Origin of the sequence: Nonomuraea sp. NPDC049725, assembly GCF_040674795.1 — a bacterium.
In the GTDB taxonomy this organism is placed as follows: domain Bacteria; phylum Actinomycetota; class Actinomycetes; order Streptosporangiales; family Streptosporangiaceae; genus Nonomuraea; species Nonomuraea ceibae.
Map to the genome: position 1 here is coordinate 440,206 of NZ_JBFANJ010000001.1, position 219,965 is coordinate 660,170.

At 71.6% G+C, this 219,965-nt stretch carries 220 protein-coding genes, 2 tRNA genes and 2 riboswitches (2 of these 224 only partly in view); of the genes, 112 read left to right on the top strand and 110 right to left on the bottom strand.

Annotation, left to right across the window (positions count from 1 at the left end; translation table 11 throughout):
* The 4 genes in view from AB0J53_RS02320 to AB0J53_RS02335 are tightly spaced (at most 48 nt apart) and all read right to left on the bottom strand, a layout consistent with a single transcriptional unit that may run on beyond the window.
* Positions 1 to 480 carry the 5' portion of an MBL fold metallo-hydrolase gene (locus AB0J53_RS02320; RefSeq protein WP_357584761.1) on the bottom strand. The gene continues 312 nt to the left of window position 1, outside the view, so only the first 480 of its 792 coding nucleotides appear in the window; its start codon is at positions 478 to 480; the stop codon falls past the left edge of the window.
* Entirely contained in the window at positions 477 to 1,292 is an 816-nt protein-coding gene (locus AB0J53_RS02325; RefSeq protein WP_364167980.1) for an NUDIX hydrolase, read from the bottom strand. Before AB0J53_RS02325 ends, AB0J53_RS02320 begins: the two co-directional genes overlap by 4 nt.
* A gap of 48 nt (positions 1,293 to 1,340) precedes the next feature.
* Positions 1,341 to 1,799 carry a RidA family protein gene (locus tag AB0J53_RS02330; protein ID WP_364167981.1) on the bottom strand — a complete coding sequence of 153 codons (459 nt, stop codon included), beginning with the start codon at positions 1,797 to 1,799 and terminating at the stop codon, positions 1,341 to 1,343.
* Positions 1,796 to 1,951: a DUF4177 domain-containing protein gene (locus tag AB0J53_RS02335; protein ID WP_156325316.1), complete on the bottom strand. Its 156-nt coding sequence runs from the start codon at positions 1,949 to 1,951 to the stop codon at positions 1,796 to 1,798. The genes AB0J53_RS02330 and AB0J53_RS02335 overlap by 4 nt, the downstream gene beginning before the upstream one ends.
* A 78-nt stretch (positions 1,952 to 2,029) precedes the next feature.
* Between AB0J53_RS02335 and AB0J53_RS02340 the strand changes: the two genes are divergently transcribed.
* The gene (locus tag AB0J53_RS02340; RefSeq protein ID WP_364167983.1) at positions 2,030 to 3,031 is read left to right on the top strand and encodes an ArsA-related P-loop ATPase; all 1,002 of its coding nucleotides are present in this window, start codon (positions 2,030 to 2,032) and stop codon (positions 3,029 to 3,031) included.
* Entirely contained in the window at positions 3,028 to 4,155 is a 1,128-nt protein-coding gene (locus AB0J53_RS02345; protein ID WP_357584767.1) for an ArsA family ATPase, read from the top strand. The genes AB0J53_RS02340 and AB0J53_RS02345 overlap by 4 nt, the downstream gene beginning before the upstream one ends.
* Positions 4,156 to 4,191: 36 nt before the next feature.
* On the opposite strand, the gene AB0J53_RS02350 is transcribed toward AB0J53_RS02345, so the two are convergent.
* Positions 4,192 to 4,488 carry a WhiB family transcriptional regulator gene (locus AB0J53_RS02350; RefSeq protein WP_020542548.1) on the bottom strand — a complete coding sequence of 99 codons (297 nt, stop codon included), beginning with the start codon at positions 4,486 to 4,488 and terminating at the stop codon, positions 4,192 to 4,194.
* A 241-nt stretch (positions 4,489 to 4,729) separates the two neighbouring features.
* Here AB0J53_RS02350 and AB0J53_RS02355 point away from each other — a divergent pair, with 241 nt between their 5' ends.
* Positions 4,730 to 6,997 carry a transglycosylase domain-containing protein gene (locus tag AB0J53_RS02355; protein ID WP_364167986.1) on the top strand — a complete coding sequence of 756 codons (2,268 nt, stop codon included), beginning with the start codon at positions 4,730 to 4,732 and terminating at the stop codon, positions 6,995 to 6,997.
* A 40-nt stretch (positions 6,998 to 7,037) separates the two neighbouring features.
* On the opposite strand, the gene AB0J53_RS02360 is transcribed toward AB0J53_RS02355, so the two are convergent.
* Positions 7,038 to 7,493, bottom strand: coding sequence for a GatB/YqeY domain-containing protein (locus AB0J53_RS02360; RefSeq protein WP_219499362.1), 456 nt, complete (start codon positions 7,491 to 7,493; stop codon positions 7,038 to 7,040).
* A 59-nt stretch (positions 7,494 to 7,552) separates the two neighbouring features.
* Between AB0J53_RS02360 and AB0J53_RS02365 the strand changes: the two genes are divergently transcribed.
* Both AB0J53_RS02365 and AB0J53_RS02370 read left to right on the top strand, forming a co-directional pair.
* Complete coding sequence (locus AB0J53_RS02365; protein WP_219499360.1) at positions 7,553 to 8,446, top strand: metallophosphoesterase; 894 nt, start codon at positions 7,553 to 7,555, stop codon at positions 8,444 to 8,446.
* A 61-nt stretch (positions 8,447 to 8,507) separates the two neighbouring features.
* A tRNA-Pro gene (locus AB0J53_RS02370) sits at positions 8,508 to 8,581 on the top strand.
* A 276-nt stretch (positions 8,582 to 8,857) separates the two neighbouring features.
* Here AB0J53_RS02370 and AB0J53_RS02375 read toward each other — a convergent pair.
* Both AB0J53_RS02375 and AB0J53_RS02380 read right to left on the bottom strand, forming a co-directional pair.
* On the bottom strand, positions 8,858 to 9,397 hold the full coding sequence (locus AB0J53_RS02375; protein WP_364167987.1) for a DUF6461 domain-containing protein: 540 nt from the start codon (positions 9,395 to 9,397) through the stop codon (positions 8,858 to 8,860).
* Between the two features lie 326 nt (positions 9,398 to 9,723).
* Complete coding sequence (locus tag AB0J53_RS02380) at positions 9,724 to 10,524, bottom strand: SDR family NAD(P)-dependent oxidoreductase (protein WP_364167988.1); 801 nt, start codon at positions 10,522 to 10,524, stop codon at positions 9,724 to 9,726.
* A gap of 566 nt (positions 10,525 to 11,090) precedes the next feature.
* On the opposite strand from AB0J53_RS02380, the gene AB0J53_RS02385 reads away from it, so the two are divergent.
* The 3 genes from AB0J53_RS02385 to AB0J53_RS02395 all read left to right on the top strand — a co-directional run bounded on the left by AB0J53_RS02385 (position 11,091) and on the right by AB0J53_RS02395 (position 12,354).
* Positions 11,091 to 11,333, top strand: coding sequence for a hypothetical protein (locus AB0J53_RS02385; RefSeq protein ID WP_364167990.1), 243 nt, complete (start codon positions 11,091 to 11,093; stop codon positions 11,331 to 11,333).
* Between the two features lie 123 nt (positions 11,334 to 11,456).
* The gene (locus AB0J53_RS02390; protein WP_364167992.1) at positions 11,457 to 12,179 is read left to right on the top strand and encodes an STAS domain-containing protein; all 723 of its coding nucleotides are present in this window, start codon (positions 11,457 to 11,459) and stop codon (positions 12,177 to 12,179) included.
* Between the two features lie 58 nt (positions 12,180 to 12,237).
* Positions 12,238 to 12,354 carry a WhiB family transcriptional regulator gene (locus AB0J53_RS02395; protein ID WP_364168541.1) on the top strand — a complete coding sequence of 39 codons (117 nt, stop codon included), beginning with the start codon at positions 12,238 to 12,240 and terminating at the stop codon, positions 12,352 to 12,354.
* Between the two features lie 226 nt (positions 12,355 to 12,580).
* On the opposite strand, the gene AB0J53_RS02400 is transcribed toward AB0J53_RS02395, so the two are convergent.
* The 7 genes from AB0J53_RS02400 to AB0J53_RS02430 form a co-directional block, all read right to left on the bottom strand.
* Entirely contained in the window at positions 12,581 to 12,907 is a 327-nt protein-coding gene (locus AB0J53_RS02400) for a LuxR family transcriptional regulator (protein ID WP_219499350.1), read from the bottom strand.
* Positions 12,904 to 13,338: a cupin domain-containing protein gene (locus AB0J53_RS02405; RefSeq protein ID WP_364167994.1), complete on the bottom strand. Its 435-nt coding sequence runs from the start codon at positions 13,336 to 13,338 to the stop codon at positions 12,904 to 12,906. Before AB0J53_RS02405 ends, AB0J53_RS02400 begins: the two co-directional genes overlap by 4 nt.
* 181 nt (positions 13,339 to 13,519) lie before the next feature.
* Positions 13,520 to 13,966: a hypothetical protein gene (locus tag AB0J53_RS02410; RefSeq protein WP_364167996.1), complete on the bottom strand. Its 447-nt coding sequence runs from the start codon at positions 13,964 to 13,966 to the stop codon at positions 13,520 to 13,522.
* Between the two features lie 159 nt (positions 13,967 to 14,125).
* A complete protein-coding gene (locus tag AB0J53_RS02415; RefSeq protein ID WP_364167998.1) occupies positions 14,126 to 16,384 on the bottom strand; it encodes an NB-ARC domain-containing protein in 2,259 nt (752 codons plus the stop codon).
* A gap of 252 nt (positions 16,385 to 16,636) precedes the next feature.
* Positions 16,637 to 17,404: an SDR family NAD(P)-dependent oxidoreductase gene (locus AB0J53_RS02420; protein WP_364168000.1), complete on the bottom strand. Its 768-nt coding sequence runs from the start codon at positions 17,402 to 17,404 to the stop codon at positions 16,637 to 16,639.
* A 221-nt stretch (positions 17,405 to 17,625) separates the two neighbouring features.
* Positions 17,626 to 20,427, bottom strand: a complete 2,802-nt coding sequence (locus tag AB0J53_RS02425) for an AAA family ATPase (protein WP_364168002.1) — start codon at positions 20,425 to 20,427, stop codon at positions 17,626 to 17,628.
* Between the two features lie 77 nt (positions 20,428 to 20,504).
* Positions 20,505 to 21,734: a cytochrome P450 gene (locus tag AB0J53_RS02430; protein ID WP_364168004.1), complete on the bottom strand. Its 1,230-nt coding sequence runs from the start codon at positions 21,732 to 21,734 to the stop codon at positions 20,505 to 20,507.
* Positions 21,735 to 22,164: 430 nt separating this feature from the next.
* Between AB0J53_RS02430 and AB0J53_RS02435 the strand changes: the two genes are divergently transcribed.
* Positions 22,165 to 24,939 (top strand): AAA family ATPase, encoded by a 2,775-nt coding sequence (locus AB0J53_RS02435; RefSeq protein ID WP_364168006.1) that lies wholly within the window; start codon positions 22,165 to 22,167, stop codon positions 24,937 to 24,939.
* 121 nt (positions 24,940 to 25,060) lie between these two features.
* Here AB0J53_RS02435 and AB0J53_RS02440 read toward each other — a convergent pair whose 3' ends face one another.
* The 6 genes from AB0J53_RS02440 to AB0J53_RS02465 all read right to left on the bottom strand — a co-directional run bounded on the left by AB0J53_RS02440 (position 25,061) and on the right by AB0J53_RS02465 (position 30,372).
* A complete protein-coding gene (locus tag AB0J53_RS02440) occupies positions 25,061 to 25,783 on the bottom strand; it encodes an alpha/beta hydrolase (RefSeq protein ID WP_364168008.1) in 723 nt (240 codons plus the stop codon).
* Positions 25,780 to 26,742 (bottom strand): alpha/beta hydrolase, encoded by a 963-nt coding sequence (locus tag AB0J53_RS02445; protein WP_364168010.1) that lies wholly within the window; start codon positions 26,740 to 26,742, stop codon positions 25,780 to 25,782. The genes AB0J53_RS02440 and AB0J53_RS02445 overlap by 4 nt, the downstream gene beginning before the upstream one ends.
* On the bottom strand, positions 26,739 to 28,499 hold the full coding sequence (locus AB0J53_RS02450) for a ferritin-like domain-containing protein (RefSeq protein WP_364168012.1): 1,761 nt from the start codon (positions 28,497 to 28,499) through the stop codon (positions 26,739 to 26,741). The genes AB0J53_RS02445 and AB0J53_RS02450 overlap by 4 nt, the downstream gene beginning before the upstream one ends.
* Positions 28,444 to 28,665 (bottom strand): hypothetical protein, encoded by a 222-nt coding sequence (locus AB0J53_RS02455; RefSeq protein WP_219499300.1) that lies wholly within the window; start codon positions 28,663 to 28,665, stop codon positions 28,444 to 28,446. The genes AB0J53_RS02450 and AB0J53_RS02455 overlap by 56 nt, the downstream gene beginning before the upstream one ends.
* A 72-nt stretch (positions 28,666 to 28,737) precedes the next feature.
* Positions 28,738 to 29,487, bottom strand: a complete 750-nt coding sequence (locus AB0J53_RS02460) for an SDR family oxidoreductase (protein WP_364168014.1) — start codon at positions 29,485 to 29,487, stop codon at positions 28,738 to 28,740.
* A 150-nt stretch (positions 29,488 to 29,637) separates the two neighbouring features.
* Complete coding sequence (locus AB0J53_RS02465; RefSeq protein ID WP_364168016.1) at positions 29,638 to 30,372, bottom strand: SDR family NAD(P)-dependent oxidoreductase; 735 nt, start codon at positions 30,370 to 30,372, stop codon at positions 29,638 to 29,640.
* A gap of 90 nt (positions 30,373 to 30,462) precedes the next feature.
* Here AB0J53_RS02465 and AB0J53_RS02470 point away from each other — a divergent pair, with 90 nt between their 5' ends.
* Positions 30,463 to 31,089: a helix-turn-helix domain-containing protein gene (locus tag AB0J53_RS02470; RefSeq protein ID WP_364168018.1), complete on the top strand. Its 627-nt coding sequence runs from the start codon at positions 30,463 to 30,465 to the stop codon at positions 31,087 to 31,089.
* 90 nt (positions 31,090 to 31,179) lie between these two features.
* Here AB0J53_RS02470 and AB0J53_RS02475 read toward each other — a convergent pair whose 3' ends face one another.
* The 3 genes from AB0J53_RS02475 to AB0J53_RS02485 are packed head-to-tail and all read right to left on the bottom strand — an operon-like array spanning position 31,180 to position 34,235.
* The gene (locus AB0J53_RS02475) at positions 31,180 to 31,440 is read right to left on the bottom strand and encodes a hypothetical protein (protein WP_364168019.1); all 261 of its coding nucleotides are present in this window, start codon (positions 31,438 to 31,440) and stop codon (positions 31,180 to 31,182) included.
* A gap of 22 nt (positions 31,441 to 31,462) precedes the next feature.
* Complete coding sequence (locus tag AB0J53_RS02480) at positions 31,463 to 33,136, bottom strand: sodium:solute symporter family protein (protein ID WP_364168021.1); 1,674 nt, start codon at positions 33,134 to 33,136, stop codon at positions 31,463 to 31,465.
* A gap of 52 nt (positions 33,137 to 33,188) precedes the next feature.
* Positions 33,189 to 34,235: a ferritin-like protein gene (locus tag AB0J53_RS02485; RefSeq protein ID WP_364168023.1), complete on the bottom strand. Its 1,047-nt coding sequence runs from the start codon at positions 34,233 to 34,235 to the stop codon at positions 33,189 to 33,191.
* Between the two features lie 241 nt (positions 34,236 to 34,476).
* Between AB0J53_RS02485 and AB0J53_RS02490 the strand changes: the two genes are divergently transcribed.
* A complete protein-coding gene (locus tag AB0J53_RS02490) occupies positions 34,477 to 34,788 on the top strand; it encodes a UBP-type zinc finger domain-containing protein (protein ID WP_219499282.1) in 312 nt (103 codons plus the stop codon).
* Here the strand turns inward: AB0J53_RS02490 and AB0J53_RS02495 are convergent.
* Both AB0J53_RS02495 and AB0J53_RS02500 read right to left on the bottom strand, forming a co-directional pair.
* Positions 34,778 to 37,579 (bottom strand): AAA family ATPase, encoded by a 2,802-nt coding sequence (locus AB0J53_RS02495; RefSeq protein ID WP_364168025.1) that lies wholly within the window; start codon positions 37,577 to 37,579, stop codon positions 34,778 to 34,780. The genes AB0J53_RS02490 and AB0J53_RS02495 overlap by 11 nt on opposite strands.
* 268 nt (positions 37,580 to 37,847) lie before the next feature.
* Complete coding sequence (locus AB0J53_RS02500; RefSeq protein ID WP_364168027.1) at positions 37,848 to 40,169, bottom strand: helix-turn-helix domain-containing protein; 2,322 nt, start codon at positions 40,167 to 40,169, stop codon at positions 37,848 to 37,850.
* Between the two features lie 91 nt (positions 40,170 to 40,260).
* On the opposite strand from AB0J53_RS02500, the gene AB0J53_RS02505 reads away from it, so the two are divergent.
* Together AB0J53_RS02505 and AB0J53_RS02510 are read left to right on the top strand one after the other, a co-directional pair.
* On the top strand, positions 40,261 to 43,089 hold the full coding sequence (locus tag AB0J53_RS02505) for an AAA family ATPase (protein ID WP_364168029.1): 2,829 nt from the start codon (positions 40,261 to 40,263) through the stop codon (positions 43,087 to 43,089).
* Positions 43,090 to 43,123: 34 nt separating this feature from the next.
* Entirely contained in the window at positions 43,124 to 43,948 is an 825-nt protein-coding gene (locus tag AB0J53_RS02510) for an alpha/beta hydrolase (RefSeq protein WP_364168031.1), read from the top strand.
* A gap of 84 nt (positions 43,949 to 44,032) precedes the next feature.
* Here AB0J53_RS02510 and AB0J53_RS02515 read toward each other — a convergent pair whose 3' ends face one another.
* Positions 44,033 to 44,668, bottom strand: a complete 636-nt coding sequence (locus AB0J53_RS02515; protein ID WP_219499268.1) for a sigma-70 family RNA polymerase sigma factor — start codon at positions 44,666 to 44,668, stop codon at positions 44,033 to 44,035.
* A gap of 269 nt (positions 44,669 to 44,937) precedes the next feature.
* Between AB0J53_RS02515 and AB0J53_RS02520 the strand changes: the two genes are divergently transcribed.
* Together AB0J53_RS02520 and AB0J53_RS02525 are read left to right on the top strand one after the other, a co-directional pair.
* Positions 44,938 to 45,756 carry an alpha/beta hydrolase gene (locus AB0J53_RS02520; protein WP_219499266.1) on the top strand — a complete coding sequence of 273 codons (819 nt, stop codon included), beginning with the start codon at positions 44,938 to 44,940 and terminating at the stop codon, positions 45,754 to 45,756.
* A gap of 74 nt (positions 45,757 to 45,830) precedes the next feature.
* The gene (locus AB0J53_RS02525) at positions 45,831 to 46,097 is read left to right on the top strand and encodes a WhiB family transcriptional regulator (protein ID WP_219499263.1); all 267 of its coding nucleotides are present in this window, start codon (positions 45,831 to 45,833) and stop codon (positions 46,095 to 46,097) included.
* Positions 46,098 to 46,117: 20 nt separating this feature from the next.
* Here AB0J53_RS02525 and AB0J53_RS02530 read toward each other — a convergent pair whose 3' ends face one another.
* The 3 genes from AB0J53_RS02530 to AB0J53_RS02540 form a co-directional block, all read right to left on the bottom strand.
* On the bottom strand, positions 46,118 to 46,912 hold the full coding sequence (locus tag AB0J53_RS02530; protein WP_357584831.1) for a universal stress protein: 795 nt from the start codon (positions 46,910 to 46,912) through the stop codon (positions 46,118 to 46,120).
* A gap of 105 nt (positions 46,913 to 47,017) precedes the next feature.
* A complete protein-coding gene (locus AB0J53_RS02535) occupies positions 47,018 to 48,211 on the bottom strand; it encodes a low temperature requirement protein A (protein ID WP_364168034.1) in 1,194 nt (397 codons plus the stop codon).
* Between the two features lie 172 nt (positions 48,212 to 48,383).
* On the bottom strand, positions 48,384 to 49,151 hold the full coding sequence (locus AB0J53_RS02540) for an alpha/beta hydrolase (protein WP_364168036.1): 768 nt from the start codon (positions 49,149 to 49,151) through the stop codon (positions 48,384 to 48,386).
* Between the two features lie 449 nt (positions 49,152 to 49,600).
* On the opposite strand from AB0J53_RS02540, the gene AB0J53_RS02545 reads away from it, so the two are divergent.
* Genes AB0J53_RS02545 through AB0J53_RS02560 form a run of 4 tightly spaced genes read left to right on the top strand, consistent with a single transcriptional unit; the run spans position 49,601 to position 54,204 of the window.
* Complete coding sequence (locus tag AB0J53_RS02545) at positions 49,601 to 51,007, top strand: amino acid permease (RefSeq protein WP_364168038.1); 1,407 nt, start codon at positions 49,601 to 49,603, stop codon at positions 51,005 to 51,007.
* Positions 51,004 to 52,263 (top strand): arginine deiminase, encoded by a 1,260-nt coding sequence (locus AB0J53_RS02550; protein ID WP_364168039.1) that lies wholly within the window; start codon positions 51,004 to 51,006, stop codon positions 52,261 to 52,263. The genes AB0J53_RS02545 and AB0J53_RS02550 overlap by 4 nt, the downstream gene beginning before the upstream one ends.
* Positions 52,264 to 52,286: 23 nt before the next feature.
* On the top strand, positions 52,287 to 53,261 hold the full coding sequence (argF, locus tag AB0J53_RS02555) for an ornithine carbamoyltransferase (RefSeq protein ID WP_364168543.1): 975 nt from the start codon (positions 52,287 to 52,289) through the stop codon (positions 53,259 to 53,261).
* Between the two features lies 1 nt (position 53,262).
* Entirely contained in the window at positions 53,263 to 54,204 is a 942-nt protein-coding gene (locus AB0J53_RS02560; protein WP_364168041.1) for a carbamate kinase, read from the top strand.
* A 202-nt stretch (positions 54,205 to 54,406) separates the two neighbouring features.
* Here the strand turns inward: AB0J53_RS02560 and AB0J53_RS02565 are convergent, their stop codons facing one another.
* Positions 54,407 to 55,768, bottom strand: coding sequence for an NAD(P)/FAD-dependent oxidoreductase (locus tag AB0J53_RS02565; RefSeq protein WP_364168043.1), 1,362 nt, complete (start codon positions 55,766 to 55,768; stop codon positions 54,407 to 54,409).
* A gap of 631 nt (positions 55,769 to 56,399) precedes the next feature.
* Between AB0J53_RS02565 and AB0J53_RS02570 the strand changes: the two genes are divergently transcribed.
* Entirely contained in the window at positions 56,400 to 56,651 is a 252-nt protein-coding gene (locus tag AB0J53_RS02570) for a hexameric tyrosine-coordinated heme protein (protein WP_219499238.1), read from the top strand.
* A 260-nt stretch (positions 56,652 to 56,911) separates the two neighbouring features.
* Here the strand turns inward: AB0J53_RS02570 and AB0J53_RS02575 are convergent, their stop codons facing one another.
* The 3 genes from AB0J53_RS02575 to AB0J53_RS02585 are packed head-to-tail and all read right to left on the bottom strand — an operon-like array spanning position 56,912 to position 59,316.
* Positions 56,912 to 57,928: a carboxymuconolactone decarboxylase family protein gene (locus tag AB0J53_RS02575; RefSeq protein ID WP_364168045.1), complete on the bottom strand. Its 1,017-nt coding sequence runs from the start codon at positions 57,926 to 57,928 to the stop codon at positions 56,912 to 56,914.
* Between the two features lie 39 nt (positions 57,929 to 57,967).
* Positions 57,968 to 59,089, bottom strand: a complete 1,122-nt coding sequence (locus AB0J53_RS02580; protein WP_364168046.1) for an NAD(P)/FAD-dependent oxidoreductase — start codon at positions 59,087 to 59,089, stop codon at positions 57,968 to 57,970.
* Positions 59,086 to 59,316, bottom strand: a complete 231-nt coding sequence (locus AB0J53_RS02585) for a hypothetical protein (RefSeq protein WP_364168048.1) — start codon at positions 59,314 to 59,316, stop codon at positions 59,086 to 59,088. Before AB0J53_RS02585 ends, AB0J53_RS02580 begins: the two co-directional genes overlap by 4 nt.
* Positions 59,317 to 59,398: 82 nt before the next feature.
* Here AB0J53_RS02585 and AB0J53_RS02590 point away from each other — a divergent pair, with 82 nt between their 5' ends.
* Positions 59,399 to 60,031 (top strand): helix-turn-helix domain-containing protein, encoded by a 633-nt coding sequence (locus AB0J53_RS02590; protein ID WP_364168050.1) that lies wholly within the window; start codon positions 59,399 to 59,401, stop codon positions 60,029 to 60,031.
* Between the two features lie 36 nt (positions 60,032 to 60,067).
* Here AB0J53_RS02590 and AB0J53_RS02595 read toward each other — a convergent pair whose 3' ends face one another.
* Positions 60,068 to 60,640 (bottom strand): TetR/AcrR family transcriptional regulator, encoded by a 573-nt coding sequence (locus AB0J53_RS02595; RefSeq protein WP_357584847.1) that lies wholly within the window; start codon positions 60,638 to 60,640, stop codon positions 60,068 to 60,070.
* 96 nt (positions 60,641 to 60,736) lie between these two features.
* Between AB0J53_RS02595 and AB0J53_RS02600 the strand changes: the two genes are divergently transcribed.
* On the top strand, positions 60,737 to 61,645 hold the full coding sequence (locus AB0J53_RS02600; RefSeq protein WP_364168052.1) for an NmrA family NAD(P)-binding protein: 909 nt from the start codon (positions 60,737 to 60,739) through the stop codon (positions 61,643 to 61,645).
* Positions 61,646 to 61,671: 26 nt separating this feature from the next.
* Here the strand turns inward: AB0J53_RS02600 and AB0J53_RS02605 are convergent, their stop codons facing one another.
* Positions 61,672 to 62,448, bottom strand: coding sequence for an ion transporter (locus AB0J53_RS02605; RefSeq protein WP_364168054.1), 777 nt, complete (start codon positions 62,446 to 62,448; stop codon positions 61,672 to 61,674).
* On the opposite strand from AB0J53_RS02605, the gene AB0J53_RS02610 reads away from it, so the two are divergent.
* From AB0J53_RS02610 to AB0J53_RS02620, 3 genes are read left to right on the top strand one after another with little or no spacing between them, the layout of a single operon-like run.
* Positions 62,443 to 62,751, top strand: a complete 309-nt coding sequence (locus AB0J53_RS02610) for a hypothetical protein (RefSeq protein ID WP_364168056.1) — start codon at positions 62,443 to 62,445, stop codon at positions 62,749 to 62,751. The two genes, AB0J53_RS02605 and AB0J53_RS02610, sit on opposite strands and share 6 nt — an antisense overlap.
* On the top strand, positions 62,748 to 64,100 hold the full coding sequence (locus AB0J53_RS02615; RefSeq protein WP_364168058.1) for a hemolysin family protein: 1,353 nt from the start codon (positions 62,748 to 62,750) through the stop codon (positions 64,098 to 64,100). The genes AB0J53_RS02610 and AB0J53_RS02615 overlap by 4 nt, the downstream gene beginning before the upstream one ends.
* On the top strand, positions 64,097 to 65,137 hold the full coding sequence (locus AB0J53_RS02620) for a hemolysin family protein (protein ID WP_364168060.1): 1,041 nt from the start codon (positions 64,097 to 64,099) through the stop codon (positions 65,135 to 65,137). Before AB0J53_RS02615 ends, AB0J53_RS02620 begins: the two co-directional genes overlap by 4 nt.
* 67 nt (positions 65,138 to 65,204) lie before the next feature.
* Here the strand turns inward: AB0J53_RS02620 and AB0J53_RS02625 are convergent, their stop codons facing one another.
* Complete coding sequence (locus AB0J53_RS02625) at positions 65,205 to 65,462, bottom strand: BTAD domain-containing putative transcriptional regulator (RefSeq protein ID WP_364168545.1); 258 nt, start codon at positions 65,460 to 65,462, stop codon at positions 65,205 to 65,207.
* 119 nt (positions 65,463 to 65,581) lie between these two features.
* Between AB0J53_RS02625 and AB0J53_RS02630 the strand changes: the two genes are divergently transcribed.
* Positions 65,582 to 66,163 (top strand): winged helix-turn-helix domain-containing protein, encoded by a 582-nt coding sequence (locus AB0J53_RS02630; protein ID WP_364168062.1) that lies wholly within the window; start codon positions 65,582 to 65,584, stop codon positions 66,161 to 66,163.
* A 24-nt stretch (positions 66,164 to 66,187) separates the two neighbouring features.
* On the top strand, positions 66,188 to 66,736 hold the full coding sequence (locus AB0J53_RS02635) for a hypothetical protein (protein WP_364168064.1): 549 nt from the start codon (positions 66,188 to 66,190) through the stop codon (positions 66,734 to 66,736).
* Positions 66,737 to 66,767: 31 nt separating this feature from the next.
* Here the strand turns inward: AB0J53_RS02635 and phnE are convergent, their stop codons facing one another.
* The 4 genes from phnE to AB0J53_RS02655 are packed head-to-tail and all read right to left on the bottom strand — an operon-like array spanning position 66,768 to position 70,490.
* Positions 66,768 to 67,577, bottom strand: coding sequence for a phosphonate ABC transporter, permease protein PhnE (gene phnE / locus AB0J53_RS02640; RefSeq protein WP_364168066.1), 810 nt, complete (start codon positions 67,575 to 67,577; stop codon positions 66,768 to 66,770).
* The gene (locus tag AB0J53_RS02645; RefSeq protein ID WP_364168068.1) at positions 67,574 to 68,419 is read right to left on the bottom strand and encodes a phosphonate ABC transporter ATP-binding protein; all 846 of its coding nucleotides are present in this window, start codon (positions 68,417 to 68,419) and stop codon (positions 67,574 to 67,576) included. The genes phnE and AB0J53_RS02645 overlap by 4 nt, the downstream gene beginning before the upstream one ends.
* A 2-nt stretch (positions 68,420 to 68,421) precedes the next feature.
* Positions 68,422 to 69,330, bottom strand: coding sequence for a phosphate/phosphite/phosphonate ABC transporter substrate-binding protein (locus AB0J53_RS02650; protein WP_219499176.1), 909 nt, complete (start codon positions 69,328 to 69,330; stop codon positions 68,422 to 68,424).
* A gap of 44 nt (positions 69,331 to 69,374) precedes the next feature.
* Positions 69,375 to 70,490 (bottom strand): TIGR03364 family FAD-dependent oxidoreductase, encoded by a 1,116-nt coding sequence (locus tag AB0J53_RS02655; protein WP_364168070.1) that lies wholly within the window; start codon positions 70,488 to 70,490, stop codon positions 69,375 to 69,377.
* Positions 70,491 to 70,635: 145 nt separating this feature from the next.
* On the opposite strand from AB0J53_RS02655, the gene AB0J53_RS02660 reads away from it, so the two are divergent.
* On the top strand, positions 70,636 to 71,388 hold the full coding sequence (locus AB0J53_RS02660; RefSeq protein ID WP_219499170.1) for a GntR family transcriptional regulator: 753 nt from the start codon (positions 70,636 to 70,638) through the stop codon (positions 71,386 to 71,388).
* Positions 71,385 to 72,050, top strand: a complete 666-nt coding sequence (locus tag AB0J53_RS02665) for a phosphonatase-like hydrolase (RefSeq protein WP_364168073.1) — start codon at positions 71,385 to 71,387, stop codon at positions 72,048 to 72,050. The genes AB0J53_RS02660 and AB0J53_RS02665 overlap by 4 nt, the downstream gene beginning before the upstream one ends.
* Before the next feature lie 9 nt (positions 72,051 to 72,059).
* On the opposite strand, the gene AB0J53_RS02670 is transcribed toward AB0J53_RS02665, so the two are convergent.
* Both AB0J53_RS02670 and AB0J53_RS02675 read right to left on the bottom strand, forming a co-directional pair.
* Complete coding sequence (locus AB0J53_RS02670; RefSeq protein WP_364168074.1) at positions 72,060 to 73,619, bottom strand: carboxylesterase family protein; 1,560 nt, start codon at positions 73,617 to 73,619, stop codon at positions 72,060 to 72,062.
* Positions 73,616 to 73,810: a hypothetical protein gene (locus tag AB0J53_RS02675; RefSeq protein WP_364168076.1), complete on the bottom strand. Its 195-nt coding sequence runs from the start codon at positions 73,808 to 73,810 to the stop codon at positions 73,616 to 73,618. The genes AB0J53_RS02670 and AB0J53_RS02675 overlap by 4 nt, the downstream gene beginning before the upstream one ends.
* A gap of 101 nt (positions 73,811 to 73,911) precedes the next feature.
* Here AB0J53_RS02675 and AB0J53_RS02680 point away from each other — a divergent pair, with 101 nt between their 5' ends.
* Positions 73,912 to 74,532, top strand: coding sequence for a TetR family transcriptional regulator C-terminal domain-containing protein (locus AB0J53_RS02680; RefSeq protein WP_364168079.1), 621 nt, complete (start codon positions 73,912 to 73,914; stop codon positions 74,530 to 74,532).
* 64 nt (positions 74,533 to 74,596) lie between these two features.
* On the opposite strand, the gene AB0J53_RS02685 is transcribed toward AB0J53_RS02680, so the two are convergent.
* Together AB0J53_RS02685 and AB0J53_RS02690 are read right to left on the bottom strand one after the other, a co-directional pair.
* The gene (locus AB0J53_RS02685; RefSeq protein WP_364168081.1) at positions 74,597 to 75,277 is read right to left on the bottom strand and encodes a response regulator transcription factor; all 681 of its coding nucleotides are present in this window, start codon (positions 75,275 to 75,277) and stop codon (positions 74,597 to 74,599) included.
* Positions 75,274 to 76,410 carry a histidine kinase gene (locus AB0J53_RS02690; RefSeq protein ID WP_364168082.1) on the bottom strand — a complete coding sequence of 379 codons (1,137 nt, stop codon included), beginning with the start codon at positions 76,408 to 76,410 and terminating at the stop codon, positions 75,274 to 75,276. Before AB0J53_RS02690 ends, AB0J53_RS02685 begins: the two co-directional genes overlap by 4 nt.
* 118 nt (positions 76,411 to 76,528) lie before the next feature.
* Between AB0J53_RS02690 and AB0J53_RS02695 the strand changes: the two genes are divergently transcribed.
* From AB0J53_RS02695 to AB0J53_RS02710, 4 genes are all read left to right on the top strand, one after another.
* On the top strand, positions 76,529 to 77,068 hold the full coding sequence (locus tag AB0J53_RS02695; RefSeq protein WP_364168084.1) for a hypothetical protein: 540 nt from the start codon (positions 76,529 to 76,531) through the stop codon (positions 77,066 to 77,068).
* A 95-nt stretch (positions 77,069 to 77,163) separates the two neighbouring features.
* Positions 77,164 to 78,885, top strand: a complete 1,722-nt coding sequence (locus AB0J53_RS02700; protein WP_364168086.1) for an ABC transporter ATP-binding protein — start codon at positions 77,164 to 77,166, stop codon at positions 78,883 to 78,885.
* Entirely contained in the window at positions 78,882 to 80,648 is a 1,767-nt protein-coding gene (locus AB0J53_RS02705; RefSeq protein WP_364168088.1) for an ABC transporter ATP-binding protein, read from the top strand. Before AB0J53_RS02700 ends, AB0J53_RS02705 begins: the two co-directional genes overlap by 4 nt.
* 19 nt (positions 80,649 to 80,667) lie before the next feature.
* Positions 80,668 to 80,871, top strand: coding sequence for a hypothetical protein (locus tag AB0J53_RS02710; protein ID WP_357584892.1), 204 nt, complete (start codon positions 80,668 to 80,670; stop codon positions 80,869 to 80,871).
* Between the two features lie 31 nt (positions 80,872 to 80,902).
* Here AB0J53_RS02710 and AB0J53_RS02715 read toward each other — a convergent pair whose 3' ends face one another.
* Positions 80,903 to 81,601, bottom strand: a complete 699-nt coding sequence (locus tag AB0J53_RS02715; RefSeq protein ID WP_364168090.1) for a hypothetical protein — start codon at positions 81,599 to 81,601, stop codon at positions 80,903 to 80,905.
* A 74-nt stretch (positions 81,602 to 81,675) separates the two neighbouring features.
* Here AB0J53_RS02715 and AB0J53_RS02720 point away from each other — a divergent pair, with 74 nt between their 5' ends.
* Positions 81,676 to 82,329: a TetR/AcrR family transcriptional regulator gene (locus AB0J53_RS02720; RefSeq protein WP_364168092.1), complete on the top strand. Its 654-nt coding sequence runs from the start codon at positions 81,676 to 81,678 to the stop codon at positions 82,327 to 82,329.
* Here the strand turns inward: AB0J53_RS02720 and AB0J53_RS02725 are convergent.
* Positions 82,326 to 82,844 carry a hypothetical protein gene (locus AB0J53_RS02725; RefSeq protein ID WP_364168094.1) on the bottom strand — a complete coding sequence of 173 codons (519 nt, stop codon included), beginning with the start codon at positions 82,842 to 82,844 and terminating at the stop codon, positions 82,326 to 82,328. The two genes, AB0J53_RS02720 and AB0J53_RS02725, sit on opposite strands and share 4 nt — an antisense overlap.
* A 150-nt stretch (positions 82,845 to 82,994) precedes the next feature.
* Here AB0J53_RS02725 and AB0J53_RS02730 point away from each other — a divergent pair, with 150 nt between their 5' ends.
* On the top strand, positions 82,995 to 83,585 hold the full coding sequence (locus AB0J53_RS02730; protein WP_364168096.1) for a TetR/AcrR family transcriptional regulator: 591 nt from the start codon (positions 82,995 to 82,997) through the stop codon (positions 83,583 to 83,585).
* Between the two features lie 7 nt (positions 83,586 to 83,592).
* Here AB0J53_RS02730 and AB0J53_RS02735 read toward each other — a convergent pair whose 3' ends face one another.
* Entirely contained in the window at positions 83,593 to 84,561 is a 969-nt protein-coding gene (locus tag AB0J53_RS02735; protein ID WP_308125568.1) for a cation diffusion facilitator family transporter, read from the bottom strand.
* Between the two features lie 127 nt (positions 84,562 to 84,688).
* Between AB0J53_RS02735 and AB0J53_RS02740 the strand changes: the two genes are divergently transcribed.
* A complete protein-coding gene (locus tag AB0J53_RS02740; RefSeq protein WP_219499127.1) occupies positions 84,689 to 85,045 on the top strand; it encodes a metalloregulator ArsR/SmtB family transcription factor in 357 nt (118 codons plus the stop codon).
* A gap of 71 nt (positions 85,046 to 85,116) precedes the next feature.
* Here AB0J53_RS02740 and AB0J53_RS02745 read toward each other — a convergent pair whose 3' ends face one another.
* Positions 85,117 to 86,307, bottom strand: a complete 1,191-nt coding sequence (locus AB0J53_RS02745; protein WP_364168099.1) for an FAD-dependent oxidoreductase — start codon at positions 86,305 to 86,307, stop codon at positions 85,117 to 85,119.
* Positions 86,308 to 86,479: 172 nt separating this feature from the next.
* Here AB0J53_RS02745 and AB0J53_RS02750 point away from each other — a divergent pair, with 172 nt between their 5' ends.
* Positions 86,480 to 87,385 (top strand): RNA polymerase sigma-70 factor, encoded by a 906-nt coding sequence (locus tag AB0J53_RS02750; protein WP_364168101.1) that lies wholly within the window; start codon positions 86,480 to 86,482, stop codon positions 87,383 to 87,385.
* A gap of 23 nt (positions 87,386 to 87,408) precedes the next feature.
* A complete protein-coding gene (locus AB0J53_RS02755) occupies positions 87,409 to 88,632 on the top strand; it encodes a cytochrome P450 (protein ID WP_364168103.1) in 1,224 nt (407 codons plus the stop codon).
* Between the two features lie 57 nt (positions 88,633 to 88,689).
* On the opposite strand, the gene AB0J53_RS02760 is transcribed toward AB0J53_RS02755, so the two are convergent.
* Complete coding sequence (locus tag AB0J53_RS02760) at positions 88,690 to 89,547, bottom strand: NAD(P)H-binding protein (RefSeq protein WP_364168105.1); 858 nt, start codon at positions 89,545 to 89,547, stop codon at positions 88,690 to 88,692.
* A gap of 73 nt (positions 89,548 to 89,620) precedes the next feature.
* Between AB0J53_RS02760 and AB0J53_RS02765 the strand changes: the two genes are divergently transcribed.
* The 4 genes from AB0J53_RS02765 (at position 89,621) to AB0J53_RS02780 (ending at position 93,907) form a co-directional block, all read left to right on the top strand.
* Entirely contained in the window at positions 89,621 to 90,373 is a 753-nt protein-coding gene (locus AB0J53_RS02765; protein ID WP_364168106.1) for a TetR/AcrR family transcriptional regulator C-terminal domain-containing protein, read from the top strand.
* A gap of 72 nt (positions 90,374 to 90,445) precedes the next feature.
* On the top strand, positions 90,446 to 91,432 hold the full coding sequence (locus AB0J53_RS02770; protein WP_364168108.1) for a DJ-1/PfpI family protein: 987 nt from the start codon (positions 90,446 to 90,448) through the stop codon (positions 91,430 to 91,432).
* Positions 91,433 to 91,498: 66 nt separating this feature from the next.
* Positions 91,499 to 92,101 carry an isochorismatase family protein gene (locus AB0J53_RS02775; RefSeq protein WP_364168110.1) on the top strand — a complete coding sequence of 201 codons (603 nt, stop codon included), beginning with the start codon at positions 91,499 to 91,501 and terminating at the stop codon, positions 92,099 to 92,101.
* 24 nt (positions 92,102 to 92,125) lie between these two features.
* Positions 92,126 to 93,907, top strand: coding sequence for a hypothetical protein (locus tag AB0J53_RS02780; protein ID WP_364168112.1), 1,782 nt, complete (start codon positions 92,126 to 92,128; stop codon positions 93,905 to 93,907).
* 9 nt (positions 93,908 to 93,916) lie between these two features.
* Here AB0J53_RS02780 and AB0J53_RS02785 read toward each other — a convergent pair whose 3' ends face one another.
* The 3 genes from AB0J53_RS02785 to AB0J53_RS02795 all read right to left on the bottom strand — a co-directional run bounded on the left by AB0J53_RS02785 (position 93,917) and on the right by AB0J53_RS02795 (position 96,731).
* Positions 93,917 to 94,843 (bottom strand): zinc-binding alcohol dehydrogenase family protein, encoded by a 927-nt coding sequence (locus AB0J53_RS02785; RefSeq protein ID WP_364168114.1) that lies wholly within the window; start codon positions 94,841 to 94,843, stop codon positions 93,917 to 93,919.
* 80 nt (positions 94,844 to 94,923) lie between these two features.
* Positions 94,924 to 95,583, bottom strand: a complete 660-nt coding sequence (locus AB0J53_RS02790; RefSeq protein WP_364168116.1) for a response regulator transcription factor — start codon at positions 95,581 to 95,583, stop codon at positions 94,924 to 94,926.
* On the bottom strand, positions 95,580 to 96,731 hold the full coding sequence (locus AB0J53_RS02795; protein WP_364168118.1) for a histidine kinase: 1,152 nt from the start codon (positions 96,729 to 96,731) through the stop codon (positions 95,580 to 95,582). The genes AB0J53_RS02790 and AB0J53_RS02795 overlap by 4 nt, the downstream gene beginning before the upstream one ends.
* Before the next feature lie 177 nt (positions 96,732 to 96,908).
* Here AB0J53_RS02795 and AB0J53_RS02800 point away from each other — a divergent pair, with 177 nt between their 5' ends.
* Complete coding sequence (locus tag AB0J53_RS02800; protein WP_364168120.1) at positions 96,909 to 97,793, top strand: alpha/beta fold hydrolase; 885 nt, start codon at positions 96,909 to 96,911, stop codon at positions 97,791 to 97,793.
* On the opposite strand, the gene AB0J53_RS02805 is transcribed toward AB0J53_RS02800, so the two are convergent.
* Genes AB0J53_RS02805 through AB0J53_RS02825 form a run of 5 tightly spaced genes read right to left on the bottom strand, consistent with a single transcriptional unit; the run spans position 97,784 to position 100,780 of the window.
* Entirely contained in the window at positions 97,784 to 98,431 is a 648-nt protein-coding gene (locus AB0J53_RS02805; RefSeq protein ID WP_364168121.1) for a methyltransferase domain-containing protein, read from the bottom strand. The two genes, AB0J53_RS02800 and AB0J53_RS02805, sit on opposite strands and share 10 nt — an antisense overlap.
* A 30-nt stretch (positions 98,432 to 98,461) precedes the next feature.
* Positions 98,462 to 99,175: a GAP family protein gene (locus tag AB0J53_RS02810; RefSeq protein WP_364168123.1), complete on the bottom strand. Its 714-nt coding sequence runs from the start codon at positions 99,173 to 99,175 to the stop codon at positions 98,462 to 98,464.
* Entirely contained in the window at positions 99,172 to 99,777 is a 606-nt protein-coding gene (locus AB0J53_RS02815) for a TetR family transcriptional regulator C-terminal domain-containing protein (RefSeq protein ID WP_364168125.1), read from the bottom strand. The genes AB0J53_RS02810 and AB0J53_RS02815 overlap by 4 nt, the downstream gene beginning before the upstream one ends.
* A gap of 31 nt (positions 99,778 to 99,808) precedes the next feature.
* Positions 99,809 to 100,129 carry a multidrug efflux SMR transporter gene (locus AB0J53_RS02820; protein ID WP_364168127.1) on the bottom strand — a complete coding sequence of 107 codons (321 nt, stop codon included), beginning with the start codon at positions 100,127 to 100,129 and terminating at the stop codon, positions 99,809 to 99,811.
* Positions 100,130 to 100,132: 3 nt separating this feature from the next.
* Positions 100,133 to 100,780, bottom strand: a complete 648-nt coding sequence (locus AB0J53_RS02825) for an NAD(P)H-dependent oxidoreductase (RefSeq protein WP_364168129.1) — start codon at positions 100,778 to 100,780, stop codon at positions 100,133 to 100,135.
* Between the two features lie 88 nt (positions 100,781 to 100,868).
* Between AB0J53_RS02825 and AB0J53_RS02830 the strand changes: the two genes are divergently transcribed.
* Complete coding sequence (locus tag AB0J53_RS02830) at positions 100,869 to 101,474, top strand: helix-turn-helix domain-containing protein (RefSeq protein WP_364168131.1); 606 nt, start codon at positions 100,869 to 100,871, stop codon at positions 101,472 to 101,474.
* Positions 101,475 to 101,502: 28 nt separating this feature from the next.
* On the opposite strand, the gene AB0J53_RS02835 is transcribed toward AB0J53_RS02830, so the two are convergent.
* Together AB0J53_RS02835 and AB0J53_RS02840 are read right to left on the bottom strand one after the other, a co-directional pair.
* A complete protein-coding gene (locus AB0J53_RS02835) occupies positions 101,503 to 102,657 on the bottom strand; it encodes an agmatinase family protein (protein WP_219499054.1) in 1,155 nt (384 codons plus the stop codon).
* A gap of 64 nt (positions 102,658 to 102,721) precedes the next feature.
* Entirely contained in the window at positions 102,722 to 103,279 is a 558-nt protein-coding gene (locus AB0J53_RS02840) for a helix-turn-helix domain-containing protein (protein WP_364168133.1), read from the bottom strand.
* Between the two features lie 83 nt (positions 103,280 to 103,362).
* Between AB0J53_RS02840 and AB0J53_RS02845 the strand changes: the two genes are divergently transcribed.
* Positions 103,363 to 104,577, top strand: coding sequence for an MFS transporter (locus AB0J53_RS02845; RefSeq protein ID WP_364168135.1), 1,215 nt, complete (start codon positions 103,363 to 103,365; stop codon positions 104,575 to 104,577).
* A gap of 4 nt (positions 104,578 to 104,581) precedes the next feature.
* Here the strand turns inward: AB0J53_RS02845 and AB0J53_RS02850 are convergent, their stop codons facing one another.
* Positions 104,582 to 105,478, bottom strand: a complete 897-nt coding sequence (locus tag AB0J53_RS02850) for an SGNH/GDSL hydrolase family protein (RefSeq protein WP_364168136.1) — start codon at positions 105,476 to 105,478, stop codon at positions 104,582 to 104,584.
* 150 nt (positions 105,479 to 105,628) lie between these two features.
* Between AB0J53_RS02850 and AB0J53_RS02855 the strand changes: the two genes are divergently transcribed.
* The 7 genes from AB0J53_RS02855 to AB0J53_RS02885 all read left to right on the top strand — a co-directional run bounded on the left by AB0J53_RS02855 (position 105,629) and on the right by AB0J53_RS02885 (position 113,746).
* Entirely contained in the window at positions 105,629 to 106,702 is a 1,074-nt protein-coding gene (locus AB0J53_RS02855; protein WP_364168138.1) for a LacI family DNA-binding transcriptional regulator, read from the top strand.
* Positions 106,703 to 106,808: 106 nt separating this feature from the next.
* On the top strand, positions 106,809 to 108,074 hold the full coding sequence (locus AB0J53_RS02860; protein WP_364168140.1) for an extracellular solute-binding protein: 1,266 nt from the start codon (positions 106,809 to 106,811) through the stop codon (positions 108,072 to 108,074).
* Positions 108,075 to 108,113: 39 nt separating this feature from the next.
* Positions 108,114 to 109,040: a sugar ABC transporter permease gene (locus tag AB0J53_RS02865; RefSeq protein WP_357584930.1), complete on the top strand. Its 927-nt coding sequence runs from the start codon at positions 108,114 to 108,116 to the stop codon at positions 109,038 to 109,040.
* Complete coding sequence (locus AB0J53_RS02870) at positions 109,037 to 109,861, top strand: carbohydrate ABC transporter permease (protein WP_219499031.1); 825 nt, start codon at positions 109,037 to 109,039, stop codon at positions 109,859 to 109,861. Before AB0J53_RS02865 ends, AB0J53_RS02870 begins: the two co-directional genes overlap by 4 nt.
* Before the next feature lie 23 nt (positions 109,862 to 109,884).
* Positions 109,885 to 111,090 (top strand): family 1 glycosylhydrolase, encoded by a 1,206-nt coding sequence (locus AB0J53_RS02875; protein ID WP_364168142.1) that lies wholly within the window; start codon positions 109,885 to 109,887, stop codon positions 111,088 to 111,090.
* A complete protein-coding gene (locus tag AB0J53_RS02880) occupies positions 111,087 to 112,223 on the top strand; it encodes an SGNH/GDSL hydrolase family protein (protein WP_364168144.1) in 1,137 nt (378 codons plus the stop codon). The genes AB0J53_RS02875 and AB0J53_RS02880 overlap by 4 nt, the downstream gene beginning before the upstream one ends.
* Positions 112,220 to 113,746: a family 20 glycosylhydrolase gene (locus AB0J53_RS02885; protein ID WP_364168146.1), complete on the top strand. Its 1,527-nt coding sequence runs from the start codon at positions 112,220 to 112,222 to the stop codon at positions 113,744 to 113,746. The genes AB0J53_RS02880 and AB0J53_RS02885 overlap by 4 nt, the downstream gene beginning before the upstream one ends.
* Before the next feature lie 8 nt (positions 113,747 to 113,754).
* Here AB0J53_RS02885 and AB0J53_RS02890 read toward each other — a convergent pair whose 3' ends face one another.
* On the bottom strand, positions 113,755 to 114,630 hold the full coding sequence (locus tag AB0J53_RS02890) for an SDR family NAD(P)-dependent oxidoreductase (RefSeq protein WP_364168148.1): 876 nt from the start codon (positions 114,628 to 114,630) through the stop codon (positions 113,755 to 113,757).
* A gap of 51 nt (positions 114,631 to 114,681) precedes the next feature.
* Here AB0J53_RS02890 and AB0J53_RS02895 point away from each other — a divergent pair, with 51 nt between their 5' ends.
* From AB0J53_RS02895 to AB0J53_RS02935, 9 genes are all read left to right on the top strand, one after another.
* Positions 114,682 to 115,131: a MarR family transcriptional regulator gene (locus AB0J53_RS02895; protein ID WP_364168150.1), complete on the top strand. Its 450-nt coding sequence runs from the start codon at positions 114,682 to 114,684 to the stop codon at positions 115,129 to 115,131.
* A 74-nt stretch (positions 115,132 to 115,205) separates the two neighbouring features.
* Positions 115,206 to 115,442, top strand: coding sequence for a LapA family protein (locus tag AB0J53_RS02900; protein WP_357584938.1), 237 nt, complete (start codon positions 115,206 to 115,208; stop codon positions 115,440 to 115,442).
* 113 nt (positions 115,443 to 115,555) lie between these two features.
* Positions 115,556 to 116,032 (top strand): DUF1801 domain-containing protein, encoded by a 477-nt coding sequence (locus tag AB0J53_RS02905; protein WP_364168151.1) that lies wholly within the window; start codon positions 115,556 to 115,558, stop codon positions 116,030 to 116,032.
* A 133-nt stretch (positions 116,033 to 116,165) separates the two neighbouring features.
* Positions 116,166 to 118,259, top strand: coding sequence for a protein kinase (locus AB0J53_RS02910; RefSeq protein ID WP_364168546.1), 2,094 nt, complete (start codon positions 116,166 to 116,168; stop codon positions 118,257 to 118,259).
* An 11-nt stretch (positions 118,260 to 118,270) separates the two neighbouring features.
* Positions 118,271 to 118,777 carry a DinB family protein gene (locus AB0J53_RS02915; protein ID WP_219499007.1) on the top strand — a complete coding sequence of 169 codons (507 nt, stop codon included), beginning with the start codon at positions 118,271 to 118,273 and terminating at the stop codon, positions 118,775 to 118,777.
* Between the two features lie 70 nt (positions 118,778 to 118,847).
* Positions 118,848 to 119,474 carry a VOC family protein gene (locus AB0J53_RS02920; RefSeq protein ID WP_364168153.1) on the top strand — a complete coding sequence of 209 codons (627 nt, stop codon included), beginning with the start codon at positions 118,848 to 118,850 and terminating at the stop codon, positions 119,472 to 119,474.
* A 50-nt stretch (positions 119,475 to 119,524) separates the two neighbouring features.
* Positions 119,525 to 121,135, top strand: coding sequence for a lysine--tRNA ligase (gene lysS / locus AB0J53_RS02925; protein ID WP_364168155.1), 1,611 nt, complete (start codon positions 119,525 to 119,527; stop codon positions 121,133 to 121,135).
* Complete coding sequence (locus AB0J53_RS02930) at positions 121,132 to 121,653, top strand: AAA family ATPase (protein ID WP_364168157.1); 522 nt, start codon at positions 121,132 to 121,134, stop codon at positions 121,651 to 121,653. The genes lysS and AB0J53_RS02930 overlap by 4 nt, the downstream gene beginning before the upstream one ends.
* Before the next feature lie 77 nt (positions 121,654 to 121,730).
* Entirely contained in the window at positions 121,731 to 122,702 is a 972-nt protein-coding gene (locus tag AB0J53_RS02935; RefSeq protein ID WP_364168159.1) for a 2-dehydropantoate 2-reductase N-terminal domain-containing protein, read from the top strand.
* Here AB0J53_RS02935 and AB0J53_RS02940 read toward each other — a convergent pair.
* Complete coding sequence (locus tag AB0J53_RS02940) at positions 122,668 to 123,015, bottom strand: DUF6886 family protein (RefSeq protein ID WP_364168160.1); 348 nt, start codon at positions 123,013 to 123,015, stop codon at positions 122,668 to 122,670. The genes AB0J53_RS02935 and AB0J53_RS02940 overlap by 35 nt on opposite strands.
* A 96-nt stretch (positions 123,016 to 123,111) precedes the next feature.
* Between AB0J53_RS02940 and AB0J53_RS02945 the strand changes: the two genes are divergently transcribed.
* Together AB0J53_RS02945 and AB0J53_RS02950 are read left to right on the top strand one after the other, a co-directional pair.
* Positions 123,112 to 123,540, top strand: a complete 429-nt coding sequence (locus AB0J53_RS02945) for a hypothetical protein (protein ID WP_364168162.1) — start codon at positions 123,112 to 123,114, stop codon at positions 123,538 to 123,540.
* A 108-nt stretch (positions 123,541 to 123,648) separates the two neighbouring features.
* Positions 123,649 to 125,550: a nitrate- and nitrite sensing domain-containing protein gene (locus AB0J53_RS02950; protein ID WP_364168164.1), complete on the top strand. Its 1,902-nt coding sequence runs from the start codon at positions 123,649 to 123,651 to the stop codon at positions 125,548 to 125,550.
* Between the two features lie 34 nt (positions 125,551 to 125,584).
* Here the strand turns inward: AB0J53_RS02950 and AB0J53_RS02955 are convergent, their stop codons facing one another.
* Both AB0J53_RS02955 and AB0J53_RS02960 read right to left on the bottom strand, forming a co-directional pair.
* Positions 125,585 to 126,328, bottom strand: a complete 744-nt coding sequence (locus AB0J53_RS02955) for an MBL fold metallo-hydrolase (RefSeq protein ID WP_364168165.1) — start codon at positions 126,326 to 126,328, stop codon at positions 125,585 to 125,587.
* A 9-nt stretch (positions 126,329 to 126,337) separates the two neighbouring features.
* A complete protein-coding gene (locus tag AB0J53_RS02960) occupies positions 126,338 to 126,478 on the bottom strand; it encodes a hypothetical protein (protein WP_219498993.1) in 141 nt (46 codons plus the stop codon).
* A gap of 315 nt (positions 126,479 to 126,793) precedes the next feature.
* On the opposite strand from AB0J53_RS02960, the gene rho reads away from it, so the two are divergent.
* The 3 genes from rho (at position 126,794) to AB0J53_RS02975 (ending at position 130,734) form a co-directional block, all read left to right on the top strand.
* Positions 126,794 to 127,858 carry a transcription termination factor Rho gene (rho, locus tag AB0J53_RS02965; RefSeq protein WP_357591708.1) on the top strand — a complete coding sequence of 355 codons (1,065 nt, stop codon included), beginning with the start codon at positions 126,794 to 126,796 and terminating at the stop codon, positions 127,856 to 127,858.
* Complete coding sequence (locus AB0J53_RS02970; protein ID WP_219498989.1) at positions 127,858 to 128,823, top strand: putative RNA methyltransferase; 966 nt, start codon at positions 127,858 to 127,860, stop codon at positions 128,821 to 128,823. The genes rho and AB0J53_RS02970 overlap by 1 nt, the downstream gene beginning before the upstream one ends.
* Positions 128,824 to 128,967: 144 nt before the next feature.
* On the top strand, positions 128,968 to 130,734 hold the full coding sequence (locus tag AB0J53_RS02975) for a prolyl oligopeptidase family serine peptidase (protein WP_364168168.1): 1,767 nt from the start codon (positions 128,968 to 128,970) through the stop codon (positions 130,732 to 130,734).
* A 206-nt stretch (positions 130,735 to 130,940) separates the two neighbouring features.
* Here AB0J53_RS02975 and AB0J53_RS02980 read toward each other — a convergent pair whose 3' ends face one another.
* The gene (locus AB0J53_RS02980; protein WP_246643607.1) at positions 130,941 to 132,485 is read right to left on the bottom strand and encodes a GAF domain-containing SpoIIE family protein phosphatase; all 1,545 of its coding nucleotides are present in this window, start codon (positions 132,483 to 132,485) and stop codon (positions 130,941 to 130,943) included.
* A 120-nt stretch (positions 132,486 to 132,605) separates the two neighbouring features.
* Here AB0J53_RS02980 and AB0J53_RS02985 point away from each other — a divergent pair, with 120 nt between their 5' ends.
* Together AB0J53_RS02985 and AB0J53_RS02990 are read left to right on the top strand one after the other, a co-directional pair.
* Positions 132,606 to 136,781, top strand: a complete 4,176-nt coding sequence (locus tag AB0J53_RS02985) for a HAMP domain-containing protein (RefSeq protein WP_219498985.1) — start codon at positions 132,606 to 132,608, stop codon at positions 136,779 to 136,781.
* A gap of 3 nt (positions 136,782 to 136,784) precedes the next feature.
* Entirely contained in the window at positions 136,785 to 137,411 is a 627-nt protein-coding gene (locus AB0J53_RS02990; protein WP_364168171.1) for a response regulator, read from the top strand.
* Positions 137,412 to 137,531: 120 nt separating this feature from the next.
* On the opposite strand, the gene AB0J53_RS02995 is transcribed toward AB0J53_RS02990, so the two are convergent.
* Both AB0J53_RS02995 and AB0J53_RS03000 read right to left on the bottom strand, forming a co-directional pair.
* On the bottom strand, positions 137,532 to 137,822 hold the full coding sequence (locus AB0J53_RS02995) for a hypothetical protein (RefSeq protein WP_364168173.1): 291 nt from the start codon (positions 137,820 to 137,822) through the stop codon (positions 137,532 to 137,534).
* Positions 137,819 to 138,181, bottom strand: coding sequence for a hypothetical protein (locus AB0J53_RS03000; RefSeq protein WP_364168175.1), 363 nt, complete (start codon positions 138,179 to 138,181; stop codon positions 137,819 to 137,821). Before AB0J53_RS03000 ends, AB0J53_RS02995 begins: the two co-directional genes overlap by 4 nt.
* 168 nt (positions 138,182 to 138,349) lie before the next feature.
* On the opposite strand from AB0J53_RS03000, the gene AB0J53_RS03005 reads away from it, so the two are divergent.
* Positions 138,350 to 139,465, top strand: a complete 1,116-nt coding sequence (locus tag AB0J53_RS03005; RefSeq protein ID WP_364168177.1) for a helix-turn-helix domain-containing protein — start codon at positions 138,350 to 138,352, stop codon at positions 139,463 to 139,465.
* A 12-nt stretch (positions 139,466 to 139,477) separates the two neighbouring features.
* On the top strand, positions 139,478 to 140,065 hold the full coding sequence (locus tag AB0J53_RS03010; protein ID WP_357591718.1) for an HD domain-containing protein: 588 nt from the start codon (positions 139,478 to 139,480) through the stop codon (positions 140,063 to 140,065).
* 84 nt (positions 140,066 to 140,149) lie between these two features.
* On the opposite strand, the gene AB0J53_RS03015 is transcribed toward AB0J53_RS03010, so the two are convergent.
* Both AB0J53_RS03015 and AB0J53_RS03020 read right to left on the bottom strand, forming a co-directional pair.
* Positions 140,150 to 141,406, bottom strand: a complete 1,257-nt coding sequence (locus tag AB0J53_RS03015; RefSeq protein ID WP_364168548.1) for an NYN domain-containing protein — start codon at positions 141,404 to 141,406, stop codon at positions 140,150 to 140,152.
* Positions 141,407 to 141,590: 184 nt separating this feature from the next.
* Positions 141,591 to 143,918 carry a sigma-70 family RNA polymerase sigma factor gene (locus tag AB0J53_RS03020; protein WP_364168179.1) on the bottom strand — a complete coding sequence of 776 codons (2,328 nt, stop codon included), beginning with the start codon at positions 143,916 to 143,918 and terminating at the stop codon, positions 141,591 to 141,593.
* Between the two features lie 121 nt (positions 143,919 to 144,039).
* Here AB0J53_RS03020 and pyrE point away from each other — a divergent pair, with 121 nt between their 5' ends.
* Entirely contained in the window at positions 144,040 to 144,573 is a 534-nt protein-coding gene (gene pyrE, locus AB0J53_RS03025) for an orotate phosphoribosyltransferase (protein ID WP_219498976.1), read from the top strand.
* Between the two features lies 1 nt (position 144,574).
* On the opposite strand, the gene AB0J53_RS03030 is transcribed toward pyrE, so the two are convergent.
* Positions 144,575 to 144,997, bottom strand: a complete 423-nt coding sequence (locus AB0J53_RS03030) for a hypothetical protein (RefSeq protein ID WP_219498974.1) — start codon at positions 144,995 to 144,997, stop codon at positions 144,575 to 144,577.
* 135 nt (positions 144,998 to 145,132) lie between these two features.
* Between AB0J53_RS03030 and fbaA the strand changes: the two genes are divergently transcribed.
* The 3 genes from fbaA (at position 145,133) to AB0J53_RS03045 (ending at position 147,982) form a co-directional block, all read left to right on the top strand.
* Positions 145,133 to 146,155, top strand: a complete 1,023-nt coding sequence (fbaA, locus tag AB0J53_RS03035; RefSeq protein WP_219498972.1) for a class II fructose-bisphosphate aldolase — start codon at positions 145,133 to 145,135, stop codon at positions 146,153 to 146,155.
* Positions 146,156 to 146,189: 34 nt separating this feature from the next.
* Positions 146,190 to 146,600, top strand: coding sequence for a DUF3151 domain-containing protein (locus AB0J53_RS03040; RefSeq protein WP_219498970.1), 411 nt, complete (start codon positions 146,190 to 146,192; stop codon positions 146,598 to 146,600).
* Between the two features lie 98 nt (positions 146,601 to 146,698).
* Positions 146,699 to 147,982: an adenylosuccinate synthase gene (locus AB0J53_RS03045; RefSeq protein WP_219498968.1), complete on the top strand. Its 1,284-nt coding sequence runs from the start codon at positions 146,699 to 146,701 to the stop codon at positions 147,980 to 147,982.
* Here the strand turns inward: AB0J53_RS03045 and AB0J53_RS03050 are convergent.
* Positions 147,963 to 148,619 carry a GNAT family N-acetyltransferase gene (locus AB0J53_RS03050; protein ID WP_364168182.1) on the bottom strand — a complete coding sequence of 219 codons (657 nt, stop codon included), beginning with the start codon at positions 148,617 to 148,619 and terminating at the stop codon, positions 147,963 to 147,965. The two genes, AB0J53_RS03045 and AB0J53_RS03050, sit on opposite strands and share 20 nt — an antisense overlap.
* Positions 148,620 to 148,705: 86 nt before the next feature.
* Between AB0J53_RS03050 and AB0J53_RS03055 the strand changes: the two genes are divergently transcribed.
* Together AB0J53_RS03055 and AB0J53_RS03060 are read left to right on the top strand one after the other, a co-directional pair.
* A complete protein-coding gene (locus tag AB0J53_RS03055; protein WP_364168184.1) occupies positions 148,706 to 149,125 on the top strand; it encodes a GNAT family N-acetyltransferase in 420 nt (139 codons plus the stop codon).
* Positions 149,126 to 149,189: 64 nt separating this feature from the next.
* Positions 149,190 to 150,095, top strand: a complete 906-nt coding sequence (locus tag AB0J53_RS03060) for a glycerophosphodiester phosphodiesterase family protein (RefSeq protein ID WP_364168186.1) — start codon at positions 149,190 to 149,192, stop codon at positions 150,093 to 150,095.
* Here the strand turns inward: AB0J53_RS03060 and corA are convergent, their stop codons facing one another.
* Positions 150,096 to 151,115 carry a magnesium/cobalt transporter CorA gene (gene corA / locus AB0J53_RS03065; RefSeq protein ID WP_364168188.1) on the bottom strand — a complete coding sequence of 340 codons (1,020 nt, stop codon included), beginning with the start codon at positions 151,113 to 151,115 and terminating at the stop codon, positions 150,096 to 150,098.
* Positions 151,116 to 151,532: 417 nt separating this feature from the next.
* Here corA and purD point away from each other — a divergent pair, with 417 nt between their 5' ends.
* From purD to AB0J53_RS03085, 4 genes are all read left to right on the top strand, one after another.
* Entirely contained in the window at positions 151,533 to 152,750 is a 1,218-nt protein-coding gene (gene purD / locus AB0J53_RS03070) for a phosphoribosylamine--glycine ligase (protein WP_364168190.1), read from the top strand.
* Complete coding sequence (locus AB0J53_RS03075; RefSeq protein WP_219498959.1) at positions 152,747 to 153,583, top strand: phosphoribosylaminoimidazolesuccinocarboxamide synthase; 837 nt, start codon at positions 152,747 to 152,749, stop codon at positions 153,581 to 153,583. Before purD ends, AB0J53_RS03075 begins: the two co-directional genes overlap by 4 nt.
* Positions 153,584 to 153,661: 78 nt before the next feature.
* Positions 153,662 to 154,927 carry a UDP-N-acetylglucosamine 1-carboxyvinyltransferase gene (gene murA / locus AB0J53_RS03080; protein WP_219498957.1) on the top strand — a complete coding sequence of 422 codons (1,266 nt, stop codon included), beginning with the start codon at positions 153,662 to 153,664 and terminating at the stop codon, positions 154,925 to 154,927.
* Between the two features lie 201 nt (positions 154,928 to 155,128).
* Positions 155,129 to 156,418 (top strand): GTP cyclohydrolase IIa, encoded by a 1,290-nt coding sequence (locus AB0J53_RS03085; RefSeq protein WP_219498955.1) that lies wholly within the window; start codon positions 155,129 to 155,131, stop codon positions 156,416 to 156,418.
* 258 nt (positions 156,419 to 156,676) lie between these two features.
* On the opposite strand, the gene AB0J53_RS03090 is transcribed toward AB0J53_RS03085, so the two are convergent.
* A complete protein-coding gene (locus AB0J53_RS03090; protein ID WP_364168193.1) occupies positions 156,677 to 157,123 on the bottom strand; it encodes a rhodanese-like domain-containing protein in 447 nt (148 codons plus the stop codon).
* Positions 157,124 to 157,286: 163 nt separating this feature from the next.
* Between AB0J53_RS03090 and AB0J53_RS03095 the strand changes: the two genes are divergently transcribed.
* Positions 157,287 to 158,225, top strand: a complete 939-nt coding sequence (locus AB0J53_RS03095; RefSeq protein ID WP_219498949.1) for an EamA family transporter — start codon at positions 157,287 to 157,289, stop codon at positions 158,223 to 158,225.
* A 16-nt stretch (positions 158,226 to 158,241) separates the two neighbouring features.
* On the opposite strand, the gene hisC is transcribed toward AB0J53_RS03095, so the two are convergent.
* The 6 genes from hisC to AB0J53_RS03125 all read right to left on the bottom strand — a co-directional run bounded on the left by hisC (position 158,242) and on the right by AB0J53_RS03125 (position 165,926).
* On the bottom strand, positions 158,242 to 159,303 hold the full coding sequence (gene hisC / locus AB0J53_RS03100; RefSeq protein WP_364168195.1) for a histidinol-phosphate transaminase: 1,062 nt from the start codon (positions 159,301 to 159,303) through the stop codon (positions 158,242 to 158,244).
* 38 nt (positions 159,304 to 159,341) lie between these two features.
* Positions 159,342 to 160,007, bottom strand: a complete 666-nt coding sequence (locus AB0J53_RS03105; RefSeq protein ID WP_219498941.1) for an NUDIX domain-containing protein — start codon at positions 160,005 to 160,007, stop codon at positions 159,342 to 159,344.
* A gap of 30 nt (positions 160,008 to 160,037) precedes the next feature.
* On the bottom strand, positions 160,038 to 161,828 hold the full coding sequence (locus tag AB0J53_RS03110; protein WP_364168197.1) for a DUF4434 domain-containing protein: 1,791 nt from the start codon (positions 161,826 to 161,828) through the stop codon (positions 160,038 to 160,040).
* Between the two features lie 43 nt (positions 161,829 to 161,871).
* The gene (locus AB0J53_RS03115; RefSeq protein WP_364168199.1) at positions 161,872 to 162,960 is read right to left on the bottom strand and encodes a glycosyltransferase; all 1,089 of its coding nucleotides are present in this window, start codon (positions 162,958 to 162,960) and stop codon (positions 161,872 to 161,874) included.
* Between the two features lie 19 nt (positions 162,961 to 162,979).
* On the bottom strand, positions 162,980 to 164,227 hold the full coding sequence (locus tag AB0J53_RS03120) for a nucleotide sugar dehydrogenase (protein WP_281426673.1): 1,248 nt from the start codon (positions 164,225 to 164,227) through the stop codon (positions 162,980 to 162,982).
* Positions 164,228 to 164,360: 133 nt separating this feature from the next.
* The gene (locus AB0J53_RS03125) at positions 164,361 to 165,926 is read right to left on the bottom strand and encodes a glycosyltransferase (protein WP_364168201.1); all 1,566 of its coding nucleotides are present in this window, start codon (positions 165,924 to 165,926) and stop codon (positions 164,361 to 164,363) included.
* Positions 165,927 to 166,099: 173 nt separating this feature from the next.
* Between AB0J53_RS03125 and wecB the strand changes: the two genes are divergently transcribed.
* The 3 genes from wecB (at position 166,100) to AB0J53_RS03140 (ending at position 169,946) form a co-directional block, all read left to right on the top strand.
* Entirely contained in the window at positions 166,100 to 167,230 is a 1,131-nt protein-coding gene (wecB, locus tag AB0J53_RS03130; RefSeq protein WP_364168203.1) for a UDP-N-acetylglucosamine 2-epimerase (non-hydrolyzing), read from the top strand.
* Positions 167,231 to 167,296: 66 nt separating this feature from the next.
* Positions 167,297 to 169,333, top strand: a complete 2,037-nt coding sequence (locus AB0J53_RS03135) for a glycosyltransferase (protein WP_219498922.1) — start codon at positions 167,297 to 167,299, stop codon at positions 169,331 to 169,333.
* Between the two features lie 43 nt (positions 169,334 to 169,376).
* Positions 169,377 to 169,946: a TOPRIM nucleotidyl transferase/hydrolase domain-containing protein gene (locus tag AB0J53_RS03140; protein ID WP_219498919.1), complete on the top strand. Its 570-nt coding sequence runs from the start codon at positions 169,377 to 169,379 to the stop codon at positions 169,944 to 169,946.
* A gap of 26 nt (positions 169,947 to 169,972) precedes the next feature.
* Here the strand turns inward: AB0J53_RS03140 and AB0J53_RS03145 are convergent, their stop codons facing one another.
* Positions 169,973 to 170,380: a RidA family protein gene (locus tag AB0J53_RS03145; protein ID WP_219498917.1), complete on the bottom strand. Its 408-nt coding sequence runs from the start codon at positions 170,378 to 170,380 to the stop codon at positions 169,973 to 169,975.
* A gap of 62 nt (positions 170,381 to 170,442) precedes the next feature.
* On the opposite strand from AB0J53_RS03145, the gene AB0J53_RS03150 reads away from it, so the two are divergent.
* Positions 170,443 to 171,048, top strand: coding sequence for a TetR/AcrR family transcriptional regulator (locus AB0J53_RS03150; protein WP_364168206.1), 606 nt, complete (start codon positions 170,443 to 170,445; stop codon positions 171,046 to 171,048).
* Positions 171,049 to 171,079: 31 nt separating this feature from the next.
* Here the strand turns inward: AB0J53_RS03150 and AB0J53_RS03155 are convergent, their stop codons facing one another.
* Positions 171,080 to 171,736 carry a hypothetical protein gene (locus tag AB0J53_RS03155; RefSeq protein WP_219498911.1) on the bottom strand — a complete coding sequence of 219 codons (657 nt, stop codon included), beginning with the start codon at positions 171,734 to 171,736 and terminating at the stop codon, positions 171,080 to 171,082.
* A gap of 255 nt (positions 171,737 to 171,991) precedes the next feature.
* Here AB0J53_RS03155 and AB0J53_RS03160 point away from each other — a divergent pair, with 255 nt between their 5' ends.
* From AB0J53_RS03160 to AB0J53_RS03180, 5 genes are all read left to right on the top strand, one after another.
* Positions 171,992 to 173,677: an FAD-dependent oxidoreductase gene (locus AB0J53_RS03160; RefSeq protein WP_364168208.1), complete on the top strand. Its 1,686-nt coding sequence runs from the start codon at positions 171,992 to 171,994 to the stop codon at positions 173,675 to 173,677.
* A 189-nt stretch (positions 173,678 to 173,866) separates the two neighbouring features.
* Positions 173,867 to 175,936: an ATP-binding protein gene (locus tag AB0J53_RS03165; RefSeq protein WP_364168210.1), complete on the top strand. Its 2,070-nt coding sequence runs from the start codon at positions 173,867 to 173,869 to the stop codon at positions 175,934 to 175,936.
* On the top strand, positions 175,933 to 176,337 hold the full coding sequence (locus tag AB0J53_RS03170; RefSeq protein WP_049557807.1) for a roadblock/LC7 domain-containing protein: 405 nt from the start codon (positions 175,933 to 175,935) through the stop codon (positions 176,335 to 176,337). The genes AB0J53_RS03165 and AB0J53_RS03170 overlap by 4 nt, the downstream gene beginning before the upstream one ends.
* Positions 176,334 to 176,696 (top strand): DUF742 domain-containing protein, encoded by a 363-nt coding sequence (locus AB0J53_RS03175; protein ID WP_219498903.1) that lies wholly within the window; start codon positions 176,334 to 176,336, stop codon positions 176,694 to 176,696. Before AB0J53_RS03170 ends, AB0J53_RS03175 begins: the two co-directional genes overlap by 4 nt.
* Positions 176,677 to 177,249, top strand: a complete 573-nt coding sequence (locus AB0J53_RS03180) for an ATP/GTP-binding protein (RefSeq protein WP_219498900.1) — start codon at positions 176,677 to 176,679, stop codon at positions 177,247 to 177,249. The genes AB0J53_RS03175 and AB0J53_RS03180 overlap by 20 nt, the downstream gene beginning before the upstream one ends.
* On the opposite strand, the gene AB0J53_RS03185 is transcribed toward AB0J53_RS03180, so the two are convergent.
* The 4 genes from AB0J53_RS03185 to AB0J53_RS03200 all read right to left on the bottom strand — a co-directional run bounded on the left by AB0J53_RS03185 (position 177,246) and on the right by AB0J53_RS03200 (position 181,303).
* Entirely contained in the window at positions 177,246 to 177,617 is a 372-nt protein-coding gene (locus AB0J53_RS03185; RefSeq protein WP_219498896.1) for a DUF742 domain-containing protein, read from the bottom strand. The two genes, AB0J53_RS03180 and AB0J53_RS03185, sit on opposite strands and share 4 nt — an antisense overlap.
* Positions 177,618 to 177,619: 2 nt before the next feature.
* Positions 177,620 to 179,809, bottom strand: a complete 2,190-nt coding sequence (locus AB0J53_RS03190; RefSeq protein ID WP_364168213.1) for a nitrate- and nitrite sensing domain-containing protein — start codon at positions 179,807 to 179,809, stop codon at positions 177,620 to 177,622.
* Between the two features lie 56 nt (positions 179,810 to 179,865).
* Positions 179,866 to 180,531, bottom strand: coding sequence for a DUF998 domain-containing protein (locus AB0J53_RS03195; protein WP_364168215.1), 666 nt, complete (start codon positions 180,529 to 180,531; stop codon positions 179,866 to 179,868).
* 70 nt (positions 180,532 to 180,601) lie between these two features.
* Complete coding sequence (locus tag AB0J53_RS03200) at positions 180,602 to 181,303, bottom strand: TetR/AcrR family transcriptional regulator (protein ID WP_219498887.1); 702 nt, start codon at positions 181,301 to 181,303, stop codon at positions 180,602 to 180,604.
* Between the two features lie 81 nt (positions 181,304 to 181,384).
* Here AB0J53_RS03200 and AB0J53_RS03205 point away from each other — a divergent pair, with 81 nt between their 5' ends.
* Positions 181,385 to 182,614 (top strand): saccharopine dehydrogenase C-terminal domain-containing protein, encoded by a 1,230-nt coding sequence (locus AB0J53_RS03205; RefSeq protein ID WP_219498883.1) that lies wholly within the window; start codon positions 181,385 to 181,387, stop codon positions 182,612 to 182,614.
* Here AB0J53_RS03205 and AB0J53_RS03210 read toward each other — a convergent pair.
* Positions 182,603 to 182,791, bottom strand: coding sequence for a hypothetical protein (locus tag AB0J53_RS03210; RefSeq protein ID WP_364168216.1), 189 nt, complete (start codon positions 182,789 to 182,791; stop codon positions 182,603 to 182,605). The genes AB0J53_RS03205 and AB0J53_RS03210 overlap by 12 nt on opposite strands.
* 126 nt (positions 182,792 to 182,917) lie before the next feature.
* Between AB0J53_RS03210 and AB0J53_RS03215 the strand changes: the two genes are divergently transcribed.
* Entirely contained in the window at positions 182,918 to 183,427 is a 510-nt protein-coding gene (locus AB0J53_RS03215; RefSeq protein WP_364168218.1) for a VOC family protein, read from the top strand.
* Between the two features lie 44 nt (positions 183,428 to 183,471).
* Positions 183,472 to 183,711: a hypothetical protein gene (locus AB0J53_RS03220; RefSeq protein WP_219498861.1), complete on the top strand. Its 240-nt coding sequence runs from the start codon at positions 183,472 to 183,474 to the stop codon at positions 183,709 to 183,711.
* Here the strand turns inward: AB0J53_RS03220 and pip are convergent.
* Positions 183,708 to 184,655, bottom strand: a complete 948-nt coding sequence (gene pip, locus AB0J53_RS03225; protein ID WP_219498859.1) for a prolyl aminopeptidase — start codon at positions 184,653 to 184,655, stop codon at positions 183,708 to 183,710. The genes AB0J53_RS03220 and pip overlap by 4 nt on opposite strands.
* Before the next feature lie 54 nt (positions 184,656 to 184,709).
* Here pip and AB0J53_RS03230 point away from each other — a divergent pair, with 54 nt between their 5' ends.
* Both AB0J53_RS03230 and AB0J53_RS03235 read left to right on the top strand, forming a co-directional pair.
* Positions 184,710 to 185,174, top strand: coding sequence for a MarR family winged helix-turn-helix transcriptional regulator (locus AB0J53_RS03230; RefSeq protein ID WP_364168220.1), 465 nt, complete (start codon positions 184,710 to 184,712; stop codon positions 185,172 to 185,174).
* Between the two features lie 31 nt (positions 185,175 to 185,205).
* Positions 185,206 to 185,388, top strand: a complete 183-nt coding sequence (locus AB0J53_RS03235; protein WP_219498838.1) for a hypothetical protein — start codon at positions 185,206 to 185,208, stop codon at positions 185,386 to 185,388.
* A gap of 4 nt (positions 185,389 to 185,392) precedes the next feature.
* Here AB0J53_RS03235 and AB0J53_RS03240 read toward each other — a convergent pair whose 3' ends face one another.
* From AB0J53_RS03240 to AB0J53_RS03255, 4 genes are all read right to left on the bottom strand, one after another.
* Complete coding sequence (locus AB0J53_RS03240) at positions 185,393 to 185,884, bottom strand: flavin reductase family protein (RefSeq protein WP_357591750.1); 492 nt, start codon at positions 185,882 to 185,884, stop codon at positions 185,393 to 185,395.
* Complete coding sequence (locus AB0J53_RS03245) at positions 185,881 to 187,101, bottom strand: styrene monooxygenase/indole monooxygenase family protein (protein WP_364168222.1); 1,221 nt, start codon at positions 187,099 to 187,101, stop codon at positions 185,881 to 185,883. The genes AB0J53_RS03240 and AB0J53_RS03245 overlap by 4 nt, the downstream gene beginning before the upstream one ends.
* A gap of 73 nt (positions 187,102 to 187,174) precedes the next feature.
* A complete protein-coding gene (locus tag AB0J53_RS03250) occupies positions 187,175 to 188,143 on the bottom strand; it encodes an AraC family transcriptional regulator (protein ID WP_219498829.1) in 969 nt (322 codons plus the stop codon).
* Between the two features lie 51 nt (positions 188,144 to 188,194).
* A complete protein-coding gene (locus AB0J53_RS03255) occupies positions 188,195 to 188,368 on the bottom strand; it encodes a hypothetical protein (protein ID WP_364168224.1) in 174 nt (57 codons plus the stop codon).
* A 57-nt stretch (positions 188,369 to 188,425) separates the two neighbouring features.
* Between AB0J53_RS03255 and AB0J53_RS03260 the strand changes: the two genes are divergently transcribed.
* The 3 genes from AB0J53_RS03260 (at position 188,426) to thiC (ending at position 191,699) form a co-directional block, all read left to right on the top strand.
* Positions 188,426 to 188,596 (top strand): hypothetical protein, encoded by a 171-nt coding sequence (locus tag AB0J53_RS03260; RefSeq protein WP_364168226.1) that lies wholly within the window; start codon positions 188,426 to 188,428, stop codon positions 188,594 to 188,596.
* A 481-nt stretch (positions 188,597 to 189,077) separates the two neighbouring features.
* Positions 189,078 to 190,040 (top strand): hypothetical protein, encoded by a 963-nt coding sequence (locus AB0J53_RS03265; RefSeq protein ID WP_364168228.1) that lies wholly within the window; start codon positions 189,078 to 189,080, stop codon positions 190,038 to 190,040.
* Positions 190,041 to 190,104: 64 nt separating this feature from the next.
* Positions 190,105 to 190,217: riboswitch (TPP riboswitch) on the top strand.
* The gene (gene thiC / locus AB0J53_RS03270) at positions 190,209 to 191,699 is read left to right on the top strand and encodes a phosphomethylpyrimidine synthase ThiC (RefSeq protein WP_219498825.1); all 1,491 of its coding nucleotides are present in this window, start codon (positions 190,209 to 190,211) and stop codon (positions 191,697 to 191,699) included. (Overlaps the previous riboswitch by 9 nt.)
* Here the strand turns inward: thiC and AB0J53_RS03275 are convergent.
* From AB0J53_RS03275 to AB0J53_RS03285, 3 genes are all read right to left on the bottom strand, one after another.
* Positions 191,686 to 192,717 (bottom strand): NAD(P)-dependent alcohol dehydrogenase, encoded by a 1,032-nt coding sequence (locus tag AB0J53_RS03275; RefSeq protein WP_219498822.1) that lies wholly within the window; start codon positions 192,715 to 192,717, stop codon positions 191,686 to 191,688. The two genes, thiC and AB0J53_RS03275, sit on opposite strands and share 14 nt — an antisense overlap.
* A gap of 66 nt (positions 192,718 to 192,783) precedes the next feature.
* Entirely contained in the window at positions 192,784 to 193,635 is an 852-nt protein-coding gene (locus AB0J53_RS03280; protein WP_364168229.1) for a DUF72 domain-containing protein, read from the bottom strand.
* Between the two features lie 10 nt (positions 193,636 to 193,645).
* Positions 193,646 to 195,052, bottom strand: a complete 1,407-nt coding sequence (locus AB0J53_RS03285; RefSeq protein ID WP_364168231.1) for an MFS transporter — start codon at positions 195,050 to 195,052, stop codon at positions 193,646 to 193,648.
* Positions 195,053 to 195,196: 144 nt separating this feature from the next.
* Here AB0J53_RS03285 and AB0J53_RS03290 point away from each other — a divergent pair, with 144 nt between their 5' ends.
* Positions 195,197 to 196,453: a hypothetical protein gene (locus tag AB0J53_RS03290; protein WP_364168233.1), complete on the top strand. Its 1,257-nt coding sequence runs from the start codon at positions 195,197 to 195,199 to the stop codon at positions 196,451 to 196,453.
* Between the two features lie 58 nt (positions 196,454 to 196,511).
* Here the strand turns inward: AB0J53_RS03290 and katG are convergent, their stop codons facing one another.
* Genes katG through AB0J53_RS03305 form a run of 3 tightly spaced genes read right to left on the bottom strand, consistent with a single transcriptional unit; the run spans position 196,512 to position 200,588 of the window.
* Positions 196,512 to 198,743 (bottom strand): catalase/peroxidase HPI, encoded by a 2,232-nt coding sequence (gene katG / locus AB0J53_RS03295; protein ID WP_219498811.1) that lies wholly within the window; start codon positions 198,741 to 198,743, stop codon positions 196,512 to 196,514.
* Between the two features lie 24 nt (positions 198,744 to 198,767).
* On the bottom strand, positions 198,768 to 199,187 hold the full coding sequence (locus tag AB0J53_RS03300; protein ID WP_357591772.1) for a Fur family transcriptional regulator: 420 nt from the start codon (positions 199,185 to 199,187) through the stop codon (positions 198,768 to 198,770).
* 51 nt (positions 199,188 to 199,238) lie between these two features.
* Positions 199,239 to 200,588 carry an FAD-dependent monooxygenase gene (locus AB0J53_RS03305; protein WP_364168235.1) on the bottom strand — a complete coding sequence of 450 codons (1,350 nt, stop codon included), beginning with the start codon at positions 200,586 to 200,588 and terminating at the stop codon, positions 199,239 to 199,241.
* Between the two features lie 202 nt (positions 200,589 to 200,790).
* On the opposite strand from AB0J53_RS03305, the gene AB0J53_RS03310 reads away from it, so the two are divergent.
* From AB0J53_RS03310 to AB0J53_RS03320, 3 genes are read left to right on the top strand one after another with little or no spacing between them, the layout of a single operon-like run.
* A complete protein-coding gene (locus AB0J53_RS03310; RefSeq protein WP_364168237.1) occupies positions 200,791 to 201,621 on the top strand; it encodes a hypothetical protein in 831 nt (276 codons plus the stop codon).
* A gap of 22 nt (positions 201,622 to 201,643) precedes the next feature.
* Positions 201,644 to 202,528, top strand: a complete 885-nt coding sequence (locus AB0J53_RS03315) for a hypothetical protein (protein WP_364168239.1) — start codon at positions 201,644 to 201,646, stop codon at positions 202,526 to 202,528.
* Between the two features lie 55 nt (positions 202,529 to 202,583).
* A complete protein-coding gene (locus AB0J53_RS03320; RefSeq protein WP_357591780.1) occupies positions 202,584 to 203,258 on the top strand; it encodes a DNA alkylation repair protein in 675 nt (224 codons plus the stop codon).
* 81 nt (positions 203,259 to 203,339) lie between these two features.
* Here the strand turns inward: AB0J53_RS03320 and AB0J53_RS03325 are convergent, their stop codons facing one another.
* The gene (locus tag AB0J53_RS03325) at positions 203,340 to 203,750 is read right to left on the bottom strand and encodes a hypothetical protein (RefSeq protein WP_364168241.1); all 411 of its coding nucleotides are present in this window, start codon (positions 203,748 to 203,750) and stop codon (positions 203,340 to 203,342) included.
* 160 nt (positions 203,751 to 203,910) lie between these two features.
* Here AB0J53_RS03325 and AB0J53_RS03330 point away from each other — a divergent pair, with 160 nt between their 5' ends.
* Positions 203,911 to 204,606 carry a poly-gamma-glutamate hydrolase family protein gene (locus AB0J53_RS03330; RefSeq protein WP_364168243.1) on the top strand — a complete coding sequence of 232 codons (696 nt, stop codon included), beginning with the start codon at positions 203,911 to 203,913 and terminating at the stop codon, positions 204,604 to 204,606.
* 302 nt (positions 204,607 to 204,908) lie between these two features.
* Here AB0J53_RS03330 and AB0J53_RS03335 read toward each other — a convergent pair whose 3' ends face one another.
* The 3 genes from AB0J53_RS03335 to AB0J53_RS03345 all read right to left on the bottom strand — a co-directional run bounded on the left by AB0J53_RS03335 (position 204,909) and on the right by AB0J53_RS03345 (position 206,191).
* Complete coding sequence (locus AB0J53_RS03335; protein ID WP_364168245.1) at positions 204,909 to 205,220, bottom strand: hypothetical protein; 312 nt, start codon at positions 205,218 to 205,220, stop codon at positions 204,909 to 204,911.
* Between the two features lie 295 nt (positions 205,221 to 205,515).
* Positions 205,516 to 205,588: transfer RNA gene (locus tag AB0J53_RS03340), tRNA-Arg, on the bottom strand.
* Between the two features lie 48 nt (positions 205,589 to 205,636).
* Entirely contained in the window at positions 205,637 to 206,191 is a 555-nt protein-coding gene (locus AB0J53_RS03345) for a hypothetical protein (RefSeq protein ID WP_364168247.1), read from the bottom strand.
* 134 nt (positions 206,192 to 206,325) lie between these two features.
* On the opposite strand from AB0J53_RS03345, the gene AB0J53_RS03350 reads away from it, so the two are divergent.
* From AB0J53_RS03350 to AB0J53_RS03375, 6 genes are all read left to right on the top strand, one after another.
* Positions 206,326 to 207,483: a histidine kinase gene (locus tag AB0J53_RS03350; protein WP_246643591.1), complete on the top strand. Its 1,158-nt coding sequence runs from the start codon at positions 206,326 to 206,328 to the stop codon at positions 207,481 to 207,483.
* Positions 207,480 to 208,112, top strand: coding sequence for a response regulator transcription factor (locus tag AB0J53_RS03355; RefSeq protein WP_364168250.1), 633 nt, complete (start codon positions 207,480 to 207,482; stop codon positions 208,110 to 208,112). The genes AB0J53_RS03350 and AB0J53_RS03355 overlap by 4 nt, the downstream gene beginning before the upstream one ends.
* Before the next feature lie 360 nt (positions 208,113 to 208,472).
* Positions 208,473 to 208,769: a hypothetical protein gene (locus tag AB0J53_RS03360; RefSeq protein WP_219498786.1), complete on the top strand. Its 297-nt coding sequence runs from the start codon at positions 208,473 to 208,475 to the stop codon at positions 208,767 to 208,769.
* A gap of 1 nt (position 208,770) precedes the next feature.
* Positions 208,771 to 209,502 (top strand): prolipoprotein diacylglyceryl transferase family protein, encoded by a 732-nt coding sequence (locus AB0J53_RS03365; protein WP_364168252.1) that lies wholly within the window; start codon positions 208,771 to 208,773, stop codon positions 209,500 to 209,502.
* On the top strand, positions 209,499 to 211,052 hold the full coding sequence (locus AB0J53_RS03370) for a radical SAM protein (RefSeq protein WP_364168253.1): 1,554 nt from the start codon (positions 209,499 to 209,501) through the stop codon (positions 211,050 to 211,052). Before AB0J53_RS03365 ends, AB0J53_RS03370 begins: the two co-directional genes overlap by 4 nt.
* On the top strand, positions 211,049 to 211,288 hold the full coding sequence (locus AB0J53_RS03375) for a hypothetical protein (RefSeq protein ID WP_219498780.1): 240 nt from the start codon (positions 211,049 to 211,051) through the stop codon (positions 211,286 to 211,288). Before AB0J53_RS03370 ends, AB0J53_RS03375 begins: the two co-directional genes overlap by 4 nt.
* Here AB0J53_RS03375 and AB0J53_RS03380 read toward each other — a convergent pair.
* The 6 genes from AB0J53_RS03380 to AB0J53_RS03405 form a co-directional block, all read right to left on the bottom strand.
* The gene (locus AB0J53_RS03380) at positions 211,275 to 212,531 is read right to left on the bottom strand and encodes a hypothetical protein (protein ID WP_364168255.1); all 1,257 of its coding nucleotides are present in this window, start codon (positions 212,529 to 212,531) and stop codon (positions 211,275 to 211,277) included. The two genes, AB0J53_RS03375 and AB0J53_RS03380, sit on opposite strands and share 14 nt — an antisense overlap.
* A complete protein-coding gene (locus tag AB0J53_RS03385; protein ID WP_219498776.1) occupies positions 212,528 to 213,004 on the bottom strand; it encodes a SigE family RNA polymerase sigma factor in 477 nt (158 codons plus the stop codon). Before AB0J53_RS03385 ends, AB0J53_RS03380 begins: the two co-directional genes overlap by 4 nt.
* Positions 213,005 to 213,097: 93 nt before the next feature.
* Positions 213,098 to 213,769 carry a CHAP domain-containing protein gene (locus tag AB0J53_RS03390; protein WP_364168257.1) on the bottom strand — a complete coding sequence of 224 codons (672 nt, stop codon included), beginning with the start codon at positions 213,767 to 213,769 and terminating at the stop codon, positions 213,098 to 213,100.
* Between the two features lie 10 nt (positions 213,770 to 213,779).
* A riboswitch (cyclic di-AMP (ydaO/yuaA leader) is annotated at positions 213,780 to 213,921 on the bottom strand.
* A 149-nt stretch (positions 213,922 to 214,070) separates the two neighbouring features.
* On the bottom strand, positions 214,071 to 214,529 hold the full coding sequence (locus tag AB0J53_RS03395) for a MaoC family dehydratase (protein WP_364168259.1): 459 nt from the start codon (positions 214,527 to 214,529) through the stop codon (positions 214,071 to 214,073).
* Between the two features lie 11 nt (positions 214,530 to 214,540).
* Complete coding sequence (locus tag AB0J53_RS03400) at positions 214,541 to 215,755, bottom strand: hypothetical protein (protein ID WP_364168261.1); 1,215 nt, start codon at positions 215,753 to 215,755, stop codon at positions 214,541 to 214,543.
* Complete coding sequence (locus tag AB0J53_RS03405) at positions 215,752 to 216,222, bottom strand: SigE family RNA polymerase sigma factor (RefSeq protein ID WP_364168263.1); 471 nt, start codon at positions 216,220 to 216,222, stop codon at positions 215,752 to 215,754. The genes AB0J53_RS03400 and AB0J53_RS03405 overlap by 4 nt, the downstream gene beginning before the upstream one ends.
* A 235-nt stretch (positions 216,223 to 216,457) precedes the next feature.
* Between AB0J53_RS03405 and AB0J53_RS03410 the strand changes: the two genes are divergently transcribed.
* Entirely contained in the window at positions 216,458 to 217,639 is a 1,182-nt protein-coding gene (locus AB0J53_RS03410) for an ATP-binding protein (protein ID WP_219498763.1), read from the top strand.
* Positions 217,640 to 217,730: 91 nt separating this feature from the next.
* Here AB0J53_RS03410 and AB0J53_RS03415 read toward each other — a convergent pair whose 3' ends face one another.
* The gene (locus tag AB0J53_RS03415; RefSeq protein WP_364168265.1) at positions 217,731 to 218,516 is read right to left on the bottom strand and encodes a MauE/DoxX family redox-associated membrane protein; all 786 of its coding nucleotides are present in this window, start codon (positions 218,514 to 218,516) and stop codon (positions 217,731 to 217,733) included.
* 5 nt (positions 218,517 to 218,521) lie between these two features.
* Entirely contained in the window at positions 218,522 to 219,469 is a 948-nt protein-coding gene (locus AB0J53_RS03420; RefSeq protein ID WP_364168267.1) for a hypothetical protein, read from the bottom strand.
* 218 nt (positions 219,470 to 219,687) lie between these two features.
* Between AB0J53_RS03420 and AB0J53_RS03425 the strand changes: the two genes are divergently transcribed.
* On the top strand, positions 219,688 to 219,965 hold the 5' portion of the coding sequence (locus AB0J53_RS03425; RefSeq protein ID WP_364168269.1) for a SigE family RNA polymerase sigma factor. Its footprint extends 211 nt past the window's final position; 278 of the gene's 489 nt are visible here — the first part of the coding sequence; its start codon is at positions 219,688 to 219,690; its stop codon lies off the right edge, out of view.

The window sequence follows — 219,965 nt, forward strand, 5'->3', positions numbered from 1 at the left end:
CGTGGTGCCCCGGCCCAGCACGGTGTCGCCGGTCAGCATCGCCCGGTCGGCCGGCAGCCAGAAGCACAGCGAGTCGAACGAGTGCCCCGGCGTCCCGTACACGTGGATCTCCAGCCCGGCCACGGTCACCACGTCGCCGTCGGCCAGGCCCTCCTCGCCCAGTCTGTGGCGGGGGTCGAGGGCGCGTACGGGAGCCCTGACGAGCTCGGCGAAGCGCCGGGCGCCGCCGCTGTGGTCGAAATGGCCGTGGGTGAGCAGGATCTCCCGTACCCGGCGTCCGCCCAGGTGGTCGCGGACGCGCAGCAGGTGGCCCTCGTCGCCGGGGCCCGGGTCGACGACCACGACCTCGTCCTGGCCGCCGATGACCCACGTGTTGGTGCCGTCGAGCGTCATCGCCGACGGGTTGGGCGCGAGCAGGTTCTCGGCGTGGTCCGTACGGGATCCGTCGGGGCCGCCGATCGGGATGTGCAGGCCGCTCATCCGGTCACCAGCCGCCACTCGCCGTCGACCTCCACGACCTTCGGCATGATCGTGACGATCTCCCGCTTCTCGGCCAGCACCGACTCCACGCCGTCGTGCCCGGCCAGCTCGGCGAGCGTCTGGCGGGTGGGCGGCATCAGGAAGATCTCTCCCCGGTCGGCCAGCGCGACCGCGTCGGCGGGGCGCTGCCAGACCACCTGGTCCGCCTCGCCGCCTACGTCGCGGGTGCGCTGGCCCTCCGGGAGCACGGCGACGAAGAAGCGGGTGTCGAAGCGCCGGGCCTCGACCTCCGGCGTGATCCAGTGCGCCCACGGCTTGAGCAGGTCGGAGCGGAGCACCAGGCCGCGCCGGTCGAGGAAGTCGGCGAAGGACAGGCTGCGGTCGATGAGCGCCAGCCGGTCGGCCTCCCACCCGTCGCCGGTCGTGTCGGCGACCACCGCATCGGGCCCGGCGCCCGCGAGCAGCACGCCCGACTCCTCGAACGTCTCCCGCACGGCGGCGCACACCAGCCCTCTGGCCACCGCCTCGCCGGCTCCGAAGATCCGCCCCCACTCGGCGGGCGACGGCCCGGCCCAGGCCACGGCCTGGTCGGTGTCGCGCGGATCGACGGAGCCGCCGGGGAAGACGTACGCCCCGGCGGCGAAGGCCATCGTGGCCTTGCGGCGCAGCAGGTAGGCCTGGACGCCGTCGGGCCGGCCCGGGCGCAGGATCGCCACCGTGGCGGCGTCCCGCGCCGGGGCCGGGTCGACCTGCCCGGCGATGATGCCCCGTGCCCGCTCGGCGAGCTCGTCGGGGAGCCGAAGTCCAGCCACATGACCTCCTTCTAGAACATCACTCGGTCATGGTGACATATCGGACCTTCAGGACACCTCCGCGATCAGCTCCACTTCCACCGGAGCGTCGAGGGGCAGCGCGGCCACGCCGACGGCGCTGCGCGCGTGCTTGCCGGCCTCGCCGAAGATCTCGGCCAGCAGCTCGCTCGCGCCGTTGGCCACCTGCGGCTGCTGGGTGAAGTCGGGCGCGCTGGCCACGAAGACCACGGCCTTGACGATCCGCTTCACCCGCGACAGCTCGCCGACCTCGGCCTTGAGCGCGGCGACGGCGTTGAGCGCGCAGATGCGGGCCTGCTCGCGGCCCTCGTCGACGCCCAGGTCGACGCCCAGCTTGCCGGTCTGGGGCAGCTTGCCCTCGACCATCGGGACCTGGCCCGAGGTGTAGACGAGCTGACCGGTGCGCACGGTCGGCACGTAGGCCGCCAGCGGGGCCACGACCTCGGGGAGCGTCAGGCCCAGCTCCTCGATCTTCTGCTCGGGACTCATGCCTTCTCCCTCTTGAAGTACGCGACCAGCTGCTCGGGCGTCGCGCCCTGCACGATCTGGACCAGCTCCCAGCCGTCGGCGCCGAAGTTGTCGAGGATCATCTTGGTGTTGTGTATCAGCACCGGGGCGGTGAGGTACTCCCATTTCTTCATGGGGCTCAGCGTAGTGTGAGCAATCTCAAACGGTGGTCGCGGGCTTTCGACAAGTGACCGTTCGGTAGCCTCGAAGTCGTGGACTCTCCGGACACGGACTGGGACGGCGTGCGACTGCACGTCGTCACCGGCAAGGGCGGCACGGGCAAGACGACGGTCGCCGCGGCCCTCGCCCTCGCCCTCGCCGCAGGCGGCCGCAAGGTGCTGCTCGTGGAGGTGGAGGGCCGCCAGGGCATCGCGCAGATCTTCGACCTGCCGCCGCTGCCGTACGAGGAGCGCCGGATCGCCGTGGCGCCCTCGGGCGGTGACGTGTTCGCGCTGGCCATCGACCCCGAAGACGCCATGCTCGAATACATGGAGATGTTCTACGGGATGCGCCGGGCGGGTCGCGCGCTGACCAAGATGGGTCTCGTCGACTTCGCCACCACCGTGGCCCCCGGCTTCCGGGACGTGCTGGTCACCGGCAAGACCACCGAGGCCGTGCGCCGGCGCGGGCGCGACGGCAAGCGGGTCTACGACGCCGTGGTGCTCGACGCGCCGCCCACGGGCCGCATCACGCGGTTCCTGAACGTCACCCAGGAGGTCGCCGGGCTGGCCAAGGTGGGCCCGATCAAGAGCCACTCCGACCTCGTCCACGGCGTCGTGAAAAGTCCGGAAACGGCAGTGCATTTCGTGACGCTGCTGGAAGAGATGCCCGTCCAGGAAACACTCGACGGAATCGCCGAACTCGCCGGCGCGGGACTGCCCACCGGTGGCATCTTCATCAACATGGTGCGCGAATCCCTCCTCCCGCAGGCCGCCCTTGACAGGGCTGTCAAGGGCGGATTCGACGCCGGAGAGCTCACGCTCGGCCTCAAGGCCGCCGGGCTCGCCGACGGGGCCGACGCCGGCGCCCTGGCCGAGGCGCTCGCCGAAGAGGTCGTCGAGCACGCCCGCCGCACCGACCTCGAACGCGCCGAACGCGAATCGCTGGCCGCCTCCACGCTGCCGCGCTACGAGCTGCCGCTGCTCACCGACGGGGTGGACCTGGCAGGGCTGTACGAGCTGGCCGAGAGCATCCGCAAGCAGGGAGCAGCGTGAAGAAGCCCGCCACCCTCGACATCGACGCCATCCTCGACGACCGGGGCACCCGGATCATCGTCTGCTGCGGCTCGGGCGGCGTCGGCAAGACCACCACGGCCGCCGCGCTGGGCCTGCGCGCCGCCGAACGCGGCAGGTGCGCCGTCGTGCTCACCGTCGACCCGGCCCGCCGCCTGGCCCAGTCGATGGGCCTCACCGAGCTCGACAACACCCCGCGCCTGGTCACCGAGAGCGAGGACGGCGGCCAGCTCTACGCGATGATGCTCGACATGAAGCGCACGTTCGACGAGATCATCGAGGCGCACGCCGATCCCGAGCGGGCCCGCCAGATCCTGTCGAACCCCTTCTACCAATCGCTGTCGTCCAGCTTCTCCGGCACCCAGGAGTACATGGCGATGGAGAAGCTGGGCCAGCTCCGCCGCTCCGACGAGTGGGACCTGATCATCGTCGACACGCCGCCGTCACGCTCGGCGCTCGACTTCCTCGACGCGCCGGAACGGCTCGGCCGCTTCCTCGACGGCAGGTTCATCAAGCTGCTCACCGCACCCGCCAAGGCCGGCGGGCGCAGCGCGTTCAAGCTGCTCAACGCCGGGTTCGGGATCGTCGCCGGAGCCATGACCAAGCTGTTGGGCGCGCAGGTGATCAAGGACCTGCAGACGTTCGTGTCGGCTTTGGACGCGGTGTTCGGCGGCTTCAGGCAGCGTGCCGACCAGACGTACAAGCTGCTCCAGGCTCCCGGCACCGCCTTCATCGTGGTCGCCGCGCCGGAGCGCGACGCGATGCGCGAGGCTTCCTACTTCGTCGAGCGGCTGGCCGAGGAGCGGATGCCGCTCGCCGGCCTGGTCGTCAACCGGGTCCACGAGTCGCCGGCGGCGACGCTCTCGGGGGTGAGAAGCGCCGCCGCGGCCGAAGACCTGGAATCGCGGGGCGAGCACGAGCTGACCGCGGCCGTGTTGCGGCTACACACGGGCCGGATGCAGCTCGCCGCTCGCGAGCACCGGGAGCAGGACCACTTCGTCAGCGCCCATCCCACGGTGCCCATCGCCAAGGTGGCGGCCATGACCGAGGACGTGCACGACCTGGATGGCCTGCGACGCGTCGGAGAGCTCCTGGCGAACGGCTGAGAGCACGGCCGGGGTCGGCCGCGCTCTCGGGCCGGCTCAGCCGGCGATCAGCTCGTTGGTCCGCTCGTACTCTTCTTTGGCCGACTCGAGCAGCTCTCGCCACGAGTCGACGTCCGGTCGCCGCCGAAGCAGCGCTCGCCGCTCCCGCTCGGTCATACCGCCCCACACCCCGAACTCGATGCGGTTGTCGAGCGCATCGGCGAGGCATTCGGTACGGACAGGGCATCCTCGGCAGATGAGCTTCGCCCTGTTCTGGGCGGCTCCCTGGACGAACAGAGCGTCAGGATCCGCACCTTTACAGGCGGCACGGGAGGTCCAATCCGTGATCCACATTTTCGACCCCACTCCCCTTAGGTGGTCAGTCGTCAGTTGGGGCCGACGGGCGCGGGCGCCGAGCCTCCGTATTCAGTTGCCGCAGGGAGAACGTACGCAAGAAGACCTTCGGGCCGACAGACCCCAGAGGACCAAATTCTCGCTGGAGTCTTGACCGGGAATGACTAGTCACCCCCGTCAGTCAAGGCGAAATGCAGGCGTGTTACCGATAAGGTCACCCTTTCGACGTACCCTTGGTACTGTGCAAGCTCAGGGCAAAGATCGTTCCTCGCCGATCCTGAACGTCATCAAGCTGATCGCAGCTGGGTCGGCCGCAGGCGTGCTGGCGGCAGCCGTGGCGCTGCCCGCGGTCGGCGGCGCGGGCGTCTCCGCCAAGAGCGGCATGGAGATGCTCGACCTCAAGCCCGAGGACCTGGCCGAACCGCCGCTGTCCGAGCGCACGGTGCTGCTCGACGCCAACGGCGACCAGATCGCGCAGTTCTACTTCGAGAACCGCCAGTCGGTGACCCTCGACAAGGTCGCGCCCATCATGCAGAAGGCCCTGATCGCGATCGAGGACTTCCGCTTCTACCAGCACGGACCGATCGACATCGAGGGCACCACCCGGGCGCTGATCAAGAACCTTACCACCGGCGGCGTGACGCAGGGCGGTTCTTCGATCACACAGCAGTACGTGAAGCAGGTGCTGGTCAACTCGGCCGAGACGCCCGAGGAGCAGGCGGCGGCCATCGCCCCGACGATCTCCCGTAAACTGGCCGAACTGCGCTACGCGATGGCGATCGAGAAGAAGTACACCAAGGACCAGATCCTCGAGCGCTACCTGAACATCGCCTACTTCGGCGCCGGAGCCCACGGCATCCAGGCAGCCGCCAAGCGCTTCTTCGACAAGCCCGCCTCCAAGCTCACCCTGGCCCAGGCCGCCACCCTCGCCGGCGCCGTCCAGAACCCCGCCAGGACCGACCCCAACGTCGGCCCCAAGTCGCGGGCGCTGCTGCTGGAGCGGCGCAACGTGGTGCTCGACCGGATGGCCGAGATCGGCACCATCACCAAGGCCGAGGCCGCCGACGCCAAGGCCAAGAAGCTCGGCTGGAAGGACGTCCCGTTCCCCGGCGGGTGCGAGGAGAGCGAATACCCGTACTTCTGCCTCTACGTGCAGAACGAGATCCTGCTCAACGCCGACTTCGGCAAGACCGCCAAGGACCGGCTCAAGCTCCTCCAGCGCGGCGGCCTGACCATCAAGACCACGATCGACCCGAAGATGCAGAAGGCGTCCGAAAAGGCGATCAAGAAGTACGTGAGCCCCAAGGACAAGCCCGTCGCCGCCCAGGCGATGATCGTCCCGGGCACCGGCGAGATCAAGGCCATGGCCGCCTCCCGCAAGTACGGCAACAACAAGAAGAAGAACGAGATCAGTTACAACCTCGTCGCCGACATGGCACACGGCGGCGGCCCCGGCTTCCAGCAGGGCTCCACCGCCAAGGCCTACACGCTGGCCACGGCGCTCGAAGAGGGGCTGAAGTTCAACGACGGCTTCCCCTCCCCCGCCGGCTACACCGCCTCCGGCTACAGCGCGTTCAAGAACTGCAAGGGCAAGAACGTCGGCGACCCCAGCCACGAGGTGCGCAACTCCAGCGAGGGCGGCGGCGGCTTCAAGACCCTGCAGACCGGCACCTGGGGCTCGGTCAACACGTTCTTCATGCGGCTGGAGCAGGAGGTCAGCCTCTGCAAGGTGGTCAAGCTGTCCAAGCGCCTCGGGCTCAAGCGGGCCGACGGCGACGACCTGCGCGAGTTCGAGACCTTCACGCTCGGCATCAACGAGGTCGACCCGGTCACCGTGGCCAACTCCTACGCCGTCTTCGGCGCGCGCGGCAAGTACTGCCAGCCGCTCGCCGTGACCGAGGTCAAGGACCGCTACGGCGAGGTCATGCGGTTCAAGCCCAAGTGCTCGCAGGTCATGGACGAGGAGGTGGCCGACGCCGTCAGCGCCGTGCTGGAAGGCGTCTTCACCAAGGGCACCATGACCGGCGTCGGCGGCATCGGCCGTGACGCCGCCGGCAAGACCGGCACCACCGACGGCTACACCGCCGCCTGGTTCGCCGGCTACACCCCGAACCTCGCCTCCGCCGTCAGCCTCGGCGACCCGCGCGGCGCCTTCGCCCACGACCTCGTCGGCGTCACCATCGGCGGGCAGTACTACGGGTACGTCTACGGCGCGTCGATCTCCGGGCCGATCTGGAAGGACTCGATGATGGCCGCGCTCAAGGGCGTCGAGGCGGCCAAGTTCCATCCCGTCGACCAGTCACGCTTCGGCGGCTGCACCGACGAGTGCGCGCCCAAGCCCAAGAAGAAGAAGGACAAGGGCGACGACGGCGATGAAGGCGGTCCCGACGTCGGCGACCCGTCCGACCTGTCCGACTGGTTCGACGACCGGCGCGGCGACGGCAACGGCGACGACCGGGGCCAGAACGGCGACTGGGGCGACAACCCGCTCCTGCCCGCCCGCGACTAGCCCGCGGGCCTCCGGCCCCGCCAGAGGCCCGCCACAGCCCTCAGGACGCCAGCCGCGCCCGCACGGCCGCGGCCACCCGGCCGCCCTCGGCCCGCCCGGCCACCTTCGGGTTGACGACCTTCATGACCTGGCCCATGGCCTGCGGCCCCGACGCGCCGGTCTCGGCCACCGCCTCGTCGACCAGCCTGGCCAGCTCCTCGTCGGAGAGCTGCGCCGGCAGATACTCCTCCAGCACCGCCTGCTCGTCCAGCTCCGCCTGCGCCTGCTCGGCGCGCCCGGCGTTGCCGAAAGCCTCGGCCGCCTCCCGCCGCTTCTTCGCCTCACGGGTCAGCACCTTGACGATCTCCGCGTCGGAGAGCTCCCTGGCCTCCTTGCCGGCGACCTCCTCCACGTTCACCGCGGCCAGTGCCATCCGAATGGTCCGGAGCCGAACCTCGTCCCGGGCCTTGAGTGAGGCCGTCAGATCGGCCTTCAGCTTGTCCTTCAATGCGCTCATGCGGTCCATCTTGCCGCGTGCGCGAACGCCCCGTGCCGGATGTCGGGCATCATGAAGAGGTGAGGAAAGCAGTAGCGGTGCCCCTGTCAGTGCTCGGCCTCGGCCTGGCCGGGCTCGGATACGCCTCGGTCGTGGAGCGCAACTCGTTCCGGCTGCGGCGCTTCGACGTGCCGGTGCTCGCCCCCGGTCAGCGGCCGGTGCGCATCCTGCACCTGTCCGACCTCCACCTGACGCCCCGCCGCACCATGCTGATCAACTGGGTGCGCTCCCTCGGCTCGCTGGAGCCCGACCTCGTCGTCAACACCGGCGACTCCATCGCCCACCCCGACGCCGTCCCGTCGCTCCTGCACGCCCTGGAGCCGCTGCTCGCCCGGCCCGGCCTGTTCGTGTACGGCTCCAACGACCTCTACGCCCCCCAGCCGAAGAACCCGGCCCGCTACCTGTGGCGCACCTCCCGCAACGAACGCCGCCAGCACATCCCCAACCTGCCCTGGGAAGAGCTCGGCGCCGGCATGGCCGCCGAAGGCTGGCTCGACATGAACAACACCACCGCCCGCCTCAAGGTCGGCGACCTCGACGTCGCCGTGGCCGGCATCCACGACTCCCACATCTCCCGCGACCGCTACGACCTCGTCGCCGGCCCCGCCCCCGCGGACGCCGACCTGCGCCTCGGCGTCATGCACTCCCCCGAGCCGCGCAACATGACCGCCTTCGCCGCCGACGGCTACCAGCTCCTGCTCGCCGGCCACACCCACGGCGGCCAGCTCTGCGTCCCCTTCTACGGCGCCCTCGTCACCAACTGCGGCATCGACCGCGCCCGCGTCAAGGGCCTCAGCCGCCACGACTCCGCCTGGCTCCACGTCTCCGCCGGCCTCGGGACCAGCCCGTACGCCCCCGTCCGGTTCGCGTGTTTCCCGGAGGCGTCGCTGCTCACGCTGGTTCCCCGACGGTGACGGTCACAAGCACGCCCGAAGTCGGCTAGACTTTCCCAGGCACGAGCAAGACGGCGTGCACCGGGGTGTAGCGCAGCTTGGCAGCGCGCTTCGTTCGGGACGAAGAGGTCGTGGGTTCAAATCCCGCCACCCCGACAGTAGTAGCCGCAGGTAGAAGGCCGCTTCCGAAGATCGGAAGCGGCCTCTCTTGTCTTCTGAGTGACTACGCCCTCCTCCACCGCTGAGAGGCCCTAAGGAGTTCCGCATCCCGCCCTCTGGCTCGCGAGCCGTGACCTTCACGGGCGTGCCCAACTCCTCACGGATGTTGGTACGCCTGCACATACAGGTCCTCCGCTCGGCCAGTATCAGTGAGAGCGGGCTCCCTGGCAGCATGTCCTTTATAGGCGGCCTCGGAGAAGGACCACGTTCCGCTCACCTCGGGCTGGGAATGCCTCCGCACAGGTAGGTGGACTCCTCCAGCAGTTGCGGTGTCAGCGTGATCCCGGTGAGACTTTCGGCCAAGAGGAACGCCGGCCCTTCGTGGGGGTAGGCGTGTGGTGGAAAGACGGAGTCGATCCGCTGCATGGTCTCCGCGAGTTCGTCCGGCATCTTTTCTGAGTAGCGTTCCGGGTATGGGAACTCAAGCTGAATCTTTCCGTCTTCGATCCAGTAGAAGTAGTCCATGCACTTGATGTCGAGGTAGTACTGGGAGACGAGGCGGGTCCTCGCCGACAGCGGCAGGATGATCTCCTCGGTGACGCCGAGCGAGCCGAGGGGCTCGACGAGGAGTACCCAGTCTTCGATGGCGACGGCACCGAAGAACATGTTCTTCCCGTCGTAACGGGAGTAGGCGACCCCGGCCAGTTCCTCGAGCGTCATGGGCGTGGACTCCCCTAACCGGCCACCGAGCCGGGTCGCCACTTCCTCGAGCGCCAAGCCGCGGACATAGGTGAAGCAGTAGCCGTCCCCCATGGCAGAGCTCACATCGGAGAACTGTCACACAGGCGCGGGAATTGGCAGCTGGACAAAGACTATGGGGGTCCCTCGCATCGCTTCTAGTAGCGTGCTTGGCACCTTGCTCGTTGCAGACATGAAGCGTGATGCTCCGCCTTCGGTTTCCTGCGATGGGTGACATCGACTTTAACTAGAACGCCCAGAGAAACGACTCCACCGAACGTGACGACGTACAGGGTGCTGATCTGGCGCCGATCTTCCCGCGTAGGGCCGACGTCCAGAGGATGGCACCGTCGGCAGGCGCCGTCTGGCTGGTCAGGACCCCGCTTGGTGCCGCACCGACATCACTCGCCTTCCGGCGGCCGGTGACCGTTCTGCCGGGGTAGGTCGTGGTCGGATGCGGTGCTGAGCGAGACCGGGCGCCACAGGTCGAGCTCCTGAGCCACGTGCTCGAGTTTGGCTTCGACGTGAGCAACGGCGTCGGCACCGAGCTGCAGCCGCAACGGAGGATCGTCGACGGTCAGGAGGTCGAGGATCGCGACAGCCGCCTTGCGCGGATCTCCAGGCGCGAGTGAGCCGCGATCAAAGGCCGGCGGGAGGGTGGCGAAACGGCCGAGTTCGACGACGGTCACGCAGACGCCGAACTCCTCCAGTTCAGCGCGGAATGTCTCGCACAGCGCCTCGACGGCCGCCATGGAGGCGCCATACAGACCCGAACCGGCCGGGGCCGAGAAGCCGGCGGCCGAGCCTACGACGATGATCCGCCCGGCCTGCTGCGCGCTCAGTACCGGCAGCACGGCGCGGGCCACGGCGAGCATACCGACGACGTTGATGTCGAACAGGGCCCGAGCCTGCGCGTCGGTCGTATCCCGCAGGGGGGCGCGGACGGTCCTGGCCACATCGTGGACGAGCACGTCGATCCGGCCGAAGCGGCGCATCGTCTGCTCGACCGCCGCCGTCGGCGCCTGCGGCCGCATCAGATCCAGCTCCAGGGGGAGCACTTCACCACCCATCCCGGCGAAGGCTTCCGTAACCGCCGCCAGGTCACGGTCAGTGGCAACCACCCGGTGTCCTCGCCGCAGCGCTTCGCGGGCTACGCGGTGCCCGATGCCTCGTACCGCGCCCGTGATGAACCAGACAGCCATGCATATCCACCCGATGTCGGCCTCCCCCAGCAGGAGGCGGTGAAGACACCGTGCCGGTGAGGGCAACAGGGCACATCGCACGAATGTACGAGGACCGTCAGGTGCGCCGCGTCCAGCCAGTGGCCTGTCACCGATCGCTGGACGGGTCATTGATCTCGGGCGGTGAACCCACGGCCCACGCCAAGCCCGGGGGAGAGCCCTCTTGACCTGGACGATGGCGGTCCTGTCTCGATCCCGCTGTCACGGATCCGGGGGCCGCCCGGTCTACGTGGGCGAGGCAACCCGAAAAGCCCGCCTTCCCGAAGGCCCGCGCGGACAACGCACACGGAGCCTGCAAGGTCCGAACGAAAATCACGACGAAGCGGTGACTTCCCCATGAACGACAACATCCTTGAGCCTACGGCGCAGGAACTTGCCGAAGCGACCTCCCAGCCTCACCCGGCGCCCCCGGGGCCGGCTGACGCGCCGACGGCGACCATCCGGCACCCTCGCGCCTGCCACCCCACGCGCTTCCCCCCTCATTCGTCGGTGAGGCGAACCTGTCTACGCAAGCCTTTGGTGGAGGGATGAGCTGCCCCACCGATGAAAGTGATTTCCTGCACGAGCTCAAGGTCGTGGTCGCGATCGAACTGCACACGGCCGACCTGTGTCACTCGCAGCACCCCCGCGATCTGCCGGTCACCGAGTGGCTGGTCGATCCCACCGAGACCGAGCGCGAGCAGGTGGGGCTGCGCGGCATTCTGGCCGCGATCACGGAGCTGGAGAACGGCTCCCTGTTGCGGCCCGCCACCGAAGACGGGCGCATGTGACCGCCACGAACCTGTCGATCCGCCACAGAAAGCTGCAACTGTGACCGACCACGAACACCCCTTGAACGTGAAGCGCGAAGCCGACGGACTGGACGTCGACCGGACCAGGACCCGGGGGCGGCGATGACCGACGACGACGCTGCGGCGTTCATGGCGGCCAGGACCGCGCCTCATCAGCCCTCGATCCAGCCGCGCTCCGTGGACGGGGCGGTCGACGACGTGCCCACCGACGCAACCGCGTACGTTCACCGGCATCAGAACACACTGTTCATCGCCTCGGGATTCCTTCCGCGGCTCGACGCGTCCGGCAAGCGCCGGCCGGTCGGTTCGGCGGAGCCTGCGTCTGGAACAGGATCTTCCATGCCCCCTGAGGCCGGCGTTTCCGGATCTACACCGCTCCCGACACACCAGCGACAGGCGCCGGCACGACGGGTTCATGGTGAGCGTACGGTCTCCTCTCTGCGACCCGACCTTTCGGCCGTAACCGAGAGAGCTGCCACCACGTCGCTGACGCTGAGGCATCGGCACCTTCCCGGGACGAGCGTGATCGCGGTTGGCGGTGAGATCGATCTCGCCAGCAGCGGCCAACTGGCCTGCTACGTCAAGAGGGTCCGCCGGCCCGGCGACCACGTGGTCTTCGACCTGACCGAGGTGTCCTTCCTGGACTGCTCGGGCCTGCGGGTGCTGATATCCAGCCACCGCCAGGCCACCGCCGACAACGCGGGCGTACGGCTGGCCGGGGTTCGTGGCGTCCCCGCCCGGCTGCTCCAACTCGTCCGGCTACAAGCGCTTCTGCCGGTTTACAGCACGGTCGAGCAGGCCCTCGCCACCATCCTGACCAACTGAAACACCCCGGCCATGCCGACCCGTCGTTCGAGGTAGATCATGGCTGTTCATCAGTTCCATCAGCGCCGAGAGGCCCGATCCTCTCTGCCAGACCTGTCCCGTACGAGCGTCCTGCCTCGACTGGACCCTGCGCACCCCCCGGCCAACGGGGCTGACAGCCCCGGATGCATGGTGAATGGCGGCAGCCGGTGGCGGGAACCGCGTTTCCAGTCATCCGGCCGCGTGAGGTGATGACCAACCCGCGGACGCGCTACCTCAGGAGCGGACCGGGTGAGCGGATGCTGGTGCCCGATGACGACGCCACCCTGGGCAAGATCCGCCGCCGCGACCGGATCGGGCAGACCATACCGGGCGTACATGCTGAAGGCGGGAACCGACCCCGGTTCCCGCCTCCTCCTTGTTCAACGTGCGGTGGTGAACAGAAACGCGCAGTCCTCTACAGCCTCCATGCGGTGGCGGCGTTCAGGCATGACCAGCAGATCGCCGGGCAGCCCGTCCCATGAGTCAGGCCCGGCGACAAGCCGCACCCGCCCGCGCAGCACGTGCACCGTGACCTCGCCGGGATGCTCGCTCTCGTGAATGTGCTCGCCCTGCCGCAACGCCATGACGGTCTGCCGCAGCGAACGATCGTGTCCACCGTGGACAGTGGTGGCACTGCGACCCCTGTTCGCCTCGCGAGCGTGCGTGAGCAGCTGGTGGACGAGTGCGGTCAGCGACACCTTGGTCATGACTGCGGTGCGCGACGGTCTCGCCGAGCTTCCAACTCCTCGGAGCTGACCGGCGTCAGCATCGGCTGCCCAGGCGCGCAGAACATCGTCACCACGAACGCCGACTCCTCATCAGCCAGGTGGTTGCCGTCCTGGTAATGAATGACGTCCCCACCTGGCTCCCAGAACGCCTCACCGGCCCGGACAACCCGCACAGGTTCGCCTTCGAGCTCGAAGTTGATGGCTCCCTTGATCACGTACCCATAGGCGGGCCCGGAGTGCCGGTGAGGCGGCGCGCCGGGGCTGTTCGGCGGCAGTGTGACCAGGATCGTCATCGCCTCGGCGCCCTCCGGCGCGGGCGGCGCTCCCGCTACGGTGGCGACCACGTCGATCTTCGGTGGCGGCCCGCTCTTGTCGGGGTTCTCAAGGTGGTGAGCGTGATCGATGCTCATCAGGCGTCCCTTCGCGAAACCGTGGCCGGCTCGTTCCGGCCGATCAGTAGCTCAGACCAGACAGCGGCCCCGATATGTGACACCGTCGTGAACAACGCTCCTGCTGGGGCGCCTCAGCGCCCAGCTCGCTTGACGTCGATGCCCGGCCCCAGGTCGGCGGATGGCGCGGACTGTCGTCGCGTCACAGCGCCAGCGCCGCCATGAAGGTCATGTCGGCCGCCATTCCGGCCGAGCACACGTCCTGGTCGAGCCTCTTCCGCTCCGCTCCCCGCACCGGCAGGACGCGGATGAGCCGAGCGCAGGTCCAGGTCAGGCCGATGATCAGGGCCACCGTGGCCGTCGACCCTGCTCCATGCGCGTGCCCGGACGAAGCGCCGGTGAGAGCAGGCCCGCCGGACGCCGTCAGCACCATGAGGATCGGCATGAACACGAAGTCCTGGATGTGATGACCGGTCTCCGCGCGGCGTATGGGGGAGCCGCAGAGCCAGCCGGCGGTCAGCAGCGCGAGCACCGCGGCGCAGAGGAACCAGCCACCAAGATGCCCGGCCGCCATGCCGAGCGCCATCACGATGTACGGCCACCTTCTCGCGGAACGTACGGAGGGCAGCAGGATCGGGGCGAGTGCCACGGCGCATCCGGCCAGAACGCCCACCGTGTGGAGGAGGGTATGCATTACACCGTCTCCGCTTCCGCCCGCCGGAGACGCGTGGAAGACGCGCTCCACGCCGTTGTTGCGATCACGCCCTTTGACCGGACAACCCGGCGAGTTGTGACAGAAAGGCGGAGGTCAGTTTTCGCCTATCTCCTCAAGTTTCTTGACCACATCAGCCGCCTGCGCGTCGTCGCCGTCCTCCTCGAACAGCCGTGCCGCCTCCGCCAATGCCTGGCGGGCCTCCTCGACCCGGCCCAACTCCCGCAGCGCGATGCCCAGGCCGCGATGGGTGTAGGCCAGGGCAGGGGGGACGGAGTGGCTGGTAAGCACGGGCACCGCCTGATGGAAGGCGTCGACCGCCTCCGTCCAGCGTTCGAGCGCGACGTAGGTGAGGCCGAGATGGCTCAAGGCGGCTCCGAGACTGTAGGCGACGATGGCCGGGGAACCGCCGTACGAGGGGTCACGCAACGCGGCCACCAGCGCCAGGCTGCACCGCAGGGCCTCCTGCGTCTGGCCCGCTCGCCGCAGGTTGAGAATGTGGGTCATCCTGGCCTGGGGGTAGCCCTCCAGGTCCGCCGCCTGCAGGAGGAGGTCGGCCGCTCGCCGGCTGTAGTCCACCTCGCGCTCGAGTTTCGCCGGATCGCCGTAGTCAGGCCAGCCGGCGTAGAACAGCGCCCACCCCTGCTGGCGCAGGTCACCGACCTCGCCGGCCAGCTCGAACGCCCGCAACGCCGTCGTCTCCGACTCCTCCATCCGGCCTTCGCACACGGACAGAGCCCAGGACAGATAGTTGAGATGCACCGCCTCCTGCAGCCGGTCCCCCATCGCCCGTGCCGCACCGGAGGACAGCTCGAACACCTCGCGCCAGTGCCCCCATCTCCTCACCCGGTCCGAGAACCAGTGCATGGACTCGGCCACCTCGACCACCGTCCCGTGCTCGTTACGCCGGGCCGCCGAGCGCAGTGCCTCCAGCCAGGCCACGCCCTCCGCCTGCAGCCACTCGCCCGCCGCCTCCCGGCTGTCGAGCGTGACCGCGGAACGCCATTCGGGCGGCGGCGCACCGTACCCGGGCTCGAACCAGCGCCCGGCGACCACCGCGACCTCCAGCAGCCAGGTTTCCATCCTCCGCCGCGCCGCTTCCCGCGCCTCGACCGGCTCCTCCTGCTCCAATTGGGCACGGGCGTACAAGCGGACCAGGTCGTGGTAGACGTAGCGGCCGGCGTACGGCGAGGCCAGCAGCCCCAGCTCAACGAGCTCTTCCAACGCGTCCTCGGCCTCGAACGGGTCCGCCTGCAGCACGATCGCGGCCAACGGTATGCCGAAGTCCGATCCGGCCGCCAGCGCGAGACGCCGGAACGCGATCCTCGCCAGCCCGGACACTTGCTGATATGACAACGTGAACGCAGCGGTGACCGCCAGATCACCCACCGCCAGGGCCTCCAGCCGGCGTCCCTCGTCCTCCAGACGTCCGGCAAGCTGGCCGATCGTCCACCCCGGCCGGCTCTGCAACCGGTTCCCGGCGATCCGCACCGCCAGCGGCAGATTCCCGCACAGCCGGGCCAACTCGGCTGCGCTGTCCGGGTCCGCCTCGATCCGCTGCTTCCCCACGATGGATTCCAGCAGCCCGGCCGCCTCCTCGTTGGAAAGCTCGGTCAACGGGACCTGCCGCACTCCCGCCAGCCCGGTCAGCGAGCGCCGGCTCGTGATGATCGTCATCCCCGGTCCGGACGCCGGCAGCAACGGCTGCACCTGCACCTCATCGGCGGCGTTGTCCAGCACGATCAGACATCGGCGATCGATCAGCAGCTCCCTGTACAGCCTGGCCCGCTCCTCGTCATCACCCGGAATCCGCTGCTCGGCCACACCCAACGCCTTCAACAGCCGCGACAGCACTGCGCCGGGGGCCTGCGGAGCGCTGTCCATGCCCCGCAGGTCCACGTAGAAGCGGCCGTCCGAGAACAGCTCGGCCAGGTGCCGGGCGGCGTGCACGGCCAAGGCCGTCTTCCCGATTCCTGCGGTGCCGGAGATGGTGGCCACCACCGTGGCTTCCCCGGTCCCGGCCTGCTCGGCCAGGTGCCGCAGCAGCTCCAGCTCCCGCGCCCGGCCGGTGAAATCCCCCGCTTCACGCGGCAGCTCGCACGCGCCGGCCACCGGGCCGCTCGGTCGCGGCCGGCCCGCCCGCGCGGCCTCGATCAGCTCCACCCGGCGGGCGTCATCCAGTTGCAACGCTTCGGCCAGCGCTCCCACCGTGCGCTTCTGCGGACCGCGGCTGACACCGCGCTCCATGTCGCCGATGGCCCGCACGCTCACACCGGACGCGTGCGACAGTTCCTCGATCGTCAACTGCGCGGCTTGCCGCAGGCTCCGCAGAAGCAGGCCGAACGAGCTGCTCATCCATCCTCCTTGAAACGGCCCGCGCACCGGGCCATCGAACGGCATGATCCAAACAACTCAGCGCCGAGTGAGCCGCCGGCTGCGCCCGTGTCCTGCCGAGGGAGCCACGGACACCTTTGTCGCCCGTCCGCCATCGGGTGGATTCCGTCAGCACATGCGCATCCGGCCACGGACGAAGGATCGGACTCCACTTCGCCGTGCCGGCCGGACAGGCCGTGGCGGCACGGGCTCGGCGGACCCGCATCGGCGCGGCTACCAGGTCTGATCGCCGGCTCGGACCAGCATCCCGTTGACGGCGACCCGCCGCGCCCGCGTGACGATGTAGCTGATCGCGTCCGCGACGTCATCCGGGCGCAACCCTTCAACGCCGTCTACCGGGCGCCGAGCCGCATCCCGGACGGAGTCCCCGAGACGGTTCTCCTGTCCGTCGTCCACCGCGCCCGGCTCCACCACGCTGACCCTGACCCGTTCGCCGAGCAGCTCCTGGCGAAGCGATTCGGTGAACGCGTTCAGGCCCGACTTGGTCAGGCCATAGACGCTGCTTCCCGGACGGGCGACCCGCTCGGCCGCCGAGCCGACGTTCACCAGATCCGCCACCTGCCGGGGGGACGTCGTCGCCGCGTAGATCAGGTGCGGAAGAGCGGCGTGCGTGACGTGGGCCAGACCCGCCACGTTGAGCGAGATCATCTGATCCCACTCCTCGATGGTGGCGTGCAGCGCTGAGCCGAGCAGCCTGATCTCGGCGTTGTTGACCAGAATGTCCAGGCGCCCGAACCGATCCAGCGCGTCCTGCACCATGTCGTCGGCACGGTCGGCTTCGGTGATATCGGCCTCCAGCGCGACCGCCTCTCCTCCCTGCCGTGCGATGTCGCTCGCGACCCGCACCACACGGTCGCGCCGGTGGGCGACCAGGGTGACGGCCGCGCCGTCACCTGCGAGGCGGCGCGCGGTCGCGGCGCCGATTCCGCTGCCGGCGCCCGTGACGAGCGCGACGGCTCCGGCCAACGGCCGATCGTGCATGACTGCCTCATCCCCTCGTCGAGGGCGACACGGCAGCCGCCGTTCCGCCCCGCTCCTCCCGTGCTCGGACGACACGCCGATGCTCGCGTGGCCGGGTTGCGTGTCGCACCACGGAAAGTCACTGGTCTGACGAGACCAGGGTGTCGCGGACGCGTAGCATGCGCGTGCGCACCCGGGCGGCGGGGCGGGCTACGGCGCCGGGAGGATCCTGCTCAGCGGCTTCACCGTGTGCCGGGTTCGTACGCGCCGCTGGACAGCGCGTCGCCGACCTGCCTTCGGGAGGTGATCTCGAGTTTGGCGAAGACCTTGCGGAGGTGCCATTCGACCGTACGCGGGCTCAGGAAGAGACGGGCCGCGACCTCCGGGTTGGACAGGCCGTCCCGGACCAGCAGGGCGATCTGCCTCTCCTGCGCGGTCAGCTCCGCGCTCCCCGGATCCTCGGTCCCCCGCTTGCGGCGGATGTTCTCCCCTGTGGCTTGAAGCTCGCGACGGGCACGCTCGGCGAAGGCCTGCATGCCGATCGACACGAACATCTCGTACGCGGTCCGCAGGTGAACGCGCGCCTCGGCCCCCTGACGGTTCCGGCGCAACCACTCGCCGTACAGGAGGTGGGCGCGTGCGAGTTCAGGACGCAGAGTCGTGCGGCCCAGCCGCTCGATCGCCTCCCGATAAAGATCGTCCGCGGTGTCGTCGTCGGTCAGCAGCGCCCGGCAGCGAGCCAGAATTCCCTGAGCCCAGTCGGTGTCGCACGGTTCCGCCGCGTCCGCCAGCCCTTCGAGCGCCCCGCGGGCGGCCGTGGAATCCCCGACGCGCGCCGCCGCCTCGACGAGCTCGGGCAGCGCCCACTGGGAGACGATCACGTTGGCGCTCTGGGTGGTGGCCTGGGCCGCCGGCAGCGCGAGCCCGTGGCGGGCGAGGCCGTTGTAGAGGACCGCGGCCGCCCACTGGGCCGACGCGACACCGTTCAGCTGGCCGCCGGCGCCGGCCTCCTCGATCGTGGCCTCGATCAGCGGCGCGGCCTCGGTCTCCTTTCCCCGCATCGCCACCAGCAGGAGCTGGGTGTGCTGCGTCATCGGCACGCCCGTCGCCTCTGCGACGGCTTCGGATTCGGCGACGAGCACCGCCGCGGCGGAGAAGTCGCCTCTCAGCGAGCGCGGTACCCCCAACGAGTGGAGATAGAGGGGAAGCTCGGACAGGGCCCCGGCCGCGCGCACCGCCTCGAGCGCCCTGGTGGGGACGTCGGGCATGATCCGGTCCTCCCACAGGAGAGCACTCACGCCGCAGGCCGCCCAGCCCCATTTCAGCAGGTCCTGCACAGGGTGGTCGGCGATCGCCTTCTTCGCTCGTTGCAACGTGGGCAGCGCGGCCCTCCGGCCGTCGGTGATGAGCAGTGCGTAACCCTCGAGGACGAGGTCGAGGGCGCGCGGGCGACCTCCGGGAGAGGGCAGTTCCCTCATCGCCTGCGAGATGGCCAGGAGGCTGTCCCGGTTGGCGGCGCCGAACGACGCCGAAGCCCAGGCGATGAAGTACGTCTCCCGCGCCAGGTCCATGGCGAGGGGCTCCAGCCGCCGCGCGGCCTCCAGCAACATCACCGGCGCCTCGTTGTCGAAGCCGGCCGCGAACGTGATGTGACCGCGTGTCAGCAGGGCTCGTACGCGCTGGAACTCGCTCTGCGCATCCTGGTCGGCGACGTCGGCGAACTCGCGCGCGGTAGCGATGTCCCCGGCCGAAAGGCTGGCTGCCGCGGCCATCAGGGCCCGTTCGGCGCGCCGCGAGGTGTCGACGGTCAGTGCCATGGACCGCTGCAGGAAGGCGGCCGCGGCGGCCGGCCCACCGCGTGCCTGTGCCCGGTCGGCGGAGCGTTCGAGCTCGCCGGCGACGTTCTCGTCGGGCTCGGTCGTCGCGGCGGCGAGGTGCCAGGCGCGGCGGTCGGGGTCTGCGTGGGCGTCCGTGACCTCTGCCAGCGCGAGGTGCGCCGCCTGACGGTCCACCGGCTTCGCCGACCTGTACACGGCCGATCGCACGAGAGGATGACGGAAGGTCACCCGTACGTCGAACGACAGCAGCCCGTCCGTCCCGCTCGCCAGGGCCGTCGCCGGTTCGACGCCGAGCCGTTCGGCGGCACGCCACACCAGCGACGGATCGCCGACAGGCTCGGCGGCGGCGACCACGAGAAGCAGCCGGGTCTGTTCGGGCAGACCTGCGATCCGGTCGAGGAAGCTCTGCTCGATCCGGCTGGGCAGCGTGTCGACGTCCACGAGGCCGAATCCGCCCGCCACCTGGGTCATGGTCAGCTCGCGCGGCAGCTCCAGGAGGGCGAGTGGATTGCCCCCGGTCTCGGCCACGAACCGATCACGGATGTGCCGATCGAGCCGGCCGGGCGCCACCGAGTTCAGCAGAGCGTGTGCGTCGGCGGTCTTCAGCCCGGTGACCTCCATCTCCGGAAGTCCGAGCAGATCCTGAGGCCGCCGGCGCGAGCCGAAGACGAGGGCGACCGACTCCGCCAGCAGCCGCCTGCTGACGAAGCCGAGGACCTGCGCCGAGGCCCGGTCCATCCATTGGGCGTCGTCCACCACGCAGAGCAGCGGAGCGCTCTGGGAGATCTCCGACAGCAGACTCAGTACGGCCAGGCCGACCAGGAAGCGTTCGGGCGGACTCCCCCGGCGCATGCCGAACACCGTTTCCAGCGCATGGCGCTGTGGTGTGGGAAGGCTGTCCAGCCGGTCCAGCAGCGGGGCGCACAGCTGGTGGAGAGTGGCGAAGGCCAGCTCCATCTCGGACTCGACACCGGCCGCGTGCAGCACCCGCATACCGATCGCCGCGTGCTCCACGTACGCCAGCAGCGCCGACTTTCCCACCCCTGGCACGCCGTGCACCATGAGCACGCGGCTCTCACCTGCACGGACGGCCGTGATCAGCTCATCGAGGACGGCACATTCCGTCCCCCGCCCGAGCAGCCCCGCGCTCCACCTGCGTTGATCCACGATGCCCCTGCCTTTTGCCCTGATCGCACGGATCTGCATACACCCGGGACCCGTGCCGGGCCAAGTTCTCGATGTCGGGCGCTGATCTTGGCGTGGGCCGGCCAGGCAGGAGGTGATCAGGCGAGGGGACGCAGGCGGACGGGGAGCTCCTGGTGGCCGTTGCTGATGAGGGTGGGCATCGGCCGTAACGTGGCAGCCGGTGCCGCGAGTGACATGGCGGGGAAACGCTCGAAGAGCTGGCGCAGGGCTTCGGCTACTTCGAGGCGGGCCAGGGGCGCGCCGAGGCAGAAGTGCACGCCGTGGCCGAACGCCAGATGGTCCTTCACCTTACGGGTGACGTCGAAGGTGTCGGCGTCCGGCCCGTGCCAGTCCGGGTCGCGGTTGGCGGCTCCGTAGGCGGCGAGGATGGGGTCGCCGGCGGCGATGATCTGCCCGTCGGGCAGTTCGAGGTCGGTGACGGCGAAGCGCAGCGGCAGGTATTTGATGGCGGGTTCGGCGCGAAGGGTCTCCTCCACCACGTCCTCCCAGGCGGCCCGGCCGGTGCGGACGAGGTCGAGCTGCTCCGGGGACGTCAACATCGCGAAGACGGCCTGGTCGATGACGTTGACGGTCGTTTCGTACCCGGCGTTGATCATCAGAATCATCGTGTCGCGGAGTTCGACGTCGGTGAATCCGTCGCCACCCGACTCCTCATCACGTGCCGCGATGAGCAGGGAGGTCATGTCGTCGCCGGGGTCGCCGCGCTTGATGGCGATCAGCTGGTCGGTGACCTCGAAGAGGCGTGCGGCGTTGGCCTGGGCCTGCTCGGGGGTGAGGGTGCTGTCGAAGACGTTGTCGACGATCTGGCGGAAGTCGTCCCGCTGCTCCTCCGGTACGCCCATCAGATGGCCGATCACGGCGATGGGCAGCGGGTAGGCCAGTCGCTCGCGCAGGTCCACCACGTGGCCTGGGGGCACCGTGGCCAGGTCGTCGATCAGCTCGGTCACCAGGGATCGGATGGTCGGCTTCAGTTCGGCGACGCGGCGTGCGCTGAGGGCGGGGGCGACCATCCGCCGTAGCCTGCGGTGGTCGGCTCCGTACGCGGTGAGCATGCTCTGCACCTCGATCCACAGGGCGAGCGGCCACGTCCTGATCGTCCGCGCGAAGGCCGGGTAGTGAGCACGGCCGTTCTTGGAGACATCGGGGCTCATCAGCAGGCTCTTGAGAAGGGCGGGATCGCTGACCGCCCAGGCTCGCAGGCCGAGGACGTCCACAGGAGTGGCTGGGCCCAGGGCGCGCAGGGCCCGATATTCGGCGTGCCGGTCAGCACCGGCGGGGTCGATGACGAACGGGAGCGGCTGGGACATTCTTCTTCTCCTTCAAGCGATAGGCGACGTCTTACGGTGTTGCCGACACAGGGTTGACCGGATAACCCGGGCGATACGTGACAAGCCAGCGAGCACCCGGCCGAGTCGAAGGGATGCGATCTGACACAACTCGCGCGGCTGCCCCTTTCGCAGGCGCTGACCACGAACGAGTCCTGCCATCCAGGGACATTGCTGTCATCCGTAGCAGGCGGATAGGCTGCTCGCCTACGCGTGATGTCTCGCTGGCTGCCTCGACCCTCGTCCCGACAACGGTGAGCAGAGATCCCGGTCACGGCCGCGTGTCCGGCAGATCGGGGGTACGGGCGATGCCGAGTCGTCACGCCGAGATCACCCAGGGCGGGAGCCTGGCACCGGTCTACCGGGTCGAGCCTGGAGGCGTCGATGCCGAGCCGCCGGCGGGGCGACGCTGATGGTCGGCAGGCGTCCCAGGACACAGCTGCGCGGCCGGCAGATCGAGTGCGACGCGCTGAGCCAGGTCATGATCACCGTACGGGGCGGCCGTAGCTCGGTGCTGGTCCTGCGCGGTGAGGCAGGCATCGGCAAGACGGCGCTGCTGGAGTACGCGCGTGACAGCGCGTCCGGCTGCCGGGTGGTCAGAGCGGCGGGTGTCGAGTCCGAGATGGAGCTGGCCTTCGGCGGGCTGCACCAGGTGTGTGTCCCGCTTCTGGATCAGCTCGGCCGCCTGCCGGAGCCGCAGCGTGACGCGCTCGAGACGGCGTTCGGCCTGAGCACGGGCTCTCCACCGGACCGCTTCCTCGTCGGGCTCGCCGTGCTCGGCCTGCTCGCCGCCGCGGCCGAGAAGGAACCGCTGGTGTGCCTCGTCGACGACGTTCAATGGCTGGATCAGATCTCCGCGCAGACCCTCGCCTTCGTCGCGCGGCGGCTGCTCGCCGAGCCGATCGGGCTGGTGCTCGCGGTGCGCCCGCCTGGCCTCGACGCCGAGTTGGCGAGGCTCCCCCGGCTCGACGTGGCGCGGTTGAGCGACAGCGACGCCCGCGCCCTGCTGGACTCCGTGATCCCCGGCCGGCTGGATGATCGAGTGCGGGATCGAATCCTCGCTGAGACGCAGGGCAACCCGTTGGCGCTGGTGGAGCTGCCGCGGGGGCTGACGCCGGCGGAGCTGGCCGGCGGGTTCGCCCGTCCGGACGCGCGGCCGCTGACCAGCCAGATCGAGGAGAGCTTCCTGCGGCGAGTACGGTCGCTGCCGCCCCATACACAGCGGCTGCTGGTCATCGCCGCAGCCGAGCCGGTGGGCGACCTGGGCTTGCTGAGCCGGGCGGCCGAGCTGCTGGGCATCGACGCGACCGCCGCGTCACCGGCAGAAGCGGCGGGACTGATCACCATCGGGACCCGGGTGCGGTTCCGTCATCCACTCGTGCGTTCGGCGGCCTATCGGGTGGCGATCCCGGGCGAACGACAGCGGGCGCATCGGGCACTGGCCGACGCGACCGATCCGCGGGCTGATCCCGATCGGCGGGCCTGGCATCTGGCCAACGCGTCGGCCGGCCCCGATGAGACGGTGGCCGCCGAGCTGGAGCGTTCCGCCGAGCGAGCGCGGGTACGCGGCGGGGTCGCGGCGTCGGCCGCGTTCCTGGAGCGGGCGGCCGAGCTGACCCCCGACGCCGCGCGCCGCGGCGCCAGGGCTCTGGCGGCGGCCCAGGCGAAGTATCAGGCCGGCGGATACGACGCGGCGCTCGAACTGCTCGACGCGGCCGAGCTCAGCCCTCTCGACGAACGCCTGCTCGCCCGATCCAGCCTGCTTCGCGGTCAGATCGTCTTCACCTCCAGGAGCGCCAGCGCCGCCCTGCCCCTGCTGCTCGACGCGGCCAGGCGCCTGGAGCCACTGGACGCCGGGGCGGCCCGCGAAACCTACCGTGACGCGCTGTACGCGGCTCTCACCGCCGGCCGGCTGGCGGACGGCGCGCAGATGGCGGACGTGGCCAGGGCCACCCTCGCCGCCCCGCCCGGGCCGCCGCCTGAGCGCAACGACCTGCTGCTGAACGGCCTGGCGGTGGCGACCATCGACGGGTACCCGGCAGGCATGCCGATGCTGCGTCAGGCCATGGCCGCCTTCCGCACCGCGGAACTCTCCACGCAAGAGGGCCTGGGCTGGCTCCCGCTCGCCGCCCGCATGGCGCACAACATCTGGGACTTCGACAGCTACCTGACGCTCTCGGCGAAGCTGGTCGAGATCGTCAGGGAGTCGGGGGCCCTGTCGGCGCTGCCGTCGGCTCTCCTGCTCCACCTGTCGGCCCGCGTGCTGGCCGGCGAACTCACCGCCGCCGACGCGCTGGTCGCCGAGGCGACCACGATCGGCGAGGTGTTGGGCAGCAGCTTCTTCGCCCAGTACGGAGCCCTGGTGGTCGCGCCGTGGCGGGGCGGAGAGGCCGAGACTCGTGAGGCGATCCAGGCGATCACGCGGGACGTGGCACTGGCGGGCGAAGGAAAGGTGGCCACCGCCACCCAGTGGGCCACTTCGGTGCTCTGCAACGGCCTCGGCCGCTACGAGGAGGCCTTCGTCGCCGCCTCGCGCGGCGCCGAGCATCCCAAGGAACTCGGCCTGTCCACCTGGTCCATGATCGAATTGGTCGAAGCCGCCGCCCGGAGCGGGCAGCAGGCCCGCGCGGCCGAAGTCGCCGGCCGGCTCGATGAGATGGCGCGGGCCAGCGGCACCGACTGGGCCCTGGGCACCTCGGCGAGCATGCGCGCCCTGGCGGGCGTCGGATCGGAAACCGACGATCTCTACGGTGAGGCGATCGTGCGGCTCGACCGCGCCGGCGTCCGGATCGCGCTCGCCCGCACCCGGCTGCTCTACGGCGAGTGGCTGCGCCGGGAGAATCGCCGCGTCGACGCCCGCGAGCAGTTGAGCCTCGCCCACAAGATGCTCGGCCAGATGGGTGCCACGGCGTTCGCCGAACGCGCCCGCCGTGAGCTGCAGGCCACCGGCGAGACGATCCGCAGGCGCCCGGACAGGGCGACGTCCGAGGTCGCGCTCACCGCCCAGGAAACGCAGATCGCGCGGCTGGCCGGTCAGGGGCTGACGAACGCCGAGATCAGTGCCCAGTTGTTCATCAGCCCGCACACCGTCGAGTGGCACCTGCGCAAGGTCTTCGCCAAGCTCGGCATCGCCTCCCGCAAGCAACTGCGGGGGACTCCGCCTGAAGGGACGACGGCGACGGCCTGACCGGCCTTCTGGCGCGGGGCGGCTGCTTCGGCCACTTCCCCTGGTCGCCCTGGGCCACTTTGACCGGTTCGTGAGAGCATGATCCGGCCGGCGACGGAGGTCGCCGGCCGGATCGGCGCCGTCAGCCGTTCACGTGGCCGACGGCGTCGAGGATGACAGCGCAGACGGCGTCGGGCTGGGACACCGCAAGCGCGTGCGAGGCGCCGGGCACCGGCCTGGTCCCCCGCGAGCCGGCCCGGTCCGCCATGAACCGGACCGTCTCGGCCGGGATGTTGAGATCGCGCTCGCCGTACACGAACCAGGACGGCAGGGAGCGCCATGCGGGCCGGCCGGTCAGCCCGTCGGTCAGAGCCCGCTCGGTCACCGGCCGCTGGGTCGCCCCCATGAGCGCGGCTTCGTCGGCATCGAGGTCGGCGCAGAACTGCCCGTGGAACTTCTCCTCCGCGATGCGCAACTCGTTGCCTCCGGAGGAGACCGGATATGCCTCCAGCGCGCTGCCCAGGGTGCTGCCCTCGAACTTGGCCGAAAGCAGCAACGCGCTCTCGCCGGAGTCGGGGGCGAAGGCGGCGACGTAGACCAGCGCGCGCACGGCGGGGTTGTCCGCCGCTGCCTGGCTGATCACCATGCCGCCGTAGGAGTGGCCGACCAGGACGACCGGGCTGCCGAGGCCGGCGATCACGTCACGCAGGTACGCGGCGTCGCCCTCGACGCTGCGCAGCGGGTTCGCCACGGCCACGGCCCGCCGGCCACGGCCGTTCAGGAGCTTGATCACGCCGTTCCAGCTGGCGGACTCGGCGAACGCGCCGTGGACCAGGACGACGACCGGTTCTTCCTTGCTGGTCACGACTCCGCCTTTCCGTGGTTCAGGACGGTCTTGAGGACGTCGGCGGCCTGGGCGACGGCAGCGCCGGCCGCGGCGGTCGGCCGCACGGGGTTGAGCATCATGAAGTCGTGCAGGGTGCCGTTGTAGCGGACGCTGGTGGTGGACACTCCCGCCTCGGTCAGCTTGCGTGCGTAGGCCTCGCCTTCGTCGCGCAGCACGTCGTTCTCGTCCACGATGAGGAACGCGGGCGGCAGCCCCTTGAGCTCCTCGGCGGTGGCACGCAGCGGTGAGGCGGTGATCTCGGCGCGCTGGGCGGGGTCGGTGGTGTAGGCGTCCCAGAACCAGGCCATGGCCTTGGCCGTCAGGTACGGCCCGTCGGCGAACTCCCGGTAGCTGCCGGTGTCCTGGCCCGCGTCGGTCACCGGGTAGTACAGCGACTGGTGCACGAACCGCACGTCACCGCGCCGCTTGGCCAGGATGGTCAGCGCCGCCGCCATGTTCCCGCCGACCGAATCGCCGGCCACCGCGAGCCGGGAGGCGTCCAGGCCCTCCGCCTCGCCGTCCCTGATGATCCACTGCGCGGTCGCGTACGCCTGCTCGATCGCCACCGGGTATCGCGCCTCCGGTGAACGGTCGTACTCCACGAAGACCACCGCCGCGCCCGCCCCCACGGCCAGTTCTCGCACGAGCCGGTCATGGGTGCCCGCGTTGCCCAGCACCCATCCGCCGCCGTGCACGTACAGCACGACGGGCAGCACTCCGGACGACCCGGCGGGCTTGACGATCTTGACCCGCACGTCCCCCGCCTCGGCCGGCACGACGATCCACTTCTCGTCCACGTCCGGCTTGTCGATCGGGGCCGCCTGCAGGTCGTCCAGCACCTTGCGGGCACCCTCGACCCCCAGTTCGTACAGGAACGGCGGCTTCGAGGTCGCCTCCGCCAGATCCCGTGCGGCCGGTTCCAGGATGTGTTCACTCATGATGTCTCTCCTTGTTCGCGGTCGGTCTCCCGGAAGCCGATCTCCCGGTGAGTGCTGTCACACAGCGGTTTGTTGGCGGAGTGGCCGCAGCGACACAGCGTCACCCGGTTGCGGACCTCCAGCGGCCGGCCGTCCGAGCGCACGACCGGCAGTCCTCCGGTGACCCACAGCGCGCTGGCCAGGCCGTCCTCCTCTTCCAGGACCGCGATGGCCCGCGGGAGGTCGGCCTCGACCGTCTCGCCGCCGCGTTCGAGGGCATAGCTGTAGGAGCCGGAGGCGCAGTGGTCGATGCGGCCCATGACGGTGGCGCGCACGTCACTGTCGCCGGTGTCGGCGAGCATCGAGGCGATCGGCCGGGTACGGCCGAGACAGAAGCCGGTGTGGATGCACAGTTCCCCCACCCGCTGCGCCGAGATCCCCACCCCGTCGTGGACGTGCTGCAGCTCCCGGTACGGCCGCATGGGGGCGTTCTCGGTGCCGTCGAACCCGATCACGGCGTGGGTCCCGTCGCAGAACGGCTTGGCACCCGAATGACCGCAGCGGCACAGCGCGTAGGTCTCCTCGGTTTCCAGAGGCTCGCCGGTCTGCCAGGTCACCGCGTCGTTCTCCGAGGAGACGATTTTGCGTTTGCGCCGGAGCGGTACGCCGCCGTATACGACATACGGGCCGTCGCGCAGGACGACGATCCGCTGCCGACCACCGGGAACGGGCGCCGTGTACTCGAAGGTGGGGCCGTCCGCGCCCGGCATCCTCATCAGGTCCTGGGCTTGGGCCTTGAGGCTGTACATGGTGCCGGTGGCGACCTTGAGCAACTTCGGGCTGCCGTTGAAGGCCTGCTCCAGCTGGTGCAGCATGGCGCAGTAGGTGGTGTTGAACTCGTCCTGGGCGGCGCGGGCCTCGGTGCCGGGGGCGGCGGGCCGCGGGTTGGGCCTCATCGGCAGGATGCCTGCCGGGTCCACCTGGATCGGCTCGCCGGTGGGGCCCGTCCTCGGCGTGTCACCCCGCTGGTAGCGCCGGCCGAGTTTGAGCTCCTGGAAGCGGTAGTAGTGCGCCACCTCGTCCCGGTCGGGGTGGAAGACGTCCGGGTCGCCGTCCCACACCTCACCCGCCGAGGCGCCCTCGCCCTGCTCGACGATCTCCGCCAGCGCGGCCAGCGCCGACTCCAGGCCGTCGACCACGGCCAGACGCCCGGCCGTGTGCCTGAAGTGGGCGGCGCCGACCTGGCGGGCCGGGTCGCCGCAGAAGACGTCGCGCTCCCCGAGCCGGTCGCACAGGTCCCGCAGCCCCTGTTCGATCGCGCCGTAGAACTGCCCGATCGTCTCATAGCCGTCGGCCTCCACCGGCGCGCCTGGCGGCGCGGGCCGTTCGACGCGCATGAACATGTCGAGCGCCTCGTCGCCGAACGGGAGGAGCGCCAGCCTCAGCGAGGGGTCGCCGTGAGGGAGGGGCCGGGGATGCGGCGGGAGCATCCGCGGCGTGTCGAGGCGGGGGCTTCCGCCGACGGCGTTGAGCAGGTTCGCCGCCAGCGCCAGGTGCAGCATCTCTTCGGCGAAGACGCTGCCCACGACCCGAACCGCTTCGGGGTTCTTCTCGGGATCCAGGGAGTACAGCGCGCACAGGTAGGGCGGCAGCGTCGCGTGCTCCAGCTCGATCGCCCACTGGAGATGCTCACGGAGGCTTTCGAGCGTGCGGATCCGCGCCTCAGTCGGCATGGTCGCCCGGCCGGACGTCGTGTTCCAGCGCTTCGACGGCGTCATGGAGACCCCGCAGGCCGATCTGCTCGCGCTGGGCCTCCAGCGGGTCGAACAGCCAGTCGGTGACCGGCGTGGCGGCGGCTTCCTCCGGACGGCTCTCCTCGATCATGACCACTTCGGCCTCGATCACGACCTTGAGCTCGTGCAGAAAGTTCGGCTCACTGCTCATGATGGCTCCCGCGTTCGTTGAGTGGATGGACCTCGCCGGACGGCGTCGGCCGACGCCGTCCGGCGAGGGAGGCTACTTCGTGCTTCCGTCAAGCCAGGCGCGGTAGCTGATCTGGCCGAACGTGGCGCCGCCGGCGGGCACCAGGGTGCGCTCGCCGGGCACGCTGCCGAAGTAGCGGGCCTGGGGGTCGGAGACGACCGGGCGGGCGTCGCCCCAGGCGGAGAGGGCTTTGCGGAAGAACTCGTCCATCCAGTACTGCTCAGGCCCGGCGATCTCGGTCCTGCCGTTCAGCGGGCTGCCGACCGCCGTACGGCCGACGGCCTGGGCGACCTCCTCGCCGGCGACGGGCTGGAAGCGCACGGGCGCGATGTGCACCTCGCCGTCGACGGTGGAGGTGTCGGCGATGCTGCGGATGAACTCGTAGAACTGCGTGGCGTGGACGAGGGAATAGGGGATGCCCGACTTCTCGATCAACTGCTCTTGAGCGATCTTCGCGGCGAAATAGGCGTTCTCCGGCAGCCGTTCGGTTCCGACCACCGAGAGCGCGACATGGTGCCCCACGCCCGCCGCGGCTTCGGCGGCCAGCAGGTTGCGGGTCGAGGTCTCGAAGAAGTCGAGTACGGCGGCGCGTTCGAAGGAGGGGGAGTTGGACACGTCCACCACCACGTCCGCGCCCGCCAGCGCCTGGGGCAGCCCTTCGCCGGTCAGCGTGTTGACGCCGGTGTTCGGGGCCGCAGCCACCGCTTCGTGGCCGTGCTCGCCCAGCTTGGTGACGACCTTCGACCCGATCAGGCCGGTTCCGCCGATGACGACCACCTTCATGGTGTTGCCCTCTCTGTCCGCCGGGCGCTGTCCGTCCCGGTCGCAGCTAAGACCGGCCAGCCCCCCGCAGTCGTGACGAACACCGCGAAAAATTCTGATCGCGACGGAACGTCGGCCCGGAGCGCAGGGGGCGGGCGTCCACCACGGCGCTCAACGGATCTGGTCGGTGGGCCGGATGAGGATCTCGTTGACCGCGACGTGCGCGGGCTGGGTGATCGCGTACACGACGGCCTCGGCGATGTCGCCCGGCCGCAGCGTGCGCATGGAGGAGGCCATCTCCTGGGCGGCCGCCCGCATCGCGGGGTCGGAGATGTGCCCGGACAACTCGGTGGCCACGAATCCGGGTTCGACGACCACGACGCGCACGCCCTGGGCGGTGACCTCCTGCCGCAGCGACTCGGCGAAGGCGGTGATGCCGAACTTCGTCGCGGAGTAGACGCCGTTGCCCGCGGACGCGATCCGGCCCGAGGTCGAGGAGACCTGGACGACCGTCCCCTTTTTCTCCAGCAGGTACGGCAGCGCCGCGTGGACCGTGTACATCGACCCCAGCAGGTTGGTGTCGACCATGCGCGTCCATTCCGAGACGTCGGCGCCCAGGAGAGGGCCGGCGAGCATCAGCCCGGCGTTGTTCACCAGGATGTCCAGGGCGCCGAAGCGCCCGACGGTCGCCGCCACCGCGGCTCGTACCGAGCTCTGGTCGGTCACGTCCAGGTCGAGGGTCAGCATCTCGCCGGGCGCCTTGCGGGCCAGGGACTCCAGCCGGTCGACGCGCCGGGCTCCGGCCGCGACGAGTGCCCCCTCTGTGGAGAGGGCGAGCGCGGTGGCTTCCCCGATGCCCGACGACGCTCCGGTGATGAGGGCGACCTTCCCGTCCAGCAGGTTCATGTTCTTCCTTTCGGCAGCAAACGGACCGTGCGGTCACCTTTACTCTAACGCCGAAACGGACCATGCGGTCACTTTGGCTAGACTGGCCGCATGACCGGGACGACGCCACGCAGCGACGCGGTGCGCAACCGCCGGCTGCTGCTGGAGGCCGGAGCCAGGACGTTCGCCGAGCGTGGGGTCGGGGTGTCCATCGCGGAGATCGCGCAGTGCGCCGGGCTGGGAAAGGGCACCGTCTTCCGGCACTTCTCCTCCAAGGAGGAACTGCTCGCGGCGATCATGCTCGGCATGCTGGACGAGTTGGTGGACACCGCCACCACGTTGCTCACAGCTGACGATGCCGGCGGCGCGCTGCGCGAATTCATGACCGAGAGCGTGCAGATCTTCGTCAGGGACCGCGCCTTCTGTGAGGTCGTCGGGCGGCCGTCCATACAGCTCCCGCAGGTACGTGAGGCGATCGACCGCCTCTGCGAAGCCGCGGAAACGCTCACCGCCCGCGCCCGGGAGCAGGGCGCCGTGCGCCCGGACCTCACCGGCGTCGACGTCATACTCCTGCTCAGCGGCATCAAGCACACCGCGGAGCCGCTGCTCGCCGCCGAGCCGCAGGCCTGGCGCCGATATCTCGAACTGGCCTTCGACGGCATCAGCAGCCGGGCGGGGCAGGCGCTGCCGTACCCTCCGCCCGGCCACCTGCCTCTGGACGGCCCCCGCCCCGGGTGATCGTCACACCTTCGGAGTAACCCGGTCCGGTCCTTCAAGGTCGGCGTCGTAGGCGTCCTTGCCCGGTGGAACGTCCGGAGTCACACCAGGTCACTCGATGACCACAGGTCGCAGGCGTACAGACACCGCGAAGGCCACGGCGATGACCACCATGCCGATGCCGGCCCACAGATTGGCGTTCACGTCACCGGTCTTGGCTCGATCCGACGCCGAGTCCACGACGAGACCCATGATGATCAGCACGATGCCGTAGAACCCGATCAAACCCGCGATGAACACGCGCACGTCGAAGGCCCCGACCCTGCGCGGTCCAGCATGTTCGCCGCCGGTGGCGGCCCGTTCGTCTGTCATGTGCCGGTTCCTTTCAGGACGGTCATCTGAAGATCACGTTGAGCGCGGTGACGAGCACGAGGGAGATGCCCGCGAGCTTCACCGGCGCGCGGTACCAGGGCAACCGGCTCGCCGCCGGATCGGTGCGCTGTTGCCTGGGCGTCTCCGACAGGACGAGCCCTCCGAGCTCGCTCGCCGGCTTGGGCGAGGTCATCAGGCTGACCAGGACGCTGACGGTGATGTCGACGACGAAGGCCGCGCCCGCGGCCACGAACGCCGCCCCCTGACCGGGCAGGGAGAAGACGCCCACCTCGTTGAGCAACCAAACGGTCACCGCGCCCAGCGTCCCGGACACCAGCCCCACCCAGCCGGCGGTCGCGGTCATCCGCTTCCAGAAGATGCCCAGGATGAAGGTGGCGAACAGCGGAGCGTTGAAGAAGCCGAACAGCGTCTGGAGATAGGTCATCAGGTTGCCGTAGCCGGCGGCGATGAAGGCGGTGCCGATGGCCAGGCCCGTCGCACCGACCGTGGCCCACCGGCCGACTTTCAGGTAGTAACCGTCGGAGCGGCCCTTCTTCACGTACTGCTGCCACAGGTCGTAGCTGAAGACGGTGTTGAAGGCGGAGATGTTGGCCGCCATGCCGGCCATGAACGCGGCGAGCAGACCCGTCAGGGCGATGCCGAGCAGCCCTGTGGGGAGCACGTCGCGGATGAGCAGCAGGATCGAGTCGTTGTAGGTGATCCCGGCGGCCTGGTCGCCCGCCTTGAGCCGCATCACCTCGGGCACCAGGACTCCGGCGATCATCCCGGGGATCACGACGATGAAGGGGATGAACATCTTCGGGAACGACGCGATGATCGGCGTACTGCGTGCCGCGGACATCGATTTGGTGGCCATCGCGCGCTGGACCTCGACGAAGTTGGTCGTCCAGTAGCCGAAGGAGAGCACGAAGCCGAGGCCGAAGACGATGCCGACGACGGACAGGACCGAGTTGCCGAACCCGGCCAGTTCGTTGCCCGGCCACGAGTTGAGCTGTTCCGCACCGCCGCCGACGGATGTCCGCACCTTGTCGATCAGCCCGTCCACGCCTCCGACGCGGTGCAGCCCGATGAGGGTGAGCGGCAGCAGCGCGGCAACGATGACGAAGAACTGCAGGACCTCGTTGTAGATGGCCGCGGACAGGCCGCCGAGGGTGATGTAGCTGAGGACGATCGCGGCGGCCAGGAGCAGGGCTACCCACAGCGGCCAGCCGAGCAGGCCGTTCACGACGGTGGCCAGGAGGAACAGGTTGATCCCCGCGATGAGGATCTGGGCCAGGGCGAAGCTGATCGCGTTCACCAGGTGCGCGCCGGGCCCGAAGCGGCGGCGCATGAACTCGGGGACGCTGCGCACCTTGGACCCGTAGTAGAAGGGCATCATGACGACGCCCAGGAAGAGCATGGCCGGGATGGCGCCGATCCAGTAGTAGTGCATGGTCGGCATGCCGTATTCAGCCCCGTTGGCCGACATGCCGATGATTTCGACAGCGCCGAGGTTGGCTGAGATGAACGCCAGCCCGGTGATCCAGGCGGGCAGCGACCGCCCGGACAGGAGGAAGTCGAGACTGCTGGAGACCCTCCGGCGGGCCGCCACTCCGATCAGCAGGACCACGGCGAAGTAGACGAAGATCAGCAGGTAGTCGACGATCCCGGCGCCGATCCTCAGCGGGTCGTCCACCGGGACTCCTCCGGCAGATGCGCGACGCACACGGCGTCGAGGAGGTGCCTGCTCATCGTGTGCCCCTGTCGTCTGTGTACTCGAAAGTGGGTCCGGCCCCGCCGGGCATCTCCATCAGTGCCTGCGCCTGCCTCTTGAGCGTGAACATGGTGCTGGTGGCGTCCGCGAGCTGCTTCGGGCTCCCGTTGAATGCCTGCTCCAGCAGTTGCAGGAGATCGCGATAGGTGCGGTTGAACTCCTCCTGCGCGGTTCGGGTCGCACTTCCCGGCGCGGCGGGTCGCGGATTGCGGCTCATCGGGCGCACCCCCGCCAGGTCCACGGAGATCTTCTCTCCGGTGGGCCCTGACTCCGAGGTGTCGCCTCGCCGGTAGCGGCGACCGAGTTTCAGCTCCTGGAAGCGGTAGTAGTGGGCGACCTCATCGCGCTCCGGGTGGAAGACGTCGTGCTCGCCGTCCCAGATCGAGCCGCCGGCCGCACCTTCGCCCTGCTCGACGATCTCCTTCAGCGCGCCCAGGGCGGACTCGAGATCCTCGACCGCGAACAGTGATCCGCCGGTGTGCCGGAAGTGGGCGCCGCTGATCTGGCGGGCCGGATCGCCGCTGAAGACGGCCTCCTCGCCGAGTTGGTCGCACAGGTACCTGAGTCCCTGCTCGATCGCCGCGTAGAACTGCCCGATCGTCGCGTAGCGGTCGCCCTCCGGCGGCGCGCCCGGCGGAGCGGGCCGTTCGAGACGCAGAAACATCTCCAGCGCTTCGGCCCCGAACGCGACCAGCGACACCTCGAAGGAAGGGTCACCGTGCGGCAGCCTTCGCGGGTACGGCGTGAGCATCTCCGGCGTGTCCAGCAGCGGTCGTCCGCCGACGGCGTTGAGCAGGTTCGCGGCCAGCGCCAGGTGCAGCATCTCCTCGACGAAGACGCTGCCCACCACCTGGGCCGCCTCAGGGTTGCGCTCGGGATCCAGCGAGTAGAGCGCGGTCAGGTACGGCGGCAGCGTCGCGTGCTCCAGCTCGATCGCCCACTGAAGGTGCTCGCGCAGGCTGTCGAGCGTGCCGATCCGCGGCGTCGCTTCCTGCGGATTCTCGTGCGTCATCGGCGTCATGCCCCGGTGCTCCTGCGGCGGGCGCGGCGGCTCGCGCGCGGCCTCGGTTCGTTGCCCGTCACCACGAACCCCTTTCTGACTGCCGGGCGACCCGTTTGCCACCCGATCGCCAGCTAGGACAAAACAGCCTTCAGGGGTTGTGACAACCCCGGAGAAGTTCCCTCGCACCGTCCGCTGGCGGTCAGACACTCACGCCTTCGTGCGATGTGTACGGCGCTGCGGCGAGAGGACATTCGACGACATGAACATCACGTACCTCGATGCCCCTTGCCTCCATGTGCGCGGAACACAGCCGCCCGTCCCCGCCGGTCACGTCGACGGCTGCGAGGACTGCCAGAAGTCAGGCGGCCGCTGGGTGGAACTGCGCGAGTGCCTGACCTGCGGCTACGTCGGCTGCTGTGACACCTCTCCCGGTCGGCACGCCGCCGCGCACTGGGCCGAGACCACTCACCCGGCGACCGCCTCGCTGGAGCCGGGCGACCGGTGGGGCTGGTGCTACGCCGACCGGCGCTATCTCAGGTCGGTACGGCGGAGCCGCCGGATCATCGCGTGACGGAGTCGTGTTCGAGGACCAGCCGGGTGAGTTCGACCCGTGAGCTGATCCCGAGTTTGGCGAAGGCGTGCCACAGGTGGGTGCTGACGGTGTGCGGCGACAGGTAGAGCTGGTCGGCGACCTGCTTGTTGGTGGCGCCGCCCGCGACCAGCCTGACGATCTGCAGTTCGGAGGCGGTGAGGCTGTCCCAGCCCGCGGTGGGCCTGCTGGGGGCGTCGCGTGACCGTCGCTGCCCCAGGCCCCTGAGGCGGTCACGCACGCGGGAGGCGTCGTGTTCCGCCTCGGCCTGCTCGTAGAGGCGCAGGGCCGCGTCCAGCTCGACGACCGTGCCCGTGTCCTCCAGAGCTCCCGCCAGCACGAGCGGCCGGGGGATGTCGTGGTACAGCTCTATGGCGCGGGCCAGCAGACCGGCGTCGCCGTCCACAAGGGCGCGGGCGTGCACGGCCGTGGCCTCGTAGATCGGAACGCCGGGGTTCTCGCGGTGGCGGGTCTCGGCGAACTCGGTGACCAGGGACGCGCGGGCATGGTCACCGGCCCTCAGCGCCATCCTGACGAGGACGGGCTCGTCGGCCGGGTCGGGCGGGGAAGCCAGCGACGAGGTCGGGCGATGGTAGGAAGCCACGGCCTCGCCGGTCAGGTCCATGGCCAGGGCGAGGTCGCCCTCGTCTGCGGCGATCTGCGCGGCGAGCCACGCTCCCGACCGCCGTACATGTCCGGCCTCGGTCTCCATGATGGACGCGGCGAACTCCCGGGCGCGTGCCAGGTCCTGCGGGTCGCCGGTGTGCAGGGCTACGCGGCCCAGCACGTAGCGGGTCGAGACGTCGTCGAAATTGCCCCGGCCGAATTCGTCGGACATGGTCAGGACGGCCTCGGCTTCGGCGCGCGCGTCGCTGAGCCGGCCCGCGTCCAGGTAGATCCGGCAGCGGGCCATACCGAGCATCCTCAGCATGCCGGCCTGTCCGTGATGCTGTGCCCGGCGTACGCCGTCATCCGCCTGGGCAAGCGCTTCCTCCACCCGCCCCAGCGTGGTGAGCAGCAGAGCTCTCCAGACGCCGGGCAGCCACAGCCCTCCGGAGCTGACGTCGCCCGCCGCGGCGACCGCCTGGTCGATGAGGTCGACCGCACGGCGGGCGGCGAGCCGGCGGTTGGCGATGATCGAGCCCACGCCCAGCAGCGTGGCCCGCGACGCCTGGTCGGCCGCCTGATCCGCGGTGGCCAGCGCGGCCGGGATCAGGTCTTCCGCCTCGGCGGTCTCATCTGCGTCGATGAAGGCGAGGTTGAAGGCCAGCATGGCCATCAACTGGGCACGGATGCGGGGCGGCAGCCCCGGCAGGGCCACTCCGGCGCGGCTGTGTCGTACGGCCTCGCTGAAGGAACGCCGGTTGGCCTCGATCGCCAGGCCCAGCCTGATGCCCGCCTCGACCTCGACGGGCAGCGGCCGGAGCAGCGCGCTCTCGGCCAGTGCGACGGCTTCGCCCGCGTGGCCCGTCTGGGAGAACAGCGGCAGAGCCTCGGCGATGAGGCCCGCCTCCCCCAAGGGGTCCAGGGCGGACAGCTCGATCGCGCGGCGGCTCATCTGCACGGCGGCCGACGGTGCGACGTCCGCCAGGTCGCGGGCGGCCTGGCGGAGCAGCGTGATGGCGGCGCGGTCGCCGGGCTCGGCGGTCTCGGCCAGGTCGGCGGCGATCCGCGCGACCGGGACGCCCTGAGCGAGCCGCAGGTCGACGGCCTGGCGGCGGAGCGCCTTGCGCAGGGTCGCGGGCAGGGCCGCCTGGATCGACTCACGGATCAGATCGTGGCTGAAGACCAGCGCGCTGTCGCGTTCGACCAGAAGATCCGCCGACAGCAGTTCCTCCAGCGATTCCAGCAGCGTGACGGCGGATTCTCCGATGAGTTCGGCGAGCTGGTCGATGGAGACGGTCCTGCCCAGGACCGAGGCGATCTGCGCGGCCTTCCTGGCCAGCGGGGAGACCTGCTCCAGGCGGTGCTGAACCGAGGCGTGGAACCGCAGCGGCACGCGCTGCCGGGTCAGCCGGGCGACACCGTCGGCGACAGTGACCCCTCCCTCGTCGAGCATGCCGTTGATCAGCTCGGTGAGCAGCAGCGGGCGTCCCTCGGCCCGCTGCGCGAGCTGCAGAATGGCGCCGTCGGGAGTGGCCGCGAGCAGGTCGCCGGTCATCGCGGCGACCGCCTTGCCACCCAAGGGGGCGAGCGTGAGCTGCTGCCCTCCGGGTTGGGCCAGTGCGAAGATCGTGGCGCGGACGTCGGGGCTGAGCGGCCCGGTCCGCGCGGCGAGGATCCAGGCGATGGGATGCAGGGACAGCCGACGCGGCAGGGTGCGCAGGGCCAGCAGGGTGCCCTCGTCGCACCACTGCAGGTCGTCGATGACGATCACCAGCGGCGCGGCCAGAGCGGCGCGCTCCAGGTGCTCGAGAAGCTCCTGCAGGAACCAGTACGTCCCCGGAGCCGCCTGGGCCGTGCCGGCCGGGATGATCTGGTCGGAGCCGGAGTGCAGTGCGCCGAGCAGGGCGCCGAAGGGGATGGTCTGCCCGTCCGGGTCGCCGCCGCCGTGGATGACGCGCAGCCCCGCCTCCTCGGCCATCTGCCGCGCCTCGGTGAGCATGCGGGTCTTGCCGATGCCAGGACTGCCCTGGATGAGGGTCGTCGTGCCCCGGCCGCGGGTCAGCGCGGCCAGATGGGTACGCAGGGCGGCGACCTCGGACTGCCGCCCGCGCAGCCGGTACCGTCCGTACTCGGCCGAGGCGCCGATCTTCGATTCACGTGCGTTCACGTTGCCCTCTGTTCGGTGACGTCAATGGCGGATGCCGCGGCGGGTCGTCGACGGTGAGGCTCGCTGCCAGGTCAGAGCCGACGACGGCCACCCGGTGCCCTCTCCGGAGCGCTTCACGGCGACGTGCCGCCCCGTGCCGCGTGCGGCTCCCGTGACGAACCAGACGGCCATACGTGTCCACCCGAGGTCGGCCTCCTCCGGCGGGAGGCGGTGTGGACCACGGTGTCAGTTCTGTGTGGTGCGATACATCGCACGAACATGCGATGTCTCATTCGGCTGCTTCGAGCTCCTTGAGCACCTCGGCGGCCTTGTCGCCGTCGCCCTCCTCCTCGTAGAGCCGCGCCGCCTCGGCCAGCGCATGGCGGGCCTCCACGATCCGGCCCGCGCACCGCAGCGCGGTGCCCAGCCTGTGCTGGGTGAGCGCCACCGAGAAGGGCAGCGGGTGGACGCTCAGCTGTGGCATGGCCTGCTGGTAGGCCTCGACCGCCTCTTCCCAGCGCTGGAGCGTCAGGTAGGTGGTGCCGAGATGGCCCAGGGCGGCCCCGAGCATGTAGGTGGTGACGATCGGGAACCCGCCGAAAGCGGGATCACGGAGTTCGGCCACCAGCGCGAGGTTGCGCTCCAAGGCGTCCTCCGGGCGGCCGGCCCGGCGCAGGGCGTGGACCTCGGCGAGCACGGCCTGGGGGTAGTTCTTCAGATCGCCGCCCCGCAGGGCTAGGCGGGCGCCCTGGCGGGCGTGCTCCAGCTCCTGCTCCAGTCTCGCCGGATCGCTGCGCAGAGCCCAGGCGAGGTGGACCAGAGCCACTCCCTGCTGAGGGAGGTCGCCGACCTCGCGGGCCAGTTCCAGCGCTCGCGAGGCGAAGGTCTCCGCGTCCTTCGTCCGGCCTTCGCACACGTACATCGTCCAGGCCAGCTGGTTGAGCTGCGCCGCTTCCTCCCGCCGGTCGCCGGTGGCCCGGGCCGCTTCGGTGGACAGCGTGAACACCTCGGCCCAGTGCCCCCACTTGGGCCACTGGTCCGGGAACCCCTTCATGGATCCGGCCACCTCGACCACTGTCGTGTGCTCTCCGCGTCGTGCCGCCGAGCGCAGCGCCTCCAACCAGGCCGCGCCTTCCGCCTGCAGCCAGGCGCGTGCCTCGGCCCGGCTGTCGAGCGCGACGAGGGAACGCCGCTCTGGCGGCAGCGTGCCGTGCTCGGGCTCGAACCAGCGCCCGGCGGCCACCGCCACCTCCAGGAGCCAGCTCTCCATCCGTGAGCGCGACGCCTCCCGCTCCTGGGCCGGCTCCTCCTGCTCCAGCCGGGCACGGGCATAAAGCCGGACGAGGTCGTGGAAGCGGTAGCGGCCCGCGTACGGGGAGCTGAGCAGCCCCAGGTCGACCAGTTCCTCCAGTGCGTCCTCGGCGTCGTCCACGTCGAGCTGGGTCAGGACGGCGGTCATCGGGATGCCGAAATCGGACCCCACGGCCAGCGCGAGCCGCCGGAAGGTCTGCCGGGCGGCGGGGGTGAGCTGCTCGTAGGACAGCGCGAAGGCGGCGGCGACGTGCAGGCCCCCGGCTGCCAGCGCGTCCAGGCGGTGATCCTCGTCGGCGAGCCGGCCGGTGAGCTGCCTGATCGTCCAGCCCGGACGGCTCTGCAGCCGGTTGCCCGCGATGCGTATGGCCAGCGGCAGATGGCCGCACAACCGGGCGAGTTCGTCGACGGCCTTGAGGTCGGCCATCGAGCGGGCCTCGCCGACGATGGCACGCAGCAGCTCGGCCGCCTCCGGCCCGGCGAGCTGGGTCAGCGGGATCTGGCGCGCCCCCTCCAGCCCGGCCAGCGGACGGCGGCTGGTGATGAGGACCATGCTCGGCCCGTCCCCCGGCAGCAGCGGGCGTACGTGGCTCTCGCTCTCCGCGTTGTCCAGCACGATGAGGCAGCGCCGCTCGCGCAGCAGCGCCCGGTAGTGCCCGGCGCCTTCCTGCTCGTCGGCCGGGATGTTGCGCTCGGCCACGCCCAGCGCCCTGAGCAGCTGCGACAGGCCGTTCGAGCTGGTCAGCGGGATGGCGTCCATGCCGCGCAGGTCGAGGAAGAAGCGGCCGTCGGGGAACAGGTCCGCCAACTGCCCGGCGGCGTGCACGGCCAGCGCGCTCTTGCCCATGCCCGCCGTGCCCGAGATGGTGACGATCGCGGCAGTCTCGTCCGCGCGGGAGCGCCGGGTGGCCAAGTCGCGCAGCACGCCCAGCTCGCGCTCACGACCGGTGAAGTCACCGACACCGCGGGGCAGTTCGCAGATCCCGGCGGTGGAGGGAGCGGCGCGCGGCCGGCCGGCGCGGGCTGCGGCGAGGAGCGCGTCGCGGTCCGCCTGCGACAGCCGCAGCGCCTCGGCGAGCGCGGCGACGGTACGGCCCTGCGGCCCTCGGCTGACGCCGCGTTCCATGTCGCCGATGGCACGCACGCTCACCCCCGAAGCATGCGAGAGCCCCTCGATCGTCAGGTCCGCGGCCAGTCTGTGGGCTCTCAGCAGTGCTCCGAAAGAGTCGCTCACCCCTGCTCGCTTTCCCGGCAGAAGGCAGAATCGGCCACTTCTGCCTGTCGTTCTGCCTCGTCCCACTAAGCCCCGTTTGATTCCATTGTCCTACACGATCTCCGCCTGAAAACGGCACCTCCGGCCGGGCACCACACCACGGAAACGGAACGAGCACATGAGCCTCAACAACGCGGTAGCGGGCTTCTCGGTCCCTTCTGAGCGTCGCTCCGCCGCAGACGCCTTCCCCACGATGCCGCTGCGCGGCCGCGAGCCCGAGCTGTCGTTGCTGCGTGACCGGCTGCACGACCTGCGGCGAGGGCACGGCGGAGCCGTTCTGATCGAGGGGGCGCCGGGGACGGGCAAGTCACGTCTGCTCGCGGAGGTCGCCGATCTGGCCGCGGCCGGCAGTCTGCGCGTCAGGGCAGGCGCCGGCACGCAGGACGGCCATGCCGTACCTTTCGCCCCCCTGCTGGACGCGCTGCTGTCCGGCCCGGCACCCCTCGTGGCGCGCGAGAGGTTGCTGGCGCTCAGCGAGGCGGAGGAACAGCGGTTCTGGCTGCTGCGGGAGCTGCAGCACGAGCTGGAGAGAGCCGCGTCGGCTGCTCCGCTGGTGATACTCATGGACGATCTGCAGTGGTGTGACGCGGCCACCCGCAGCGCCCTTCGCACGCTGCCCACCCGCCTGTCCGGCCGGCCCATCCTGTGGGTGCTGGCCATCCGCGAACAGCATCAGGCCGGTACGGCACGCGCCTGGCCTGCGGAGCGGATCGTGCTGCGACCGCTGTCGACGAAGGCCGTGGCGCTCCTGGCCCAGGACATCCTGCAGGCCGTCGCCGAACCCGTGCTGCTCGAACTCGCCAGGAAGGCCGACGGCCGGCCGCTGCTCCTTGTCGAGTTGCTGAACGGCATGCGCGAGGAAGGCGCCATCCTCGTCCAGGACGGGATGGCGCATCTCACGGCTGCCGAGGGCATCCCCATGCGCTTCCGCTCTTCGATCCGGCAGCGCCTCGACCGGCTCTCGCCGCTGGCCCGCGACAGCATCCGCTTCGCGGCCATGCTGGGCCGCGACGCCGACGTCGACGTCCTGGCCGAACTTCTGCGGTGCTCCCCCGTCGACCTGATGGGCCCGCTGCAGGAGGCTCTGGGCGCCGACCTGCTGACCGACCTCGACGGCCGGCTCGCCCTGCGCAACGATCTGGTCCGCGAGGCCGTACGGAACAGCGTGCCCGCCGCGTTCAAGGACCTCATCCGCCGTCAGGCCGTCGATGTGCGGCTGCGGCGCGGCGCGGCGGCCATGGAAGTGGCCGCCGACCTGGCGGAGGTCGCCCAGCCGGGCGACCACGAAGCCGTCTCGCTGCTGCGCCGGGCCGCCACCGACCTCGCGCCCACCTCCCCCGCCGCCGCGGCCGCCCTGAGCGGCCGAGCTCTGGAACTCGCCCCCTCCGACCACCCCGACCGCCCGGCACTGATCGCCGAGACCGCCGTCCTGCTGTGGCTGACCGGCCACGACGACGAAGCCCGTGCGACGGCTGCCGGCGCCCTGGCCGGGCTGCTGGAACCGGAAGGCGAGGCGCAGGTACGGCTCAGCCTGGCCAGGCTGTCGAGCCAGAGCTCGTTCGCCGAGGCGGTCAGGCAGTGCCGGGTTGCGCTGGCCCTGCCAGGGCTGTCGGAGACGACCCTGGCACACCTGCTCACCCTGCAGGCCCTCTCTCTCGTCGTGGCCGGGGACGTCGAGGAGACCGGTCGCGCCGCCGAGGCGGCGTTGCTCGCCGGCGGCTACTGCGGCAATCGCGCCATCGAGGCCACCGCGATGGCGGTGGAGGCCACGCTCTCGTTCCACCGCACGGACTGGCGGCATGCCTTCGACCGGCAGGACGAGGCGGTACGGCTGGCGACCGACGCGGGCATCCTGCACTCGCCCTGGATCCCCGGGCCGTCCTGGCAGAGCTTCCTGTGGAGCTCGGCGGGCGAACCCCTGCGCGGGCTCGAGGAGATCGACCTCGCCCTGGGAAGAGCGCGGACACACGGACAGGTGGCCGCGGCGCGCATGTGGTCGCTGTACCGCGTCCGTATGCTGCTCGACGCCGGGCGGCTGGCCGGCGCCCGTGCCGAGGCGGAAGCCGCCCTGGCCGAGGGCGCGACGGGAAACACCGCCGACGTGACCGCCCGCTACGCGCTGGGCCGCTCGGCCCTGTACGCGGGTGACCGTCTCGGCATCGCCCAGCTGGCCGCCGACGGCCTGCGCATGACAGGTGACGAGGCTCCCTTCGTCACCAGGGCAGGCTCCTGGATGCTCGCTCTGGTAGCCGACTGCGACGACGACCCGGCACGCGCCCTGGCCCACGCCACGGCGGCGGTCGCGCTGGGCCCGGACGGCGCGACGGGGGCGACCCCCCTGGACGCGGCCGACGACGTGGTGTTCGTCCGCATGGCCCTGCGCGCCGGTGACCGCGAGGCGGCCGTGCGCATGGTCTGCGAGACCGAGGCCCGGGCCGGGCGCAACCCCGGATTTCCGTTCCTGACCGCTGTCGCGGAACACGCCCGCGGACTGCTCGACGACGACGCGGCCCTGCTCTCACGTGCCGCGGAACGGTTCGCCGGCTTCCCCCGGCCGATCGTGCGCGCATCGGCGCTGGAAGACGCCGGCCGTGCGCTGGCGGCCACGGATCGGCGGGCCGCCGTCGCCCGCCTGAAAACGGCATCGGAGCTGTACGAGCAGGCCGGAGCGTTGCGGGACGCGGCCCGGGTGCGGCGGCGGCTGCGCGAGGCCGGGATACGCCGGCGCGGCCGCAAGTCCGGCGCCGCCCACGGCTGGGACGGGCTGACCGCCGCCGAACTGCAGGTGGTCAGGCACGTGGCCCAGGGCGCCACGAACCGGCAGGTCGCGGAGCGGCTGTTCCTGTCGCCGCACACCGTCAACACCCACCTCCGTCATGCCTACACCAAGCTGGACGTCAATTCGCGCGTGGAACTGACCCGGCTGGTCGTGGAGCACGACGGCTGACCCGGTACCCCAACGGAAAGGAAGCGGCGACTTCATGGCCTACCTGCCTGTAGGCGTCGACCACGGCCATACCCCGGTCGAGCTCTGCTACGAGGACTACGGTGACGGTCGTCCCGTGGTCCTGCTCCATGACTGGCCGCTGTCCAGACATATGTGGGCGGCACAACTGCCCGCGCTGGTGGAGGCCGGGTATCGCGTGATCACCTACGATCGCCGGGGATTCGGCGACTCCACCCGTCCCTGGGGCGGCTACGGCTACGACAACCTGGCCGGCGATCTCCGCGCGATGCTTGAGAAGTTGGAGCTGACCGACGCGACGCTGGTGGGAGCGGGGATGGGCGCGGCGGAAATCGCACGCTATCTCACCCGGTACGGCCCGGCAGGGATCGCGGGGGTCGTCCTGGTGGGGGCCGCGCTGCCGTACCTGTATCGCTCCTACGGCAACCCGCAGGGCCCCTGGACCCCCGAGCACTTCGACCATCTCAGGGCGCGGCTCGGCACCGACAGGTTCACCATGATCGACTCCTACGTGACCCGGATGTTCCGGGCCGGCGACCGCGTACTGCTGAGCGACCTCCACCGCGGCCACTACCGCGACCAGGGAGCCGCCGCGTCGCCGCAGGCGCTCGACGCCGGGCTGGCGACGCTGGCGCGCAGCGATCTGCGCGCCGAACTCGCCCTGCCGGTGCCGGCCCTGATCATTCACGGTGATGACGACGAGATCGCCCCGTTCGCGGCCACGGGCGCACGCATCGGCTGCGCCGACGTGGAGGTGATCCAGGGCGCGCCGCACGGCTGCCAGGCCACGCACCCCCTGCGTTTCAACCGCACGCTGCTCCGGTTCCTTGCCGGCAGCTGACGCGGCGGGCACTTACCGAGCCTGATCGCGACCTGTTCCGGCTGGGTGACCACGTGGACGACGCTCCCTCCACCGTGTCGCTCATCACGCACTCCTTCTCATGGAGATGTCGGCGGCGAGAAACCCTTCCAGCTCGGCCAGGTCGCCGGTCCGCGTCGCATCGAGGAACACCTGCACGAGGCGCTGATACTCGGTGATGTCCACCGGCCTGCGCCGCCCGGTCTCGATGCGTTCGCGGGCCCGCCGTACGAGCTGCCGCGCATACGCCGCGTCCAGGTGAAGGACCTCGGAGATGCGTCGGTAGGGGTAGTCGAAGGCCTTGCGCAGGAGGTAGGCGGCCCGCTCGGCGGGCGACAGCTTCTCCAGCAGCACCCGGACCGCGAGATCTACGGCCTCGTGCTGCTCGGCCGCCGAGTCGGGGCCGGCGCTGCCCTCGTTCCTTTCGGCCAGCCAGGGGCCGGGGAACGTCTCACGGCGCATGCGCGCGGACTGGACGACGTTGAGAGAGAGCCTGACGGTGGTCTTCGCGAGGAACGCGGGCGCGTTGACGATGGCCGAGCGGTCGGCGCGCTCCCACCGCAGCCACGCCTCCTGCACCACGTCCTCGGCCTCGCCCGCGTCCCCGAGATAGCGGTAGGCGATCGCGAAGAGCCGCGGTCGTGTGGTGATGAACGCAGCTTCGCGGTTGACGTTCTCCGTGAAATGGCCGATGGGGATCATTCGTCTCTCCAGCTGAGGGCCTGCATCAGTCGGATCCCAGCAAACGCCCGACGGGGTCGGACGACATCGCACGGATGCTTGACATCCGGGCGGGACGCCAGGCGGCGATGCCGGCCCGCGCGCCGCGAGGGGCGGTGCGATCTCAAGTCTTCGTGCGATGTCCGCCGGCCGCCGTGCCGGAACCGTGGAGCATGCACCGGCAGAGGAGGTCGCCGGCGCACCCGGCACCCTCACCGGCCGTGATTCATCCCTTAACGAAAGGTCTCGTCATGCGTCATCGACCGTCCGTCTGGCAGAGCTCCGCCGCCGCTCTCGGCCTGGCCGCCGTCACGCTGTCCACCGCTCCCGCCATGGCCGGCACCGCCGAGGGCACCCGGCCCACGGTGGTGCTAGTCCACGGCGCCTTCGCCGACGCGAGCAGCTGGGACAGGGTCACCGCCCAGCTGCAGCGGCGCGGCTACCCGGTCGTAGCGGCTCCCAACCCGCTGCGCACCCTGTCGGGGGACGCCGCCTACATCGCGAGCATCCTCAAGGGCATTCCCGGCAAGGTGATCCTGGTCGGCCACTCCTACGGCGGCGTCGTGATCACCAACGCCGCCCGCGACGCCGACAATGTGAAGGCCCTGGTGTACGTGGCGGCGTTCCTGCCGGACAAGGGCGAGAGCACGGAGACCGTGCTGGACCCTGAGAAGTTTCCCGGCAGCCTGCTCGGCCCGGCCACGCTCGACCAGCGCCCGTACACCGACGCGGCGGGCGAGGGCGTCGACCTGTACATCAAGCCGGCCAGCTTCCCCGCGGTGTTCGCCGCCGACCTGCCCGCCGACACGGCCCGGCGGATGGCCGTGGCCCAGCGTCCCTTCGGGGTCGGCGCCTACACCGGCGTCTCGGGCGCCCCGGCGTGGAAGAAGATCCCCAGCTGGGTCATCGTCAGCGGCGAGGACAAGGCCATCGCGCCCGCAGGTCAGCGGTGGATGGCCGCGCGGGCCAAGGCTCGCACCATCGAGGTGAAGTCCTCGCACGCCATGTCGCTGAGCCACCCGTCCGTCATCACCGACGTCATCGTCGACGCCGACCGCCGTACCCGTTAACAGCCGGAGAGGGCCGCCCCGCCCGTCGTCGCGGGCGGGGCGGCCCTCCGGCGTCGAGCACACAGGTGGCGACCATGGACATCGAACCAAGGCTGACACTCCGCTGGGCCGACCACGGGGCCTGCGCGAACAGCGATCCCGACCTGTTCTTCCCGCTCACCTGGGACGGCAGGCCCGCCCCGCACACCGCCCTGGCCCGGCGGATCTGCATGAGCTGCCCGGTGCGCGTGCCCTGCCTGACCTGGGCCGTAGAGACCGGCGAACCGGAAGGCATGTGGGGCGGCACCACACCGGACGAGCGTCGCCGCATGCGCTCCAAGCGGCTCAAGAAGACCGGCTGAACTGTCGCCGCCCCATCTCGTCAAGAGATCCGGATCACCGCGACGGGGCAGGTGGCGTGACGGAGGACTGTCTGGCTGACCGAACCCTGCAGAAGTGCGCGGAGCCCATGACGCTGGTGCGAGCCGACCACGAGCAGGGACGCCCCGGAAGCCGGGCCCACCAGCGCCTTGCCTGGGCGGCCGGTCAGCCTCTCCTGGCCGACCGTGACCGATGGGAAGCGCTCACGCCACGTCCCCAGAGCGCGTTCGGGCACGGCCGGCCCGTCGCCGGCATGCGCCAGCGTCAGGGCATTCGTGGTCCGTGAGGCATGAGCGAAGGCGAACGCGAGCAGCGCCTCGCTCTCGTCATGGTCGTCGATGCCCACCACGACGGGCCCCTTCGGCGTGACGTGCCCGTGCACGACCACGACCGGGCAGGCGGCCTCGGCCGTGAGCCTGGCGCCGACGGAGCTCAGCAGCAGGCTTCCGACCTCGCCGAGGCCGCGACTGCCCACGACGAGCAGCCCTGCCTGGTGGGACCGGCTCAGCAGCGCGTTGACCGGCACGGCCTCAGGAAGACCGGTGGTCACCTCGATGCCGGGCGCGACCGCACGCGCACGCGTCACGGCGGTGTTCAGGATGCGTTCGGCGTCGTGCCGGAGGCCGCCCTCAGGCGGGCCTCCCGGCGCAGGGCCGAGAGGCACTCCGAGCAGCGGCCAAATGAAGGCATGGAGGATCTCCAGCGGCCGACGCCGGCGTTCTGCCTCGGCGGCGGCCCACTCCACGGCCCGCAGGCCGTCCTCGGAGTCGTCCACACCTACGACTACAGCGCTCATCGCTGTTCCTTTCTCGTTGGCCGCCGGTTGTTCGACGAGCTTTCCTGTGGCCGAGACCTCCGCATGAGCGCGGCGATCCCGGTCGTCCACGCCCGGTGTCCTCGGTCACTCGGGGCCGGCATGGCGTGCCGCCGTCCTGGCCGCGATGGCCGTCGGCCAGATCGCGACGGCGACCAGCAGCACACAGCTCGCCGAGATCACCGCGACCACGCCGACCACGCCGATCCAGGGCGTCGCAAGCGGCAGCGCCAGGACGACGACGCAATCCACAAGCGCCGCCCTGGGCGGGATGACGGGCCTCGCGAGGACCAGCGCGTGCGTCACCTGCAACAGGAGGAGATATGCGCAGACCGGGATGGCGACCGCGTAGCCGAGCGCCATGGGCGATGCCGCGACCTCCTGCCCGCTCTGTTCCACCGCCACTTCGAGCCCGGCGCCGAGGGCGGCAAGGGCGGCGAAGACGCCGTAGTGGCCGTATCCCCACAGGTACGACCGATGACGGCGATCGCTGAGCCCCCCACCCGCCTGCACCAGGAAGTACAGCCACCACAGCGCGAACAGCAGAACGAGGCCGGAGCCCGCGATGACGACGAGGGCGCCGCTGATCCCGCCGGCTCCGAGCGCCCCTTCCACTCCCCTGCTCGCCGCCAGCACGCTTTCACCGAGCAAGATGATCGTGAACAGGCCGTAGCGCTCGGCGATGTGGTGCGGGTGCCACGTGGTGGGCCGCACCCGTTCCGCCCACCGCGGCACGGCGAGCTCCAGGACCACCAGGCAGACGAAGATCGGCAGCCCTGACGAAGCGGGCAGCCCACCCTTCTCCACCAGGAAGAACCGGAGGATCCACGCCAGTTGCAGGACGGCGATGCCACCGGCGTAGCGCAGCGCGGTGCGCCGGCTCGCCCGATCCTCGACTGCGGCCCGCAGCCATTGGGCGACGAGCCCCACCCTCATGATGAGGTAGCCCAGCGTGACGATGCCGAAATCAGCCTCGCCGGCCGCGGCGGGCACGCCGGCGGCCAGCACCAGCACCCCGGCCATCTGGAGCATGGTCAGCAGCCGGTAGGCGACGTCGTCGGTGTCGTAGGACGAGGCGAACCAGGTGAAGTTCATCCACGCCCACCAGATCGCGAAGAACACCTGCAGGAACGGGAGCAGCCCGGCCAGGCCATGACCGTCCGCGAGGTCGTGCGCGAGCCGCGCGGTGACGGCGGCGACCGCGATCACGAACGTGAGGTCGAACAGGAGCTCCAGCTGGCTCGCAGCGCGGTGCGGCTCGTCGACAGGGCGAGCGCTCATCCTGACCCTGATGCGGATGGTGGTGTTGGCCGGTGGCAAGGTCGCGCTCCTGTCGCTCCGTGAGTCTGTCCCGCTAGCAAGACCGGGCAGCGCTTCGTTCTGTGACAAGAGAAACGAGCATGGGCTCAGGCAGTGGCCTCGTGCGGGAGGATGTCCTCAACGGCCGGACCGCTCATCGTTCCTCCGAAGGCGCCGGCATGGACGGACGTTCCGGCCGGCGGCGCCGCCAGTGCCGTTCGAGGGCGGCGGCGACCTGGGCGGGCCGCTGCAACACCGTCCAGTGGTTGCAGTCGAGCTTGAGCACGCGTTCCGCCCTGACAGCCCGGCCCAGTTCGTCGGCGAACCCGACGGGGCAGGCAGGGTCGCGGGCTCCCCAGAACACCAGGCCGGGCGCGGACATCCTGCCCAGTTCCGGTTCCCACTCACCGCCCATCCGCACGGCGGAGCGGTAGAGCTTGAGAATGCTGTCCTTCATCAGCGTGTCCACGTACCGCACCGTCTCCTCGGCCAGGTCGGCGGGGACCTCGAAGCCGGTGACGAGATCGGCCGCGAAGCCGTCGGGCGTCAGCCCTGCCATGAAGCGCTCCCCCTCGACCGGGTCCTGCCAGATCTTGGCCAGCGGATGCCACGTGTATCGAGCGCTGATCGGGCCATTCCCGCCGGCCCAGGTACGTACCAGGTCGGGACGGAGAGAGGCGACCCGGGCGGTGAGGATGCAGCCCCAGTCGTGACCGACCAGATCGACCGGCTCGCCGAGCTCCTCCAGTCGGCTGATCAGCCAGTCGGCGTACTCCTCCTTCGTGCTGCCGAAGCCCTCGGGCCGTGGAGCGCCGAACCCCGGCAGGTCCCAGGCTTCCACGTCCGTACGCGTCAGGTACCGGCGGACACCCGACCAGAGACGATGGGTGTCGGGGACGCCGTGGATGAGGACTACCGGCATGATGCGTCACCTCTGGTCTGGATGGCGGCGACCGAACGGCCGGGACCCGCCGCGCCACTCTCCACGTCGGGCAGCGGGTGGGCCGCGCCGTGGACCAGAACGATGACGGGCCGTTTTTTCGTGATCATGAGCATGCCCTTTCAGGTGTCAGGCTGGTGGTTCGCACCTCAGCGGCTCCGCGCCTGGCCGAGGCCACGGCGGACGAGGCCGGGCTTCACAGCTTGGACCGGACAGCCGGCCGAATCTGTGACAGTGCCGAGCGGCGGCCTTGTACACGGAACACATGAGCGCGCGGCGAGCCGGTCCCGGCAGGTGGTTCCGGCGGCGCCTGGCACCTGATCGGCAGGTTCCTTCCTCTGATCCCCCGCCTCACCCGCCTGTCACAGATCAAGGTGGCCGCCCGGTCCAAGCGGAGGAACCGATCCGGTTCGCGGCGAAAGGGATAGATCATGAACATCACGGATGGCGCACCGCTGCGGGACGTGGCCCGTCCAGCCCCGCCGATGGACAGTGCGCCGCCCGGGCGGGAGCCGGGTGAGCGTCGTTTCGGGCTCGTCACGGCGTCTGCGCTGGTGGTCGGTTCGGTCATCGGAACCGGAGTGTTCGCCCTTCCGTCCGCCCTGGCGGTGTTCGGCCCGATATCGCTGGTGGCGTTCGTGCTCGTCACGATCGGCGCGGTCGCGCTGGCGCTGGCGTTCCGCGGCCTCGCGGCGCGGCTGCCGGCCGCAGGCGGCCCCTACGTCTACGCCCGCGACGCATTCGGCGAATTCGCCGGGTTCCTCATCGCCTGGAGCTACTGGATCACCGCTTGGGCCGGGAACGCGGCGATCGTCGTGGCGTGGGTGGGCTATGTCGAGGTGTTCTGGAACACCAGGCACGAGATCGGGTGGTCGATCGCGATCGCGCTGGCCGGGCTGCTCCTGCCGGCCCTGGTCAACCTCTCGGGACTGCGCAGCTTCGCCGCGTTCCAGGTCGTCGCGACCGTCTTGAAGTTCATCCCGCTGGTGTTCATGGCCACCATCGGCCTGCTGTTCATCAACACGGCGAACTTCGGCGAGTTCAACGCCAGTGGCGGCTCCTGGCTCGGCGCGATCAGCGCTGCGGGAGCCATCGCCCTGTTCAGCTACCTGGGCATCGAGACCGCGTCTGTCGCCGCGGCCCGGGTCAGAGACCCCAGGCGGAACGTCGGCCGGGCAACCGTGCTGGGCACCCTGGCCTGTGCCGCGGTGTACATCCTCGGCACAGTCACCGTCTTCGGCACCGTGCCGCACGACCGCCTCATCCGCTCCGCCGCCCCCTTCACCGACTCGGCGAACGCCATCTTCGGCGGACAGTGGGCGGGGGCGACGGTCGCCGTCGCGGCCATCGTGTCCGGCTTCGGGGCACTGGTCGGCTGGACGCTGATCGTGGCCGAGATGCCACGGGCGGCGGCGCGGGACGGCTTGTTCCCGGCCCGCTTCGCCCGGCAGAACCGGTCCGGGGTGCCCGCGTTCGGAATCATCGTCTCCACCCTGCTGGCCGCAGGACTTACCGTCATCAGCTACACCAGCTTCGAGCAGGTGTTCATCGCTGTCGTGCTCCTGTCGGTGCTCACCTCCGTCGTCCCGTACCTGCTGTCCGCCGCGGCGCAGCTGTACTGGCTGATCGTCGAAGGCAGGCGATCGCGGACCGGGCATCTTGTACGTGACGTCACCGTCTCAATGCTCGCCCTGGCGTTCGGGTTCTGGGCTCTCGCCGGGAGCGGCTACCAGGCTGTCTACTACGGAACGTTCTGCCTGCTGCTCGGCGTGCCGGTGTACGTCTGGGTCAAGGCCCGCCGCGGCGTCTACGGCGAGACCCCGGCGGTGACGCGATGACAGCGACCGGCCAGGACACCGCCCTGCGGATCGGCGTCCACTCCGAGATCGGTCGCCTGCGCGAGGTCGTCGTGCACCGGCCCGGGCGAGAGCTGGACCGGCTGACCCCCGGCAACGCCGCTGAAATGCTGTTCGACGACGTGCTCTGGGCCGACCGCGCGCGCCACGAACACGACGAGTTCGTCGCGGCGTTGCGCGCCCGCGGCGTGCGGGTGCACCTGTTCGCCGAGTTGCTGGCGCAGGCGCTCGCGACCGACGCCGGCCGGCGCTTCGCCGTGAACCGCGTGTGCACTGATCAGCGGTTCGGACCGGCGCTGGCCCGTGAGCTGCGGGCGCTGTTCCTGGACACTGACCCGGTCGTGCTGGCCGGCCATCTGATCGGTGGGGTGCTGAAGTCGGAGATCGACCTGCCCCGCGTGGCCAGCGTGGCGTGGCACAGCCTCGACGATGACGGTTTCGTGCTCGCCCCGCTGCCCAACACGCTGTTCCAGCGCGACAACGCGGCCTGGATCGGCCGGGCCGCCGCGGTCAACCCGATGGCCAAAGCGGCCAGAAACCGCGAGTCCATCAACACTCGCACCGTCTACCGGCACCACCCGCTGTTCGCCGGCGCCGACTTCGTCACCGTCTACGGCGACGACGACCTGCTCCACGCCCCGGCGACGCTGGAGGGCGGCGACATCCACGTCATCGCCGACGGCGTCGTCATGATCGGGATGGGCGAGCGCACCACGCCGATGGGCATGGAGATGCTCGCCGGGCGGCTGTTCTCCGATGGCCACGCCCGCCGCGTCCTGGCCGTCGAGCTGCCCAAGACCCGCTCGACGATGCACCTGGACACCGTGCTCACGATGGTCGACGTCGCCACCTTCGTCGCCTACCCCTACTTCGACCAGGCCGCGGCCCGGGTCTGGCTGCTCACCCCTGATGGGCGCGTCCGCCGCAGGACAGGGCTGACAGCCGGACTGTGCGAGGCGATCGAGGACGACGGCGTCCGTGTGCTGACCGCGTCGGGAGACCGGCGTGAGGCCGAGCGTGAGCAGCGGAACGACGCCGACAACTTCCTGGCAGTCGCCCCCGGCGTGGTGCTCGGCTACGAACGCAACACCGCGACCAACGCCATGCTGCGCGACCACGGCCTGGAGGTCATTCCGCTGGCCGGCAGCGAGCTCGGCCGTGGCCGCGGCGGCGCCCGCTGCATGACCTGCCCCATCCTGCGTGACCCCGTTTCCCTCACTGCGAAGGAGTCGCCGTGACCCGCCTGTCCTCGTCCGGCTCGTTGCTCACCGTGACCGGCCTCGGCCGCACGGGCTTCCTCGAACTGCTCGACCGCGCCGCGGCGCTGAAGGAGGCCAAGCGGGCCGGGCACGAACGGGCCGAGCTGACCGGACGCAACATCGCCCTGGTCTTCGAGAAGGACTCCACCCGCACCCGATGCGCGTTCGAAGTCGCCGCCTACGACCAGGGCGCCCACGTCACCTACCTCGGACCGTCGGGCTCGCACCTGGGCCGGGAGGAGAGCGTCGCCGACACCGCGCGGGTGCTGGGCGCGATGTTCGACGGGATCGAGTTCCGCGGGTTCGCCCAGGAGACCGTCGAGGAGCTGGCCAGGCACGCCGGCGTCCCGGTCTGGAACGGGCTCACCGACCAGTGGCACCCGACCCAGATGCTCGCCGACGTCCTGACCATGCGCGAACACCAGCCAGGCGACATCGAACGGATCAGCTACTGCTTCACCGGCGACGGGCGCGGCAACATGGCCCGGTCGCTGCTGATCACCGGGGCCATGCTCGGCATGGACGTGCGGATCGCCGCGCCCGCCGCGCTGAGCCCACCGGAGTCGCTGGTGCGACAGGCCGAACGCCTGGCGCAGGAGAGCGGCGCCCGGGTGACGGTCACCGACGATCTCGCGGTGGCGCTTGACGGCGCCGCCTTCGTCCATACCGACGTGTGGGTCAGCATGGGCGAGGCCGACGCCGAATGGGACCGGCGGGTCCCGTTACTCACCCCCTACCGGGTCACGGCGGAGGCGATGGCCGCCACGGGACGCCCCGACACGCGCTTCATGCATTGCCTGCCTGCCGTCCACGACACCAGCACCGCGCTCGGCAAGCGGATCCGCGAACGTCACGGACTCGCCGGGGCCGAGGTCACCGACGAGGTGTTCGCCTCCCCCGCCTCCATAGTCTTCGAGCAGGCGGAGAACCGGTTGCACACCATCAAGGCCGTGCTCGTCGCGTCGCTGGGAGCCTGACATGCTGCTGGTCGTCGCGCTGGGCGGGAACGCCCTGCTCGAACGAGGCGAACATCCCGACGAGGAGGTGCAGCGACGGCACGTGCGCGCCGCCGCCCGCGCGCTGGCGCCGCTCGCCGCCGAGCACACGCTGGTGCTCTGTCATGGCAATGGGCCGCAGATCGGGATGCTGGCCGCCGAGAGCGAGAACGACCCGGCGCTGGCCCATCCGTTCCCGCTCGACACGCTCGGCGCCCAGACCCAGGGCATGATCGGGTACTGGCTGGCGCGGGAGCTGGGCAACGCGGGCATGGTCCGGCCAGTCGTCACGATCGTCACGCAGACCGAGGTCGACGCGGACGATCCGGCGTTCCGCGCCCCCGCGAAGTTCGTCGGCCAGGGATACCCGGAGCCGGTGGCCCGGAGATTCGCGCGGGAGCACGGGTGGACCGTCGCCCGGGACGGCCCGGCCTGGCGCCGGGTGGTGGCGTCCCCGTCGCCGCGCCGGATCGTCGAACTCCCCACGATCCGGCACCTCGTGGCCACAGGCACGACCGTCATCTGCGGAGGCGGAGGCGGCGTTCCGATTCTCGCCGTGGGCGGCGGGCGGTTCGAGGGTGCGCAGGCCGTCGTCGACAAGGACCGCACGGCGGCGCTGCTGGCGATCGAACTGAACGCCGACCGCCTCGTGATCCTTACCGACGTCGACGCCGTCCGGCGCGACTTCGGCACTCCACGGGAGCGGCCCCTGTCCACCATCGACGTCGGCGAGCTGCGCACGATGCCCTTCCCTGACGGGTCGATGGGGCCCAAGGTCGACGCGTGTATCCGGTTCGTCACGGCAACCGGGCGGGCGGCGGCGATCGGCGCGCTGCGGGAGGCGTCCGCGGTGCTCGCCGGCACGGCGGGAACCACCATCACGACATCGACCGGCTCGGCAAGCGCGCCAAGGCGAACAGGGTGAGCACAGCGGCGTACACCCGTAGGCGAGACCGTGGGCAACGGTGTCAGCCCTGAGACAGCGGCCGATCCGGCGCTCCAACTGTTGGTCGAATGATCAGCGGACGGGTGCGATTTCCTGAGGGCGGTGGGTCAACCGCTGAGCACCACCCTCAGGTTCACAGCTCTGACCGGCGAACGATGCCGCCGGGTGTGGGCCGTAGGGTCTATGACGCTGCCTGCCGGGCTGGTTGCCCGGCCCCCGCGATCTTGTCGTGCAGGCCCTTGAGCGCGGCAACGTAGATTTCCGAGAAGGTGGGGAACGGTTGGATGGTGTCGCGCAGCACGTCCAGCGGGATCCCGGCGCGGATCGCAAGGGTCGCCTGCTGCAGCCACTCGCCCGCCTCGGGGCCGAAAGCGCAGGCGCCGGTGAGCACATGGCCGTCGCTGAACAGCGCGAGGAATCCGTTGGATTCCTCGTAGGCTCGGGTGTACGTGGCGGTCTTGGCCACCTCGGAGAGAGGAACGGTGACGCTGAACCGCGCCTCGACGTCGCCGACCGATGCGGCCTGCGGGTCGGTGTAGACGACGCGGGGCACGGCCGTATAGTCCGCCTCACGACGCCTGCCGAGAATGTTGTCCGCAACGACCTCGCCCTGGTATTTGCCGACGTGGGTCAGCATCCATAGACCGGTGGCGTCGCCGACCACCCAGAGCTTCTCGGCGGCGCGCAGGCACCGATCGACGGGGATGCCATGGCCGTCGGCGCTTACCCCGACCGTCTCCAGGCCGAGGTCGTGCACGCGTGGGCGCCGCCCGGCGGCGACGAGCAGCTTGTCGCCGCGCAGCTCTTGACCGTCGTCGAGGCTGAGAACGTAGTCCTCGCCGTCGTGCCGGGCACCGGTGACCTGCGGGCCGAGCACGATCTCGACCCCGTCGCGGCGAAGGACCTCGCCGAGCGCCTCGCCCAGTGGCGCGGGCTCGCGCGGCAGGACGTGCCGGCTCCGTGCGGTCAGGACCACCTCGCCGCCCAGACGCCGTACCGCCTGGGCCATCTCCACACCGACGGCACCGCCGCCGAGTACGAGAAGCCGCCGCGGCACCGCCTTCATACCGGTCGCCTCGCGGCTGGTCCAGACGCCCGGCAGTTCCCGCAGGCCCGGGACGGGAGGAATGACGGCTGACGCGCCAGTGGCGATGACGATGTGGTCGGCGGTGTGGCGAACACCGTTCACCTCCACGACACCCGGCCCGGCGAGCCGGCCGGTGCCACGCAGCAGGTCGATGCCCTTGGCGGCCAGCCACCGCTGCTGGCCCGCGTCGGAGTAGTCGGACACCATGAAGTCCCGCCAGGCCAGGGCTCGCTCGGCGTCGACCTCGGCGGTGGCGGCCGCCTCCCGCGCTCCGTGGACCGCCTCGCCCGGACGCAACAGCGTCTTGGACGGGATGCAGGCCCAGTAGGAGCATTCCCCGCCGACCAGTTCCCGTTCCACCAGCGCGACGCGCAACCCACCGTCGGCCAGGGCGCCGACACAATGCTCTCCAGGCGATCCGCCACCGATCACGATGACGTCGTAGTCGCTGCTCATCTGTCTGTCTCCTCGCTTGTTTCGATACGGGGTGTGCGACGCTGCCGGGTGTTCATGGGCACGCCGACATCGGGCTTTGAGGAGCCTGGGCGTTTCGGGTGGGTGAAGTCGGCCTCAACCGCGACCGGGTGTCCGTCCGATGGCCAGTGAGCCGGCCTTCATCGTCACCCCGCACCATGCTCGGTTGCGTTCCACAGCAACGACCGGATGGGGGCGACGAAATGTGACAGCACGTACCGATAGCGCGAATGCCCGGATCACCCAGGGCTGCTGGACTCAGCGACCACGCGTCGGACGTGCCATCCCGGCACGGTGACGGCGACAGCCCATCTCCCCTAACCGGCCCAGGAGCACGCCGACAGCCGGGCAGGCCGACTTCGAGCGACACTCTGCTGATTCCTCCTCGCGGCGGCGTCACGAGTCCGGAGGCTGTCCGGTCTAGTAAGTGACGGGTTGGCAACAGGCCACCCCGGCAGGCTCAGGGGGCACGCACGGCTCCAGCGCGGAGTTCGTATCTGCGAGGCAGGCAGCAAGTGAAGGGCGTCACCCCCAGAAGGCACCGCCATCTGCGAGCCACCCAGAACACGAGCACCCACAGAATTTGAGCGCATCAGTGAAAGGCGAAATCCCCATGACCCACGTTCCCGATGAAGGCATGGTGCTCGTCCCCGGCGGCACCCTCATCACCGCTACCCCCGAAGAGGGACGGGCCCTGGCCATCACGCTCGCCCGTCACACCGTGCACAACCTCCAGCCCGACCTGGAGATCCTCCGGGCCGGGCGGGCGCGGTACGGCGAAGACCCCATGGGCCTGATCGCCGCCGCCCAGGTGGTGGCGCTGGAGTTCGCCACTGTCGCCGCTGCCAACGGCTATTGGCGCTGACCCTCACGGAGGAGAGTCCCATGACGGCTGCTCTTCACGTCGTTTCTGAAAGGCATCCACGCAACGCCGAGGCAGGGCGAGCGTACGGTGTGACTTCTGGGTCTGGTGTCCCTCGCCCTTACGGACCGCCACAGCGCCCCATGCGGCGGTGCAGGCGGGCCAGCCTCCGGGGCGCCGCGCGTGCGGGGATGGTCCCCGACACGGCACAGAGGCGGGGGCGCGACGGAGCTACCTCCCGCAGCACCCCGACGCGGGTGCAGTCAGACGCGGTCGGTGGGGGCAGTCGGTGTTCGGCTGGCGATGGTCTCCTCGATTCGCTCCATCGCGGTGATGGCGCCGAAGGCGAGCAGGCGCACCAGGTCGGTGTCGGTGGCGGAGGTCGTGGTGCGCCATGCGGTGACATCCGCTTCGGTGATGTCGTGCGGGCTGACAGCGGCCAGGAGCGCGAGTTTGGCGGCGGGCCGGTCGGCTTCGGGAAGCTGGGTCAACCGTTGTGTCAGCCGTGTGCCAGGTGAAAAGGGGGCGGGTTCGGCGACCGTGGCTTGGAGCAGGTTTCGGCTTGGCTCGCTCAGGAGGGTGGCGCCGGCGGTTGCCACGCTGCGCAGGGCGGCGAACGCGGCTCCGATCGGTGTGTCGCCCGCCCAGGCCGGCCGGGGCTCCATCGGGATGCCGGCCAGGAGCGGCAGGCTGTCGCCTCGGGCGAGTTGCTGGTGGACGGTGCGGGTGTAGGCCATGGCCCCGACGCGGCGTACCGGCCGTGCTCGTTGCAGGTTGCCGGGCAGCAGTTGCTCGTCGGTGAGCGTGGAGAACATGCGGTTGATGAAGTGGGTCGACAGGGCCGTGCCGATGTACTCGGCGGCGAGGTCGGCAGGGAAGGGCGGTGCCGGCAGGTGTGCCGGGTCGAGGGTTCGGGTGGCTTTCGCCCAGGTCGTCAGGGCGGCGTGGTGAGGGTCGGCCGGGACTCGGTCGTCGAGCAGGTCCTCGGCGAGCTGGTGTTCGCCGAGGGCGTGGAGGAGGATGGTGTGCGCGTCGATGCAGAACCGGCACCGGTTGGCCTGTGACACGGCCACGGCCACGACTTCCTTGTCGGTGCGGGGTGCGAGTCCTGCCAGTTCCGACTCGCGCAGCACGGCCCAGGCCGCGGCGTGCAGTTCAGGCGCCGGGGACAGCATCATGAACGCGGCCTGCCCGAAGTCGGCCGCCGACTGGGCGTACACCTCGGCGACTCGGCCGGTCGCGGATTTCCTGGGGACGGGCGCGATGTGGCGGATGGACATGCTGATCTCCTAGGTGGTTGGGCTATTTCAGGGACACGGTCAGGCTTGGGGCGCGTTGCCGATGGCGCGGGCGATCCGCCGCGCTTCGACGGGGAACCGGCGCAGGCTGCCCTCTATCGCCGGCCGGTAGCCGATGAACCACAGTCCCGGCCGGTGCTTGCCCGCATCACGGTGGGGACGTCCGTCGTGGTCGAGGACGTCGAGGTGTCCGACCAGATCGGCGAGACCGGGGTCGTAGCCGGTGGCGGCCAGCACCGTGTCGGGTCGCAACCGGCTGCCGTCTCGCAGCACGACCTCGGGACCGTCGAGACGGTCGATGTCGGTGACGATGTGCAGCCGGCCGGCGGTGAGATGCCCGACGAAGCCCTGGTCGATCGCGATGGTGACCCCGGTGGTGCGCATGCGCTCGTACGGGCCCTGCCTCGGGGTGGGCAGCCCGTGGGCGCGTAGGTCACCGAACGCGTGGTGCGCCGCGGCGCGGGCGAGGCGGTCGCGGATCGGCTCCGGCAGGAGGCGCAGCGCGAGGGTGAGCGGGTGCAGGGGAAGGCCGTACAGGTGCCGGGGCAGGATGGTCGGTGAGGTGCGCACCGACATCCACAGGTGCCGGACGCCCGCGTCGACGAGGTGGCCGGCGATCTCGACGCCGGAGTTGCCGGCGCCGACGAGCAGGACTCGGGCGCCGGCGAGGTCGGCGGCGCGGCGCAAGGCGGCGACGTGCTGGATCGGCTGCTGGAAGCCCGCGCGTCCGGGCCAGTCGGGCAGCTTGGGGACGCGGTCGTGGCCGGTGGCGACGACGACGTGGCGGCTGCGGTAGTGGCCGTCGTTCGTCGTGATCTGCCAGCCGCCGGCCACGGGGTCGATCCGGCGGGCTCGAACACCGCAACGTACGTGGAGTCGCGCGTGCCGGGTGAAGCGTTCGAGGTAGTCGATGTAGTCGTCCCGGGCGACCCACCGGCCAGCACGTCCGGGGATGGGCAGGCCGGGCAGGTCGGAGAGCCAGCGGATGGTGTTCAGGCGCAGGTCCTGGTGGCGGTGCCGCCAGGAGGTGCCCACCGCCTCGCCCTGTTCGAGGATGACCGGGTTGATCCGGTGCCGCCGCAGGGCCGCCGCGGCCGCCAACCCGGCCGGACCTGCTCCGATGATGATGACGGTGGGCGTCACGACGCCCGCCCGCAGCGTGGTGCGCCGAGCGACAGCGCGGTGACGCCATGTCGGCCGCCAGCGGCGCCCACGCCATGACCGCCGTGGACCGGGTGCAGGCTCGTGCCGGGCGGGAGCGGGACGGCTCCGGTGCCGATGGCCGGCAGCGCGTCGTTCACGAGCGTGGTGTCCGGGAAGACCGCCGACTCCACTGCGGCCGTGTGACCCGTCAAGGTGCGGTTGCCCATGCGTCATACGTCTTTCGCTAGAGCGATACTCCAGCGACAATTGCACTAGAGTGTCGCTCCAGTCAAGTTGGGGAGATCACCGGTGACACCACCCAAGCCCGGAGTGCGCGCGGCCAAGACGGCCCAGACCCGTGCCCGCATGCTCGCCGCCGCCCGCGAGCTGTTCGTCGAACGCGGCTACACCGCCACGAGCATGCAGGCCATCGCGACCCGAGGCGGGGTGGCCGTGCAGACGTTGTACTTCACCTTCGAAACCAAACGAGCGATCCTCAAGGAGCTGCTCGACGTCGAGGTGGCCGGCGACGACGCCCCGGTCGCCACGCTCGACCGCCCATGGGCCGCCCAAGCGCTCGCCGCGCCGCCGCCCGAGCTGCTGCACCGGCTCGTCGAGGCCACCGCCGACATCCATGCCCGGGTGGCGCCGCTGCTGGAGGTCGCCCGCTCGGCCGCCGCCACCGACCCGGAGATCGCCGAACTGTGGCGCACCAACATCACGCAGCGGCACACCGTGCTGGCCGTGTTCACCGGCGCCCTGGCCGCCAAGAACGCGCTGCGCGCCGACCTCAACGCACTTCGCGCCGCGGACATGGCCCTCGCCGTCCTGGCGCCGGAGACCTACCACCTGCTCACCGACCACCGGGGCTGGAGCAGCCACGCCTGGGCCGACTGGGCGACCCAGACTCTGATCAGCACCCTTCTTGCGTCATCCGAATGACTAGCGTGATGCTCTAGTGAAATGCGGGAGACACTGTCAAGTCCTGGGTTGCGGGCTGAGGCCCGCTACCGCGAGCCGGAACAGGTGCTCGGCCCGGGCGGCGGGGTCGGGGTGGTGCTCCGTCGCCAGGACGATGCCGACGATCAGCGTGATCAGGTCGGCGACGGTGGCGCCTTCCGCGACCACGCCGTCTCGTACGGCGCGGCGCAGCAGCGGATCGCCTGCCTGTTCCATCATCGCCGCGCAGGTGCTCTCGTCCATCGAGCCGGGCTCGGCTTCCTCGTAGGACAGGGCCGCCGTGAGCCCGCGTGCGGCGACGCAGTAGGTGAGGACGTCGCCGAGCCAGCCGAGGAGGGCCACGCGGCTGTCGTCCTCGCTCGCCAGCTCGTTCGCGCGGGCGCACAGGGACTCGATCCGCCGGTGGGAGACCGCCTCCAGCAGTGACCGGCGGGTGGGGAAGTGGCGGCGCACCGTGGCCGAGCCGACCCCCGCCACGCGGGCGATCTGCTCCAGGGAGGCGCCGGCGCCGTGCGTGGCGACCTCCTCCTCCGCGACGGCGAGGATGCGCGCGTAGTTGCGCCGGGCGTCCGCGCGCTGGCGGTCGGGCATGGCGTCATCTCCGGTGTTGCTAACTGGCGGGGCCCGCCGTATCGTACCGCAGAGGAAAACGGCGGGCCCCGCCGTTTATCGTCCCGAGGGAGCATCATGCCCGCATCATCCGCGCCCGTCCTGGTCATCGGCGCCACCGGCAGGCAGGGCGGGGCCACCGCCCGCGCCCTGCTCGCGGCCGGCGTCCCGGTCCGCGCCCTGGTCCGCGACCCGGCCACCGACCGGGCCCGGGCCGTCGAAACGCTCGGCGCCGAGCTCGTCACCGGTGACCTCCGCGACCGCGCATCGGTGACCCGGGCCGCCAAGGACGCCCGCGCCGTCTTCTCCGTACAGATCGCCCCGCTGACCTCCCGAGGCTTCGACTTCGACGACGAGGTGGCCCAGGCCGTCAACCTGATCGAAGGCGCGAAGGCCGCAGGAGTGCCGCAGTTCGTGCAGACGTCCACCAGCGGCGCCGGACGCCACACCAGGACCCCCGGGCAGGAGGCGGCGGCGGCCTCTCTGGACGCCAAGGCCGCGATCGAGCAACACGTCCGCACGGCGGGCTTCCCCCACTGGACGATCCTCAAGCCGGCCTTCTTCATGGACAACTTCCTGCCGTCCATGGCGTTCTTGTTCCCGCGAGGCGTCGAGGGCGGCCTGGTGAGCGTGATCAAGCCGCGGACCCGCCTGTCCCTCGTGGCGACCGACGACATCGGCACGGCGGCCGCCGCGGCCATCGCCGCGCCGGAGCGCTTCGACGGGGTCGAGCTGGAGCTGGCGAGCGACTATCTGCCGATGACGGAGATCGCCGCGGTCCTCTCCCGCGCGCTGGGCACGCCCCTGTCGGCGCCGGACATGACCGAGGAGCAGGCGCTCGCCGCCGGCATGCCGTCGATGGGCGGCTCGCACGAGTGGCTGAACACGGCCGGTCAGCCCGCCCGCCCCGAGTACGCCAGGGACCTCGGCCTCCCGCTGACCAGCTTCGAGGAATGGGCCCGGCAGCACCTGAGCCCCGCGGCATGACCACGGGCGGCGGCGACGTCCGGTGATCACAGTTGCTGGTGGCGGCGTCCTCGCCCGTTGGCCGGGCTCGCCTGGCGGATCAGGAGCTGGTCGAGCTTGGCGTTGACGGCGGCCAGCTCGCGCTTGACGGTTTCGAGCTCGGTCTGGGCCTGGGTCTCGGCCGGAGAGGGTTCGGCGTCGTTCATGGCGTTGACCACCACCGCGATGAACAGGTTCAGCGCGACGAACGTGGACATCAGGATGTAGGCGATGAAGAACATCCACGCCCAGGGCTTGTGCTCCATCACCTCCTGGGCCACGCTCCCCCAGTCGTCCCCGGTCATGATCTGGAACAGCGTGAACAACGACCGGGGCAGCTCGTCGAACCGCTCAGGCACGATGTCGCCGAACAGCGTCGTCGCGACCACGGCCGCGATGTAGATCATCAGCACCAGGAGGCCGATGATGGACGCCATCCCCGGGACCGCGGTCAGCAGGGCGTTCACCACGCGGCGCATGCTGGGCACCGCGGAGATCAGCCGGAGCGCGCGCAGGATCCGCAGGGCGCGCAGCACCGACAGGGGGCCGGTGGCGGGCACCAGGGCGACGACCACGATGATCGCGTCGAACCAGTTCCAGGGGTCGGACCAGAACTCGCGACGGTAGGCGTACAGGCGGGCCGCGATCTCCACGGTGAAGATCGCCAGAGCGAGCCGGTCGACGGCGTGCAGCAGGTCACCGGCCCGGTCCATGAGGTGCGAGCTGGTCTCCATGCCGATGGTGACCGAGTTGATCACGATCACCGCGATGATCGCGCGTTGCACAAGAGGGTTTTCCAAGACGATGCGTACGCGTTCTTGCCCGGGCACCTCGGCGACCGCTCCTCAGGAACGAAGTTTTCGATCATCGTAGAGGCGGGCCTCGCCGGGGTTCAGCAGCGAACGCTTGAGATGATGATCACACCCGGCGGCGGGTGTTTCTCCTGGTTGTCGGGGAAAGAGGCGTTTTACGGGCGGGCCTGCCCACGCCGGTTCCGGCCGGGTTCGACCAGATCGAAGGCGATGGTGATATCGGTGTCGGCCGACCCGGACACGTCCGGCGTCACCTCGCCCGGGCGGGCGCGATGAGTGTGGCGCTGGGCCTGCTGGCCATCTTCGTGCTCACCCTGGCCACCGGCTACTTCGTCGCCCAGGAGTTCGCCTACGTCAGCGCCGACCGGCTGATCCTGTCCCAGCAGGCCGCCGCGGGCGACAAGAAGGCGGCCAAGGCCGTCAAGGTGATGGAACGGCTGTCGTTCATGCTGTCGGGAGCGCAGCTCGGCATCACCGTCACCGCGCTCGTCGTCGGGTTCATCGCCCGCCCGGCCCTGGCGGAGCTGATCGCGCCCGCGCTGACCGCGCTCGGCATGCCCGCCGGGATGGTGGGGGCGGTGGCCCTGGCCGTCGGGTTCGCGCTGGCCACGATCATCCAGATGGTGCTCGGCGAGCTCGCCCCCAAGAACCTGGCCCTGGCCCGGCCGGAGCCGCTGGCCCGCGCGCTGGCCGCCTCCACGCTGGTCTACCTGGCGGTCGCGGGGCCGATCATCAAACTGTTCGACACCGCCGCCAACCGGCTGCTGCGCGCCGTCGGGATCGAGCCCGTCGAGGAGTTGCACCACGGCGCCACGCTGGAGGAGCTAGGCCACATCATCGGCGAGTCCGAGGCGCACGGCCACCTGCCCGGCAGCCAGGCCGACGTGCTGGAACGGGCGCTGGCCTTCTCCGACCACACCGCCGAGGAGGTGATGGTGCCGCGCGCCGACGTGGTCGCCGTGGCCGCCTCGGCGAGCGTCGCGGAGCTGGACGAGCTCATCGCCGTCCACGGCCACACCCACTACCCGGTGCTCGGCGCCACGCTCGACGACGTGACCGGGCTGGTCAGCCTGCGCGACGTGGCCGCGGTGCCCGCCGGGGCCGCCGCCGCCACCCGGGTCGGCGAGCTCGCCCGGGACGTCCTGGTCGTGCCGTTCTCGCTGCCGCTGCCCGACCTGGCCGCCCAGCTCCACGCCCGGGGCGAGGAGGTGGCCTGCGTGGTCGACGAGCACGGCGGCCTGGCCGGCCTCGTCACCTGGGAGGACGTCGCCGAAGAGCTCGTCGGCGAGATCGCCGACGAGGACGACGCCGACACCCCCTCAGCGGTACGGCACGGCGACGGCTGGGAGCTGGACGCCGGGCTGCGCATCGACGAGATCGCCCTGGCCACCGACCTGAACCTGCCCGACGAGGACGACTACGACACCCTCGCGGGGCTGATCCTGCACCGCCTGGGCCGCTTCGCCGCACCCGGCGACGTCATCACCGCTGCCCTGCCCGCCACCCTCGACCCCGCCGCGCCCACCCACGCCCGCATCGAGGTCCTGACGCTGGACCGGCACGTCCCCGAACGCGTCCGGCTCACCCCGTACCGGCACCTCGACGAAGCGGAGGAGCGGCCGTGAACCTGCCCCTGGGCCTGGCCCTCACCCTGTTCCTGCTCGGCGGCAACGGCTTCTTCGTCGCCGCCGAGTTCGCCCTCGTCGCGGCCAAGCGCCACCGCCTGGAGAAGGCCGCCGCGCAAGGCAGCAAGGCCGCCTCGGCCGCCCTGTCGGGCATCAAGGAACTGTCGCTCATGCTGGCCGGCGCCCAGCTCGGCATCACGCTGTGCTCGCTCGGCCTCGGCGTCGTCTCCGAACCGCTCATCGCCGGCACGCTCACCCCGCTGTTCCACACCCTCGGCCTGCCCGAGGCCGCCGCGCACGCGGTCGCCTTCGTCATCGCGCTGGCCGTCGTGACCTTCCTGCACATGGTGCTCGGCGAGATGGCGCCCAAGTCGTGGGCGATCGCGCACCCCGAACGCTCCGCCACCATCCTGGCGCTGCCCTTCCGCGCCTTCACCCTGGCGGTACGGCCGGTGATCAGCCTGCTCAACGCCATCAGCAACGCCCTGCTGCGCCTGTTCAAGGTGCACCCGCGCGAGGAGGGCGCCAACCCGCGCACACCTGAACAGTTGCGGCACCTGGTGGAGGAGTCACGCAGGCTCGGCCTCATCGAGGCCGACGACCACGCCGTGCTCAGCCAGGCCCTGCACGCCCCCGACGCCGCCATCGCCGCGCTCATCACCCCGCTCGACCGGGTCGTCACCGTCCCCGCCACCGCCTCGGCCCAGGACGTGATCGACGCCTGCCTCACCGCCAGACGCTCCCGCCTCGTCGTCGGCGACCCGGCGGCGCCGCTCGGCGTCGTCCACATCCGCGACGCCTACCTGGCCGCCCGCCGCGCCCGCACCGTCACCGCCGCGCACCTCGCCTACCGCCTGCCCGCCCTGCCCTCGGACGCCTCGGTGTCGGAGGCGGTCGCGGCACTGCGAGCCGCCCGCAGCCAGCTCGCGCTCATCCGCTCCGACGGCGCCGGCGGTGCTGGTGTCATGGGCATCGTGAGCCTGGACGACCTGCTCACCACCCTGCTCGTCCCGGACCCGGGGTCACCCGCGAGATAGCGGCTGAACCACCCACCCGTGAGCCAGGTTCGGAGCCCGGCGCCCGCAGATCAGGGATCCGATGTTGTCAGGGCAAGCACAGCACCTGCCGCCCTCCGCACGCCTTCAACATGCGCCGTTCGACGGCGCGTCTGCGCTCCTCTTCCAGGACGGCGACGTCCTGGTGCAGGATCTCGGAGGCGACGTCCGAGCAGGCGGCTCCGCGCCACAAGGCGACCGCCTTGTGCAACAGCGCCGCCTCCTGCTCGGGCGAGTCGGCCCGACCGGCCCGGCCCAGCAGGTGGCGGAACTCCAGCAGGTCCAGCCGGTCAGGGCCGAGCCGGATCTCGTAGCCTCCCGGCCACGTCCGGACGGCTGGAGGCCGAGTTCGGTCCCGTCCTCCCCCGGCACTGGCACGCGGTCGCGGACCGCCCCGGAACCTGGATACGTGCCTACGCCGGTCTCATGAACCGGCTGTGGAAGGAGTTCCGCCCAGTCTGGAAGAACGCCGACGCCCTCCTGCACAAGGAACAGGAGCGCATCGGCCTGGCCGTCGTGACGCGCAGCCTGCACGCTCTCCTCCCTGGGCTGAGCGGGCGGCTGACCTGCGACAGCGCCTCCATCCGGCTTCCGGACCAGCAGGGCAGATCCTTCGACCTCGCCGGCCGTCGCCTCACCTTCGTGCCCGTCGTCTCCGGCCACGGCGCCTGCCTGTTCTCCTTCGACCAGCCCGGCCCGGCGTGGATCGGCTACCCCCTGCCCGCCGTCGGCCTCCTGTGGTCCGGCCGCTCCAGCCCCGCCGCCCGCGACGACGCCGACAAGCTCGCTCTCGCTCTCGGTCACACCCGCGCCGCCATCCTGCGGCTGGCCGGGACCTCCATCCCCATCGGGAAGCTCGCCGCCCTGCTGGACTGCTCGCCCTCCACTGCCAGCTACCACTGCGACCAGCTCCAGGCCGCCGACCTGCTCAGCCGCGAGCGCCGCGGCCGCCACGTCCACATCAAGATCACGGCCAGGGGAGACGAGCTTCTCGCCGTCCTGGCCTGACCGCCGTGCCGAAAGGATCTCGCGTTGCCGTCTGTTCATCAGAAGGACCGGTCATGGGCCCCGCTGTGGCCCGCGTACGCCGCCGCCGGGTTCGTCGGCCTCTTCTGCGTGGCTGTGCTCGGCCTGGCCGCCGTCAACGCGGTCGTCGAAGGCGTCTGGCCCGAAGGAGACGGCTGGATCGCGCTGGGATCGGTGGGGTTGCGGATCCTCACGGTCGCGCTCGCGCTGGCCAGCGTCCGCCCGTGGGGCAGGCGGCTGCCCAGCCGGCTCGTGCTGGGCGGGCTGTGGGGCTCGGCCGCCGCCCAGTTCGTCTATCCGGTGCTGGAACTCGTGGTCAAGCTGCTCATTCTGGCGGGCGTCCCCATCGCGCTCGGCAAAGGCATCAGCAACATGTCCGCGACGGGTTGGTTCAACTTCGCCGCCGTCTGGGTCGTCTTCGGAGTTCCGGCCGTCTTTTTCGGGCTCGCGGCCGTGTCCTTTCAGCGCCGGATCGCGGCGTCCTCTCTCTTTGCGTGGCTGGGCATTCTTGGAGGAAGCGCGGCGCTGCTGTTGATCGGAATGCTCATCGGATAGCGGGCCGGCCATGACGCCGGGATACGGCTCGTCAGACGCCGAGGCGGCGGCGGATCTGGGCCGAGAGCTGGTCGACGGCGACGACGAGCACCATCACCACCAGCAGGTGGGTGACCATCTCGTCGAAGCGGAACAGCTTGATCGACTGGTTGACGAGGAAGCCGATGCCGCCCGCCCCGACCAGGCCGAGCACCAGGGACGAGCGGACGTTGACGTCGAAGCGGTACAGCAGCAGCCCGACGAACTGCGGGATCACGGCGGGCAGCACGGCGTGGGCGGCGACCTGGACACCGGAGGCGCCGCCGACGCGCAGGGCGTCGCGGGGGCCGAGGTCGATCTCCTCCATCGCCTCGGCCCAGAGCTTGCCCATCACCCCCGTGTTGTGGAAGATCAGCGCGAGCACGCCGGCGAACGGGCCGAGCCCCACGGCGGTGACGAAGATCAGGGCGAACACCACGTCGGGCACCGCGCGCAGGAACGACAGGATCGAGCGGGCGCCCTGGTAGACCCAGCGGTTGCGGGTCGTGGTCCGGGCCGCGAGCAGGGCCAGGACGAGCGCCGCCGGCACCGAGAGGGTGGTGCCGAGCAGGCCGATGGCGAGCGTGACGAGCGCCCCCTGGAGGCTGGGCAGCAGCACCTCGGTCCAGGACAGGTCGGGCGGCAGGGCCTGGCCGAGGAAGTCGGCCATGCCGCGCCAGCCCTGGACGAGCGCCGCCGGGGAGAACTCGGTGCCGTGCCAGGCCAGCACGTGGGCGGCCACCACGACCACGGTGACGGCCGCGGTCGCCGTGGTGATCGGCCGCCTTCGGGGCGGGGCGAGCGGGGTGGCCGGGGACTTCATCGGTGCTCCTGATGAACGACGTGCGAGGCGGGGGCGGGCGAGGCGGGGCGGCCGGCGTACAGGGTGTCGAGGTCGGCCTCGGTGATCTCGGAGGCGGGCGCGTCGATGACGGCCCGGCCGTGCAGCAGCCCGACCACCCGGTCGGCGTGGCGGCGGGCCAGCGCGGGCTGGTGCAGCACGGCGGCGACGGCCAGGCCCTCCTCGTGCGCGAGGTCGGCCAGCAGGGAGACGACCTGCTCGGCGGCGGCCGGGTCGAGGGCGGAGACGGGCTCGTCCGCGAGGATGATCCGGGCGCGCTGGCAGAGGGCGCGGGCGATCGCGACCCGTTGCTGCTGCCCGCCGGAGAGCCGGCCGGCCGGTTCGGCGGCGCGGTCGGCCATCCCGACCCGGTCCAGGCAGGCCATGGCCTCCTCGCGCAGCTCGCGCGGGAACAGGATCGGCGCGAGCGATCGGCGCAGCGGCAGCCGGCCGAGCGCGCCGGCGCAGACGTTGTCCAGGGCGCTGCGGCGGCGTACGAGGTGGATCTGCTGGAAGACCATGGCCGTCTGCTGCCGCAGCCGGTTGCTCTCGGCGTCGTGGCCGGAGCCGAGGGTCCGGCCGTGGACGGCGATGGCGCCCGCGTCGGGGGTCTCCAGGCCGACGAGGCAGCGCAGCGCGGTGGACTTGCCGCATCCGTTGGCGCCGAGCAGCGCGAGGAACTGTCCGGATTCGACCCGCAGGTCCAGGTCGTCCAGTACGGTCCTGCCGTCGAAGGACTTGGTCAGCCCCCGTACCACGAGCGCGGCCGGCGGGCCGGTCACTGCCGTCCGGAGGGGAGGCGGCGGGGCGTCGGCGGGCCTCATGGTCAGACGTCCTCCTCGGTCAGGTTCAGCTCGGCGGCCAGGTCGAACAGCGGCTGGTACGTGTCCTTCGTCACGGCGACGAGCGGCCCGGGCGGGTCGACGTCGAGGAACGCGCCGACCTGGGCGACGTCGGCGGGGCCGAGCTCCAGCAGCGCCTTGGTGACCGCTTCGCGGAAGGCCGGGTCGGCCTTGCCGGAGACGGTGATGGGGTCGTTCGGGATGGGGGCGGAGGTCCAGATCTGCCGGAAGCCGTCGGGCTTGAACGTGCCGGCGGCCTGCGCGGAGGCGAGCTGCTGGCTGTTGATCTCGGCGGCGTCGACCTTGCCGTTGACGAGCGCGAGCAGCGCCTCGGGGTGGCCTCCGGCGTAGTCGATCTTCACGGACGACTCGGCCACGCCGTCGGTCTTGAGCGCGTACCGGGGCAGCGCGTCACCCGAGGTCGATCCCGGGCTGGACAGCGCGATGGACTTGCCCGCCAGGTCCTTGACGGAGGTGATGGGCGAGTCGGCGCGCACCCAGATGCCGGCGGTGTAGGTGGTCAGGGCGCCCTTCGCGTCGGCGAACGAGGCGACGGGCCGCGCGTCCGCCATCGTGCTGGCGAAGACGTACCCGAGCGGCCCGAACTGGGCCAGTTCGAGCTGCCCGTTGCGCATCGCCAGCACCTCGGCGGAGTAGTCGTCGACGATCTTCAGCTCGACGGGGCAGTTCAGCTTGCGCTGGAGGGCGTCGGCGAGGACCTGGTAGGCGGGCTTGAGCTTGGCGGGGTCCTCGTAGGGCTCGATGCCGAAACGGATCCTGCCGCCGGGGCAGGTGGCGCCGCCGGCTTCGGCTCCGGTCTCGGCGCCGCCGCAGCCGGCCAGCAGCAGGAGCGGGGCCGCCGCCACGGCGGCCAGGAGGCGTCGTGCGCGCATGGGGATCTCTCCTCGGAAGGTGTGGTGGTGTGTCGGAGGGGTGGTCAGTCGAGCAGGTCGTCGAGGACCTCGGGGGCCAGGCCCAGGGCGGTGGTCATGCCGATGCCGGACGTGACCGCGACCACGCGCACGCCGGGCATGGGGGCGGCGATCAGGAACGGCTCGGGGGCGGAGGAGTAGACGCCGCGCCAGCGCTCGCGGACCGTCAGCCGGTCGGCGCCCAGCAGCCGCCCGGTCTCGGCCAGGACGTGCCGGTCGAGCTCGTCGGCCTGGAACGGGTCGAACGTGTCGCCGTAGGCGTGGGTGTCGCCGACGATCAGATCGCCGTCCGGGCGCTGGGTGAACATCAGGTTCAGGCCGATGCCGACCAGGTCCGGGTGCTCGGCCTCCAGCCGCGCCCGTACGGCGGCCACGCCGGGGCAGGCGGTGAAGCCGCCGTAGCGCAGGAGCGAGAAGCCCGACAGCACCGCGGGGTCCACCGTCCGGCCGTACGGGTCGGCCACCCGCAGCATGTGCAGCGCGCAGCGGCGCAGCCCGAACTGCGCGGCGAGGCCGGGGAAGTGCCGGTCCACGTGGTGGCCCACGGCGAAGACCACCCGGCCCGCTCCGACGCGGCCCCGGCTGGTGACGACCGCGCCCGGCTCCACGAGGTGGACGGAGGTGGCCCAGTGGAAGCGCACGCCCTGGCCGGCCAGCCAGTCCGCGATCGCGTGGACGGCCTGGCGGGGGTCGACGCGGATGTCCAGCGGCAGCCAGGCGCCGCCGACCACGCCGGGGCCCACCGGCACCCGTTCGGCCACCTGCCCCGCGTCGAGCAGGACGGCGTGGCCGTCGCGGGCGGCGGCGAACTCCTCCAGCACCGCGTACTCGTCGTCGGCCCTGGCCACGACGACGGTGCCGGCGTCGCGCAGCCAGAGCCCCGTCTCCTTGGCCAGCCGCAGCCAGGCGGCCCTGGCCGTGGTCCCGTAGCGGAGGGCGTCGCCGTCCTGGGCGGTGAAGCAGCCGTGCCCGAAGTTGCGGACGGACGCGCCGACGGCCCGCCCGTCGCGTTCGACGACGACGACGGACAGTCCCCGGCGTACGGCGTCCACGGCGTGGGCCAGTCCGACGATGCCCGCGCCGACGACGACGACATCGGCCGAGTCGAGCAAACTTGTCATGACAAGCAAGGTGCCGAGCCTGCCCGACAGGTGTCAACAGGTGCCGAACACATGTCGCCGCCTGTTCATCTGGACGCCATCTATGCAGGTGAGGCCGTCATTGAAGGGTTTGCGCGACCGCCGCCCTCCTGTATGGTCAAGTCGCATGGACGGGCCTCTTCACGAACGTGTCGCAGCGGATCTGCGGCGTCGCATCCGGTCGGGCGACCTGCCGGTGGGCGCCGCCGTTCCCTCCGAGTCCCAGCTGTGCGAGCAGTGGGGAGCCTCGCGGGGGCCGATCCGGCAGGCGCTGGCCACGCTCCGGTCCGAAGGGCTGATCGGCGGCGGCCGGGGCAAACCGCCCGTGGTGCGCACCCGGACGATGCCCCAGCCGTTCGAGACGTTCCTGTCGTTCTCGCGGTGGGCCGAGCAGATGGGCCACCAGCCCGGCCAGCGGACGCTGGAGATCAGCCGGCGCCCGGCCTCCGCCGAGGCGGCCGACGCGCTGGCCGTGGACGAGGGCGAACCGGTCGTTCAGCTGCTGCGCCTGCGGCTGCTGGACGGCGTGCCCACGATGATCGAACGGACCACGTTCGTGTGGGACGCGGGCCGGTGGCTCTTCGACTTCGACTGCGACAGCGGCTCGGTCCTGGCGTACCTGACCGGGCGCGGGGTGGACCTGAGCAGGGCCCGCCACATGATCGACGCGATCGTGGCGGACGAGACCGACGCCGAGCTGCTGACCGTCTCCCCCGGCGCGGCCCTGCTCCGCGAACGCCGCCGCACCTCCTCGGCCGACGGCCGGCCCGTCGAGTACTCCGACGACCGCTACCGTCCCGACCTCGTCTCCTTCACCATCGACAACTCCCAGCAGGCCCGCCCGGCACTGCTGCGCAGCCCCCTTGGAGAGCTACCGTGATCGAACTGGCGGTCCTGGACATCGCCGGCACCACCGTCGAGGAGCACGGCGCCGTCTACGTCGCCCTCGAACAGGCCGTCCGCGCGGCGGGCGGCGACCCGGCCGCCGACGACATCCGGCGCTGGATGGGCGCCGGCAAGCGCGAGGCGATCAGCGCCCTGCTGGGAAAGCCCCCGGCCGAGGTCACGGAGGCCGCCTTCGCCGACTTCCGCGAACGGCTGCGCGCCGCCTACGCCGACCGTCCGCCGACGCCCCTGCCCGGCGTTCCCGAGGCGATCACGACGCTGCGCGCCTCCGGCGTCAAGGTGGCGCTCACCACCGGGTTCGACCGTGAGGTGACCGGCGCCCTGCTGTCCGCGATCGGCTGGGACACCGGGTTCCTCGACGCGGTGGTGTGCGTCGACGACGTCCCCGCCGGGCGCCCGGCACCGTACATGATCTTCCGGGCGATGGAGGCGACCGGCGTCCACGACGTCGGCCGGGTCCTCACGGCCGGCGACACCACCCGTGACCTTCAGGCGGGCGCCAACGCGGGCGCCGCGATCGTGGCCGGCGTCCTGACCGGCAGCCAGGACGCCGCCACGCTCGGCGCCGTCCGCCACACCCACCTGCTGCCCGGCGTGGCGGCCATCCCGGGGCTGCTCTCCCTGACCTCCGCCTGAGCTCGCCCGCTACCCGGCCCAGAACGCGCACCGGTGGGCGGCGGCGAGGTCGATCGGCCCTGTCGGGTCGGGCGCGAGCGCCAGCGACTGCGTGCCGGGGCGGGCAGGGGCGAAGGTCCGCCAGCGGGGCAGGCCGGGGGCGTTGGGGTCGCCGGTGCGGGCGAACGCCGTCCAGTAGCGGATCATGGTGGTGGACAGCTGTCGCCGGCGGGCGTCGAGGCCGGGGCCGGGGAAGAGGTAGGCCAGTTCAGCGCCGTGGGCCGCCCCGAGCGGGAAGTCCGAGCCCGGGATCTCGGTCACGACGTCGTCCCCGGCGAACTCGTACGCGTACGTGCGGACCCGCTGGGCGAGGCTCCGGTTCCGCTCGTACGTCGGGCAGGCGAACACCACGTCGGTGGTGAGCGCCGCCCAGGCGAGCCCCGGGGAGGCGTACCGCGTGAGGGGGTAGCGGCGGGCGACGCGTTCTGCGCGCTCGCCGAACGCGTGCCGCAGCAGCTCGGCGTACGTCCGGGCGGTGATCGGGGTGCCGGGCAGCTCGTAGAACAGGGCGACCATGTAGCGCATCTCGTCGCGTGTCGTGCCCGAGATGACCGGGACGCGGTGGAACGCGCCGGTGGCCAGGGCGCGCTCGGGGTCCCGCGGGAGCACCGGGCTGCCGACGGCCGGGGTGATGAACTGGTCGTGCAGAGGCAGCAGGCGCTCGGCGGGCACCTGGCGCAGGCAGGCGAGGGCGGTCGCCGCGTCGGCGCAGCCCAGCCGGGCGGCGAGGCGGGCGCCGTCGGCCTGCCGGTCGGCGACGGACGGCCACTGGCGGAACGCTGGCACGCCGGGGAACATGGCCCCGGCCGGCACCGAACCGGTGCAGGGAGCGCTCTGCATGATCGCACGGTGGAAGAGCCCGGCCGCTCGCGGTGACGCGAGGTGCGCGCAGACGCTCTTGCCCCCGGCCGACTCGCCGAACAGCGTGACGTTGCCCGGATCGCCGCCGAACGCGGTGGCGTTACGGCGCACCCAGCGCAGCGCGGCCTGCTGGTCCTCCAGGGCGAAGCCGCCCGAGCCGGCCAGGCCCGGGTGGACGAACAGCCCGAAGACGCCCAGCCGGTAGTTGACGGTGACGACGATGACGTTCCCGGTCGTGGCCAGGCGGCGGGCGTCGAAGTCACTGCCGGCGCCCTCGACGAATCCGCCGCCGTGCAGCCATACCATCACCGGCTTGCGCCCGCCGGGGGCCTCGGGGACGGTGACGTTGAGGTGGAGGCAGTCCTCCGACGTGCCGGCCGGCTGTCCCGGGGCCGGTGCGGGCTGGGCGCAGCGCGGGCCCGGCCGGGTGGCGTCCCGGACCCCGGGCCACGGCCGGGCGGGCGCGGGAGAGCGCCAGCGCCGGTCGCCCGTGGGAGCGGCGGCGTAGGGAATGCCGTGAAACACCCGGTGGTCGGTGGCTTGTACGCCTTTCACCCAGCCGAGATCCGTGCGGACCACGGCGTCCTCCTGAGGGGCGGCCGCGGCGGCCGGGGCCGCGAACAGGTGCGCCACGCAGGCGGCCAGCGCCGCCCAGCTTCGCCCCTTCACGCGCGGCGGCCGATCAGCCGGGCCGCCGCGACCAGGGCGAGGCCGAGCAGGCCCACGGCCGCGCCGGTCCATGTCGGCAGGTCGATCGTGCGCTCGGCGACGGCCAGCAGCCCCCAGTCGCTCCCCCACAGCCACCGGGTCAGGGCGTTGCCGAAGCCCTGGATCATCAGCACCACACCCGCGATCATCATGACGCCTCACCCTCCATCATCAAATCAATACGTCTGTACGGTATTGTGGGCCGCGAGGACAGCAAAAACAAGTCACCCGTACTGAAATAGTGGAGTCGGTCGTGGGCAAGGGCAGTCGTACGCGGGGGTTGGGCGCGCGGCACGAGGAGCGGCGGCGGCAGATCGCGGAGGCGCTGCTCGCGATGATCAACCTCCACGGGCTCGACGCGGTGAACCTGCGCGACGTGGCGGCCAGGGCGGAGGTCTCGCTGGGCGCCGTCCAGCACTACTTCCGCAGCAAGGACGAGATGCTGCTGTTCGCCCTCGACTACATCAGCGAGCGCGGGACCGAGCGCGTACGGCAGAGCCTCGGCCAGGAAGGGCAGCCACCACGCGCGGCGCTGCGCCGCATCCTGGCCGAACTGGTGCCCGCCGACGACCAGCGCCGCGCCGAACTGCGCATCGCGACCGCGTTCACCGCCCGCTCACTGGTGAGCCCCGAGCTCGCCGGCCACCTGCGCGCGGGCTACGACTCCCTGCACGACGTGCTGGCCCTGCTGATCCGCCACGCCCAGGACGCCGGCGAGGCGCCCGCCGACCTGGATCCCGGACGGGCGGCGGCGGCGCTGTTCGCGCTGGCCGACGGCCTCGGCACGCACGTCCTCATCGGGCACGGCACCCCGGAGACGGCACTCGCCGTCCTGGACGAGCACCTCGACCGGCTCTTCGCCACCGCGCCCTGAGCCGGCCTACCCGGCGGGCTTACGCAACCGCCTGGGCGCGGTGGCCAGGCGGCGGACGTCGTCCTCAGTGCTCAACGTCGCCTCCAGTCGCGGCGGTGGTCCCGTGGCCGTGCTCCCAGGCCCAGGCGGCGATGCCCACGCGGTTGCGCACCCCGAGCTTCCGCTGGACGTTGGCCACGTGGGTCTTGGCCGTGCCGGCCGAGATGAACAGCTCGGCGCCGATCTCCGGGTTGGACCTGCCCGCGGCGACCAGCTTGACGATCTCCAGCTCGCGGTCGCTCAGCGGCTGCTCGCCCGGCACGCCGGTGCGCGCGGGCGACGGCGTGAGGTGGCGCAGCAACCGCACGGTCACCGAGGGGCTGATCAGGGCGTCGCCCGCCGCCGCCGCTCTGACGCCCTCGACGAGGAGCGCCGGTCCCGCGTGCTTGAGCAGGAACCCGCAGGCTCCGGCGCGGAGCGCGGCGTGCACGTACTCGTCGAGGTCGTAGGTGGTCACGACGATCACCCGCATCGGCGACGGCGTCTCGGGACCGGCCAGGCGGCGGGTGAGTTCGAGGCCGTCCATGCGCGGCATGCGGATGTCGGCGACGACCACGTCCGGCCGGAGCTCGGCGGCGAGGTCGAGCGCGGTCACGCCGTCCGGCGCCTCGCCCACCACCTCCAGGTCCGGCTGGGCGCCGAGGATCGTGCGGAAGCCGCGCCGGACGGCCGGCTGGTCGTCGGCGACCAGGACCCTGATCGTCATGGGAACACCGCCTTCACGACCCAGCCGCCGCCGGCGGCGCGGCCCGAGGTGAACTCGCCGCCCAGCGCCCCCACCCGCTCGGCCAGCCCGACTAGGCCGACACCGGCGCGTTCGGCGGACTGCAGACGCGGCAGGGCCTGGTCGCGCGCGTGGTCGGCCACAGTCACGACGACCGCCCCGGTCTCGTCGCTCACCCGGATGGCGACGCTCGACCCGGCAGGCGCGTGCTTCCTGACGTTGGTGAGCGCCTCGACGACGATGCGGTAGATCGTGGTCGCGACCTCGCGCGGCACCGGGCCTGACGGTTCTATCCGCATGTCGGTGTCGGGGAAGCCCGCGTCGGCGAAACGCCGTACCAGGTCGGGCAGGCCGTCGAGGCCGGGCAGCGGCTCGGCGGAGGCGCCCTCGCCCTCCAGCTCGCGCAGCATGCGCACGGTCCGGTCCATCGACGCGAGCGCCCGCGCGCCGTCCTCCTCGATCGCCCGCAGCGCCGCCGCGGCCTCGGCCGGATCGCGGTCGAGCAGGATCTGGGCCGCCTGAGCCTGGATGACCATGGCGCTGACGTCGTGGGCGACGAAGTCGTGCAGGTCGCGGGCCAGTTGCAGGCGCTGGGTGCGGCGGGCCTGCCTGACCGCCTCGACCCGGCGCCGGTCGAGGGCGCGGAGATAGGCGCCGAGCCCTGTCGCGCCCGCCGTGCCGACGGACCAGAAGAGGGTGACGGCGACCGCCTCCAGGCCCGAAGGGGGCGGGTGCATGATCTGCAACGCCAGCAGCGCTTCGGAGATCGCCGCCACCCCCACCGCCGGGACCGCCTGCCGCACGGGGGCCCAGCGCACGGTCAGCGTGACGAGCGTGAGCACGGCGACCGTGTGGACGTACGTCGACGGGCCGCCGGCGATGCCGGGGGTGATGCCGGGGGCGACCAGCCAGGCGAGCGTGCACGTCGCGCCGATCACGCCGACGGCCGCCGTGACCGCCGCGAGGAAGGGGCGTGCCCTCGGCCACCAGACCAGCGACATGGCCACGGCCGCGAGCATCGCGGGCCCGACGACGAGCGGGCTCGGCAGCGGCCGGATGGCGAGTGTGAGCGCGAGCGAGCCGGCCACCACCAGCCCGCCTGCGAGGAGTCTCATGGCGGCACCCTAGGGCAGGGATCGCGCCGGCGAATCGGCCGATCGGCAGATGTCTTCCTCCTCGGGTGAGCGCAGTCTGGGTCCTGATCGAGCGGCGACGAAACGGAAGAGACCCAGGATGCGAACGCCCAGCTTGCTGCACACAGCTCCCGCCACCAGCGACACCGAACGGCCCGTCCCGCGCTGGGCGCTGCGTGCCGCCTACGCGCTGCCCTGGCTGCTGCTGCCCTCGTGCCTGTGGAGACTGCCGTTCGCCTTCCACTTCGAGATGGGCCAGATCGACAACGCGCCCGTGGCGCCGTTGTGGATCACGATCCCGTACGTCTTCGGGCTCAGCGTGCTCACCGAAGCGGCGGCGCTGCTCAGCATCGGTCTGGTGCGCCGGTGGGGCGAGGTGGCCCCGAGCTGGATCCCGGTCATCGGCGGCCGGCGCGTGCCGCCGATGGCGGCGCTCGTCCCCGCCGTGGCCGGCGGGCTGGTGATGACCGCGGTCTCGGTGCTGATGGTCCTCACCTGGGCCGGCGCCTCCAGCGGCATGGCGTACGAGAACGGCTGGTGGCGCGCGCTGGCCGTCGTGTGCATCTCGCCGGTCGCGCTCTGGGGCCCGACGGTGCTCGCCCTGGCCTACGCCTACCACCGGCGCCGCCGTCACGCCTGAGACCTCGGACTCTTGTCACCATGCCGACGATCCGCCATGATTGCCAGCATTGCGCTATTGCGAATTACTTGCAATAAGGATGCGGGGGAGTCGACATGGTGAACCGGACGCTGCTCGGCCTGATCCGTCCGGGCCGCCGCTGGCTGGCCCTGGCCGTGCTGGCCGGCGTGCTGGTGTCGGCCACCTACGCCGGACAGAGCCTGCTCCTGACCGCCGCCGTGGCCCAGGGCATCGGCGGCGACCTCACAGCGGCGGTCCTGGCCGGCTGCGGCGCCCTGGCGCTGGTCGCGGTCCGGGCCCTGCTGGTGTGGGCCCGTGAGGTCGCCTCCGCACGGGGCGCGGAGGACGTGAAGGCGGCGCTGCGCGACCGGCTCTACCGCCACCTGCTCACGCTCGGCCCCGGGTACGTCTCCGAGGCGCGCACGGGCGGCGTGCTCACCACCCTGGTCGACAGCGTCGAGGCGATCGACCGCTACGTCGGGGTGTTCCTGCCGCAGGTGCTCATCTCGGTGCTCGGCGGCCTGGGCATCGTCGCCGTGCTCGCCTGGATCGACCCCGCCGTGGCGGTACTCGTCGCCGTCACGGCGGTGCTGGCCGCCGCCGCGCCGAGGCTGATGCGCCGCCGGATGCGGGACGGGCTCACCTCGTTCTTCACGGGGTGGAAGGGGCTGAGCGCCGACTACCTCGACGCGGTGCAGGGACTGCCCACGCTCAAGGCGGTCGGCGCCGACGAGCGCTTCGGCGCGGGGCTGTCGGCCAAGGCGTGGGCGTTTTACCGGGACTCGCTGCGGTTCACGGTCGTCTCCACCGTCTCGGCGGGCTTCGTCGGCTTCTTCGCCGCGCTCGGCACGGCCGCCGCCGTCGGGCTCGGCGCCTGGCAGTACGCCTCGGGCGCGCTGTCGCTGACGTCGGTGTTCGCCGTGCTGCTGCTGTCGCGGGAGGCGTTCCGGCCGGTCACCGACCTGATGACGGCCTTCCACGCCGGTCAGGGCGCGCTGCCCGCCGCGCACGGCATCGCCGGGCTGCTCGCCGCCCGCCCGGCAGTCGCCGACACCGGCGCCGCGAGCCTGCCCGGCACGCCGCCTGAGGTCACCTTCGAGGACGTCACCTTCACCTATCCCGGCCGCGACCGCCCCGCCCTGGACGGAGTCTCCCTGCGGCTGGCCGCCGGCCGCACCACCGCCGTGGTCGGGCCCTCGGGGGCGGGCAAGAGCACGCTGATCCGGCTGCTGCTGCGACACGCCGATCCGACGGGCGGCAGGGTGCTGTTCGACGGGGTGGACTTGCGGGACGTCGCGCTTTCCGAGCTGCGGTCGAACGTGGCGCTGGTCTCGCAGGAGGTCTACCTGTTCCACGGCACGGTCGCCGACAACATCGCCTACGGGCGGGCGGGCGTGAGCCGTGCCGAGATCGAACGGGCGGCGCGGGCCGCGCACGCGCACGCGTTCGTCGCCGAACTGCCCGACGGCTACGACACCATGATCGGGGAACGGGGAGTCCGGCTGTCCGGCGGCCAGCGCCAGCGCCTGGCCATCGCCCGCGCCCTGCTCGCCGACGCGCCGCTGCTGATCCTCGACGAGGCCACCTCCAGCGTGGACGTCGCCGCCGAGCGCGCGGTGGTCGAGGCCCTGGAGCGCGTCCGCGCCGACCGCACCGTGCTGGTGATCGCCCACCGGCTGTCCACCGTCGCGGACGCCGACCACGTCGTCGTCCTCAGCGAGGGCCAGGTGGCCGAGTCGGCCGCTCCTGGCGAACTGCTCACCGCCGGCGGCGCCTACGCCCGCCTGGTCGCCCGCCAGCAGGAAGGAGCGGCATGACCACCGCCGTCACCCCCGTACAGCCCGAGTCCCGCACGCCCGCGGAGCCCGCCTCCGTCCGGCGCGGCGCGCTGCTCTCCCTGCTGCGTCCCCAGCGGGGCCGTCTGGCCGCCGCGATCGGCTGCGGGCTGCTCGACCAGGGCTTCGCGCTCGCGGCGGCCCTGCTCGGCGCCGCCCTCGTCGGCCGGGCCCTGAACGGCGAGAGCGCCGGCGCCCTCGCGCCCGGGCTGATCCTGCTCGCGGCGCTCGTCCTGCCCAAGGTGCTGGCCGCGTGGGCCGAGTCCTACCTCGCCCACGACCTGGCCTTCCGGGTGCTGGCGGAGCTGCGCGACCGCTGCTATCGCAAGCTGGCCGCGCTGACCCCCGGCTACCTGCTGCGCCGCCGCTCCGGCGACATCGGCGCGACCGCGATGGCCGACGTGGAGATCCTCGAACTGTTCTTCGCCCACAGCCTCACCCCGCTCGTCGTGGCCGCGTCCGTACCACCGGCCTGCCTGGTGGCGGCCTTCTGGCTGCATCCGCTGGTCGGCGCGGCGCTGCTGCCGGCCGTGGTGGCGATGGCCACGGTGCCGTTCTGGCTGCGGCGGCGCTCGGCGGCGCAGGCCGAGCGGATGCGGGAGGCGGCGGGCGAGGCCGCCTCCGAGGCCGTGGACGCCGTGCAAGGGCTGTCCGAGACGCTCGTCTTCGGCCGCCAGGAGCACCAGGCCGCCCGGTTGAACGCCGCGACCGGACGCCTCAACCGCGCGTCGAGAGCGCATCGTTCGCGCGGCGGGGTGGAGAAGGCCGCCGGCGACGCCATCGCCGCCGTCGGCCTGATCGCCGTCCTGCTGGTGGCGCTGTCCCTGGTGAACGCCGGCTCCTTGGCCGCCGACCAGGTCGTGATCGTCGCCGTGCTCGGCGGCTTCGCCTTCCTGCCGCTGATGTCGCTGGTCGACACCTGGCGGGAGCTGTCCACGATCCGCGCCGCCGCCGCCCGCCTGCTGCGCATCCTCGACGCGCCGCCGGACGTCGTCGAGCAGGCCGCCCGGCCGGTGGCCCGGATCGAGCCCGAGGTGACGTTCGACCAGGTCACCTTCCGCTACGGCCCCGGCCTTCCCGACGCCGTGAGCGAAGTCTCCTTCACCATCCCGGCCGGGCGGACGGTCGCCCTGGCCGGACACTCCGGCGCGGGCAAGAGCACCTGCGCCTCGCTGCTGCTGCGCCACTGGGACGCCACGGCCGGCTCGGTGCGGATCGGCGGCCACGACCTCCGCGACCTGCCCTTCGACCAGCTCCGCTCGACCGTGGTCGCGGTGCCGCAGGACACGTACCTGTTCGCCATGAGCGTCCGGGACAACCTCCGGCTGGCCCGCCCCGACGCCACGGACGCCGAGGTGGAGCAGGCCGCGCGCACCGCCTGCGCGCACGACTTCGTCACGGCCCTGCCCGACGGGTACGACACCCTCGTCGGGGAGCGCGGCGCCCACCTGTCGGGCGGGCAGCGCCAGCGGCTCGCCATCGCCCGCGCCCTGCTCACCAGGGCGCCCGTCCTGGTGCTGGACGAGGCCGTCTCGAACCTGGACGCCGACAGCGAGGCCGCCATCGACGAGGCGCTGCGCGCGGCCGGGGGCCGGCACACGACCCTCGTCGTCGCCCACCGCCCCTCCACCCTGCGCACGGCGGACACGGTGGTGCTGATGAACGCCGGCCGCGTGGTGGACATCGGCCACCACGACGACCTGCTGACCCGATCCCCCGAATACCGCCGCCTGCTCTCACGCTGAATCGGTTAGCCTCCGGGGCATGAAAAAGCTGCTTGAGATAATCGGCGCGTTATTGGCCATTCAAGGATTGGCCGGTCTGGTGCACGAATGGATCGGGTGGTTTCGCCTCTGGGTTGTCGTGCCCTACCTCGAATTCCTGGAGGGCTACGAGATCCTGGCCAATATCGGTCTCGTCATTCTCGGGCTCCTCGTGATGACCGCGTCGGGCGCCGTCAAGAAATAGGGTCGTTCCGCGGCGGCATTTTCCGGGTGGCTCATAGTCCTTGTTTGCCGGTGGCCCAGTACGGCTTGGTGGTGATGGCGCGGCGGGGCAGGATTCCGTGGTCGACGAGCGTGCGGCGCTGGCGCTGGAGCGATTGGGCATGGCCGAGGAGCAGCGCGCCGTCGACGTGGGCGAGTTCGCCGTCCTCGGCGGCGTGTTCGAGCCAGTCCTGGAGCGCGTCACCCGGGGCCGGTCCGGCGGGCAGGAAGCGGTAGCGGGGACGGGGTCCGGCGAGGGGTCGCACGGCGTCGGGGGGCACTTCGACGACGACGAGGTCCTCCGTGCCGGCGTAGGCGTCGATGGTGCCGAGGGTGCAGCCGTCGCCGAGGAAGAGGCGTGGGGCTCCGTGCTCGTACAGGGGCCGGTGTCGTCCGGTCAGCACGGTGAACTCGGCGCCGGCGCGCAGGCCGAGGATCCAGCGGGTGCCGGGACCGTCGGCGCTGGTGGCGGCCAGGACGGTGACGTGCTCGGGGTCGTGGGCGCATACGGTCCGCACGGAGTAGCGGCGGCCCTGGGTGGGGGTGGCGCGGACCTGGATCTCGTGGCCGGGCTGCCAGCCGCCGGGCGGAGCTTCGGCGCGCAGGTCCACCTCGACGAACCCCGGGGCGGGTTCGGCCAGGCCGAGAACGCGTGCGCGGCGGCCCATGACGGTTTCGGCGAGCCTGCCGATGAACGTCGGTGCCTGCGGCATGGGTGTCCTCCTGGGATTCGCAGCACACTACACCGTGCAGTGTAGCTCCACACTGTACGGTGTAGTGTGGGGCTGTGGAAAACGCCATGAGGCCGGGCAAGCAGGTACGCGAAGGTGACCAGGAGAAGCGGGCGGCGATCATCTCCGCCGCACGTGAGCTGTTCGCCCGCCAGGGGGTGGACAGCGTGAGCATGGACGCCGTGGCGGCCCGCGCCGGGGTTTCCAAGCGCACCGTCTACGACTACTTCGGCGACAAGAACCGCTTGTTCCTGGCCATCCTGGCCGAGACCTCCGACAAGCTGAACGCCTCGATCCAGCGCGCCCTGGATCAGCACCTCCCCGGGGACGGGACCATCACCACGGTCCCCGCGCTGCAAGAGGCGATCACCGCGCTCGTCGTCGAGCTCGGCCGGACGCTGGTCGGCTCCCCCGACTACGCCGCCGCGTTCGCGCTCGTCGCCCAGCGACGCTGGCGGGAGCCGGGCAGCCAGGACGACGTCGTGACCGGGTCCGCCGAAGACGCCCTGGCCGACCGTCTCGCCCACTTCGCGAAGGCGGGGCTCCTCGACACCGACGATCCGCGGACGGCCGCCGGCCACCTCTCCGCCCTGACGATCCTGCTGGCGTACAACGACCAGCCCGACCCGGCCACCGCCGACCCCGAGCGCATCCACAGGATCATGACCTCAGGCGCCCATGCCTTCATCCGCGCGTACGCCACGCGCTAGGACCGCTTGAGCGCGCGGGCGCGGACGGCGGCGAGCATGACGCGGCGGACGAATCCGCTCCCCAGCCGGATCACCACCCAGTACCGCAGGAACGCCCGGCGCGCGTCCGGGCTGGTCGCCTGGATGCGGGTCTCGGTGACGAGCCGGGTCCGGCCGTCGCCGGCGTCCTCCAGCAGGAAACTGAACGTGGCCTTCGCGTAGCCGGGCCGGTCGAAGGCGCGGAAGGCGTCGAGCCCGTCGACGGAGCCGACGTTCTGCGCCCGGCCCAGCCGCCACCACTGGCCGATCACGCCCTGGACCACCTCGCGGCCGGGGTCCTCGGCGAGGGGGATGAAGTCGGGTATGTCGCGTTGGGCATGCCCGTTCCGTACGCGAGAGAGCAGGTTGCGGGCGGCGAACAGCGGCTTGGCGAGGCGCAGGTCCGTGGCCTTCACGTTGCCGATGGCCTCCCAGACCCGGGACGGGGGCGCGTCGATCACGATCGAGTGGCGTTCGGCGGCGTCGGGTGCGGGCATGAGGCGGTGGGCGAGCGTGGGCGTGCCACTCTTTACGGAACGCGAAGTATCGGAACTCATAGTTCCTTATCATGGAACCCGTCTCCACCCAGGCGCAATGTCGGCTGCGCCACATTACGGGTACACCGGTTCCGTAATAGGCTGGGGCTCATGAGCCAACCACTGGGCCGCCCTCGGGAGGGCCGGGTCGACCAGGCCATCGCCACGGCGGCGCGCGCCCTCCTGGCCGAACAGGGCTATGCCCAGCTCACGGTGGACGCGGTGGCCACCCGCGCCGGGGTGGGCAAGGCCGCGATCTACCGCCGGTACGCCACCAAACAGGAGATGATCTTCGCGGCGGTCATGCACGACCTGGAGCTGACCGCTCCCCCGGACACCGGCTCCCTGGCCGGCGACCTGGCCGCGGTCACCCGCGACATCGTCGCCAACCTCGCCACGCCCCCGCCAGGAGTGATCCCCGGCCTGCTCGCCGACGTGCACGCCGACGGGGCCCTGGCCGCCAGGTTCGCCACCGGCTTCGTCACCGCCGAACGCACCTGCATCACCGAGATCCTGGACCGGGCGGTCACCCGCGGCGAACTCCCCCGCCGCCCCGACCCCGCCGTGGCCCACGCACTGCTCCTCGGCCCCGTCTTCGCCTGGCTGTTCCTCCTGATGGAGAACCGGGACACGCTCCCGGCCCTCGCCGAGACGGTCGCCGCCACCGTCGCCCAGGCACTCCGCGACGCCGAGCCCCCGTAAGGGGTTGCTACCGGTGTGCGAGGAGGACGGCGTGGTGATCGGTCCCGGCCGGGCCGTCCGGATCGGCGTGGACTGTCGCCGCGCGCAGCCTCGGCAGTTCGTGGATCAGCCGGTGCTCGGCCTCCACGGCGACGCCGTGCGCCTCAATGAGCGAGGCGTCATGACGTACCCCGATCTCGACCTCGGCCCGCAGCGCGTGACCGACCCAGCGCAGCCGCACCGCCCCGACGCGCTCCACGCCCGGGACCGCCGCCAGGATGTCCTCCGCCCGGCTGATCAGCTCCGGGTCGACCGCGTCCATCAGCCGGTGGTAGATCTCGCGGGCGGCGTCGCGCAGCACGAAGCAGATCGCCACGGTGATCAGCAGGCCCACGATCGGGTCGGCCAGCGGGAACCCGAGCGCCGCCCCGCCCGCCCCCAGCAGCACGGCCAGCGAGGTGAAGCCGTCGGTGCGGGCGTGCAGGCCGTCGGCCACCAGCGCCGCCGAGCCGATCTCCCGGCCCACCCTGATCCGGTAGCGGGCGACCCACTCGTTGCCCAGGAACCCGACCACACCGGCGGCGGCCACCAGGCCCAGCGCCCGCATGTCCGCCGGGTCGATCAGGCGCTTGACGGCCTCGTATCCGGCCAGCGCCGCCGAGGCTCCGATCAGCAGCACGATGACGACCCCGGCCAGGTCCTCCGCCCTGCCGTAGCCGTAGGTGAAGCGGCGGGTGGCCGCCCGGCGGCCCAGGGAGAAGGCGATCGCCAGCGGCACCGCGGTCAGCGCGTCGGCGAAGTTGTGCAGCGTGTCGCCCAGCAGCGCCACCGACCCGGACAGCGACACGATCACCGCCTGGACGAGCGCGGTGGCGATCAACGCGGCGAACGAGATGCCCAGGACGCGCATGCCCCGGTTGCTGGACTCCAGCGCGGTGTCCGTCTTGTCCGCACTGTCGTGGCTGTGCGGGGTGACCAGGTGACGGGCCTTCGCCACCAGCCTCCTGAACCCGCGCTGATGCCCGTGCCCATGCCCGTGCCCATGCCCGTGCTGGGGGGACGTTGGATGCGCCATTCGCGTGCCTCACTTGCCTGCGACCCGTTTCGGCGGATTATATGTAGTCATGTACGCACGCGACAACGAATCAGGTGCGACCCCTGCGCAGGAACAACCCACGGGCGCGCAGGTGGAGGCCGCGGTGGAGGCGTTCCGCATGCTCAGCGACGCCACCCGGCTCCGGCTGATGTGGCTGCTGTCGACCGGCGAGTTCGACGTCGGCTCGCTGGCCGCCTCGATCGGCGTGGCCCGGCCCTCGGTCTCCCAGCACCTGGCCAAGCTCCGCCTCGCCGGGCTCGTGCAGACCCGGCGTGACGGCCGCCGCGTGCTGTACCGGGCCCGCGACGCGCACGTCCGCGCCCTGATCGGCGAGGCGCTCTTCCACGCCGATCACGAGGTCTCCGGCATCCCCCGCCACGACTGACGCCCACCACGGGCGACGGCTGGTGCGGAGATCAGGCGAGCGCCTTCGCCGGGATCGTGCTGGTGGGCCGGTCAGGCGAGCGCCTTCGCCGGGATCGTGCCGGGTGCGGCGGCCAGGCGGTGCTTGCGCTTGGGGATGCCGTAGGTGGGGTGGGAGGTGGCCCACAGCGACATCCTGAGGATGCCCGCCTTGACGCGCAGGGCCTTCCGCCCGCCCGCGTACGCCGGCTTCGCGCGGCCCTCGTCGTCGACCAGCTGCAGGATGCCGTCCCGTCGCCCGAGGCTGATGTGGTTGTAGGAGTAGACCAGTTTGGTGCGTGCGACCGGGCGGCCGGTCAGGCGGGCCACGATCGCCTCGATGGCCTGCCGGCCCGTGAAGCCGGCCGAGGCGCAGGACATGGGCAGCGGCCGGCCGTTGTCGGCGATGGCGTGGGCGCTGTCGCCGACGGCGTAGACGTCCGGGTGTGAGACCGAGCGCATGGTCCGATCGACGATGATCTGACCGTTTCCGGCGACCTCCAGCCCGGCAGAGGCAGCGAGAGGGCTGACGGCGAACCCGGCCGTCCACACGGTCACGTCGGACGCCAGCTCGGTGCCGTCGGCGCACCGCACCCGCGTCGCCTCGACGGCTTCGACGGCGGTGTGCTCCAGGACGGTGATGCCCAGCCGGGCGCACGCCTGGCGCAGGTGGCGGCGGGCCCCGCCGGAGAGCCGGGCGCCCAGCTCGCCGCGGGCGACGAGCGTCACCGACAGGCCGGGCCGGGCTTCGGCGAGCTCGGTGACGGTCTCGATGCCGGTCAGCCCGTCTCCGATGACCACCACGCGCCCGCCCCCGCCGGGGCGATCCAGGCCGTCCAGGCGTTCGCGCAGGCGCAGCGCCGAGGGCCGGGCGGCGACGTCGTAGGCGTGCTCGGCCACGCCGGGGACGGCTTCGACGTTCCCCTGGCTGCCGAGCGCGTACACCAGGGTGTCGTAGCCGAGCTCGTCGCCGCCGGCGAGGGCGACGACGCGGCGCTCGGCGTCGACGGCGGTGACCCGGGCCAGGCGCAGGCGTATCGCGGTGCCGGAGAAGACGTCGGCCAGCTTCGGGGCTTCGACGGCCCGGCCGGCCGCGAGCTGGTGCAGCCGCATGCGCTGGACGAACTCCGGCACGGCGTTGACCACGGTGATCCGGGTGTCCTTCGGGGACAGCCGGCGGGCCAAGTTCCCGGCCACGTAGGCCCCGGCGTAGCCGGCGCCGAGGACGACGATGCGGTGCTTCATGTGGGTGCTCCTGTGGATGCGGCGTCCTGACGACCATGCGGCGCCGCCGTCCGGGACTTTGTGACAGCGCGCTCCTGTGACCTGCGCCACCGGCCCCGGGTGTCACACAACGGCGGGCACCGGCGCCTTGTGCGTGAAGCAGGAGTTGCGGGCGGACAGGCGGGAGCCGGAGATGGACGAGCACAGCGACCCGAGGACGGACCGGGCGACCGAGGCGTTCCTCGCCCACCGCAACCTGCTGTTCACGGTCGCGTACGAGATGCTCGGCTCGGCGGCCGACGCCGAGGACGCCCTCCAGGAGACCTGGCTTCGCTGGGTCAGGGTCGACCTGGCGCAGGTGCGCGACGAGCGCGCCTACCTGGTGCGGGTCGTCACCCGGCGGGCGCTCGACCGGCTGCGGGCGGTCAAGCGCCGCAAGGAGGCGTACGTCGGCCCGTGGCTGCCCGAGCCGCTGCTGACCGCGCCGGACGTGGCCGAGGACGTGGAGCTGGCCGAGAGCGTGTCGATGGCGCTCATGCTCGTCCTGGAGACGCTGTCGCCGACCGAGCGGGCCGTGTTCGTGCTGCGCGAGGTCTTCGACATCGGCTACGACGAGATCGCGGCGGCCGTCGGCAGGACCCCGGCGACCGTGCGGCAGATCGCGCACCGGGCCCGCAGGCACGTCGACGCGCGGCGGCCCCGCGAGGTGGTCCACCCGGCCCAGGTCAGGGCGGCGGTGGAGTCGTTCCGGCGCGCGCTCGAGACCAGGGACCTGCAAGGGCTGCTCGACGTGCTCGCCCCCGAGGTCGTCCTGGTGAGCGACGGCGGCGGCGTCAAGCAGGCCGCGCCTCACCCGGTCCGGGGCGCCGGCAAGGTGGCCCGCCTGATCGTCGAGGGCCTCGGCAGGACCGGGATCGCGCTCACCAGCGAGCCCACCGAGGTCAACGGCAACCCGGCCCTCCTCCTCCGCGTGGACGGCGAGGTCGACGGCGTCGTCGCGGTCCGAGTCGAGGACGCCCGCATCACCGGCCTCTACTACGTCCGCAACCCGCACAAACTGACCCGCATCGCGTCCGAGACCCCGCTCACCCTGCGCTGAACACCGAACCCTGGAGGTCCTTCATGACGAAGAGCGCTGCCGACGAACTCGCCGGCCTCAAACTGCCGGTCGAACGCGGCTGCCCGTTCGCCCCGCCCACCGCCTACGAACGGCTGCGCGAACAGGCGCCGATCAGCAGGATCACGTTGGCCAGTGGCGGCGAGGCGTGGTGGGTGGCCGGGTACGAGGCCGGCCGTGCCGTCCTCGCCGACCCCCGTTTCTCCTCCGACAAGCGCAAGGCGGGCTTCCCGCTCTTCACGCTGGACGAGACGACCCTGCGGCAGCTCCGCAGCCAGCCGCCGTTGATGCTCGGCCTGGACGGCGCCGAACACTCGGCGGTCCGCCGCCCGGTGATCGGCGAGTTCACCCTGCGGCGGCTGACCGCGCTGCGCCCGAGGATCCAGGCCATCGTCGACCACTTCGTGGACGCCATGCTCGCCGCCGGCCGGCGGCCGGTCGACCTCGTCCAGGCGCTGTCGCTGCCGGTGCCCTCCCTGGTGATCTGCGAACTGCTCGGCGTCCCGTACACCGATCATGACTTCTTCCAGAGCCGCACCGGCATGATGGTGAGCCGTACCTCGCTCGAAGACCGCGCGCGGGCCTTCGGCGAGCTGCGCGCCTACATCGACGACCTGATCACCCGCAAGGAGTCGGAGCCCGGCGACGACCTGTTCAGCCGGCAGATCGCCCGGCAGCGCCAGGACGGCGAGGTCGACCATCCGGGCCTGGTGAGCCTGGCCTTCCTGCTGCTGACCGCCGGGCACGAGACCACGGCGAACATGATCTCGCTCGGGGTGTTCGGGCTGCTCGGCCATCCGGACCAACTGGCCCTGATCCAGGCCGACCCGAGCCGGACGCCCCTGGCCGTGGAGGAGCTGCTGCGCTACTTCACCATCGCCGACGGGGTCACCTCCCGGGTGAGCACCGAGGACGTGGAGATCGGCGGGGTGACGATCAGGGCCGGCGAGGGCGTCGTCGTCTCGACGCTGTCGGCGAACTGGGACCCGGCGGTGTTCGAGGACCCGGACAGGCTGGACATCGAGCGCGGGGCGCGCCACCACCTCGCCTTCGGCTTCGGGCCTCACCAGTGCCTCGGCCAGAACCTGGCCCGGCTGGAGCTGGAGATCGTCTTCGACACGCTGTTCCGCCGTATCCCCGCCCTGCGGCTCGCCGTCCGAGCCGAGGATCTGCCGTTCAAGTCCGACGCCGTCGTGTACGGCCTTCACGAGCTCCCGGTCACCTGGTGAGCCGAACCTGATGCGCGCCGACCACGCCGTCACCCCGCCCCGAGCTCCGGAGTCCGCCTAGCGGAAGTCCTCGACCCGATCCCGCGCCCACTGCGCGAACGTCCGCGGCGGCTTGCCCGTCACGGACTGCGCGGTGGGCAGCGGGCCCAGGGAGCTCGGGTCGAAGTCCTGGCTGTCCGCCGGGTCGGCCGGGTTGCCGTCGTAGTCGGTGAACCCCAGCAGGAAGTCCGCGGCCTCGGCGGCGAACCCGCCCATCCGCAGGTAGATCTCGCGCGCCTCCTCCGGGCTGACCTCCTCGAACCCGACCTCTTCGCCGAGCGCGTCGGCGATGGCCCTGACCTGGTCGCGCAGGCTGATCAGCTCGGGGCCGTTGATGTCGTACGCCTTGCCGTGGTGCCCCTCCTCCAGCAGGGCTTTCAGCGCCACGTCGGCGACGTCCCGCTCGTGCACGGGGAACCAGGCGGCGTCCGGGTTGGCGTCCCGCACGAGCCGCTCGGCCCGGATCGACGGCCCCCACAGCGCGAGCTTGTTGGCCGCGAACTCCCCCGGCCGCAGGTGGGTCCATTCCAGCCCGGAGTCCTCGACGGCCTGTTCGACCAGCGGGTGGAAGGTCGTGTCGAAGCCGCCGGTCACCGCGCCCGACGAGAGCACGACGATCCGCCGTACGCCCGCCCGCTCGGCGCGTTCGACGATCTCCTTCGCCGTCGACGGCTCGGGGAAGAGGAACATCCGGTCCACGCCGTCGAACGGCACGGTCTCGGGCTTGGTGAGATCCCCCTGCACCACCTCGGCTCCGGGCAGCTCGGCCCGCGCCGGGTCCCTGGTCAGGGCCCGTACCTCGACCCCGGCCTGGATCAGGCCCGCTGTCACTTGCCGCCCCACGTTCCCGGTCGCCCCGGTCACCAGCACGCGCACATGCACTCCTCTATTTTCCGTACGTCCTACGGTTAAACAATAACGTACCATCTACGGAAAATAGGGAGGCTTGATGGAACGCAGCGGCGGCGGAGATCCCCGGGAGTCCCTGCGCCTGCTCTGGCGTGCCCCGCAGGCGCGATCGGGCCGCGGCCGGCCGCCCAAGGTCTCCCTGGACAAGATCGTCGCCGCGGGCCTGGAGCTGGCGGACCGCGACGGGCTCGCCGCCATGACCATGGACCGGCTCGCCGCGTCGCTCGGCGTCGGCACGATGACGCTCTACACCCACGTGCCCGGCAAGGCCGAGCTGGTCGACCTGATGGTGGACGCCGCCTGGCAGGAGCTCGACCTCACCCGCTCGGGCTCATGGCGTGACCGGATCGAGCACTACGCCGCCCAGACCGTCGCCCTGCACGAACGCCACCCGTGGCTGCGCATGGTCTCGACCGTACGGCCGCCGCTCGGCCCCGGGCTGCTCGCCAGGAGCGAGTTCCTGCTGGCCGCCCTGGCCGGGACCGGGCTGACCGCCGCCGAGAGCGCCGCGGCCACCGACTCCATCGTCACCTTCGTCGACGCCGCGGCCGCCACGCTGGCCGAGCACACCCAGGCCGAACGGGTCAGCGGCCAGTCCGCCGAAGACTGGTGGGCCGCCCGCCAGGTGTTCTGGGAGACCCTCTTCGACCAGGCGCGCTATCCGGCGATCACCCAGGCCTGGCGGGACGGCGGCTTCGACCGCAACGCGGCCAGGGCGGCGGCGAACGCGTTCGACCTCGGCCTGCGCGCCCTGCTCGACGGGATCACCGCGATGGCCCGGCGGGACGGCTGAGCGAGACGCATGGCCGGATCTGACAGTGACTCGTCATTGCCGCCACCGGAAGCCACGGCAACAATGAGACGTATGTCCGATCTGCACCGTGTGGTCATCGCCGTGTTCCCCGACGTGGACCTGCTGGACGTCACGGGTCCCGCCGAGGTCTTCGCGCTGGCCAACCGCCAGGCGCCGGGCCGGGCGGCGTACCGGGTGCGGCTGGCCGGTCCCCAGGGCGGCACGGTGACGACCTCCGCCGGGGTGCGGCTGGACACCGACCTCACGTTCGCCGAGGTCGGCGGGGAGGTGGACACGCTCGTGGTGCCCGGCGCGGTCGAGCTGTCCGGCGAGGGGCCGATCCCCCGGATCGACCCCGAGGTGGTGGCCTGGGTGCGGAGCACCGCCCCGCACGCCCGGCGGGTGGCCTCGGTGTGCGTGGGCGCGCACATCCTGGCGGCGGCCGGGCTGCTGGACGGCCTGACCGCCACCACGCACTGGTCCACGGCGGCCCGGCTGGCGGCCGATCACCCGGCCGTGACGGTGGACCCCGATCCGATCTTCGTCAGGTCCAGCGACTCCGTGTGGACGGGCGCCGGGATCAGCGCGTGCATGGACCTGGCGCTGGCGCTGGTGGCCGAGGACCACGGCGAGGCTCTGGCGCTGGAGGTCGCCCGGCAACTGGTGGTGTACCGCAAGCGGCAGGGCGGGCAGAGCCAGTTCAGCGTGCCGATGCGGCAGGCGCCCACCGCGCGGCGGGACATCGACGAGCTGCGGCTGTGGATCGCCGAACACCTGGCCGAGGACCTGTCGGCAGGCGCGCTCGCGGAGCGGATGCGGCTGAGCGAACGGCACTTCGCCCGCGTGTTCCGGCAGGAGACCGGCACCACCGCGGCGGCCTATGTCGAGGCGGCGCGGGTGGAGGAGGCCCGCCGCCTGCTGGAGACCACCGACCAGTCCCTCGACCAGGTCGCGGCGGCCTGCGGGCTGCGCTCGGCGCAGACCCTGCACCGCGCCCTGCGCCGGCAGCTCGGCACCACCCCGGCGGCCTACCGCCGGCGCTTCCGCGCCGCCGCCTGACCCATCACCCTTCTGAGCCCGTACGGCCAGGCGGGGTTCCCATATTTCATGGAAAGGAAATCAGTAATGCATGCTTCTACCACCCTGCGCGATGTCATCGGCCTGGACAACCGGCCGCCGAGGCTCGCCGAGTCCACGCTGATCCTGATCGACTACCAGAACACGTACCGCTCCGGGGTCATGGCGCTGCCCGGCGCCGATCGGGCGCTGGCCGCCGGAGCCCGGCTGCTGGAGCGGGCCCGCGCCGCCGGCACCCGGGTGATCCACGTGGTCAACGACGGCGGCGAGGGCACCCCGTACGACATCCGCGCCTGGATCGGGGCGATCTGCGACGAGGTGGCCCCGATCGACGGCGAGGAGGTCGTCGTGAAGGGCTTCCCCAACGCCTTCCACCAGACCCGGCTCGAAGACGTGCTCCGCCAGGCGGAGGCGGGGCCGGATCTGATCCTGGCCGGGTTCATGACCCACATGTGCGTCACCTTCACCGCCCAGGGCGCGTTCAACCTGGGCTTCCGGCCTGCCGTCGTCGCCGACACCACCGCCACGCGGCCTCTGACCGCGCCCTCGGGCGAGGTCGTGCCTGCCGAGACGCTCCAGGCCGGCAGCCTGACCACCATCGCCGACCTGTTCGGCGTCGTGGTCGCCACCGCCGACGACCTCCCGGACTGACACCCGCCGTTAAGATCGCGTGCCATGCATCCGGATGGCTTATGGCGGATCGCCAGGATCGGGATCGTCAGCCTGGTTCTCGTGGCGGCGGCCGCGGGACTGGTGCTCGGCGACGCGTGGCTCTGGGTGGCCGCGGAATGGAAGCCGCCGTACTACGCGGACTTCTACGGGGACGCGGGGTTCGACACCGCGACCACGGTGGCGCTGCTCGTCGCCGCCGTGGTGAAGGCCGCGTTCCTGTGGCTGATCCTGCACGCGCCCATGCCGGGACCGCTGGACCGCCGGGCGAAGGCGCTGCGCCGGCTGCTGTATGTGGCGGTGGCCGACGCGATCGTGCTGTGGTGGCCCATCGCGCTGCTCCCCGACGAGGTGGACGCGGTGTTCCAGCTCGTGCTGTGGACCGCGATCCACGTCCTCTACCTGCTCGTCATCCGCTGGCGGTCCCGCGCGCTGCGCGTAGCGACCGGGGCGCTGTTCGCGGTCGTGCTGGCCGACACGGCCGACGAGGTGCTCGACGAGTTCGGCCTGCCGGAGGTCGTGCCGGAGATCGTGCCGGACGGCTTCCCCCTGTTTGCGCTGTGCGCGGTGGCGGCGACCCTGCTCACCGTCGTCGGGCAGTGGCGCGACGGCCGGTGGAGCCGCGGCACGCTGGTCGCCGGGTGGTCGTCGATGGGCGTCCCCGTGCTGGCGATCCCGCTCTACCTGTACGTCGCGGATTCCATCAGCGGCACTCTGGTGACCTCGATCGTCATGGGCGCGCTGGGGCTCGTCAGCGTCGTGTGGCACGCGGCGACCGCCCGCGAGCTGCCCACCGGGGAACGCCTGGCGGACCACCGGCCCGGCGTGCACCGGGCGATCCGCGTCGCGGTGGCGGCCGTGGTCGTCCTGCCGGTCATCGCGACGATCCAGCCGGAGCAGAACGCGCATCTCACCTATACCGGCTGGACGCCGGACTGCTACGACCACCGCGACTTCGGCGATCTGAAACCCGCGGAGCGTGAGGCCGCGTTCCTCTGCCAGGCGCGGAACACGCTGGGCGGAGTCCCGCCCATGTTCCCGGGCAGCCTGTCGGACCAGGCAGTTCTCGCGTACGGGCGGGCGCTGTGCCGGGCGACGAGCCCGGAGGAGCAGGTGGCGATCCTCACGGAGGCGGGGAGCGCGCGGGCCGGCTGGGCCGCGGATCCGCGGGAGCTCGTCTACATCTGCCCGGAGATCGTCGGCACCACCCACCCTGAGCTGCTGCGCTCGGCCCGAGAGACGGAGGCGGCGTACGACGCCTATGTCGCCGAGGAGAACGCGAAGTGCCGCGACCCGTGGCCCCGGAAGAAGGGCGTCGTCCAGGCCACGGCCAAATACTTCCTGTTCGCCGACGGCGATCCCGGCTACCTCGTCCACGACCCCGGGGACGAAGCCTTCGAGGAGGCGTCGGAGCGGGCGATGGACCGGGTCTACGACGACAGCGGCGGCATCGGGGTGGCCGACAGCGCCGCGCTCGTCGGCCACGTCGCGGACGTCTCGGACCTGTGCCTCACGGTGAAGGCCTTCCGCAGCGCTCCACCACGGCGGACGGCCAAGTGGGACCAGGTCACCGAGGTGCCGCTCGTCAGCCGCAGCGGCCGGCTCACCGTGCCGGAGAAGGACGGCGGCGAGGTGGGCGCGGGCGCGCCGATGCCGAACCTGGCGATCGCCGGCAAGGGCCGCTACCGGCTCCGCGTCCACGTCCGGGTCGACCGCGCCGGGGAGGAGCACCACCTGGTCGTGGTGTTCCCGGGCACGTCGAAGAAGCGGCTCCAGCTGAAGTCGTGAGCTCGGCGGTCAGGGGACGAGGACGATGCGGTCGCCGGTCTCCTCCGTCCAGACCTCGCCGATCCGGGCGAGGGGGACGGCGCGGGCCCGTACGTCGATGGCTCCCTCGGTCACCGCCGAGGCGAGTTCGGGCAGTTCGGCGAGGATGTCGCGGGCGGGGACCGAGCCGATGCCGCTGCCGACGATCCGCAGGCGGGCCGAGCGCAGCGCCGCGGCGGGGATCGGCGCGGTCGGGCCGGCGACGGAGCCGATCTGGATCCAGGTCAGCGGGACGGTGCGGTCGGCGCGGGCGACGAGCATCGGGATCATGGCCCCTGCGGCGGGCTCGCCCCACACGTAGTCGATGACCACGTCGACGTCGGCGGCGCGGCCGACCTCGTCGAAGGTGATCGTCTCGTCGGCGCCGAGCGCGGTCAGCGCGCTCAGCCGGGCCGCGTCACGGCCGGCGGCGATGACGTGGGCGGCGCCGAACAGCTTGGCGATCTGGACCGCCATCCGCCCGGCGTTGCCGGTGGCGCCGAGGACGAGGACGCGCTGCCCGGCGTGGAAGTCGACGCGCCGGCGCAGCGCCACCCAGGACGACATGGCCGGGTTCATCGCGGCGGCGATGCGTACGGGGTCGATGCCGTCGGGCAGGATCACGCTGCGGCGGGGGTCGATGAGGGTGCGGTCGGCGAACGTGCCGAGCGGGGTGTCGTCCAGCACCGCGTAGCGGACGTTGCCCTCCTGGTCGCGCACCACGCCGTCGACGCCGGGGACGAGCGGGTACGCGGCGTCGCCGGAGTAGTGGGAGCCGTTCGCCTTGGCCCTGGTCAGGTGGTGCAGCCCGGCGGCGAGGACCTCGACGGCCAGCTCGTCGCCGCGGCGCGGCTCGGGGGCGGGGTGCTCGCGGTAGACCGGCGGGGTGCCGGCGGCCTGGATGACGGCGGCGTGCATGGGCGTGACCTCCGAAGAATGGTTTGTTTTACCAACCACTCGTCATAGTAGTTGGTAATCCAAACTTTCGCGCGGGCGCCTCAGGTCACCAGTCCCCTGCGGTAGGCGTAGACCACCGCCTGCACGCGGTCACGCAGGCCGAGCTTGGTCAGGATGCGCGACACGTACGTCTTGACCGTCTCCTGGCTGATCACCAGCGTGGCGGCGATCTCGCTGTTGGACCGCCCGTCTGCGATGAGACGCAGCACCTCCAGCTCGCGCGGGGTCAGCGCGCTGTCGTCGGGGCCCCCTTCGGCGGGGCGGATCCGGGACGCGTACCTGCCGACGAGCCGCCGCGTCACCTCGGGCGCCAGCAGCGCGGCACCCGAGGCGACCGTGCGGATGCCGTGCAGGAGCTGAGCCGGCGGCGCGTCCTTGAGCAGGAACCCGCTCGCCCCCGCGCGCAGCGCCTCGTAGACGTACTCGTCCAGGTTGAACGTCGTCACCACCAGCACCTTGATCGGATCGGCGACCCCGGCGCCGGCCAGCAGGCGGGTCGCCTCGATGCCGTCGAGCACCGGCATCCGCACGTCCATCACCACGACGCCGGGACTCAGCCGGCGGGCGAGGTCGACCGCGACCCGGCCGTCGCCGCACTCGCCCACCACCTCCATGTCCGGCTGCGCGCCGATGATCGTCGCGAAGCCGGTGCGGATCAGCGCCTGGTCGTCGCAGACCAGGACCCGGATCGGCGCGCTCACGACCGCCCGCCTGCGGGGACGCGGGCCCGTACCACGAAACCGCCCGCCTGCCGGTGGGCGTCGAACTCGCCGCCCAGTGCCTCCACCCGCTCGCGGAGCCCGGCCAGGCCCCGCCCGCTCCCGCCAGGAGAGACGCCGCCGGAGCCGGGGCCGCCGGTGGTGACCTCCACGCTGATCTCCTTCTCGCCGTGGCGCACCCGGACCGTGGTGGGGGTGCCGTGGGCGTGTTTGAGGGCGTTCGTCAGAGCCTCCTGGACGACCCTATAGGCGACCAGCTCGGCGCTGCCCGCCGATTCCGCCGGGCTGCCCTCCTCGGCGAACTCCACCGGCTGCCCGGCCCGGCGGGTCTGTTCCACGAGCGCGCGGAGCTCACCGGCCGGCGGCAGGCCGACGTGGGTGTCGTGATCGGCCTTGAGCAGGTCGAGCATGTGCCGCAGGTCGGCGATGGCCCGCCGGCCGGTGTCGGTGACGGCGCTCAGCGTCGCGTCGAGCCGGTCGGGCGCGGCCGTCAGGTAGCGGGCCGCCTCGGCCTGCACGACCATCGCCGTCACGTGGTGCGTCACGACGTCGTGGAGCTCGCGGGCGATGCGGGTGCGTTCGGCGGCGCGGGTGGCCTCGGCGACGTGGCGGCGGTGCTCGGCCTCGGCGGCGCGGGTTGAGCGCAGCCAGGCCCCGATGCACCAGGTGAGGACCAGGGACAGGTAGAAGACCACGTACCCCTCCACACTCTCGGTCGCACCCAGCCGGGCGAGCGCGATCGCGAGCGGCACGTACGCCAGGGAGAGGAGGACCACGGTGACACGGCGGTGGCGCTCCAGGTGGGCGCCCGCGCTGATGAGGGCTATGGGCATCGTGTTGCTCGCGAACAAGTGGTAGGCGTGGAGCTGGTCGAGGGCGAAGCCGAGCGCCACCAGTGCCACGCTCACCGCCGGCAGGCGGCGCCGCACGGCGAGCGGCAGGCACTCCAGGGCGAGCACCACGAACGCCGCCTCGTCGACGGGCCTGGCCGGCAGCTCGCCGACCTGCGTCCCCTTGCCGTGGAGCCCCGGCAGGAGCGAGGCGACGGCCATCAGCAGCGCGAACGGTAAGTCCCGGACCACGACGTCGCACCGCCGCCACAGGTCCGTGATGCGCCGTGGACCGGTCATGACGACTCCCTCATGCGCAAACCCTAGGGACCCGGCGGCCTCGGTTCGTCACCACAGGGTGGACATCCGGGGGTAGCTCCTGCGAGCTACCGGCGAATGTCCACCGCACGGGGACGATCTCCAGGCGCCCGCTCCGTAGCGTTGCGACGCGATCCGAATCCCCCACTGGAGGACCACATGCCCGGCAAGATCAAGTCATCCGTCGTGGCCGCGCTGTGCTGCGCCGTGCTCGGCGCGGGCGCGGCCGGCTGCGGCGGCGACGCGCTGGAGAACTGGGACCCCCTCGCGGCCGCCCCGCTCTCCGGGGTCGAGAAGATCCAGGTCGCGGGCCGGTCGGTGAACGTGTCGTGCTCGGGCGACCCGGACAAGGGCGGCCCGGTCGTCGTCCTGATGCACGGCGGCGGCGACGGGCTCGACAAGCTGGCCGCCCTCCAGAAGACGCTGAGCGAGCGGAACCGGGTCTGCTCCTACGACCGGCTCGGCGCGGGGGCGAGCGACCCGCCGGACGGCCCGCAGAGCTTCGCCGGCACGGGGAAGGTCCTCACCGGCGTGCTCGACCGCGTCGCCGGTGACGCCCCGGTCGTCCTCGCCGGGCACTCGCTGGGCGGGCTGATCGCCGCCAGGTACGCCCCCGACCACCGCGACAGGGTCAAGGGGCTGGTCCTGATGGACGCCACCCCGCCCACCATGGCGGCCGACATCGCCAAGGCCATCCCCGAGTCGGCCACCGGCCCGGCCGCCGAGCTGCGCGCGCAGAACCTGGCGATGTTCCGGGGCGAGAACCCGGAGAAGCTCGTCATGGCCGACGGCCCGGTCAGGTCCGCGGGCGACATCCCGGTGGAGGTGATCCAGCACGGCAAGCCGTATCTCGCCGCGCTCCCCGAGTACGGGCCGCGCCTGGAGCGGGCGTGGACCACCGGGCAGCGCGCCTGGCTCGCGCTGTCCGGCGACGCCAGGCTGAGCACCGCCGAGGACAGCGGCCACCACATCTACGTCGACCAGCCAGGCGTCGTCGTCCAGGCCGTCGAGCGCGTCACCGAGCAGGCCGCGCGTCAGGCGTGATCGGGCCTGACCATCAGCAGGCGGCCGTGGCGGAACCGCTCGCCCTCCACCGGCTCGCGCGACAGCCGCGCCACCTCGACGAAACCCTCCTTGCGGGCCAGGTCCGCCAGCTCGTCGATCGGCCACCGGTAGGCAGGCGCGACCTTGTGGTCGAACTGCGAAACCGGCTCACCGTCGGACGCGAAGAAGCCGAGCAGCAGGTGGCCGCCCGGGGCCACCACCCGACGGAACTCGGCCAGGTACGGCGGCAGCTCCGCAGGCGGCGTGTGGATGAGGGAGTACCAGGAGAGCAGGCCGCCCAGCTCGCCGTCGGCCACGTCGATGGCCCCCATCGAGGCGACCTCGAACCGCAGGCCGGGGTTGTCCCTGCGGGCGATCCGGATCAGCGCGGGAGACAGGTCGAGGCCGGAGGCGTCCAGCCCGAGGTCGCGCAGGTGGGCCGTCAGGTAGCCGGGACCGCACCCGGCCTCGACGACCGGCCGGGGCCCGGCGGCCCGGACGAGCTCGGCGAACGCGGCGATGATCGCGCGGTCCAGCGGCTGGCGGTCGAGCGAGTCACGGACGAAGTCGGCGTAGATGTCGGCCACGGCGTCGTAGGCGTCCGCCGTAGCGCTCAGGTAGGAGGAGGATGCGGTCATGGCGGACGACTGTAGTCGACGCCCGACGCGTCAGGGCTCCAGCAGCAGCCTGGCCACGGCGTTGAGCGTGATGGCGATGCCGATGCCGCCCACGGTCCAGCCGAGGACCCGTGCGGTGTTCCTGGTCAGCCAGTCGTTGATCTTCTGCAGCAGCGGCTCCACCCTGCGGTGCGCGGCCAGCCGGGCGACGGCGAGCACGATCGCCGGGAGCGTCATCACCAGGCAGTATCCGGCGATCGTGACCCCCGAGAGCTGCCATCCGAGGTCCGCGTCGGCGATCAGGCCGACAGCGGCCAGGTAGGGCAGCATGGTGGCGACCTCCAGCAGCGCCGCCAGCAGGGCCAGGCTCATCAGGGCGCCGGTGCTGCCGCTGCCGGTCATCGCCTTGACCCGCCAGCGCTGGACCTTGCCGGGTTCGCCCTCCTGCCGCCGGGCCCTGGCCTCCAGCCAGTAGCTCGCCGCGATGACGGCGACGCCGAGGGCGAGCTGTCCGATCTTCAGCGTCGTCGCCGGGACGTCGGCGACGAGCGCGCGGGCCGCGAGCAGGGCGGCGTCGGCGCCGAGCGTGAGCAGCACGCCCACGCAGAAGTAGAACGCGGCCACCGTGCCCAGGTAGACGGCGACGCGCCCGGCGCGCAACCGGCCGGGGGTGAGCAGCAGCCACACGGGGATGAGCAGGGTGCCGAAGCTGGTGCTGTCGATCAAGGCGAGCCCGCCGAGCATCAGCGCGAGCCCGGGCGTCACGCGGCCACCTCCGCGCCGAAGAGGCGGCCCAGGTAGGCGGCGAGCGCCGCGCGGATGCCGGCGGCGTCGTAGCCCGTGCCGGTGGCGGCGTGGTGCAGGCACAGGCCGTCGACGAACGCGACCAGCGCGGCCGCCTCCACGCGCGGGTCGAGCGCGGGGTCGAGCTCGCCCGCGCGCTGGGCCCCGGCCAGCGCGTCGGCGAGGCCGTCGAGCAGGTCGGCCGTGGCGGCCCGGTGCACGGCGGCCATCTTCTCGTCGGTGAGCGTGGCCTGGAGGAAGGTCAGCCAGACCCTGAGCTCGCGTTCGCGCTCGGGGTCCAGCGGCAGGAACGTCTCCATCAGCCGCATCACGAACCCGCGCACCGGAGTGGTGACCTGGACCTGCCGGACACGTTCGCCGACGCGCCGGTAGACGTGCTCGATGCCGAAGAGCAGCAGCTCGTCCTTCGAGCGGAAGTAGCGCTGCACCAGGCCCACCGACACCTCGGCCGCCGCTGCGACGTCGACCAGCGTGGTGCGGGCGAGCCCCCGTTCGGCCAGGGTCCTCATCAGCGCGTGGGTGATCTGCGAGCGCCGCGTGTCCGCGTCGGCATGTCGGGTCATGAAGTAAATAATACTGTAATATTTTTTATGCCTACTCCGGGCTGGTGACGCGGGCGAGCACGATGCCGCCGACGATGAGCGCCAGCGCGGCCATGCGGCCGATCGACACCGGATCCTTGTGCACGACGATCCCGAGGGCGATCGCGCCGACCGCGCCGATGCCGGTGAAGACGGCGTACGCGGTGCCGACGGGCAGGGTCTGCATCGCGTACGCCAGCAGCCAGACGGCGGCGGCCATGAGGACGAAGCAGATCAGGGTGGGCAGCGGCCTGGTGAAGCCCTGAGTGGGTTTGATGCTCTGCGCCCAGGCGATCTCGACCAGTCCGGCCAGCCCGAGGATGAGCCAGTTCATCGGTCAGTGCTCCTTTCCGAGCTCGTACGCGGTCCGCAGCGCGGCGGCGTACAGCTCGTCGTGGTCGGCCCGGCGGTCGGCGAGAAGGGGGTCGACCCGGGAGTTGGCCAGGTCGGCGGTGACGAAGGCGGTGTCCTCGACGGCGAAGTGGCCGGCGAAGAAGTCGCGCAGGTAGCGCGCCTGGTAGTCGTAGCGGGCCTTGGGGGCGCCCGGCGCGTAGGCCCCGCCTCGGGCGGTGGCGACCACGAAGCGGCGGCCGGCGAGCGACATCCGGGGGAAGGTCACCTGGTCGAGCCAGGCCTTCAGCGACGACGGGACCGAGTAGTTGTACATCGGGGTGGCGATCAGCACCACGTCGGCGGCCACGAGCTCGGCCAGCAGCGGCTCGACCACGGCCCAGGCGGCGGCCTGCTCCGGGGTCCGCACGGCCTCCTTGTAGCGGTCGAGGTCGGTGATGCCGTGGGCCATGACGTGATCGCACAGCTCGGTCCAGGCTTCGCCGATGTGCGGCACGGGGTCGGCGGCGAGGTCGCGCCTGACGTGGACGCCGTCCGGGTGGGCGGCGCGCCAGGACTCGGCGAAGGCGTCGCCCAGCTCGCGGCTGATCGACCGGCGGCGGGCGCTCGCGTCCAGGTGCAGCAACGTGGTCATCGGGGGCTCCTCAACAAGTGGACGCTCTGTCCGGTTCGACCGTAGCAGCGAAGCGGACGACATGTCCACTTCGCGGTAGAGTCGCAGCATGAAGCCCCGCATCGACCTGCTCACCGGACGCCCCACAGGCGACGGCGCCCGCCCGCGCGAGCGCGCCGACGCCGCCCGCAACCGGGCCAAGGTGCTCGCCGCCGCCGCCGAGCTGTTCGCCACCCGCGACCCGCGCGGCGTCACGATGGAGGACATCGCCAAGGCCGCGGGCGTGGGGCGCGGCACGCTCTACCGCCGCTACCCCGACACCGTCTCGATCGCCCAGGCGCTGCTGGACGAGCACGAGTTCGCGCTGCAGGAGCGGCTGCTGCGCGGCGACCCGCCGCTCGGGCCGGGCGCGCCTCCCGGCGACCGGCTCGCCGCCTTCTACGCCGCGATGGTGGACCTGCTCGAAGCCCACATCTCTCTGGTGCTCGGCGCCGAACAGGGCGAGCTGCGGTTCACCACCGGCGCGTACGGGTTCTGGCGCGCGCACGTGCGGACGCTGCTCATCCAGGCGGCGGTCCCCGAGCCCGAGGCGCTCGTCGACGTGCTGCTCGCCCCGCTGGGCCCGGACGTCTTCGCCGAGCAGCGGCGGCGCGGCCTCACCCCCGAGCAGATCACCGCCGCCCTGGCCCGCCTGGCCCACGGGGTGACGCGTTGACAGCCGCCACCTCTCAGGCAGAGGGCCGCTACGCGCCGTCGATCTCGCGGGCCCGCTCGGTCTGCGGCTCGCCGCTCCTGGTGCGGCCCAGCTTGCCCGCCTTGACCGAGGCCGCCAGCACGTCGCAGATCAGCCGGACGCCGAGCAGCGACGTCACGTCCGAGCTGTCGTACGGCGGCGAGACCTCCACCACCTCCATGCCGAGCAGCCCCTCGGCGGCGAAGCGGCGCACCAGCTTGAGCACCTCGCGCGGGTAGAGCCCGCCGGGCTCGGGCCAGCCGGTGCCGGGCGCGAACCCGGGGTCGACGGCGTCGATGTCGAACGACAGGAACACGCCCTCCGCGCCGTTGCTCCAGGCCACCTCCAGCGCCAGGTCGGCGACGGCGTCCAGGCCGTGCTCCTCGACGTCCTCGACCGTGATCACCACCGAGCCGCCCTTGCGCGCCTCCTCGACGCCGGGCCTGGGCACCTGCCAGCCGCCGATGCCGATCTGCACCAGGTTGCCCATGTCGAAGTGGAGCTCGTGCGCCGCCCAGTACCAGGGGGTCGTGTGCATGCGCTCGTCGAGGTCGCGCTTCTGGGTGTCGAGGTGGCGGTCGAAGTGGATGACGCCGATCTTCTTGCCGAACGCGTTCATCACGCCTCTGGCGGTGGGGAACCCGATCGAGTGGTCGCCGCCGAGGATGACCGGGAAGACGCCGTTGGACACGATGTGCTCGATGCCCTTGGTGATCTGGTCGAAGGCCTTCTCCAGGTTGGCGGGGGTGACGAAGATGTCGCCCACGTCCACGATGTCGAGCTGTTCGCGCAGGTCGACGCCCTGTTCGTAATAGTAGGGCGAGTACAGCGACGAGATGCTGCGCATGCCCTCGGGGCCGAAGCGCGGGCCGGGGCGGTAGGTGGTGCCGGTGTCGAGGGGCACGCCGACGACGGCGACCTCGTGCTGCCCGACGAGCGTGACGTCCTCCAGGTACGGCGTCTTGAGGAAGGTCTTGATGCCGGAGAAGTGCGGCACCTCGCCGCGCTGGAACGTCGAGGCCAGCTCCCGGTCCTGGATGGAGTCGGCCGGAGGCAGGCCGAGGCGGTGGATGCGCCGCAGCTCCTCCTGGTACTTGCGGTCGGTCAGCTCGCGTTCGAGGCGTTTGGCCTTCTCGCCGAGGAGGTCGTCAGGATCGATGCCCATGAGGTGTCCCTGCGCCCGGGCCCGACAAGCACAACGCGAAGAAGGGCATGGATTGCGAAAAGCCTCAGCGGGGGCGCAGTCCGCCGAGGGAGACCTCGACGTAGCGCCGCCAGTCGCCCGCGGCGTTGCGGATCACCGCCGCCAGGCCGCAGATGACCATGTTGACGTCCGCGGCGGTCACCTCGGGCCCGACGGTGCCGCGTTCGCGGGCCAGGCCGATCAGCTCCGCGATGGCGGCGAGCAGCTCCTCGCGGGTCTCTCCGCGCGGCTCGGCCGAGCCCATCGCCCGCTCGATCACCTCGGACATGCCGCGGTCGCCGGCCAGCACCTCGCCCACGTGGCGCAGGTAGCGGGCCAGCCCGTGGTCCGGGTCTCCGGCGAACCGGCGCGCGGCCTCGGCGAGCTCGGCGGCCCAGTGGTCGGCGACGGCCTCGATCAGGGCCTCCCGGGTGGGGAACTTGCGGTAGAGGGTCCCGACGCCGACGCCCGCCGCCCGCGCGACCTCCGACATCTGCACGTCGTGGCCGCTCTCGGCGAACAACGCGCGCGCCGCCTCCAGGACGCGGTCGCGGTTGCGCTCGGCGTCGGTGCGCGGCTTGCGGCGGGCCTGCGGTGTTGACATCTCGAACGATCCCCTGACTAGACTTCCGTACGGAATCCGGAATCCGGAATCCTTATTCCGATTATGCAGGAAAGGTCGGCATCATGTCGAAACGGGCGGCGGGACGGTCCGGCCAGGCGCTCCTGGTGTGGGGACTGCTGGTGGTGGCGGCGAACCTGCGGCCGAGCCTGACCGGCGTCGGGCCGCTGCTGGATCGCGTCCAGGCCGATCTGGGGCTGGCTCCGGCCGTGGCGGGGCTGCTGACGACGCTGCCGCTGCTGGCGTTCGCGGCGGTGTCACCGGTGGTCCCGCGCATGGCGGCGCGGTGGGGGCCCGAGCGGCTGCTCTGGGGCGCGCTCCTGGTGATGACGTTCGGGATCGCGGTGCGGTGGATCCCGTCGGCCGGCGCCCTGTTCGCCGGGACCGTGCTGATCGGCGCGGGGATCGCCGTGGGCAACGTGATCCTGCCGAGCCTGATCAAGCGCGACTTCCCGGACCGGGTGGGACTGCTGACCAGCGCGTACGCCACCGTCATGGGCGGTGTCGCCGCGGTGGCCTCCGGCGTCGCGGTGCCGATCGCCGAGGCCGCCCCGGGCGGCTGGTACACCGCGCTGGGCTGCTGGATCGTGCCCGCGCTGGTGGCCGTGGCGCTGTGGTCCCCGCAGGTGCGGACCTCGCGGCCGGCCGCCGGGACGGTCCGCCGTCGGCGGCTGCCGTGGCGCTCGCCGCTCGCCTGGGCGGTCACGGCCTTCATGGGCCTGCAGTCGCTGGGCTTCTACGTCGCCGTGACGTGGCTGCCCCAGGTGTTCCAGGACAGCGGGGTCGGCGCGGCGACGGCCGGATGGCTGCTGTTCCTCTACCAGGCGGTCGCACTGGTGACCAGCCTGGCGGTGCCGATCGCGCTGCGGTGGGCGCGCGACCAGCGCGCGGTGGCCGCCGTGAGCTCGGCGGCGTTGCTGACCGGCTATGCCGGGCTGCTGCTGGCGCCCGGTTGGGTGCTGGCGTGGACGGTCGTGCTGGGGCTGGCCGGTGGCGCGTGCCTGGTGCTAGCGCTGGCCTTCCTCAGCCTGCGCGCCCACGACGCGACCGGCGCGGGCGAGCTGTCGGCGATGGCGCAGTCGATCGGCTACCTGGTGGCGGCGGCGGGCCCGGTGGTCTTCGGGCTGCTGCACACCGTCAGCTCCGGGTGGGAGGCGCCGCTCGCGCTGATGTGCGTCGCCGCGACCGGCCAGGTGATCGTCTCGATCGCGGCCGGCCGCGGCACGGTGCCCGCGGCCGGCGCGGACCGGGACCCGCTCGGCGCCGGCGAGCCCCGCTGACGCCCTACTGGGCGGCGTCCCGCACGTCCGCGGTCTGCGCGGCAGTGGCCTGGACGGCGGCGGCCATGGCCTCGTGGCCTGCGGCGTTGGGGTGGAGGCCGACCGAGTCGACGCCCTCCATCGGCTCCATCCACCGCACGCCGAGCGGCTTGCACAGGTCGTGGCCCACCGAGCCGGCGTAGGTGTCGACGTACGTGGCGCCGTTGGCGGCGGCGCGGGCGGCGAGCATGGCGTTGAGGCGCTTCTCCACGTCCCGCAGCCAGGGCGCGTCACCCTTGGCGATGGGGACGGTCGAGTAGCAGTTGCTCCCGTCGTCCGGCATGATCACCGGGTAGCCGACGACGAGGACGTCGGCGGCCGGGGAGCGGCGCTTGATCTCCTGGAGCACGGCGTCGACCTTGTCGCCCGTGGCGGAGATCCGCCCGCCGATCGGGTCGATGCCGGCCACGGTGTAGCTGGTCTTGCACGGCGAGCCCCACGGGTTGAGCTTCCCGAGGATGACGCAGCGGGCGATGATGCCGCTGACGTCGATGTCGTTGCCGCCGATCCCCAGCGTGACCAGGCCGGTGTCCGGCCGGAGCGCGTCGAGCTGGGGCGGCGCGGTGCCCTGCGAGGCGGTCATGTGCGCCGTGGTGGCCCCGGCGCAGCTCGCGTCGGTGAACGCGGCCGCGGGTAACCCGGCCGCCGTCAGCGTGGGGTAGTTCCGGTCGGACCGGCCGCAGTTCGCGTCCGTCTGGTTCGGGATTCCGGGGCCCGCGGTGTAGGAGTCGCCGAGGGCCACGTAATGGCCGGTGGCGGCGTGCGCGGGCGGTGCCGCGACGACCGCCGAGGCGAGTGCTGCCGCGAGTGCTGGGGCGATCACGAGGGAGGTGTTCCTGAGCCGTCGGCTGGTTGCGAGCATGGCTACCTTCACTGGACGGGGGGTGAGGGCAGGAGGCGGCGGACCGCAGTTTCCTACCAGGCGGTAAGTTTTGCCACACGGAGCCCGCAGCGTCAAGATCTGCCCGAGCGGATACGATCGGATCGCAAGCGAGAGGCGGGTGATGGTCCGGTGGCGCAGAGGACGACCGTCTACGACGTCGCCGAGCGCGCGGGCGTCTCCATCGCGACGGTCTCGCACACGTTCCGGCAGCCGGAGCGGGTCCGCCCGGAGACGCGGGAGCTGGTCCTCCAGGCCGCGCGGGTCCTCGGCTACGTGCCGAGCGGCAGCGCGCGCGGGCTGGCGAAGGGCCGTTCGCAGGCGCTCGGCCTGTACGCCTTCGACATGTTCCTGCCGTCCGACCTCAGCGCCCCGGCCCTGGATCTCGACACCCTGGTGGCCAAGGAGCTCGACGGCCTCGGCGACGTGCGGCGCTTCCCGCTCTACGTGGACGAGATCCAGCGCGGCTTCGAGCTGGAGGCGCGGCGGCTGGGCCGTTCGGTGATGCTCGGGTCGGGGGCCAGCCGCGACTCGCTGGGCAGCATCGACCTGGCGGGCAGCGTCGACGGGCTGGCGATCTTCCCCGGCGGCGCGGCGCGCGACCTGCTGGAACACGTCGGCCGCGGCGTCCCGGTGGTGATCTTCAGCAGCCCGCCCATGCACGACCCGCTGCACCACATCACGGTCTCCAACGAGGACGCCGTGCGCGAGCTCGTCGACCACCTGATCGGGCAGCACGGCCATCGGACGCTGGTGTTCCTGGGCGAGCTGGCCGCCCCCGACATCGGCGCCCGGTTCGCCGGGTTCCAGGCGGCGCTGGCCGCGCACGGGCTGCCGGTCCCGGACGAGCCGTTCGACACGACGGCGCTGACCCGCGACAGCCTGCGCTCACTGCGCGCGGCGATCACGGCCGGCGACCTGCCCGACGCGCTGGTGTGCGCCACCGACCAGCTCGCGCTCACGGTGATCGACCTGCTGGCCCGCCACGGCATCCGGGTGCCGGACGACGTCGCGGTCACGGGCTTCGACGGGATCATCGCCGGCCGGCTCTCCGACCCGACGCTGACCACGGTCAGGCAGCCGTTCGCGTCGATGGGGCGGCTGGCCGTGCGCATCCTGACCGACACGGCCGCCGGGCTCTCCCACCCCACGTCGTACGTGCTTCCGACGCGCATGGTGATCGGCCGTAGCTGCGGGTGTCGCTGAAGAGTTTTATCTCGATTGCGCAATGGGGCTGGCTTCTTGGCTTGTTAAGCGCATAAATTCGCATCCACTCGGGGGAGGCATGCAGGTCAACAGGAAGGAACTGGCCGTGCGATACAGATCGACAGTGGCCGCCCTGGCCGCGATCGTCGCGGCGACGGCACTCACCGGTTGTGGCCGCGCCGAAGAGGCCGGCGGCGGGCAGGCCCAGCCGTCGTCCACCGTCGCGGCCAAGGCGACCGGCAAGATCACCATGTGGGCGATGGGCAACGAGGGCGAGCTCCTGCCCGAGTTCGTCAAGAAGTTCGAGGCCGACAACCCGGGCGTCACCGTGGACGTGACGGCCATGCCGTGGGACTCGGCCTACCAGAAGTTCCAGACCGCCATCGCCGCCGGGAACGTTCCAGACCTGGCGATGATGCCCGGCCTGCCGGTCTTCAAGGACGCCTTCGCGCCCGTGCCCGACGCCATCGACACCTCCGGCATGTACCCGGGGTCCGTCTCGACGGGCACGATCGACGGGAAGCTTCTCGAAGTGCCCTGGTACGTCGACGTGCGTGCGCTCTACTACCGGACGGACCTGGCCAAGAAGGCGGGCTGGGACAAGCCGCCGGCCACCTGGGAAGAGCTCCAGCAGATGGCCGCCGACCTGCAGAAGAAGGCCGGGGCCAAGTGGGGCATCCGGCTGCCCGCGGGCACGACCGGGTCGTTCCAGTCGGCGCTCTGGATGGCGTGGTCCAACGGCGCCGAGCTCATGAACGCCGACCGCAGCGCCTGGACGCTCGACACCCCGGAGTTCGCCTCCGCCTTCGAGTACCTGGCCTCGTACTTCGAGAAGGGCATCGCCGACCCGAACGCCGACACGGCTCCCGCCGCCGCAGTGAAGGACTTCATGACGGGCGCGACGCCCATGCTCGTCGCCGGCCCGTTCCTGCGCGGCGCCATCGCGCAGGCCGGCGGGGAGAAGTTCGCGAGCATGTACACGACCGTGCCCCTGCCGGCCGGCAAGAGCTCGACCTCGTTCGTCGGCGGCGCGAACCTGGTGGTCTTCAAGGGCGCCAAGAACCCGGACTCCGCCTGGAAGCTGGTGCAGTGGCTCAGCCAGGCCGACACCCAGGCCGCCTGGTACAAGGTCAGCGGCGACCTGCCGTCGATCGAGAGCGCCTGGAAGGACCCGGCCCTCGTCTCCGACCCGACGCTCGCCGCGTTCGCCGAGCAGCTCAAGACCGCCAAGGCGCCGCCGCAGGTCGTCAGCTTCGACAAGGTCGGCGCGGCGGGCGACGCCGCGATCGAGCAGATCGTCAAGGGCGGCAAGCCGGTGTCCGACGCGCTGCGGCAGCTCCAGAAGCAGGCCGACGGCATCGGGGTGTCCTGAGCAGTGTCGCGATCCACACCTTCGACAGCGCCCGGACGGGTGCGCGCGTCCCATGACGTGCGCGCCCGCCGGGCCGGCGGGGCGAACTCCGAGCGCCGCCGCCGGCAGACGCTGATCGCCTGGCTGTTCACCGCGCCCTTCGTGGTCGTCTTCGCGGTGTTCATGATCCTGCCGATCGCCAGCTCGATCGGCTTCTCGTTCACCGACATGACGGCGCAGGACATCCAGTCGCCGTTCAACGTCGACTTCGTGGGGTTCGAGCAGTACGCGAACGTGCTCTCCGATCCCGAGTTCCAGAACGCCGCCTGGGTGACCGCGCTGTTCGTGATCGTCGGCATCCCCGTGACCGTGGCGCTCGGGCTGGGGCTGGCGCTGGCGCTCAACTCCGGCATCCGGCGGCTGCGGCCGATCTACCGCGTCGCCTTCTACGCGCCGGTGGTCACGAGCGTCGTCGCCGTCTCGGTCATCTGGCGCTACATCCTGGCCCGCGACGGCCTGCTGAACATGGTTCTCGCCCTGGTCGGCATCGAGGGTCCCGACTGGCTGAACAGCACCACCTGGGCGCTGCCGTCGCTGATCCTGATGGCCGTCTGGCGCAACACCGGCACCCTGATGATCATCTTCCTGGCGGGGCTCCAGGCCATCCCGACCGACGTCAGGGAGGCCGCGGAGATGGACGGCGCCGGACGCTGGCGCCGCCTGCGCAGCGTCACGCTGCCGCTGCTGCGGCCCACGATGCTGCTGGGCAGCGTGCTCATCTCGGTCGGCTACCTGCAGTTCTTCGAGGAAGCCTTCGTGATGACGCAGGGCGGCCCGCTCAGCTCCACGCTCTCCATGACGTACTACACGTTCAACACCTTCGGCTTCGGCGACTTCGCCAAGGCGTCCGCGGCGAGCTACATCATGTTCGTCGTCATCGCGGCGGTCAGCATCCTGCAGTTCCGCCTGCTCAGGAGATCGACATGACCAAACTCCTGTCAGCCCGGGCCCTCACGTACGTCGTGCTGACCGCCGGCCTGGTGGCGTGGCTCGCGCCGTTCGCCTGGATGGTGCTGGGCTCGTTCAAGACGCAGGACGAGATCTTCGCCGACCCGCCGACGTGGTGGCCGCAGTCCCCCACCGGGGGCAACTTCACCCGCTGGCTGACCGAGCTGAACTTCGGCACGTTCTTCACCAACAGCCTGGTCGTCGCGGTGATCACCGTGCTCGGCAACCTGCTGTTCTGCTCGATGGTCGGCTACGCGCTGGCCAAGATGGACTTCGCCGGCAAGCGGATCCTGCTCGGCGTCGTCCTGGTGACGATCATGGTGCCGGGTGTGGTGACCTTCGTCCCGCTGTTCGTGATCGTCGCCAAGATGGGCATCCTCGACTCGTACGCGGCCCTGGTCCTGCCCTTCCTCACCCAGCCGGTGGGCGTCTTCCTGATGCGCCAGTTCATGCTGGACATCCCGGACTCGCTGCTGGAGGCGGCACGCATCGACGGCGCGTCCGAGCTGCGGATCTTCACCCGCATCGTGCTCCCGCTGTGCGGGCCCGCGCTGGCGACGCTCGGCATCCTCACCTTCCTCGGCTCGTGGAACAACTTCCTCTGGCCGCTCGTGGCCAGCCAGACCGAGGAGATGTACACGCTGCCGGTCGCGCTCTCGCTCTACTCGACCGGTCAGTACGCGACCGACTACGGCACGCTGCTCGCCGGCGCCGTACTGATCATCACCCCGATCCTGGCCCTGTTCGTGTCCCTGCAGCGCTACTTCGTGCAGGGCATCGCCACGATGGGCCTCAAATGACGACATCCCCGACAGGAGTGAACATGGCGACCCCGCACCCGGTGGCCTTCCCGGACGGCTTCCTCTGGGGGGCCTCGACGGCTGCGCACCAGGTGGAGGGCAACAACGTCGGCAGCGACCTCTGGCACGCGGAGAACGACGGATCGGGAGCCCTGCGCGACCGGTCCGGAGACGCCTGCGACAGCTTCCACCGCTGGCCGGAAGACCTCGACATCGCCCGCGACCTCGGCCTCAACGCCTACCGGTTCAGCGTCGAGTGGGCCCGCGTGGTCCCCGCGCCCGGCCACCCCTCGGCGGCGATGCTGGACCACTACCGCCGCATCATCGAAGGATGCGCCGAGCGCGGCCTGACTCCCGTCGTGACGCTCCACCACTTCACCAACCCCGCGTGGCTGCGCGCCGAGGGCGGCTGGACCTCCGGCGACGCGCTCACGCACTTCACCGAGTACGTCCGGGCCGTGCTGCCGATCCTCGACGGCGTCCGCTGGGTCTGCACGATCAACGAGCCCAACATGGTCGCCATGATGGTCGCCCGCCGCAGGCACGCCGCCGACGGGGAGGTGCCCGCGTTCGTCGTGCCGGACCCCGGCGTGACCGCCGCGCTGACCCGCGCGCACGAGGCGGCCCGCGAACTGCTCGCGTCCGTCCCCGGGCTCAGATCCGGATGGACGGTGGCGAACCAGAACGTCCAGGACCACGGCGCCGGCCCCGACCGCACCGCCGAGATGTCCTACCTGATCGACGACCAGTACATCGACGTGGCCAAGGGTGACGACTTCCTCGGCGTGCAGGCCTACAGCCGCATGCGCGCGGGCGAGCAGGGCCTGATCGTCCCCGGCCCGGACGACCGGCGCACGATGATGGGCTGGGAGTACTACCCCCGCGCCCTGGAGGACACCGTCCGCCACACCGCCGCCCGGCTCGGCGGCTCGACGCCGCTGCTCGTCACCGAGAACGGCATCGCGACCGGCGACGACGACGAGCGGATCGCGTACACGGGCGAGGCCGTGCTGGGCCTGGCCCACGCGCTGGCCGACGGCATCGACGTGCGCGGCTACCTGCACTGGTCGCTCCTGGACAACTACGAGTGGGGCTCGTGGGAGCCGACGTTCGGCCTCGTCTCGGTCGACCGGACCACGTTCCGGCGTACGGTCAAGCCCAGCGCCCGCTGGTACGCGCGGCTCGTCCGCGATCCGGAGGCGACCCTCCGCCAGGGGGCCGCGTCGTGACCGAGCTCGCCCGGCTCATCGAGGGCGCGGCGGCGCTCGACCCGGGGCACCACGGCGGGCTGCGTCCGCGCCGGCTGCCGCCGTGGGCGCGCGCCCAGCACGACGACACCTGGTTCGAGCTCATGGAGCAGGCGCCCACCGGCGTCTCGCTCCGGTTCACGACCAGCGCGACCCTGCTGACCCTTCGTCTGCACACGCGGTCGGTCCGGCCGGCCGGCGTCGAGTCCGCCCGGCCGCACCTGCTCGCCGTGGTCGTCGACGGCGTGGTGACCGAGCACGTGGCGATCCCCGAAGGCGACGTCGTCATCATGGACGCCGGCCACCGGATCGCCGGAGCCGAGCGCCGGGGCCCGTCCGACGTGTCGATGGCCCTGGTCCCCGACGGCCGGGAGAAGCACGTCGAGATCCTGCTGCCGCACGACTGCGCGGTCGAGGTCGTCAGCCTGGACGCCGACGCGCCGGTCACGCCCGCGCCGCCCGGCGGCGCGGCGCGCTGGATCCACTACGGCAGCTCCATCAGCCACGGGCTGGAGGCGTCCGCCCCCGACCGCACCTGGCCGGCGCGGGTCGCCCTCGGCACCGGCTGGCGGCTGCGCAACCTGTCCTTCGGCGGCAACGCGCAACTGGACCCGTTCGTCGCCCGCATGATCAGGGACGCCCCCGCCGACCTGATCACCCTGAAAGTGGGGATCAACCTCGTGAACGTCGACTCGATGCGCGCCAGGGCGATGCTGCCCGCCGTGCACGGCTTCCTCGACCTGATCCGTGACGGCCATCCGGACACGCCGATCGTCCTCGTCACCGCGATCGCCTGCCCGGCGCACGAGCACACGCCGGGGCCGACGGTCGACCGCGACGGCCGGGCCGCGGGCGCGGACCGGTCCCTGGAGAGCGACGACGGCGCCCTCACGCTGGCCGGAACCCGGCGCATCCTCGAACGGGCGCACGCCGACCGCGACGACCCCCACCTGCACCTGGTGGACGGCCGTACGCTGCTGGGCGAGGCCGACGCCGGGCTGCTGGGCGACGGCCTGCACCCGACCGAGGAGGGGCTGGGCCTCATCGCCCGGCGCTTCCAGGACACCGTGGCCGGCATGCCCGCGCTGGCCGGGCTGCTGGGAGGCCGCCGATGACCCCGCTCGCTCTGGTGCCGTGGCCGCACGCGGTCACGCTCGACGGCACCACGACGACGGTCCTCGACCCCGCCCGCGTCGCCATCGAGGCGGAGGCCCCGCTGGCGGCGGCCCGCGACTGGCTCCGGACCGAGCTCGCCCGCACCGCCGGGACCGGCGACGCGCCGACGCTGCGCATCACGCTCCAGCTCGGGGCGGCCCCCGCCGACGTGCCGCCCGCCGACGGCATCGCCCCGGACGAGGCCGCGCCCGACGAGCGGCACACGATCACGATCGCCCCCGGCGAGGTCACGGTGACCGGGCCGACCCCCCAGGCGGTCCTGCGCGGCGCCGCGACGCTCGTCCAGCTCGCGGAGGGCTCGGCCGGACGGCTGCCCGTGGGCCGGATCGCCGACGGGCCCCGCCTGGCGTGGCGCGGGCTGATGGTCGACGTCGTACGGCACCCGTTCGGCGTGGACGAGATCCGCCGCGTCGTCGACCTGCTGACCCGCTACAAGCTGAACGTGCTGCACCTGCACCTCACCGACTCCGACGGCTGGCGGCTGCAGTCCGCGGCCCGCCCGGCGCTGGACGCGACCTCGCCCGGCGAGCTGATCACCCGGCGCGACCTGGACGAGCTGACGGCGTTCGCCGAGACGCGCGGGGTGACGATCCTGCCCGAGGTCGACCTGCCCGGCCACTCGCTCGCCGCCACCCGCGCCTACCCGGAGCTCACCGACGGCGGGGCGGCCGCCCGGCTGGGCTACGTGGACCCCGCGGCGCCGGGGGCCGAGTCGTTCATCGCCGACACCGTCACCGAGTTCGTCCAGGCGTCCCGCGCCCGGTTCGTCCACGTCGGCGGCGACGAGCCGTTCGGCATGCCGTTCGAGGCGTACACCCGGGCGGTCGGCCTGGCCGTCCGCGCGGCGCACGCGGCCGGCAGCCGGGTGATCGCCTGGCAGGAGGCGGTACGCGCCGGCGCGCTCGGCCCCGGCGACCTCGTGCAGCTGTGGATCGGCGCGGAGACGAGCATCGACGCCGACGCGAAGAAGGCCGCGCTGCCGGAGTCGGCGCACCGGTTCGTCGACCAGCTGGTGGAGCTGTTCGCGCTCGCGCCCGGCGACGGCCCCGCCGCGGCGGCCGCCGGGCTGCCGGTGCTCCTCTCGTCCAGCGACGTGCTCTACCTCGACCGCCCCTACGCGGAGCCCGCCGCCGACGCCGACGGGGAGGCGCGCCGGGCCCGGCTCGGGTTCCGCGACTACCCGGCCAAGACCCTCCGGCAGATGTTCGACTGGACCCCCGAATCGCTGGTGGCGGGGCTGGACGTGCGCATCGCCGGTGTCGAGGCGGCGATCTGGTCGGAGACCGTCGACGGCTTCGACGACCTGGCGTTCCTGCTGCTCCCCCGCCTCCCGGCCGCCGCGGAACGGGCCTGGACGCGCGAGCCGACGACCTGGGAGGACCACAGCTCACGCCTGCGCCCGCACGCCGGCACCTGGCAGGCGACCGGCTGGGGCGCGGCGTACCGGCCCGCCCACTGGTAGCCGGGGGGTCACCAGGCCCAGGCGGGGTTGCCGGTGGCGGCCTGGGAGGCCGCCCACAGCCGCTCGCGGGCCGGCTCGTCGTAGGCGAAGGCCGGCGCGCGGACCGGGCGCAGGTCCTCGTCCACGTACGGGCCGGGCAGGGGTCCGTCACCGGTGGCCAGGCGGGCATAGGTGTCGCCGAGGAGCTCGGCGGGGACGGCCATGCGGTTCTTCGGCGCGTACAGGGTGCGCAGCAGCCACGGCATGGCGGCCACCCGGCCGGCGTCGAGCCGGACGGCGGGAACGCGCACGCAGGTGACCTCCAGGCGCCCCGCGCCCTTCTCCTCCTCCGCCCTCTCCGCCAGGGTCATGGTTGTCATGATCTGGGCGAGTTTGGCGTGGTAGTACGCGCGGGTCGGGGTGAACCAGCTCGGGTCGTCGAGCTGGTCGAACCGGATGCGGATGCGCGGCATCGAGAGCAGCCCCTTGCTGGCCACGTTGATCACGCGCGGGCGGGCGGCGGCGGCGAGCAGCGGGCTGAGGCGGGCGGTGAGCAGGAAGGGGCCCAGGTGGTTGGTGGCCCAGAACAGCTCGTGGCCGTCGGCGGTGAAGCGGGGCTCGCGCAGCGTCTGGTCGAAGACGGCGGCGTTGTTGACGAGCACGTCGAGGTGGCCGGTGGTCCGGGTGAGCTGGTCGGCGGCGGCCTCGATGGAGTCCGGGGACGACAGGTCCGCCTGGACGAGGGTGGCCGGGTGTGCGGCGTGGGCGTTGATCTCGGCCAGCGCGGCGCGGCCTCGGTCGAGGTCCCGGCAGAGCGCCAGCACGTGGTGGCCGGCGGCGGCGAGGGTCCGGGCGGCGCGCAGGCCGATCCCGGAGTTGGCGCCGGTGATGGCGATGGATAGCATGCCGGGGATTCTATTCTGTTCGGAACGATCCGAACAGAATAGAATCGAGAGGTGGCCGGTGCTGAGGAGTTCGTGGAGAGTGCGGGGCTTTACTTCGAGCGGCTGGGGCTCAGCCGCACGGCGGGGCGGATCATCGGCGTGCTGCTGGTCGATCCGGACGACTCCGCCGACGCCCCGGGACTGTGCGACCGGCTCGGCGTGGCCAAGAGCAGCATGAGCGTGGCCCTCGGCCAGCTCGAACGCGGCGGGCTCGTCGAGCGCTTCCGGCCGCCCCGGGGCCGCCGCGACCACTACCGGCTGACGGAGGACGTGTTCGGGCGCGCGTTCCGGGCGAAGATGGCGGAGTTCTCCGCGTTCGCCCAGCTCGCCGAACAGGGCCTGGCCGTGGCCGGGGACAACCCCGCGAGCCGGGCCAGGCTGGAGCGGATGCGCGACCTTTACGGCTTCATGGGCCGCGAGTTCCCCAAGCTCCTCGACCAGTGGGAACGCGAACGCCCCTGACCCACGAGGCTCGTGGTCGAGGCCGACGGAATGCGGGTATGGCCTGCCAGGAGGGGCTTCACAGTTCGGGGGACATGGTGACAGAGCAGAGGCCGTCGAGCCCGTTGGGGTCGGTGCCGCCGCGGGTGTGGGTGGCGTTGGCGCTCCTGGTGCTGGCGATCGTGTTCATCCTGCAGAACCGGCAGGATGCGGCGATCCAGTTGTTCATGATCGTGGTGACCGCGCCGTTGTGGATCACGCTGGTGGTGTGCGTGGGCATCGGGATGCTGATCGGCGCGCTGATGAGCCGCAGAGGCGGGCGCCGGCGCTGACGCAGGCGGTCTGAGGCGAGGCGGTCATCGATCAGTTTTCGAGAAGCGGCCCGTCTCTCGGCCTCCCTAACATGAGAGTCACCCAGAAGGACATGTACGGGAGGAACCTCGCAATGACGAACACCAACGACACCAAGGACAAGACCGCCGGTAACGGGTTCGAGGGGTTCTCGGACGAGGAACGGGCCGCGATGAAGGAGCACGCCCAGGAGCTCAAGAAGGCCGCCCGCCGCGGCTCGCGCGCCAGCAAGGCCGACGGCGAGAGCGACGTCCTCGCCAAGATCGCCGAAATGCAGGACTCCGACCGCTTCCTGGCCGAGCGCATCCACGACATCGTCAAGACCAACGCCCCCGCCCTCACCCCCAAGCTCTGGTACGGGATGCCGGCGTACGCCAGGAACGGCAAGATCGTCTGCTTCTTCCAGAGCGCGCAGAAGTTCAAGTCGAGGTACGCGACGCTCGGCTTCAACGACGACGCGCGGCTGGACGACGGCACCATGTGGGCCACCGCCTTCGCCCTGACCGACCTGACCCCGGACGACGAGGCCCGCATCGCCCGGATCGTCAAGCAGGCAGTGGCCGAGGACTGACCACCCGTAAACGCAAGCTTGCTTTTTCCTTTATTCCGCCCTTGCCGGGCTGTCGACGGAATTCAATGACGCGCCTGAGGGCGCGGGATCCCTGACAAAGATTTTCCGATATGCCACTATCTGTCGGGTGACAATGGGGGATCCTCGGGAGCAGATTCCCGGCTACCAGCTCATCGAGCCCGTGGGCCAGGGCGGTTTCGCCGTGGTCTACCGCGCCCTGCACGAGCGGGTCGGCCGGGTGGTCGCCGTGAAGATCCTGTCGGTGGCCGACGTGGACGAGCGGGCGCTGCGCAACTTCCGGCGGGAGCTGGAGGTCATGGGGCGGCTGAGCGACCATCCGAACATCGTGGCCGCGCTCGACACCGGCACGACCGCCGCCGGCCGGCCGTACATCGTCATGGACTTCCACGAGGGCGGCAGCCTCCACAGCCGGGCGGGAGCGCTCCCGCCGCACGAGGTGCTGCGGATCGGCGTCAAGGTGGCGGGCGCGCTCGCGGCCGTGCACGACGCCGGGGTCTTCCACGGCGACATCAAGCCGCAGAACATCCTCGTCTCCAAGTACGGCGAGCCCGCGCTGGCCGACTTCGGCGTGGCCCGCATGCTGGACGTGGGGCAGCTCTCGTCCAACACGCTCACGTTCACCCCGCACCACGCGGCGCCGGAGGTGCTCAACGGCTCGCCGCAGAACGTGCGCTCGGACGTGTACGCGCTCGGGTCGACGCTCTACCAGTTGCTGGCCGGGCGGCCCGCCTACCATGATCCGGCCGATGCCGGGGTGGCGCCGTTGCTGCTCAGGGTGCTCAGGCAGCCGTTGCCGCCGCTGCCGGAGCACGCCGTTCCCGCGCCGCTGCGCGCCCTCGTCGAGCGGGCGATGTCCAAGGACCCGGGCGGGCGGCCGCAGGACGCCTGGGCCTTCGTCCGGGAGTTGCAGCAGGTGCAGCGGGCGCTCGCGCTCCCGGTGACCGAGCCGGCGACCGCCGTCCCGCCGCCGGCCCCCGCACCACCACACCCCGTCGGCCCCACCCCGCAGACCCTCGGCCCCACGCCGCACGGCCCGCCCCCACCCGGCCCGCAGACACCGGTCAGCGCGCCACACGTTCCCGGCAGCGCACCGCAGGCCCCCGGCAGCGGGCCGGCGCCCGGGATGCCCGGCCCGCCGTCGTACGCCCATCAGGACCAATCGCCCCACACCAGGCCGAGCCGCAGGTCCTCGCGCCGCTGGGTGGTCGCGGGGGCCGCCGTGGTCACCGCGTCGGCCGCCGCCGTGGCCGCCGTCCATCTGACCGGCGGGTTCGCCCCCGCGACGGCGGTGCCCACCGCCACCGTCACACCGGGCGCCCTCGCCGTCGCCACCGCGACCGAGCCCGTCGTGCCCGCGTCGAGCTCGGCCTCGCCCGAGCCGTCGGCGAAGGCCGGCAAGCCCACCCTCGCCAAGGTCTCCCTCTCGACGGACGCGAAGGTCCACGCGCCGGGCCAGACGTTCCGCCTCAAGGTGACCGGCCGCCTGTCGAACGGCCGCCCGGCCCGCCTGGCCCGCGCGGACCTGGACTTCCACAGCGCCGACCCGCGCGTGGCCACCGTCAGCCCCGACGGCCAGGTGACGGTGCTGAAAGAGGGCCGGGTTCGCATCACGGTCAAGGTGACGATGAACGGCTCGGCCAAGGTCGCCGCGCTCCCCCTGACGGTCGGGTCCAAGGCGACCCCGGAGCCGGAGGCCGAGCCGGAGAGCGGCCCCCGGACGCTGCGGGTGCCCGCCACGCTGACGAACATGGTCCGGGGCGGCGGCTACTCCGCCAAGTCGTTCCCCGCCTGCCAGGTCTGCAAGGTCAAGAACGGCAACCCGGGCTTCTACCGCGAGACGTACTTCCGCTTCGACCTCAGCCGGGTCAAGGTCAAGCCGGACCGGATCGCCTCCGTCGTCCTGCACGCGCACATGCGGGTCGACGACTCGGTCGACACCCAGGGCGCGGCGATGGCGTACGCGATGGGCAACGGCTGGAACGCCGGGGTCACCTTCGACACGCGCCCGCAGCTCGGGGCGCAGCTCGGCGAGTTCCCGGCGGTGGGCGTGAACGGCGCCTGGGTGAAGCTGAACCTCACCGGCTACTTCCGGCCGAAGGTCGGCGGCCCGGCGAGCGTGGGGCTGGCGGAGTCGGGCGGGGTGGGCACGGCGATCGGCGGCCTGGGCTCGGGGACCGTCCCATACCTGGTGATCACCACTCGGTAGGGTGGGCGTCCATGGCAGAGACCAGGACTCCTCCGATCTTCGACGGTGACGAGCGCGCGATCCTCTACAGCTGGCTCGACTGGCATCGTGAGACGCTGGCCGCCAAGTGCGCGGGCCTGTCGGAGGAGCAGCTCAGGCGGCGCGCGGTGCCGCCGTCGGGGATGTCGCTGCTGGGGCTGGTGCGGCACATGGCGCACGTGGAGCGGGCCTGGTTCCGGCGGATGATCGACGACGAGGACGTGCCGCTGCTCTACGGCAAGCAGGAGCGCCAGGACGCCGACTTCGAGGACGTGGACGACGCCTCGGCCGAGGAGGCGTTCGCCACCTGGCGGGCGGAGATCGAGCGGGCCCGGCAGGTGTCGGCGGCACTGCCGCTGGACGCGATCGCCAAGCGGCGGCGCGACGGCAACGAGGTGTCGCACCGGCGCATCCTGGTTCACCTGATCCAGGAGTACGCGCGCCACAACGGCCATGCCGACCTGCTGCGCGAGCGCATCGACGGCGTGACCGGCGAGTAGCGCGGCGGTGATTGCCGCGCCGCCCATGCCGGACTTGGATGGCTCTACGCCGACATGGGAGGGGGCGACCTTGATCGATCGTCGACTGGACCATCTGCTGTACGCGGTGCCCGATCTGACCGCGGCCGTGGCCGAGTTCGGTGACAGGACCGGCGTGACCCCGGTGGCGGGCGGCAGCCATCCGGGCGGCACCGCGAACTACCTGGTCGGTCTGGGACCGTCCGCGTACCTGGAGATCATCGGGCCGGACCCGGCGGCCGACCCGGCGACGCGGCGGCGGGCGGCCGAGCTGGAGCTGCTCGACGTGCCCCGGCTGGCGGGGTGGGCGGTGCACCCCGGCGACATCGGGGTGGCCGTACGGCAGGCGCGGGCGCGGGGGTACGACCCGGGCGACGTGGAGCCGATGTCGCGCCGGACCCCCGACGGGCGGCTGCTGGAGTGGCGGCTGACCCGCTGGGACGAGCCGGGCCGGGTGGATCCGGTGCCGTTCCTCATCGACTGGGGCGCCACGCCGCATCCGGCCGCGTCGGGGCTTCCGCAGGTGAAGCTGACGGCCTTCAGGGCGACCGTGCCGGAGCCGCCGCTGCTGCTGGCCCGGCTGCGCGCCCTGGACGTGGAGCTGGACGTCGAGGCGGGGGCGCCGGTGGCTCTCCACGCGGTCATGGAGAGCCCGCTCGGGCGCGTTGAACTGACCTGACGGGGGCGAACGCGTTGGCGGCCGGGCCGCCGAGCCGCAAGAATGGCGCGATGAGCGCTGCTGACAGCACGGAGGCCGACTGGGTCTCCCGATTCGCGGACGAGGTCATCTCCGAGGCGGAGCGTCGCGCGCCGGGCAAACCGATCGTGTGCGCCTCGGGGCTGAGCCCGTCGGGGCCGATCCACCTGGGCAACCTGCGCGAGGTGATGACCCCGCACCTGGTGGCCGACGAGATCAGGCGGCGCGGCCACGAGTGCGTCCACCTGCTGTCGTGGGACGACTACGACCGCTTCCGCCGCGTCCCCGCGGGGGTCGACCCGTCGTGGGCCGAGCACATCGGCAAGCCGCTGAGCTCGGTGCCCGCGCCTCCCGGCAGCCCGTACGGGTCCTGGGCCGAGCACTTCAAGGCGCCGATGGAGGCCGCGCTGGCCGAGCTGGGCGTCGAATACCGGGGCATCAGCCAGACCGAGCAGTACACCTCGGGCGTCTACCGGGAGCAGATCCTGCTGGCGATGCGCGAGCGGGAGCGGATCGACGCCGTCCTGGCCCGCTACCGGTCGCAGCAGCGCGAGGGCTATTTCCCGTACAAGCCCTACTGCGAGCTGTGCGAGCGCGACCTGACCACGGTGACCGCCTACGACGACGACAGCACGGAGCTGGCCTACACGTGCGAGTGCGGGTTCGGCGAGACGGTGCGGCTGGCCGAGCACGACCGGGGCAAGCTGGTGTGGAAGGTCGACTGGCCGATGCGGTGGGCGTACGAGGGGGTGGTGTTCGAGCCGTCCGGCGTCGACCACCACTCGCCCGGGTCGGCGTGGATCGTCGGCGGGCAGATCGTCGGCGAGGTGTTCGGCGGCGAGCAGCCGATCGGGCCGATGTACGCGTTCGTCGGCATCACCGGCATGGCGAAGATGAGCAGCTCCAAGGGTGACGTGCCGACTCCGGCCGACGCGCTGGAGATCATGGAGGCGCCGGTGCTGCGCTGGCTGTACGCGCGCCGCAAGCCGTCGCAGTCCTTCAAGATCGCCTTCGACCAGGAGATCCAGCGGCTCTACGACGAGTGGGACGCGCTCGGCCGCAAGGTCGCCGGCGGCGAGGCGCAGCCCGCCGAGCTGGCGGCGCACGGCCGGGCGGTGCGCACGGCGGCCGGGCCGCTGCCGGTGACGCCGCGCCCGGTGGCCTACCGCACGCTGGCCTCCATCGCCGACGTCACGACCGGCGACGCCGCGCAGATCCTGCGCATCCTCGGCGACGTCGACGCGATCGGCTCGCTGGAGGAGGCGCGGCCCCGGCTCGACCGGGCGCAGCGGTGGATCGACACGCAGGTGCCCGCCGAGCAGCGCACCCGCGTGCGCGAGGCCCCCGACGCCGAGCTGCTGGACTCGCTCGGCGAGGCCGAACGCGAGGCCCTGGCCATGCTGGTCGACGGCCTCGACGCGCACTGGTCGCTCGACGGGCTGACCACGCTGGTGTACGGGGTGCCGAAGCGGCAGGCGGGCCTGGACCCCGACGCCAAGCCGACGCCCGAGGTGAAGGCGGCCCAGCGGGCCTTCTTCGCGCTGCTCTACCGGCTGCTGGTGGGCCGCGACACCGGGCCCAGGCTGCCCACGCTGCTGATGGCGGTGGGGGCCGACCGGGTGCGGAAACTGGTCGGGGCGTGACCGCCTACCTGATCACCGGGATCTCCGCGTCGGGCAAGTCCACGGTGGCGCAGGCGCTGGCCGAGCGGCTGCCGAAGGCGGCGCACGTACGCGGCGACGCCTTCCGGCGGATGGTGGTCAGCGGCGGCGTCGGCATGACGCCCGACCGGCCGGAGGAGGCCGTACGCCAGCTCCGCCTGCGCTACCGGATCGCGGCGGCGGCGGCCGACTTGTATGCCGGCGAGGGGTTCACCGCGGTCGTCCAGGACGTGGTGCTCGGCGCGGACCTGAAGCTGTTCACCGGGCTGATCCGCACCCGCCCGCTGCACGTGGTGGTGCTGGCCCCGAGCGCGGCCGTCGTCGAGCGGCGCGAGCGCGAGCGGGCCAAGACCGGCTACGGGGCGTGGACGGTCGCCGAGCTCGACGCGGCGCTGCGCCGCGACACGCCCCGCCTGGGACTGTGGCTCGACACCTCCGCGCAGACGCCGGCGCAGACGGTGGACGAGATCCTGGCCAGGGCCGCCGAGGCGCGCGTCTAGCGAGCCGCCGAGGCCGCCCCACCCGACTCGGGCACCTCGGTGGCGCTCGTGAGCGAGCGGATGACATGCTCGGAAGCATGCGTTACATCGTGATCGGAGCGGGGGCCGTGGGCGGCACGATCGGCGCCCGGCTGTTCCAGGGCGGGCACGACGTGCTCCTGATCGCCCGGGGCGCCCACTACGAGACGCTGAAGAACCGCGGCCTGCGCCTCCTCACGCCCTACTCCGACGACCTTCTCGACATCCCGGCGGCCGACGGCCCGGTGGCGGTCCGCGACGACGACGTGCTGATCGTCGCCACCAAGTCGCAGGACACCGTGACCGCGCTCGCCCCGTGGCCGACCCACCTGCCGGTGGTGTGCGCGCAGAACGGCGTCGAGAACGAGCGCACCGCGCTGCGCAGGTTCGAGCGGGTCTACGGGATGTGCGTGTGGCTGCCCGCGCTGCACACCGAGCCCGGCACCGTGGCCGCCTACGGCTCGCCGCGCTCGGGGCTGCTGCACGTCGGCTGCTACCCGCACGGCTCCGACGAGCTGGCCAAGCAGATCGCCATCGACCTCGACCGCAGCAGGTTCGTCGCGCTGCCGTCGGCCGAGGTGATGCGCTGGAAGTACGGCAAGCTGCTCGCCAACCTGGCCAACGCCGTCGAGGCGCTCGTCGGCCACGGGCCCGGCGTGGAGGAGGTGCTGGAGCTGGCCAGGTGCGAGGGCACCCACGTGCTGGAGGAGGCCGGGATCTGCTATTCGACGCCGCGTGAGGAGCGCGAGCTGCGCCGCGACCAGGTCGACCTGCTGCCGATCGGCGGCAGCATGCGCGGCGGCGGCTCGTCGTGGCAGAGCCTGGCCAGGGCGACCGGGTCGATCGAGGCCGACTACCTCAACGGCGAGATCGTCCTGCTGGCCCGCGAGCTCGGCATCGCCACCCCGGCCAACGAGGTGCTCCAGCGGGAGGCCAACCGGTTCGCCAGGGAGCGCCGCGAGCCTGGCTCGATGCCGCTGGAGACGCTGATGGCGCTCATCGCCGAGCGTTCCGGAGCCGGATCCCGCTGAACTCCAGCGTGCTGGCCGTCACCTCGTTCCAGAACCGCCACAAATTGTCCAGCACGCGGAGCTGGATCCCGGCCTCCTCGTGCAGCTCGAACAGGTCGCGGACCGGCTCGGGCGGGCCGAGCGGCAGCACCGGCACGGTCGCCACGACCGCGGCGGGCGGGTCGCCGAGCGGCTTGAAGACGTCGGCGGGCAGCCTGTAGGCGAACAGGCGCACGTCCATCATCGCCTTCAGCCACCCGTACTCGATCGCGTGCACCCGCTCGATGGTGGGGTCCTCGGAGAAGTGCAGCACCTGTCCTGGTTCGGGTCTCATGACCGCCATCATGACCTGCGAGCCCGTGTGGGCAGGGCATACCGCGCCGGATGATGGGCAGGGGGATCTCGCTCTGACGACGAGGAGTGAGACGAAATGATCTTTCTGGGTCTGTTACTGGTCCTGCTCGCCGGCGCGGCTGCCGTGGTGGCCATCACGGAGGAGAGCGCCCGCTACATCCTGTTCGGTTACACGTTCCAGCCCGACCACGTGGAGATGTTCCTCGCGGGCGCGGCGGCGGCCGCGGTGATGGTGCTCGGCTTCTGGCTGATCGCCGCCGGTTCGCGCCGGTCCGCCCGGCGTCGCCGCCGGCTGGCCCACGTACGCGCCGACGCCTCCGACAAGGTGGCGCGGCTGGAGGACGAGAAGCGCGAGCTGGAGCGGAAGCTCGAACGCGAGCACGCCGCCGCAAGCAAGCCGATCGCGGGCCGCGCTGACGGGCGCACCGACGCCCGCGCCGACGGGCACGCTGACGGGCACGCCGATGACCGGCTGGTCGCCGGCCGTGAGGAGCGCGCGCGGTGACCTCACCGGTGCGGGGTGGCGGGGTGGCCCCGCACCGGTGATTCGCGGCGATACTTCGCATGACGGGTGTAATCTGCGTTGCGCGCTCATCATGCACCCGGAGGTCGCATGCCCCCCACACGTGGCCGTCCCATCGCGATCAAACTCCTCATCCTCCTGCTCGTCCCGCTGACCTCCCTGGTCGGCCTGTGGGCGTTCGCCGCCGCTCTGACGGCGGGCGACGGGCTGCGCATGCTGGAGATCGACGAGCTGGCGACGAACCTGGCCGAACCCTCCGAGGAACTCACCACCCACCTGCAGAACGAGCGGCTGTCCTCGATCCAGTACGTGGCCGCCAGGCGCAATGCCGAGACCGTGAAGATCCAGCGCTCGCAGACCGACGCGGCGGCCAAGCGGTTCCGTGCGCTGGCGGCGAGCCAGCGCGGCCTCAGCCCGGAGATGACCGCCCAGCTCACCACCCTGAACCGGCGGCTCGACCAGCTCGCGCAGGTCCGGCGCGACGTCGACGCCACCGGCGCGGCCCCCCTCGACCTGATCAACGGCTACAGCCAGATCGTGGACGCCTCCTTCCGGATGTACGACGCGATGGTGCTGGTCCCCGACATGACGCTCTACCGCAACGCCCGCGCGCTGACCATGCTGGGCGAGGCCAAGGAGCTGCTGTCGCGCGAGCGCGCGATGATCGCCGTGGTGCTGAGCCGGGGCCGGGTGACACCCGCCGAGCGCGAGGCGTTCGCCGACTGGACGGCCACCCGGCGGCTGCTCCACGCCCAGGCCATGTCCCACCTCGACGACGGGCTGCGCAAGCCGTACCAGCAGCTCATGGCCTCCTCGATGTACACGGAGTTCACCGAGGCCGAGGACGCGATCCGGGGGCAGGCCATCATCAACGGCCTGCCGGCCGACGCCGCCACCTGGCCCGTGGACGCCACCAACCTGTGGAAGGCCGCCGAGCGCGCCCAGCGCGTCACCGCCAGGGCCATCACCGAGCGGGTCACGCCCGCGGCCACCGGCATCCTCACCAAGATCGGCGTCGCGGGCGGCATCGGGCTGCTCGCCGTGATCGCCTCCATCCTGCTGTCGCTGCGCTTCCGCAAGCGGTTGGTACGCGAGCTCGCCGGGCTCCGCGACGCCGCCACCGAACTGGCCGACGTGCACCTGCGCGACCTGGTCAAGCGGCTGCGCACGAGCACCCAGCCGCCCTCCGCGGCCGAGCTCCCCCCGCTGGAGATCAAGGCGGAGACGTCCGAGGTGCGCGACATCGTGCAGGCGTTCAACCGCGTGCAGTCCACGGCCGTCGAGGCCGCGGTCACCCAGGCCCGCCTCCGGCACGGCGTCAACCAGGTGTTCGTCAACCTGGCCAGGCGCAACCAGTCGCTGCTGCACCGCCAGCTCCTGCAGCTCGACGGCATGGAACGCGGCACCGAGGACCCCGAGGAGCTGGAGGACCTGTTCAAGCTCGACCACCTGACGACGCGCATGCGCCGCCACGCGGAGAGCCTGATCATCCTGTCCGACCAGACGCCGGGCCGCGGCTGGCGCAACCCGGTGCCGATCCTGGACGTGCTGCGCGCCGCCGTGGCCGAGGTGGAGGAGTATCAGCGGGTCGAGGTGCTGCAGGCGCCGCCCGTCGCGCTGACCGGCTCGGCGGTCACCGACGTGGCCCACCTGATGGCCGAGCTGATCGAGAACGCCACGCTGTTCTCGCCGCCGCGCACCCGGGTCGACCTGCGCACCACGGCGACCCCGTACGGGCTGATCGTGGAGGTGGAGGACCGCGGGCTGGGCCTGTCGCGGGCCGAGCTCGACGAGCTCAACACCCGCCTGGCCGAGAAGCCCGAGTTCGACCTGGCGCAGAGCGACCGGCTCGGGCTGTTCGTGGTCGGCCGGCTGGCGGCCAGGCACGGCATCAAGGTCGCCCTGACCGCGTCGCCGTACGGCGGCCTGACGGCCAGGGTGTCGCTGCCGGCGTCTCTGCTGGCCGACCAGCCCGCACTCACGGGCGCTTAGCCGGTCGGAGGCGGTCAGAGCCGGCCAGCGCCGGTCAGAGCCGCACGAACGGGTCGGCGAAGTGCGCCGTGGCGAGCAGCGCGCGGGCGGCGCGCAGCTCGGCGAGCACGGCGGCGCGGGTGGCGGCGGCCCGCTCCTGGTCGTCGTCGTAGACGTAGCGCACGGCGGGGTCGGCGAGCTGCACGGGATGCAGGACCAGGTCGCCGGTCACGGCCAGGTCGCCGACGCGCACGATCTGGTGGCCCGGCGTGTGGCCGGGCGTCAGGTGGACGCGCACGCCGGGCGCGGCCTCGGCGTCGCCGTCGACGACGTGCAACTGGGCCTTGAGCGGGGTGACGACCCGGTCGAGCGTCGCGCTCTCTGCGGCGTCGAGCTCGGCCTGCTGGAGCACGTACCGGGCGTTCTCAAAGAGCGGCCGGCCGTCGTCGGAGACGGCGCCGCTCGCGTGGTCGCTGTGCAGGTGGGTGTGGATCACCGTGTCGACGTCGGCGGGCGCGACGCCGGCGGCGGCCAGCTCACCGGGCAGCGTGCCGGGAACGGGCGCCCAGCTCGACGCGAGCGAGCCGGGGCCGCCGATGCCGGTGTCGACCAGCGTCAGGCGTCCGGCCCGGTCGCGGAGCAGGTAGCAGTGGAAGTGCAGCACCCACGGCTCGTCGGGCAGCGCCGAGCCGGGAAACATCTCCGGCAGCGGGCGGCGGATCGCCTCGCCCATCGCGCCCACGGCGTCGCAGAGCGGCGTGACCTCAACGCCTGAGACAATCCTCGGTTCGTGCGGCACGCGCCCAGCCTAGGCGGCCACGGGCTCGCGCGGCACGTACTCGTTCTCCAGGTCGGCCGCGTAGACGGCGCGGCAGCAGGTCGCGCACCGGTACATGATCGGGCCCTCGTCGAGCTCGCTGTGGCAGCGCGGGCAGCGGGTGCTGTTCATCTCATCCCCCTAGGGTTCTCTTCTCCATGGAACCTTCGGCGCATTGCAAAGGTCCTGCAGCTCGCTTGCTCGGACGCAGAGGGAGCGGAGAAGAACATTGTTACGTTCCGCTGCCCCGAACGCGCGCCGGGACACGAGGAATCCCCCGGGAATAGCTCAACAGGACTAGGCGTTGCATGGACAGCGACGTGTGATACGTTGCCCCCAGCGTTGAGCTTCAAGCTCCGCTGATCTCACCGCCCCCTCTTCGCGGGGCCGGTCTTCTCATTTCCGCCGGCGTTCTCCTTCGTTCGGCGCACCCTTAAGGGGTTCACCATGTCTGTTCACAAGGGCCTTCTCGACGTACGGGAAAAGGCCGCCCACATCCGCATCGACCACCTGCCCGGCCCCGGCGACCTGCGCCTGAGCCCGGCCCAGATCCAGCAGTACGGCCTGCGTCCCGGCGACCACGTCGTCGCCGAGGCGTCGGGCGGCAAGCTCGTCAGCGTCGAGACCGTCAACGGCCACGCCGACTGGCGGAACCGGCCGCGTTTCGCCGAGCTGACCCCCGTACACCCGCAGGAGCGTCTCCACCTGGAGACCGAATCGCTCAGCACCCGGGTGATCGACCTGTTCGCGCCCATCGGCAAGGGCCAGCGCGGGCTCATCGTCGCCCCGCCCAAGGCCGGCAAGACGATGGTCCTCCAGGCGCTCGCCGACGCGGTCACGCGCAACCACCCCGAGGTCCACCTCATGACGCTGCTCGTCGGCGAGCGGCCCGAGGAGGTCACCGACATGCGCGCCACGGTGCGCGGCGAGATCTTCTCCTCCACCTTCGACCACCCCGACCGCGACCACACCGCGATCGCCGAGCTCGCCATCGAACGCGCCAAGCGCCTGGTCGAGGCCGGTCAGGACGTCGTGCTGCTGCTCGACTCGCTGACCCGGCTGGCCCGCGCCTACAACAACCTGGCGCCCGGCGGCGGCAAGACCCTCACCGGCGGCCTCGACGCCGCCGCGCTCTACCCGCCCAAGCGCTTCTTCGGCGCCGCCCGCAACGTCGAGGGCGGCGGCTCGCTGACCATCCTCGCCACCACGCTCGTCGAGACCGGCTCGCGGATGGACGACAGCCTGTACGAGGAGTTCAAGGGCACCGGCAACATGGAGCTGCACCTGGCCCGCGACCTGGCCGAGCGGCGCCTCTACCCGGCCGTCAACCTGGACGCCTCCGGCACCCGCCGCGAGGAGATCCTGCTGCCCGACCGCGAGCGGCAGATCGTGTGGCGGCTGCGCCGCAGCCTGAGCGGCCTGGACCGGCAGCAGGCGATGGAGATGCTCGTCGGCAAGCTGCGCGACACCCCCTCCAACGCGGCGTTCCTGACCTCGGCCACAATGGCCTGATGCTGGCTGACATCGTCGGACACCTGGCCTGCCCGGTCTGCCGGGAGCCGGTGCGGCTCGACGCCGACGCGCTGCGGTGCGCCCGGGGGCACTCCTTCGACGTGGCCAAGCAGGGCTACGTGAGCCTGCTGGTCGGCTCCCGCCCGCCGGGGACCGCCGACAGCGCGGAGATGGTCGCGGCGCGTTCGAGCTTCCTCGAAGCGGGGCATTACGCGCCGCTCGCCAGGGCGCTCGGTGGGAGCGTTCTCAGTCATACCGAATCGTTCTCACACTTGCCTGACGGAGAGGCCGCGAAGGCGTACGGTAGTGCCGAAATGGGTTCCGGCCCGGCACCGCAAGCGCTTGCGGACCGGCCGGTGATCGTTGACGCCGGTGCGGGGACCGGCTATTACCTTTCGGCGGTGCTCACGGCTGCGGGGCGTGGCGTTGGGATGGCCTTCGATGTGTCCAAACATGCTGTACGGCGAGCCGCGCGGGCGCATCCCCGGGCGGGGGCGTTCGTGGCGGACGTCTGGCGCACGCTGCCCATCCGCGACGGAGCCGCCGATGTGGTGATCAACGTGTTCGCGCCGCGCAACGGGCCGGAGTTCCGCCGGATCCTGCGGCCGGGCGGGGCGGTCGTGGTCGTGACGCCGACGGGCGACCACCTGAGCCCGCTGGTCGAGGAGCTGGGGCTGCTCTCCGTCGACGCCGACAAGGAGCGGCGGGTGGCCCGGAGCCTGGAGGGGTTCACCGAGACCGCGCGGCAGGAGGTCGCGTTCGAGATGGAGCTGGGGCCGGCCGACGTGCTCCAGGTCGTGGGGATGGGGCCGAGCGCGTGGCACACGGGGACGGCGGAGCTGGAGGAGAGAATTTCGAGCTATTTCTCCCCCAGAGTCACGAAAAAGCGGGGAAAAGTAGTCGTGAAGGCGGCGTTTTCTCTATCTACCTTCGAAGTGACACCTTACGCAAGACCCGTTCCTTGACGGATGAGTGGGACAGGTGTTACTGATGGGGCATTTAGTCCGAAATTCCCCCACATTCCCGGAGTATTTCCGCGACACAGGCGTAATACTGGACGGCAACCCGCGCCGGGACGGCACGGGCCACAGAGGGAGGGGGCTCGCCGGATGAAGGCGGAGGAACGCTGGCAGGCCAGGTTCCGCGCGTCGCGCATGTCGCTGCCCACCTGGGCCCGACGAGCGCCGAGCCGCTCCATCTACCGCTCCAACGTCACCGGCACCTGGGAGGTCTACGCCTGGGACCGGGCGACCGGCGCCACCCGCCAGGTCACCGAGCGCCCCGGCGGCACCTCCTACGCCGCCATCGACCCCAACGGCCAATGGGTCTACTGGTTCGCCGACACCGACGGCGACGAATTCGGCCGATGGTTCCGCCAGCCGTTCTCCGGCGGCCCCGCCGAGCCCGTCGCCCCCGACCTGCCGCCCGGCCAGCCCGGCGGCATCGCGCTGTCCACCACCGGTCTCGTCGCGCTCACCCTCGCCAGCGAAGGCGCCTTCCGCATCCACCTGGCCCGCGCCGGCGAGCCCAGCCGCCTGCTGTACGAGCACCCCGACGCCGCCTGGGTGACCGACATGTCGCTCGACGGCGAACTCATCGCCATCAACCACGGCGAATACGGCGGCTTCCGCCACCCTGCGCTCCGCGTCATCCGCCAGAACGGCGCCACCGTGAGCGAGCTCTACGACGGCCCCGGCAAAGGCATCCACGGCCTCACCTTCGCCCCCGTGCCCGGCGACCGCCGCCTGCTCGCCCTCCACGAACGCCGCAACCGCCACGAACCCCTCGTCTGGGACCCCGTCACCGGCGAACAGCGCGAGATCTGGCTGAAGGACTCCGGCGACCTCACCGCCGACTGGTACCACGACGGCCGCGGCCTGCTCATCCTGCGCGGCGACCGCGCCCGCAGCCACCTGCACCGCTACGACCTCGCCGGCGGCGGCCTCACCCTCATCGACACACCCCACGGCGTCATCGACGACGCCATCCCCCGCCCCGGCGGGCACGTCGAATACTCCTGGTCCAGCGCCTCCCGGCCGCCCGTCATCCGCTCCAGCACCGGCCAGGTCGTGATGAACGCCGGCGGCCCCGCCGCCCCGCCCAGCGTCCCCGTCGAAGACCTCGACGTCGACGGCCCCGGCGGACGCATCCACGCCCTCGTCAACCGGCCCGAGACCGGCTCCGCGCCGTTCCCCGCCGTCTTCATGCTCCACGGCGGGCCCGCCGAACACGACCAGGACTCCTTCTCCCCCGAGGTCGCCGCCTGGGTCGACGCCGGCTTCGCCGTCATCCGCGTCAACTACCGCGGCTCCACCGGCTACGGCTCCGCCTGGCGCGACGCCCTCCGCCTCGACGTCGGCCACATCGAACTCGCCGACGTCGCCGCCGTCCGCCAGTACGTCGCCGCCCGCGGCATCGCCGACCCCGACCGCATCCTCCTGTCGGGCACCGGCTGGGGCGGCTACCTCACGCTCCTCGGCCTCGGCACCCAGCCCGGCCTCTGGGCCGCCGGCGTCGCCGCCCTGCCCATCGCCTGCCACCAGACGGCCTACGAGGACGAGGGCGAGAGCCTGCGCGCCTACCACCGCGCGCTGCTCGGCGGCTCCCCCGACGAACAGCCGGAGCGCTACGCCGCCAGCTCGCCCATCACGTACGTCGACCAGGTCAAGAGCCCGGTGCTCATCCTCGCCTGCGAGGACGACATGCGCAGCCCGCTCCGGCAGGTGCGCATGTACGTCGACCAGCTCGCCGAACGCGGCTGCGAGCACGAGCTGTACACGTACAGCTCCGTCCGCGGCACCCTCGTCGTCGCCGAGCGCATCACCCAGATGGCCCTGCAGCTCGACTTCGCCCGCAAACACCTCCACGTCCCCTGACGGAAGCGGGCGCCCTCTCGGGAAGGGAGCTCCCTGGGGCGCCTTCGGGACAGAGCGCCCCCAGGCCGAATGCCCCTGAGGCGGGACGTCCCGTCTGTCCGCTTCCCAGGGGCGTCCCCTCGGGTGGGTGGGGAGCCAACACGGTGGGAGCGGCCCTCCCCTTAAAAGGGTGGGGCGCTCCGGAGTGGGTCTCCCTGGATGGTGCGTCAGCGGGCGCGGAGGACGAGGATGGCGAGGTCGTCCGCGCTGGGCCCGGCGGCGAAGTCGGCGGCGCCGCGGCGGATGCGTTCGGCGACGGCGCGGGCCGACAGGCCGGCGCATTCGGCGAGCATCTTGGCCAGGCCGCCGTCGTCGTCGAGGAGCCGCCCGCCGGAGCGCCGTTCGGTGACGCCGTCGGTGACGGCGAGCAGGACGTCGCCCGGGTCGAGGTGGATGGTGTCGGCCTCGAAGACGACCTCGGGGAAGACGCCGAGCAGCGACTGCGGCGTGGTCACGCCCTCGACGACGCCGTTGGGCTTGAGGCGCAGCGCCTCGGGGTGCCCGGCGGAGACCAGCCGCACCTCCAGCCCCTTGTCGGCGGGCGAGATGTCGCCGTGCAGCAGCGTCAGGAACCGGGCCCGTTCGCCCTCTTCGAGGATGGCCTGGTTGAGCCGCCCGAGCACGGCGGCGACGCCGTAGCCCTCGCGGGCCAGCAGCCGGAGGGTGTGGCGGGCCAGGCCGGTGACGGCGGCGGCCTCGGGCCCGGTGCCGCAGACGTCGCCGATCGCGAACCGCCAGGAGTCGTCGCCGGCCTTGAACAGGTCGTAGAAGTCGCCGCCGACCTCGTTGACCTCGCCGGCGGGCTCGTACACGACGCCGTAGTCGAGGCCGGGCACCTCGGGCTCGTTGGGCGGGAGGAGGCTGCGCTGCAGGGCGCGGTTGGCGGCGGCCTGCTGGGCGTAGACGCGCGCGTTGTCCATGGCGAGCGCGGCCCGCCTGCCGATGTCCTCGGCGAGCTGGATGACCTCGTCGGGGAAGCGGTCGGCGCGGCCGAGGCACATGACGCCGAGGCTGCGCCCGCGGGCGGTCAGCGGGACGGCGAGCACGTTGGCGTCGGGCAGGTGGAAGGTGGAGGTGGCGCGGGAGCCGACGGCGGTGACGTCCATCTCGTCGAGCTGTTCGCGCAGGGCGTCGATGCGGGCCTCGTCGGCGTGCCACAGGTAGACCAGGCGCTGCGGCCCGGCCTCGCTCTCGGCGGTGTAGACGCCGCACCAGCTGCTCAGGCGCGGCACCACGATCTGGGCGATGATGGCGGGCACCATGTCGGGGTCGAGGGTGCCGGCGAGCAGGTCGCTCGCGTCGGCGAGGAAGCCGAGCCAGTGGGGGCCGCGGGAGGTCTGCTCCAGCCATTCGGAGGACTCTGCGCCCTTTGCGCCGGGTAGCGTGAGCCTAGCCCAATGGACACGGGAATCGCCCGCGAAGGTGATCCCCCACTCTTCGACGGTGACGGAGGGAGCTTTCGGATCGCCCGATGATGTGCTTCGCTGCTTCAACTCGACCTGGACAGCGCCGCCCAGGTGCTTCCAGATAACCTCGAACGGTTCGTCGACCACCTGCTCGGCGAGATCGCCCGCGACCTGCTCGGCGATGTGGAGCATGCCTCCGGTGGCCCACGCGGTCATCACCTCGCGCGTGAACCTCATCGCGTCCGTCACGGCCGTCTCGCCTGGTGCGAAGGTCGCGGCGAGCACCGCATGGGGAGAAGCAGTCATCCGTACGTGCCTACCACACTTCCCGCTGACTTGGGGTAAATCCAAGGACAGGACTACGAGCTACTCATCGTGACAGACTTGAATCACTCGCCGGAGTCACCGGTGGGTGAAGGAGGCCCCATGACAACGGCCAAGGCCGCGCCAAGTCCTGAGGAGAGGACCTATACCGAGTCGGATCTCGTGCCGATCCTGGAGACGTTGTTCTCCTGGCGTGACGGCGACTTCCGGCGGCGGGTCCCGTACGCGCCCCCGGGGATCCTCAGCGAGGTGCGGTTGCTGCTCAACGAGGTCGCGGACCGTCGCGAACACCTCGCCAACGAGCTGGTCCGGGTGCGCAAGGAAGTTGTCAAGGAGGGCCGGTTCGGCGAGCGGCTGACGCCCGGGCCGGGCGTGGGGGCCTGGGCGGAGAGCGTCGAGTCGGTCAACATGCTGATCGACGCGCTGGTGAGCCCGGTGAGCGGGGCGGCCGACGTCATCGACGCGGTGGCCAAGGGTGACCTGTCGCGCCGGATCGATCTCGACCGGTCGGCCCGGGGCGAGGTGCGCCGCCTGGGCAAGGCGATCAACGGCATGGTGGACCAGCTCGCGTTGTTCAACTCCGAGGTGACGAGGGTCGCGCGGGAGGCCGGCACCGAGGGCCGGCTGGGCGGCAGCGCCAATCTGCGCGGCATGTCCGGGAGCTGGCGTGACCTCACCGAGGCGGTCAACACGATGTCGTCCCGCGTGGCCGCGCAGGTGCGTGACATCGCGGTGGTGACGACGGCGGTGGCCAAGGGCGACCTGAGCCGCAAGGTCACGGTCGACGCCGTGGGCGAGATGTTCGAGTTGAAGAACACCGTCAACACGATGGTCGACCAGCTTTCGGGCTTCGCCGAGGAGGTGACCCGGGTGGCCCGCGAGGTGGGCACCGAGGGGCAGCTCGGCGGTCAGGCGCAGGTGACGGGCGTGTCCGGGGTCTGGAAGGACCTGACGGAGAACGTCAACTCGATGGCCAACAACCTCACCTACCAGGTGCGCAGCATCGCGACCGTGGCGACGGCGGTGGCGCAGGGCAACCTGTCGAAGAAGATCACCGTTGACGCGCAGGGCGAGATCCTGCAGCTCAAGGACACCCTCAACACGATGGTCGACCAGCTCTCGTCGTTCGCCGACGAGGTGACCCGGGTGGCCCGCGAGGTGGGCACCGAGGGCAAGCTGGGCGGGCGCGCCGAGGTGAAGGGCGTGTCGGGTGTCTGGAAGGACCTCACCGACAACGTCAACTCGATGGCCAACAACCTCACCTACCAGGTGCGTAACATCGCCCAGGTGACGACGGCCGTGGCCAACGGCGACCTCACCCGCAAGATCGACGTCGACGCCCAGGGCGAGATCCTGGAGCTCAAGTCGACCATGAACACGATGGTCGACCAGCTGTCCTCGTTCGCCTCCGAGGTCACCCGCGTGGCGCGCGAGGTCGGCACGGAGGGCCAGCTCGGCGGCCAGGCGCAGGTGCGCGGCGTGTCAGGCGTGTGGAAGGACCTCACCGACAACGTCAACTCGATGGCCAACAACCTGACCTCTCAGGTGCGGCAGATCGCGGCGGTGTCGTCGGCGGTGGCGCAGGGCAACCTGTCGAAGAAGATCACCGTCGATGCGCAGGGCGAGATCCTGCAGCTCAAGGACACCCTCAACACGATGGTCGACCAGCTCTCGTCGTTCGCCGACGAGGTGACCCGGGTGGCCCGCGAGGTCGGCACCCAGGGACAGCTCGGCGGCCAGGCGCGGGTGGGCGGCGTGTCGGGCGTCTGGAAGGACCTCACCGACAACGTCAACTTCATGGCCAACAACCTGACCTCGCAGGTGCGTAACATCGCCGAGGTCACCACCGCGGTCGCCAACGGCGACCTCACCCGCAAGATCGACGTCGACGCCCAGGGCGAGATCCTGGCCCTGAAGACCACCATCAACCGGATGGTCGACCAGCTCTCGTCGTTCGCCTCCGAGGTCACCCGAGTGGCCCGCGAGGTGGGCTCGGAGGGGCAGCTCGGCGGCCAGGCCCGGGTCGAGGGCGTCGAGGGCACCTGGAAGCGGCTCACCGAGAGCGTCAACGAGCTGGCGGGCAACCTCACCACGCAGGTGCGCGCCATCGCCACCGTCACCAGCGCCGTGGCGCGCGGCGACCTGACCCGGTCGATCGCCGTCGAGGCTCAGGGCGAGCTGGCGGAGCTGAAGGACAACATCAACTCGATGGTGGCCAACCTCCGCGAGACCACCCAGGCCAACCAGGAGCAGGACTGGCTCAAGTCCAACCTGGCCCGCATCTCCCGGCTCATGCAGGGCCACCGTGACCTGTTCGAGGTGGCCAAGCTGACGATGAGCGAGCTGACGCCGCTGGTGTCGGCCCGCTACGGCGCCTTCTACGGCGTCGACCCCGAGGGCGAGCACGAGCTGCTGCTGATCGGCGGCTACGGGGTGCGGCCGGATCGGGGTCCGCGCCAGCGGTTCGCGTTCGGCGAGGGCATCGTCGGGCAGGCCGCCGCCGAGGGGCGCCACATCATCCTCGACGACGTGCCGCCGAAGTTCATCACGATCGACAGCGGGCTCAGCCAGTCGACGCCGGCGCAGATCGTGGTGCTGCCGGTCCTGTTCGAGAGCCGCGTGCTCGGTGTGCTGGAGCTGGCCTCGTTCACGCCGTTCGGCGAGGTGCACCTCGACTTCCTGACGCAGCTCGTGGAGACGATCGGCGTCACGATGAACACGATCATCGCCAACTCGCGCACCGAGGACCTGCTGACCGAGTCGCAGCGGCTGACGCGCGAGCTGCAGGAACGCTCCGACGAGCTGCAGCGCCAGCAGGAGGAGCTGCGCCGGTCCAACGCCGAGCTGGAGGACAAGGCGGCGCTGCTGGCCAAGCAGAACCGCGCCATCGAGATCCAGAACTTCCAGATCGAGCAGGCCCGCCGCACCCTGGAGGAGCGCGCCGAGCAGCTCGCGGTGTCCTCGCGCTACAAGAACGAGTTCCTCGCCAACATGTCGCACGAGCTGCGCACGCCGCTCAACAGCCTGCTCGTGCTGGCCAAGCTGCTGACGGAGAACGCCGAGGGCAACCTGACGTCGCAGCAGGTCGAGTTCGCCCGGACGATCCACGGCGCCGGGTCGGCGCTGCTCCAGCTCATCAACGACATGCTCGACCTGTCCAAGGTCGAGGCGGGCCGGATGGACATCCACCCGATACAGGTGTCGCTGCCGAAGATGGTCGACCTGCTGGAGGCCGCGTTCGCGCCGCTGGCGGCCGACAAGGGGCTGGCGTTCGCCGTCGACGTCGACCCGGACGTGCCGCAGGAGCTGCGCGCCGACGAGCAGCGCCTGCAGCAGGTGCTGCGCAACCTGCTGTCCAACGCGGTCAAGTTCACCCCGAAGGGCGAGGTCAAGCTGCGGGTGGCGCCCGCGCCGACCGACGTCGACTTCGACGACGAGACCCTGCACGCCGCGCCCGACCTGCTCGCCTTCCAGGTGATCGACACCGGCATCGGCATCGCGCCCGACAAGCGCGAGGTCATCTTCGAGGCGTTCCGGCAGGCCGACGGCACCACCAGCCGCAAGTACGGCGGCACCGGCCTGGGCCTGGCCATCTGCCGCGACATCGCCCGCCTGCTGGGCGGCGAGATCCACGTCGACAGCGAGCTGGGCAAGGGCAGCACGTTCACCCTCTACCTGCCGGCCTCCTACACGGGCCCGCTGGCCGCGACCGACGGCGGCGCCCCGCGCAGGCAGCTCATGACCGCCTCGATCGAGGAGCCCGAGTCGACCTCGCCGGAGCCGCCGCTGCCGCTCGACCTGCCGCTGCCCGAGCTGGTGGAGGCCCCGGTCGAGACCAGCCAGTGGCAGGGCGAGGACCCGCTGAACGGCGCCAAGATCCTCATCGTCGACGACGACATCCGCAACGTGTTCGCGCTGACCAGCGTGCTCGAACGGCACGGCTCCACGGTCGTCTACGCTGAAAACGGTCGTGAGGGGATCGAGCAGCTCGAACGGAACGAGGACGTCGCACTCGTGCTGATGGACATCATGATGCCGGAAATGGACGGGTGGGCCACCACCTCGGCCATCCGGCGCATGCCGCAGTTCGCCGACCTGCCGATCATCGCGCTCACGGCCAAGGTCATGCGCGGCGACCGGGAGAAGAGCATCGCCTCCGGCGCCTCCGACTACGTGCCCAAGCCGGTCGACGTCGACCGCCTGCTCGAACGGCTGCGCGGCTGGCTGAGCCGCGGCCGCGCCGCCGCACCCGAATCCTCCTCCCCGGAAGGGTCGTGATCCATGGCGGATCGGGCCAAGATCCTGCTGGTCGACGACCGCGAGGAGAACCTCATCGCGCTCGAGGCCATCCTCAGCTCGCTCGACCTGGTGCCGGTACGCGCCAGGTCGGGTGAGGAGGCGCTCAAGGCGCTGCTCAACACCGAGTTCGCGCTCATCCTGCTCGACGTGCGGATGCCCGGCATGGACGGGTTCGAGACCGCCGCGCACATCAAGCGGCGGGAGCGCACCCGTAACATCCCGATCATCTTCCTGACGGTGGTCGACAGCGCGCCCGATTACGCCTTCCGCAGCTACGCGGCGGGCGCGGTCGACTATCTGACCAAGCCGTTCGATCCGTGGGTGCTGCGGGCCAAGGTGTCGGTGTTCGCCGAGCTGTACAACATGCACAAGCGGCTGGCCGAGCAGGCGTCGATGCTGCGTGAGCGGCTGGCCGGCGAGCTGCCGCCGGACACCCCCGACGGGAGCGTCCTGCCGGAGCTCTCCCGCCGCCTGACGGCCGTCGAGGACGAGCTGGCCCGGGCGCGGGAGCTGGCCCGCAAGGCCCAGGACCCCACGCTGGCCGGGCCGCTGAGCGACCTCGCCGAGCGCGTCCTCCACCTGCGCGCCGGCTTCGACGCCCTCTCCTGACCCACCCGACCTGCCCGTCGCGGCCCGTACGCCTGCCCGATCGGGCCGTACGGGCCGGACGGCGGCGTGCTGGTCGTCAGCTTCCTCTGGGCGCCGCAGACGTGAGGCCTCCACGCCCGTCTACCGGGCTCTTCCCGACAGCAACGCCGCCCAGATCACCCGAGCTTCGTTGGCCGGCCAGCGCGGAGTCTCGTGGATCTCCGGTGTGCCGTCGAGTTGCACGGTCCTCCGGATGAACGCCTGTCCCCCGCCCTGGCACAGCTCGTAGACCGTGGCCCGGCACACGCACGTCCAAGCCATCGGTCGTATCCGTTCCAGCGTCCGGTACGGCGTCCGCCAGTCGAGTCGGATGTGGCCCCGCTGGGCCATGGCCACGTGCGGGCTGAGGCACTCACCCTCCAGCGCGATCACGAAGGGCTCTCCACGATCGGCTGCACCAGCCGGCGGGATTCCTGGAGTTCGGTGCAGCGCAGTGCGACGGCCCGCGCCACTGTGTCCGGGTTGCCGGTGCCGTAGACCCGGTAGAGGCGCCGACCGGTCTTCTCCGAGTTCTGCCCGGTCCACCACCGATACCAGTGGCCATCAGTCCATACGATGAGGTCCGCCCACACCGACACCAGTGCGATGCCCTCCCCATCGTGGACATCGCCGGCGACGCCGAGATCACGCAGGGCCGACGCCAACCGCTCAGCAGAAGCCGTCCAGGGCGGAAGACAGACCGAGCCGTCGACCGCGCCTCTGACGATCGGTGTTCCGGGTGGCACTTCCATTGCTCCCACCTGATCAGTCGGTCTCCCCAAGCCCCTGCGGGATAGCCTGGATGGGCTTGTCCGTGCTGGTAGCAACGCTAGGAACCATGCGGATGCCGCAGAACTGACCGGAAGTACGAGTACCGACGGCGGTGACCACCTGTGATGACCTCTCGTGGAGCGACAACCATGACCGGGGGTCGGGGTAATGGCGACCATGCCCGCGAAGGCCGCATCTCCGGCTACGCACTCAAGATCATTCGCGAGTCGGCAGGACTCACTCAGGAGCGGTTCGCCGAGCGTATGGCCGTCGACATCACGACGATTCAGGGGTGGGAGTCCGGACGCCGCCCGCTGATGGCGATCTCCACAGGTGCTTACCTGTCGCTACGGCATGCACTGTTGCGGCTCGGCGCACAATTCCGGTTGCTGATGCAACTCGATATGGCCCTTGAGGCGGACCGGTTCGTCGGTTACGTGCTCAGCGCCAAGGCCGACAAGCCCTCAGCCGTAGACCATCCGCTCGCATCATGGGTGATTACGCGTCCGTTCACCGATCTCGTGGCATGGCCGTTCACGGCAACCGTCCCTTCCGGCCTGGCCGGAGCGGCACGAATGACCGGCCGCCGCGGACCGGTCGCCACAGCCCCCTCTCTGCTGCCGGAAGAGCGTGCGCACTTCTTCACGCATCTGCGAGCCGCAACCGAGAACGCCGACGCCGACAGGGTGGACGGCATGCTGCTCCGCCGCCAGGCGCATTACGTGGCCGGGTTCGACGACGGCGATGACACCCCTGACTGGCTCGCGACCATGCAGCGCGCCGAGGAACGCCGGACGCGCCGAGCTGACCAGTGGACGCCGTCATGGGCGGTCCTACGGTCCGGAGCCCATTCCCTGGCACGCTTCGGCGACCGCGAAGCCTTGCAGCACTTCATCCGGACGCGCCTGACCGAGGAGGTCTGTGAGATCGCCAATCTCAACTACTGGGCCTACTGGCTCGGCGAGGTCAGCGAGCCGCAGTCAGCGGACACCTTCATGGTCGAGCTGGACCCGCACGCCTGGCGCGGGACCGAGCTGCTGCGGCACCTGGTCGGCAAGCTGTACTCCACCAACCCTTACGTCGACGTGGTCGCGCACACGCTGTGGGCGCTGGTCATGTTGCGCCCGTCGACACTGGACCCGCACACCGCCGACGATCTCAGGCAGGCCGCTACGCGCACGCTGGAGGAGGACACCGTGTCAGTGCAGTCGCAGCGGGAACTTGAGGCGATCATCTACGCTCTGCGCATGATCCACCGAGGATGAGAAGGGACTTCCATGGCGGAGGAACTGGCCAGGGTGACCGGTCTCCTGTACGAGATCGGCCTGCTCAAGCGGTACAAGCGCACCGGATGGCTGGTCGCGGGTGTCCAGGCCCCCGAGAGCATCGCCGACCACTCCTTCCGTACCGCGATCATCGCTGCCGTGATCACTGCCATGGAGGGCGGCAACCCCGAACGCGCGGCGTTCATGAGCCTGTTCCACGACACCCAGGAGACGCGCGTCACCGACATCCCCTACATCGGCAAGCGCTACCTGAAGGCCGTCTCGAACGAGCAGGTCACCTCCGACCAGATGCGCGGTGTCCCCGAGGCCGTGGCCCGGGTGGTCAGCGGCGCGGTCGGCGAGTATGAGGACAGGACCAGCCTGGAGGCCATCTGCGCCCGGGACGCCGACAAGCTGGAGTGCCTGATCCAGGCGATCGAGTATCGCGAGCAGGGGCATCAGAACGTACAACCGTGGATCGACAGCTCCCTTGCCGCCCTCACGACCGCATCCGCCAAGTGCCTGGCCGACGAGGCTCTCCGCACCGGCTCCCTGGAATGGATGGTGCGCGTCCTCGGCGAGGACCAAGACGCCCGATAACTCCTGGGGCATCGCAGGCCTGGGAGTCGGTCGGCTTTGATGCCCCCGCCAGAACTTCCGACGTGGGCAGGCTGGGGTTGTGGGTCAGTGGCGGGCGCGTTCGAGGGCGTCCCAGAAGCCGCGGCGCAGGGCGTGGCGGACCTCGTCGTGCAGGAGGAAGTCGATGGGCAGCGACGAGCCCTGCAGCAGCCGGGCCTCCAGGTCGGAGGGCATACGCGGTTTGCGGGCGAGGACGGCTTCGAGCCAGAGGGCCGGTGCGTCGCGGGCGACCGACTCGCCGAAGTCGTGGCCTTCGCGGTGGGCGGACTTGACCGCGTCGGCGAGCGTCGTGGCTCCGGCCGTGGCGGCCGACGGGGGGGACACCGGGGCGGCCTGGGGGCCGGTGTAGGAGGTGCCGAGCTGCGACGGGTAGGCGCCGGCGCTGGACGGCGAGGAGAACTGGCCGGTCGTCGGCGACTGCTGCTGCGGTTGCTGTTGCTGCTGGGGAACGGGGCCCGTGGCCGGGGCGGGCGACGGCGGGGGCGAAGACGCAGGAGCCGGGGCCGGGTCGGCCTGGAAGGTGTAGGTGGGCAGCGCGGGCGGCGGCTGGGCGCGGCCCGGCGACGACCCCGAGGACGGCTGGGGTGACGGCTGGGCGGGCGGCGGGGTGCTCGGGCCGGGCTGCGGGACGGCGTGGCTGCCGGTGCTGGTGGGGGCCGACGGCAGCGACGGCGGCAGCGCGGCGGCCGGGAGCGAGTGGGCGCCCTGGCCGTTGCCGAGCGGCTGGTGGTGGTGGCCGTTGGACGCCTCGGTCGCGCCGGTGACGAGCGTGACGTACGGGCGCAGGTGGGCGCCGCCGAGCTCGATGAGGTCGTCGCTCTCCTGCCGGAGCGTGCGCGAGACGGCCCAGCTCGCGGAGCTGGCCTCGGCGGCGATGTTGACGACGGTGACGCGGATGCCGAGGTCCTGGGCGTCGCACACGACCTGGGTCAGGTCCTCGTCGCCGCTGACCACGACCGCGTCGCAGATGGCGTTGTTGCGGGCCAGCGTCATCAGGTCGCGGTGCACCTGGGCGTCTACGCCCTCGCGGCGGCCCGGCCGGATGCGCGACAGCCTGAGCTTGAGGCCGGGGATGTCGGCGAGCGCGTCGTGCTCGGGGGTGTGCCGGCCCTCGACCGTCGCCTCGTACCAGTAGCAGCGCAGCAGCGGCAGGCCGGTGCGTTCGCGCGACAGGCTCGACATGAGCTGCAACAGCCCCGGATAGTCCCAGGAGACGGCTTCGCGATGGCGAGTCCCATGCACGGCCATCGCCCCGTCAGCCAGCAGATAGCCGGCGTCCACGAACAGCGCGCAGCGATCCACTGACACGGCCCCTTTCCTGGTGGTCCGACTTGCTGGCTCCGCACCGTGAGAGCCGGACTCGGCGGCCCTGTCCCAGGGTAATGAAAGCAAGTGATCGCGCGAGGGTTAATCCCGACGATTCGCCCCGCCGCCGACGTTATGCCTGACCAACAAGCCGCACGGTACCATTTTGTCCCGTTATTGGTCACGGCTCTGCGCGCACGCTCACGGCCGCGACCCCGAACATCACCGCGTCCCGCTCCGAGGCGATCGACACCCACGGCCGCGACCCGAGCCGCCCGGTGATCGTGTCCACGTCGACCCCGAACGTCATCCCGCCGGCCCCGCCGGACGAGCCGTCGAAGACGTTGTCCCGGTCGCGGTCGCCGCCCGACGGCGTGAGCGGACCCGTGCCGAGCGACACCTTGTCCCCCTTCAGATCGGCGTCGCCCTCCCAGACGACGACCTGCGCCCTGGCGTCGGCCGCCCCGCGTCCCAGCCCGCCGAGCGGCATCCGTACGAGATCGTGCTCGCCGCCGACCGCGGCGGCGCCGTCGAGGACGACGGCCCTGCTGTACGGGACGTCCGGGGCGGAGACGACGACCACCAGGCTCCAGCCGGCATGCCCGGGCAGGTCCGCGGACGGGGCGGCGGCCCACCACGTGCCGGACCTGTTGACGGCGTTGACCAGGCTGGTGACCTCGGCGAACGCCTGGTAGGCGGGGCCTGACGGCAGCTCCGCCCAGTCGACGTGGGTCGGCCGGATCTCCACGTAACGCTTGCGGCCCGGGGCCCTGAGCCTGACGGGCGCGACCTCCTGGGGTTCGTCGGCCTCCGGGGCGCCCGCCGACCAGTAGAGGCCCGCCCAGACGGCGCGGGCGCCCTTGGGCAGGGCGAGCCGGGCCGCGCTGGAGACGGGCGTGTCAGGCTCGTCGTCCTGGTCCTGCGGGCGCATCGGCCATAGGTCGTTGTCGCGCTGGTCGCCGTGGCGTCGCCGGGCCATCGCGCAGTCGTCGTGGCCGTCCGGGCAGTCGACGAACGAGTTGCCCGTGGCCCGTACGGCGACCTTGCCGTCCGCGGCGAACCTGGCGGGGGCCCCGGAGGCGCGTACGCCCGCAGCCGACTCGGCTCGTGCGCGGAGCGGGCCCGCCTCGACCCTGAGCGTTGGCCCCTCGCCGCCGGGGGCGGCGGAGGCGACCTGGACGCGCAGGAACACCGCCGTGGCCTCGCCCGCCCCGAGGGGTCGCCTGGCGCACCTGACGCCGCGCCCGGCCAGCCGGCAGGACCAGCCGTCGACCGCGCCGACGGGGGCGGCCCGGCCGTGCGTGGCGGGGGACGTGCGCGTCGAGGAGGTGACGCCGGAGGGCCGGGCGCCGGGGGGCACGGGGGTGACGCCCGGCGGGAGGTCGATGGCGGCGTAGACCGGGGCGGTCGCCTTCTTGCCGGTGTTGCGCAGGCGCATGGCGACGATGCCGGGGCGGTCGCGGACCAGGGCGCCCATGGCGCTGATCGTGGCCGTCAGGCGGGCCTTGGCGGGGGTTCCGACGGGCGGGCCGGCGGATTCGCGGGCGGGGACGCGCGACGGCGGGGCGGGGCGCGGCCGGGACGACGGCGGCTCGGCGTGCGACGGCTCGATGGGCAGCGGCTGGGAGACCGGCGCGGTCTCGGGCCGGTCGCCGGAGACGAGGGCGAAGGCTGCGGCGACGGCCATGACGGTGAGCGCCCCGGTGGCGACCACGACGTGCTGGCGGCCGGGCAGGGCGCGGACCCAGGCGAGGGTGCGGCGGACGCGGAGCCTGACGGGCGAGGACATGGCGGCGACGTAGCCGCCGGCGGCGGGGCCGAGCAGGAGCGGCGCGACGACGGTGCGCAGGGCGCGGCGCACGTCGGTCAGCTCGGCGAGGACGGTCCGGCAGGCGTCGCAGCCGCGTACGTGCTCGTCGACGGGCTTGGACTCGCGCCTGGTCAGCCCGCCCTTGACGTACGCGCCGAGCTTTCCGAGCACCGGGCGGCACTCCAGGGGCGGCGAGGCGGTGAGCCGGGTCTGCAGGTAGGCCTGGCGCAGGCCCTCGCGGGCGCGGTAGGCGAGCGCGGCCGCGCCGTTGGCCGACAGCCCGAGCAGCGGCGCGACCTCGGCGGGCCGGGCGCCCTCGACCTCGACGTGCCACAGGACGGCCCGCCAGCGCTCGGGCAGCGACTGGTAGGCGACGGCGGCCGGGGCGCGCACGGGCTCGTCGTCCGCCGTCTCGGGGCCGGTGGACAGGCGGGTGCGGTGGTCGGCGGTGCGCCGGACGACGGTGAGGAGGTGGGTGCGGAAGGCGGCCTCGGGGCCGTCGCCTCGGCCCATCACGTCGAGAACGCGGGTGAACGCCTCGGCCACCACGTCCTCGGCCTCGTCGTCGGGCACCAGCCGGCGGGCCAGGACGCGGGCGGCGGCGACGTGGCGTTCGTAGAGCCGGCCGTATGCGGTGGCGTCGCCTCCTCGGACGGCTTGGATGAGTTCTGCGTCGCTCTGGGATGTTTCGGCACTCATAGTGACCTCACGGTTACGAACCGTTGCCCTGGGAGTCATTCCGCACCCACCCCCGTGGTTAAACCGATCGCGTGTCTTTGCCTGCGTCAGGCTCCCGGAGCGGTGGTCCTAAGCTGGGGACATGAGTGACCGCGACAGCCTGCTGGCCGAGATCAAGAAGAAGGCCGTCGTGCACGGCCGGGTGGTGCTCTCCTCCGGGCGGGAGGCCGACTTCTACCTCGACCTGCGCCGCATCACGCTCGACGGGGTCGCCGCGCCGCTGGTCGGCAGGGTGATGCTGGAGCTGACGGCCGACCTGGAGTTCGACGCCGTGGGCGGGCTGACGCTGGGCGCCGACCCGGTGGCGACCGCCATGCTGCACGCGGCGGCGGCGCAGGGGCGCTCACTCGACGCGTTCGTGGTGCGCAAGGCGCAGAAGGCCCACGGCATGCAGCGCCGGATCGAGGGCCCGGAGGTCAAGGGCCGCCGGGTGCTGGCGGTGGAGGACACCTCGACGACGGGCTCGTCGCCGCTGACCGCCGTGGAGGCGCTGCGCGAGGCGGGCGCCGAGGTGGTGGCCGTGGCGACGATCGTCGACCGGGGCGCCGCCGCGCGGATGGCCGAGGAGGGCCTCGACTACCGCACCGCCTTCACGCTCGCCGACCTGGGGCTCTGACTCACTCGCCGGGGCCGGTGACGGTGAACTCCTCCTGCTCGCCCGCGTCGCCGCGGGGCCTGGTGCTGCCGTTCTCGGTGACCCGTACGGTGCCGGCGTCGGTCAGCACCACGTCGAGCTCCGGCTCGTAGTAGCTGACCTCCTCGCCGCGGGTCATGTCGCGGTGCTGGAGCACGTCGCCGCCGGGAACCCGGACGGTGACCATCGGGCAGGTGTCGGCCAGGCATTCGATGCGCACGGTGGGCACCCGGCCGCCGCTCGACGGCGTGCCCGAGGTGTGGGCGCGGCCGGGCGGCGCCGTGGTGTCGAGCGAGCTGAGCAGTGCCCGCACGCCGATGACCAGCAGCGCCACCACGGCGATGACCGCCAGCACGGCGAGTGCCATGCGGGCGAGGCCCATCGGATCCGACCTGTGGCGTCCCACAGTGGGGAGAGTACCCGGTGGTAACGCTCCGTTCCGGATGGTCGCGAAAGATCGCGCGGGCGTTGTCTCTACCACGGCGGGTAACAGACCGGGATACTGGCTGCGCGAAGCCGTTACTTCTCAGGGAGATGACTCATGCCTATCGCGACTCCAGAGGTCTACGCCGAGATGCTCGACCGTGCCAAGGCCGGCGGGTTCGCCTATCCGGCGATCAACGTGACCTCGTCCCAGACCCTTAACGCGGCGCTGCGCGGCTTCGCGGAGGCGGAGAGCGACGGCATCGTCCAGGTGTCCACCGGTGGCGCCGAGTTCCTGTCCGGGGCCACGGTCAAGGACATGGTGACGGGCGCGACCGCGCTGGCCGAGTACGCCAGGGTGGTGGCCGCCAAGTATCCGGTCACGGTGGCGCTGCACACCGACCACTGCCCCAAGGACAAGCTCGACGGCTTCATGCGGCCGCTGATCGACATCTCGCTGGAGCGGGTGTCGAAGGGCCTCGACCCGCTGTTCCAGTCCCACATGTGGGACGGCTCGGCAGTGGAGCTGGAGGAGAACCTGGAGATCGCCAAGGAGCTCCTCGACAAGTGCGCCCGCGCCAACATCATCATGGAGATGGAGATCGGCGTCGTCGGCGGCGAGGAGGACGGCGTCGTCGGCGAGATGAACGAGAAGCTCTACACGACCGCCGGTGACGCGCTGGCCACGGCCGAGGCCGTCGGCCTGGGCGAGAAGGGCCGCTACATGCTGGCGGCCACGTTCGGCAACGTGCACGGCGTCTACAAGCCGGGCCACGTCAAGCTGCGGCCGAGCGTGCTGAAGGAGATCCAGGACGCGGTGGGCGCCAAGTACGGCAAGGACAAGCCGTTCGACCTGGTCTTCCACGGCGGCTCCGGCTCGCTGCTGGAGGAGATCCACGAGGCGATCTCGTACGGCGTCGTCAAGATGAACGTCGACACCGACACGCAGTACGCGTTCACCCGGCCGGTGGCCGACCACATGTTCCGCAACTACGACGGCGTGCTCAAGGTCGACGGCGACGTGGGCAACAAGAAGGCGTACGACCCGCGCTCCTACGGCAAGGCGGCCGAGGCGGGCATGGCGGCCCGCGTGGCCGAGGCGTGCGAGCACCTGAAGTCCAGTGGGACGAAGATCTCCTAGCCACGTACGCGGCCCGGCGGGTATGACTTGTCCTATGGATAACCTTCTCGCCGGGCCACCCCCGACTCACCTGCCGGACCTGCCCGAGGCTCGGGAGGCCCTGGAATCCGGCGCCAAGGCCTCGGACGTGGCCGCCCGCTTCCCCGCTTTCCCGGCGGCCTGGGCCGCGCTCGCAGAGGAATACTTCGCGCAGGGTCACGCCGTCACCTCTTACGCGTTCGCCCGCACCGGCTATCACCGGGGCCTCGACCAGTTGCGCCGCAGCGGCTGGAAGGGACACGGGCCGATCCCGTGGGAGCACGAGCCGAACCGGGGGTTCCTGCGCTGCCTGTACGCGCTGTCGCGGGCGGCTCAGGCGATCGGCGAGAAGGACGAGGCCGAGCGGTGCGCGCAGTTCCTCAGGGACAGCACCCAGACGGGTTACGACGCGCTGACCAAGGGCTAGCCCTTGGGACGAATGCGCACGTTCGGGTAGTCTCTCTACGCAAGAGCCCCTGTCGCGCTTGCGCCAGGGGTTTCGTTTTGTGCTCGGGAGACTGAACAATGCCGGCTGCCGTTCTCGTGGGCGCCCAGTGGGGCGATGAGGGCAAGGGCAAGGCCACCGATCTGCTCGGTGGCGACGTCGACTACGTCGTCCGTTACCAGGGTGGCAACAACGCGGGTCACACCGTGGTCATCGGTGACCAGAAATACGCGCTTCACCTGCTGCCTACGGGCATCCTGTCGCCGGAGGTGGTCCCGGTGATCGGCAACGGCGTCGTCATCGACCCCGGCGTGCTGCTGGGGGAGATCGACGGCCTGGCCGAGCGGGGCATCTCCGCGGAGCGGCTGCTCATCTCCGCCAACGCGCACCTGATCATGCCGCACCACAAGGCGCTGGACAAGGTCACGGAGCGCTATCTGGGCAAGGCCAAGATCGGCACCACCGGCCGGGGCATCGGCCCGGCCTACGGCGACAAGATCTACCGCGTGGGCATCCGGGTCCAGGACCTGCTCGACCCGGGCATCCTGGCCAAGAAGATCGAGGTCGCGCTGGGTGAGAAGAACCAGGTGCTGACCAAGCTCTACAACCGGCGGGGCCTGGAGCCCGAGGCCGTCCTGGAGGAGTACCTCGGCTACGCCGAGCGGCTCAAGCCGCACATCGCCGACACCTCGCTGGTGCTGAGCAAGGCGCTGGACGAGGGCAAGTTCGTGCTGCTGGAGGGCGGGCAGGGCACGCTGCTCGACATCGACCACGGCACCTACCCGTTCGTCACGTCGTCCTCGCCCACCTCGGGCGGGGCCTGCGCCGGCTCGGGCATCCCGCCGACGCGGCTGACGCGGGTGATCGGCATCCTCAAGGCCTACACGACCCGCGTCGGCTCCGGCCCGTTCCCCACGGAGCTGGAGGACGAGATGGGCGAGTGGCTGCGCCAGACGGGCGGCGAGTACGGCGTCACGACCGGCCGCAACCGCCGCTGCGGCTGGTTCGACGCGGTCATCGCCCGGTACGCGACCCGCATCAACGGCGTCACGGACTTCTTCCTCACCAAGCTCGACGTGCTGTCGGGCCTGGAGCGCATCCCGGTGTGCGTCGCGTACGACGTGGACGGCACGCGGCATGACGAGATCCCGATGACGCAGACGGACTTCCACCACGCCAAGCCGATCTACGAGGAGTTCCCCGGCTGGCAGGAGGACATCACGGGCGCCAAGACGTTCGAGGACCTGCCGCCGAACGCCCAGGCCTACGTGCGCACGCTGGAGGAGATGAGCGGCGCGCCGATCTCGGCGATCGGCGTCGGCCCGGGCCGTGACCAGACGCTGGTCATCCGCTCGCTGATCTGAGCACGGCCGCCGTCATCGGCGAGTGCAGCCGCCAGCCGAGGCGTTCGTAGAGCGCCCGGCCCTCGGGGGTGGCCACCAGCACGCCGCCGGTGGCGCCCGCCGCGTGGGCGGCGGCTGTCAGCGTGCGCATGACGACGCTGCCGAGGCCGCGCCGCCGGTGGCCGGGGGCGGTCTCGACCCGGTCGACGACGGCGGTGCGGCCGGCGACGGCCAGTTGACCGCGTGCGGCCATCTCGCCCGCCGTCGTGAGGAGGCGGGCGACGGTGACGCCGGAGCGGGTGGTGACGGCCGCCGTGTAGCCGGCGGGCGCCTTGACGGGCTCGGGGCGCAGCGCGGCGGTCATCATGAACTCGGGCGGCTCGATGTCCCAGCCGGCGGGCAGCCAGGGCGCGATCAGGTCGGCCGGGGCGCAGAGCTTGAGCCAGGTGCCGGGGGCGGTGATCGTCCCGGTCAGGTGCTGGATGAGGGCCGGTGTCGGGGCGGGCAGGACGTGGCGGACGAGGTGGCCGGGCAGGCCGACGTCCACGCGGTAGCCCCAGGGTTCGGGCACGGGGGGCGGGGTGTCGCGGGAGATCACCCACCCGTCGACCCACGCCCTGACCGTGTCTATTTGGGTAGTTTTGAGAGCCCCCGTCATGGTTGTGCATCTTATTGCAAGACTGTTGCATTTATCGCCTTAAATTCGGGTGCGATCATCGGGATGAGCTGCCTACTCTCCCCCTCATGGACATCCGACGCGTCACCCGCTCCGAGGCCGTCGAGGCGGCCGGCCGGCTCTTCGACGCGGCGCCCGAGCGCGAGGCCACCGAGAGGTTCCTCGCCGACGACAGGCACCACCTGCTCGTCGCCTACGTGGACGACGTCCCCGCGGGCATGGTCACCGGGGTCGAGATGACCCACCCCGACAAGGGCACCGAGATGTTCCTGTACGAGCTCGGCGTCGACGAGGCGTACCGCGGCCAGGGCATCGCCAGGGCGCTGGTGCTGGCGCTCGGCAGGCTGGCGCGCGAGCGGGGCTGCCACGGGCTGTGGACGGCCACCGGCGAGGACAACGAACCGGCCCAGGCCACGTACGAAAGCGCGGGCGGTTCGCCGGAATGGGACCAGGTCGTCTACTCATGGACCTACGAACAAAGCCCGTAACCGTACAAAATGGGCACGGCGTGGCGGCGCGTGAAGGCACGCCGGGCCAGGTAGGGTCCCCGGTGTGCGCGTTGAGATACATGGTCATCGGGGTGCGAGAGGCCTCTGGCCCGAAAACACGCTGCCCGGCATGAGCCGCACGATGGAGCTCGGCGTCCACGCGCTGGAGCTCGACGTGGCGCTCACCGCCGACCGGCGCCTCGTGCTGACGCACGACCTCACGGTCTCGGCCGTGACCAGCACCGACACCCGCCCGGTCACGCCCGGCGACCCCGCGTTCCCGTACGTCGGCAAGCCGATCAACGCGCTGACGCTCGCGCAACTGCGCACGCTCGACGTGGGCGTGCGGCTGCCGCGCCACCCCGACGACCCGTTCGCGCTCACCCAGGTCGCGATGCCCGAGACGCGGATGCCCACGCTCGGCGCCGTGCTCGGCCTGGTCAACGCCTACGCGGCCGAGAGCGTACGGGTCCACGTCGAGCTCAAGTCCGACCCCACCAGGCCCGCGCTCACGCCCGACCCCGAGCTCTACACCGAGATGGTGGTCGACGAGCTCGACCGGCACAACAGGCTGCGCAACGCCGCGATCCTCAGCTTCGACTGGCGCATCATCGGCTACGCCGCCAAGCTCGCGCCCGACACGCGCCGCTTCGCGCTCGTCGAACGCGCCACGCTCGGCTGGAACGGCCCGCTCGGCGACGACATCCCCGCCGCCGCCCGCGACGCCGGGGCGACCACGCTCTCCCCCGAGCACGTGATGGTCGACGAGCAGCTGATGGCGCAGGCGTCACGCGCCGGGCTCGACGTGGCCGTGTGGACCGTCAACGACGCCGCGCTCGCCGCCCGCATGCTCGACCTCGGCGCGGCCGGGATCGTCACCGACTATCCCGACCGCATGCGCGCCGTGTGGGCCGAACGGGGCCTGGAGCTGCCCGACCCCGTCGAGCCGCTCAAGCCCGTCGGCGTCTAGTCAGAGCCAGCCGTTGCGGCGGAAACCGCGGTGCAGCAGCACACAGGCGGTGATCATCACCGCGAGGACCGCCGGGTAGCCCCACACCTGCTTGGTCTCCGGCATGAAGTCGAAGTTCATGCCGTAGATGCCGGCGATCATCGTCGGCACCGCCAGGATCGCCACCCACGACGAGATCTTGCGCATGTCCTCGTTGGCCAGCGCGTTCGAGCGGGCCAGCGCCGCCTGGAGGATCGAGCTGCACAGCTCGTTCGACGAGTCGACCTGCTCGCACACCCTCGACAGGTGGTCGCCCACGTCACGGAAGTATTCGCGCATCTCCGACGGGATCACCCGCCGCTGGGGCAGCGCCGCCAGCGGCGCCTGGAGCGGCGTCACCGCCCGCTTGAGCTCCAGCATCTCCCGCTTGAGCTGGTAGATCCGGTTGATGTCGCGGGAGCTCACGTCCGCGAACACCGTCGCCTCGACCTCCTCCAGCTCCAGCTGCATCAGGTCGGCCACCTGGAGGTAGCGGTCGACCACGTGGTCGGAGATCGCGTGCAGCACGCCCGCCGGGCCGCGCTCCAGCAGCTCCGGCTTGGTCTCGATCCGCTCGCGCACCTCCGCCAGCGGGCAGTGCTCGCCGTGACGCACCGTCACCACGAAGTCGACGCCGAGGAACACCATGATCTCGCCCGCGCCGATGATCTCGCTCGTGGCGGTCAGCTCGTCGTGGTCGAGGTACGCGATCGTCTTGAGGACCATGAACAGCGAATCGCCGTAGCGCTCGACCTTGGGGCGCTGGTGGGCCTTGACCGCGTCCTCCACGGCCAGCGGGTGCAGGCCGAACACCTCGGCCAGCCACTCGACCTCGGGCGCGGCGGGCTCGTGCAGCCCGACCCAGACGAACGCCCGGGGCCCGGCCGAGGCCGCGCGGTTGTGGGCGCGGACCAGCTCGACGGACTCGGCTATGCCGGTGGCGGGAGCCTTCTTGCCGTCGATGTACGCGCCGTACTCGACGATGGAGTCAACAGGGGGCACGCAGGCTTCACGCACCGGCTGCGGGCGCTGACGCGGGGCGTGCGGCTGCACAGGGTGACGGTTGATGCGACGGAAAAGCGTGGACGAGCGCATGGCAGTCCCTTTCCGCCCGACCTGGCACGCTCCACGCGCGACGAAAAGTCACCTCAATCAACACGCATGCGTGGAGGCACGATCAGGCTGCCGGATTGGAGTGGTCGGGGGTATTCGGGGAGTACGTGGGTGAGCACGTACTGCTGGGATCACCAGGATTCATCCCGGACCACCTCCAATCGCGTGGGGACGCCAGAAAGCCGCCCTAACTTACCACAGGAGCGCCAGTCAAGCGCCGCGTACACGCCGACGAACTCCGCACCGGTTCCGGCGGCTTCCCGGGGGCGGGGCCGGTTCGGGGCGGTGGGCTGCGAGAATGGGCGGGTGCGCGTTCTAGTCATTGGATCCGGTGGGCGTGAGCACGCCCTGTGCCGTTCGCTCCGCCTCGACCCGCAGGTCGGCGAGCTTCATTGTGCCCCCGGCAACCCGGGGATCGGGGAGGTCGCGACCCTGCACCGCGTCGATCCGCTCGACCCGCAGGAGGTCGCGGGGCTGGCCGGGCGGCTGGGGGTGGATCTGGTCGTCGTCGGGCCGGAGGCGCCGCTGGTGGCCGGCGTGGCCGACGCGGTCCGCGAGGCGGGCATCGCGTGCTTCGGGCCGTCCCGGGAGGCGGCGATGATCGAGGGCTCCAAGGCGTTCGCCAAGGAGATCATGCGCGCGGCCGACGTGCCGACGGCGCGGTCCCGGGTGTGCGTGACGCCGGAGGAGGCCGCGGCGGCGCTCGACGAGTTCGGCACCCCGTACGTGGTCAAGGACGACGGGCTGGCGGCGGGCAAGGGCGTCGTGGTGACCGGCGACCGCGACGCGGCGCTGGAGCACGCGCGGGCGTGCGGCCGGGTGGTGATCGAGGAGTTCCTCGACGGGCCCGAGGTGTCGCTGTTCGCGCTCTGCGACGGCAGCACGGCGGTGGCCCTGCAGCCGGCGCAGGACTTCAAGCGGGCCCACGACGGCGACGCCGGGCCCAACACCGGCGGGATGGGCGCCTACACGCCGCTGCCGTGGGCGCCCGAGGGCCTGACCGACCAGGTGATGCGCGAGGTCGTGCACCCGACGATCGGGGAGCTGAGCCGGCGCGGGCTGCCTTTCCAGGGCGTGCTGTACGTGGGGCTGGCCCTGACGTCGAAGGGCCCGAAGGTGATCGAGTTCAACGCGCGGTTCGGCGACCCGGAGACGCAGGTGGTGCTCGACCGGCTGGAGACGCCGCTGGGCGGGCTGCTGATGGCGTGCGCGACCGGCGAGCTGGGGCCTGACCCGGTGTTCCGCGACGGCGCGGCGGTGGCGGTGGTGATCGCGTCGGAGGGCTACCCGGAGGCGCCGGTCAAGGGCGACGTGATCGCCGGGCTGGAGCCGACGCCCGGCGCGTACGTGCTCCACGCGGGCACGGCGAGCGACGGCGACGGCGGGATCGTGTCGGCCGGCGGGCGGGTGCTGACCGTCGTGGGCACCGGTCCCGACCAGGACAGCGCCCGGCGCAACGCCTACGAGCTGGTCTCGCGCGTCGAGCTGCGCGGCTCCCACTACCGGACGGACATCGCCCGATGAAGCACCTGCATTCCGGCAAGGTTCGCGATCTCTACCAGACGGACGACGGGCTGCTGCTGATGGTGGCCTCCGACCGGATCTCGGCGTTCGACTACGTGCTGGAGCCCGACATCCCCGACAAGGGGGCGATCCTCACGCAGATGTCGCTGTGGTGGTTCGAGCAGTTGCGTGACGTGGTGCCCAACCACGTGGTGGCGCGGGGCGCCGAGCCGCGTGGCGTGCTGGTGCGCCCGCTGGAGATGGTCCAGGTCGAGTGCGTGGCCCGGGGCTATCTGACGGGTGGCGGGCTGGCCGAATACCGGGAGACCGGCACGGTGTCGGGAGTGGCGCTGCCGGCCGGGCTGGAGGACGGCTCGCGGCTGCCCGAGCCGATCTTCACGCCGTCGACGAAGGCGCCGATGGGGCAGCACGACGAGCCGATCGCCTTCGAGCGGGTGGTGGCCGAGGTCGGCGCGGAGACGGCCGAGGAACTGCGCCGGATCACGCTGGCCGTCTACGCGCGGGGCGCCGAGATCGCCCGCGAGCGCGGCATCATCGTGGCCGACACGAAGATCGAGCTCGGCTGGGACTCCGACGGGGTGCTGACGCTGGGGGACGAGGTGCTCACGCCCGACTCCTCGCGCTTCTGGCCGGCCGACGAGTGGCAGCCGGGACGTTCTCAGCCGTCATTCGACAAGCAGTATGTCCGGGATTGGCTAACGTCGCCCGAATCCGGATGGGACAAAAACTCCGGAAACCCCCCACCGCGCCTTCCTGACCACGTGGTCGAGCGCACCCGGCAGCGCTATCTCGACGCCTACGAGCGCCTTACGGGCACTTCCTTTACCGGATGATTCGGCCGGGTCACGTGGTGATAGCGGCTACTGTTGGCCGGATCTAGCCCCACCGATAATTTGCAAGGAGCCGCAGGAATGGTCCGTTACCGCGTGCGCGGTGGCAACGCACTGCGTGGAACCGCCTTCATCCAGGGCGCGAAGAACGCCGTGCTGCCGATGATCGGCGCGGCCCTGCTGGCCGCCAAGGGCCGCACCGTCCTGCGCAACGTGCCGATCATCGAGGACGTGCGCCGCGCCGTCGAGCTGGCCGAGTGCGTCGGCGCCTACGTCGAGCTGCACGAGTCCGAGCGCACGCTGGTGATCGACGCCTCCCGCCTGAACAGGCCGGTGCTGCCCGCCGAGATCGCCCGGCGCTTCCGCGGCTCCGTGCTGTTCACGCCCGCCCTGCTGCACCGGCTGGGCGAGGCCATCGTCGAGGGCGTCGGCGGCTGCAACCTCGGCAGCCGCAACCTCGACTTCCACTACCTGGGCTACAAGCGGCTGGGCGCCGTGGTGGACGAGGGCGAGACCGTCATCCACGTCAAGGCGTCCGGCCTGACCGGCGCCACGCTCTACCTCGACACCCCGTCCCACACCGGCACCGAGAACCTGATCATGGCCGCCGCCCTGGCCAAGGGCACCACCGTGATCGAGAACGCGGCGCTGGAGCCCGAGGTGCTCGACGTCATCGACATGCTCACCAAGATGGGCGCCCGGATCAGCGGCGGCGGCACCGGCTTCATCACCGTCGAGGGCGTCGAGGAGCTGCACGCCGTCGAGCACACGGTGATGCCCGACCGGCTCGACGCCGGGGTGTTCGCGATGGCCGCGGCCATCACGCAGGGCGAGCTCAGCCTCGTCGGCACCGGCCTCGACCTGGGCGTCGTCCGCTACAAGCTGGAGCAGATGGGCGTCGACTTCGCCCGCCAGGGCGCGGTGCTGCACGTGCGCTGCGACCGGCCGCTGCGGCCGATCAACATCATCACCGACACCTACCCGGGCTTCGCCACCGACCTGCAGTCGCCGATGATGACGGTGGCCGCGCTGGCCGACGGCACCAGCTACATCCACGAGCGGATCTTCGACGGGCGTTTCGCCCTGGCCGGCGAGCTGAACAAGATGGGCGCCAACGTGGAGGTCGACGGCAGCCGGGCGATCGTGCGCGGCGCCACGCCTCTCGCCGGCGCCCGAGTAACCGCCCATGATCTGCGCTCCGGTATTGCCCTGGTTCTCGCCGGACTGGCGGCCAAAGGCGAGACCGTCATCGACTCGGGTTACCTGATCGATCGCGGCCACGCAGATCTCGCCGTGCGAATGCGGGCACTCGGCGCGGACATTACACGAGAGATTTCCGAAGACTGAAAAGAGCCTGGAAAACCCCGTTGAGCTGCTAAAACACCTTGACGGACGGTCAACCAGAACGTCTTTCCGGAAAAGTCGGGCGTGACATTACGGCCCCCGCGAGCGATCGTTCCAAAAGAGAGCACTGCATCGGATCGCAGGATGGGACGAACATTGGTCGAGAGGGCCGAAGAAACACCCCGAGTGTCACGCCCGGGCGCCATGACACCGGACCTCACTATTGGCGTGGTCGGGCCCCATGATCTGGTCGAGCGGGTCATGCTCATGGGGCACGCGGCGGCACCGCTGCCGTGCCGTCTTGTGGCGGCCGCCTACCGTGACGAGCAGGAGGCGCCCGACAAGGTGACCCGGCTCGGCCCAGGCGTCGACGCGTGCCTGTTCGCCAGCCCGGTCCCGTACGACCTGGCGAGGCGTTCCGGCGTGCTGACGATGCCCGCCACGTACGTCCAGCTGGGCGGGGCGGCACTGGTGGCGGCACTGGCCAAGGCGGCGCTGGATCCGCGCGTCGACCCGCAACGGGTCAGCGTGGACGTGGTCAGCCGGGCCGACGTCGAGGAGGCGTACACCGATCTCGGGATTCCGGCGGCGGACGTGCACAGCCGTGACGAGCCCGGCGCGACCGGGACGATCGCCGCCTTCCACGAGCGGCTGTCGCGCCAGGGCGCCACGACGGGGGCGCTGACGTGCCTGCCGGCGGTGGCGGAGCGGTTGCAGGCGGCGGGCGTGCCGGTCATCCGGGTGCGGCCGACGTCGGCGGCCGTGCGCACCGCGCTGCACACGGCCGCGCTGCTGGGCGCGCATCACCGGCTTGAGGAGTCACAGCTCACGGTCGTGCTGGTGGAGGTGCCGACGCTGCGCGAGCCGGTACGGCGCGCGGCTCCCCGTTACTGGCGGGACGAGCTGCGGCTGTCGCTGCACCGGCTGCTCGTCCAGGAGGCCAACCGGATCAACGCCACGGTGTGGCCGATCGACGACCACAGCTACCTGGTCACCGCGACCCGGGGCTCGATCGCCTCGGCCACCGACGGGTTCCGGGTGCTGCCGTTCGCGGCCAGGATCCGCGACGAGCTGGGGCTGGCGGTCGAGGTGGGCGTGGGCATGGGCCGCACGACGCACGACGCCGAGTCGCACGCACGGGCCGCGCTGGCGCGCACGCAGGCGGGCAAGCAGGCCCAGGGGTTCGCGGTGGACCGGGAGGGGCGGGCGCTCATCCCCGCGCCCCGGATGCCGCCGACGGGGTCCACGGCGCTCAAGCCGAAGGGGGTCGAGGTGCTGGCCCGGCTGGCCGCCAAGCTGGAGGGCGGCGACACCGTGGTGGACGCCGAGGGCGCCGGGAAGATGCTGGGGGTGACGCCGCGTACGGCTCGGCGGTTGCTGCGCACGCTGGTTGACGAGGGACTCGCGTGGCCGCTGCCGCCGAACCGCACGCCGCAGCCGGGGCGCCCGCGCCAGCTCTACCGGCTCATCGTGGAGAAGCTCGGCCCGCGCTGACGCTTCTCCTCCAGGTACGGGCCCGCCGTCATCCCTTCCCCCTCTGACGGCGGCGGGCCTCTTCACCGGGTGAGGGGTGTACGGCGGCGGGCCTCTTCACCGGGCGGGTCTCCAGCAGCCACGGTGGGTGCGGCCGCTGGGTCGTCTTCACTCTGGGTGAGATTCAGGGGTTGGCCGCGCCGGAACACGGGTATGAATGGCGACGCCCCCGATCGACGGGATTCGGACGGGGGCACCAAAAGCCTCCGCCGCTCTCCGTCAGCAGGCGCACGTGAGCGGGTCCACCGGGCGACCGGCGGGCCCGTCGATCGAGTCGACGGCCAGCCCCTCCCGGGCCCAGTATTCGAAGCCGCCGATCATCTCCTTGACCTTGTAGTTCAGCTTGGCGAACTCCAGCGCGGCCCGGGTGGAGCCGTTGCAGCCGGGCCCCCAGCAGTAGGTCACGACGGTGGCGTCCGGCGGCACGAGGCCGGGGGCGCGGGCGGCGATCTCGGCGGTGGGCAGGTGGATCGCGCCGGAGATGTGGCCCTGGTTCCAGCTTCTCTCGTCGCGCGAGTCGACGACGACCAGGCCCGTGACCCCGGCGGCCAGGTCGGCGGCCACGTCGGAGACGTCGGTCTCGAAGGCCAGGCGGGCGGCGAAGTGGGCGAGCGCGGCCGGGGTGTCGGCGGCGGGCACGGCGGTCACGACGGACGCAACGGGCATGGTTTCTCTCGTTTCCTCGCAGGTCGGGGACGGGTTCGATGCTGTCAGCCCGCTTGCCGGCGGAGAAGTGGCACGAATGCCGACTATCGATAAGATCTCGCCAGATTTCCTCGTCCGGCACCCGCCGGGAAGCTGTCGGAGCCGGGGTCTATTGTCATGAGTCATGACACGTGACACCACTGACCGGCGATCCTCGCTCCTCGTGTGGGGAGCGCTGGCCATCGTCTACGTGGTCTGGGGCTCCACCTACCTCGGCATCGCCATCGTCATCGAGACGATGCCGCCCATGCTCAGCGGGGCGCTGCGCTTCATCACCGCCTCGGTGCTGCTCGGCGGGATCCTGCTGGTGCGCAAGGGCACGGCGGCGTTCCGGATGACGCGCCGGCAGTTCGGCGGCGCCGCGCTCGTCGGCCTGCTGCTGCTGACCGGCGGCAACGGCATGGTCGCGGTGGCCGAGCAGCACATCTCCAGCGGCCTGGCCGCCCTGCTCGTCGCCTCGGTGCCGCTGTGGCTGGTGGTCTTCCGCATCGCGGCCAGGGACCGGCCCGGCGTGCTCACCCTCGCCGGGGTGCTCGTCGGCTTCGCCGGGGTCGCCGCGGTGTCGCTGAGCGGCGGCGCGACCGGCGACACCGCCGGCGTCGTGGTGATCCTGGTGGCGTCCGCGTCCTGGTCGATCGGCTCGTTCCTGTCGGGCCGCATCCAGATGCCCGCCAACCCGTTCGCCGCCAGCACGATCGAGATGGTGGTCGGCGGCGCCGGCATGATCGCCGTGGGCCTGACGGCCGGCGAGCGGCTCGACCTCGCCGCGGTCTCCGGCCGTTCGTGGGCGGCGCTGGCCTACCTGGTGCTCGTGGGCTCGCTGATCGGCTTCACCGCCTACAGCTGGCTGCTCGGCAACGCGCCCATCTCGCTCGTGTCGACGTACGCCTACGTCAACCCGGTCGTGGCGGTGCTCCTCGGCATGCTGGTGCTCGACGAGCAGGTGACCGGGCAGATCGTGCTGGGCGGTCTGGTCATCCTGGTGGGCGTCGCCCTCGTGGTGTCCACCGAGCGACGCTCCAGAGCGTCCAGGAAGGCCGAAGGGGAGGCGGTGAAGGTCTGACCCCTCGGGACAGGCCCTAGCCCTTCAGGAACGCGCCCGCGGCCTTCAGGAAGGCGTCGTTGGCCTCCGGGTCGCCGATCGAGACCCGGGCGCCCTCGCCCTCGAACGGCCGCACCGCCACGCCCTCCACCGCGCAGGCGGCGGCGAAGTCCATCGTGCGCTCGCCGGTGCGCAACCAGACGAAGTTCGCCTCCGTGGGCGGCACCGTCCAGCCCTGGGCGATGAGCGTCTCGCGCACCCGGGTGCGCTCCTTGACCACCGCGTCGACCCGTTCGAGCAGCTCGTCCTCGGCCTTCAGCGAGGCGATCGCGGCGATCTGCGCCAGGTGGTTGACCGCGAACGGGATGATCGTCTTGCGCACCGCCGTCGCCACCGGCTCGTGCCCGACCAGATAGCCGACCCGCAGCCCCGCCAGCCCGTACGCCTTGGAGAACGTGCGCAGCACGCACACGTTGGGCCGGTCACGGTAGAGGGTCAGGCCGTCGGGCACCGACTCGTCGCGCACGTACTCCCGGTAGGCCTCGTCCAGCACCACCAGCACGTCCTGCGGCACCCGGTCGAGGAACGCCACCAGCTCGCGCTCGCGGACCGCCGTGCCGGTCGGGTTGTTCGGGTTGCACACGAACACCATGCGGGTCTCGGGCGTGATCGCCTCCGCCATGGCGTCGAGGTCGTGCCGCTCGTCGGCCAGCGGCACCCGTACGGACGTGGAGCCGGACAGGTCGGCCAGCAGCGGGTACGCCTCGAACGACCGCCACGCGTAGACGACCTCCGCGCCCGGCTCGCCCACGGTCTCGAACAACTGCTGCGCCACCGTCACGGACCCGGCGCCCAGCGCGATGTGCTCGAACGGCACCCCGAACCGCTCCGCGATCGCCTCGGTCAGCTTGATCGCGCCGGGGTCGGGATAGCGGTTGACCTGCCGTGCCCCCTCGGCGATCGCCTCCACCACCGAAGGCAGCGGGTCGTAGGGCGACTCGTTGGAGGACAGCTTGTACGACCGGCCGTCGGGGGTGGTGACGGCCTTGCCCGGCTTGTAGGCGGGCATCGTGTCCAGAATCGTGCGGAAACGAGGCATGGCCTTACCTTATGGCAGCCGGTCGGGGGCCTTCCCGGTCACTCCTTGAGGGAGCGCAGCATCGGGGGATGCAGCAGCTCGGCGGGGCCGCGGCGGTAGAGCTTGGCCGGGCGGCCGCCGTCGCGGGTGGTGGTGGCGCCGGTCTCGACGAGGAAGCCCTCGGCCTTGGTGACCTTGCGGTGGAAGTTGCGCGGGTCGAGCGTCCGGCCCCAGACGATCTCGTACACGCGGCGCAGGTCGGCGACCGTGAACTCCGGCGGGCAGAAGGCGGCGCCCAGCGCGGTGTATTCGAGCTTGCTGCGGGCCCGCTCGACGCCGTCGAGCATGATGCGGCGGTGGTCGAAGGCCATGACGGTCAGCGTGTCGACCGGCTGCCAGCTCATGTGGGCCTTCTCCGAGGCGGGCAGGTCGGGGGCCAGGCCGAGGTAGGCGACGCTGAGGACGCGCTGGCGGGGGTCGCGGTCGGGGTAGCCGTAGGTCTGGAGCTGCTCCAGGTGGACGGGGGCGCCCGGGAGGCCGGCGCGCTCGGCGAGGATGCGGTGGGCCGCGGCCGGCAGGTCCTCGTCGAGCTGGATGAACCCGCCCGACAGCGACCAGCGGCGCAGGAACGGCGGGTTGTCGCGCCGCCACACGAGCGCGCTCAACGCCTGGTGTCGCACGGTGAGCACGACCAGGTCGACGCTGACCGGGATGCTCGGAACCATGCCAGGCACGTTACACGGCCCCGGCGCCGGTCAGGCCGCGATGCGGACGTGCAGCGGCTCGGTGGTCTCCTGGCCCGCCGCGGTCCTGACGCGGATCCTGACCCATTCCCCGGCCGGGACCAGCGTCCAGTCGAACGGCACCCAGGCCGTGACCATGTGCTCGGGCAGCTCCTCCAGCGGGTCGAGGTCCAGCCAGCCGGCCTCGGCGACGACGATCTCCCTGGAGCCGCCGGACCATTCGATGCTGACGGCGCCGTCCTTGAGGTTGTAGCCGCGCACCTCGACGCCGTCCTGGGGGGCGCGGGCGCGCCTGATGGCGTCGACGGCGATGGGCCGCTGCCAGTCCTTCTTGAGCTCGCTCTCCAGCGACGGCGTGCCGCAGGTCATGTAGTCGCTCCACATGTAGGAGACGATCTTCTGCACGTAGCGCCCGGCCATGGTGACGGCCTGGTCGAGGCGCTTCTTGTCGGTCTTGCCCCGGGTGCCCTGGGGGGCGCACGGCTTGTCGCCGGACGGCTCGAACGCCTCCACGTTCGCCCAGAGCTGCACGTTGAAGCCGGCCTCCAGCATCTCCTCGCGGGCGGTCGCCATCTCGCGGTAGTAGTCGCGGGTGGAGCCGTGGTAGGCGATGCCGTACGTGGTCTCGCCGACGATGGAGCGCAGCCGCTCGTCCACCTCCTCGTCGCGCTGGTCGGGCCAGAACAGGCCCACCTTGCCGGTGCCGCGGCTGTCCTGCGGGGCGATGATGCCGACCCCGGTCCTGGTCAGCGCCTTGAACGCGGCGGCGACCTGGGCGGGCGTCTGGCCGAAGGCGACCCGCTTGCGCGCGTCGAGGTAGGGGCTGATCAGGATGGGCTTCTCCGGCAGCTCCTGCTGGACGATCTTGTGCTGGTCGGCGTACACCTGGAGGGTCGGGTGCTCGTCGGTCAGCGACTCGCTCATCTGCACCTCGAACGGCTGGTAGACGCCGCCGAGCGACCCGCGGTCGGCGAAGCGTGCGCCGTAGTCCTGAAGGATGCGCCGGGTGAGCGTGGTCAGCGTGCCCAGATGCTCCGGGTTGGCCCTGATCTGCACCTTCGGGTCGCGTGGCGCCAGCGGCAACGCCGGGAACACCCGCACGCCGAACCGGTCACCCAGGTCGAGCAGCTCGGTCAGGCTGTCCTCGGGCGCGCCCGCGATCAGGATCAGGTCGTACGTCCTGGCCCGGGTGAAGTCGCAGGTCGGATCGTCGGAGCCGTCCATCGGGGCCAGGACGCGGAAGTAGAGGTGCTTGCCGCCCCGGATCGTGCGCTCCATCGGCGCGCACCTGAACAGACCGGGGCCGAACGACTCGTCGGTGCGGTAGACGTACGTGCGCCCGATGCGGTTGTCCGGGTTGGCCGCCTTCAGGTCGCGCACGGCGGCGGCGTGGCAGGACAGGCCGTCCTCGACGCAGTCCTCGTAGCGGGCGTCGACGGTGCCGTCCTTGGCCTGGACGAAGCCGTCGCCGTCGACCGTGCGGTACTGCAGGCCGTAGCCGATCCTGATGACGGTGTCGCCGCCGACCTGGTGGATCTCCTGGAACTGGCGGCGCCAGGTGCACGGGTTGGACCGGGGGGTCACCCAGTAGCCGGTGACGGCGTACGGGGCCTTCTCGCCGGTGTCGAACGTTCCGCACGGGTCGGTGAAGCCGGGGACCGACGGGGTCCGCTCGGTCTCGCTCGGCGTCGGGCGCGCGGTGCGGGTGGCGGTCCTGACGGGTTCGTCGTCGGGCAGCACCACGATCACGGCCCCCACCGCGGCCAGGATCGCTGCCCCCAGGAGTACGAAGAGCCAGCGCACGTTCAGGAACCTACCGCCCTCATGATCTGCCCGGGATAAACGCTTATCGCTTGACGCCGGCCCAGGCTTCGAGCTGCGAGACGAACCGCTTGGCGGAGTTGGGCCAGTGATGGTTCGCGCGTGCCGCCGCGTAGCCGCGCGCGCCCTGCGCCCGGCGCTCGCGCACGTCGTCCCTCAAGGTCAGCACCGCCTGGGCCACGGCCTTCGGGTCCTGCCAGGGCACCACGACGCCGCTCTCGTAGCGCTCCACGAGCTCGACCGCGCGCGGGGACGGGGTGGTGATCACCGGGATGCCGTGCGCCATGTACTCCACGATCTTCGTGGGCATCGAGTGGCGGTAGTTCGGCTCGTCGTGCAGCAGCGACAGGCCGGCCAGCGCGCCGTCGAGCCGCTTGAGCGCCTCGTCGTTCGGCATGAAGTCGCGCCACTCCAGCAGCCCGTCGGCGACCGCCTGGTTGAGCAGCGGCCGGCTCTGCGGGTCGGCGTAGCCGATCAGCTCGACCGTCACCCGGTACGGCTGGAGCAGCCTGGCGACCTCGATCGACTCCATCACCCCGCGCGCCCTGGACAGCCAGCCGAGGTAGACCACCCGGTCGTCGCCCGGCGGCGTCACCGAGTCGGGCACCCACGTCTCGTTCGGCACGATCAGGTGGGCGTGCTTGAACCGCCCCGCGTAGGCCGTCTCGGCCAGCAGCAGGTGCAGGTTGCTCTCGGCGGCGCCCTCCAGCATGCGGGCCAGGAAGCGCGCCGGCGGGCGCAGCGGCGCGGGCAGCCACGGCTTGAGCGACAGCGTCGCCGGGGTGTCCTCGTGCACGTCCCACACGACCGGCGGCCTGTTGCGCACGCCCCAGACGGCGAACAGCAACTCAGGGTCGTGGATCAGCACCAGGTCGACCTTGCCGCGCATCCGCTTGAACAGCCTGCGGGCCTGCCAGGTGGCCGACAGCCTCTTGCGCTGGACGGCCCTCGGGAGGTCGGCGCCGTTCACCCACGGCCTCGGCACCACGCCGTGGGCGGTGAAGGGGGCGGCGTACGTGACCTCATGACCGGCATCCACGAGTGCGCGGATCTGCCTATGCAGAATTCTCGCGTCCTCGGGGTTATGCACCACCGTCATGACGAGCACGTGCACTGCGCGCAGCCTTCCGTCGCTACAGCCGCTCGACGCGTTCACCCTCGGTGAGAACACCGCGGGTGTCGAGCACGAGCCGGGCCTTAGCCTCGACCATGCCGAGGTCGAACGCGGCGTGCTGCTGCAACAGCAGCGTCACGTCGGCGTCGGCCACGGCCTGGGCCAGATCTTCCTCACGCCCGACGGGCGTGCCGTCTACCGACCACTCCTTGACGTACGGGTCCGCGAACGTGAGCTCGGCCCCCAGCTCCAGCAGCGCACGCGCCACGGGCAGGGCCGGGGTTTCACGCTCGTCGGCGATGTCCGGCTTGTAGGTTACGCCGAGCAGGACCACCCGGGCGCCGTTGACTGCCTTCTTGTGCCTGTTGAGCAGGCGCTGCACGCGGGCCACCACGTACGACGGCATCCGCTCGTTGATCTCCTGGGCCAGCTCGACGAACCGGAACGGGTAGCCGAGCTTGCGGACCGTGTAGGACAGGTAGGACGGGTCGACGGGGATGCAGTGCCCGCCGACGCCCGGCCCCGGCAGGAACTTGTGGAACCCGAACGGCTTGGTCGCCGCCGCCTCGATCGCTTCCCACAGGTCGACGCCGAGCTCGTCGCAGAAGATCGCCATCTCGTTGACGAGCGCGATGTTGACGTGCCGGTAGGTGTTCTCCAGCAGCTTGGCCATCTCGGCCTCGCGGGTGCCGCTGACCGGGACGACCTGCTCGATGAACTGGCCGTAGAAGGCCGTGGCCCGGTCGCGGCAGGTCAGCGTGTAGCCGCCGACGACCTTGGGGGTGTTGCGCAGGCCGTACTTGGGGTTGCCCGGGTCGATGCGCTCGGGCGAGAAGGCCAGGTGGAAGTCCTCTCCGGCGACGAGGCCGGAGGCTTCGAGCAGCGGGCGGGCCACCTCGTCGGTGGTGCCGGGCCAGGTGGTGGACTCCAGGACGACGAGCGTGTCCTTGGTGAGGTTGCGCGCGACGGTCTGGGTGGCGCCCTCGACCGCGGACAGGTCGGGGCGGTGGTCCTCATCCAGCGGCGTCGGCACGCAGATGACGATCGTGTTGCTCCGGGCCAGTACGGACTCGTCGAGCGTGGCGCGGAAACCGTTGGCCAGCATGTGCTCGAGGTCGGCGTCGGTCAGGTCATCGATGTAGGACTGCCCGGCGTTGAGCGCGTCGATCTTCCGGGGGTCGACGTCCACGCCGACGACCCGCAGCCCGGCGGCCACAGCCTCTTTGGCGAGAGGCATGCCGACGTAGCCCAGACCGATGACAGCCAAGTCGATTTCTGTCACAGCAGTGCCTTGGAGAGCCGGAAACAACACTTCATGGTCGCAAAGGTTATCTCAAGTCCACCTAGCTCACGCCTAATGCGACCGAACCCGTCACAACAGACAGCCAATCCGTAGGTCATCATTCGGCAAGCGATCGGTAGAGAGCCTGATATGTCTCGGCAACGCGGCTCCACGTGCGCTTCGCCGCGACTTCCGCCCGCCCCGCCTCGCCCATCTCGGCGCGCTTGGCCGGGTCCTGGGCGAGCCCCGCCAGCGCCTTGGCCAGCGCCTCCGGGTCGCCGGGCGCCACCAGCATGCCCGCCCCGTCGGAGCCGACGAGCTCGGACAGCGCCGGCAGGTCGCTGAGCACCACGGGCTTGCCCAGCGCCATCGCCTCGACCGGCTTGAGCGGCGTGACGAGCCGGGTGACCCGCAGGTCCTCGCGGGGGCAGACAAAGATGTCGATGGCGTCCTGGGCCTGCAGCGCCTCGTCGGGACCGACCCGGCCGGGCAGGATCGCCGTGGTCAGGTCCAGCTCCTCGACGAGCTCCAGCAGGTTGGCCCGCTCGGTGCCGTCGCCGACGAGCAGCACCCGCACCGGGGCGCCCTCGTCGCGCAGCAGCGCCGCCGCGCGCAGCAGTGTGGCGAATCCCTCGTAGGCGACGATGCTGGACACCGAGCCGACGACGATCTCCTTGTCGCCGATGCCCATCTCGCGGCGGAACGACGCCCCGTCGTAGTGGGCGGTCAGCAGCGCGTCGTCGACCGCGTTGGGGGCCAGGTGGATGCGCTCGCGGGGCACGCCCCGCTCGACGATCTCCGCCGCCATCGTCTCGGCCAGCGTGACGACCGCGTCGGCCTCGTTCATCAGGAACGCCTCGCGCTCGCGCTGGAGCACGTGGCGCTGGCTGCCGATGCGGACCGGGTCACGCGAGGCCCAGGTCTCCTCCAGGAACCCGCGCACCTCGTACACGAACGGCGTGCCCGTGCGCTCGCGCACCGCGTGGGCCACCGAGCCGTTGCGGTGGTCGGTGGCGGCGTGCAGCACCTGCGGCCGGAGCTGGGCGACCAGCGTGGTGACGGCGTCGGCGCCCCGCACCATGCGGCCGTGCATCTCGAACGGCACCTCGCCGTGCCCGTCGGGCATGTGGCGGTAGTAGGGGATGCCGTCGATCTCCTCGTACGGAGCGGCGTCGGCGTGGCCCTGGAGCATGGGCCAGCCCCAGCTCGTGACCACGTGCGGGTCGAGGCCGGCGGCCTTCTGCGCGGTGACGATGCGGTGGGTGCGGACCGTGTAGCCGGCCTGCGTGTAGGGCAGCGCGTTGGTGACCAGGTGGACCACCCGCCCGGCCACCCGCTCCAGGATCGCCACCTTGGGGCCCGGCGGGATCGGGTCGGGACTGATCGCCGCCAGCTCGCCCCGGTAGTACTGGTAGCGGCGCTTGACGAACGGGTACTTGATGAACGGCTCCAGCACGTCACCGGCCTGGCTGACGCGGCCGGTGTTCCAGTGCTCCTTGGCCTCGTCCCAGGGCGCGCGGACCATGCGCATGCCGAGCTTGCGGGCGATGTGCCGGGCCTTGCGCGCGGCGGGCCAGGCGACGCTGCCCACGACCGGGCGCAGGCGCGGCGGCATGGCGTCTGCCGCCGCCTGGGCGGCTCTGACCGGATCGGCCCGCACCTTCGTCACGACGACGCGGGTCACGATGATCGGATGCTGGATGAAGCCCTTCAGAAGTCCACCGACGCCGGCACGGGCAGACTTCGCGGAAACCCCAGCGGAAACTTTTGAGGAGTCTTGACGACTGGCGTCGGATGCCACGCGGTGACCGTACCATAGGCAGCGTTTTTTCCCTTCCGCTATGAAAGGCGAGGTCAATGAGGGAGAACCCCCTGGTCCTGCACGTTCTGGGCGCTCGTCCCAATTTCGTGAAAGCGGCCCCGGTGGTGCGAGCACTCGGCGAGCTCGGCGTGCGGCAGGGCATCATCCACACCGGTCAGCACTACGACGCCCTGATGTCGGACGTGTTCTTCGCCGACCTGGGCCTGCCCGAGCCGGTGGCCAACCTGGGCGTCGGCTCCGGCAGCCACGCCAAGCAGACCGCGGCGCTGCTCGTCGGCCTGGAGGAGACCTTCGAGCAGCAGCAGCCCGACCTGGTGGTCGTCTACGGCGACGTGAACTCGACGCTGGCCGCCATCCTCGTCTGCGCCAAGCTCGGCATCCGCACGGCCCACGTCGAGGCGGGGCTGCGCTCGTTCGACCGCGGCATGCCGGAAGAGGTCAACAGGATCGTCACCGACTCCCTGTCCGACCTGCTGTTCGCCACCTCCCCTGACGCGCTGTCGCACCTCGCGGCCGAGGGCGTGCCCGCCTCCAAGGTGCACCTGGTCGGCAACCCGATGATCGACAGCCTGTTCTCGGCGCTGCCGTCGCTGGACCCGGCTCCGGTCGTCGAGCGGCTGGGCCTGACCGGCCGCTACGCCGTGGCGACGCTGCACCGCCCGGCCAACGTCGACACCCCCGAGGCGGCCCGTGAGCTGGTCTCGGCCGTGCTTGAGGTGTCGCGGCAGATCCAGATCGTGGTGCCGATCCACCCGCGAGGCCGCACCCGGCTGGCCGAGGCGGGGCTCGTGGACGGCCCGTCGATCAAGGTGGTCGACCCGCTGGGCTATGTGGACTTTCTCTCACTCGTACGGGGCGCCGCGCTGGTCGTCACCGACTCCGGCGGCGTGCAGGAGGAGACGACCATGCTGGGCGTGCCGTGCCTGACCGTGCGGCCCAACACCGAGCGCCCGATCACGATCACGCACGGCACCAACCGGCTGGTCACCCCGGCCCTGCTGCCGGCCGCCGCCGAGAAGGCGCTGGCCGACGGGGCGGTCACGCCCTCGGGCGAGCTGCCGCCGCTGTGGGACGGCGCCGCCGGGCCGCGCATCGCCCGGGTGATCTCGGCCTGGCTGAAGGGGGACAACCTCTCGCCCGCCGCCCAGGGGACCCGTTCCGAGTAAAACCCCCATTTCGTACGGTGTCCGCCGTACTATGACAATCCTCCGCAGAGCGATAGGCGATACCTCATGGCCGAAACCCCAGAAGAGCCCGCGTTCCAGCGGCTCGGTCCCGTCAACTGGCTGCCTGAGGAGCGCAAGGTCGTCGAGCGCTACGAGGCGGAGGTCGTGGAGCTGCGCAGGCGGCTGGAGATCGCCGAGGCCAAGGCCGCCTACGCCACCTGGAAGCTGGAGGCCACCCAGGCCAAGCGGACGTTCAAGCTCGGCGAGGCGATCGGGTCCAAGAGCCCCGGCAGGGTGCTCGACGCCGTCCGCTCCCGCGAGCGCGCCCCCAAGCCGCCCGTCCCGGTCACCGAGGTCGTCGAGGCCGCCGGGAAGCGGCCGCCCCGGGTCGAGATCCCGCCGGTCAAGTGGCCGCTCGGCCCGGTCAACCGGCCGGACCTGAAGGTGGCCGTCATCCTGGACGACTTCTCCAGGATGGCGTTCCGCTACGAATGGGACCAGATCGAGTTCGGGCTCAAGGACTGGCCGGAGATCTTCGCCGAGCGGCGGCCCGACCTGCTGTTCTGCGAGTCGGCCTGGCACGGCAACCAGGGCCGCTGGCGTTACCAGATGACCGGGACCAACGCGCCCAAGGAGCCGCTGCGGGAGCTGGTCGCCTGGTGCAAGGCGGAGGGCATTCCCACGGTCTTCTGGAACAAGGAAGATCCGCCGAACTTCGACTTCTTCATCGACACGGCCAAGCTGTTCGACTACGTGTTCACGTGCGACGGCGACATGGTGCCGAAATATCGCGAAATATTGGGACATGATCGGGTTGATGTGTTGCAGTTCGCGGCGCAGCCGCGCGTGCACAACCCGATCCAGCAGAAGCAGGGCCGCCTGCACGACGTCGTCTTCGGCGGCATGTACTTCCGCGACAAGCACCCCGAGCGCCGCGAGCAGATGGAGATCGTCCTCGACCCCGTCCGCGAGCTCGGCCTGCACATCTTCGCCCGCAACGGCGAGGTGGACGAGAAGTACGCCTGGCCGGAGAAGTACCGCCCGCACATCGTCGGCGAGCTCCCCTACGACCAGATGCTCGCCGCCTACCGCATGTACAAGGTCTTCCTCAACGTCAACTCGGTGCTCGACTCGCCCACCATGTGCGCGCGGCGCGTCTTCGAGCTGTCGGCCTGCGCCACCCCGGTCGTCTCCGGCTGGTCCCGGGCCATCGAGGAGACGTTCGGCGACCTCGTCCCCATCGCCCGCGAGCCGATCGAGTCGTACAACCAGGTCCTGCACCTGATCAACAGCCCCGAGCTGCGCGCCAGGATGGGGCATCTGGCGATGCGCGAGGTGTTCGACAAGCACCTGTTCTCGCACCGGGTGGACCAGATCCTCCAGCTTCTCGGCCGCCCCGTCACCCCGCGCACCCGGTCGATCTCCGTCGTGCTGCCCACCAACCGCGCCTCGCAGATCGAGCACGCGATCTCCTCGGTGGCCAAGCAGATCCACCGGCCGCTCCAGCTCGTCATGGTGCTGCACGGCCTCGACATCGACCCCGTCGTGGTGGCCGACAAGGCCCGCATGGCCGGCATCACCGACGTCGTCGTCCTGCCCGCCGCCCCCGAGCTGTCGCTCGGCGCCTGCATGAACCTGGGCATCGACGCCGCCGAGGGCGAGCTGATCGCCAAGATGGACGACGACAACCTGTACGGCGAGCACTACCTGTCGGACCTGGCCCGCTCCTTCGACTACACCGACGCCGAGCTGACCGGCAAGGGCGCCCACTACTCCTACTTCGAGGGCACCAACACCACGATGCTCCGCCTGCCCGGCCTGGAGCACCGCTACTCGTTCCTGGTGCAGGGCGGCTCGTTCCTCGGCAAGGCCGACATGTTCCGCTCCTACCAGTTCCCCGACCTGACCAGGGGCGAGGACACCCACCTGGTCCGCCGCCTCAAGGAGGACGGGGTCAAGATCTACTCGGCCGACCGGTTCAACTTCGTCTACTGGCGCAGCGCCGACGCCTCCATGCACACCTGGCAGGCGGACCACATCAAGCTGACCCGCAACGCGCAGTTCTCCTTCGTCGGGCGGCCGGACGACCACGTGCTCATCTGATAAAGGGGATGAATCCCTCCGGGTCCGGTGCGAGGCTGGGCCCGTGAGCAACACGCGTACCGTGATCCTTCTCGAGGGCGAGAGCGACAGGGCGGCGGTCGAGGCGCTGGCCCGGCGCCACGGCCTCGACCTGGCCGCCGAGGGCGTCTCCCCGGTGGCGATGGGCGGCGCCACCAACATCGGCGCCTACGTCGGCAAGTACGGCCCCGCCGGGCTCGGCCTCCGCCTGGCCGGTCTGTGCGACGCCGGGGAGGAAGGCGACTTCCGCAAGGCCCTGGAGCGCGCCGGGCTCGGCGCCGACCTCGGCCGCGACGGCTTGGAGGCGCTCGGGTTCTTCGTCTGCGTCGCCGACCTGGAGGACGAGCTCATCCGCGCGCTCGGCACCGACGCCGTCGAGCGGGTCATCGACGCCGAGGGCGACCTCGGCTCGTTCCGCACGCTCCAGCGGCAGCCCGCCTGGCGCGCGGGCAACACGCACGACCAGCTCCGCCGGTTCATGGGGTCGGGCAGCGGACGCAAGATCCGCTACTCCAGCCTGCTCGTCGACGCCCTCGACCTCGACCGTGTGCCGCGCCCCCTGGCCCTGCTCCTGGCCCACATCCGGCAGTCCTAGCACGTCCTGGCACGCCTGTTTACGGGCTAGTCGAGGACGGCGGTGGCCTCCACCTCCACCAGCAGGTCGGGCTCGCCCAGCGCCGCCACGCCCAGCAGCGTGATCGGCTTGACCGGGTCGACGCCCAGCCTGGCCGCCGCCCTGGCGACGCCCTCGCCCAGCAGCGGCATCTTGTCGGGAGTCCAGTCGACGACGTAGACGGTCAGCTTGGCCACGTCGTCGAAGGACCCGCCGATCGCGGCCATCGCCGTGCCGATGTTGAGGTACGCCTGCTCGACCTGGGCCGCCAGGTCCCCCGCGCCCACCGGCGTCCCGTCCGCGTCACGCGCCACCTGCCCGGCCAGGAACACCAGCCTCGACCCGCTGGCGATCGACAACTGGCGGTAGACCTCCGGCTTCGGCAACCCGTCCGGGTTGACCAGCGTCACGCTCATCCCTGCTCCTTCGCTCGTCGGGCATCCGCTCATAACATAGCAGCGCTATGTATTGTGGGGACATGGCGCGAACGAAGGACCCGGCGATCCGCTCCCTGCTCATCGACCGGGCGGCCCAGATGCTCGCCGCCCGGGAGCCTGTCACGCTCCGCTCCCTGGTCGCCGGCACCGGCGTGTCGACCATGGCCGTCTACACGTACTTCGACGGCATGGACGGCCTGTGGACCGCGATGCGCCAGGAAGGCTTCACCCGGCTCGCCGCCCGCCTCGCCGCCGTCACCCCCACGGACGACCCCGTACGCGACCTCGCCGCACTCGGCGCGGCCTACCTCTCGAACGCCCTGGCCTGCCCCGACCTGTATCGCGTGATGTTCGACGCCCGCTTCGACCTGGCGGACGCAGCCGCCGCGGACGACACCCTGCACTGCCTCGTCACCGGCGTCGACCGCGCCAAGGCGGCCGGCCGCTTCCGCGCCGGCGTCGACCCGCTGGAGCTGGCCACGCAGAGCTGGATGATCGGACACGGCCTCGCGTCACTGGTCGCCACCGGCCCCCTGCCGCCGCAGACCCTTGCGCACGGCGTCCCCCTGCTGACCGCCCTCTTCGTCAGCGCCGGCGACACCCCCGACCGCTGCCGCCGATCGGTCGAACAGGGCTGGCACCCCTGACCCGCCCGGCCCTCACCCCGTTCGGGCTCGGTCAGGCGGTGGCGCGGGAGAGGTTGTGGTCGGCGAGGCGGCCGAGCTCCATGAGGCCGGCGCGCTTGACCTTCTGGCCGACGACCATGAGGCTCATCACGACGTTGCCCCGGCGGATGACGACCGAGCCGATCTGGGCGTTGCGGTCGCCGCCGGTGGCGGTGGTCAGGTAGGCGCGCGACTCGTCGCCCTGGCGCGGCATGGCGAGGTGCTGGGTGCGGTAGGTGACCTTGGTGCCCTGCACGTCGGCGTGGTAGGCGGTGCACTGCTTGGGAAGGGCGACCGGGAAGGCGCCGCGCGGGAGCTCGACGACGGCCTGGGTGATGGAACCGCGCGGCGAGGCGAAGGCGATGACGGCGGCCGGGGCGCCGGCGATCTCGGGCTTGGCCGGGTCGAGCTGGGTGGCGCCGGCGCATTCGGGGCGGTCGAGCTTGGTCTGGCGGACGGCGGCCAGGCCCTCCTTGACGGACTTCAGGCTGCCGAAGGTGCCGATCTCGGGCCCGTACGCGACGCGCATGCCCTTGGGGGCGGGGAGCAGGGCGGTGCGGAGCTTGCCTGCCTGGGGGGCGGTGGAGGCGGCGGGCGGGGCGGCCTCGGGCTTGCTCTGGGCGGGGGGCTCGTCGGCGGAACAGCCGGTCATGGCGGTCACGGCGGTCATCGTGAGACATATTGCGGAAAGGGCCCTGAGCATGGTCGCTCCATTCGTCGGCACGGCATTGGATAAACGCTAAGGGAAGTCCGAGTGCCGGAGCCGGGCAACGCGAAATTGTGAGGCTTTGTCGCGTAAGCCCTGGTCAGTGAGCCCTTTGCGGCGCGGCAAAGGGGAATTTCCGGTACCAGGTCCTGCAAAATGTTGCCCGGCCTTCTGCGCGGCATGACGCGGCATTCGTACCGGAGTTTCGATGATCGCGGGATGAGTGACTTCACCGGACCGTCCATTTCGCGCCGCGACTTCTTCGACGGCGTAGCCGTGACGGCGGGCGCCGCGGTGCTGGCGTCACCGGACGCGGCCCTCGCCGCCGGCGGACCGGCGGACCTGACCGGACCGGCCGGGCTCACCGGGCTCACCGGGCCGGCCGGCGGGCTGCGGGGCGACACCGCGCAGGCGCTCAGCGTGCCGCACGCGCTGCGTGACGGCCGGTTCTGGCAGTACGCGGACCCCGGCGCCCCTACCGGCGAGGAGTACGACCTGGTGGTGGTCGGCGGCGGCGTCAGCGGCGTCAGCGCGGCCTACGCGTGGCTGCGCCGCGAGCCCGGGGCGCGGGTGCTCGTGCTGGACAACCACGACGAGCTCGGCGGCCACACGCGCGGCGAGGAGCTGCGGCCGGGCGGCTGGCCCGGGGCCGTGATCCGCACGCCCGAGGCCAGGGCGCTCGTCGAGGAGCTCGGCGTCCCCGCCGAGTCCACCGGGACGACGGTCAGGACGCGGGCGTACGACAGCGTGATGTGCGACCGGGAGAGCTTCGGGTCCGACGTGCTGGTCGGGCAGGACGGCGACGTCGAGGCGTGGGCCGGGCGGCTGCCGATCGCCGGGCAGGCCAGGCGGGACCTGGTGCGGCTGCACCGGGACCCGCCGGACTGGTTCCCCGGGCTGTCGCAGGAGGAGAAGGAGGAGCGGCTGGCGGGCCTGACGTACTCGGCGTTCCTGCTGGAGGTGTGCCGGGCGCATCCGGACGTGGAGCGGTTCTGCCGGACGATGTCCAGCGCGGCCTGGGGCTACGGGACGCGGGCCTTCGGCGCGATCGACGCCTGGGCGAGCGCGTACCCGGGGTTCGGCGGGCTCGGGCTGGACCGGGGCAAGCCGTCGCGGTTCAACTCGCCGACGGTCAAGCAGGAGTGGGAGCGGCCCGCGTACCGGCTGACGGGGGGTGTGCGGTCGCTGGTGGCGCGGATGGCCGGGCGCATGCCGGGGGCGCGGTTCCGGCTGTCGAGCCCGGTGGTGTCGGTGCGCGACAACGGGGCCGGGGTGGTCGTGGGCTACTTCGACGGGCACGCCGTCAGGACCGTGCGCGCCGGGGCGGCGATCCTGGCCTGCTGGCACATGGTCATCCCGTACCTGGTGCCGGACCTGCCGGACGAGCAGCGCGCGGCGTTGCGGCAGGCGGTCAAGATGCCGCTGGTGGAGGCCGTGGTACGGCTGCGCCGTCCGCAGGAGTGGCGGGGCCGGGCCCGCTGGACGGGGGCGTACTGGACGGCGACGGAGGTGGACGGCACGCGGGCGCACCTGGTGGCGGCGCCGTGCCGCTCGGAGCTCGGCCCGGCGGAGGGGGCCGCGGCGGGGCGGCGGGAGCTCTTCAGGACGTCCTACGCGGCGCTGGAGCAGGGCGTGCGCGACCAGCTCGGGCGGCTGCTCGGGAGCGGGTTCGACCCGGCGGGGGACGTCGAGGCGATCACCGTCTACCGGTGGGGGCACGGGTTCGCGCCGGAGTACTGCCGGCCGTGGCACCCGTTCCATCCGGACGGGCCGTCGCCGGCGGAGACCGCGCGGCGGCGGTTCGGCCGGATCGCGATCGCCGGATCCGACGCCGTGCCGGGCGCGCGGGCCGATGCGGCCATCAGCGCGGCACACCGCGCCGTGACGGAACTCCTCGCCGGGTAATCGCGTTGAACATCCCCTTGCTCCCCCTGCGCCAGACGCATAATCGGTGCTAGTCTCCTGTGCGATCTTCCGGAGGTGTATTTACACGAAGGTGTGAAATGCCCTCGACTCCGAGGTTGGGACATGGGCTCGCAAAACCGGTCAATTCGGTTCAAGATCTTTTTATTGTTACTGCTACCCCTCCTGTCCTTGAGCGCGCTCTGGGGTTTCGTGCTCAACCTCACCGTGAGCGACGGCCAGGCCCTCCTCCGCGGCGACACCCTCTACCAGACGATCGGCATCGCCTCCACCGACCTGGGGCTTCAGCTTCAGGCCGAACGGGAGCGGTCCATGGTCGCGGTCACCACCCGTAAGCTCACCGAGGACCTCGGCGCCCAGCGCGCCCAGACCGACCAGGCGCTCGGCGAGTTCCGCCAGGCCGTCACCGACGCCGGCGGCGCGGTCAGCGCCGAGCTGCGCGGCCAGATCGACGCCCTCGACGCCGAGCTGCGCCGGCTGGGCCCCATCCGCGACGGTATCGACGACGGCTACAGCTCGCGGCTGACCGGGCTCACCGAGTACAACCGGGTGCTCGACGCGGTGTTCCGGTTCTACGACCACCTGACCCCGGTCCCCGACCTGACGATCTACCAGCAGGCCTCCGCCCTGCAGACGATGGGCAACGCCCGCGAGTTCCTCTCCAGGGAGCGGGCGCTGATCAAGGCGGCCCTCCTCGACCGGCAGCTCACCGAGCCGGAGGCGGCGGCCTTCACCGAGTACGTGTCCTCGCGCAAGTTCCTGCACGCGCGCGGCCAGGCCGGGCTCGACGTCCAGTTCCGCGCCCCGTACGAGGAACTGTTCAAGAGCCAGACGTTCCAGTCGTTCGCCACGATGGAGGCGCGGATCATCCGCACCGGCGCGCCGCCCCCCGACGCGCCGTCCTGGGCGGCGGCGGCCGACAGGCTGATGGCCGAGCTGGACCGGATCGGCTCGGAGTCCGCGCTCACGCTGGCCTCGCGGGCGGCCTCCGGGGCGACCACCACCAAGATCGAGATCGGCGTGGCCGGCGGCGTCGGGCTGATCGCGGTGCTCGCCTCCATCATCATCTCCGTGCGCTTCGGCCGGCGGCTCGGCGCCGAGCTGGCCGGGCTGCGCTCGGCGGCCGTCGAGCTGTCGGAGCGGCGCCTGCCCGGCCTGGTCGAGCGGCTGCGCACCGGCGAGGAGGTCAACGTCAAGAAGGAGGCCAAGCCGATCAAGGTCAGCGGCTCGGCCGAGATCACCGACGTGGCCAGGGCGTTCGGCTCGGTGCAGCGCACGGCCGTGCACGCCGCCGTCGGCCAGGCGGCGCTGCGGCGCGGCGTCGGCCAGGTCTTCCTCAACCTCGCCCGGCGCAAGCAGGGGCTGCTGCACCGCCAGCTCTCGCTGCTCGACAGCATGCAGCGCCGCACCCACGACCCGGACCGGCTGGAGGAGCTCTTCCGCCTGGACCACCTGACGACCCGCATGCGGCGGCACGCCGAGAGCCTGATCATCCTGTCCGGGGCCGCGCCCGGCCGGGCCTGGCGCAAGCCGGTGCCGGTGGTCGACATCGTGCGCGCCGCCGTCGCCGAGGTCGAGGACTACACCCGCGTCACGGTCGCCACCATGCCCCCGGGCGCGATCGACGGCGCGGCCGCCGCCGACCTCACCCACCTGGTCGCCGAGCTGGTCGAGAACGCCACCATCTACTCCCCGCCCGACACCGCCGTCGAGGTCCGCGGCGACCGGGTGAGCAACGGCTACTCGATCGAGGTCGAGGACCGCGGGCTGGGACTGTCGGCCGACGAGTACGCCGCGTACAACGCGTTGCTGGTCGACCCACCCGAGTTCGACCTGGCCGACAGCGACAGGCTCGGCCTGTTCGTGGTCGCCAGGCTCGCGGAGCGGCACGGCATCAAGGTTGTGCTGCGCCGCTCCCCCTTCGGCGGCACCACCGCCATCCTGCTGGTGCCGCGCCCGCTCGTCACCGACCAGGAGGAGCTGACCGCCTCCGGTGACGAACTGCCCGCCCTGCCCAGCCGTACCCGGAAGAAGGCCCTCGCCGTCGTGAGCGGCGGCACGCACGCGGGGTTGCCAAGGCGGGTCAGGCAGGCCAACCTTTCATCCCGGCTCCAGCGGTCCGAGCCGGGACCTGAGCGGAAGAACGAACGCTCTCCCGACGAGGTACGCGACCTGTTCTCCGCGTTCCAGCGGGGAACCCAACGTGCCCGAGAAGATGTGAACGAGGAGGGGGAGGCATGAGTGTGCCGACGACCAACACCGGTGAGCTGAACTGGCTGCTTGACGACCTGACGACCAGGGTGGGCGCGGTCAGGCAGGCCGTCATCCTGTCGACCGACGGCCTCGCCGTCGGCCATTCCAAGGGCCTGAGCCGGGAGGACGCCGAACACCTGTCAGCCGTGGCGGCCGGTTTCCAGAGCCTGGCGCGCGGCACCGGGCGGCATTTCGGCGGCGGCGACGTGCGCCAGACCATCGTGGAGATGGAGTCGGCGTTCCTGTTCGTGACGGCGGCCGGACAGGGCACCTGCCTGGCGGTGCTGGCCGACGCCAACGTGGACGTCGGGCACATCGCCTACGAGATGGCGATGCTCGTCAAGCGGGTCGGTCAGCACATCACCACCAATCCGCGAGCAACACCGTGAGCGAGACCCCGCGGTGGCTGGACGAGGACGCGGGGCCGGTCGTCCGGCCCTACGCCCTCATCCGCGGCCGCACGAGGTCCTCGGGGGACAATCTCGATCTCATCGCCACCGTGAGCGCCGTCGGGGAACCTCCCGCAGACCTCGGCCCCGAACAGGCGCTCATCCTGCGTGTCGCACGTCATCCGATCTCGGTGGCCGACGTGGCCGTCGAGCTCGACCTGCCTGTCGGCGTCGTCCGGGTGATGCTCGGCGACCTGCGTGACCACGGCCTCATCTCTGTGTCGGCCCCCGCAGCGGCTGGGTCGCGCCCGAATGAGGGCATTCTCAAGGAAGTGATCAATGGACTCCGTGCTCTCTGAGGACCCCGTCGCGTTGAAGATCCTCATCGCCGGGGGGTTCGGCGTGGGCAAGACCACGCTGGTCGGCTCGATCAGCGAGATCAAACCGCTGCGCACGGAGGAGGTGCTCTCCGACCGCGGGATCGGCGTGGACGATCTCGACGGCGTGGAGGCCAAGACCACCACGACCGTCGCGATGGACTTCGGCCGCATCACGATCCGCGAGGGGCTGGTCGTCTACCTGTTCGGCACGCCCGGCCAGGAGCGGTTCTGGTTCATGTGGGACGAGCTGTCCTACGGGGCGCTGGGCGCCGTCGTCATCGCCGACACCCGGCGGCTGACCGACTGCTTCCCGTCGGTCGACTACTTCGAGCAGCGCGGCACCCCGTTCGTGGTGGCGGTCAACTGCTTCGACGGCGCCGACCAGCACAGCGTCGACGACGTGCGGATCGCGCTCGACCTCGACGACGGGGTGCCCGTGATGCTGTGCGACGTGCGGCGGCGCGCCTCGGCCAAGGAAGTCATGATCACCCTGGTCGAGCACTCGCTGCGGACGCTGACCGCCGCCGGCTAGAGCGCCCGCAGGCCGTTGATCACCTCTCTGAGGAGGCTCTCCGTCGGGGAGGACCCCTTGGAGATCGGCGCGCGCACCGCCACCAGGCCGTAGCCGAGCAGGTCGCCGAGGAGCACCCGGGCGACCTGCACCGGCAGGTTGAGCTCGGAGGCCACCTCCGCGACCGGCCGCGCCTGGGCGGCCACGCAGGCGAGCAGCCGCCGGTGCTGCGTGCCGAGGTCGGCGTGCGCGGGCGCCTGCTGCCCCGTCGGGGCCACGGTCGCCAGCAGGTCGAGCGATGCGGTGGCCTTGGTGCGCCCCCGCGCCACCGCGTACGGCCGGACCACGGGCCCGGCCTCGTCGTCAACCCACTCGTGCTCGCGGCTCACGATCACGCTCCCCCATCCTGGTCGGTATCCTGACGCCCGCGCTGCCAGCCCGACTGGAGCGAGGAGAGCAGGGCCCTGGCCTCCTCGGGTGAGCGCTCCTCGACGGGCTCGGCGGGTTCCTGCGGTTGCCTGAGCTGCTGCGGCAGGTTGGCCTGCCGGACGCGCCTGGGCAGCCCTGCCTCCTGCCGCGGCTCGATGCTCCGCCTGTTGGTACGGACGCGGCGGGGCAGCTCTCCCGGCCCGGTGTCGTTGCTCACGACCGAGACCGAGACGGATTCGAGCTGCTGCATCGGCTGGGGCGACGGCATCGGCTGCACCAGGGAGCCCGGCACGAGCACGATGGCCGTGGTGCCCCCGTACGGGGAGGGCTTGAGCGTCACGCTGATGCCGTGGCGGGCGGCGAGCATGCCGACGACGGCGAAGCCGAGTCGCTCGGTCTGCGCCGGGTCGAAGTCGGGCGGGCTGGACAGGCGGCAGTTGACGGCGGCGCGGTCGGCGTCCGACATGCCGAGCCCGCGGTCCTCCACCTCGACGGCGAACCCCTTGCCGACCAGCTCGCCGCGGACGGAGACCTCGTTGCCCGGGGAGGAGAACGTGGCGGCGTTCTCGATCAGCTCGGCGAACAGGTGCATGAGGTCGGCCACGGCCGCGCCGGCGATGCCGCACTCGGGCATCGGGTAGACGCGGACCCGGGTGTAGTCCTCGACCTGGCCGGCGGCGCCGCTGAGCACGTCCTCGACCGGGATGACGCCGCGCCACCTGCGCCCGGCGCTGCCGCCGGAGAGCAGCACCAGGCCCTCGGCGTGGCGGCGCATGCGGGTGGTCAGGTGGTCGAGCTTGAACAGCCGCTCCAGCGCCTCGGGCTCCTCGGTCTGGCGCTGCATCTCGTCGAGCAGCTTGAGCTGCCGCTGCACCAGCGACTGGCTGCGCCGGGCCAGGTTGCGCAGCGCCTCGGCGACGCCCTCGCGGAGCCTGGCCTGCTCGACTGCGGCGTCCACGGCGGTGTGCTGGACGCTGTCGAAGGCGGTGGCCAGGTCGGCGACCTCGCTGGTCGCGCCCTCGGCCACGGTGAGGGGCGGCGCCTCGGCGGCGATGTCCACCTGCTCGCCGGAGCGCAGCTTGGCGACGACCTCGGGCAGCCGGATCTCGGCGAGGTCGAGCGCGGTGTGGCGGAGCTCGGCCAGCTCGCGGGAGACGCGCCGGCCGACGCGGATCGAGACGAACACGGAGAAGACGACGGCGATGAGGCCGAGCGCGCCGGCCACGGCGGCCCGCACGATGACGACCATGCCGGCGGGCTCCATCCGGCTCAGCAGGATGCCGCCGGCGGCGTTGACGGCCTCGGTGTAGTCCTTCAGCACGGGGTCGACGGTGCCGCGCCAGAGCTGGAGGTCGACCTTGTCGCCGGCGACGTAGGTCTGCAGCGCCCGTTCCATCGTGGCGTGGCGTGGGGAGGCGGCGACCCGCTCCAGCGGGGCGCGCATCTCGGCGTCGAGGTTGGCCAGGGCCTTGGGGAACAGGTAGGTCCTGGCCCCGTCGAGGCCGGCCAGCATGTGCACCTCGGCCATCGTCCACTTGGTCGGCTCGTCGTCGCCGCCGTTGCCCGCGACGATGAGCGCGTGCTCACGGCTGAGCAGTTCGCGCACCTGCTGGACGGCGATGAGGCCCTGGGACTGGCGTGACAGCTCGACGTCGGTGCTGACGGTGAAGGCCGCGTAGAGGCGGTCGATGGCGTCGGGGATGGCGGCGTACCGGTTGACCAGGTCGTGCGGGGACAGCGCCCGCTCGTCGACCTGGCGGCGGATCTCCGACAGCCCGTCGACGGCCTTGAGGGCGGCCTGGAGCTGGACCTTCATGTCCTCGGTCAGCGACTCCTGGGTGTCCTCGGCCAGCGCGCTGTCCTTGAGCCGCTTCCTGACCTCGTCGGACGTGGCCCGGATGTCGGCCAGCTTGCGGGTGTCGGTGGTGACGCCGGACATCAGCTCGGCGGAGGCCAGGCGTTCGGCCTGCAGCTGGACGATCAGGGTGTCGGCGTGGTTGATGATCCCGTTCCAGAAGGTCTCGACCTTGAGGAGGTTGAGCGCCTCTCTCGACGTGGTGCTCGCGGCGAAGCCCCAGAGTGCCACCAGGGAGATCAACGGGATGACGAGCAGCGTCGAGATCTTGAATCTGATGGATCTGCCCGATGCCATGACACCCGCTCCCGGATAGAAGATCGCGGGAGACAATATCACCGAAAGACACGGTTTTAAGATCGACTAGCGATAAATCTGTGATATGTCGGGAAATTTACCGTCTTCCCCATCCACACCACTCGTACCAGCCAGGCGGCCAGCACCGCAAGCAGCGCCACCTCCGCCCCCAGCAGCACCCGCTCCACCAGCCCGATCATCACCCGCTCCCCCGGCAGGGCCACGTACGTGATCGCCAGCAGCCCCAGCCCGCCCGCCAGCGCCAGCCACTCCACCGTCCTGGCCACCGGCTTCCACACCGGGTCGGCGGCCAGCCTCGGCACCAGCAGCGCCCCCGCCGCGGGCAGCGCCACGAACGCCGCCACCGACACGTACCGGTGAACCTGCGCGGCCACGTCCAGGTCCGCGCCGAGCGGCGTGGTCGGGATGACGGCCGCGACGAACAGCGCCCCCGACCACACCAGCATCAGCCGCTCCGGCATCCCCCTGACCGGCGCCCCCGCCGCCCGCAGCCCCGCCAGCAGCGCCAGCGACCCCAGGGCCATGACCGCCATCGCGACCTCCGTGACGCCCCCGCGGTCGGCCACGGCGTACTCGCTGACGGTCACGTTCAGCGGGTCCAGGTACGGGTCGGGGCCGAACTGCCCCATGACCACCCCGGACACCGCGAACACGATCGCGGCGCACGCGATGAGCGGATAGGCCTTCTTGACTGCGGACATGGGGCCATCCTTCGCCCGGAGGGGCCCCGGCGCATCCGGGCCTCCCCCCTACCCGTCCCTGAGGCGCCCCCTAGAGGGCGGCCAGTTGCGCCGTGGCACTGGCCAGGAGCAGGTCCAGGGCGGCCGGGTAGGCGCTGTCGTTCATGTTGGCCACCAGCAGGTGGGCCGTGGCGGCGATGTGCGGGTGGGTGGCGGCGGGCAGCCGGGCGTAGGTGGCCTGCCAGACCTGCTCGTCGGCCGCCCGCGTGGCCGGGGGCAGGGCGAGCGTGGCCGCGTCCAGGACGGCGAAGCCGAGCGCCTGGTCGATGAAGGCGTGGTAGATCCGGACCGCGTCGGGGTCGGGGAAGCCCGCCGTGCGCAGGATCGCCAGGATCGTCTCGTCCACCGCCACCTCGTGCGGCCGGCCCGCCACCCGGCTGGCCGTCAGCACCGCCGCCTGCGGGTGGGCCAGGTAGGCGTCGTAGATGCTGAGGCCGAGACTGCGCAGGTCGGCACGCCACTCGCCGGTGGCCCGCCAGCCGGTCAGGGCGTGCGCGAACAGCTCGTCGGCGATGGCCAGCGTGAGGTCGTCCATGCCGCGGAAGTAGCGGTAGATCGTGCTCGCGTCGGCGCCCAGGGCCAGGCCGAGCCGGCGGGCGGTGAGCCCGGCGGCGCCGTGCTCGCGCAGCATGCGCAGGGCGGTCTCCACGATGAGGTCGTGGGTGAGCACCTGGCCTTCCTTGGTGCGGCGGCGCCGCTGGCGTGCCGCGTCGGGAACCACTCGCTTGGCCATCTCGCCCCTTATGCCAACACCATTGACGTTGACGAGCCTACTGGCCTTTCCTGGGAGAACACCGATTTGGGGAGAGTTGTCATGCGTGTTCTGCTCATGGGCGCCGGCGGTGTGGGCACCGCCGTCACCCGCATCGCCACCCGCCGCTCGTTCTTCGACCATATGGTGGTCGCTGACTACGACCTGTCCCGTGCCGAGGCGGCCGTGGCGCCGCTGGACCCGCGCCGCTTCACCGCCGTGCGCGCCGACGCATCCGACCAGGCCGCGGTCACCGACCTGCTCCGCGAGCACCGTTGCGACGTGCTGCTCAACGCCACCGACCCGCGCTTCGTGATGCCGCTGTTCGAGGCGGCGCTCGCGGCCGGGGCCGACTATCTGGACATGGCCATGTCCATGTCCAGGCCGCACCCCGAGCGGCCGTACGAGAAGGCCGGGGTCAAGCTCGGCGACGAGCAGTTCGCCCGCGCCGGCGCGTGGACGGACGCCGGGCGGCTCGCGCTCGTCGGGATGGGCGTCGAGCCGGGCCTGGCCGACGTCTTCGCCCGCTACGCCGCCGACGAGCTCTTCGACGAGATCGAGGAGATCGGCATCCGCGACGGCGCCAACCTGACCGTGGACGGCTACGAGTTCGCGCCGTCGTTCTCCATCTGGACGACGATCGAGGAGTGCCTCAACCCGCCGCTCATCTACGAGCAGGACCGCGGCTGGTACACCACCGAGCCGTTCAGCGAGCCGGAGGTCTTCGACTTCCCCGAGGGCATCGGCCCGGTGGAGTGCGTGAACGTCGAGCACGAGGAGGTGCTGCTGGTGCCCCGCTGGGTCGACGCCGGCCGGGTCACCTTCAAGTACGGGCTCGGCGAGGACTTCATCGCCAAGCTCAAGACCCTGCGCGCGCTCGGCCTCGACCGCACCGACCCGGTGACCGTGCCGACCGAGGAGGGCCCGGCCCGCGTCTCGCCGCGCGACCTGCTGGCCGCCGTGCTGCCCGACCCCGCCGGGCTGGGCGCCAGGATGCGCGGCAAGACCTGCGCCGGCACCTGGGTGAAGGGCGTCAGCGGCGGGTCACCGCGCGAGGTCTACCTCTATCACGTGGTCGACAACCAGTGGTCGATGAGCGAGTACGGCTCCCAGGCGGTCGTGTGGCAGACCGCCGTCAACCCGGTCGTCGCGCTGGAGCTGCTGGCCACCGGCGCGTGGAAGGGCACCGGCGTGCTCGGCCCCGAGGCGTTTCCGGCCCGCCCGTTCCTGGACCTGCTGGAGGAGTACGGGTCGCCGTGGCGGATGCGGGAACAGGTGCCGTCAGAGGCCTGACGGGTCGCGGCCGACGCTGATCTCCTCGGCGATGCGCCGGATCTCCGCCAGGGTGATGCCGGGGGCCGGAGGGAGCTGCCGGGCCAGCGCGTCCATCACCACGGGCACGGGCTGGCCGGCCAGCCGCCCCGCGATCGAGTGGACCACCCTGAACAGCGCCTCTTCCGTCTCACGCATCCCGTCTCCTCACTCGGCTACCGCCGTAGACCTTACGGGGTGCCGGCGACAGTTTTCGCGCTCCGGCTCTCGCGTCGGCTTAGTTGACGCCTCATATAAATTTGAACAGAACGAAAGGGGCCCGTCATGCCTGTCCAGCGACTCAACCACGCCGTCCTGTACGTCCGGGACGTCGAGCGCAGCGTCGCCTTCTACCGCGAGGCGCTCGGCTTCGAGGTCGTCATGGGCATGCCGGGCGCGGCCTTCCTCCAGGCGCCCGGCTCGACCAACGACCACGACCTCGGCCTGTTCCAGATCGGCCAGGACGCCGGCCCGTCACCCGCCGGGCGCACCGCCGTCGGCCTCTACCACCTGGCGTGGGAGGTCGACACGCTCGACGAGCTGGAGCGCATCTCCGCCAGGCTGAGCGAGCTCGGCGCGCTCGTCGGCGCCTCCGACCACGCCACCACCAAGGCCCTGTACGCGCGTGACCCCGACGGCCTGGAGTTCGAGGTCTCCTGGCTGGTGCCCGCCGAGTTCGTCGACGAGGCCCTGCTCGCGGCCCGGTCCCGCATCCGGCCGCTGGACCTGGCCGCCGACCGGGCCCGATACGGCGGGCAGACCCGGGGCGGGGTCGGGGTGTCGATCCCCGGCTAGCGGGTTACCGTGGGAGGACCAGTTTCCTTCTCTTGGAGAACGTCATGCCGAGAGATCCCGACCACGTGCTCGACGCCATCGACGGCGTCGTCGACGAGTGGGAGACGCTGAGCGCCGACGCGATGCGCTGGGCGCCTCCCGAGAACAAGGGCGACGACCTCCTGCGCGAGGTCACCGAGATCTTCGCGCCACTGGCCGAGGCCCTCACCGAGGCGTTCCGGCCGCTGGGCGACGCCGTCACCCGCGCCCTCGACACCCTGGTCGACGAGGACGACGACCGTTAACGGGCGAACCGGTCGGTGGCGGCCAGCAGGGCCTCCCTGACGCCCGCGTAGGCGTTGGAGTGCCCCGCGCCCTCGACCACGATCAGCTCGCAGCCCGGCCACGCCCGCGACAGGTCCCAGGCCGTCTGGAGGGGCGTGCTGATGTCGAGCCGGCCGTGCACCAGGACCCCGGGCACGTGCCCCAGGCGCTCGACGCCGGTGATGATCTCGTCGTCGGGCAGCCAGGCGGCGTTGCGCCAGTAGTGGGTCACCAGCCGGACGAACCGCATCCGGAACACCGGGTCCTCGAACGTCGGATCGGGCTTGTGATCGGCGTTCACCCGTACGTGGGAGTCCTCCCAGCGGCACCACTCGCGGGCCGCACGATCGCGCACGGCCGGGTCGGGGTCGGCGAGCAGGCGCGCGTAGGCGTCGGCGAGGTCGCCGTCGCGGTCCTTCTCCGGCACGCCGTCGCGGAAGCGTTCCCACTCCTCGGGGAAGTAGCGCCCGACGCCCCTGGTGATCCAGTCGACCTCGTGCCTGCGCGTGGTGGCGACCCCTGACATGATCACCTCGGTGACCCGGTCCGGGTGGCGCACGGCGTAGGCCAGGCCCAGCGTGGTGCCCCAGGAGCCGCCGAAGAGCTGCCAGCGGTCGATGCCCAGGTGCTCGCGCAGCAGCTCCATGTCGGCCAGCAGGTGGTCGGTCGTGTTGACGGACAGGTCGGTGTCAGGGTCGGCGGCGTCGGGCGTGCTGCGCCCGCATCCGCGCTGGTCGAACAGGACCAGCCGATAGCGCTCCGGGTCGAAGTATTCACGCCAGCGCGGCCCGGCCCCGGACCCCGGGCCGCCGTGCACGATGACGGCGGGCTTGCCGTCGGGGTTGCCGCTCACCTCCCAGTGGACGAGGTTGCCGTCGCCCACGTCGAGCATTCCCTGGTCGTACGGGTCAATTCGCGGATACATGGTCGCGCTCCTCCCGATGGGGCTCATATCTAACAGCGCTGTTATATTAGCCCCATGACCGCGAGCCTCGGCACGCTGCTGCGCCACCTTCACGACCTGATGGACTCCGCCATCGCCGCCACCTACGCCGAGCAGGGACTGGAGGGATACCGGCCGCGCTTCTCCCCCGCCGTCCGCGCCCTGGCATCCGCCGGGCCGATGGCGATCCGCGACCTCGCCGAGGCCACCGGCGTCACCCACTCCGCCGCCAGCCAGACCGTCGAGCAGATGCGCCGCGCCGGCTGGGTCACCCTCGCCAAGGGGAGCGACGCCCGCCGCCGCATCGTCCACCTGACCGACCAGACCCGCCGGGCGCTGCCCGCCATCGAGGCCGAGTGGGCCGCCACCGAGCGCGCCGTGCGCACCCTGGACGCCGAGCTCCCCATGCCGCTCACCGACGTCCTCCAGGCCGCCGCCGACGCGCTCAGGCGCCGCCCCTTCCACGAACGCCTGTCGTCAGAGGCCGGTAAAACGGGCTGATCTTGTCGGTGGGGCCTGCGATAGTGAGCGGGTGGTTCACACCTTCTCCCTCCTGCCCTGCCATGTCCGGGAGCTGCCCGCCGGGGCGATCGAGCTGATGCCGATCGTGCTCCCCATGACGCTCACCAGCGTCCAGCGCCGCGAGCTGGCCGCGATCCTGCTCCACGGGCTCGACGACCCCTCCCCCGTCGAGCCGGAGCTGTGCGCCGTCTGACCGGTCAGGCGCCGATCCGCGCCAGCGCGCCGTCCCTGGCGCACAGCTCCCGATAGCGGCCCGCGTGGAAGACCAGCGGGTCGCCCTCCTGCCACTCGAAGTGCTCGACCTCCCCCACCATCACCAGATGGTCGCCCGCCTCCTGCGCGCTCACCGTACGACAAGCGAAGAACGCCAGCGCGCCCGCCAGCGCCGGCAGCCCCGTGGGCGTCAGCCGCGTCGCCACCCCGTCGAACTTGTCCGGAGCCGGCCTGCTGAACCGCCGCGACAGCTCCTCCTGTCCGGCGGCCAGCACGTTCACCCCGAACCGGCCGGCCCGCAGGAACGCGGGCGCGCTCGGCGCCCGGCTCGACAGGCACCACAGCACCAGGGCCGGGTCCAGCGACACCGAGGCGAAGGAGTTCACCGTGAGCCCGGCGCGCTCGCCGGGCAGGGCGGTGGTCACCACGGCCACCCCGGTGGCGTAGCGGCCGAGCGCGTCACGCAGCGCCCTCACGACGACACCTCGGCCAGATAGCGCCGGGCGCTGTCCGGGTCCATGAACCACTCGGCGAAGTCCGTCGGGTCGTCGAAGCCGTTGACGAAGCGCGAGGCCACCTCGGGCAGCGACCCGGCCGCGCCCAGGATCTCCAGCACGTGCGGCGGGGGCGGGGCGAGCAGCGCGTTGGTCCAGTCGGTGACGTGACGCGCCTGCTCCCAGAACCGCTCGAACGTACGCTCCATCCACGCCTGGTCGAACGGCCGGTCGCCGTGCTCCAGGATCGCCTGGAGGTAGGCGGCGGCGCACCGGGCCGCGTTGCCCGCGCCCTGGCCGGTGATGGGGTCGTTGAGCGTCACCACGTCGGCGACGCCCAGCACCGGGGCGCCGGTGGGCAGCAGCGCGACCGGCCGCCGCACGGTCGGCGCGAACCGGCCGGTCAGCGTGCCCATCGCGTCGGTCAGCTCGATCCCGTCGCACCGGGCGGCCTCCCACGGCAGGAACGTCTCCAGGATCGACCGGCTCGTGGCCAGGTGCTCGGCGGGGGTGCGCACCTCGCCCCAGCAGTCCATCGGGCCGCCGGGGACGCCCTCGAACACCATGATCTCGCACGGGCCGGTCACGGTCAGCGCGGGGAAGACGAAGTACTCGCCCACGCCCGGGATCACGTTGAAGCACACCGCCGAGTGCTCTGGCCTGGGCGCCAGGCCGGTGACGTAGGTGAGCGCGAGCGCCCGCTGCGGCGCGTCGTAGGGGGACCTGGCGGCGTCCCGCTCGAACAGCGAAGCGATCTTGCCCTTGCCGGCGGCCACCAGGACCAGGTCGTGCGTGGCGGCGTAGGTCTCCAGGTCGGCGGGCGTCACGTCGCGGATCTCGACCCGGCCGCCCAGCTCCTCGACCTCGGCCAGCCAGGCGGGCATCTTGACCCGCTGGTCGACGCTGCGGGCGGGCTCGCGCAGCCGGGCCGCCCAGCCGATCGCCTGGCCGCCGTCGGGCCCCGCGACGGCGAACCGGATGCCGTCGATGGGCGGGCAGTGCGGCCAGTGGTCCAGGCCGAGCGCGCGCTCATGACCCAGCGTGGTGCCGAACATGGCCTGGCTCGACATGACCCGGCCGTCGCGGATGTCGTCCGGGGTCCGGTTGGAGACCACGGTGACGTCGTAACCGTTCTTCAGCAGCCCGAGCGCCAGGTGCAGTCCAGACTGCCCGGCGCCGACGATCAGAATCTTTCGCATACCGGGAACGGTATTTTCCGGCCCCCCGGCCGAGCCATCCGCTGAGCGCGGATCCCGTCCGCTGGACGCGGAGTCAGCTCAGCCGCAGCGTGGCCGAGGGCGCGCGGCCGTACCTGTCGCGGTAGGCGGCGGCGAAGCGGCCCTGGTGGAGGAAGCCCCACCGGGCGGCGACCGTGGTCACCGTGCACCGGGCCGGGTCTCCCGCCAGCAGCTCGGCGTGCACCCGGGCCATCCGCACGTCGCGCAGGTGCGCCATCGGGGTGATCCCGAGGTGGGCGCGGAAGCCCTCCTGGAGCGAACGGACGCTCACGGCCACGGCCCGCGCCACGTCGCCGGTGGTGATCGGCAGGTGGGCGTGCTCGTCGATGAACGCCATCGCCCGGCGCACCACCTTGGGCACCGCCGCGGGCCGGGGCGCGATCAGCCGGCCCAGGTAGTTGGACGGCTGCGTGGTGACGAGGCTGAACAGCAGGGCGTTCTCCAGATGGGCGGCGGCCAGCGGCTGCGCGCCTCCGGTCTCGGCGGCGCCGACGAGCAGCCCGGCCATCGCCCGCCAGCCCTGCCCCCACGCGCCGGTCAGGTCCACGCCCAGGTCGAACACCACCGGCTCGGCGACCGGCTCGCCGAGCAACTGCTCGACCGCGCCTTCCACGGCCTGCCGGTCGAACTTGACGATGAGCTGCGGGCAGCCCGCGCCCCAGCGCATGTCCAGGCGCTCGGTCGGCGACGGCAGCGAGGCCAGCCCCGGCGTCGAGACGATCTCCTGGCCGCCGCACCGGATCAGGCTGCGCCCGGCGATCGGGATCTGCACCAGGTAGAACGACTCCAGCTCGCCCGGCTCGATGCGCACCTCGGCGCCGTAGTCGAGGTAGCTGACGCGCACGGAGCCGAGCTGCGCGGAGTTGAAGCGGGCGGCCAGCAGCCCGGCGTCGCCGGTCACGTCCAGCCGGTGCGGGCAGAACACCCGTCCGACCTGCTCCCGCACCTCGTCGAGATCCGAGCTGGCGAACAGCGGGCTGTTGCCGAGCAGAACACCGTCCATGCCCGATCATCGACATGATCTGCGGCAGCGTTCCAGGCAAAAATGCACAGATCAGGGGAGCCGGCTCCGATACACCTTCCTGGCGCGTTCGTACAGGTCGAGGTGGTCGCCGTACTGCTCCTCGGTGTCGAATCGGCCGAACTCGCGCACCACCTCGGCCAGCCGGTCCAGCCAGGCCAGGCACCAGCGCACGTCCGCCTGCCGGGCCACGTGCCCGCCGGCCACGTCCAGGCAGACCGGGCTGGTGTGCCGGGCGGGCCCTGCGCGAGCACCCCGTCGGCGGTGCGGATCTCCAGCGTCTCGACCTCGGGCCCGATCGAGGTCACCGCGATCTCCACCCGCTCCCCCGGCGCGACGTCCAGCGTGGCGCCGGGCCCCTCGCCGTTCACCGTGAGCTCCAGCCACGGCCCGGTGGTGGCGAACGTGCGGCCGAGCAGGATCGCCTCGGCGTAGGACTCGGCGGTCAGCGGGCCGTCGACGCGCGCGTACACCCGCTCCCAGCCGGGCGGGGCGGAGGCGGTGGCGCGGAGTCGGGCAGCAGCGCCGTGCGGAACTCGCCGAAGGCCACCCGGGTGACGGCCCGCAGCTCGTGCCCGGGAAGCGCTCGGCGAGCTGGCGCAGCGCCGGGCCCCAGTAGTCGTGGCGCCGGTCGAGGAAGACCGTGGCCCGGGCCTGGGTCACGTACGCCAGCGGCTCCTCGCCCCAGCACGGCCCGTGCCTGTCGCGCAGCCTCCGGTACTCGTCGAGTGCGGCGGCCACCGGAGCCGGCATCAGCGGTTCACCGCACATCGGGATACCTCCGGGCCTCACCGAGATAAGCTGAAAATGGCCAGAGCAATTGTCGTGCCATATAACCGCAGCTTAATAAGCTCAATGATCCGACATGGCGTATTTCTCATTGCGCCGGCACGACACTTCGCGATATTCATCAGCCGTGATCCCGGTCAAGGTGTTTCGCGCCGCCGCGTTCGTCCTGGAGAAGACCTCCCGCATGCAGGTGGGCAGGGCGTGGCACGACCCCGCGCTGGACGTCGCCCTGCGCCGCGTCCGCGCCGGGCGGCTGGAGCGCGGCCTGGACCTGATCAGGCAGGCCCGCGACGACCACGAGCTGCGTGCCCTGCGCGTCACCGAGCTCGCCACGGCCGCCGAGGCGCACCTCGACGCGCTGGAGCGGCTGGCCGGCGACGATCCCGACGCGCTGCTGTGGCTGGGCGCGGCCCGGGTGCAGCACGCCTGGGAGCTGCGCGACGACCTCACCGGCCGCTTCCACGAGCAGCTCGCCACCGCCGCCGAGCCGCTGCGCCGGGCCGCCGAGGCGGACCCCGGAGACCCGGTGCCGTGGGACGTCCTGCAGTGGCAGGCCATGGGCCTGGGCGACCGGGACGAGCTGGACCGCCTGTGGGAGGAGCTGACCAGCCGCGCGCCCCGCCTGTTCGCCGGGCACTACACCCGCGCCCAGGCGCTGTGCGGCAAGTGGCACGGCTCCGACGAGGAGGTGCTGGCCTTCGCCCGCACCGCCGCGGCCACCGCAGGCCCCGGCGACCTCGTCACCGCGATGCTGCCGCTGGCCCATTTCGAGGTCGCCTGGAGCGAGATCGCCGCCTCGGGCCGCGACGCCCAGGAGGTGCTCGAAGCGCACTTCCGCGACCCGTACGTGGCCGAGGAGCTGATCGACGCCGTCGACACCTGGCACGCCAGGCCCCGGCCGCACCCCCGGTCCGTGGAGGCGATGCACCTGTTCGGCGCCGCCTTCTACTACGGGGGCCACCACGCGCGCGCCCAGAGCCTGCTCATGAACGCCGGCCGCCGCGTCCCGGAGATCCTGCCCTGGTCGGCCGGCTCGCTCACCCCCGGTCGCCGCTATGCCCGCGCCCGCCGCGAACTCGGCCTCGACTGAGCCATAAACGGCCGCCACTAATTCGGCCGATCTTGCATGACTTTCTTCGCCGGGTTACGTTGACCGGGTCCAACGCGGGAGCCCGGTGCGACCGGGCTGAGAGGACGGCTGCCCAGCCGCCGACCGCCAGAACCTGCTCCGGGTAATGCCGGCGAAGGGAGTTGCGCGATGAGCGACGCGCGTTTTTCCAAGGTCTACACCGGGGATCTCCGCGTGCCGATGCGCGAGATCAGACTGTCCAACGGCGAGCGCGTCCGCCTCTACGACACCTCGGGCCCGTACACCGACCCGGAGGTCACCGTCGACCTGGCCCGGGGGCTGGCGCCGAGGCGCGCGGAGTGGATCCGGGCCCGCGCCGGCGGGCCCGTCACGCAGGTGGGCTGCGCGCGGGCCGGGACGATCACGCCCGAGATGGAGTTCGTGGCGGTCCGGGAGGGCGTCGAGCCGGAGTTCGTCCGGCAGGAGGTCGCCGCGGGCCGGGCCATCATCCCCGCCAACGTCAACCACCCCGAGTCCGAACCGATGATCATCGGCCGCAACTTCCTCGTGAAGATCAACGCCAACATCGGCAACTCGGCGGTCACCTCCTCGATCGCCGAGGAGGTCGAGAAGATGACCTGGGCCACCCGGTGGGGCGCCGACACGATCATGGACCTGTCGACCGGCCGCGACATCCACGCCACCCGCGAGCGGATCATCCGCAACTCCCCCGTCCCGGTCGGCACCGTGCCGCTCTACCAGGCGCTGGAGAAGGTCGGCGGGCAGGCGGCCGAGCTGTCGTGGGAGGTGTTCCGCGAGACGCTGATCGAGCAGTGCGAGCAGGGCGTCGACTACATGACCGTGCACGCCGGCGTGCGCCGCGCGTTCGTCCCGCTGACCGCCGGGCGCAAGACCGGCATCGTCTCCCGGGGCGGCTCGATCATGGCCGCCTGGTGCGTGGCCCACGGGCGCGAGAGCTTCCTGTACGAGCGCTTCGCCGACATGTGCGAGATCTTCGCCGCCTACGACGTGTCGTTCTCGCTGGGCGACGGCCTGCGCCCCGGCTCGATCGCCGACGCCAACGACGAGGCCCAGTTCGCCGAGCTGCGCACGCTGGGCGAGCTGACCAGGATCGCCCGCGACCACGACGTCCAGGTGATGATCGAGGGCCCCGGCCACGTGCCCATGCACAAGATCAAGGAGAACGTCGACCTCCAGCGCGAGATCTGCGACGACGCCCCCTTCTACACGCTCGGCCCGCTGGTCACCGACATCGCGCCCGGCTACGACCACATCACCTCGGGCATCGGCGCCGCCATGATCGGCTGGTACGGCACCGCGATGCTCTGCTACGTCACGCCCAAGGAGCACCTCGGCCTGCCCAACAGGGACGACGTCAAGACCGGCGTGATCACGTACAAGATCGCCGCGCACGCCGCCGACCTCGCCAAGGGCCACCCGCAGGCCCAGGCGTGGGACGACGCGCTGTCGGACGCCCGGTTCGAGTTCCGCTGGGAGGACCAGTTCGACCTGTCGCTCGACCCGGCCACCGCGCGGGCGTTCCACGACGAGACGCTGCCCGCCGAGCCCGCCAAGAACGCGCACTTCTGCTCGATGTGCGGGCCCCGGTTCTGCTCGATGCGGATCAGCCACGAGCTGCGGGACCTCACGGGACGATGACGGCCCGGCCGACGATCTCGTTGTCGTGCAGGCGCTGGTACGTGCGCGGCGCCTCGTCGAGCGAGTGCGGCTCCACGCGCACGCCGATGGCGCCCGACCGGGCCAGCGCCAGCACCTCGATGAGCTCGTCCCGGCCGCCCCAGTAGGGGACCGACACCGCCATCTCGTACGGGCCGCTGCCGAACCCGACGGGCAGGCGGCCGTCGGCCACCCCGACGATCGTCACGTCCGAGCACACCCCCGCGCACGCGCCCGCCAGCGTCACCGTGGGCTGGATGCCGACGAAGTCCAGCACCAGGTCGGCGCCCAGCCCGCCGGTCAGCTCCCGCACCCGGCCGGCGGCGGCCTCGTCGGAGATCACGGTCTCGTGCGCGCCGATCTCCCTGGCCAGCTCCAGCTTCTCCTCGCTGATGTCGAGCGCGATCACCCGCGTCGCGCTCATCGCCCGCAGGATCTGGACCGCCATGTGGCCCAGCCCGCCCGTCCCGATGACCACCGCCGTGCTGCCCGGCACCAGCTTGGCCAGGCTCCGCTTGATCGCGTGGTAGGGCGTGAGCCCCGCGTCGGTCAGCGGCGCCGCCTGCGCCAGGTCCAGCCCCTCCACCGGGACCAGGTGACGGACGTCGTCGACGATCATGTACTCGGCCATGGCGCCGGGAGCGCCCAGGCCGGGCGGCTTGATGGCGAGGTCCTGGGCCCGGGTGCAGTAGTTCTCCGCGCCCCTGGAGCAGTTGCGGCAGGTGCCGCACCCCCACGGCCCGTACACCACCACGTCCTGGCCCACCTCGACGCCCGTCACCCCGTCGCCGAGCGCCGCCACCGTGCCCGCGCCCTCGTGGCCGAGGATCAGCGGCAGGCTGCCCCCGACGAGCAGCGGGTTCTCGATCACCGCGATGTCCGAATGGCACATCCCGGACGCCCTGACCCGGAGCAGCACCTCACCGGGAGCCGGCTCGGGGTCGGGCACCGTCACGACCTCGGGCATGCTCCCCTGGCCGGCCAACTGGACAGCTTTCATGCCTCTCCTCGCTTCCCGAGCCCTCCCCCGGTACATGCCACGTTCCGGGCGGCCGAAATCCCGAGCTCAGAACAGCGTCGGCGGCTCGGCGGGCATCGGCTCGGGCAACGGCTCCAGCCCCGGGACGCGGGCCCGTACCTCGTCGTGGAAGCGCCGGGCGAGCGGCAGCGCCTCGGCGTTGTCCGGCGTGTGCACGAACACCGTCGGCGAACGGCCCTCCCGCAGCCACCCGGCCACCGTGCCGACCCAGCCCTGCCAGCCCGCCACCGTCCGGTCCACGTCGTCCCTGCCCAGGTAGCGGACGATCGGCCGGTCCGTCAGCGCCCGCGCCCGGCGCGGGACGCGCGGCTTCTTCGTCCACGCGTCCCGCTCGGCGTCGCTGGTCGGCGGGCTGCCGAACAGCGTCGTGGTGTCGAACGGCACCCACTCCGCGCCCGCCCCCGCCAGCACCCGCTCCAGTTGCCCCACGGCCCGCTCGTCCTCGAAGAACGCCCGATGCCGCACCTCGACCGCCGAGCGCAGGCCCGCGGGCAGCCTGCGGAGGAACGCGGCCAGCGCGCCCAGGTCACCCGGCCCGAACGACCCCGGCACCTGCACCCACAGCGCGTGCACCCGGGGCCCCAGCGGCTCCATCGCGTGCAGGAACGCCCCCAGCTCCTCCTGCGCCCCCGTCAGGCGGCGCTCGTGCGTGATCGCCTTCGGCAGCTTCACCACGAACCGGAACCCCGGATCGGTCTGGGCCGCCCACGTCTCCACCGTGCTCCGTGACGGCGTCGCGTAGAACGTCGTGTTGCCCTCGACCGCGTTGCACCACGTCGCGTACGCCCGCAGCCGCTCGCCCTGCGCGAGCGGATGGGGGAGGAACCGACCCTGCCACGGCGCGTGCGTCCACATCGCACAACCCACATGAAGCCGCATGCACCCGACGCTATCGGGTCTCCGCACCGGCCCGCCGGTTCGCGGCGCGGGCCGTGACGGCGCCCACCGCGCAGACGAGCGCGAACCCGAACAGCACGTACCGGGCCGAGGTCAGCATCGACGCGCCCCCGGCGTTGAGCAACACCCCGGCCACCGCCGTGCCGAACGCGATCGACAGGCTCGTCACCGTGGCGATCGCGGCAGCCGCCTGACGGCCCTCCGCCGGATCCGACGTGCTCGACATCGCCGCCACCGACAGATGCGGATACGCCAGCCCGATCCCCGAACCCGCCACGACCAGCACCGGAGCCCACACCAGCATCAGCCAGCCCGGCGCCGCGTCCCTCAGCAGCAGGCCCTGCGCGAGGAAGCCCAGCGCCAGGACCAGCGGCCCCAGCACGCACAGCCGCCGCACCGCGCGCCCGCCTGCCGCCGAGGCGCTGCCGAGCTGCGTCAGCGACCAGCCGAGCGAGACCGCCGCACCCAGCAGCCCCGCCGTCACCGGAGGCAGCCCGCCCAGCCGCTGCGCGAACAGCGGGACGAACGTCTCGACCGCCACGCCGAACGTCAGCAGCCCGATCGTCAGATACACCCACTTCAGCGCCGACCCCGCCGTGTAGGTCGTCCGGGGGAACACCCGCCTCCCGCTGCGCCGCTCATGCGCCACGAACCCGCCGACCAGCAGCAGCGCCACCGCGACCCCGGCCGCCATCGCCACCGTCCCGGGCAGCACCCCCGCCAGGCTCACGGCCACCGTGGCGGCCGTCACCAGCACCAGCGACACCACCGGCACCGGCGTCCGCCCTCCCCCGCGCTCACCGCGCGGCACCACCCGGGGCACGATCCCAGCGCACACCGCCCCGATCACCGCCATCGCCACGAACGCCAGCCGCCAGGACCCGAACTGCGCGAACAGCCCCCCGAGCGCCGGACCCGCGAAGTTGCCGACCCCGTACATCGCCGACATCAGCGCGTTTCCGCGCGTCCACAACCGGCGCGGCAGCGCCGAGTGGATCACCGCGAACCCCAGGCCGGACAGCAGCCCCGCCCCCAGCCCCTGCACGCCCCGCCCAGCCAGCAGCACCGGCATCGCCGGGCTCACCGCGCACGCCAGCGACCCCGCCACGAACACGCCGAACCCCATCAGGTAGGCGCCCACGTTCCCCCACCGGGCCAGCACCCGGCTGACCAGCATCGTCGCGATCACCATGGCGACGAGGTAGAACGTCATGTTCCAGGCGTAGAAGCCGGCGCCCCCGATGTCGGCCACCGCCGTGGGCAGCAGGCTGGAGGCCAGGTAGATGTTGATCGCGCCGACGAGCACGCCGCCCGCCAGCACCAGCGCCGAACCCAGATGGCGCGGGCCCAGCAGTTCCCGCCAGGACGCGGCCTCGACCGCGTCGTCCGTTGAAGTCATGGCTTCAAGCGTGTCGTTGCACCGGCCCCGGAGACTTCCCGCGCCCAGCGCCCCCGCCCACCAGCAAGCCCGGTGGGCGAACCCTCCACCCTCGGTCGAAGGCGCCCCCTATCTGGGCGATCTTCGGAGAGGTACGTTGCTTGCATGTCCGCATTACGCAAGACCGTCGGGGCAGTGGTGGCGTTCGTCGTCGTGGCCGGGGCGCCCGGCGCGAGCGCGGCCGAGGCGCGAGCGCCGGAGAACGCCGTCATCGTGTGGGACAGGAACGCCGAGACGGCGATCTGGGAGGTGGCCAGGCAGCAGCCGCAGGTGCAGGCGCGCAGCTTCGCCATGGTGCACGGCGCCGTCTACGACGCGGTGAACGCGATCGCCGGCAGCCCGTACGAGCCGTATCTGGTGGCGCCGAAGGCCGGCGGGAGCGCGTCGACGGAGGCGGCCGTGGCGTCGGCGGCGTTCGGCGTGCTGCGGGCGCTGTTCCCGGAGCAGCGGGAGAGGCTGGAGTCGCAGTACGGCGAGTCGCTGGCGGCGGTCCCCGACGGGGCGGCCAAGCGGCGCGGGATCGCCATCGGGGCGCGGGCGGCCGCGGCGATGGTGGCGGCGCGGCGGGACGACGGGGCGTTCGGGGATCAGACGTGGCCGACGGGGACGGAGCCGGGCCGGTGGCGGCCGACGCCGCCCGGCTTCGGGTCGGACGGCGCCTGGGTGGGCGAGCTGAAGCCGTTCATGCTCCCGCGCCCGTCGATGTTCCGCACCTCGGGCCCGCCGGCGCTGACCAGCGAGCAGTACGCGCGCGACTTCAACGAGGTCAAGGCCGTCGGCGGCAAGGACAGCACGCTGCGCACGGCCGACCAGACGCAGGCCGCGATCTGGTGGCACGACCGGCACCTGGCCGAGTGGGAGATCAAGCGGCAGCTCGCGACGACGCAGCGGCTGAGCACGCTGCGGACGGCGCGGATGTTCGCGATGGTCGGCATGGCCGAGGCCGACGCGACGATCGCCTGCTACAACGAGAAGGCGCGGTGGGCGTTCTGGCGGCCGGTCACCGCGATCCGGGAGGCCGACGGCGACGGCAACCCGGAGACGGCGGCCGATCCCGGCTGGACGCCGCTGCTGGTCACGCCGCCACATCCGGACTACACGTCCGGGCACACGTGTTTCAGCGGGGCGGGCATGTCGGCGCTGACGCACTTCTTCGGCCGCGACGACATCCCGTTCAGCGGGTTCAGCCACGACGCGGGCACGACCAGGCACTTCCGCGGCTTCTCGCACGCGCTGGCCGAGGTCACCGAGGCCCGGATCTGGGGCGGCATCCACACCCGCGCGGCCGACGTGGCCGGTGCGAAGATCGGCAGGCAGGTGACCGCCTACATGGTGAAGCACCACTTCAGGCCGAGGCGGTGACGGATCAGGGCCGGTCCGGCGCGGACCGGCCCTGACGCTGTGACTAGGCCAGGTGTGACTAGGCCAGGTCGAACCGGTCCAGGTTCATGACCTTGTTCCAGGCCGCGACGAAGTCCGTCACGAACTTCTCCTTGGCGTCGTCGCTGGCGTAGACCTCGGCGACGGCACGAAGCTCGGAGTCGGAGCCGAACACCAGGTCAGCGCGACTGCCGGTCCACTTGACCTCGCCCGTGGCGGCGTCGCGCCCCTCGAACGTGGTCGCGTCGCCGGACGTCGCCTTCCAGGTCGTGCCCAGGTCGAGCAGGTTGACGAAGAAGTCGTTGGTCAGCACGCCGGGCGTCGTGGTGAAGACGCCGAGCTGCGAGCGCTGGTAGTTGGCGCCCAGCACGCGCAGGCCGCCGACCAGGACCGTCATCTCGGGGGCGCTCAGCGTGAGCAGGTTGGCCCGGTCGATGAGCAGGTATTCGGCCGGGAGGCGGTTGCCCTTGCCCAGGTAGTTGCGGAACCCGTCGGCGGTCGGCTCCAGGGCGGCGAACGACTCGGTGTCGGTCTCCTCCTGGGAGGCGTCCACCCGGCCCGGCGTGAACGGGACCTGGACGGCGAAACCGGCGTCCTTGGCGGCCTTCTCGACGCCCGCGCAGCCGGCGAGCACGATCAGGTCGGCGAGCGAGATCTGCTTGCCGCCGGTCTGGGCGCCGTTGAACGCCTTCTGGATGCCCTCCAGGGTGCCGAGCGCGGTCGCGAGCCGGTCGGGGTCGTTGACCTCCCACCCGATCTGCGGCTGGAGGCGGATGCGCGCGCCGTTGGCGCCGCCGCGCTTGTCGCTGCCGCGGAACGACGAGGCCGACGCCCACGCGGTGGACACCAGCTCCGACACCGACAGGCCCGAGGCCAGCACCTGCTCCTTGAGCGCGGCCACGTCGGCGGCGTCGACGAGCTCGTGCGTCACCGCGGGCAGCGGGTCCTGCCACAGCAGCACCTCGGACGGGACCTCCGGGCCGAGGTAGCGGGCGACCGGGCCCATGTCGCGGTGGGTCAGCTTGAACCACGCGCGGGCGAAGGCGTCGGCCAGCTCGTCGGGGTGCTCCAGCCAGCGCCGGGTGATCTGCTCGTAGATCGGGTCGTAGCGCAGCGAAAGGTCGGTGGTCAGCATCGTCGGGGCGTGGCTCTTCGACGGGTCGTGCGCGTCGGGCACGGTGCCCTCGCCGGCGCCGTCCTTCGGCCGCCACTGGTGGGCCCCCGCCGGGCTCTTGAACAGCTCCCACTCGTACCCGTACAGGATCTCCAGGAAGCTGTTGTCCCAGGTAGTCGGGGTGTTGGTCCAGATGCCCTCAAGGCCGCTGGTGATCGTGTCGCCGCCCTTGCCGGTGCCGAAGCTGTTGCGCCAGCCGAGGCCCTGCTCCTCGATCGAGGCGGCCTCGGGGTCGGGGCCGACGTGGTCGGACGGGCCGGCGCCGTGCGTCTTGCCGAACGTGTGACCGCCGACGATCAGGGCGGCCGTCTCCTCGTCGTTCATCGCCATCCGGCGGAACGTCTCGCGGATGTCGCGGGCCGCGGCGAGCGGGTCGGGGTTGCCGTTCGGGCCTTCGGGGTTGACGTAGATGAGGCCCATCTGGACGGCGGCCAGCGGGTTCTCCAGCTCGCGGTCGCCGCTGTAGCGCTGGTCGCCGAGCCAGGTGGACTCGGGGCCCCAGTAGACGTCCTCGTCGGCCTCCCACACGTCCTCGCGGCCGCCGGCGAAGCCGAACGTCTGGAAGCCCATCGACTCCAGCGCCACGTTGCCGGACAGGACCAGCAGGTCGGCCCAGGAGAGCTTGCGGCCGTACTTCTTCTTGACCGGCCACAGCAGGCGGCGGGCCTTGTCAAGGTTGGCGTTGTCGGGCCAGCTGTTGAGGGGCGCGAAGCGCTGCTGGCCGGCCCCGGCGCCGCCGCGGCCGTCGCTGATCCGGTACGTGCCCGCGCTGTGCCAGGCCATCCGGATGATGAACGGGCCGTAGTGGCCGAAGTCGGCGGGCCACCAGTCCTGCGAGGTCGTCAGCACCTCGGCGATGTCCCGCTTCACGGCCGCCAGGTCGAGGCTCTTGAACTCCTCGGCGTAGTCGAAGTCCCCGCCGAACGGGTTGGCCACGACCGGGTTCTTGGCGAGAATCCTCAGGTTGAGCCGCTCCGGCCACCACTGGCGGTTGCCGCCGCCCTGGGTGGGGTGCGGGGCGCGATCGTGCGCGACCGGGCAGCCTCCCGTTGCCTCCGTCTTCGGGTCGGTGACGATTGCATCATGGTTCTCGGACATGGAATCCTTCCGGGATTTTCTTGCTCAGGAGCTGGAACATCGGGGGCACAGGCCCCAGTAGATGACCTCGGCCTCGTCGATCGCGAAGCCGTGGTCGTCGGCCGCGCTCAGGCACGGCGCGTGGCCGACCGCGCAGTCGACGTCGGCGACGGCGCCGCACGACCGGCAGACGATGTGGTGGTGGTTGTCGCCCACGCGGCCCTCGTAGCGGGCGGCGCTGCCGGCGGGCTCGATCCGGCGTACGAGCCCGGCCGCGGTGAGGGCGTGCAGCGCCTCGTACACGGCCTGCAGGGAGATGTGTCCCACACGGTCACGCACCCCGGACGCGATCGCCTCGACGCCGAGGTGGTCACCGTCCCGGACGGTCTGGAGCATGGCGACGCGGGCGGCGGTCACCCGCAGGCCGGCCCCGCGCAGCTCCTCGGCGATGGTCGGTGCGGTCATGGCCGCCAAACTTACCTACGCAAAGGCGAACGGTACAAGATAACGAATCGTTTAATTTTGGTGCCGCGCCGGATAGCTCGGCTCCCCCGCCGGCACCGCGTCTCCAGTATCGCCGCGCACCACGTCCGAGCCCCCGCGTAACACGCGGAAAAGGCACGCCGGACGCAGGAGCGCCGACGGCGGATCGAGGAGGTTGGCCACCCGCAGGAAGCGCCGGCCGAGCTCGGTGTCGTGCTCGGCGGCGCGGTGGAAGCGCTCCAGATAGGCGTTCACCAGCTTGATCTTCGCGGTGCGCCGGCCGCGCACCCCGGGCAGGCGCAGATCGTTGGCGGCCACGATGTCCCACGGCGCGTCGACGACCCGGGCGATCGACCGGAACAGCTCGCGGGCGGGCCGGTCGCGCCTGGCCCACTCGCCCAGCCGCAGCGCCTCCACGGCGGCCACGCTCATGCCCTGGCCGTAGATCGGGTTGAACGCGCACACCGCGTCACCCACGACCGCCAGCCCGCGCGGGAAGCGGGGCAGCCGCTCGTACCGCCGCCGCACGCTGGCCGGGGTCCGGTGGTGGGTCCCCTCGTCCAGCGGCTCCGCCCGGGAGACCAGCTCGTGAATGTCGGGCGCGGGCAGCGACCTCGCGTACGCGACGAAGCTGTCGAGGTCGGCGGGCGGCGCGTCGCCGTAGCCGCCGATGGTGACGATCCACCGGTCGCCCTCCATCGCCAGCGCCACCCCGGCGCGCGGCACCGCCCTGGTCGCCGCCATGATCACCACCGGGTCCCCGGCCAGGTCGTCGGGCCTGCGGCGGAACACCCGCGTCGTGTACGTCAGGTCGATCTCCACCCGCTCCTCGGCGGGCGCCGGGAACCCGAGCTGCCCCAGCCACGCCGGCATCCGCGAGCCCCGCCCCGACGCGTCCACCACCAGGCCCGCGCTGACCGTCTCCCCCGAGACGAGCCGCACCCCCGTCACCCAGTCGCCGCTGTGCGTCAGGTCGGCCACCTGGCTCTCCCCGGCCACCTCCACCCCCGGCAGCGCGCTCACCCGCCGCCGGATCTGCCCCTCCAGCAGCAGCCGGCTCACCAGCAGCCCCGGCATGCGGCCCGGCGCCGGAGCCAGCCGCCGCCCCTCGTTGATCCACCGGCAGTCCGCCTGCAGGTCCCCGCCGAACGCCCCCCGCTCCATCAGCTCCACCGTCAGGCCGGGAAGCAGCAGCTCCATCACCTCCAGCCCGCGCGCCAGCAGGCCGTGCGCGTGCCGGCTCTGCGCCGTGCCGCGCCGGTGCACGTCCTCCCCCGGCAGCCGGTCCCTGTCGAGCACGGTGACCCGCTCGGCGATCCTGCTCAGCGCGGCGGCGGCCAGCAGGCCGGAGACGCTGGCTCCGATGACGACGGCATGCCTCATGACACCCACGATGACCGCCGCCCGTCCGCCACCCCACCCCTAAACCGCAGGACGAACCCGCTATCACCGGACGCGCCCTTTTCGGACCCGCTCTTTCCGGACCCGCTCTTTCGGACCCGCTCTTTTCGGACGGGACAGGCGGAAAGCCGCGCGATACCCTTGGGGACCGCCTTCACAGCGCCCCCGAGCAAGGACCGATTCCATGAGACGACGGGTCACCCTCGCCGCCGCCCTCCTGATCGCCTTCGTCCCCGTCGCCCCCGCCCAGGCCGCCCCCGATCCGGCGAGCGCGCTCAAGCGGCAGCTCCGGCACGAGCACGGCGTCCGCGTCACCGAGACCACCCGCTACTCCTTCGGCACGAAGGCCAAGCCTGCCGGGACCCGGATCACCGGCCGCGTCCAGCTCTCCCCGTCGGGCCCGGTGGCCGCCGACCTGTCCTGGCGCGACCTCGGCGAGTCCAGGTCCCACCGGGTGATCCGCGTCCGCAAGGACGTGTACGTCAGCCGCAGCCACGTGTCCGGCCCCGTCCCGTCCGGCAAGAACTGGATCATCTACCCCGACCACCACCGGGGCCGCTTCGGCCGCGACCTGGCCGGGGACGCCAGTCTCCAGCCCATCGACGTGTACGACCCGGCCCTGGTGAAGGCCCTGCTGAAGTGCTCGACGAGCAAGGCCGTCCCCGGCGGGCGCCTCTACCGGGGCACGATGAGTTACGCGGAGCTGCGCCGGAACACCAAGGGCACGCTGGTCAACTGGTCGTCCGGCAAGGCCATCACCGCCCGGAGCAAGGGCAAGGTCTCCTGGCAGCTCTGGACGGGCCGCGACGGGCTGCTCAAGCGCCTGGTCACCAACGACACCGCCGGGACGGGCAAGAACCCCCTGGTCAAGCGGAGCGACACACGCTACACCGGCTGGGGGTTCCGCCTCGCCGTCACCGCCCCGCCCGCCGACGAGGTCATCACCGAGGCCGCCCTGCTGAAGTACACCCGCGACGAGAACACCCCCATCCCCGAGGACTCGGGCAACACCTGATCCGGTCGCCTCAGGGAGGGTGATGTCCGTGCGCGAGCCGGCGGCGGGAGCGTTACGCGCCGCCGCGGTCCTGGCCGCGTCCGGGCCGGTGATCCTCACGACGTTCGGGATCGGCAGACCGGGCACCGGCTGGTTCTGCGCCACGACCGTCCTGACCGCGCCGGACGGCCCGACCAGCCTGACCGTCCCGACCGGCCTGACCGTCCCGACCGCCCCGGACGGCCCTTACGCGCTCGGCGGCGCGCACCTGCCGGGCGAACTGCTGTTCTGGGGCGTCCTCCTGCTGCCGGTCGCCGTCGCCTGGCTGCTTCTGCGCGGGTCGCGCCGCGCCACGCTCGCCGCCGTAGCCGCAGTCGGGGTGGAGCTGGCGTACGGTCTCGGCACCGCGTTCCTCCTGCCGGGTCCCGACCCGTGCACCGGGCTCGCACGCGCCGCCGAACCGCCCTGGCTCCTGATCGGCTGCTACCCGGTCGCCGCCGCCGCGCTGCTCACGGCCTCCCGTTCAGCCCGGCCCCGGAGGCCGTACCGGATCGTCCTGTGGCTGCTGGCCGTGGGGGCGGCGGCGTGGGGGCCGGCGTTCCACCGCCTGACGCCGGTGGTGCACGAGGAGCGCCTGCTCCACACCGTGTACGTGTGGACGCGGGGGACGTACTGGGATGATCTCACCCAGTGGTCCGTGGATGCCGGGGTGATCGGGCTGCCGGTCGTCCTCGTCGCGCTAGCGGCCACCGCGTACTCCCACTGGCGGCTGCTGGTGCCGGCGGCCGGGTTCGTCCGCAAGGGGCGCGACCGGGTTCTGAGGCGGCCGTCGGTGCAGGCCACCGGCCTGGGGCGGCTCGGCGTGGGGGTCGTGCTCGCCGTCGCCGTCGTCTGGGCGGCCGTCTCGTCCTTCACGCCGTCGCGGTGAACGGCCGCCGAGTCGGGCGTACGCTGAACCCGCAGGTGACGGACGGGAGGCTGACGTGGCCGAGACGACGGTGGCCGAGGTGATGGCCGAACTGGCCGAGCTCGAGGACCCCAGGATCCGCGAGGTGAACGAGAAGCACGGCGACGACCACGGGGTGAACCTCGGCAAGCTGCGCGCCCTCGCCAAGCGGCTGAAGACGCAGCAGGACCTCGCGCGCCGGCTCTGGGAGACGGGCGACACCGCCGCCAGGCTGCTGGCGATGCTGATCTGCCGCCCGAAGGCGTACGAGCGGGACGAACTCGACGCCATGATGCGCGAGGCGCGCACGCCCAAGGTGCACGACTGGCTCGTCAGTTATGTGGTGAAGAAGAGCCCGCACGCCGAGGAGCTGCGGGTGGCCTGGTTCGCCGACCCCGACCCGGTGGTCGCGAGCGCCGGCTGGGCGCTGACCTCCGAACGGGTGGCGAAGAAGCCTGAGGGGATCGACCTCGCCGGGCTGCTCGACCTCGTCGAGAAAGAGATGAAGGACGCCCCGGAACGGCTTCAGTGGGCGATGAACACCTGCCTCGCCCAGATCGGGATCGAACACCCCGAACACCGCGCCCGCGCCCTGGCCATCGGGGAGCGGCTGGAGGTGCTCAAGGACTACCCGACCTCGCCGGGGTGCACGTCGCCGTACGCGCCGATCTGGATCGGCGAGATGGTGCGCCGGCAGCAGGCGGCCTCGTAGCCGTTTCCCGGGCCACAGGGTCACGGGGCCTGTCGTGGGCCCCGTGACCGTGCGTACGATTCTCGCCCGGACCCGCATGGATCAGGCGGCGTCGAGAGCCGCGGTGATCTTGCGGGCCATGTCCGCCAGGGCGGGGCTGGGCGTGCCCTTGTGGATCTGCGCCGCCGCGTCCACGGCGACGAGGACGGTGCCGCGGAAGTTGGCCGCCTCGGCCGGGTCCTGCTGGTTGAGCAGGCGCATCGACTCCGTCAGCGCGGGCAGCACCTGGTCGGCCAGCGTGGCCACCGTCCTGCCGTACTTCACGCCCTTGGGCGCCTTGGCCAGCACGTGCCCGACCAGCCCGGTCGCCGAGGTCAGCGCGATGGACCCCTCAGTGGCGACCCGGTGCGCCGAACCGGTGGCGCCGGCGGCGGACATCAGCGAGACGGCGCCCCAGGCGGCGACGCGGAGGGTGAGCTTGTCCTGGTCGGTGAGGGAGATGGCGATGGTCATGAGACGCTCCTTCTGAGCTGTACGGTGCCTGTCGGCCGGGTGGCGCGGTTCGCAGTGACGAACCGCTTATGTCCCCAACTTTCGCCCACCGCCCTGACACCAGATCGTCGCCGCCCTGACACGGCCCCTGATACCGGGACGAGATGACACGATGGGCGCCATGCGAAAGATCATCACCGCTGGGCTCGTGGCCCTGCTCGTCCCCGCGGCCGCCCCGCACCCCGCCCACGCCGCAGCCGCCGACACGTACCCCGACTACGCCGCCCTCGCCGCCAAGGAGGTCGAAGGCCGCGACTACCTGCGCCTGCGCCGCCTCCCCCGGGGCGCCAAGGTGGCGCACATCGCCATCCACGGCGGCGCGATCGAGTCGCCCACCACCCAGCTCGCCGACCACGCGGCAGGCACCAAGCACGCCTTCTACTCGTTCGTCGGCATCAAGCCCGACGGCAACAGCAAACTCCACATCACCTCGACCCGCTTCGACGAACCTCGCGCGCTCAAGCTCGTCGCCGCCGTCGACCGCACCGTCTCCTGGCACGCCGCCGCGGCCACCCACGCGACCACCTACGTCGGCGGCCGCGACGCCCGCCTGGTCGCCAAGGTCACCGCCGCCCTCAGGAAGGCCGGCTTCCCCGTGGCGGCCACGGTCCCCGACCGGATCAACGGCACCAGCCCCCGCAACATCGTCAACAAGAACAAGCGCCGCATGGGCGTACAACTGGAGATCAGCAAGGGCCAGCGCACGCGCTTCTTCAAGGGCGGCAAACTGTCCAGGGCCTGGGTGGAGAACCCGGCCAACCGCACCAGCGCCTTCTACCGCTACATCAACGCCGTCAACAGCGCCCTGAACCCCTGACCAGCGCCTTTGGGGAGCGCGGGTTCCCTCCCCGTCAGCCGTCCCACCGGGCCGCGGACACGAACCCGCCTCGGACCTTCCCGCCGTCGGCCAGAGCAGCCCAGCCGTCCGCCGCACCGTGCGAGTCGACTCCCAGCACGACGGCCTCCAGCCAAGCTGTACGCTCTTCCGCCTCCCCGGGACCGGCGATGCCCTCGACGAGTCCATGTCAGCAAGATCCCGGGATTGCCCAAACAAACCGAAAGGCCCGTCCCAGACTTCCCTGGTAGCACGGGCCTTCGTTTCGGGGTGCGGAGCCGGCGTCAGCAGATGAGGGCGACTCCCACGGTGAAGGGGATGCTGTGGTACGGCGTGTGCTCTGAGCGCTGTCCGGTGGACACGCAGGTGCCGACCTCGTGCCAGGAACCGACGCCGGCGTTGGGGTTGGGGTGCTTGACATGGATGAGGACGGCGTACCGGGCGTAGCCGGTGCAGATCGCCCAGGCGGTCTTGGGACTATCCACGCCGGTTGTGCAGTTGGGGTCGGCGTTCGCCGGAGAGGCCATGCCGAAGAGGGCGGAGGCGGTGAGGAGAGCTGTGGCGGACAGGGCCGCCGCGTGCTTTCTGAGGTGCATTTGCTGACCTCCAGCAGGGTTGGCTGGTGCGCGGATGGTCCCCGAAGGTGGTGCACTCTTAGGAAAGCTTCTTATTAGAAAGTAGCCGGACGCAGCGCACAGTCAAGGGCGAGCGCCTTTCTGCGTCGGTGTGCGCGGGTCACGTACCTCCGCGCGGAGGTCAGCTGATCCGCGGGCTTCCAGGAACCGTCTCCGGCGCACCGTCAGGGCCGGCGAAGAAGGGCGGTAGATCCCGTTGCTGTACGGCCATGCGAAAGGCCCTCCGGGATCATCCCGAAGGGCCTTTGGCCTGCTGTGCGGCCGGAGGTACTCGAAACCCCAACCTTCTGATCCGTAGTCAGATGCTCTATCCATTGAGCTACGGCCGCTCGCTGCGTAAGCAAGCATAGCGGGTCCGGAGCGATGCCTCGAACCAGTTACGCCGATCGCGCGTCTTCGGTCTCCACCTTCTTGGGCCACAGCGTGTGGCTCACCGGCCAGATCAGGGCGATCGCCGGCACCCTGACGAGTTGCAGGGCGAACATCCGAAGCTCCTCCGTACGCGCCGGGTCGCCCACGAGCCAGGTCATGAGCAGGACGACGGCCCAGGTGATCCCGTACGCCAGCAGGATGAGCAGCCAGTAGCGCCATTCGTGGAGGGTGCGGGCCCGGCCGCCGGGTGGGGGTTTCGGGGGCGGGGGACCGCCGGCGAAGCGGTGGTGGAACTTGGCGTCGGCCCAGCGCAGGGTGCGGTGGCCGAAGACGACGGAGTACGCGAGGTAGGCGGCCGCGAGGCCGTGCTTGAAGTCGGCCACGGCGCCGCCGCGCATGTCGATCACGGCGGCGGTGAGGAGGACGACGTCCAGGAGGGGGACGCTGACCAGCAGGGCCGTGCTGAGGCGGCGGCGCTTCCAGAGATAGCGGCAGGCGAGGCCGAGTCCGAGGAGGACCCAGAAGCCGATCTCGCACGCGATCAGGATGGCGACAATCACGCTGTCCAGTCTTGCGGGCGCTTTGGGCGGTTTCCTCCGCCAGGAAAAGGAACCTGTGGATACATCGAAGGGTGTATCCACAGGCGGCCCCGCGAAGGAGGGAACCGGTGGTCCGGGGTGGTGGGATAGGAGGCATGAAACGCGTGCCGCTGCTGGCGGGGCTGGCCTTCGCGGTGGGTCTGCTCCTGATCGCGGCTGGAGCCTACATCCCCCGCGACCCGCCCGCGTGGCAGCCGTCCCGGTGGATGATGGCGGTGCCGCTGGCGATGGTGTGCCTCGCCACGCTGGGGCGCACGCGGGCGCCGATGGCCTCGCTGGGGCTGGGCACGACCGGGATCCTGCTCGACACCGTGGTGGGGCCGTCGCTGGGCACGGTGCTGGTCTACACCGACAATCTGTACGCGGCCGCGCTCTACGGGCCGGCCAGGGCGTCGCGGTGGCTGTTGATCGGCACGACGATGATCGCGGTGGTGTCCGGGGCGGTGGGCGGGTTCCTGGCGAGCGACTGGCGGGTGCTGGCGCTGATCAGCGTGCAGCTGGGGCTGGTGCTGGTGTCGCCGGTGACGACGGCCCAGGTGCTGCGGCAGCAGCGCGACCGGGCGGTGGCCGAGCGGACGCGGGCCGAGCAGGTGGCGCGGCTGGCCGAGCTCGACCGGCAGGCGGCGATCACGGCCGAGCGCACGCGGATGGCGCGCGAGCTGCACGACATGATCGCCAACCATTTCAGCGCCATCGCCATCCAGTCCACGGCCGTGCTGTCCCGCAAGGACCTGGATCAGGGCACCGTGCGAAAGATCATGGAGTCCGTACGTGAGAACAGCGTGAAGGGGTTGTCCGAGATGCGGTCCATGATCGGGTTGCTGCGGCAGGCGGGTGAGGAGGCCGAGGCGGTGCGGCCACGGCTGGCCGACGCGGAGGGCCTGGTCGAACGGGCCCGCGGGTCGGGGATGGAGACGTCGTTGCGCGTCGAGGGCGAGCCCCGGGAATTGCCCCCGCCGGTCGATCTGGCCGCGTTCCGCATTCTTCAGGAGGCATTGACCAATGCGCTCAAACACGGCGAGCAGCCGGCGAGCGTGCACATCCGCTACGAGGCGCGGCAGGTCTCGGTGACCGTGGACAACGCAGTCAACGGGCGTGACGCGCGGCTGCCGGGCGCGGGCGCCGGGCTGGTGGGCATGCGGGAGCGGGCCGCGCTGGTCGGCGGCACGTTCGAGGCCGGGCCGCAGGGCGACGGGTGGCGGGTCACGGCACGGTTGCCGACCTCTGGACAGGATGACGGGAGCGCGGGATGAGCATCAGGGTTCTGGTGGCCGACGACCATGCGGCGGTCCGGGCCGGGATCGTGCTGATCCTCGACGGCACCGACGACATCGAGGTCGCGGGCGAGGCGGCCGACGGGGTGGAGGCCGTGGCGCTGGCCAGGGAGAAGCGGCCGGACGTGGTGCTGATGGACGTGCGGATGCCGCGGATGGACGGCATCTCGGCCACCAGGGAGCTGGTCGGGGTGGCCGATGTGCTGATCTTGACGACGTTCGACGTGGACGAGTACGTGTTCGGGGCGTTGCGGGCGGGGGCGGCCGGGTTCCTGTTGAAGAACACCGACGCCGATTCGCTGGTCGAGGCCGTGCGGCTGGTGGCCAGGGGTGACGGGCTGATCTCGCCGGCAGTCACGAGGCGGCTGATCACGGCGTTCGGCGAGCAGGCGCCGCCGGTGCGCAAGGAGGCGGTCGATCCGGCCGGGCTGACGCCGCGCGAGCGGGAGGTGCTGGCCTGCATCGGGCGCGGGCTGTCCAACGCGGAGATCGCCCGGGAGCTCGACATGGCGGAGGCCACGACCAAGACCCACGTCAGCAGGGTGCTGAACAAGCTGGGGCTGAAGAGCCGGGTTCAGGCGGCCATCTATTACTCGGAGGGGCTATAGGGCGGTCTGAGGAGGTTCATCCTGGGCAGGGCTGGGGGGTGGGGCCGGGCGCGTGGCAGCAATATCGGCCGGTATGTATAGCCAAGTGAAAGTGTCGCCCCCTAACCTTTGCCGGACCAGGGGGGAGAGCCGATGACCACACCACCGCCGCCGCCGCAGGGCCCGGACGACCCGGCGTGGCGCCAGCCACCCCAGGGACCGCCACAGGGGCCACAACAAGGGCCGCAGCAAGGGCCTCCGCACGGGCCGCCACAGCAAGGGCCACAACACGGGCAACAGCAGTGGCCGCCGTACGGGCAACAGCACGGGCCGTGGCCGCCTCCGCCTCCGCCGCAGCCGCAGGGCAGCTCGGCGGGGATCGTGGTCGGGCTCGCGCTCGCCGGGGTGGCGATCTACAGCGTCATCAACGTCATGGTCGTGTTCGGGGTCCTCATGGTCGCCGGCTCGGCCATGGGCGGCGACCAGGCGGGGGTCGTGATCGGGGCGGCGGCCGCGTTCCTCGCCCTGGTGGGGCTCGGCGTGGGCGTCGGCCTGCTGCTGGTGCGCAAGCCGTGGTCGATCGGCACCGGGCTCGGGCTGATGATCGGCTGGGCGCTGTGGTCGATCGTCACGGCGGGGCTGTGCACGGGTCTCAACCCGAGCCTCTACGGCGGCTGACGTGCCGCTGCACGAGATCTTCGTCGGTCTCGGCGTGCTGGTGGCCTCGGTGGTGTTCGTCCGCGAGGCCCGCAGCCGGGGCGCGCTGAACGAGCAGTCGCTGGTGGCGGTCACCGGGGCGCTGGTCGGCGGCGCCATCGGCATGCGCCTGGCGGGCTGGCTGGAGACGCTGGACCTGCAGAGCCTCTGGCTGTACGGGTCGCGCAGCGTCCTGGGCGGATTGACCGGCGCGTACGTGGGCGTGCTCGTCGCCAAGCGGGTGATCGGCTATCGGGAGCGCACCGGTGACCTGTTCGCGCCGGCGGTGGCGCTGGGCATGGCGGTCGGGCGGATCGGCTGCCATCTGACCGAGGCCCCGGGGCGGCCGACCTCGCTGCCGTGGGGCATCCACGCGCCGGCGACGACCCCGGACTGCCCCGGATGCCTGGCGGGCCAGGCGATGCACCCGTCGTTCGTCTACGAGATCGTCTTCCAGCTCGCCGCGTTCGCCGCCCTGGTGTGGGCGCGCAAGCGGCTGACCAGGCCGGGCGAGCTGTTCACGCTCTACCTGGCGGGCTACGCGGTGTTCCGTTTCCTGGTGGAGTTCACCCGGGTGAACGACATCCTGTGGTCCGGCCTGACCGGTCCGCAGTGCTTCCTCCTGCCGGGTCTGCTGTTGCTGGGGCTCCGGGTCGGCTACGGCTGGCGGCGCGGCTACTACGATGCCCTCTTCGACCGGAAGGTGCACCAGTGAGCACAGGCATGGAGCTGCGGGGCGACCGCATCCTCCGCTACGTCAACGCGTTCTGCCCGCACTGTCAGGAGCCCGATCTCACCCGGGTGGAGCGGCTGAGCGGCTACCTGGCGGAGCGGGACGGCCGGGTGTGGCTCGAACGCGGGTGCCGCGAGCATGGGCTGGTCAGGACGCTGTACGACGAGGACCCGGAGATTCTTGCCTATCTGGAGGAATGGACCGCTCCCACCAAGCAGCACATCCCGGACGTGTCGGGCAACTTCGCCCCCGTGCCGGGCGCGTACCTGCAAGGGCTTCCCGAGATGCAGACGCAGCACACCTGCATCCTGCTGGAGGACATCGCCGAGGCGTGCAACCTGCGCTGCCCCACCTGCTTCGCCGGCAGCTCCCCCGACCTGTCCGGCATCGTGCCCGTCGCCGAGGTGCTGGCCAACGTGGACCAGCGGCTGGCCAGGGAGAACGGCAGGCTGGACGTCCTCATGCTGAGCGGCGGCGAGCCCACGCTGCACCCCGAGCTGAAGACGCTCCTGGCCGAGCTGACCGCCCGGCCCGTCACCCGCATCCTGATCAACACCAACGGCGTCCTGATCGCCCGCGACGACTCGCTGCTGGACCTGCTCACCGAGCACCGCGAGCGGGTCGAGGTCTACCTCCAGTACGACGGCTCGTCGGCCGAGTCCTCCCGGCATCACCGAGGCGGCGACCTGCGCAGACTGAAGGCCGACGCCGTACGGAGGCTGTCGGAGCGGGAGATCTTCACCACGCTGGTGATGACCGCCGCCCTGGGCGTCAACGACGGCGAGATCGGCGACGTGATCAAGCTGGCCCTCGACACCCCGTACGTGGGCGGCGTGTCGTTGCAGCCGCAGTTCGGCTCGGGCCGGTCGGGGGCCATCGACCCGATGGACCGCCTGACCCACACCGGCGTGCTCAAGCGGCTCGGCCCGCAGACCGGCGGCCTGGTGACCTGGCGCGACCTGACCGCGCTGCCGTGCTCGCACTCGCACTGCTGCTCGGTCGGCTACCTGATCCGCGACGACTCCCGGCAGTGGCGCTCGCTGGTGGCGCTGATCGGCCACGACCGGCTCAAGGAGAACCTGGGCCTGGTCGCCAACCGCATCGCCGACTCCGAGATCCCGCGCGAGCTGCGGCTGGCCGTCCAGGAGTCGCTGCTCGGCCTGCTGTCGGAGCAGTCGTCGCTGTCGCACCCCCGGATCGGCGACCTGTGGCGCAACATCTGCGAGAACTGCGACCTCGGCGTCTCCACCCTGCTGGCGCTGGCCTCGTCCGCGCTGCCGGGCAGGCGGGCGAAGCTGCGCCGGATGCTGGGCGAGCGGGTGGTGCGGGTGACGGTCAAGCCGTTCATGGACCTGTCGACCATGATCGAGGAGCGGCTGACGCAGTGCTGCGTGCACGTGGGCACGCGGTCCGACCGTGACCAGTGCGCGCCGTTCTGCGCCGTGCAGGCGTGGCCGCAGCTCTCGGCCCAGCGGCTGTCGGCGGTGGCCGCCGAGCCGAGGGTACGGCTCCCGCTGGAGGTGATCACGTGAAGGCCGAGCCGTACGATCCGCTGAGGTTGTGCGTCTATGCCACGGTCGCGCTGCTGGCGTGGCTGTTCGGGCCGTGGGCGTTGCTGGCGTTCGCCGGGCTGGGGTTCGCGGGCTACTGGAAGGCGCGGCGGGCCGGGCTGACCCGGAGCAAGTGCCTGCTCCGGGACACCCGGCTGGTGCTGGCCTACCTGGGGCTGCTGGCGGCGCTCGCGGTGGCGGCGATCATCTTCTGGTGACGGCCGCCAGGTTCATCACGGTGACCTCGGGGCCCTTGCCCCAGTACATGATCGTGGTGGGCGAGGACGACGTTCCGCTGCCGTAGCTGGCGGACCCGTCGGGCGACACCCGGTTCACGCCGGCGATCTTGCCGGTGGTCGGGTCGTAGACCGCGACGGGCGCGACGTACTCCTTGGCCGGATCGGCGTCACCTCTGACCGGCATGACCGAGGCGAACCGGTCGCCCAGGACCTCCCCGTGGAAGCCGAGCGACGGGAGCAGCGTGGCGTCGGAGCCGTCGAGGCCCTGCACCAGGAGCCCGCCGCCCTTGGCGTCGCCGTAGCACCACTCGGCGGCGCAGGTCAGCTTCGTGACGGAGCCGGAGGCCGGGAGCGGAATCTTCTCGCCGGTCACCAGGTCGACCCTGCGATCCTGGTTCTTCTGCCCGCGCTCGCCCGGCGCGTAGCCGACGGCGTACGGCCAGGAGTCCAGGTGGAGGCCGTCGGAACCGGCGACCTTCTCGGGCTCGCCGCCGGACAGCGGAAGCCGGTGTACACCCCCGTCGCGTACGGACCAGACCAGGGCGTCCTCGGTGAGGCCGATCCGCTCCACGTTCGCCAGGTCGCCGGTGACCTCGCCGACGCGCTGGGCGGTGCCGCCCTCGCGGGGGATGATCCAGAAGTCGGCCCACTTGTCCCTGTCGTTGGGCGTGGTGCCGTACCAGGCGAAGTACCGCTCTCCCACCTCGACGTCCTGGACGAAGTAGCCCTTGACGCCTTCGGGGGCGGGCATGTCGCCCACCACCCTGGTCGTGCGGGCAGTGCTGTCGTAGATCTCCAGGCGGCCGGCCTTCTCGAAGGAGGACTCGGCGGTCAGCAGCACCTCGGTGGGGGAAATTCCGGTCACCGGGCGATATTTCCAACCATCGGGGGCCGCCGCCGGCATCGTGAACACCGCCTCCGGCCACACCTCGGCCACCGGCTTCACCTCCGCCACCCTGGGGACGGCACTGGCCACCTCCCCGGGCGACACCGTGGTCACCGCGACCGCCGGCTCCACCGAGACCCGAGGCTCCCCCCGCCACACCGCCATCGTCCCCCCGGCCACCAGCACCACCGAGGCGGCCGCCAGGGCCATGCCCGCCCACTGCCGGCGTCGCCGCGACCGCCGCCGGGCCGCGACGGCCGCCGCCAGCCCGCCGGTCGGCGTGACGTGCCCGGCCCCGGCACGCAGGGTCCGGACCAGGTCCTCTTCGCTTCTCATCGTGCCTCCTGCAGCATTCGCTTGATCCGGAGCTTGTCCAGGGCACGCGCCGCCTGGCTGCGCACGGTGCCGCGCGAGACGCCGAGGATCGCGGCGATCTCCGCGTCGGGCAGGTCCTCGTAGTAGCGCAGCACGAGGACCACTCGCATCCTGGGCGGCAGCCGTTGCAGGTCCGCCCACAGGTCCGCATCCTCGTAACGGTCGAAGCGCCCCTTCTCCGGCACGACGGACACCAGTTCCTCCCGGTGCCTGCGCCGCCACGAGGTGATGTGCAGCCTGACCATGGTCGTGCGCACGTACCCCTCGGGGTCGTCCTTCTTGCGCACCCGTGACCAGGCGTCACCCAGCCTGGCCAGGGCCTCCTGGACGAGGTCCGCCGCGTCGTCCGCGTTGCCGGACAGCACGTAGCCGTACCGGAGGAGCGCGTCGCCCCGGCTCCGGACGAACTCGTCGAACTCGGTTGTGTGGTCCACGTATCCAGGGATCCTCCAGCACGCCGTACCGTTGCACGAAACGCGAAAAGCGCGCGCCCCCGGAAGGGGACGCGCGCTTTCGAGGCGGTCTGATCAGGCGGCGTACGACGGGTAGCCGTAGCCGGCGACCTGCGAGGTGGGACGGACCCGCTCCTCGACCTTGCCGTTGCCGGTGTTGCCCTCGATCGTGGAGATCGTGCCGTCACCGTTGTCCTTGACGACGAAGCCGACGTGGTCGATGGAGCTGATGTCCTTGCTGCCGCTCCAGGAGAAGAAGACCACGGCGCCGGGCTTGGCCTCCTGGCCCCAGCGGTCGTTGGCGGCGAACCACTTGGCGTGGGTCACGGTGTAGGCGTCCCAGCCGACCTGCGGACGGGCGCCGGTCTGCTCGCCGACCCAGGAGACGAACATCGAGCACCAGGCGGCGTTCAGGTAGTCCTGGCGGTTGCCGCCGTCACGCTGGACGGTCTCGGCGGCGCGCTGGGAGTTGGCGTACCACTCCTGGAACTTGGTGCCACCGCCGGCGGCGTTCTCGGAGGTGCCGACCTGGGCCTTGGCGACGGCCAGGACCTGCGAGGCGGAGACGTTGACCCTGGTGTTCTGGTTCGTGGCGGCCTGCTGGGCCTGGGCGGCCTGCGGCTGGGTGTTGGCGGTGGTCGCGGTGCTGGCGTCCGCCGACACGTGGGCGCCGAAAGCGGTCGCGACGAGCGCGGCGCCGAGGACGGCCTTGGACACGTTGATCTTGGGGGTGCGGATGGGGCGCATTAAGGGTAACTCCTCGCTTCCATACCGCTTACCGGGTTAGCTGACGGGTTCGGGCGTGGAAGCTGCCCTACGGCGATGTTGGTGCCGATTCACCCCGGTGGAACACATGGGTCCCCGGTTCCGCGTGTGAGCGGATTCAGCGGTCACAGGTCGGTCCCTGTGATGGACGGTGGGTCGTGACGCCCGAGAGTCGGTCGCGTCTTACCCGCGTACAGAAATGTCCAACACACCCCTGACCTGGGTAATTCCCTCGTAACGAAATTTCCACGAAACCGGCCGCGGGCGGGGGCCCGCGGCCCGGCTACTCCGCGGGAACGTAAAGGCTGAGCGTCTCGGCGATGCACGCCGGGCGCTTCTCGCCCTCGACCTCGATGGTCATCTTGAGGTTGGACAGGTAGCCCGCCGGTGTCCCCTTGACGTCGGTCAGCTCGGCCGTGGCCCGCACCCTGGCCCCGACCGGCACCGGGCGGGGGAAGCGCACCTTGTTCAGGCCGTAGTTGACGCCCATCGCGATGCCCTCGACCCGCACCAGCTCGAACATGAACGCCGGCAGCAGCGACAGGCTCAGGTAGCCGTGCGCGATCGTGCCGCCGAACGGGCCCTCCTTGGCCCGCTCCACGTCGACGTGGATCCACTGGTGGTCGTCGGTGGCGTCGGCGAAGAGGTTGACCTGTTCCTGGGTGACGGTGCGCCACTCGGTGGGGCCGAACTTCTCGCCGACGGCAGCCTTGAGTTCCTGTACGTTCGCGAAGGTCCGCATGAGGCGGAACGCTATTGCGCCGGTGGGACCGCTGCCAAGTTCAGCACCCGGAACTTGTCCGGCTTGTCCCCCTTGGTGGCGCCCCAGTAGAAGACGGTGCTCGGTTCCGACGAGACGCCCGCCCCGTACCAGTTGCCCGGGTTGCCGAAGCTCACCATCGTGCCCGTCGCCAGGTCGTACACCGCATTGCCCGCCGCCAGGAACCGGTCCAGGATCGGGTAGCGCGCCACGCCCATGCCGATGCCGCGCGCGACCTCCCGGGGCGGCTGCGAGCCGTCGACGCGGCTGATGACCGTGCCGCGCTCCGCCCGGCCGTAACACCAGACCGGCCCGCAGCGCATGCCCTGCACGCCCGGCGGCGCCGCCACGGTGAGGCTGGAGCCGTCCTCCAGGTTCACCAGCCGGAGCTGGTTGCGGTCCAGGTCCCCCGGCAGGTCGGTCACGTCGGTGGCCCAGGGCCACTGGATGAGGTGCAGGCCGTCGCTGCCGGGGACGCGCTCGGGCTCGATCCCGCCGAGCGGGTGCCGCCACACGCCGCCGTCGACCTCCGACCAGACGACGTGGTCGCCGTCCAGGCCGATCGCGTCGAGGTCGGCGTCCTGGCCCACTCGGCTGGCCACCAGCCTGGCCTCGCCGCCGGCCAGCGGGACCGTCCAGATGTCGCGGATCTGCGCGCCGTCGCCCTGCTCGCCGTACGCGAACCAGGCGACGTTCGCGCCGTCCACGGTCACGCCCTGCACGATGTACTTCTTCAGCCGGTCGTCCTTCGGCACCTCGGCGACGAGCCTGGCCTTTCCGGTACGCGAGTCGTACACCTCGAACTTGCCGGCCTTCTCGAACGACGACTCGGCGCTGAGCAGGACCTCCGTGGGGCTGATGGCGGTGATGGGGCGGTAGCGCCAGCCGTCGGAGTTCCTGGCCGGCATGGTGAACACCGCCTCCGGCCACAGCTCCGCCGCCACCGCTTCCACCGGCTCGACGGGCACCGGGGCGATCGACGCCGTGGCCGTCGCCAGCGGCTGCGGGTTCTCCTGTACGGCGGTGCCCCTGAAGACCGCCGTGCCCGTGCCCGCGACCGCCACCACGGCCGCCGCGGCCAGCAGTTGCGCCCTTCTCCTGGCGCGCCGCCGCCTGCGCAGCCGGGCGACCCCCGCCAGCAGGTCCGGCTCCGGCGCGTCCGCGGCGCCCTGCCGCAGCGCCGTGACCAGCTCGTCCTCTGTCCTCACGCCCGTCCCCTTTCGAGCATCGCCGGCCTGACCCGGAGCGTGTTGAGCCCGCGGAACGCCTGGCTTCGCACCGTTCCTCGGGAGATGCCGAGGATGTCGGCGATCTCCTGGTCGGACAGGTCCTCGTAGTAGCGCAGCACCAGCACGGCGCGTTGCCGCCGCGGCAGCGTGGCGAGCTCTCTCCAGAGCTCGCCGGTGGAGTGGATGTCGGTGTAGGAGCCCTCGGGCAGCTCGCCCGTCAGGCGCTCGCGCCGCACCTTGCGCCACCAGCTCACGTGCTGGCGGGCCATGATCGTACGGACGTACGACTCCGGATTGTCCTTGTTGCGCACCCGCCGCCAGGTGTCGCTCAGCCGCAGCAGCGCCTCCTGCACCAGATCGGCGGCGTCATCGGCGTTGCCGGTGAGCACGTAGCCGTATCGCAGGAGGGCCGGCCCGCGGGCCCGGACGAAATCCTCGAACTCCACACCACCATGACGCCCGGGGTGGGCTCGGCTGTTGCAAACTTCTTTACCCGAAATCATCGCGCACCTGTTCGAGTCCGCGCTACAGTCTTAGGTACTCGAATCGAACAAGGGTTCGGCCTGGTGAGAGGGGGTGTGTCCGGTGACGGTGCTCGCGCTCGCCCCTGCCCGGACACGCCGTAGCGCTTTCTTCCCAAATCTAAGACGGCCGCTATATCCGGCAATAGAGTCCGAGAGCGTGGACCCTGTGCGCAACCCCTACGCCCCCGGAGCCGGACAGCGTCCGCCGGAGCTCGCCGGGCGCGACCGTGAGCTGCAGCAGTTCGAGGTCGTGCTGGAGCGGGTGGCCCGCGGCCGTCCCGAGCGCAGCATGGTCGTCACCGGCCTGCGCGGCGTCGGCAAGACCGTGCTCCTCAACACCTTCAAGTCCATGGCGATGCAGCGGCTGTGGGGCACGGGCAAGATCGAGGCCCGGCCCGACCAGTCGATCCGCCGTCCCGTCGCCGCCGCCCTGCACATGGCGATCCGCGAGCTGGCCCCGCGCCACCGCGCGCCCGAGCGCATCGAGGAGTTCCTCGGCGTGCTCAAGGCGTTCGCGATGCGCGACCCGGCCGCCGCCAAGGGCACCTCGCACTGGTCGCCCGGCATCGAGGTGCCGGCCAGCCGCGGCCGGGCCGACTCCGGCGACCTGGAGATCGACCTGACCGAGCTGTTCGTCGACGCCGCCGGCGTGGCGACCGACCTGGGCGTCGGCATCGCCCTGTTCATCGACGAGATGCAGGACGTGCAGGCCGCCGACGTCTCGGCGCTCTGCGCCGCCTGCCACGAGCTGTCGCAGTCCGGCGGCCCGCTCATCGTGGTCGGGGCCGGGCTGCCGCACCTGCCGAGCGTGCTGTCGGCCAGCAAGAGCTACAGCGAGCGGCTGTTCCGCTACGCGCGCATCGACAAGCTCGACCGGGAGGCCGCCGACCTGGCGCTCATCCTGCCCGCGCGCGAGGAGCAGGTCGAGTTCACCCAGGAGGCGCTCGACGCCCTCTACGAGGCGGCCGACGGCTATCCCTACTTCGTCCAGGCCTACGGCAAGGTGGCCTGGGACCTGGCGCTGCGCAGCCCGATCACGCTCGACGACGTCAAGGTGTCGGCCCCGGAGGCGGAGGAGGAGCTGGCCGTGGGCTTCTTCGGCAGCCGCTACGAGCGCGCCACCCCCGCCGAGCGCGACTACATGCATGCCATGGCGGAGATCGGCGACGAGCCGGTGCCCACCGCCGAGGTCGCCGAGGCGCTGGGCCGCAAGCCCTCCAGCCTCTCCCCTGCCCGCGACAGCCTCATCAAGAAGGGCCTGATCTACAGCGCCGAGCGCGGCCTGATCGCGTTCACGGTGCCGCATTTCGGGAGGTTCCTGCGTGCCCAACCGGTGTGAGCACCACCCCTAGCCCTCTATTGGGCTGTCTAGTGGGGAAGCTAGACAGCCCAATAGAGTTCAATCGAGCGCTCTATAAGGCTGTCTACCATCAGGCCGATACGGTCGTATATTCCGGCAGAGACTCCGCGCTCACCACCGCGACCCGCACCGCGGGCCGCCGCCCCGCCAGGTGCACGGCGAAGACCACGTCGTCCCGCTCGTGGTTCTGGAAGGCGAAGAAGCGCCAGCACAGCTCCCGCCAGCTGTCATAGGGCTCGGTGGTCGCCAGTTGCGCCGCGTGGGCCCGCCACGTGCCGCTCGACTTGAGCCGCGCCAGCGACACCCCCTCCTGCGGGCCGCGCCGCTGCTCGCACGGGGCCCGGTGCCGGGCCCGGTCGACCAGCTCGTCGATCTCCGGCGACAGCACCGCCAGCACCGCCGCCCCGGCCAGCGTGAACCCCCAGGCCGGCTCGGCGAACGCCGTCCAGCCCGGCGTCCCGGCCCACACCGCCATGAGCGCCATCCCGGTCAGCACCACGGTCCGGCCGATCGACCGCAGCCCGACCGGCGCCGAGCTCACCTCGCCGAAGCAGCCGCACCCGGCATCCGGCCGACGCCTGCGCAGCTCCAGCAGCACGTACGTGGACAGCGCGAAGAACGTGACCGTCCCCCACCGGAACAGCGGGTGCGCCGAGACCAGCAGTCCGGCGGCGAGCACCAGCTCGACGACGCCGCACAGCAGCAGGGCCGGTTGCTGGAGCCGGCCCGGCATCAGGACCGCCGGGCCCAGCCGGGCCAGCTCCCCCGGCTCCCGGCCCGACCGGACGACGGAGAACTTGGCCACCGTCCCCAGGACGAGCAGGACGATCAGGACAGGCACCTGTGAAGCCAGCACGTGTGTCACCCCAATCCGATCTGCGCGTTGAAACACCCGTTCATCAGGTCCCCGCCCAGCTCCACGTAGCTGGCCGGGGAGAGCTCGGTGATCCGGCCGCGTGGCGAGGTGCCGCACTCGACACACCGGTCGCAGAAGCGCCCGGCCACGCACCCGCACGCGACGATCGGCACGACCGCCGACCGGTTCGCGCACACGTTCTGGATCTGCAGCAGCGAGCCGATCGCCAGGTACGGCAGCGCCGCGCAGGACACGCCCGCGTCTGGGCAGCCCGCGTCCGAGCGCTCCACCATCGGGTACGCGGCGCCGCGCTCCTCGCCGTCGAACACGTCGGACCAGGTGATGGTGCCCGCGATGCGCGCCTGGGCGCCGGCGTACGACGGCGGTGGCGGCGGCACGGCCCGCGCCGGGTAAGCGGGCTGCGACGTGGCGGGCAGCAGCGCCAGCGTGGCGCCGTCCTTCCTGACCCCGATCGCGTCGAACAGGTAACCGGGCTCGAACTGGGGATGGCGCACCCGCAGCCGGCCCGTGGCGCGGTAGGGGATCACGATCGTGCGGCGGCCCCGGTGCGGGCCGCAGTCGAGCTCCACGGTGACGTCCTTGCGGCCTTCGATCGACACGATGGTGCCGGTCAGGCGTACGGTGTCGGCCCAGATCCGCTCGACGACCTTGCCCTCGCGCAACGCCCTCATCAGCACGGTGGCCCGTACCGGAAGGTCGGCCGGGGCGACGTCGCCGCCGTGCCACGCGGTCGCCCACGGCGCGATGACCAGGCGCTCCTGCCTCCCGTCCGGGGTCTCGACGGCGATCATGTGCGGGCTCACGTCGAGGATCTCGCCGGTGACCGCGCGCAGGGGCTCGCCCCCCTCCGGCCCCGGGCCCGGCGTCGTCGCCTCGCGCCCCAGCGCCGCCGCTGCCAGCACCCGGCGACGCTCAACATCAGGAAAGCCCATCCGCCCCTCCCTCGTCCCGGGTACCAGAGTCACACGCATGCGGCTGGGCCAGGGCCTTCCACCGCACACGGGAGCAAAATACGCATCCCCCGGGGAAGGAGATGACATCCGGCGTCATACAAACTGCCACCGACCTTGACTGACCTTTATCCACGGCGGGCCGAATCCTGAATTGCGGTTCTGCCTGAATGCGGCCCCGGGCTGGGATTCTGGCCGGGATGCAGAGATTCGACGAGGAGTTCCGCGAGTACGTGATGACGCGCGGCCCTGCGCTGCTGCGTGCCGCCAAGCAGCTGACCGGACACCCTCTGGATGCGGAGGATCTCCTGCAGAGCGCACTGACCAAGACATACCTCGCATGGGACCGCATCCAGGACCGGGGGGCGCTCGACGGGTACGTGCGTCGGGCGATGGTCAACATCAACATCTCCCAGTGGCGACGGCGCAAGCTGGAAGAGTACCCGTCCGACGAGTTGCCCGAGGTGGTTACGCCGGT

What these genes read in the sequence shown, in the direction of transcription:
- AB0J53_RS02595 (WP_357584847.1), bottom strand. Translation starts at nt 60,640, where the DNA reads ATGCCCGACCGCCAGCGCGCGGACGCCCGGCGCAACTACGCGCGCATC.
- AB0J53_RS03215 (WP_364168218.1), top strand. Translation starts at nt 182,918, where the DNA reads ATGCCTGTCCAGCGACTCAACCACGCCGTCCTGTACGTCCGGGACGTC.
- AB0J53_RS02885 (WP_364168146.1), top strand. Translation starts at nt 112,220, where the DNA reads ATGACCCCGCTCGCTCTGGTGCCGTGGCCGCACGCGGTCACGCTCGAC.
- AB0J53_RS02425 (WP_364168002.1), bottom strand. Translation starts at nt 20,427, where the DNA reads ATGCAGATCCGTGCGATCAGGGCAAAAGGCAGGGGCATCGTGGATCAA.
- AB0J53_RS02415 (WP_364167998.1), bottom strand. Translation starts at nt 16,384, where the DNA reads ATGAGCAGCTCGTTCGGCCTGCTTCTGCGGAGCCTGCGGCAAGCCGCG.
- AB0J53_RS02875 (WP_364168142.1), top strand. Translation starts at nt 109,885, where the DNA reads ATGGCGACCCCGCACCCGGTGGCCTTCCCGGACGGCTTCCTCTGGGGG.
- AB0J53_RS02900 (WP_357584938.1), top strand. Translation starts at nt 115,206, where the DNA reads ATGGTGACAGAGCAGAGGCCGTCGAGCCCGTTGGGGTCGGTGCCGCCG.
- AB0J53_RS03280 (WP_364168229.1), bottom strand. Translation starts at nt 193,635, where the DNA reads ATGCGGCTTCATGTGGGTTGTGCGATGTGGACGCACGCGCCGTGGCAG.
- AB0J53_RS02800 (WP_364168120.1), top strand. Translation starts at nt 96,909, where the DNA reads ATGCCCGGCAAGATCAAGTCATCCGTCGTGGCCGCGCTGTGCTGCGCC.
- AB0J53_RS03095 (WP_219498949.1), top strand. Translation starts at nt 157,287, where the DNA reads ATGACACGTGACACCACTGACCGGCGATCCTCGCTCCTCGTGTGGGGA.
- AB0J53_RS02430 (WP_364168004.1), bottom strand. Translation starts at nt 21,734, where the DNA reads ATGTCCCAGCCGCTCCCGTTCGTCATCGACCCCGCCGGTGCTGACCGG.
- AB0J53_RS02695 (WP_364168084.1), top strand. Translation starts at nt 76,529, where the DNA reads ATGCGAACGCCCAGCTTGCTGCACACAGCTCCCGCCACCAGCGACACC.
- AB0J53_RS02820 (WP_364168127.1), bottom strand. Translation starts at nt 100,129, where the DNA reads ATGAACTGGCTCATCCTCGGGCTGGCCGGACTGGTCGAGATCGCCTGG.
- AB0J53_RS03180 (WP_219498900.1), top strand. Translation starts at nt 176,677, where the DNA reads ATGGACTCCGTGCTCTCTGAGGACCCCGTCGCGTTGAAGATCCTCATC.
- AB0J53_RS02390 (WP_364167992.1), top strand. Translation starts at nt 11,457, where the DNA reads ATGACCGACGACGACGCTGCGGCGTTCATGGCGGCCAGGACCGCGCCT.
- AB0J53_RS03145 (WP_219498917.1), bottom strand. Translation starts at nt 170,380, where the DNA reads ATGAGCGTGACGCTGGTCAACCCGGACGGGTTGCCGAAGCCGGAGGTC.
- AB0J53_RS03205 (WP_219498883.1), top strand. Translation starts at nt 181,385, where the DNA reads ATGCGTGTTCTGCTCATGGGCGCCGGCGGTGTGGGCACCGCCGTCACC.
- AB0J53_RS03420 (WP_364168267.1), bottom strand. Translation starts at nt 219,469, where the DNA reads ATGGGCTTTCCTGATGTTGAGCGTCGCCGGGTGCTGGCAGCGGCGGCG.
- AB0J53_RS02330 (WP_364167981.1), bottom strand. Translation starts at nt 1,799, where the DNA reads ATGAGTCCCGAGCAGAAGATCGAGGAGCTGGGCCTGACGCTCCCCGAG.
- AB0J53_RS02560 (WP_364168041.1), top strand. Translation starts at nt 53,263, where the DNA reads ATGCTGCTGGTCGTCGCGCTGGGCGGGAACGCCCTGCTCGAACGAGGC.
- phnE (WP_364168066.1), bottom strand. Translation starts at nt 67,577, where the DNA reads ATGAAGTCCCCGGCCACCCCGCTCGCCCCGCCCCGAAGGCGGCCGATC.
- AB0J53_RS02675 (WP_364168076.1), bottom strand. Translation starts at nt 73,810, where the DNA reads ATGATGATCGCGGGTGTGGTGCTGATGATCCAGGGCTTCGGCAACGCC.
- AB0J53_RS03190 (WP_364168213.1), bottom strand. Translation starts at nt 179,809, where the DNA reads ATGGCATCGGGCAGATCCATCAGATTCAAGATCTCGACGCTGCTCGTC.
- AB0J53_RS03200 (WP_219498887.1), bottom strand. Translation starts at nt 181,303, where the DNA reads ATGGCCAAGCGAGTGGTTCCCGACGCGGCACGCCAGCGGCGCCGCCGC.
- AB0J53_RS03135 (WP_219498922.1), top strand. Translation starts at nt 167,297, where the DNA reads ATGGCCGAAACCCCAGAAGAGCCCGCGTTCCAGCGGCTCGGTCCCGTC.
- AB0J53_RS02540 (WP_364168036.1), bottom strand. Translation starts at nt 49,151, where the DNA reads ATGCCGGTAGTCCTCATCCACGGCGTCCCCGACACCCATCGTCTCTGG.
- AB0J53_RS02980 (WP_246643607.1), bottom strand. Translation starts at nt 132,485, where the DNA reads ATGACTGCTTCTCCCCATGCGGTGCTCGCCGCGACCTTCGCACCAGGC.
- AB0J53_RS02615 (WP_364168058.1), top strand. Translation starts at nt 62,748, where the DNA reads ATGAGTGTGGCGCTGGGCCTGCTGGCCATCTTCGTGCTCACCCTGGCC.
- AB0J53_RS03355 (WP_364168250.1), top strand. Translation starts at nt 207,480, where the DNA reads ATGAGCATCAGGGTTCTGGTGGCCGACGACCATGCGGCGGTCCGGGCC.
- AB0J53_RS02975 (WP_364168168.1), top strand. Translation starts at nt 128,968, where the DNA reads ATGAAGGCGGAGGAACGCTGGCAGGCCAGGTTCCGCGCGTCGCGCATG.
- AB0J53_RS03045 (WP_219498968.1), top strand. Translation starts at nt 146,699, where the DNA reads ATGCCGGCTGCCGTTCTCGTGGGCGCCCAGTGGGGCGATGAGGGCAAG.
- AB0J53_RS03325 (WP_364168241.1), bottom strand. Translation starts at nt 203,750, where the DNA reads ATGACCATCGCCATCTCCCTCACCGACCAGGACAAGCTCACCCTCCGC.
- AB0J53_RS03395 (WP_364168259.1), bottom strand. Translation starts at nt 214,529, where the DNA reads ATGCGGACCTTCGCGAACGTACAGGAACTCAAGGCTGCCGTCGGCGAG.
- AB0J53_RS02460 (WP_364168014.1), bottom strand. Translation starts at nt 29,487, where the DNA reads ATGAAGGTGGTCGTCATCGGCGGAACCGGCCTGATCGGGTCGAAGGTC.
- AB0J53_RS02825 (WP_364168129.1), bottom strand. Translation starts at nt 100,780, where the DNA reads ATGACCACGTTGCTGCACCTGGACGCGAGCGCCCGCCGCCGGTCGATC.
- AB0J53_RS02465 (WP_364168016.1), bottom strand. Translation starts at nt 30,372, where the DNA reads ATGAACCTGCTGGACGGGAAGGTCGCCCTCATCACCGGAGCGTCGTCG.
- AB0J53_RS02970 (WP_219498989.1), top strand. Translation starts at nt 127,858, where the DNA reads ATGCTGGCTGACATCGTCGGACACCTGGCCTGCCCGGTCTGCCGGGAG.
- AB0J53_RS03155 (WP_219498911.1), bottom strand. Translation starts at nt 171,736, where the DNA reads ATGACCGCCGTGACCGCCATGACCGGCTGTTCCGCCGACGAGCCCCCC.
- AB0J53_RS02960 (WP_219498993.1), bottom strand. Translation starts at nt 126,478, where the DNA reads ATGAACAGCACCCGCTGCCCGCGCTGCCACAGCGAGCTCGACGAGGGC.
- AB0J53_RS02405 (WP_364167994.1), bottom strand. Translation starts at nt 13,338, where the DNA reads ATGAGCATCGATCACGCTCACCACCTTGAGAACCCCGACAAGAGCGGG.
- AB0J53_RS03350 (WP_246643591.1), top strand. Translation starts at nt 206,326, where the DNA reads ATGAAACGCGTGCCGCTGCTGGCGGGGCTGGCCTTCGCGGTGGGTCTG.
- AB0J53_RS02705 (WP_364168088.1), top strand. Translation starts at nt 78,882, where the DNA reads ATGACCACCGCCGTCACCCCCGTACAGCCCGAGTCCCGCACGCCCGCG.
- AB0J53_RS02780 (WP_364168112.1), top strand. Translation starts at nt 92,126, where the DNA reads ATGCATCCGGATGGCTTATGGCGGATCGCCAGGATCGGGATCGTCAGC.
- AB0J53_RS02350 (WP_020542548.1), bottom strand. Translation starts at nt 4,488, where the DNA reads ATGTGGATCACGGATTGGACCTCCCGTGCCGCCTGTAAAGGTGCGGAT.
- AB0J53_RS03010 (WP_357591718.1), top strand. Translation starts at nt 139,478, where the DNA reads ATGGCGGAGGAACTGGCCAGGGTGACCGGTCTCCTGTACGAGATCGGC.
- AB0J53_RS02840 (WP_364168133.1), bottom strand. Translation starts at nt 103,279, where the DNA reads ATGTCAACACCGCAGGCCCGCCGCAAGCCGCGCACCGACGCCGAGCGC.
- AB0J53_RS02475 (WP_364168019.1), bottom strand. Translation starts at nt 31,440, where the DNA reads ATGACAGACGAACGGGCCGCCACCGGCGGCGAACATGCTGGACCGCGC.
- wecB (WP_364168203.1), top strand. Translation starts at nt 166,100, where the DNA reads ATGAGGGAGAACCCCCTGGTCCTGCACGTTCTGGGCGCTCGTCCCAAT.
- AB0J53_RS02645 (WP_364168068.1), bottom strand. Translation starts at nt 68,419, where the DNA reads ATGAGGCCCGCCGACGCCCCGCCGCCTCCCCTCCGGACGGCAGTGACC.
- AB0J53_RS02700 (WP_364168086.1), top strand. Translation starts at nt 77,164, where the DNA reads ATGGTGAACCGGACGCTGCTCGGCCTGATCCGTCCGGGCCGCCGCTGG.
- AB0J53_RS02950 (WP_364168164.1), top strand. Translation starts at nt 123,649, where the DNA reads ATGCCCCCCACACGTGGCCGTCCCATCGCGATCAAACTCCTCATCCTC.
- AB0J53_RS03150 (WP_364168206.1), top strand. Translation starts at nt 170,443, where the DNA reads ATGGCGCGAACGAAGGACCCGGCGATCCGCTCCCTGCTCATCGACCGG.
- AB0J53_RS02785 (WP_364168114.1), bottom strand. Translation starts at nt 94,843, where the DNA reads ATGCACGCCGCCGTCATCCAGGCCGCCGGCACCCCGCCGGTCTACCGC.
- AB0J53_RS02765 (WP_364168106.1), top strand. Translation starts at nt 89,621, where the DNA reads ATGGAACGCAGCGGCGGCGGAGATCCCCGGGAGTCCCTGCGCCTGCTC.
- AB0J53_RS02945 (WP_364168162.1), top strand. Translation starts at nt 123,112, where the DNA reads ATGATCTTTCTGGGTCTGTTACTGGTCCTGCTCGCCGGCGCGGCTGCC.
- AB0J53_RS03210 (WP_364168216.1), bottom strand. Translation starts at nt 182,791, where the DNA reads ATGCGTGAGACGGAAGAGGCGCTGTTCAGGGTGGTCCACTCGATCGCG.
- rho (WP_357591708.1), top strand. Translation starts at nt 126,794, where the DNA reads ATGTCTGTTCACAAGGGCCTTCTCGACGTACGGGAAAAGGCCGCCCAC.
- AB0J53_RS02655 (WP_364168070.1), bottom strand. Translation starts at nt 70,490, where the DNA reads ATGACAAGTTTGCTCGACTCGGCCGATGTCGTCGTCGTCGGCGCGGGC.
- AB0J53_RS02505 (WP_364168029.1), top strand. Translation starts at nt 40,261, where the DNA reads ATGAGCCTCAACAACGCGGTAGCGGGCTTCTCGGTCCCTTCTGAGCGT.
- AB0J53_RS02740 (WP_219499127.1), top strand. Translation starts at nt 84,689, where the DNA reads ATGTACGCACGCGACAACGAATCAGGTGCGACCCCTGCGCAGGAACAA.
- AB0J53_RS02915 (WP_219499007.1), top strand. Translation starts at nt 118,271, where the DNA reads ATGGCAGAGACCAGGACTCCTCCGATCTTCGACGGTGACGAGCGCGCG.
- AB0J53_RS02725 (WP_364168094.1), bottom strand. Translation starts at nt 82,844, where the DNA reads ATGCCCGCACCCGACGCCGCCGAACGCCACTCGATCGTGATCGACGCG.
- AB0J53_RS03315 (WP_364168239.1), top strand. Translation starts at nt 201,644, where the DNA reads ATGTCCGTGCGCGAGCCGGCGGCGGGAGCGTTACGCGCCGCCGCGGTC.
- AB0J53_RS02545 (WP_364168038.1), top strand. Translation starts at nt 49,601, where the DNA reads ATGAACATCACGGATGGCGCACCGCTGCGGGACGTGGCCCGTCCAGCC.
- AB0J53_RS03075 (WP_219498959.1), top strand. Translation starts at nt 152,747, where the DNA reads ATGAAGCACCTGCATTCCGGCAAGGTTCGCGATCTCTACCAGACGGAC.
- AB0J53_RS03335 (WP_364168245.1), bottom strand. Translation starts at nt 205,220, where the DNA reads ATGCACCTCAGAAAGCACGCGGCGGCCCTGTCCGCCACAGCTCTCCTC.
- AB0J53_RS02710 (WP_357584892.1), top strand. Translation starts at nt 80,668, where the DNA reads ATGAAAAAGCTGCTTGAGATAATCGGCGCGTTATTGGCCATTCAAGGA.
- AB0J53_RS02985 (WP_219498985.1), top strand. Translation starts at nt 132,606, where the DNA reads ATGACAACGGCCAAGGCCGCGCCAAGTCCTGAGGAGAGGACCTATACC.
- AB0J53_RS02535 (WP_364168034.1), bottom strand. Translation starts at nt 48,211, where the DNA reads ATGAGCGCTCGCCCTGTCGACGAGCCGCACCGCGCTGCGAGCCAGCTG.
- AB0J53_RS02775 (WP_364168110.1), top strand. Translation starts at nt 91,499, where the DNA reads ATGCATGCTTCTACCACCCTGCGCGATGTCATCGGCCTGGACAACCGG.
- AB0J53_RS02455 (WP_219499300.1), bottom strand. Translation starts at nt 28,665, where the DNA reads ATGAGCAGTGAGCCGAACTTTCTGCACGAGCTCAAGGTCGTGATCGAG.
- AB0J53_RS02770 (WP_364168108.1), top strand. Translation starts at nt 90,446, where the DNA reads ATGTCCGATCTGCACCGTGTGGTCATCGCCGTGTTCCCCGACGTGGAC.
- AB0J53_RS02890 (WP_364168148.1), bottom strand. Translation starts at nt 114,630, where the DNA reads ATGCTATCCATCGCCATCACCGGCGCCAACTCCGGGATCGGCCTGCGC.
- AB0J53_RS02585 (WP_364168048.1), bottom strand. Translation starts at nt 59,316, where the DNA reads ATGGGCAACCGCACCTTGACGGGTCACACGGCCGCAGTGGAGTCGGCG.
- AB0J53_RS02435 (WP_364168006.1), top strand. Translation starts at nt 22,165, where the DNA reads ATGGTCGGCAGGCGTCCCAGGACACAGCTGCGCGGCCGGCAGATCGAG.
- AB0J53_RS02570 (WP_219499238.1), top strand. Translation starts at nt 56,400, where the DNA reads ATGACCCACGTTCCCGATGAAGGCATGGTGCTCGTCCCCGGCGGCACC.
- AB0J53_RS03020 (WP_364168179.1), bottom strand. Translation starts at nt 143,918, where the DNA reads ATGAGTGCCGAAACATCCCAGAGCGACGCAGAACTCATCCAAGCCGTC.
- AB0J53_RS02575 (WP_364168045.1), bottom strand. Translation starts at nt 57,928, where the DNA reads ATGTCCATCCGCCACATCGCGCCCGTCCCCAGGAAATCCGCGACCGGC.
- AB0J53_RS03195 (WP_364168215.1), bottom strand. Translation starts at nt 180,531, where the DNA reads ATGTCCGCAGTCAAGAAGGCCTATCCGCTCATCGCGTGCGCCGCGATC.
- AB0J53_RS03055 (WP_364168184.1), top strand. Translation starts at nt 148,706, where the DNA reads ATGGACATCCGACGCGTCACCCGCTCCGAGGCCGTCGAGGCGGCCGGC.
- AB0J53_RS02870 (WP_219499031.1), top strand. Translation starts at nt 109,037, where the DNA reads ATGACCAAACTCCTGTCAGCCCGGGCCCTCACGTACGTCGTGCTGACC.
- fbaA (WP_219498972.1), top strand. Translation starts at nt 145,133, where the DNA reads ATGCCTATCGCGACTCCAGAGGTCTACGCCGAGATGCTCGACCGTGCC.
- AB0J53_RS02375 (WP_364167987.1), bottom strand. Translation starts at nt 9,397, where the DNA reads ATGGGGGACGGCTACTGCTTCACCTATGTCCGCGGCTTGGCGCTCGAG.
- AB0J53_RS02730 (WP_364168096.1), top strand. Translation starts at nt 82,995, where the DNA reads ATGAGCCAACCACTGGGCCGCCCTCGGGAGGGCCGGGTCGACCAGGCC.
- AB0J53_RS02795 (WP_364168118.1), bottom strand. Translation starts at nt 96,731, where the DNA reads ATGACCGGTCCACGGCGCATCACGGACCTGTGGCGGCGGTGCGACGTC.
- AB0J53_RS02515 (WP_219499268.1), bottom strand. Translation starts at nt 44,668, where the DNA reads ATGATCCCCATCGGCCATTTCACGGAGAACGTCAACCGCGAAGCTGCG.
- AB0J53_RS03050 (WP_364168182.1), bottom strand. Translation starts at nt 148,619, where the DNA reads ATGACGGGGGCTCTCAAAACTACCCAAATAGACACGGTCAGGGCGTGG.
- AB0J53_RS02600 (WP_364168052.1), top strand. Translation starts at nt 60,737, where the DNA reads ATGCCCGCATCATCCGCGCCCGTCCTGGTCATCGGCGCCACCGGCAGG.
- AB0J53_RS02845 (WP_364168135.1), top strand. Translation starts at nt 103,363, where the DNA reads ATGTCGAAACGGGCGGCGGGACGGTCCGGCCAGGCGCTCCTGGTGTGG.
- AB0J53_RS02660 (WP_219499170.1), top strand. Translation starts at nt 70,636, where the DNA reads ATGGACGGGCCTCTTCACGAACGTGTCGCAGCGGATCTGCGGCGTCGC.
- pip (WP_219498859.1), bottom strand. Translation starts at nt 184,655, where the DNA reads ATGTATCCGCGAATTGACCCGTACGACCAGGGAATGCTCGACGTGGGC.
- AB0J53_RS02420 (WP_364168000.1), bottom strand. Translation starts at nt 17,404, where the DNA reads ATGCACGATCGGCCGTTGGCCGGAGCCGTCGCGCTCGTCACGGGCGCC.
- AB0J53_RS02755 (WP_364168103.1), top strand. Translation starts at nt 87,409, where the DNA reads ATGACGAAGAGCGCTGCCGACGAACTCGCCGGCCTCAAACTGCCGGTC.
- AB0J53_RS02385 (WP_364167990.1), top strand. Translation starts at nt 11,091, where the DNA reads ATGAGCTGCCCCACCGATGAAAGTGATTTCCTGCACGAGCTCAAGGTC.
- AB0J53_RS02685 (WP_364168081.1), bottom strand. Translation starts at nt 75,277, where the DNA reads ATGACGATCAGGGTCCTGGTCGCCGACGACCAGCCGGCCGTCCGGCGC.
- lysS (WP_364168155.1), top strand. Translation starts at nt 119,525, where the DNA reads ATGAGCGCTGCTGACAGCACGGAGGCCGACTGGGTCTCCCGATTCGCG.
- AB0J53_RS02805 (WP_364168121.1), bottom strand. Translation starts at nt 98,431, where the DNA reads ATGACCGCATCCTCCTCCTACCTGAGCGCTACGGCGGACGCCTACGAC.
- AB0J53_RS02850 (WP_364168136.1), bottom strand. Translation starts at nt 105,478, where the DNA reads ATGCTCGCAACCAGCCGACGGCTCAGGAACACCTCCCTCGTGATCGCC.
- AB0J53_RS03105 (WP_219498941.1), bottom strand. Translation starts at nt 160,007, where the DNA reads ATGGTTCCGAGCATCCCGGTCAGCGTCGACCTGGTCGTGCTCACCGTG.
- AB0J53_RS03220 (WP_219498861.1), top strand. Translation starts at nt 183,472, where the DNA reads ATGCCGAGAGATCCCGACCACGTGCTCGACGCCATCGACGGCGTCGTC.
- AB0J53_RS02910 (WP_364168546.1), top strand. Translation starts at nt 116,166, where the DNA reads ATGGGGGATCCTCGGGAGCAGATTCCCGGCTACCAGCTCATCGAGCCC.
- AB0J53_RS02835 (WP_219499054.1), bottom strand. Translation starts at nt 102,657, where the DNA reads ATGGGCATCGATCCTGACGACCTCCTCGGCGAGAAGGCCAAACGCCTC.
- AB0J53_RS03300 (WP_357591772.1), bottom strand. Translation starts at nt 199,187, where the DNA reads ATGACCGCACCGACCATCGCCGAGGAGCTGCGCGGGGCCGGCCTGCGG.
- AB0J53_RS02990 (WP_364168171.1), top strand. Translation starts at nt 136,785, where the DNA reads ATGGCGGATCGGGCCAAGATCCTGCTGGTCGACGACCGCGAGGAGAAC.
- AB0J53_RS02510 (WP_364168031.1), top strand. Translation starts at nt 43,124, where the DNA reads ATGGCCTACCTGCCTGTAGGCGTCGACCACGGCCATACCCCGGTCGAG.
- AB0J53_RS02565 (WP_364168043.1), bottom strand. Translation starts at nt 55,768, where the DNA reads ATGAGCAGCGACTACGACGTCATCGTGATCGGTGGCGGATCGCCTGGA.
- AB0J53_RS02525 (WP_219499263.1), top strand. Translation starts at nt 45,831, where the DNA reads ATGGACATCGAACCAAGGCTGACACTCCGCTGGGCCGACCACGGGGCC.
- AB0J53_RS03330 (WP_364168243.1), top strand. Translation starts at nt 203,911, where the DNA reads ATGCGAAAGATCATCACCGCTGGGCTCGTGGCCCTGCTCGTCCCCGCG.
- AB0J53_RS02940 (WP_364168160.1), bottom strand. Translation starts at nt 123,015, where the DNA reads ATGAGACCCGAACCAGGACAGGTGCTGCACTTCTCCGAGGACCCCACC.
- AB0J53_RS02520 (WP_219499266.1), top strand. Translation starts at nt 44,938, where the DNA reads ATGCGTCATCGACCGTCCGTCTGGCAGAGCTCCGCCGCCGCTCTCGGC.
- AB0J53_RS03305 (WP_364168235.1), bottom strand. Translation starts at nt 200,588, where the DNA reads ATGAGGCATGCCGTCGTCATCGGAGCCAGCGTCTCCGGCCTGCTGGCC.
- AB0J53_RS02400 (WP_219499350.1), bottom strand. Translation starts at nt 12,907, where the DNA reads ATGACCAAGGTGTCGCTGACCGCACTCGTCCACCAGCTGCTCACGCAC.
- AB0J53_RS02550 (WP_364168039.1), top strand. Translation starts at nt 51,004, where the DNA reads ATGACAGCGACCGGCCAGGACACCGCCCTGCGGATCGGCGTCCACTCC.
- AB0J53_RS02750 (WP_364168101.1), top strand. Translation starts at nt 86,480, where the DNA reads ATGGACGAGCACAGCGACCCGAGGACGGACCGGGCGACCGAGGCGTTC.
- AB0J53_RS03230 (WP_364168220.1), top strand. Translation starts at nt 184,710, where the DNA reads ATGACCGCGAGCCTCGGCACGCTGCTGCGCCACCTTCACGACCTGATG.
- AB0J53_RS02530 (WP_357584831.1), bottom strand. Translation starts at nt 46,912, where the DNA reads ATGAGCGCTGTAGTCGTAGGTGTGGACGACTCCGAGGACGGCCTGCGG.
- AB0J53_RS03170 (WP_049557807.1), top strand. Translation starts at nt 175,933, where the DNA reads ATGAGTGTGCCGACGACCAACACCGGTGAGCTGAACTGGCTGCTTGAC.
- hisC (WP_364168195.1), bottom strand. Translation starts at nt 159,303, where the DNA reads ATGCCTCGTTTCCGCACGATTCTGGACACGATGCCCGCCTACAAGCCG.
- AB0J53_RS02630 (WP_364168062.1), top strand. Translation starts at nt 65,582, where the DNA reads ATGAACCGGCTGTGGAAGGAGTTCCGCCCAGTCTGGAAGAACGCCGAC.
- AB0J53_RS03380 (WP_364168255.1), bottom strand. Translation starts at nt 212,531, where the DNA reads ATGAGAAGCGAAGAGGACCTGGTCCGGACCCTGCGTGCCGGGGCCGGG.
- AB0J53_RS03090 (WP_364168193.1), bottom strand. Translation starts at nt 157,123, where the DNA reads ATGCCCGTTGCGTCCGTCGTGACCGCCGTGCCCGCCGCCGACACCCCG.
- AB0J53_RS02360 (WP_219499362.1), bottom strand. Translation starts at nt 7,493, where the DNA reads ATGAGCGCATTGAAGGACAAGCTGAAGGCCGATCTGACGGCCTCACTC.
- AB0J53_RS03390 (WP_364168257.1), bottom strand. Translation starts at nt 213,769, where the DNA reads ATGCGCCCCATCCGCACCCCCAAGATCAACGTGTCCAAGGCCGTCCTC.
- AB0J53_RS03285 (WP_364168231.1), bottom strand. Translation starts at nt 195,052, where the DNA reads ATGACTTCAACGGACGACGCGGTCGAGGCCGCGTCCTGGCGGGAACTG.
- murA (WP_219498957.1), top strand. Translation starts at nt 153,662, where the DNA reads ATGGTCCGTTACCGCGTGCGCGGTGGCAACGCACTGCGTGGAACCGCC.
- AB0J53_RS02445 (WP_364168010.1), bottom strand. Translation starts at nt 26,742, where the DNA reads ATGAGTGAACACATCCTGGAACCGGCCGCACGGGATCTGGCGGAGGCG.
- AB0J53_RS03005 (WP_364168177.1), top strand. Translation starts at nt 138,350, where the DNA reads ATGACCGGGGGTCGGGGTAATGGCGACCATGCCCGCGAAGGCCGCATC.
- AB0J53_RS02485 (WP_364168023.1), bottom strand. Translation starts at nt 34,235, where the DNA reads ATGACGCCGATGACGCACGAGAATCCGCAGGAAGCGACGCCGCGGATC.
- pyrE (WP_219498976.1), top strand. Translation starts at nt 144,040, where the DNA reads ATGAGTGACCGCGACAGCCTGCTGGCCGAGATCAAGAAGAAGGCCGTC.
- AB0J53_RS02830 (WP_364168131.1), top strand. Translation starts at nt 100,869, where the DNA reads ATGAAGCCCCGCATCGACCTGCTCACCGGACGCCCCACAGGCGACGGC.
- AB0J53_RS03000 (WP_364168175.1), bottom strand. Translation starts at nt 138,181, where the DNA reads ATGGAAGTGCCACCCGGAACACCGATCGTCAGAGGCGCGGTCGACGGC.
- katG (WP_219498811.1), bottom strand. Translation starts at nt 198,743, where the DNA reads ATGTCCGAGAACCATGATGCAATCGTCACCGACCCGAAGACGGAGGCA.
- AB0J53_RS03275 (WP_219498822.1), bottom strand. Translation starts at nt 192,717, where the DNA reads ATGAAAGCTGTCCAGTTGGCCGGCCAGGGGAGCATGCCCGAGGTCGTG.
- AB0J53_RS03310 (WP_364168237.1), top strand. Translation starts at nt 200,791, where the DNA reads ATGAGACGACGGGTCACCCTCGCCGCCGCCCTCCTGATCGCCTTCGTC.
- AB0J53_RS02905 (WP_364168151.1), top strand. Translation starts at nt 115,556, where the DNA reads ATGACGAACACCAACGACACCAAGGACAAGACCGCCGGTAACGGGTTC.
- AB0J53_RS02935 (WP_364168159.1), top strand. Translation starts at nt 121,731, where the DNA reads ATGCGTTACATCGTGATCGGAGCGGGGGCCGTGGGCGGCACGATCGGC.
- AB0J53_RS02335 (WP_156325316.1), bottom strand. Translation starts at nt 1,951, where the DNA reads ATGAAGAAATGGGAGTACCTCACCGCCCCGGTGCTGATACACAACACC.
- AB0J53_RS02650 (WP_219499176.1), bottom strand. Translation starts at nt 69,330, where the DNA reads ATGCGCGCACGACGCCTCCTGGCCGCCGTGGCGGCGGCCCCGCTCCTG.
- AB0J53_RS02815 (WP_364168125.1), bottom strand. Translation starts at nt 99,777, where the DNA reads ATGACCCGACATGCCGACGCGGACACGCGGCGCTCGCAGATCACCCAC.
- AB0J53_RS02450 (WP_364168012.1), bottom strand. Translation starts at nt 28,499, where the DNA reads ATGACGCCGTCGAAGCGCTGGAACACGACGTCCGGCCGGGCGACCATG.
- AB0J53_RS02690 (WP_364168082.1), bottom strand. Translation starts at nt 76,410, where the DNA reads ATGAGACTCCTCGCAGGCGGGCTGGTGGTGGCCGGCTCGCTCGCGCTC.
- AB0J53_RS02715 (WP_364168090.1), bottom strand. Translation starts at nt 81,601, where the DNA reads ATGCCGCAGGCACCGACGTTCATCGGCAGGCTCGCCGAAACCGTCATG.
- AB0J53_RS03160 (WP_364168208.1), top strand. Translation starts at nt 171,992, where the DNA reads ATGAGTGACTTCACCGGACCGTCCATTTCGCGCCGCGACTTCTTCGAC.
- AB0J53_RS03085 (WP_219498955.1), top strand. Translation starts at nt 155,129, where the DNA reads ATGACACCGGACCTCACTATTGGCGTGGTCGGGCCCCATGATCTGGTC.
- thiC (WP_219498825.1), top strand. Translation starts at nt 190,209, where the DNA reads ATGAGCGACGCGCGTTTTTCCAAGGTCTACACCGGGGATCTCCGCGTG.
- AB0J53_RS03245 (WP_364168222.1), bottom strand. Translation starts at nt 187,101, where the DNA reads ATGCGAAAGATTCTGATCGTCGGCGCCGGGCAGTCTGGACTGCACCTG.
- AB0J53_RS03290 (WP_364168233.1), top strand. Translation starts at nt 195,197, where the DNA reads ATGTCCGCATTACGCAAGACCGTCGGGGCAGTGGTGGCGTTCGTCGTC.
- AB0J53_RS02380 (WP_364167988.1), bottom strand. Translation starts at nt 10,524, where the DNA reads ATGGCTGTCTGGTTCATCACGGGCGCGGTACGAGGCATCGGGCACCGC.
- AB0J53_RS02745 (WP_364168099.1), bottom strand. Translation starts at nt 86,307, where the DNA reads ATGAAGCACCGCATCGTCGTCCTCGGCGCCGGCTACGCCGGGGCCTAC.
- AB0J53_RS02490 (WP_219499282.1), top strand. Translation starts at nt 34,477, where the DNA reads ATGAACATCACGTACCTCGATGCCCCTTGCCTCCATGTGCGCGGAACA.
- AB0J53_RS03250 (WP_219498829.1), bottom strand. Translation starts at nt 188,143, where the DNA reads ATGGACGGTGTTCTGCTCGGCAACAGCCCGCTGTTCGCCAGCTCGGAT.
- AB0J53_RS02470 (WP_364168018.1), top strand. Translation starts at nt 30,463, where the DNA reads ATGACCGGGACGACGCCACGCAGCGACGCGGTGCGCAACCGCCGGCTG.
- AB0J53_RS03040 (WP_219498970.1), top strand. Translation starts at nt 146,190, where the DNA reads ATGGATAACCTTCTCGCCGGGCCACCCCCGACTCACCTGCCGGACCTG.